Origin of the sequence: Pseudoalteromonas sp. PA2MD11, from assembly GCF_017808125.1 — a bacterium.
Classification (GTDB): Bacteria; Pseudomonadota; Gammaproteobacteria; order Enterobacterales; family Alteromonadaceae; genus Pseudoalteromonas; species Pseudoalteromonas simplex.
This window is the reverse complement of the sequence record NZ_JADKNF010000005.1, coordinates 57,672-265,723: the sequence shown is the minus strand read 5'-3', so window position 1 is coordinate 265,723 and position 208,052 is coordinate 57,672. Positions and strand designations below refer to the sequence as shown.

Genomic DNA, 208,052 nt, shown 5'->3' with positions numbered 1-208,052 from the left:
CTCGACTTGCATGTGTTAGGCCTGCCGCCAGCGTTCAATCTGAGCCATGATCAAACTCTTCAATTAAAAGTTTTTTATTTGAAGTAAACTTCAAACCATGCTCAATGAATTCTGAATTTTGATTACTCTCTATAAATAAAGAGAAATCGAATTGACTATGAAGTCACTCAGTTACATTTGAGACTCTAAATTTGTTTGCGTAACTTAGTAAACTAAGCTTCGCTGTTAGAACTCAACCTGTACGAGTGCCCACACAGATGATTGCTTTATATTGTTAAAGAACGTTGCGACGCTGTCGCTAGGGATGCGTATAATACATCCTTAATTTTTCGAGTCAACACTTAATTTTAAACTTTCTTTTTAGACCGTTTTAAACCGAAGTTTTACTTAACTCTGTGTCACTTTGTTCAGCGCTTTTCATTGCTGCCCGCCGTGTCAGTGGATGCGCATTATAGGGATGCGAAGAATTAACGCAAGCACTTTTTGTAGAAAACTACTAAAAACTTACCTTTCGCGCAAAAAACAAGCTAAAGGCAGTAAAAAACACAGTTCACTGTACAAAATACAGCCAACTTTTCTCGAGAGGATCTTAAGTATTATCGAAATTAGGTAATACGCAAGTTTTTAAATAAAAAAAGCGCCACTATTTTTAATGGCGCTTTTATCAATCAACTCTGAATTAGTACAAGATACTATATAACTTACGACGATACTTAGATGCCAAGGCATCGCCATCAGGTAAAGAAGCGATAATTTCTAGATAGGTTGGTTTTGCATCTGCGTAGTTAAGATCTTTTTTAAGTACATTAAATAACATCTCTAGTGCTTCTTCTTTACGACCCGCGCTATTAAGAGCATTACTTAGTTCTACTTTTATCTCTAAATCATTTGGGTATTTTTCAACTTTATCCTGCAGTGCTTTTATCTCTGGCGAATCAGTGGCAGCTAATGCTTGTTCACATTTTGCTTGAATATTTGTGAAATACGCATCACGTTCGTTTTCTGCAACCGAATCTAATAATGCTTGTGCATCTTCTAATTTATGAATTTGAATACAGATATCAGCTAAAACTAACTTTACACGTGTGTGATTTGGATCAAGTTCATAAGCCTGCTTTGCATAGTTAAAGGCATTATTTAGATCTTGATTAATTAACGCTTGCTTAGCTTGCTCTAATAATAACTCGTGTTGAGCTGGTAAATGTTTAGCTAGCGCATCGCGAATTTGCTGCTCTGTTTGAGCACCCGGTAACATATCGACAGGTGCTGAATCTTTTAACATCACAAGCGTTGGTAATGCTTGTAAACCAATTTGCTGCGCAAGTTGCCCTGCAAGAGCTTGCTCAACATCGCAATCTAATGTCGCTACTAATAAATGCTCACCATACTCATTTGCTATTTTCTCTAAAATTGCAGCTTGCTGATGGCACTCTGGGTTTTGCGCAGAGTAAAAAGTAAGTAGCACTAGCTTTTCAGCTGACGTTTCACCCAATGCTTGCTGCAAATTTTGTGGGGTAAGGTTTATCATATTATTCATTTGATTGATTGCACTATATAAGTATTTAGGTTTTTATATAGTGGCAAACATAACAATTACAAGTCCCACAGGTCGAGGTCATTATGAAATTATCTGCTATTTCTGCAGCTTTATTACTTCTTAGTCCATTCGCACAAGCAACAACGCTCGATTTAAATCTCAAAAAAACTATGCCTAAGATTGAAAAGCTTTATTTAGATTTACATCAATCTCCTGAGTTGTCATACCACGAAAAAGAAACGGGCCAAAAGCTTGCAAAGCAATTAAAACAACTGGGCTTTACTGTTACAGATAATGTAGGTGGTTATGGCGTTGTTGGTATTTATGAAAACGGTGATGGCCCTACAGTAATGATCCGCACTGATACTGATGGACTACCAATTGTTGAGCAAACAGGAAAACCTTACGCCTCTAAAGTGACTGTAACAAATGATGCTGGTGCAACAGTTGGCGTAATGCATGGTTGTGGTCATGATATTCACATGAGTTCATTTATTGGCACAGCACAACAGTTAATGACACATAAAGATCAGTGGCAAGGTACGTTAATGATGGTCGCACAACCTGCAGAGGAAGTTGGCGGTGGTGCAAAAGCAATGCTTAAAGAAGGGCTTTTCACTAAGTACCCTACTCCAGATCATGTTATTGGTTTGCATGTAAGTGCAAGTGTTCCTGCTGGTAAAGTTAGCATGAAAACTGAATATACAATGGCAAGTGTTGACTCTGTTGATATTACAGTAAAGGGCAAAGGCGGTCACGGTGCCTACCCACACACAACAATAGACCCAGTTGTGATTGCTTCACGTATTGTATTAGCACTGCAAACTATTACTAGTCGCGAATTGTCACCACTCGAGCCGTCAGTGATCACCGTTGGCTCAATTCATGGAGGCTCTAAACACAATGTCATTTCAGATGAAGTAAAACTACAACTTACATTACGTAGCTATAACCCTGAAGTTCGTTTACAACAAATCGCGGCAATTAAACGAATTACTAAAGGCATCGCATTAAGTGCTGGGCTTGACGAAAGCTTAGCACCAGAAGTCTATGTGCATGAAGATGAGTCAATTCCTTCAACTTATAACAATCCTGCACAAACCAATGTAGTGCGTTCAGCAATTGCTAACGCTATTGGTGAAGACAATGTACTTGAAACTGAAGCAGTCATGGCCGGTGAAGACTTTGGCCTTTATGGCCGTACAGAACAAAATGTGCCGATTACTTTGTTTTGGTTAGGCGGTGTTGAACCGAGTCAATATGACTCAGCAATGCAATCTGGCGCAACATTACCTTCTTTACACTCAAGTAAGTTTGCACCTGATTACAAAAAAGCACTTCCTACTGGAATTACAGCAATGAGTAACGCCGCGGTTGCCCTATTCAACAAAAAGTAGTTTAGGCTGAGTTAGCTCTGGGCTTAGCCTTCCTTTTAAAACGTCGCTTTTGCGGCGTTTTTGGTAACTGGGCAAAGACTTGGCTATCGCATTGCTTGGCTTGCTCAACTAAAGCATGTAACTCTTCCAACAATGGTGTTAAAAATTGCTGATAACTCATATGCTGTTCAGCGATATTACCTAACGATGCTTCCCACTTAGCTGTTAAGTCAGGGCTAGCAAGCTGTTCTGGTAATGTACTTATGAGTGCTTTACCTGTTGCGGTAGCCAGAATGTTTTTACCCTGACGTTCTAAAAAACGGCGTTTAAATAAAAGCTCAAGAATACCGGCTCGCGTAGCTTCAGTACCAAGACCATCTGTTTCCTTAAGGATCTTTTTAATTTCTGGGTCTTTCACATACCGACTGATGCCTGTCATGGCACTTAATAAGGTCGCATCAGTAAAATGCGCTGGCGGTGTCGTCATTTTGTCTACTACTTCACCTTGATTGCAATGCAGCTGTTGACCTTTTTCAAGTGGTGGTAAGGTTTGCTCATCTTTTAACTCTGTTTTGCCCATTAATATTTTAAAGCCTAAGCTAACATCTTGCTTAGCTGCTGCTTTAAAAAGCCCACCCGCAATTTCAACCGTTATTTTGGTTTCGTTAAATAGATAGTCTGGATAAAATTGGATTAAATAATGACGACAGATCAAGCGATAGATTTTTTGTTCATCACTATTTAAGGACGCTGAGCGAAGTTGTTTTTCGGTAGGAACAATAGCGTGGTGAGCTGCCACTTTGCTGTCATTAAAACATTTACTCCGCTTACTGGTATCAGCTTGCTTACAAGCTTCAATTGCTTGACCTTCATTATTAGCGATGGCGGCAATAATACTCGCGGCATCTTTATGATGATCTTTTGGTAAATAGCGATTATCTGAACGAGGGTACGTAATTAACTTATGACGCTCATACAAGTTTTGGCAGGTATCTAGCACTTTTTGTGCAGGCATTGAAAACGCCTTTGCCGCATCAATCTGTAAAGCGGATAAATTATAAGGTAGCGGTGCCTGTTGTTTTTTTTGCTTTTGCTCAAGCTCAACCACTTTAGCTGGTTGATTAGTTATACGTGACACAACATTTTCAGCAAGCCCCCTATGCAATACTCGCCCTTCTTCATCTTGATAAGGTTCACATGCTTTACTGGGTTGCCACTTTGCAACAAATGTTTGCTGCTGCTGAGTTTCAAGGTGCGCTAAAACTTCGTAAAAAGGTTTTGCTACAAAATTAGCGATTTCATTATCACGATTAACGACTAAACCTAAAATAGGCGTTTGAACACGCCCAACAGATAGCACATTGCCAAATCCAGCTTTTTGCCCAGCAAGCGTATAGGCTCGAGTTAAATTCATGCCAAATAACCAATCGGCACGTGATCGAGCTAAGGCAGACACGCTCAAAGGAATAAAATCGCGGTTCGATTTCAAATTATTTAGTGCTTTTTTAACTGCACTTAAGTTTAAGTCGCTGATCAAGAGTCGTTGAATTTGCTGTTTTTTGGCTTGGCTAAGTTTAACCTGTTCGATCACTTCATCAACCAATAACTGACCTTCACGATCAGGGTCGCCGGCATGAATTATTGTACTTGCCTGCTTAATGAGCTTTTTTAGTACAGTAAGTTGTTTGCGTGTTTTTGCTTTAGGTATTAATTGCCATTGTTCTGGCACGATAGGTAAATGCTCAAATCGCCATTTTTTAAAACTTGCATCGTAATCATCGGGCTCTGCTTGCTCAAGTAAATGACCAATACACCAAGAGACACAATCTCCATTACCAAGCTCTATATAACCATCATGTTTTTTTTGTGGTTTTGGTAGAGCATCTGCAATGGCTCGTGCCAAGGATGGTTTTTCGGCAATGTAAAGTTTCATAACGCAACACTAAATACTGTTTTTATAAACAGTAGTCTAGCACAGGATTTTTAACGAAGAAACGCCTTAAGCTTGCTGGCTTCGTCGAGTAAAAAGATAGATAAGTGGTAGGTAACATACGACCACAGTACCAATATTGATTAGCGGTAGCAGGGTCTTATACATGTAAGTGCTGTAAGACAAATCCCAAAGGTGGCGGTCAACTAAACGGAACAGTTGCAAAATAGGCGCCATTATCACAACCAACTGCCCTAAAACACTTTGCCATAAGTAGACTTTATCTTTAATACCTAAGTAAGCAATGATTGCCATCCAAGCAATATCATTAAAAGCCCAAACGACATAGCGCCAAATATAAATGTCATCAAATTCACGTAAGCCGCTATGAATTAAGGTACCGTATAAAAAGAAACATGCTGTTATTACGGTAAAGTGGAATGCCTGCCAATCTTTGCGGAGGTAGAAAACGAAAATAGCAGGGCTCAGAATGAACACCCAGCTATTATTCAAAATTGAGATGGCATATACAAACCAATCAGGCAAAATTAACTAACCTTAATCTGTTTTACCATCATCGTCGCCACTACCATTACCAGGCATGTAGCTATATTTATCAACTTTTTTCATTTTTATTCTCTATTACATTTGTTAATGAGGCTTAACTTTAATTGATTTACTGCCTTACATCAATAGGTTCAGATTCGTGTGCTTTACCTTGCATAATAGAGATTTCAACACGGCGATTTCGCTTACGATCTTCATCGGTTACATTTGGTACTAGAGGCCTGGTTTCTGCGTGGCCGACTACCATCATACGGGACTTATCAAACCCTGGCGCTTTTTCCATTTCACTGGCAACTGCCACCGCACGTTTTGATGATAAATCCCAATTATTAGTATAAAGCTCATTCGATACTTGGAAGTCATCAGTGTGACCTGACACGGTTATTTCACCCGGCACATCTTTTAACAGCGTAGCAATATCACGAATAATAGGTTTAAACTTTGGCTGTAAAAAAGCACTACCTGATGGGAATGAACCATTCTCACGAATGCGAATAATAATTTGCTGACCTAATGACTCAAGCTCAATTGCCCCATCCATAATTTGCTGTTCTAGTTGCTGGGCAATTTTCTTCACAAGTTCATTGGTTTGTTCTTGATCAGCTGCAGAAATTGACTGTTCTAAAGCTTGTTGCTGAGCCGTACTTTGCGATTCACCACCACGTTTATTACCGCGCTGTTCTTGACGCCCCCCGGCAGAGCTTTCGTCGCCAGCCTGAAACTCAAGCATTTGTTGCGTCATTTCTACGGTTTGTTGTTGAATCGTTTCAATAGGAGTAGGTTCAGGTTTACCCGGAGTGAACTCCATGGCAATGACCGAGGTTCCCTTTGGAATATCTTTTACTTCAATTTTATTTTGTACACCAAAAGCAAACTTCATGGAGCCGGCAATTTGCTTAAACTTCAGTACGTCCATTTCTGAGAAAGCAAGCAAGAGTACAAAGAAGCACATTAATAATGACATTAAATCTGCGAAGGTTCCCATCCAGGCGGGTAAACCCGGTGGTGGACATTTGCACTCTTCATCTGACATGCTCTACTCCTCGGTATCAACTTTACGTTTTGATTCGGCTAAGTAGTTTTTCAAAATACCTTCAATTACTTTCGGGTTCTGACCGTCTTGAATACCTAGCACCGCGTCAAGAATTAAGCGTTGATTAAGGGCTTCTTCGTCTTTACGCAGTTCTAGTTTTACCTGAATTGGAATAGCAACAACGTTTGCTAAGAAAGCACCATAGAGAGTTGTTAAAAGGGCAACTGCCATTGCTGGGCCGATTGCCTTTGGGTCATCCATGTTTGATAACATAGCAACCAGACCGATTAGCGTACCGATCATACCCATTGCAGGAGCAATATCGGCAAGTGATTTGAATAAACCAGCACCGAGTTCATGACGGTTAGCAGTAAGAGAAATATCTTTTTGCAGCGTGGCGCGAACGACATCAGCATCATGACCATCCACTAACATATCGACCCCTTTACGCATAAAACCGTTGGGGATTTCAGCTTCTTCTAATGCTAAGAAGCCACCTTTACGTGCTGAATCAGCTAATTCTACTGCTTTTTCAATTAATTCTTCCGGAGATTCGATTTTGAACATAAAAGCTTTTGCTGCCACTTTACCTATGCCCAAAAATTGCCCCATGGTGAAATTTGATAATACAATAAAAATCGAACCACCAAATACAATGACCACCGAAGGCGTGTTGTAAAACATTGCAACTTGGCCATCACTACTTAACACCATCGACATAGCAATTAAGCCTATGGCACCAAGAATACCTATTATGGTTGCTAAATCCACATACCCCTCCAGAGGAACAATTACACGATACACTCAAGTATCAAATTTTTATTATTAACTGCTTATCGGCAAGCAGTTGAAATACTTAAATCATTAAATGAATTAATTTTATTTTAATGTAAGATTTTTAAGCTACAAGTTTAAGCTGTATTTAAAATCGTAAAAATAGCATACTAAAAATGAATTATGCGTAAAAAAACACATCATTCTTTGACCTAGTTTAGCATTCCCCCTAAAATTGGCCTCACTTTCTAACAGCTATCGAGGCCACAATGGCAACAAAGAAACCAGAAAACTTAAGCTTTGAAGAAGCACTGGATGAATTATCTCAAATTGTTGCACAAATGGAGCAAGGTGAATTGTCACTGGAACAATCACTAAAACAATTTGAACGCGGCATTGCGCTAGCAAACGCTTCGTCTGGTAAGTTACAACAAGCCGAACAAAAAGTTGCCATTTTAATGGGTAACGATAGCCAAGCGCCTCTTAGCAATTTTGATTCAAACTTGGACTAATTAAGTGCAATTAAAAGAACAATTACAACGCGCTCGTGAAGACGTTGAAGCACATTTAAATCGCTATTTTGAACAGCCACTTAAAACCGAAAAAAACATCAAAGAAGCCACCCACTACGGTGTTCTAAATGGTGGTAAACGCTTACGTCCTTACCTTGTATATGCAACGGGCCGGATGATGGGCGCGGACAAGGCCGATCTTGATATTCTTGCCGCCGCTATTGAGTGTATTCATAGCTATTCTTTAGTTCATGATGACTTACCAGCAATGGATGATGATGACTTAAGACGTGGCCGCCCTACCTGTCATATTGTCTATGGCGAAGCACAAGCCATACTCGCAGGTGATGCCTTACAAACACTGGCATTTGATTTAATTGCCAATCATCAATTTGCTGTTTCTGCGAGCCAGCAAGTAAAAATGATTGCCTCATTAAGCAAAGCCTCAGGTATTGAAGGTATGGTAGGTGGGCAAGCACTGGATATTGAAGCGACCGATAAAGAAATTACAGTTGCTCAGCTAGAGCGCATTCATCAGCTAAAAACGGGTGCCTTGCTTAATTGTGCAATTACACTCGGTGCATTGAGTGCAAAAAGCTGTGATGAACATACACTCGCGCAATTAAACCTATTCGGTCAAGCAATTGGGCTGGCCTTTCAGGTACAAGACGATATCCTTGATGTAGAAGCTGATACTGAAACATTAGGTAAGCCACAGGGTTCCGATGTTGCTGCAAACAAAGCAACCTACCCTGCTTTATTAGGGATGGCAGGCGCAAAGCAAAAAGCACAAGATTTGCTGGCTCAAGCCCATCAAGCTCTTGAGGCTATTGATTACGACACCAGCGAATTGGCGAGTCTTGCAAGCTATATTGTTGAACGCAATTATTAATACCTAAAAAGAAAGACAAAATAACTAAAAAATCGGAGCGGCAATGGGCTATAATGCACTCTGGTTAGCGAAGGATGTATAAAAAATCATGACACTTGATAGTAGCAAGTATCCATTATTAAGTTTGGTTGACGAACCAGCACAACTGCGTGATTTAGCGCAAGACAAGTTACCTGCGTTTAGTAAAGAGTTACGCGAATACCTACTTAACTCAGTTTCGCAAAGTAGTGGTCATCTAGCATCAGGTTTAGGCACTGTTGAGTTAACAGTTGCACTGCATTATGTTTATAACACTCCTGAAGATCGTTTAGTTTGGGATGTGGGTCATCAAGCATACCCGCATAAAATCTTAACGGGTCGTCGTGACCAAATGCATACTATTCGTCAAAAAGACGGTTTGCACCCATTCCCATTCCGTGAAGAAAGCCCATACGATACTTTCAGTGTTGGTCATTCGAGCACCTCAATTTCAGCAGCCTTAGGTATGGCCATTGCTGCAGAAAAAGAAGGTAAAGATCGTAAAACCGTTGCCGTTATTGGCGATGGTGCGATCACTGCTGGTATGGCATTTGAAGCAATGAACCACATGGGTGATGTTAACCCTAACGTGTTAATTATCTTAAACGACAATGAAATGTCGATTTCAGAAAACGTGGGGGCACTCAATAACCACTTTGCCCGAATTTTATCTGGTAGCTTCTACACCAATATTCGTGAAGGCAGTAAAAAGCTCCTTTCTGGTTTACCGCCTGTGAAAGAACTTGCTAGCCGCATGGAAGAGCACCTAAAAGGAATGGTCATTCCGGGTACGTTCTTTGAAGAGTTAGGCCTAAATTACATCGGCCCAATTGATGGTCATGATGTAAATATGTTGGTTGATACCTTACGTAATATGCGTAACCTTAAAGGCCCACAGTTACTACATATTAAAACGCAAAAAGGTAAAGGTTATAAGCCTGCTGAAGCGGATCCAATTGGCTACCACGGTGTACCAAAATTTGATCCGAGCATGTCGAAATTACCAAAATCAAAACCGGGTGCTGCCACATTCTCAAATGTGTTTGGTGACTGGTTATGCGATATGGCAGCCCAAGACGACAAGCTAATGGCAATTACCCCTGCGATGCGTGAAGGTTCAGGCATGGTGCGTTTTTCAAAAGAGTATCCTGCGCAATACTTTGATGTGGCGATTGCTGAACAACATGCTGTAACGCTTGCAGCAGGCCTCGCTTGTGAAGGGTTGAAGCCTGTTGTTGCTATTTATTCAAGCTTTTTACAACGCGCTTACGATCAACTTATCCACGATGTAGCATTACAAAACTTACCTGTTTTATTCGCTATTGACCGTGCAGGTATTGTTGGTGCTGATGGTGAAACTCACCAAGGCGCCTATGACTTAAGTTTTATGCGCTGTATTCCTAATATGATTATTATGGCGCCAAGCGACACTAAAGAGTGCCGCCAAATGCTTTACACTGGCTACCAATGCAATCAACCTGTTGCTGTTCGTTACCCACGTGGTAGTGCCGGCAATTGTGATGTTGAATCAACAATGAGTGCGATTGAAATCGGTAAAGCGCGTAGTATCAAACAAGGTAGTAAAGTGGCCATCTTGTCGTTCGGTACGCTGTTAGAGAGCGCCAAAGTAGCCGCAGATGAGCTAAATGCAACAGTGATTGATATGCGCTTTATCAAACCTCTTGATACTGAAACTATTAATGAGTTACTTAGCAGCCATGATGTCATTGTTACTTTAGAAGACAATGCCATTGCAGGCGGTGCTGGTTCTGCTGTGAATGAATATTTGGCTGCAATCAAAGCCGATGTGACTATCTTAAATTTAGGTATTCCAGATGAGTTCATTAAGCATGGCACACAAGATGAAATGCACGCTGAGATGGGCCTAGATGCCAATGGGATCTTAACTCGCATTAAAGAGTTCATGGCTTAAAAACTATACGCAATTCATTAAAAAGGAGCCTCATGGCTCCTTTTTTATTATTTAAAACCATACACATAAAAAATAACTTACCTATTTTCTATTTTCTTGCATCCAATATCTTTAGCTAGCCGTTTATTCATTGAGGTTAACTCGTGAGCACGTATTTTGTCGTTAAACAATACAGTTTGTTTGTTCACATTTGATGGAATATTTAAAAGGTATAGACAAATGAATACGATTAAAAGTAAAGCTATTAAAGATCAACAACTCGCTAATTCAAAACTATCTAAGGTCATGTTTTCTGCCATTGCTCTTGCTGTGATGCTGGGTATTACAGGGTGTGATGGAGATGATGGTAAAGATGGTGCTATGGGAGCTCAAGGTGCAGCAGGGCAAGACGGTACTAATGGTGTCGATGGCCAAAATGGCGCTGACGGTCAAAATGGCGCTGATGGTATGAATGGCAACGATGGCGCTCCTGGCTTTGCATCAGCAACATTTATATTAGCGAACAATGGCTCTGATAATGCGGGCACTATCAACCTCATTGATCAAAATGCCGCTAAACTCACAACATTTAATACTGGTGCTAATGAAGGTGTTGTTTTCGATAGCTTAGGTAATTTAGTGCAAGCTGCTGATTCTGGAAATGGAGCACTGAGTACCGTATGCCAAGTGTTAAACCGTGCAGATGGCATGTACACCAATAATATTGATCGTACATTAACTGGCACAAACACCACACTTGTAAATCCGAAGGGCATACATATCTCTAATAAATATGGTCTTGTTTTTATTGCTGATTTCAATGCTATGCAAGTAACTGTATTTGGTAAAGAAGCTGCAGGCGATGTAGCACCATTAGCAACAACGGTAACTGATGCAACACCATGGGATCTTACGTACGATGAAAATAATGATCGTCTTTACGTCGCACTAACTAATGGTGATGTTGCTGTTTACGACAGTTATGTAATGGGTGGTTTTGCTGCAACACCAACTCGAACCATTACACCAAGTGATGAAACTGGTACAAAAATCTCAGTCAATATTCATGGTATTGCTTTAGATATGACTAGTAACAAGCTTGTGCTGTCTGATGTAGGTAGTGCATCTGATGCAACAGATGGTGCACTCTTTGTAATTTCAAATGCTGCTCAAGCAGATGGTATGGTAGCGGTTGACCGTCATATAGCAGGCCCAATGTCTATGCTCGGTAACCCTGTGGATATAAGTCTTACTGGCAGCGACTTGCGTGTGGCTGAAAAATCAAATGATGCAGTTTTAGTATTTAGTAATATATTTGCAGGCGAAAGTGGTGATGTATCACCAGATCTCATCACGCCAACAACAAAACCTGAATCAATAACAGAAACCGTTATGCATAATAATATGCAAGATAGCTCTGATAGTATTATGGTTAACATGCCCCTGCTCGGTGTAGCTGTTAGTAGTAACCCAGGAACAGTAGGTCCGACAACAGGTCAAATTAGTCGTTTAAACGCACCTTTAACAGCCGAACTGGCAACGTATAATGCAAATCAAACAATTGAAAGTGTGGCTTTTGATAAGTCTGGCACTAGCTACGCAACATTTGATGATGCAGTTACATCGATGGGTGGTATCGTTATTTCAAACAAGGTTGCAACACAGCGTAACGGCGAAAGTTACGCAACCAACCAAGACAGAACAATCATGGGAGCAAGTACTGGTATTATCTCACCAAAAGGTATTGATATAGCTTCAGATATAGGCATGATTTTTGTTGCTGAATTTAATGCAACAACGCCTGGTGTTCTCATTTTCTCTAGCTGCGCAACAGGTGATGTAAGCCCATTAATGACCCTAACACCCAGTGCTAGTGCACGCCCTTGGGATGTAGACTATGATCCATCAACTGACAGAGCATTTGTTGCACTTACCAATGGCACTATTGCTGTTTTTGATGAAGTGAAAAGCAAGTGGATGTCAGGTATGACAACCATTACAGGTGAAGATCGTTTAATTACCCCTGCATCGGGCGGCACTGCATTTGCTGCACCAACCAATATTCATGGTATTGATTACGACCCATTAAGTGACTCACTAATAGTTTCTGATGTTGGTTCTGCAGCCGATGCCACCGACGGGAAAATTTATGTGATTAATAGTGCCGCTATGGCCAGTGGTTTAACCAATGTAAGTGTAAATATCGCAGGTCCTGCAAGCCAATTAGGTAACCCTGTCGATATTATGTATACGGGTAATGATTTATATGTTGCCGAAAAATCTAATGGCCTAGTTATGCGCTTTGATAATATTTTAAATAGCCCTAGCGGTGACATTGCAGCAACGGTGAGCTACTCCTTTACCGCCCCAGAGTCTGTGGCTATTTTACCAGCTTGGCTTAATCACTAACCATCAAAAGGTGTTTAGGTAACGAACGCCTCTGTTGGCCTCCAATGCCTTATCTAGCTCTAGATAAGGCATTTTTATATCTGCTCACTTGGTTTAGAGAGTATTAACGCATCCAAATTTTAATATCGGCTAAACCATTGGCTTGCAGTGCGCTGAGCTGCTGATCAACATTGTTGCTTTGCTCGAACTCAAAGGCATCTAATTGCTCATCAAAGGTAATGTTTGCTACACCATCGCCACCGCGCTTTTTAACTTGATGCAGTGCGATATCGGCAAGGTTAACTGAGGTTTCCCAACCAATAACTTGGCCACCCAGTAAAGGTAACGGATAAAAAGACCAACCAATCGACGCAGTGATAGTGGTCGACTGCCCATTCGGTAATCTAAATGGGTTTGCTGCAATTGCTTCACATAAATCGGCCACATAATTGTCTATTGCTGTGCGTTTGAAATCACGTAGTAAGAGTAAAAACTCGTCACCACTCCAACGCGCAACATAGTCAGAACCTTGAGTACGGCTATTCAACAAAGTCGCCATTTGCTGTAAACAGCTATCGCCTGCAAGTGGGCCATACGCATCATTAATGCGGCTGAAGTTATCAAAGTTTATTATTAATAGCACTAGCGACTTACCCTGCGCTTGCAATGACTGTGAGTTACGCTGGAAGTGTTCGATATCTTTAGGGAGCTGATCAAACAAGAAGCGACGGCTACGTAAGCCTGTAAGCTCATCTGAGTGACTAACTAGCTTAAGCTGTGAGTTCACTTGGTTAAGCTTATCGTTAGCTTCTCGAAGCTCTACGGTACGTTCTGTTACTAAGCTTTCAAGGGCTAATTGCTTACGTTTCTCTTGCGCTCTAAATACCCAAAACACGAGGTAGAACAGTAAAATAAAGCTGCTGGTGATCAAGAGTCTAAAATAAATAGTCTCATCAAAACGACGCGGCACTACAAAGCTGTACTCGGTACGACGTGCTTTTTGCCAATCTTCACCACGACGCTTTGCTTCAAGTTGGAACAAAAACGACCCCGGCGGTAAGTTGGTATAGATTGCCTCACGACGAGTATTGGCATAACGCCAGTCACTGTCTAAGCCACTTAAACGGTAACGGAACTCGATACTTGAAGGGGCATAATAATCAATCGCGGTATATTTTAACGTTACATCGCGTTCATCAATTTGTAGCTCAGGCTTATTACCTAAAGTTGCGGTACTTAAATGACGAAGCGGCGTGATCAAGCTTTCAATGCGAGGCTTAAGTGCTTGTACACCAAACAGCTCAACGCTCTTTGGTATTTCTACCACACCTTGCAGACTTGGGTACCAAATAGAGTTGCCTGTGTCTGCTACAGCATCATGGCCAAGGCCAGCACAACATTGACTGGCTTTACCATCAAGTTGACGGTCAAACGATGAGATCACTTGTTCTACTTTTAAACTTTCGATATCAGTACCAAACTGCTCTACAGGCATACGGTATACGCCTTTCATAGTACTGACCCAAATACGTTTTAATTGCTTGTCGTAAACTAGACTGAAAATAGAGCCATACGGTAGACCATCGGTGGCATCTAACTGACGCCACTGGCCTTTGGTACTGCGATAAAATAAGCCATCGTTAAGTGAACCAATTAATATTCCCACTCCTTCGATATTCAAAATACTGGTGACGTAAGCACTTTCTAAACTAGTTTGGTCGCCAATTTTTTCAATCCCGCGGTCGGTAAAGTAATAAGCTCCTTTACTGGTACCTATTAAGCCAAAATTCTGCTCATCATGAACATAAGTAATAAATTTGCTGCTTAAGAAGGCATTGTATGCAAAAGGTGTTAAACCACCATAACTTAAGCGGTACATACCGCGGCCAGTACCGAGCCAAAATCCACCTTTGCTAGAACGGCTTATTGCAAATACTGGGTTATCGCGCAGCGCTCGCCCAGGCACCGTATACAGGTTTTGGTTTTCGTAATAAAACACACCGCGGCCTGTTGCGATGTACAAACGATCACCATCAAATTGTAAGTCGTGCACTGCTGCTCGACCAAACTGATTACTCGGAATTTGATTTACAAAATTCTTGTTGTAGTCGAAGTAGCCAACACCGCTACGGTTAGCCACCCATAATTTGCCATCAGGTGCCTGGCTAATCGCCATCACCGCTTCGGTCATATTTGAGATAGCTGAGTGACGTTCAATACGCCCTTCGTGAGCAAGCCATAAGCCTTCACTGAAGCTTGCCAGCCAAATGTTATTTTGATTGTCACGGAAAATATCGGCAAACCAAATGCTTTGATCGAGCTGGCTAGGTTCAACCCATTGCCAATCTCCTGAATTATTACGGAATAATAAGCGTCCATAAGTAGAGATCCATAGCGCGCCATCGGAGTCGCTCATAAACTTATAAACGGCAGAGTTACTGGCATTTGGCAATGGGAATGGACGCAGCTCGTCATCTAAATCAAGAAAGTAGGCACCAAGCTCTGAGGCAAGATACAAGTTACCTTCAAGCCACGCCATGTCATGAATAATGGTTTGCGCTAATCGTTCAGGTAGTGAAACCTTGGCAGTCAGCTCTAATCGTAATTTCGCAAAATCAGAAGAGGTATTAGTTAAACGCAATAAGTGACGCTCATTAACCAGCCAAATGCCTTCTGGCGACAATGCCATTTGACTCACCGAACCCACAATTTGCGTAATAGCAGTGGCATTCGAGACCGGTACAATTAACGCGGAGTTTTGATTGAGTGTGACTTGATTTCGAGCAACATAATAAAGGCCATTCGCTGCAATCCAGATACTGCCTTTGGAATCTTCGAGAATATCGCGCACCGGACCTTTAACGTTAAAGGTTTGCGACATCATGGTTTTAGGATCAAGTGTTACTAAACCATTCTTGGTACCAACCCAAAGTAACCCTGTGCTATCGACTAGTAATTTATTGATACCATTACTTGGCAGGAAGTCGCTGTTTTGCGTATTGAAGTTAGTGAACGTATTACCATCAAAGCGGCTTAAGCCAAACTGAGTACCCAGCCACATATAGCCTTGCTCATCTTGAGCAATACTTTTTAATGATTGCGATGGCAAGCCATTTTGGATGTTCCACTGTTTGACGACATAGTCAGTAATAGATGCAAACGCAGGCATGCTGCAAAGCATCAACAAACAGACAACTAGAAATCGCATCATATACTTGCCACCAAGTAACACTTAACTCATCGTTTAAAAAGGCAAATAGCCTGCTTTAAACAAGGCTTGAACACAAATTAATGAAAAAATACCTGCTAAAATATCATCAGCCATGATGCCCAAGCCCCCATGTAAACGTCTATCTAAAATTCTGATAGGACCTGGTTTAGCGATATCAAAAAAGCGGAACAATAAAAAACCAACCAACAGTGACTGCCAACTCAGTGCAGCACCAATCATGGTGATATAATAACCAGCAACTTCATCCCAAACAATGGCTGGATGATCATGCACACCTAAGTCATCTGCTGTTTTACCACATGCCCAAATACCAAACACGCTGATCACGACAGCAAATACAATTTGTAACCAAAGCGGAAAATACATTGTGGTGAAAATAAATGGCAAGGCAGCAAAGGTACCAAAGGTGCCTGGCGCTTTAGGGGCAAGGCCTAAGCCAAAACCCAGACCAAAAAATTGGTGTGGGCGTTTTAAATTGAATAAACGGTTACTGCTCAAACCGGCTCCTTTGTAAAGTGCTGAAAGCCTTTTCCTTGGTAGTTAAACTTTTCGCCGTCAAGCAATAGCTCAATCTCACCTTCGCCACTTTTAATTTGACCTACACAGCTTGCTTCTACACCATATTGGCGCAGTTTCATATCAACCATGCTTTTATTGCTTTCTGGCACAGTAAACAGCAACTCATAGTCGTCACCGTAATTTAAGATATAGTCAAATTGCTCAGCACGTGGAATCGACGAATTTAATGCATCAGAAACAGGCACTTTATCAACATTGATCACCGCACTAACTTGCGATAGCGCTAAAATATGGCCTAAATCAGCTAATAAGCCATCGGAGATATCAATTGCTGAAGAGGCTGCGCCTCGCAAAACTTGCCCCGCTGCTACACGTGGCGTCGGATAATCAAAACGATTATTTAAATAGCTTAAGTGTTCAGGGGCGATATCGAGGCCTTGTTTACGGGCTTCAATGGCTACACCAGCATCACCTAATGGACCTGTTACATAAATCCAATCGCCAACTTTAGCACCGCTACGGCGCAGTGCTTTGCCTTCAGGCACGATGCCTTTAGCACAAATCGTAATAGTTAAAGGGCCTTGAGTGGTATCACCACCAATGATTTGCACATTGAAGTACTCTGCAATTTCATGCATGCCTTCAGTGAACTCTTCAAGCCACTCTATATTTGCTTCAGGCAAAGTTAGGCCTACCGAAATCCACGTAGGTTCAGCGCCCATTGCCGCAAGATCACTTAAGTTAACAGCTAAAGCTCGATGCCCAAGAGCACGCGCAGAGATGTCATCAAAAAAGTGTACGCCCGCAACTAAAGTATCTGTTGTTACCGCCAATTGACAGTTTTCAGGCACAGTTACTAAGGCACAATCGTCACCAATACCTAGGTTCACATCACGGCGAATAATGCCACGGCCCTTAAAGTAACGATTGATTAATTCAAATTCCTTCATACACAAAAAAGCCGGCCCAAGCCGGCTCTCCTTTACGGGGTTACTTACTTACGCAGTTCTTTCACTGCTTTATCAAGTACACCGTTGACAAATTTATGGCTGTCTTCAGCACCAAACATCTTAGCCAACTCAATGCCTTCATTGATTGCCACTTTGTAAGGTACGTCTTCACGGAATTTCAGCTCATAGCCAGACAGACGTAAAATTGCTTTTTCGACCATGTCTAACTCATCAGCTGGGCGTGCTAAATGTGGTGCAACGATTTCATCTAATTGCTTACAGTTAACAACAACACCGCGTGCTAGGTCTTTGAAATATTCGACGTCGATCTTAGTCACATCATTTTCAATTAACATTTGCTGTTCAATATCAGCAATTGGGTTACCGCTTAACTGCCAAGAGTATACGGCTTGAAGTGCTAAGATACGTGCTTTACGTCTTGCTGCTGGTTTCACAGAGATTCCTTAAACTTAAATTTTGTCTAACACATTAACCATTTCAAGCGCACCTAAAGCAGCTTCGCCGCCTTTATTACCCATTTTGGTACCTGCGCGCTCAATTGCTTGCTCAATGCTTTCAGTGGTTAATACGCCAAATGCAACCGGGATATCGTACTCAAGAGATACTTGCGCAAGACCTTTGTTTGATTCGCCAGCGACTAAATCAAAGTGTGGCGTACCACCTCTGATCACGACACCTAGAGCGATGATTGCATCGTGTTCTTTCTTTGCTGCAACGCGTTTCGCTGCTAAAGGTAATTCAACGGCACCTGGTACGTAAACAACAGTAATGTCGTCTTCAGAAACACCACCTGTGCGCTTAAGCTCATCAACAGCACCTGCTAATAGGCTGCTACCAATAAAGTCATTAAAGCGAGAAATGACAATGGCAAATTTTTTGCCCGGTGCGTATTTGTTACCTTCAATAATTTTCATTTAATAACCCTAAAAAATAAGTTTAAGCGGTTGCGATTGCGCAAAAATTACGGCGCATAATACCACAAAAATATAAAAGTAGCCTAGTAAATCTATTTTCCCAAATTAAGAGCGAGGCTCAACATAGTCAACCACTTCTAAGTGGAAACCAGATAGCGCGTGGTACTTCTTAGGACGGCTCATTAAGCGCATCTTTTCAATACCTAAATCAGCTAAAATCTGCGAGCCCACACCCACAGTACGCGATGTACCTTGGAATTTACGATGACTGACATTTTCGCCCGCATCTTCAGCAGCAAACGCTTTAACAGTGGCTTCTAAGTCTTCAGTTGATTCTTGTTTACCTAAAATAACCAGCACGCCGTTGTGCTCAGCGATATAAGCCATTGCATCTGATAAGCCCCAGCTACGATCAGCACTTCTATCTGATAATAGAATGTCGTTAAAAGTGCTTTGTAAGTGAACACGTACTAGCGTAGGTTCATCTTTCGATACTTCACCTTTTTGTAAAACATAGTGAAGCTGACCATCAATGGTGTCTTTGTAGGTCACTAAATCAAACTCACCGTGTTCTGTTGGCAGTTTACATTTTGCAACACGCTCAATGGTGGTTTCGTTTAGGTTTCGGTATTCGATTAAATCAGCAATAGTGCCAATCTTTAAGTCATGCTCTTTAGCAAATACTTCAAGATCTGGGCGACGGGCCATAGTGCCATCTGCATTTAGAATTTCAACAATCACAGATGAAGGTTCAAGACCTGCTAAACGTGCTAAATCACAACCCGCTTCAGTATGACCAGCACGTGTTAACACGCCACCAGGCTGCGCCATAATTGGGAAAATATGCCCTGGCTGTACGATATCGCTCGGTACGGCACCTTTAGCGATTGCGGCTTGTACGGTACGTGCGCGGTCGGCTGCTGAAATACCTGTAGTTACGCCTTTCGCCGCTTCAATCGACATAGTGAAGTTAGTTGAAAAAGCTGCACCGTTATTTTTAACCATCAGTGGTAATTCTAACTGCTGACAACGCTCTTGTGTCATTGTTAAACAAATTAAACCACGGCCGTGTGTTGCCATAAAGTTGATGGCATCAGCACTGATATGTTCTGCCGCGATAATTAAATCGCCTTCATTTTCTCGGTCTTCATCGTCCATTAAAATAACCATTTTACCGGCTTTAATGTCATCGATAATTTCTTGCGCGCTGTGTAAATTCATAATGTGCCCATGAGAGTATGATTAATAGTGACGTATCTTTGCTTACTTAATAAAGCCAGCTTGTGCGAGCAAGCTCATTGATATGTCTGAACGGGAAGGTTGTTCAGCCCCTGTAATTAGGCGCTCTAAATAGCGAGCAATCTGGTCAACTTCTAAGTTCACCTGAGTACCCACCTGAAATTCTGCAATCGTTGTTTGCTCAGCAGTATGTGGAACAATCGTCAGCTTAAAGCGATTTTGCTCAACCTCGTTGACGGTTAGGCTAATGCCATCAATACACACCGAGCCTTTGTACGGAATGTACTTCATTAAATCATTGTCAGTACTTAACCAATACTCAGTTGCACGAGCATTAGGACTAATACTTTCGACAGTCGCAATACCATCAACATGGCCTGACACTAAGTGCCCACCTAGGCGAGAAACCGGTTGCATAGCTTTTTCGAGGTTAACTGTTTGCCCTTTTTTATAATGTGCAAACCCAGTTAAGCTAATTGTTTCGTTTGATAAGTCAGCACTAAAACCATCGCTATGTTTAGCGACAACCGTTAAACACACACCATTGGTGGCAATACTGTCACCGAGCTTGACGTCTTCCATATCCAAATTAGCGCTTTGAATACGAATAGCTAGATCACCTTGTTTTTGTGATAGTTCAACGATTTTACCTGTTGCTTCAATAATTCCAGTAAACATAGTGCTACTCTTTATTTTCAATTTTTGTGGCTTGCTTTGCTTTTGTCGCTGTTAAGCGAATATCGTCGCCAATCATCACTGTATCAGTAAAGGTCAGTTCAGTGATATCACTCATCATGGTGACTTCTGCAAAGTTTAGTAAGCTTTTGCCCATATCACCTATTAACTTAGGGGCAATATAAACAATGTATTCGTCAATTAAATCTTGCTCGGCAAACACCCCTGCAAGGGTTGCTCCCGCTTCGAGCCAAATATGATTAAATTGCAGTTCAGCAAGACGCTTTAAAACCGCCGATAAATCAACTTTATTGTTAACTGCTGGCACCACTTCGTGTTTAACAAAGTGAGGCCACTTGGTGTGATTATCAAGCGAAGTGGTAAAAATTATTACCGGGCTCTCGATGCTGAATAACGAAAGCTCAGGCGTTAACCTGTTTTGTGAGTCAATAATGATTCGGGTTGGTTGGCGCAAAGGCAACGAGGTTGGCATGGTAAATGGCAACTCATCAATACGGACATTAAGTTTTGCATTATCAGTAATAACGGTGTCTGCACCGGTTAAGATAGCGCAGCTTTGCGCACGAAATGCTTGCACATCTTGGCGCGCTTGAGGGCCTGTTATCCATTTACTTTGGCCATTATTGAGTGCGGTTTTACCATCTAAACTGCACGCCATTTTACAGGTTACATATGGCAACCCTGTTTCCATACGCTTTAAAAAGCCTTTGTTTAAATCGCGCGCTTGTTGCTCAAGTAAGCCAGATGCCACACTAATACCAGCGTCAGCTAATATCTGCAGGCCTCGACCACTTACCGCAGGGTTTGGGTCAACCATAGCAGCAATCACCTTGCTTACACCCGCAGCTTTTAAACCTTCGGCACAAGGCGGAGTGCGTCCATAATGACTACAAGGCTCTAAAGTGACATAGGCAGTGGCGCCCTTTGCTTTATCGCCAGCTACAGCCAAGGCATTCACTTCAGCATGGCCCTGCCCTGCGATTTGATGAAACCCTTCACCGACTATTTCGTCATCTTTAACCAGTACACAGCCAACATTCGGGTTTGGCGTGGTAGTAAAACGGCCGTGTTTAGCAAGCTCAATGGCACGCGCCATGTAAACAGTATCAAGTTCTGTAAACGACATGATTAATCACCTAAACGAGCGATTTCTTCTCCAAACTCGCGAATGTCTTCAAATGAACGATAAACCGATGCAAAGCGCACATAGGCTACTTTGTCGAGTTTTTTCAGCGACTCCATGATGCATTCGCCAATTAAATGGCTAGAGATTTCACGCTCACCGGTAGCACGAAGTTGAGATTTAATGATGTTAACGACTTCGTCGACCTGCTCAGTGCTCACTGGGCGTTTCTCTAAAGCGCGATGCAAGCCATTCAGTAACTTGTCTTCGTTAAATGGTTCGCGGCTACCGTCTTGCTTGATGACTCTTGGCATCACAAGTTCAGCGCCTTCAAAGGTGGTAAAGCGCTCATGGCATTCGTTACATTCACGTCGACGTCTCACTTGGTGACCACCGCCAACAAGTCGAGAATCAATTACTTTAGTATCTTTTGCGGTGCAAAAAGGGCAATGCATAGGGTTCTAGTTCCGTTTATAAAAAACAAAAAGGCCGCTTAGTAAGCGGCCTTTATGATAGCAAAAAACAACGCTATTGTTATCTTAATTACGGTTTAACCAGTAATTAAGCGTAAACTGGTAATTTTTTACAGATAGCTTTAACTTTCTCTTTTACTTCTGCTTGAACAGACTCATCGTTGATGTTGTCTAGTACGTCACAGATCCAGCCAGCAAGCTCTTTTGACTCAGCTTCTTTGAAACCACGGCGCGTAATAGCCGGAGAACCAATACGAAGACCTGACGTTACAAACGGTGAACGTGGGTCGTTTGGTACTGAGTTTTTGTTAACAGTGATGTTTGCGTTACCTAGTGCCGCGTCAGCATCTTTACCTGTGATATCTTTGTCGATTAGGTCAAGAAGGAATAAGTGGTTGTCTGTTTTACCAGAAACAACTTTGTAGCCACGCTCTTGCAGTACTTCAACCATAGCTTGAGCGTTCTTAACAACTTGTGCTTGGTACGCTTTGAATTCTGGTTGTAATGCTTCTTTGAAAGCAACCGCTTTAGCAGCGATGATGTGGCATAAAGGACCACCTTGACCGCCAGGGAATACAGCGCTGTTTAGCTTTTTGTAGATCTCTTCATCACCACATGCAGAAACGATTAGACCGCCACGAGGACCCGCTAATGTTTTGTGAGTTGTTGTTGTAACAACGTGTGCGTGAGGAATTGGGCTTGGGTATACACCCGCTGCGATAAGACCAGCAACGTGAGCCATATCTACAAATAAGTATGCGCCTACTTTATCAGCGATTTCACGGAATTTAGCCCAGTCAACAACGCCTGAGTATGCAGAGAAACCAGCGATGATCATTTTTGGCTTGTGCTCTAATGCAAGCGCTTCAACTTGAGCATAATCAATTTCGCCTGTTTCGTCGTTTAGGCCGTATTGAATTGCATTGTACGTTTTACCAGAAAAGTTAACGTGTGAACCGTGAGTTAAGTGACCACCATGAGCTAAGCTCATACCTAGTACTGTATCGTGCGGCTGAAGAAGTGCTTGGAAAACAGCTGCGTTTGCTTGTGAGCCCGCATGCGGTTGAACGTTAGCGTAATCTGTGCCGAATAATTCGTTTGCACGGTCAATTGCTAATTGCTCAACAACATCAACATGCTCACAACCGCCATAGTAACGTTTGCCTGGGTAACCTTCAGCGTATTTGTTGGTAAGCTGAGAACCCTGCGCTTCAAGTACGCGTGGGCTACAATAGTTTTCAGACGCGATCAGTTCGATATGCTCTTCTTGACGAGCCGTCTCTTTAGTGATGGCTGCAAATAACTCTGGATCGAAATCCGAAATATTCATGCTACGTTCTAACATGGGGTCTCCTAAGGCAACGTGTATGGTGTTTTTTAAAGGCTGTATTGTACGCTTAAAACGCACTTTTGCCTATCTTGTAAAGATGAACATATTTAAACAGGGATTGAATTTATTTCACAGTGTTTTAATAATGATATTTTTTTATTGATACATAATAAAAATTTATAGATTTAAAATATTTCATAGATATTTAAAATGTTATTTCAACGAAAAACCGCCCGATTAAATTGCGTTTTTATAGGGACAAACTAAGCTTATAGGACTAGTCAATATCAAGGATGGTATAAGTACATGTTAGCTAAACCAATATACGAATTAGTCCCCTACGGATATTTTTTTCTTGGCATAAGCTGTATCGCATTGGCAAATAATTATGTGCCAACTCTCATCGGTGTAATCTTATTTTTATTAGGTGCTAATATTTGGCGGATGCGTTCAGAAGCCAGAAGAACCGATCATTCAAGCCAACGTGTTAAACAAAAAAAACGTCGCTATTACTATGAATTTAAACCTTTTATCATTTTTATTTCGGCTTTCACCTTAATGCAATGGACGCAAAATGAGCTCGTCTCGGTGATCAGCATTTTGCTATGTATCGCGGCCGGGGTCATCCTAAGCATGAGGATTTTAAACCGACATAGTCATTCGTTACTTCATTAGAGACTTCATTAGAGACTTCATTAAAAGGCTGTATTAAAAAGAGCGGCTTAGCCGCTCTTTATACCTTTATAAAGCACTAAGCTAATTTATTTAACAGCTCAGTTCGAAGCAATTGATAATCAAATTTAATATCTTCGGCCAAACATTGCTTCGCTAATGCATCTGCTAGTGGTTTCGGCATAGGCAATTCGATGTCTAAAATTTGCTCTACGCTGTCTTTGAATTTAGCTGGGTGTGCAGTCGCTAAAAAGATACCTGCACTGCCATCAGCTAGATTTTCTTTCAAGCCCTGATAAGCAATTGCAGTATGAGGCTCTGCGATGTAACCTGTTTGATGAATTTTTTTCATCACTTCTTTTGTTTCTTCTTCACCAACACAGCTCGAATAAAAGTCATCATAGCTAAACCATTCGTTATCTAGCATGAATTGCACACGTGGCCAGTTATTCGGTTTACTCACATCCATAGCGTTCGATAGTGACTCAAGCGTATCATTCGGTGCCCACTCTTTATTTTGTAAGAAACGTGGCACCGTGTCGTTTTGGTTAGTTGTAGCGCTTAATTTCGCTACTGGCATACCAAGCACAGCACCGATCATCGCGGCACACACATTACCAAAGTTACCACTTGGGACTGAGATATGCGCTTTACTACGCTGCTCTTTTGGTAATTGAGCAATCGCTTCAAAGTAATAGCAAACCTGTGCAACTAAACGACTGATGTTGATTGAGTTAGCAGAGTTTAGACCTAGCTTTTGTTTAACTTCGTCGTCTAAAAAGGCTTGCTTTACCATACTTTGGCAATCATCAAAGCTACCATCAACCGCATAGCAGTGAATGTTATTGCCTAACGTTGTGAATAGCTTTTGCTGCGCTAATGAAATTTTACCTTTCGGGTATAAGATCACGACATCGATATTTGGCTTATTATAAAATGCATGGGCAACTGCAGCCCCTGTATCGCCTGATGTAGCCGTTAAAATCGTGACTTTTTCACCCTGATTAAATTGCGCAAGACACTCAGCCATAAAACGGCCACCAAAGTCTTTAAACGCAAGCGTTGGGCCATGAAATAATTCAAGGCAATAAATATCTTTTTCTACTTCAACTAATTTCACATCAAAGTTAAACGCATTTTGCACCATCTGTGCAACGGTATCGGCAGGAAGCTCGTCACCAATCAGGTGCGATAAAATCTTACTGCTACGGCTCACAAAGTCTAAATCAAGTAACTTATCAATGTCTTGAATTGGTGTAAGGCTATTAGGGAAGAATACACCTTGATTACGCCCTAAACCCGTTTTTACCGCTTCAACAAACGACACCTGTTGTGTTTCATCTTTTAAATTATGTAATTGCATGTTTATTCCTTAAATTCTTTAAAGCTGTCGTGTGCCAAGCTGATCAAGTTGGCAGATGTGGCAGAAGCCCTGCTCATTGATGTAATTATCATTCAGCCAAGCTGCACACTGCTTAGCAGCTTCCAGGCTCTTACACACGGTAAATAATGTTGGGCCCGCACCAGAAATGCTGACAATCTCTGCACCAAGCTCTGGCAAGGCACTCTTTGCTTCGGCAAAGCCTTGAATGAGCGGTGCGCGATGTGGCTCAGCGATTTCATCACTCATAATGGAAAGCGCTGCGTCAAAGCGACCTGTAAGCAATAAGCTGCTAAATGCAGAAAGTCGTTGTGCGAACTCAACACTGTCGTGCATTGATAATTGCGTTGGCAAGACCGAACGCGCTTTTGCGGTATTCAGTGAAAATCCCGGAAAAGCCGCTACGTAATACCATTGATTATCAACAGGTAACGAAATTGACTTGTTCGGAATGAGTTCACCAGTTAATTGCAAGCCACCTAAATAACATGGTGTGATGTTATCGTAATGACGACCGCCACTAACAATGGCTTCAAAATCAGCCATCAACTCGATAAGTTGCTCTTGAGATAAGTTGGTTTCAGCGAACTTATCAAGGGCTGCAAACGCAGCCACCACAGAACAGGCACTCGAACCTAAACCTGAACCAATTGGTAGGTTCTTTTTAAGCTCAAGTTTTACCGCTGGCATAGTCGGTGCAACGTGTTCTTTAAAATGAATTAAACATTGATAAGCCAAGTTTTCTTCAGCATTAGCAGGCAGTTTGTGGGCATAGTCGCCAGAGCAGACAAAAGTATCTTGCTCAGCGGCACTCACCTCTACAACATCGCCTAATAAGGTGCCATCGATTGGTGCTAGCGCAGCACCTAACGCATCAAAGCCGACAGCAAAATTCCCGATTGAAGCGGGTGCATATACACGGATCATGACCAGCTCCTAACGTGTTAACGTTTTTAAAATGTCGGCAAATACGCCTGCAGCCGTTACTTCAGCACCTGCGCCATAACCACGAATAACAAACGGACGAGGTTGATAATATTGACTTAAGATGGCCAGTGCATTTTCACCGTCACGGATATCATAAAGAGCATGGCTACTATCTACGGCTTCAATGCCTACTTTACATTGACCGTTTTCAATAGTACCCACATAACGAAGTACTTTACCTTCGCTTGCAGCACTTTGTATACGGTCGTTAAACTGTGCATCAAGTGATGGTAGTTTTGCCATGAAATCTGCTACAGAATCACCTTCTGCAAACCCTTTTGGTAAAACAGATTCAACTTCGATATCGCTTAGTTCTAACTCAAGACCCGATTCACGGGCAATGATCAGTAGTTTTCGAGCAACATCAGTGCCTGATAAATCATCACGCGGATCTGGTTCTGTAAAACCACTTTCTTTTGCTTTTAACGTGGCTTCGCTAAGTGATAAACCATCTTGTAGCGCACCAAACATATACGATAATGAACCCGACAAGATACCGCTGAACTTAATAAGTTCATCACCGGCACCAAAGAGTGATTTCAGGTTATCAAGTACTGGTAAGCCTGCACCTACATTTGTTTCGTATAAAAACTTACGATTATTCTTCTGTGTCGCTGCAACTAAATCTTGGTAGTAAGCATACGAGCTAGTATTGGCCTTTTTGTTTGCCGCAACAACGTGGAAACCGGCATTCAAGAAATCAACATATTGCCCAGCAAGCTTATCGGCTGAGCTACAATCTACGATCACAGGGTTAATTAAATGGTTTTGTTTAACAAATTGCTCGACCAAATTTAAATCAAATGCCTGCTCTGACACGGCTAATTTGTCTTGCCAGCCATCAAAAGCAATGCCTTCGCTATCTAGATAAAGCTGCCTTGAATTAGCAACACCGTACAAGTTCAGTTTAATATTACGTTTTTCAAGCCATGCTTGTTGACGCTTTAACTGCTGGATAAGTTCTTGACCTACTAAGCCACAGCCGAGTAAAAACACATCGATTGAAGGAATGTGAGTAAAGAAGTTCTCATGGCACACTTTCACTGCGTCGTTGCATAGTTCACCATCGATAACCGCTGAAATAGCACTCTCAGTCGAGTCTTGTGCAATAGCAACAATGTTAACCTGCGCTTGAGCTAATGAAGCAAAGAACTTAGCTGCTAAGCCTTTGTGCGCACGCATGTTATCACCAACTAGGGTTACAATCGCAAGGTTACGCTGTACTTGAACTGGTTCGATTAAACCGGCTTGTGATTCTAATTCGAAAGCAGTTTGTAATGCTTCTAGAGCAAGTGATAGGTCGCTCTCATGCACACAGAAACTGATACTAAATTCACACGAAGATTGTGTGATTAGTACAATTGACACATTGTCATGCGCCAATGCATTAAATACTTTTGATGCCATACCCACTTTGCCTTTCATACCTGGGCCAGACACCGTTAACATAGCGAGGTTTTGTAAACTTGATAGCGCTTTAACAGGCTCGTTCGACACACTGTCGTTACTGATCACTGAACCTTCAGCGCGTGGGTTATGAGTATTTTTGATCTCGCACGGCACACCAGCTTTAGCACAAGGTAAAATCGTTTTCGGGTGTAATACTTTCGCACCAAAGTAAGACAGCTCCATTGCTTCTTTATAAGATAACGAATCAACCTTAGATGCTTTTTTGATATAACGCGGGTCAGCATTGTAAACACCGTCAACATCAGTCCAGATCTGGCATACATCAGCTTCTAAACATGCCGCAGCTATTGCTGCTGAGTAATCTGAACCATTGCGACCAAGTGTTGTTAGTTCCCCCTGCTCATTGGCAGCAGTGAAACCCGGCATAATATAAATAGTGCTCGGTGCTGCTTTTAATGCAGCTTGAAAACGTAACTTACTTGCAGTCAAGTCAGCTTCAGCATCAATGTAGCCACCTACAGATGCAATACAGTCTGTTGCTTCTAAATAACGAGCATTACTTTCGTTAAGCATACACTCCATTAAGGCAACACTAACGCGCTCACCAAAACTAATTGCATAAGCACGTACTTGGTCTGGGCAACACTTCAAAAGTGCAACACCATCCAGTTTATTCTTAAGTTCGTTTAAATCAGGCCAATTCACTACCTGACCAAAGTCAGCTTCAACAGCAGCTTTTAATTGTTCACAGCGCGCAACCAATGCTTGCCATAACTCACTAAAATCTTGCCCCTGCTCTGCAGCGCTTGCTAATGCAACTAATGAATCTGTCATGCCACCTGGTGCTGACAGCACTAACAGCATTTCATCGCGTAGTTCTTCTTTGACTAACTGAGCTACCTGTTGCAAACATGCGTAGTCGGCCAAGGACGACCCACCAAATTTTAATACTCGCATTATTTATGTTTCCTCATTCCATAAACGAAAAAGGCCTGTGTTCTAGTGAACACAGGCCTATAAATTTGTTGCACCGACCTATGCCACTATCCCGTAAGGATGATGGTTGTAATAATAATGGTCGTTGCGTGATTAAATGTTTTCATAGCCTTTAGACTGCCTTAAATGTAGCCAAGCTGTCAACCCTTAAAGAAAAGATAAATTATGCACTTTTGTTATACAAAAGATTAATGAATACCAAATTTATGCAAAGTTGCTTTCAGTCGAACAATATCTATCGGCTTATCGATGAAATCAATGGCTCCCAAACTAGCTACTTTTTGCTTCATTTGCGCTTGAATATCAGCTGAAATAACTATAACAAAGCACTCTATTTTCTCTGCTTTGATCGTTTCAAGTACAGCAACACCATCTAGCTCTGGCATAGTTAAATCCAAACACAATAGATCAAAGTTTTGCTCGCGTAGTAAAGCAAGTGCTTCTCGACCATTGGTTGCTTGTTGAATATCAGCACTTAAACAGTTACCTAAGCACCGAACTACTTGTTTGCGAGCTATACTTGAATCATCACAAACCAGTATTGAAAAATTAGGGTTATTCATGAATATAAAATCTTCGCTGTAGCAAATACAACATCTAAAAAGGCTAAAGTAAAAGACGAGCGAAATTTATAACACACTTTTATTGGTGCAGTAAGGTTAAGTTTTTTTAAAAAATAGTAACAATTTATAAATACTCCAGTAAAAAAGGATTTATTTATTTATTTTTAACCGTTTATTAGCTAACTTTAGAACTAATTGAATGTATTACAAATGTAACCAAGGAGCTATGGGTATTCTATGTTACAGAAAAGCCTATCAAAAGAATTGTTAACAAATGTGCTCTCGGTCTACTTCTTACTCACTTTTGTAGTGACCTGTGGGCAGGTTATTGCTGAATATGTAAACACTAAAGATTACATTCGTGACGAATTAACCACTTTACAAAAAACATTTAGCCGTAGTTTAACCCGTGCAATTTGGGAACTTAACGATAAACAAACCATCACAACAGCTGAAGGCTTACTCGCAATCCCTATGATCGAAGGCATTATTGTGCGCGATGATAGTGGCGAGGTACTCTCACAATTAGGTCGCTCATTAGATATTCACGAGCTATATAGCCAGCAGTTAGTGCAAGAAGAAGCGATAATCGAAGATACACCATCCGGTTTATTCGGCTATACATTTCCGCTTATTTTTGAGTTTTCGGGTAAAACAACTCAAGTAGGCGATGTAACCTTATTCTCAAGCCGAGAAGTGGTATTTAGCCGCATCATGATCTCTATTTATTTTCTAATCGGTAACGCAATGATCAAAACCACCTTTTTGATCATACTTTTCTTACTAGCATTTAGAAAACGCTTAACTGAACCACTTGCGCAATTTACAGAACAAATTGAAGATCTTGAACTAAACGATTTAGAAGGCCGCCATATCGAGATCCACACAACTGAACACAACGAATTAAAAGTAATGGAAGAATCTTTTAACCGTTTAATAGATAAAGTTGTTCTCTACCGAGAAGAGCTGGAACATACTCAGAAAGAGCTTGTACTTAGTAATGAAAAACTCGACCAACATAATTTACAGTTAGAGCAAGAAGTCGCGCGCAAAACATCTAACCTTAGCCAAGCGATGATGGATTTGCAGCAACAGAAATATGAATTAGAAAAACAAAAGCTAACACTGACTGAAGAGATAGACCTTCGTAAACAAACTGAACAAGAACTCATAACCAAGCAAACTGAGTTACAGCGCTATGTTGATGAGTTGAACTTAGCACAGGAGCGCCTAGTCGGCTCCGAGAAAATGGCTGCTTTAGGTGGTTTAGTTGCAGGTATTACCCATGATGTAAACACACCAATCGGGATTGGTGTGACTGCGACTTCATTTTTACAAGAACGTTTAGATCAGATTGAAGCGGCATACAAAGAAAAAACCCTATCACCAAAAGCGCTTGAAGAGTTTATTAATGACGCCAAGCAAAGCACTAGCTTACTTACTAGTAATTTAGACCGTGCATCAGAGTTGGTTGCAAGCTTCAAGCAAATTGCAGTCGATCAAGCCAGTGAAGCGGTACGTACTATTAATTTCAAAGAGTATTTAGGTGAAGTGATCCGCTCTTTACATCCAAAACTAAAGAAAACATCTCATCATATCAATTTAGATTGCCCTGAAGATTTAACACTCAACCTGCCTGCAGGCGCTATTAGCCAAATTTTTACAAACTTGATCATGAACGCGCTTATTCATGGCTTTGAAGGCATTGAAAGTGGCATCATAGATATCATAATTAAAGACGAAGAAGATGAAGTCGTTATCGACTTTAAAGATAATGGTAATGGTGTATCCGAACATCAGCTAGAAAAACTGTTTGACCCGTTCTTCACAACCAAGCGTGATCAGGGTGGCAGTGGGTTAGGTACTCATATCACTTTAAACTTAGTGAAGCAAACCCTTGGCGGTGATATAGAAGTAACAAGCGAAGTTGGAAAAGGCTTGCATTACCATATTAGTTTCCCAAAAAACATGCCTAAACCGCTCTCAATGTTTAACTCATAAGCAATTCGTACTGATGGCGAAATGATTCATTTCGGCATCAGTTTTTTATTGTTATGATTGGGCAAATTTATTGAAAGGATTAGCCTAATTATGTGGTTTAGTAACCTTATCTGCTACCGTTTTAAACAAGACGTTTCATACTCTCAAGAAGACTTCGACAAAGCCCTAGAACAAGATCTGTTCCGCTCATGTACAGGCCAAGAGCTTTCAACATTTGGTTGGACAAAAGCCTTTGGTAAGCATGGTCAAACTCTATCTCACTTCTCTCAAGACAGCATTCTAGTATGCGCTAAGCGTGAAGAAAAAGTACTGCCTGCGGCCGTTATCAACGAATTGGTTGCAGAGAAAGTTGAGCAAATCGAAGCGGAAGAAAACCGTCCGGTAAAGAAAAAAGAAAAAGACGAACTAAAAGAAAATATTCTGCACACTTTACTGCCTCAAGCATTTAAAAAGTCGAGCCTACAGTTTGCGTTTATTGACCAAAAGAATGGCTGGGTTGTGGTTAACAGCGCAAGCTTTAATAAAGCAGAAGAGCTTTTAGCTCTACTTCGTAAATCACTTGGCACGCTACCTGTCGTACCTGCATTTGCTAATTATGATTTAGATGTATTTTTAACCGATTGGTTAACTAATTTCAGCACTCCTGAAGGCTTCTCTATCGGTAACGATGCAGAGCTTGAAGAAGCCGATGACAGTGGTGCTCAGGTTAAATTGAAAGGCCATGACTTATCATGTGACGAAGTAAAGTCACACCTAGAAAATGGTAAGCGCGTAACTAAACTGGCTCTTGATTGGCAAGAGCGCGTTAAGTTCATGCTACAAAACGATGGCTCGATTAAGCGTCTAAGCTATTCAGAAACATTAAAAGAAGAAAACGCCGACATTCCAAAAGAAGATATGGCGGTAAAACTTGATGCTGACTTCATCTTAGCGTCAGAAGAAATTAAACAGTTGCTAGAAGAGCTGACCCAAGGCTTAGGCGACGCTGAAGATTTATAAAATTAACCTAAATGTTAATTAACACAAAGCGCGACTTGGTCGCGCTTTGTGTTTTTAGCTATTCAGTAAAAATGGCTTTGACCTCATCAAGCATATCGTGATATTCGTCTTCATTAAATAACTCAAGCGATTCTATTACGCCTTTATCTACATATGTTTGCAATGCTGCCGATTTGTCAGAAACCTGCAAGATGCCTTCTAAAATCGCGCCAATACGAATAAAGTCAACATAGCATATATGCTCTGGACGATAGTTTGGATTTGCCCAGCTTTCAGCAACTTCGACGAACTCATCAGTAAAGCCCCAAGCACGCATAATTGCGCCACCTACTTTGCCTCCTAATTTTTGGATAGCGTGTGCCAAAAAACTTGGATTTGCAAAAACTTCAGGGTGCTTTTCAGCCTCAGTCAAAATTGGCAACACGCCTATGTTATAGACTAATGAAGCTAGCGTAATGGTATCTCGGTTCAGTGATGTTTGCTTATTTCGACGTAAGAAAAAGTCCATTAGAGTAATTGAGTGACATGCAACTTTAAGGGTTTTTTGCCATGCTTTATCCATATACCCTTTTATCAGCTCATTATGCGATACAAACAATTGTTCCATCGCCATTGCGGTGGCAATATTTTTGATTTGACGTAGACCAATTCGTGTGACGGCTTGATGAAGATTGGTGACTTTAACTGAGCGCCCCATAAATGCACTGTTGGCCACTTTAATCATTCGTGCCGATAACGCTGGATCATGGGAGATAACATCTGCCATATCCATCAAGTTTACTTCTGGATTATCTGCTGCTTGCCTCACTTTTACTGCAACTTCAGGTAATGTCGGTAACACTAAAGTGTCATTATTTATTCTGTCGACCAATATGGTCAGTAATGCATTCTCTGTTGACATATGCGTGCCATCCTCTTGGGTTAGTTTGCCAAAATAAAGACAAACTAATGACTGACATTATTAGATTAGTTCTTGTTTTAGTATTGTCTAACTTAACGCTAAAGTTAAGAAAATCACAGAAATTATCTCTTTTTATGCTTTTTAATCATGTAACTGATAAATAAATATCGCTTCTAGCGCTGTATACTTGCCATGTATATGACAGGTTTGCTTTAATGCATACACTTTTTGTTTTAATAACAATGACTCTCACTAAAATCGGGAACGGGCAAAATGACATTAAATAAAATTAGCCAAGCACTTATCTTATCTGGTGCTGTTTTTCTTGGTGCATGTTCTGATCAGCAAGCAACCACTTCTCAAACTCAGCCTGCTGCAGAGCAAACAAAGCAAAGTATTGAACAGAACAACCCACAACTTATCAATGCAGATGAAAACCGTTTAGACATTTACACAGACTTCACACTTACTTCTGATCTTAGCCACCTGAGTGATAACCAAAAGCAAATGGTTGGTAAGTTGATCGATGCCTCAAAAATTATGGATGAGCTATTCTGGCGCCAAGCATTTGGTGAGAACAAAGACGCTTTCTTAGCAAAAATCAATGATGAAAAAGTTCAGAAGTTTGCAGATATCAACTACGGCCCTTGGGATCGCTTAAACGGCGACCAAGTTTTCTTATCAGGTTATGAAGAAAAGCCTCTAGGCGCTGAATTTTACCCAAGCGATATCACTAAAGAAGAATTAAACAACGCAATCGTTGATGACAAAACAGGTCTTTACTCAGTGATCAAACGTGACGAGAAAGGCCTTCTTTACAGTGTGGCTTACTCTGTTGAGTACGCACAAGAGCTAGAAAAAGCAGCCAACTTGTTACGTGAAGCAAGCAAGCTAGCTGATGATAAAGAATTCGCTAACTACTTAAGCATGCGTGCAGATGCACTAGTAAATGATGACTTTCAACCATCTGATTTTGCATGGATGGATATGAAAAATAACCCTATTGATGTGGTTATTGGTCCTATTGAAACCTATGAAGATCAACTATTTGGTTACCGTGCGGCGTATGAATCTTATGTACTAATCAAAGACTTGGCATGGAGCGAGCGTTTAGCTAAATTCGCTGCTTTCTTACCAGAGCTACAAAAAGGTTTACCTGTAGACGAAAAATATAAGCAAGAAGTCCCAGGTTCAGACGCTGACTTAAATGCTTATGATGTCGTTTATTACGCAGGCCACTCAAATGCGGGTAGTAAAACAATTGCTATCAACTTGCCAAATGATGAGCAAGTACAGCTAGAAAAAGGCACACGTCGTTTACAGCTTAAAAACGCAATGCGTGCTAAGTTCGATAAAATCTTAGTGCCTATTTCAGAGCAGCTAATTGTTCCTGAGCAACGTAAACACATTACCTTTGACGCTTTCTTCGCAAACACGATGTTCCACGAAGTAGCGCACGGTTTAGGCATTAAAAACACCATTACGGGTAAGGGTACTGTTCGCCAATCATTGCAAGAGCATGCAAGTGCCCTTGAAGAAGGTAAAGCGGATATCTTAGGTCTTTACATGGTTGAGCAATTACTTAAGAAAGGCGAGATCACTGACGGTACATTAGAAGATTACTACATCACCTTTATGGCTGGTATCTTCCGTTCAGTGCGTTTTGGTGCTTCAAGCGCACATGGTAAAGCGAATATGATCCGCTTTAACTTCTTCGCTGAAGAAGGCGCATTTTCTAAAAATGCTGACGGCTTATACAGCGTTAACATGGAGAAAATGAGCCAAGCAATGGAAAAACTATCGCGCTTAATCTTAACGATTCAAGGTGACGGTGATTACCAAAAAGTTGATCAGCTAATCGCAACTCATGGTGAGATCAAAGCTGAGCTAGCGAAAGATTTAGAAAAATTAAGCCAAGCTAATATCCCAGTTGATGTTACTTTCAAACAAGGCAAAGAAGTATTAGGCCTTTAATACCAGCCTTGTCTGATATAAAAAACGCTGCAATTGCAGCGTTTTTTATTATTCTCGTGCGACAAAACTTAATCCATATTTGCTATTCAGCTGGACTATATCACCACTAATCAACATCTTATTAAACTCTGAATTAAAGTCATCTATAAACTCATTAAGCTCCCGTTGCTTAGTGAAACCATAATAGCCTTGATTCACCGTAATGATTGGCGACAGCATGACAACCTTACTAGAAATTGATAAATCATCAATAATCGGAAGAGCGGCTCGCGGGTGAGTCATCACTAGATCAACTCGATTGTGCATTAACTGTAAAAAACTAGCTTTAACACTCGCCACTTCTGACAAAGTTAAACTTGATTTATTGCGTTTAAATTCTGAACCATAATTCCAACCCCGAGTAATACCAATCACGTCTTTACGTAAGCTTGCGAAATTACCAGCCCAAGTTACATCGCTATTTTTTTTGGTAAAAAAGACAATAGGATCTTCATAAAATGGCAAGGCACTAAATTGCATATATTGTTGACGTTGAAGAGACTTATAAGGACCGATAATGGCATCTGCATGGCCTTGCTCAACCATTTTTAAAGCACGCTTTAGTGGCATGATATCGATGACGAGTTCATGCCCAAGGCGTCGACAAATTTCATGAGCAATATCAGCACCTAAACCAATCACTGTACCTTGTTGATCTTGTTCTAAGATTGCGGGGAAATGGCTCCCAACAAAGTAATAACTTTTTGCTGTTACGGAAAATGAACATAGAAAAGCCAATACGGCTATTACTGTGCTTTTCACTTTTATTAGTCTCTTATTTTTCGCATCTACTTAGCTTAGCGCAATTTAATATGATTGATTAAAAATGTGCTCTTAGTTGCTCTATTTGTTCATCAGTATAAGGCACTGCAGGTAATTTACCCCAAATTGGTGTCGGCCAAGCTGCATCAGTTGTGAAACGCGCAATATGATGAACATGTAATTGCGGCACCATATTACCCAATGCTGCTATATTGAGTTTGTCTGGGCTGAATACCTGTTGTAACAACTTACTCAGTTTGCCCGACTCTTGTAATAAGGTAATTTGTAGCTCTTCAGACAGATCGATAATCTCTTTAACGTCTGCAACTCTTGGCACTAAGATAAACCAAGGGTATTGGCTATCATTCATCAGCAATACTTTACACAGTGGCCAATCCGCAAGTTCAATGCAGTCGCGTTGTAGTTCTGGGGCCAGAGAAAACGACGTATCAGTATTTTTCATCAATAAATCCTTTGATATTGGGTAATCAAATCCTACTTTATAGCATTTTGTTGCAGTTGCCTAAGCTTACCATTAACATCATGGCAGTTTTTATTCGAGCGAAGGTACTCCTGTGCTAAAAAAAATTAAATCTCTCTCACTTGCTCTGCCAGTGGTGGCCACTGCATTTAGTGTGACTGCTGAACCACTCACACTTGAGCGTATTTTTGACGATCCAAGCTTAGCAGGCAAAGCGCCTGTACAACTTAAATTCTCTCCAGACGGCAGTCGTGTCACTTACCTGCAAGGTAAAACCGATGATTACAACCGCTACGATCTATGGGAATACAACTTAAAAGATAACAAAAACCGCTTATTAGTTGACTCTGCTGCGCTATTTTCTGGTCCAGAAAACTTATCTGATGAAGAAAAAGCACGCCGTGAGCGCCAACGTATTTTTGGTAAAGGGATCTTAGAATATAAATGGTCTAAAGATGGTAAAGCGCTTTTATTCCCACTTAATGGCGACCTTTACTATTACGAGCTTGCCTCAGCTAAAAGCCGCAAATTAACCGACACAGACGCATTTGAAACCGATGCACGCTTCTCACCTAAAGGGCACTTCGTATCGTTTATTCGTGAGCAGAACCTATACGCACTTAACTTAAAAACGGGTCAAGAAATCCAATTAAGTAAAGATGGTGGCGGTGTTATTAAAAACGGTATGGCCGAGTTTGTTGCGCAAGAAGAAATGGGCCGTATGACTGGCTACTGGTGGTCTGGTGATGAGTCTAAAATCGCTTATACCCGTGTTGATGAAAGCCCAGTAAAAGAAGCGATCCGTAATGAAATTTACGCCGATGAAGTAAAGCTTTTTAACCAACGCTACCCGTTTACAGGTACCGACAACGTTAAAATTCAGTTAGGTGTTGTAAGCATCAACAATCAAAAAACTGACTGGGTTGATTTAGGCGACGATCAAGATATTTATATCGCTCGCGCAAAATGGTTAAAAGATAACAAAACGCTTTCTTATCAGTGGCAAGACCGCTCGCAACATAACTTAGAGTTACGTTTTTATAATAGCGAAACGAAAAAGCAAACGGTTGCCCTAACAGAAACCAGTGATACTTGGATTAACCTACACTTTGATTTGCAATTCTTAAACGATAAAAAGCATTTCGTTTGGGCATCTGAGCGCGACGGTTTTAAACACCTTTATTTATACCGCACAAACGGTGAAATGATCCGTCAAATCACCCAAGGTGAATGGGTTGTTGATAGCTTAAAAGGTATCGACGAGAAAAAAGGCATCGTGTATTTTGCAGGTCGTAAAGACACAGCACTTGAGAGCCACCTTTACAGCGTACCGCTATTCAAAAAAGGCGAAATTAAGCGCGTAACTGAGCTAGGTGCTTACCATAATGTGGTAATTGCTAAAGATAACAAAACCTTTATCGATAACAGCTCATCAGTGAATAAGCCTGGCTCTGCGGCATTACGTAAAATTAATGGCGAATTTATCACTTGGCTTGAAGAAAACAAGTTAGATAAGTCACACCCATTAACGCCTTACCTAGCTGATTTGATCACCCCAGAATACGGCACACTAACGGCTGAAGACGGGCAAATCATGCATTACCGTTTATTCAAGCCAACTAATTACCAAGACGGTAAAAAGCACCCAGTTATTGTTAACGTGTATGGCGGCCCTCATGCTCAGCGTGTAACGAACAGCTGGCGTAGTAAAAACTTATACTTCCAGTACATGGCACAACAAGGCTATGTTATTTTCCAACTTGATAACCGTGGTTCATACAATCGTGGTAAAAAGTTTGAAGACGTAATTTATAAGCACTTAGGTGTGGCTGAAGTGGCAGATCAAATCAAAGGTGTCGAGTTCTTACGCACCCTTGATTACGTTGATCCTGAGCGTATTGGTATTTATGGCCACAGCTACGGTGGTTACATGGCGCTTATGACCATGTTTAAAGCGGGCGACTACTTCAAAGCCGGTGTTTCTGGTGCGCCAGTCACTGATTGGGCACTTTACGACACTCACTACACTGAGCGTTATGTAGGCCACCCTGCAACTAACGCGAAAGGTTACGAAGCAAGTGCTGTCTTCCCGTATGCTGAAGGGTTAAAAGGCCCGCTGATGATTTATCACGGTATGGCTGATGATAACGTGTTATTCACTCACGCCACTAAGTTATTCAAACAACTGCAAGATCAAGAAAAACAGTTCGAAATGATGACTTATCCGGGCTCAAAACACAGTTTACGTGGCAAGAGCGTACAAACGCACTTACACCAAACCATCACAAGTTTCTTCAACCGACACTTTAACGTTGAGTAATCACGTTTAATTTCGGTAACTTAGACTAAAGGCTGATTGTTAAATCAGCCTTTTTTTTGTCTCAATGTATTCTACTATTTAACTAGATTTTCGACCTATTTTGGCTACGCTTAATACATTGCTCTTATGAGCATGACGAAGGAACACACATGAATTACTTACGCCGTTTTACAATTTTTCAGCGCCTCGCCATGTTAGTGAGTGTGGTCGTGATAGGGCTGATATTTTTGAGCGTCTCGAGTTTAACGCAGCAATACAGCTCGCTAAAGCAAGAGCAATACATAAAAACCCAAAACCTTGTTGAGTCAGCCTACTCTATTATTGAGCATAACTATGCGTTGTTTGAGCAAGGTAAGCTGAGTGAGCAACAAGCCAAGCAAGCAGCCCTCGAAACAATTTCTGCACTACGTTATGACAATAACAATTACTTTTGGATCAACGATTATGAACCCGTTATGGTCATGCACCCGTTTAAGCCAGAATTAAATGGTAAATCGCTAGCGGGCAGTAAAGATCCAGATGGTGTGTTGTTATTTGTCGATATGGTTAATATCGTCAAAAAACAAGGAGAGGGTTTTATTCCCTATAAGTGGCCAAAGCCAGGTAAAGATCAGCCCGTTGATAAAATTGCCTACGTAAAAGGGTTTGCAAAGTGGCAATGGATTGTTGGCTCTGGTGTCTACATTGATACCATTGAAGAGGCGTTCTCGTCACTTCGTACCCATGTCATTATCACCGCGGTAGTGATTATTGCCCTACTGGTTGCGCTTAGCTACCTAATTGCCAATAGTATTCTTCGTCCGACACAACTTGCCGCAAATATGATGAAAGATATCTCACAAGGTGAAGGTGATTTAACTCAAAAGCTTGATGAAAACGGCAATGATGAAGTGTCTCGTTTGTCGCGCTACTTTAATTTGTACACGGCCAAAATGCGTGAGTCACTAAAACATGTTGCCGATAACGCAGAGCAAGTGAATCAGTTTGCCCACAGCGTTGATGATGCCAGCAAAACCAATCATTCATTTATAGAACTGCAAAACGACAGCTCAACTCAAGTGGCTACTGCGATGGAACAAATGACCCATCAAATTCATGATGTCAGTCAGAATGCTGAACAAGCTGAGCATGCCGCTAACGAAGCTGCACAAAATGCCGAAGCAGGCAAGCAGGTTCTTAACAAGACCATCACCGCCATTGAAACCTTGTCGCGTAACATTGAACAAGTGAGTAAGGTTACTGCCGACCTTGCTGCAGAGAGTAACAACATAGGCTCAGTGCTTGATGTTATCCGCAGCATTGCAGAGCAAACCAACTTACTGGCACTCAATGCAGCCATTGAAGCAGCACGTGCTGGTGAGCAAGGCCGAGGCTTTGCCGTTGTAGCTGACGAAGTACGTACATTAGCAAGTCGCACAGGTAAAAGTACTGACGAAATTCAAGCCATGATCAGTAAACTACAAACCGGTGCACAAGCTGCTGTTGATGCTGTATCAGCAAGTCAGCAGTTATCAAGTGAAACGGTTTCACAGGCAGGTGAAGCAAATAGCTCCCTTAGTGAAATTGAACGACTAGTCACCATTATCAAAGATATGAACAGCCAAATTGCCCGCGCTACCGAGCAACAAACCAGCGCCGCAGATGAAGTTAACTTGCGGATTAATGAGCTTTCACAATCAACCGAGCAATCACTGTCGAATACCCAAGGACTTTCCAACGCCAGTGATAATTTAAAGCATAGCTCACAAGCATTGAGCGATGTAGTTAACCGTTTCAAACTCGATTGATCACAGCACTTCAAAAGCCCTGCAATGGTTTGCGGGGTTTTTCTATAACCTTTCTTTTTTATCCCCTAGTAATTTTTGAAGCCACTAAAAATTCAACCCACTGATTTAATTAGATCTTTATTAAATAGATAAAAAAAAGATGATAAATAGATATTAACGAGATTTACATAAATAAATTAAAAAGGAACTAATGGGGTGTGCTGAATTAAATTGCCATTGGCATTTAATCACTATTACAAAAATAATAAGGAGCGATACCAAAGTGCCTTCAAGAAACATACACCCCAAAAAGAACACACACTTAAAGCGTACTATGTTAGCTGCAATTTGCACTTACTCGCTACTCGGAGTAACTAATCAAGCGCTGGCAGATACAACTCAAACAAAACAAATTCCATTACACTTTATTGTTGCAGCAACCGATAAAGATGGCGCTAATGCCAAAGTTGACCAAGCCACTATTGAGCAATCAATTGAAAACTTAAATTCACATTATCAAGGTACAGGTTACTCATATCACTATAAATCTATTGACTTCGTAACCAACGAAGAGATGCCTGGTTTTTATGACGACGATTACTCACCAGACAATAGAGTGTTATTTATTGAGCCTTATTTTGATAAATCAGCTTTAAATGTCATGGTCGCAGACTTTGATGGCGTCAATGGTAATGCGTTTTTTCCTTACTTTGGCGTAGATGGTGTGTTAATTGATACAGAAGACCTTGTTACAACGACACTCGCACATGAAATCGGCCATAACCTCAGTTTATTGCATACCTTTGCCGATGGTGATGATGAACCTATTTCAGTGCAAATCGGTGAACGTGGCTACTTGTACGGTGACCAGATAATCGACACCCCTCCTTCTTTTGATGACTTAGATGATGATATTGAAAATTGCGAATACACAGGCTCTGCCGAAGATGAAGAAGGTACTCCCTACGCCCCTGATGCCAAAAACATAATGAGCCAAGGAAAAAATACCTGCCGTACGCACTTTTCTGCACAACAAATAGACCGTATGCAGTATGTTTTGCAAAGAGATAAATACCATCTTTTTAATCAATTTGGTGAAGGTAGAACCGTACCAAACTGCGAAAACTCAATTATAGTTACTCAATTCCCACATATAGATGGCTTTAATTTTAATCAAGAAATAGCGCAGCCATGGGTTCAAGATGTAGCTAATAACGGCTTCTTTTTTAGAACCTCACCTGATTCAAATTCAAGCAGAACAGGTGCTGATGAACCCTTTGAGGGGCACAGCTATTTACAAATTGATAGTAGCAAACGGGATGACACTGATTTTGATGACATTGTATATGCCAAAAAAGGTGACAAATTAAACTACTTAAGCCCTTGCTATGACTTGAGCTTCATCGAAAAACCGACATTGGAGTTTTACTTCAATATGCACGGCAAAGATATGGGAACTAGTATTATCGAGGTATCCGCCGATAATGCGCAAACGTGGGCTGAGTTATGGCGAAAAGAAGGCCAACAACACTCCGACGGCGACATTTGGGAAAAAGTGACGGTTGATCTATCTAACTACAGAACAACTCCCGCACAGCTGAGACTAAGTCATATCATAGAAGGTGAAAAAGGTGATGCGTCATTTGATCTTTTCACTGTTTCGGGCACTCAACCTCAGCAAGATTATGAATTTAATAGTAATACTCTCAATATAGCCGAAGACGAAAATGAAGTAACATTCAAGGTCATTAAAAACTCAGGCTTAGATAGTAGTTCGAAAATACGAATTTACACCGAAGACGTGGATGCTATTGCTGGAGAAGATTATACAGCACTTGATGAGACCCTTACTTTTTCGAGCCAAGAAACTGAAAAAGAACTAGCTATAAATATATTTGATAATAATGAAGTTGATGGTTCTCGCTCTTTTAATATCAAACTAGCATCTGATGAAAGTGACATAATCTTCAATGAATCAATTGTAACGATTGAAGACAACGATGTTGATTTCAGCTATGAATTAGACATTTCAGACACACAAATATCAGAAAATAGCGGCCAACTATTAGTTGGTATAATCAAATCCGATCCAACCGATTTTGAAACAAAAGTTCGTATAAAAACGACGGATGATAGCGCGGTCGGCGGCACTGATTTTACAGCTCTTGATGAAGTACTTACCTTTGCTCAAGGCGAAACACAAAAAGACATTACGATCGACATTATTGATAATTCAGAGGTAGATGGCTCAAGACGCTTCACTCTCCTATTAGAGTCTGAATCATTCAATGAAAAATACGCTGATGAAGTAATCACAATCACCAATGAAGATGGTATTCCAGAGCATGCAACCCCAGATGATAAAGCAAGCGGCAGTGTATCAGGTTACTTTACACTAATGCTCGGCGCACTGTGCTTTATTCGTAGAAACCGAAAGAAGAACATAAAAGACTAAACCTGACCAAGCATAGGCTTTAGAGCACAGGGTTGTGTCTAAAGCTTATGCTTTTTAAACTTACAACTTACAAACAATAACGAGCGAATAAGCTGCTTACTGTTGCGGCGGTAGGCTTGCCATGTTGCCAATCACCACCTTCTACACCACTGCCTGCGATATCCATATGAACATACGGTAATGGCTGCGCTGATTCAGTACCATGCTTATCTAAACCACCAACAATCGCTAAGAATGCCATTGGGAACTGATGACCACGAGCTGTCACTGCAGAAGCTGCATTGTTACTTGATAATACATCGTCAGCTAACGTGCGAGGACGAATGAAGTCATAATCTTCACGGCGGCTACGAGATACTTCGGCGCCATCTGCCCATAAATCGCCTAAGTCAGCAATTTGGCGTGAAATTTTCGCTGCGCGAGCTGGACCATTTTCAACATACGCACTGTAAGGACCCATAGCACGTGCTGCGTGGCCTGTTAGTGTTGCAACAGTGAATAGCTCTGGATTTACTTCGTTTAAAGCACGATCTTTCATTTCGCTTAATAGGTCACCCATTGCTAAACGGCCTTCAGCATCTGTGTTACCGATACGAACACGCACACCTTCACGGCTGGTAATGATTTCATCAGGAACAAAACAATCAGAACCAATTGAGTTACGAACTACGGCTAAATAGGCAATTACTTTTACGCCTTTTGGTGCAAAGTCAGCCACTGATTTCATAAAGCCAGCAACCGAAGCTGCACCGCCTTTATCGCGGCTCATACCTGCCATAAAGCCACCCACTTTAAGGTCTGCACCACCGGTATCGTAAACTAAACCTTTACCAACAAACATTAAGGTACGCTCAACGTCGCCTTCAGGCACGTATTCTAGTTTCACAACACGTGGGTGATGACGCTCAACAGCGTAAGATGCGCGCGCTACGGTGCTCATCATTGGGTAATCTTTATCGATAGTGTTGATATCTGAAATCACTTCAACAGACACCTTGCTACCCGCAAATAACTCAACGCAGTAATCAGCAAAACGTGGTGGTGCCATACGTTCAGGTTCTGTACCACATAAATCACGTGCAGCGTATTGACCGGCAGCAATAGCATTAAGCGCTTTGCTCATTGCCTCATCTGCGCCCACTAGGCTAATTTGGCTAATTGGTTCAATCGCTTGACCGTGGAACTCACGAGCCTCAAGTGGTTGCCATAGCGCTTGGCAAGCACCTAAATAAGCCACTTCAAGGGCATGCTTGTAACGGCTGTCTTGATTTACATTAGCAAGTAAAATTGCAGGCTGAATGCTACCCGATGCTTTCGCTTCTAGTACACCTTGCTTTGCTGCATCAAAGTAACGACGTACATCATCATAATCTCGGTTTAGAGGGCCTGTAGGCGCTAAAATAACGCGTTTAGAGTCAATTACAAGTAATGTAACTTGTTTGCCAATACGTGCGTCTACAGCTTGTTGAGCGCTAATAGCTTGACTTAAGCTTGCGTCTGCTAAAGAAGAAAAATCATCACCGATAATAATCAATGCATCGTGATTTGCATCCGCTAGTTGAGGGGCTGCAACTGCATGAGGGTATGCCATAAAAAAGGTCCTGCTGTTAAAACATAGGACCTTATTATCATTGATTTAGGGCGCTATTGCCAGCCAAGTAAGACAGCTTACTATAAGGCTGGCAAGCTAAGTTTACTACTCTGTAATGTGTGCTGAGTCTTTACGATGCTTAACAATCACAGACCAAGCTTCAAGCATAACCAGTACGCTCACGACCAGTACTAACAAATCAAGTGTCACCAGTAACCAGTTACCTTGTTGATAGTACTCGCCCAGTTTAATAACCCCAGCAAAGAACGCCATAACTAGTACGAAACTCATTGGTATAAGCGTGTATTTAGCCGGGCGATTCGCTTTAATTAGCATTACCGAGATAACCAGTAGGGTTAAGCTTGCTAAGATTTGGTTAGTCGAACCGAATAATGGCCAAATGATCATACCGCCGCTACCGTCAGCGCCACCAGCACCAAAGGCAAGCAGTAAACAGCTAAGTACTGCAATAAGTGTAGCTACAATACCATTACGAATGATGCTGATATTATAAATATCACCCCACTCTTGAATGATATAACGCTGCAAGCGCACGCCAGAGTCCATGGTAGTCCCCGCAAACAAGACCACCATCACGGCAAGTAAGGTTGATGCCACCTCTTGCGAGATACCCCAACCACTTTCAATTAAGTTAGCGCCACCATTAATAAAGGCGCTGACACTACCTGCACCTAAGTGACTATAAATTTCATGCCATTCTTCAGGTGATACAGCAAGTGCAACACCACTAACTGCAACGAGTGTTATAAGTGCAAGCATACCTTCGCCTACCGCACCTAAGTAACCCACAAAGCGGCCATCAGTTTCCTTGTTCAGCTGCTTAGAACTGGTACCTGAAGACACAATACCGTGGAAACCCGATACCGCACCACAAGCTATGGTCACAAATAGCAATGGAATAATACTTGGTGTATCAACCGCCGTTTGAGTATTAAACGCAGGCGCTGTGATATCTGGCATTGACACAAACACCGCACCGTAAAGAAGCACTAAGCCAACTAATAACTGCATACCGTTGATAAAGTCACGAGGCTGTAACAGCATCCATACTGGCAATAACGAAGCAATGGCTGCATAGATAAATAAGATAATGATCCAGTTAGCATTCGCACTTAGACCAAACATTTCATCAGGTAATGAAATTGGCATACCACTACCAAGGTAAATGGTGTAATACAGAATTCCCACACCAACTAAACAAAGCGGAATTAACGACACTTTACGGCGTAGCAACTGACCAATAACTAAGGCCACGACAATCGCTGACCAAGCAGGAAATACCGCATTAGGTTGCGATACAAATGATTTAGCAATCACCACACCAAATACCGCATTCACCATCAGTAGCACTAAGAACACCACAATCATAAATAATGCACGGGTGCGTTTACCAATTACGCTTTCAGATAAAGCGCCCATTGATTTACCTTTGTTACGCGCACTGGCCCAAAGAGCTCCCATGTCGTGAACACCAGCAAAAAAGATAGTACCAAATACCACCCAAAGTACCGCAGGCACCCAGCCCCAATAAACGGCAATCGCAGGGCCAACAATTGGCGCGGCACCTGCAACAGAGGTGAAATGGTGACCCCATAACACAACTTTGTTAGTTGGCACATAATCCACACCATCCTCAAGTTCATGAGCAGGTGTGACAAAATTATCATCCATTTTAAATATTTTTTCGGCGATGAATTTCGAATAAAAGAACCATCCGAACAACATACCGACTATTCCGAGCAGCACGATTACGACCGATTGCATAGTCATCTCTCTTATTAAGTTATAATGTTGTCTAAGGTGTTGAACTAGGCAGGCCTAGCACCCCAACTAGACACTAACAAACTTTCAAGCACCAAGGTGTTAACCTTTAGTCTAATATACTCAGCTGAAAATGCTCGTGAGCCTGACTCTTTATTCCGACACCTATCCCTAACAGGCGTACTGGCTGGTTATTACCTCGCTCATAGGCTTTACTCATTAACTCAGCAAAAATGCGTTCGTCTAATTGATGGTGGCTTTGATCGGCACTGGTCACGACAAAATTGGCAAATTTTACTTTTACCGATAATTTATTGATGCGGTTGTTTAACTGTTGTTTATCAAGACGGCGGGTTAATTCATCCATCAAGCGGGGTAACTGGCTTAAACACTCGTCTAAATTATTTTTGTTGTATTCATAGGTGTGCTCAACACTGAGTGACTTTCGTACTCGCTCAGTTGACACTTTGCCAACGTACTCGCCTGCACACTTTTGATATAAAGAGACGCCAAAATTACCAATGTGCTGCTGCATCCAATTAACCCCTTTCGCACGCACATCAGCCCCTGTGTAAAGCCCTTTAAGTTGCAGCTTTTCTAAGGTCACCTTGCCAACGCCGGGAATTTTGCCAAGCGGTAAACTTGCCAAAAAGTCATCAACTTGATCGGGTAATACCACAAACTGACCATTAGGCTTATTTTCATCGCTGGCTATTTTGGCAATAAACTTTATTGGCGCAACGCCCGCTGAGGCTGTCAGCCCAGTGGTGTCATAGATTTCTTGGCGGATTTGCTGTGCCATGAGTGTTGCACTGCCTTTGCATGCGGTACTGTCGGTTACATCAAGGTAGGCTTCATCTAACGATAACGGCTCAATAAGGTCTGTGTACTTTGCAAAAATGGCGCGAATTTGCGTGGAGATTTCTTTATAAACCTGCATTCGTCCGGGCACGATAACCAGATCGGGGCACAGTTGTTTGGCATGATAGTTCGACATCGCCGAGCGCACACCATATTTACGGGCAATATAATTAGCTGTTGATAGCACCCCGCGACGACTATTACCACCTATAGCCAGTGGCACATTCGCAAGCGCGGGGTTATCACGCATCTCAACGGCTGCATAAAAGCAGTCCATATCGATGTGAATGAATTTTTTCATCAGGAATACAACAACTGTTTATATATACAGTTATTATATTTAAACTTCCTGAGAGTGCAAGCTAAGAGGTTTGGCTTGTTTGTTGGTTTGGTTTTTTGCGACTGATTAGCCGTGCGCCAAATAACCAAAACGCGGCTTCGAATAACAAGCCCACGACAATTAAAGCGATAAATCCTGACATTGTGCCCATGCTATAACAGAGCAAAGCTAGAGCGAGTAAGATGAAAAGTGCAATCCACTTTATCACCCTCAAGGTTAGTTGCTGCATAATTAAGGTCCTTTAATGTGTGTTCATTTTGCTCACACTTTACGTAAGCGTGAACTTATAAATCTAGCACAATCTACTGAGTTTTCTAATTTCCTTGAGCTAAAAGCAGCATATTGCTAACCTAAGTTTTCTCACAATCAACGAAGATTTACTATGCAATCGTTTATAGAACAACACCCTATCAGAACAAAAATTAATGTTGCATGGGGTGAAATGGATGCCCTGCAGCACGTCAATAATGTGGTGTATTTTCGCTACTTTGAAACAGCCCGTATCGATTTTTTTACTCAACTAGGTTTTCTTAAAGATTTACAAGTAACAGGTGTGGGTCCGGTGATCAGCGAAAACAATGCTCGCTATAAACGCCCGGTGACATTTCCTGATACGGTGCATGTTGGTGTAAAGATTAGTGACATTGAACACGATCGTTTTATGATGCATTACACTGTATTTAGTGAAAGCCAAGACGCAGTAACAACCATTGGCTCATCACAGGTGGTTATGTTTAATTTTAAAACGGGTAAAAAAGCGCAGTTAAATGATGAGTTATTAACTGCACTAAAAGCCCATTCTAGCGATTAACAAGGATCTATTATGCTTTATAGCCCACTTGGTCGAAGTGGTATTGATGTATCTCGTGTCTGCTTAGGTAGCATGACATGGGGTATGCAAAATAACCAAGCCGATGCCGATGAACAAATCGCCTATGCATTAGATAAAGGCGTTAACTTTATTGATACCGCAGAAATGTATGCCGTTCCACCTTCTCCAGACACTTACGGCAAGACAGAAGAGATCATCGGTAATTGGTTAGCGCGTAATAAAGACAAACGCGATGATCTTGTCATTGCTACTAAAATTGCGGGTAACGGCTTACCTTGGGTACGCGATGCAGGCGATATTACTCGCCAAGCAGTGGTTGAAGCCGTTGATGCATCTCTTAAACGCTTGCAAACTGAGGTTATCGATTTATACCAATTACATTGGCCTAACCGTACATCACCGCACTTTGGTAAACAGTGGCCAGGTAAAGTGTGCTTCTCAGAGGCTGACACCGAGCAAAATATCGCGGGTATGTTAGATATTCTTGAAGGGCTGAATGACTGTATCAAGGCTGGTAAAATTAAGCACTGTGGTTTATCAGACGATACACCTTGGGGCATCAGCCAGTACTTACGCTTAAGTGAGCAGCATAACCTTCCGCGCATGGTATCAATTCAAAACGAATTTAGTTTATTGCACGCTAAAGATTGGCCGTATTTGATTGAACAATGTATTCATGAAGATATTGCTTACCTACCTTGGTCACCACTAGGTGGCGGCATGCTAAGTGGTAAGTACTTAAATGGTGCTCGCCCTGAAGGTAGTCGTTGGACGCTAGTGCAACGTAATGGCCTATTTAGAGACACAGCACAATCACGCGCTGCGATTGCTGAATATGTTGAAATTGCTAACGCCTTTAATTTAACACCTTCACAACTTGCATTGGCTTGGTGTGATCAAGTGGATGGCGTAAGCTCAACGATTATAGGTGCAACATCAATGGCGCAGTTAAAAGAAAATATCGATGCTTTCTCGGTGCAATTAAGCGATGAAGCTAACGATAAAATCGCTGATGTATTTACCCGCTATCCTATGCCTTTCTAAGCAATTATGTGCATTATTATAAGCCTGTGATCTGACAGGCTTATTAATACTTATTCATCATTTTTATACTCAACCTACAATTTTACCCATACTTTAGTGTATAGTTATTCATAGCATTTCACTATGTAGGTTGTTAATGAGTAAATACATAAAACAAGTAGTATGCGTAGTTGCAGGGATTTTACTTGCTCCCATTACTCATGCCTCTGAGCAGCTCTCAATTACCTGGCTTGAAAATGATGGTAAGCCCTTCTTTATCGAGAAAAGTAACGCTTATCCCCATGGTGGGCTATGCAATGAAATTACCGATATGTTGATTGAAGCCTTACCCAACATTAACCACAACAAAGTGATGTTACCGCAAAAACGTGGCAGTAAATATCTCGATGACGGACAAATGGCGTGCTATGCCTGCATGATCCATCGTGATAAAAAAACCAACCGCGCTACTTACTCAATCCCAACCACAGTGTACCCACCCTTTAGCGTATTAAGTACCGAAGAGAAAGCACTGAAAATTAAGCAAAAACACGGTAACCCAGTATCACTTATCTCTTTGTTTACTGATGCTAATTTTATTTATGGTCAAAACGCTGCACGTAAATTTGGCAGTCAATTAGATAAGATTGCGAAAAATACCAAGCTTTACGAAAGTGCAGCATTAAGTGGTAATGGCAGTAGTCCAAATTTTGCTTTACTCTCGCAGTTAGAGCATGGCTACATTGATTACACCATTGATTACCCCTACGTTGCTGATTATTACAATCAACAAAACCAACAGAATATTCAAAAGCTCACCATTGTTAATCCGGCTCAGAATGTGGTTTTTGGCGCCATTGGTTGCTCAACGAACGCGCCTAATAATTATGCCGAAAAAGTGCTTGCAGAAATTAATGAGGCGCTGAAAAACAAGGTACTGCCAAGTGAGAGATACCAGCAAAGCCAACGAACTTGGCTCGAACAAAGCTTTCCTGAGTTTTCAACTTATTACCAGCGCTACATTTTAGACCCGCTTAAAGAGCCTGCCACTGATGAGATAGCAACGCCTGTTGATCATCCATAAGGGTTACAACAAAGCTTGAATTAGCGACAACCTTCCCTACCCCTTCAGGCGTGCCAGTCATAATGATATCGCCATCTTCTAGGTCCATAAATTCACTGATTTCAGCTAAGATTTGCTCAGCGTTATGCAGCATTAACTTTGTATCGCCGAATTGGGTCTCTTTACCATCAATCTTCAGACTAAATTGATAATGGTAACTGTCATTCACCGCAACAAATTCAGTAAAAAGCGCTGAACCATTAAATGCTTTTGCGCGCTCCCAAGGCAGGCCTTTTTCTTTAAGTGTGCTTTGTAAGCCTCGTTTGGTTAAATCAAGCCCAAGCGCAACCGCTGCCAGCTGTTTATCTTTAACTAAAAAGCAAAGCTCAGTTTCGTAATGTAGAGCCTCACCTAAGTGTTCGCTATTAAGAGAATCAGTGATGGCGCTATTTGGTTTTGCAAACAGCACCATATTTGTTGGTGTTTCATTGTTAAGCTCTGCAATATGCGCAGCATAATTACGACCTACGCAAATAATTTTGCTTGGGGTGAATACTTCTTTATTCCATTTCACTGATTGCACGCAAATACCTCTCGTTTTAACAAATGTAAAAGACTCAGTTTTTTATTTTTAGCATTAACACGCCAATTTCGTACCTAAAATAAATAAATCCATTGATAGAATAATTCTCATAATAACATAAACATAGATATTACCTTTCACTATAAGCGTTATTTATGTTGACGATTGTTTTACTTTCTAATAACTTAATGTAAGCGGTTACATTTCAAAAATCGGGTTCGGCGATTTTTTTTGGAAAGAAATGTAAGCGCTTACAAAAATAGACAACAACATAAAATAAAACCAAATCTGGAGATTTGCATGAACCACACACTTTTCAAGAAAAAGCAGCTTGCTATTAGCCTGTCTATGGCAATGGGTTTAAGCGCGCTAGTTCCTCACTCAGCTGTCGCCGAAGAACAGCCCGACAAAGCAAGTGATATTGAAGTAATACAAGTATCAGGTATTCGCGGAAGCCTAGTAAAATCAATGGATATCAAACGTCAATCTGCAGGTGTTGTTGATGCAATTACCTCTGAAGACATTGGTAAATTCCCTGATACCAACCTAGCAGAATCTTTACAACGTATTACCGGTGTGTCTATTGACCGTAGTAATAGTGAAGGTAGCAAAATTACGGTTCGTGGTTTTGGCCCTGAATTTAACTTAGTAACCCTTAACAATCGCCAAATGCCAACAACTGGCGGTCGTTCATTTGATTTTGGTGACATCGCAACAGAAAGTGTGAGCGGTGTTGAAGTATATAAAACAGCGCGTTCTGATATCCCTAGCGGTGGTATTGGTGCAACAGTTAATATCACTACAGCTAAACCTCTTTCTAATCCTGGTTTGCACGCTTCGATTGGCGCAAAAGCAGTTCACGACACATCAAACGAAACAGGTGATGATGTAACGCCTGAGCTTTCAGGTATCTACAGCAACACATTCAACGATGACAAATTCGGGATTTTAATTTCAGGCTCAGTTCAAGAACGTGATAACCGCGAACAATCAATGGCGGTTGATAACTGGATCCCAAATGTTGATATTTCATCGTCTCCTGATTTAGCACTGACAGATAACAACCAGCGCGCAGATGGCGCAACCTGGTATCCGCAAAATGCAGGTTACGCGTTTTCAGACAATTCACGCAAACGTACCAATGGTCAACTTGTGCTGCAATACGCACCGAATGACCGCATTACTGCAACCGTTGATTACACTTACTCAAAACTCGAGTTTGAAAAAGATGGCCGTAGCTTTGGTGTGTGGTTCAACAATGGCGGTAATGTTAGCGCAGCAACTATCAATGAAAACGGTACTTACACGCAAGTAACTGAAATTGGTGGTGACTACTCAACAAACTTAAACCGCGGTGCAACTACTAACGAAAATAAATCACTTGGTTTAAACATTGATTGGCAAGTAACAGACAATTTAAACATCGAGTTTGATGCGCACAACTCGTCAGCTGAAAGTGCCGGTGTGGGTATCGGCCATGATGCGTTTATGATTATTGGTAACACGTCATGTTCATGGTGTGAAAACCCAACAGTGAATATCGACGAAAAAATGGCTGACTTCAGCAAAGGCGAAATTCCGCTTATCGATATGACATTAACCAATGGCCAAGCAGAAATTTTACCGAGCGACATGGGGACCCTTTTCGCCGGTGTAAACAAAGACACTAACACCAACGACCTTGACCAATACCAGTTGAAAGGTACGTGGTATAACGAAAACAGCGGTGCCCTATCGAGCATTAACTTTGGTGTATCACACACTAAAATTGATTTCCGTACGACTACAGCCTACTCAGGTCAGCTTGCTGCTGGTTGGTGGTTAATGTCAGCTGATTGGTACGATGACAGCATGTTCACTCGTGTCGACAGCTCAGGTTTACTTGATGGCTTCTCTGGTGGTGGTAGCGATAAGCTATTAAATTACTACTACGATGCTGATTTCGATGACATTGTCGCGATTGCCGAAAGCATTGACTGTGATCACCCTGATGGCGGCGTTGGCGCATGTAGCTGGCCTGCTGATGTAAACGGCATGGTACAAGCGGGTCCAATCGATGACGATCATCGTGTAAGCGAAGAAACAACTGCGGTATACGCACAAGCTAACTTCGAAACAGAATTTAACGGTATGCCAGTGAACATCACTGCGGGTTTACGTTACGAATCAACAGATGTTACAGCAAACAGCTTAGAGCGCCCTGCTGTTGCAATGGAATGGGTTAACGGTAACGAGTGGTCATACATTTACGCTGATGAACGTTCATTCTCAAACGGTGAAGGTAGTAGCAAAGAGTTTTTACCTAGCATCGATATGAACATCGAAGTAGTTGAAGACGTTATTGCACGTTTCTCTTACAGCCGTAGCCTTGCTCGTCCTCCTGTTGGCGCGCTTCGCTCAACAACGTCATTCTTAGGTAACCCGAAAGTGGGTCAACGTAAAGTGGCTGTGGGTAACCCGAACTTAAAACCTTATACTTCAGATAATATCGACCTGTCACTTGAATACTACTACGGTGAAGGCAGCTATGTGTCTGCGGGTTACTATCGTAAGCAAGTTGATAACTTCCTTGTAAATATCACAACCGAAGAAACGATTGATGGTATTACAGACCCATTCATTGGTGATCGTGCAGAGCAAGCGCGTGACGATTTAGCAGCAGCAGGTGAGCAACCATCTGACCAAGCAATCCACGATAAGATCAACGAAAACCAAGGCACTGAAGAAGGCACACCTATCGTTGGTAACGATACAGATCCACTGGCAAGCTTCTTCGTATCGCGTGATAACAACGTTGAAACAGCAAACCTATGGGGCTGGGAACTAGCAGCGCAACATATGTTTGGTGATTCTGGCTTTGGTATTGCCGCTAACGCGACTTTCGTATTTGGTGATGTTGAAGCAGACCGAGATGCTATTGGCTATCAATTTGCCCTACCGGGTTTAAGTGATTCAGCTAACTTCTCTGCGATTTATGATTTAAACGGTTTATCGGCTCGTATTTCTTATAACTGGCGTGATGAGTTCTTAACCGGCTTTGACCAACATGCTTCACCAATCTTTACTGAGTCTTATGGCCAGTGGGATATTAACGTGAACTATTCAGTTAACGAGAACCTAACTGTGTTTGTTGAAGGCCTTAACCTGACAGATGAAACGCAACGTACTTACGTTCGTTACTCTGAGCAGCTGTTACGTGCAAACCAATACGGTGCGCGCTACAACATCGGCTTCCGCTACTCGTTCTAGCATTTTGTTGTCAAAAAAGCCGCTCAACAGCGGCTTTTTTTTTCGTATTTATGCTAGTTTGTCTACATAGCATTTGAGATGGCCTTAAACATGCAAAAGAATGAAGTAAAAAAAGTCGTCATTTTAGGTGGTGGTACAGCAGGTTGGTTATCTGCAGGTTTAATTGCTGCCCAGCCTCATTTAACCCAGAACGCACAAATTACCCTGATTGAGTCGCCCGATATTGCCACCATTGGTGTCGGTGAAGGTACTTGGCCGACCATGCGACAAACCTTAAAAACCATCGGCATCAGCGAAAGTGAATTTATTCAACGTTGTGATGCGTCTTTTAAACAAGGCTCACGTTTTGATGGCTGGTGCGACGATGAAGGCGATGCTCATTATTATCACCCATTCAGCTTACCTGTAGCGTATCAGCAATTAAATATTGCACCTTACTGGTTTGCCAACAAAGATGCCGTGAGTTTCAGCCACGCGGTGGCAAGCCAAACCTACTTATGCGATCACCATAAAGCACCGAAAAACCACTTACATAGTGCCTATCAAGGTGAAGCAAACTATGGCTATCATTTAGATGCTGGTAAGTTTGCCATGCTGCTACAAAAACACTGCACGACCAAGCTAAACGTTGAGCATATCGTCAGTCATGTTGAAAGCATCAATAGTGATGAAGATGGCTATATTAGTTCATTGCAAACCCGCGATCATGGCACTATTGCGGGTGATTTATTTATTGATTGCTCTGGCACCCACGCAAAGCTGTTACATCAACATTACGGGATAGAGCTAATTGAGCAACACGATGTGTTGTTTAACGATCGAGCCGTTGCCGTACAGGTGCCCTATTTAAACCCGCAGCAAGAGATTCTGTCTTATACCAAAGCCACGGCGCAAGATGCTGGTTGGATTTGGGATATCGGCTTACAAAGCCGCCGTGGTCTAGGTATGGTGTACTCAAGTCGTTTTGCCAATAGCGAAGATGCGAAACAAGCGCTTAGCCAGTACATTGCAAAAACCCAGCCTGGCACAGCACAAAATGAACTGATATTTCGTGAAATTAGTTTTACGCCCGGCTATAGACGCCGTTTTTGGTATAAAAACTGTTTAGCTATTGGTATGTCTGCAGGCTTTATTGAACCACTTGAAGCCTCAGCGTTAGTCATGGTGGAGCTTGGCCTGAATAACTTACTTGCTAATTTCCCAACACATCGTGCTGCAATGCCGACACTGGCAAAACGGTTTGATGAGCAGTGCCATTATCGCTGGCAACGTATCATTGAGTTTTTAAAGCTGCATTATGTGTTGTCAAAGCGCACAAGCCCTTATTGGCAAGCTCATAAAGAGGCAAACTCAATTCCTCTGCAACTTCAAGAAAACTTAGCACTTTGGCAATATCAAAGTCCGTGGTTAAACGACTTTGACCGTGCTCAAGAGGTCTTCTCTGCAGCCAGTTACCAGTATGTGCTTTATGGCATGAAGCAATTGCCACAGTTTCCTGTACTTGCAATGCCTGCGGCAATTATTGAGCATTTTAGTGCTAACCAACAACAAGCTAAACGCGGATTACAACAACTACCAACTAACCGCGAGCTGTTAAATCATATTCAGCAATTTGGTATACAACCTATTTAATCTCAGTATTAGGAGGCCCAATGGCCAATCATGTCTTACTTGATAACATCAGCCATAAAGACCTAAAAGTGATCACCACACGCGGTGCTAACTGGGGCGACAATATTAGCTGCACTACCGTGTTTCCTAGTGAGTTTGCTAAAGTTCAAGCAAATCAACCTATTGTATTTCGTAAGCACCCGCAAACAGGTCAGTTCGAAGCCCTCGCTTTATTTGGTTTTGAAAATGGTGAGAACTTGCTGCTAAACGAGCAAGGCGAATTACAACTGAGTTACTTACCACTAAGTATGCAGCGCCAGCCATTTTTAATTGGTCAACAAACTCAGTATAACAATGGTATTCCTGAGCAATCTCTGGTGGTACATATTGATTTAGACAGCCCACGCATAAGCACACATGATGGCGAAGCAATTTTCCTTGAACATGGTGGAAATAGCGAATACTTAAATCATATTGCTCAAGTACTTAACGCGTTACATCAAGAACACCAAACAATTAATCTGTTTTTTGAGCGTTTGCTTAGCGTTAATTTACTCGAAGCTTTCAGTATTGAATATGCAGATAAAAATGGCGAAAAAGTCACAGTAAGCGGCTTTTATACTATTAACCAACAGGTGCTAAACGGCTTAACCGCTGAACAGCTTAAGCAGTTACAACAGCAAGGTGACCTACAGGCTATTTATATGGTGCTGGCATCAATGGAGCACATTCCTCATTTGCTTAATAAAAAATGGGCTCAGTAGTAATGTTTACGGCTGCGCCAATAAAAGAATGCCAGGCTGCAAGCATTGCTGATCTAAAAGTGTTTTTAGCTGAGCTAACTGAGCCACTGGTCATAAGAGATCTCTGCGTTGATTGGCCCCAAGTCATTGCCGCTAAACAAGGTTCTAAAAACGCCTTAGACTACCTTTTAGGGCTTGCCAATAACGCCCCAGTACGCAGTTTTAGCAGCCAAGCGATTCATCAGGGACGCTATTTTTATAACGCTGATTTCTCAGGGCTTAATTTCTCACAGCACGCCGATAACTTAGTTTCTGTACTGCAAAAATTAGCACATTTACTCACACAAACCGACAGTGATTCACTGTATATGGGCTCTACTGCTGTGGAGTATTGCGCTCCGGGCTTTAGTGTTGAAAACCCATTAACAGTGACCGATTATAACTGCCTAACCAGCCTCTGGGTGGGAAATCATAGTCAGATTGCGGCTCACTATGACAATGCCGATAACCTAGCTTGTGTTGCTGCGGGTGAGCGTACGTTTACTCTATTGCCAACTGATCAGGTCAATAACCTTTACGTTGGTCCACTCGAATTTACACCCGCTGGGCAAGCGATTAGCTTGGTTGATTTTAATAACCCCGATTTCAGCCGCTTTCCACGTTTTAAAGAGGCTGTAGCAAAGGCGCAATCGGCAACTCTTGGCCCTGGCGATGCTATTTATATTCCAGCGCTTTGGTGGCATCAGGTTAACGCAACCAGTCCGTTTAATGTGTTGGTGAACTATTGGTGGCGACAAGCCCCAGAGTATTTAGCAAACCCATTTGATGCCATGCTGCACAGTATGCTGGCAATTAAAGACTTGCCAAACGAGCATAAACAAAAATGGCAGCAACTCTTTAATCATTATGTGTTTGCTAATGATGTGGATTTAGCAAGCCACGTTGCTGAGCCTGCGCAAGGGATATTAGCGGATATCGACGAACTAACGGCCAGAAAAATAAGACAACTATTACTACAAAAACTCAACCGATAGAATGAACCAAAAGCCAGCGGATGCAACGAGTTCGGCGAAGCATCTGCAGGCTCTTGGTTCATAATTCACTGACACCAATCCGCTTAAATAAGTACTATTGCGGATTGTTCTTACCCTTTATTAGTGCTGCTGATGGCTGTGTTGTTGCACAGCCGATACCTGTTTCACTATTTTTACTACATTGAAAAACACGTACGTAGTCCACCAGCATTTGCTTAGGATAACCCGTAAAATCAACACTTTGTCATCTTTCCAAACTAACTGCCAGCCTTCTCCTAGGCTGACTTTGAAGGCGCTGGGCTTTGCTGACAGGCACTAAGCGCACCTGTTAGCAAGATAACAGCATACGATTTTACTGACATGAGATTGTTGCGTCCTCGGTGTGCGCGCTCGTTACTGATAGTTTAGCAATTGATACTTGCCATGCACCTTCAGTGGCTAATTGCCAAGGCGAGAATACTTGCCCAAGCTGCACACCTTGCTCTGCAAAGCAGCTCAAATCTACGGTTAGCGTTTGCCAATCATTTGCTGCTCTAACCTGTTTGCTAATATCAAATTGGCCGTCACAGTTTTCACCACATTGCATACCCAGCATTAGCGGCGCATCAGCAGCTTGGTCTACCTTAATCTGCATTTGCAGTTGACCCGCTTTTTCAACGTATGAACGTAAATCCGATGGGAACGCAGCCATTAAACGAACCGCAGCCGCTTCTTTACCATTAAAGCTGATTGCGCGCGCATCTTCTTGTACGTCTTTATCAAAGGTTTTTACGCTAACAGCGTTAAGGGCTGCACGGCTACTGGTCATGGCTTGTTGCTCAGAACCACTTTGTAGTTGCAGTGACCACGGTGCTTTTACGGCACGTTCAAATAGTACTAAGTCTTCTAATTTAGCGGCAACTTGTGATTTTTCGCTAAGGTCATCTGCTAATGTATTTTTATCTTGGTAAGTTAAACCAAAACCATAAGGCAGCAGTGGCGAGTAGTCTTTATCACCACGGTTTTGGTTACCTACCGGGTTGTTTGGCCATGAGAAAGACAACTTACCTTTAAAGTCATGATTGATAGAGCCATCTTGCTTTTTAAAGATAACATCGCTGATTGCATCACCTTCACTCCCTGGTAACCATGTTGCGACAAACGCATCACTGGCATTCAGCTCTGCATTCACCCACATTGGGCGGCCACTAATAAATAGCGACACCACAGGAATATCGGCATCTTTTAGCTTTTTAAGCAGGGCTAAATCAGTTTTATTACCACGTTGGTATTCAAGGTTATCTAAATCACCATTACCTTCTGCATACGGCTGTTCACCAAACACCACAATCGCGACATCTGGCTTAGATTCAAATTCGCCATTCACATTGTATTGAACCTGACCTCCTGCTTGCTCAACTGTATTTTTGATGCCATCAAAAATTGAAGAACCACCCGGGAAGTCACTATTTTCGTTACCTGTACCCTGCCATGTGATTGTCCAACCACCTGACTGCATACCAATGTTATCTGCGCCCTGGCCGGCAACTAATACATTTGCATTTGCTGATAGCGGTAACAACTGTTGTTTATTTTTCAGTAGTACCAGTGATTCACGGACTGCTTGTTTTGCAACTGCGCGATGTTCTGCACTACCAATGATCTCTGTTTTACCTGAAAGCGGACGCTTAGCAGGGCTTGGCTTATCAAACAAACCAGCGCGCATTTTTACACGTAAGATACGTGTTACTGCATCATCGATGCGGCTTTGTGCTATTTCGCCACTTTTAACTTGCTTAATAAGGTTTTCGTAAAGTGGTTTCCATGCATCTGTTGGTACCATGTACACATCAAGACCCGCATTTGCAGCCTGCGCGCAGTTGCCATTAGTACAACCCGGAATTTGACCGTGGCCGTTCCAGTCACCAACAACAAAACCATCAAAACCCATTTTATCTTTTAGCACGTCGGTAAGTAGGTATTTACTGCCATGAATTTTTTCACCATTCCAGCTGTTGAATGACGCCATTACGGTTTGCGCCCCCGCACCTAAGCCGCCTACATAACCTTGCGCATGAATATCAAATAACTCTTGCTCAGATGCCGTGTTATTACCTTGGTCATCACCGCCTTCTGTGCCGCCATCACCTAAAAAGTGTTTAACCGTACTGATCACACGTTTATCAGATAAAAAGTCGTCATCAACCGCACCTTGCAACCCCTTAACAATGGCTGCTGAATACGCTTTTACAATTTCAGGGTCTTCAGAATAGCCTTCATAAGTTCGGCCCCAACGGTCGTCACGAACAACAGCCACAGTTGGTGCAAATACCCAGTCGATACCAGTTACCATCACTTCTTGCGCGGTAGCGGCGGCAATTTTTTCAATTAACTCAGGGTTGTTTGTTGCACCTAAACCAATGTTATGTGGAAATAATGTCGCACCAATTACGTTATTGTGACCATGCACGGCATCGGTACCCCACATAGTCGGAATTGAGCTGCCATCGAGCGAATCATCAATTGAGGCTTGATACATTTTTTCAGCAAGATCAATCCAATCTGCAGCGCTGGCATGTTTATCATTATTAGGGAATGCGCCACCGCCATTAAGGTAAGAACCAAAGCCGTATTTACGCATATCTTCAACGGTTATATCGCGAATTTCTGGCTGGATCATTTGCGCAATTTTTTGCTCAAGGGTCATATTTGCCAACATTTTCGCAATTTGTGCTTCCATTTCTGGATTTGCTGCAATGCCCGTTTCGATATTTGGCCAAATTTCTTGCTCAGTGCTCACGTTGGTCACCTTATCTTGTCCAGTACAACCTAGCATGCTGACGCTTGCCATCATTAACGAACAGAGAGTGAATGTTTTTTTCAATTTCATTTTTTGCACCTATGAAGTCTGAGTTGATACTTTTGAGCCAACCAGCGCAAAGTAAGTAATATATAAATAACAGGCGATTGGTAAGAATAACGCCATTTGCACGCCAATAGAATCTGCTAATACGCCTTGTAGTAATGGAATAATCGCTCCCCCTACAATCGCTAAACATAAAATGCCTGAGCCTTTTGAGGTGTATTTGCCAAGGCCGTGTAAAGCAAGGCTAAAAATGGTTGGGAACATAATCGAGTTACATAATCCCACAAGCAAAATTGCCCACATAGCAAGGCTGCCCTCACCCGTCATAGCAATCAATACTAACAATACCGCCAACAAGCCATGGCATGCCAACACCTTGCCTGCATTAAATTTCTGCATTACAACTGCACCAATAAAACGGCCAACCATGGCTCCTGCAAAGTAGTAGCTAATATAATGCGCAGCTTCATTTTCTGGTAAACCAGCAATGTTATCTAGGGTCAAAAAGCCCACCAAAAAGCTACCAATCGCCACCTCTGCGCCTACATACACAAAAATACCTACAGCACCTAAAATGAGGTGGCGGTAACGCCAAACACTGCCTAAATCAACAAAATCTTCTAAATCTTGATGTGCCGCTTCGCTATCACTTTCTTTACCTAGTTTTGGCAGTTTTAAAAATGCAAAGATAACCGCAAGTACCAACAAGCTTAACGACAACATTAAATAAGGGAGTTTCACTTCTTCTGCGGTGGCTTGACTAACCTCAGATAGAATTAACCAACCACCAAAAATTGGCGCAACCGTGGTTCCTAACGAGTTAAATGCTTGTGTCATAGTCAAACGCGAAGACGCCGTTTTTTGCGGACCAAGTACACTTACATAAGGATTGGCAGATACTTGCAAAATCGTGATACCCGAGGCAAGTACAAACAAAGCCAATAAAAATAACTCATACACATGGGCAACCGCAGCGGGGTAAAACAGTGCACACCCCACGGCTGCGACCACTAAGCCAACCACGATACCAAACTGGTAGCCAATACGACTGACCAACTTTCCAGCAGGGATCGACATCACAAAATACGCACCAAAGAAGCAAAATTGAATGAGCATAGCCTGCGTATAGTTAAGTGAAAACATACCTTTTAAATAAGGGATTAAAATGTCATTCAGACAGGTTATGAATCCCCACATAAAAAATAATGTGGTCAATGATGCCAGCGCAAAGTGCTGCTTAGGCATATCTGCTTGGCTTACAGCAGCCGACACAGGGGTTGAAACATGAGCCATAATTTTCTTCTCTAGTTAATTATATTTATCAGTTTGTTACAGCAAGATTTAATACTTAATCACTAACAGCAAATAGCGAAATATGTTGCAACATTAAATGTAAGCGCTTACATTTATAACATATAAATCATATTTAGCAATTTATTTGCAGAAAAATTGTAAGCGCTTACAACTGAGTCTAAGCTCTAATTTACCAAGCCTTACACTTAACCCGAAGGACGAGTATCTACTGTGTATAAATCAATTTCACTGTTACCAGATTCATCTTTACTCAAGCCCGAGTTCACGTTTGGTGTGGCAACAGCTTCATTCCAGATTGAAGGGGCACGCGATAAGCGCCTTGATTGTATCTGGGATACATTTTGCGAAAAGCCTGGCGCTATTGCTGACCAAAGCCATGGCGATGTAGCTTGTGACCATGTTGCACGTTGGCAGCAAGATGTCGAGATGATTGCAGATTTGGCTGTCGATGCTTACCGCTTATCTATTTCGTGGCCAAGGGTCATGCAGCAAGATGGCTCGGTTAACGAGCAAGGTATGGCGTTTTATGTTCAGTTATTAACGGCTTTAAAAGCGCGTAACATTAAAACCTATGTCACCTTATATCACTGGGATTTACCTCAATACCTTGAAGATAATGGCGGCTGGTTAAATCGCGAAACAGCCTATAAATTTAAAGACTATGCCGAACTTGTTACTCAACATTTAGGGCATTTGGTTGATTCATTCGCCACCTTGAACGAACCATTTTGTAGCGCTTATTTAGGCTATGAAGTGGGTGTACATGCACCTGGCATAAAATCACAACAAGCTGGCCGACAAGCAGCGCACCACTTACTACTCGCCCACGGCCTTGCTATGCAAGTATTACGTAAAAACTGCCCAAGCACAGAAGCAGGTATCGTATTAAACTTCAGCCCAACGTATCCTTTAACCGAAGATGATAAAAAAGCCGCAGAGCTTGCTGATCAATACCACAATCAATGGTATATCAAAGCGGTTTTAGAAGGTGCTTACCCCTCTTTAATGGATGATTTAGCAGATGAAGTTAAACCAATTATTATTGCTGGCGATATGGCAATTATTCGTCAAGCCGTCGACTTTATTGGCGTTAACTATTATACCCGCATACACTACAAAAATACCGCTGATGGCTGGTTTGAAGAAGCAAACCTTGCGGATGTTCGTGTTACCGATATGGGCTGGGAAGTTTATCCTCAAGGCTTAACTGAGCTTTTAGTATCATTGCATCAGCAATATGATTTACCAAAAATGTACATTACCGAAAATGGCGCAGCCATGGCCGATACATTAGAAAATGGTGAAGTGAACGACATAGAACGCGTAGATTATTATCACACTCATTTAAATGCAGTGTGTGATGCAATTCGCCAAGGCGTCGATATTCAAGGCTACTTTGCGTGGAGCTTAATGGACAACTTTGAGTGGGCCTATGGCTACGAAAAGCGCTTTGGGTTAGTTTATATTGACTACCAAAGCCAACAACGCATTTTAAAAGAAAGCGCAAAACAATATCGCGCGCTACTCAAACAGCGATAAAAATAACAACAATCGAGAACACACATGCTGACAAAAAGAGAAAAAATAGCCTACGGATTAGGCGACACAGCAAGTAATATCATCTTTCAAACGGTGATGTTATTTTTAACTTTTTTCTATACTGATATCTTTGGTATTTCACCCGCGATTGTTGGCACCTTGTTTTTGGTGGTGAGAGTCGTTGATGCCATCACCGACCCATTAATGGGAGCCTTAACCGATTCAACTCGCACTAGGTGGGGAAGCTATCGCCCCTACTTACTCTGGCTCGCTTTACCATTTGGGGTGATCAGCATGATCACCTTCACCACACCAGATCTACCTGAGTCAGGCAAAGTCATTTACGCCTTTGTCACTTACACTTTGCTGATGCTGGTGTACACCGCGATTAACATTCCTTACTCAGCGTTAGGAGGGGTATTAAGTGGCGACCCTAAAGAGCGAGTATCCATTCAATCTTATCGCTTTGTGTTTGGTATGCTGGGCGGCTTAATTGTCAGTGCCTGTACTTTGCCTTTGGTAAACTGGCTTGGCAAAGGTGATAACGCTACAGGCTACCAACTCACTATGGCCCTGATGAGCGGCTTAGGTGTGATCTTATTCTTAATTTGTTTTCGCTTTACCAAAGAGCGCGTAGCGGCGCATAACAGCTCATCGTTGAGCTGGAAAACTCGCATGAACACGCTATGGCAAAATGGCCCATTTAAAGTATTGTGCTTTGCTGCATTTATGTTGTTAACCAGTATGGTACTGCGCACCACCCTTGCCATTTACTATGTAAAATATGTACTTGGTGAAGCCGAGTTGGTCACCTACTTTGTTACCATCGGCATGATAGGTAATATTCTGGGCTGTGCCTGTGCAAACCCACTCAGTAAACGCGTTGATAAGAAAACCGCCTATATTCGTTTGCAATACATCTCTGCGGCAATTAGTTGCGTGGCATTTTGGTTGCCGGGCGAACAACTTGCACTTGCCTTTGCGGTGTACTTTTTGTGGTGTTTTTTCACGCAAATGGCAACTCCGTTACTGTGGGCAAAAATGGCCGACACCATAGATTATGGGCAATGGAAAACCGGTGAAAGGCTAACAGGCCTAGTCTATGCAAGCGTGGTCTTTTTTATTAAGCTTGGCCTTGCTCTTGGCGGTGCCATTGCAGGTTGGTTATTGGCATTTTATGGCTATGAAGCCAATACCGAACTCAGTGAACACACGCTCTCGGGTATCTTAATTTCATTTACCCTTTACCCAGCAATAGGTAGTATGCTTGTCGCATTTATCATGAAAAGGTATATTCTTGATAATCAAACGGTTGAGCGGATCAGTGCCGATTTATCGTTAAAAAAGCATCCATAACTTTGTTTAAAAAGGAATAACATGGCCACCATTTACGAGGTGTCGAAACTTGCAGGCGTTTCTCTTGCAACCGTTTCGCGAGTAATGAACAACAATGCAAATGTCAGTGATGCAACACGTAAAAAGGTCACTGCCGCAATGGATGAGCTTGGCTATAGACCTAACTCAATTGCTCAGTCACTGGCATCAAATTGCTCGAACAGTGTTGGTCTACTGGTCTCTGAATTACAGGGTCCGTTTTACGGGCCTATGATGAGCGGCATTGAAAATACCTTTCGTAACCAAGGCAAACATCTGATTATTGCTGCGGGTCACAGTGAAGAAGAACGCGAAAAACAAGGGATTGAATTTTTAATTAGCCGTAACTGCGATGCGCTTATTTTGCATGTTGAAGCTGTCAGCGACGACTACCTAATTAAACTTAGCAAAGGCCGTACTCCGTTTGTACTAATCAACCGCTATATCAGCGAACTCAGTGACCGCTGCATTTTGCTTAATAATATTAAAGGCGGCTATTTAGCGGCGAAGCATGTGTTAGAGCAAGGTCATAAAGACATTGCCTACATCAGTGGACCAGCTTGGAAGCAAGATGCCAAAGACCGCCTAGAAGGCCACAAACAAGCGCTGGCTGAGTTTAACCTTGAGTTTGATGAAAACCTATTATTTCAAGGTGATTTCATGGAAGCGAGCGGTTATGAGGGGTTAAAAGCGCTTCATCAACAAACGCATCCATTCACGGCGCTTATCTGTGCTAATGATGAAATGGCAGTAGGCGCCATGGCAAGCGCACGCGATTTAGGGCTAACGTTACCTAAGCAATTGTCGATTATGGGCTACGATAACGTGTTTTTCACCCGTCACGTTTACCCACAATTAACCACCATTAATTACCCCATAAATGAAATGGGTCGCATGGCTGCTGACTGGGTATTAAACCAAGTTTATCAAAAACAAACACCGCCGTTACAAACGCTATTTGAACCTGAACTTGTAGTCAGGCATTCAATTAGTCAGCAATAAGTTCGGATAACAAGCCAAGGTTAATCGGTTTTAACAGCACTTGTTCTATATCAAGTTGTTTAATTCTTTCTGGCTCTGGTTCGGCGCCACTTACAATGACTAATTTTAAGTCGGGATGGCGCTGTTTAATTTCTTTTGCTAAATCTAGCCCTCCACCATCAGGCAAATGCATATCGAGTAATACTTTAGCAAAATTTTGGTCGTCACTAAGTGTCTCAAGACAAGCGGCACAACTTGGCGCTATGACAGTTTCAACACCTAAGCTTTCAAGCAATAATTGGGTAATCTGTGCCGCATCACTGTCGTCTTCAACCAATAAATAACGCGTGCTTTGGTTGGTCATTTCAGGGCTGTCGTCTTGCTCAACCACAGGTGCAGTATTGCCTTCGCAAATATAATGATTAAGCACTTGGTAAAGCAACCCAGAATCAACCGGCTTGGCAATCATATCGTTAAAACCAAGTGCACTTAACTCTGTTTTCACCCCTTTCATAGTGGCTGCAGTAAGCGCGATAATTGGCCCTTGATAACCCATTTTACGAAGTTCAATAGTGGCTTCTTTACCGCCCATAACCGGCATATGCAAGTCAATAAATACAATATCAAAAGGCTTACCCGCTTGTTCTGCACTAGCGACTTTCTCAATGGCCTGTTTACCGTGCTCTGCGTATTCCACTTCAGCACCGGTCATGGTGATCATATGACCAACGAGATTGCGTAAATCTTTTAAATCGTCAACAACTAATACCCGACCACTGGTTTCTAGGGTGGCTAATTTTTGTTGGCAATCTGGGTTTGAATCAAAACGCAGTACTTGGCGCTCAACATCTCGAATGTTGCCCGGGTAAATCGAAAGGGTAAATTCAGAGCCTACGCCTTGCGTTGATTCAAGCTCAATAGAGCCTTGCATGCGGCTAAGTAGCTCAGAACAAATGGCGAGGCCAAGCCCTGCTCCACCCACATCACGGGATTCTACATCGGCAATTTGTTCAAATGGCTTAAAGATCAGTGCTTGTTTTTCAGGGGCAATACCCAGGCCTGTGTCTTTAATGCTAAAAAACAGCATTTCCCGCTCATTAACCCAAGCAGTCCAAGCACGCACTGTGATCTCGCCTTGGTTAGTAAACTTAATTGCATTGTTGATAATGTTAATTAGGATTTGGCGTAACCGCGTCGCATCTGTGTTGACAACTAAAGGTAAGGCTTGCTGAGATTCAAATTTAAGTGTTAAGCCTTTATCAACCGCTGAGACGCGCATTAAGGTATATACGTCCGCCATTAGGCTATCTAAATTGACATCACTGCAATTGAGCTCAAGTTTATCAGCAGCAATTTTTGATAGGTCGAGCACGTCATTAAGTAAGCTCAGTAGATGCTTACCATTTCGGTAAATCACACCCAGCTCGTTTTGAGCATGCTGGTTCTTACCGCTTTGCATTAGCAACTCGGTATAACCCAAGATGGATGACAGGGGCGTACGTAACTCATGGCTTAAATGCGCCAAAAAACGGTCTTTAGAACGGTTTTCTGCTTCAGCTTTTAAGCGTTCAACACGCTCATCTTCAACATCTCGTCGTGCTAACGCATAACGAATAGCGCGGGCAAAGCGGCTAGAGTTCATCTCGCTTTTAACAAGGTAATCAACCGCACCGGCATCAAGCGCTGCAGAATCGAGTGCTTCATCTGATTGCCCGGTAAGCATGATAATCGGACCGCGAAAACCATTATCAACGGCCCGTTTTAGCACTTCTAAACCATCAGAGGCACCTAAACGATAATCTAACAAACAAATATCATGCTTGTTTTCGCTCAGCACACTGATGGCCTGTTCAGGGCAACTTAACCACTCAACATCGAATGTATGGGAACCTAATTGCTCTAGGTAGTCGCAAGTAAGAATATAATCGTCTTCGTCGTCTTCTACTAAGAGTAATCGGGTTACCTTATCTAACATTCTTATTCCTTATAGCAATTTGCTTAATAAAATATTATCGCAAATTGGAATTAATCGTTCTGTGGTGTTGGCAGCTCTACAAACTCTACCCAGTATTTCCCTAATGTTTGCATTAACTCGACTAAACCTTCAAAAGTAACTGGCTTAGTAATGTATGATGCAGCCCCTAAGTCGTAGCCTTTAACCATATCTTCTTCTTGTTTTGATGTAGTTAAAATCACCACCGGAATACCCTTCAAGTTAGGGTTAGCTTTGATTGCTTGTAAAGCTTCACGACCGTCCATACGCGGCATATTCAAATCGAGTAAAATCAAGCCCGGGCGCGGTGAGCTTTCTTTTTCACTAAATTTGCCTTTACGCTCAAGGTATTCAAGCAGTTCTACACCGTCTTCAACAAAAAACAGCTCGTTTAATACACGGCTTTCGGCCAATGCATCTTGGGTTAATAAACGATCATCTTCGTCGTCATCAGCCATTAAAATGGTTATTGGTTTAACTTTATTAAGTGGCATTACGCCTCTCCTTTTAGTGTGAAAAGCGATGTTTCCACGGGTAATTTAAGAGTGAAGCTTGCACCCTCACCAACGCGACTACTTGCCGTTATTTCTCCACCATGACGCTCCACAATACGGCGACAAACCGATAGTCCTATGCCTGTGCCTTTGTATTGCGAACGACCATGTAACCGCTGGAACGGAACAAATATTTTTTCTAGATATTCTTCTGAAAAGCCGATTCCGTTATCTGAAATTGTAATAACTTCCCACTCTACATCAGTGTGATGAACTTCGCTAAACTCTGAAATTCGCTGATATGCAATATCAATCACAGGCGCAACATTCTCACGTCTAAACTTTACTGCATTCGACAGAATGTTTAAGAACAACTGTAGCATTTGACTCGGGTCTGCTTGAATATGCGGTAAGGTATCGAGGTTAACCGTGGTCTCAGATTCTTTTATTGCGATTTCAAGATCATCAAGTACCTCTGCAACGACTTCATTCAAATCTGTATCAACAAAGTCCTTACCACGAGTGGTTACCCGTGAGAACTCAAGCAGGTCATTGATTAAATTAGACATACGCTGCGCCGCATTTTTCATCCGGCTTATATAGTCGATACCTTTTTCACCTAGCTCATCTTTAAACATCTTTTCAAGGCGGTCACTGAAGGCTTGAATTTTACGTAGTGGCTCCTGTAAGTCATGGCTTGCTACGAAGGCAAAATCTTCCAGCTCTCTATTAGAGCGACTTAACTCATCCGAATAAATGGTAAGTTCTTGGGTTCGCTCTGCTACTTTTGCCGCCAGGCTTTCATTTTGCTTTTCAAGCTCATCTCGATACTCCGCTTGGTTTCGTAAATTAATACGAGTTAACACAAACATACCAATAAGCAGTAAAGCACTTGTCACTGCAGTAATCGCAAATGTTAACTTCGCTTCGTTTTTAATTTGTGAGAGCTTTGCAAACTGCTCTATTTTGAAGTTGAGCTCTCGCATTTGAATTTCATCAACCGCGGAACGAATCTCTTTATATAGTTCTCGACCTTGGTCTGTTAATAATAAACGTCGAGCCTTAACATCTTTATTTGCAAGGGCCAGATCAGTTGTTTTAGTCATTACCGCCACTTTGTCGTTTACCAAATGTATTAAACGAGCAATGCGGTCTGCTTGACCTTCAATTTCTGAGTGCAAACTTTTCACAAGCATGATCTGCGCCTGCATTGAAGCGATTGCATCATTATAAGGCAGTAAATAATCTTCTCGGTCACTAAGAAGATAACCTCGCTGACCTGACTCAGCCTGTACTACAGATAAATGCAGCCGCTCTATTGCAGTATTAAGTGAGTTAGTATTATCAAGACTACTTTGTGTTTCTGTTAGAGAGCGAATGCTATTGAGGGCTAAAAAAGCATTCGCCACCACGATACACAGCACCACGGCAATAAAGCCAGCCCAACTGACCGCTATTTTTCCTTTTTGTTTTTGCATTTGCTTCCCAATCAATGAGTGCTCAATCTGCTGCGTGAGTGTCACTTATTTCTTGTAAGTGTTCACTGCACTGCTGACAGTTTGTAATTATTTTATCTAATGCCTCGAGCGCTTTTTGCTTAGGCATATCATTTTCTAATACGAGCTTAACTAACTCTGCATTCATTGAAATACGGTTAAGTGGCGCACGAGCATCGTGCACCATTTTTCGTAAAGACTCGTTGTTACTCATAGCTATCCTTAGTTATTTGTATTCGCCAATGCCCCCATAAGCATTTAAACGGTTATAAAGTGTTTTCGTACTGATCCCCAGCATTTGCGCAGCAATAGTCTTATTACCTTGTACTTTATCTAAAGTCGCGTGGATCAATTCTTTTTCAACTTCTTCAATGGTTTGCCCTGCAACAACTTGGTTTGCTTGACTCTCTTTATTCACTTTAGAAAACGGTGATTCTAACGAATCAGGTAAAGTAATAACGGAGCCTTTAGGGTCACTCATGATAAAGGCACGGTGTATAGCATGGCGAAGTTCACGCACGTTACCAGGCCAATCATGTGCCTCAAGTTCTTTGATTTGCGCTGCTTGCCATTTAAAGTCGGTGCCGTTTTCATCATTAAGCTGCTCTAAAAAGGCATTGGCAAGCAATGGAATATCTTCTTTGCGCTCACGAAGCGGTGGAATATCAATAGGGAATACCGCTAAACGAAAGTAAATGTCTTCACGAATAACATTATTTTGCGCAAGGTCGGTCAAGGTGCGGTTGGTTGCAGAAATAACGCGGCAATTTACCGCTTGCTCTTTGGTTCCACCCACTCGAGTTACTTTTTTACTTTCGAGTACACGTAGTAAGTTTGGCTGCATATCAATGGGCATTTCTGTCACTTCATCTAAAAACAAAGTACCACCAGCAGCTTGCTCAAACACCCCCTCTTTACGTGCAATAGCGCCTGTAAATGCGCCCTTTTCATGGCCGAAAAGTTCGCTACCAATCAGCTCTTTAGAAAATGCACCACAGTTAGTTGCTACTAAAGGACCATCACACTCAGTGGCGTTGTGAATTGCCTGAGCAACCACTTCTTTACCAGCACCACTTTCACCCATCAACATTACATTGGCAGAAGTTGCTGCAACACGCTCAATCATAGTGTAAAGCTTTTGCATCACCTCAGATTCACCAATTAAGGTGCCAAAGTGGCGCTTTATAGCTGGCGTTGCTTTTTTCTTAGGGCTTGCTTTTTTCGGGTTGAGTACCCGTTCTATATCTTCTCGTTGTAGTGGTTTGACTAGGTGACCAACATTAGGCTCACACATTTCAGCCAACTTACCCTTTACTGAAGGGTGCCCTGAAATTAACGTAACACGAGGCGATTGACCGATTGCTTTTAAGTGCTCAAGCAAATGTAGACCGCTGCCATCTGGCAACATAAAATCTAAAAAAACATGGTCAAACGTGTTGTTTTCAAACCATTGCTCAGCTTCAGCAAGGTTCGCTGCGGTATTTATATTGTGCCCGAGGAACTCAACAATGTGACAAACTACATCACTAAACTCACTGTCATCATCAACTAAAAGTACGTTTAACATATTTATTCCATAAGCTTTTTTAATCATTCTACGCTTAGTTCCAATAAAAATAAAATAAAGCGCGTTAGATATTAATTGAATTCAAATTACGACCATATTACTGCATTTAGTTCCACTTTAGGGTAAAAAGTGAGAAAAATACTAGAAACGGGTTATTATTGCCTACTCAATATTAAGCTGAGCTGTACTTATATTAAGTTGTAATCATATGAAGTTATTAAGAAAAGTTATCCACCCAAGTTTAGGAAGCGACTACGGCACTGTATTTATTCGTAACACTGCTCGCGCCGTCGTATTAAAAGGCGAGCAAGTACTGCTTTTGTATACCGCTCGTTATGATGACTACAGTTTACCGGGTGGCGGGGTTGATAAAGGCGAAAGTATTGAGCAAGGGCTCCTGCGAGAACTTCATGAAGAAACAGGTGCACAACAAATTCAAATAAAGCAGTCACTAGGCTTATACGAAGAAATCAGACCTTGGTACAAAGACGACTTTGACTGTGTTCATATCAAATCTTATTGCTACTTTTGTGAAATAAGCGATGAATTTGCTGACCCAAAAATGGAGCACTACGAAGTGCAAAATGGCATGCAACCTAAGTGGGTGAATATATTTGATGCCATCGCACACAACGAAACCACAATGGCAATGAGTGAAAAGCAGGGCTTATCGATTCAGCGCGAGACCTTTTTATTAAAGCTGATTGCTGACACTCTTTAAGTTTTTTACATTACTTTACGCAACCCTCAGCCATTGGGGCAGTCTATACTTATAATTAAAGCCAATTATGAGAGTCAACCAAGAGTAAAGTGGCTGCCCTTTCTAAGCCAACCATCCTTTTACATTGGATCGTTGCCATTTTGTTTATCGGCGTATTTGCGATGGGCATTTATGTTGCTGATTTTGCCGAGCCACCCGCTAAATTTACTTATATGGGATGGCATAAATCAATGGGCTTAGTAGTATTAGTTTTTGCCATCGCAAGGCTTGTTTGGCGCATAAAAGAAGGCGCATTACCTGCAACATCTGACATGCCTAAATGGCAAACCGTAATTGCTCACCTCATTCATGGCTTATTATTACTTGCGACCCTAGTTATGCCGTTATCTGGATTTATCATGAGCTATGCGGGCGGTCGTGCAATTAGCTTCTTTAAGTTTGAGCTATTGAGCGCACCAGAAAAAACACCTTGGCTTGCAGATGCAGGCAGCTTTGTGCACCACAGTTCAGTGCTCATTATCGTGGTGATTTTAGCCTTACACGTTGCTGCTGCACTTAAACACCAGTTTGTTGACAAAGATGGCATGCTGAGCCGCATGCTAGGTAAGTCTTAAATAAAATTTAAGCGGGCTTAGGGTTAGCATAAAAGCGCCATAAGCCCACTAAATTACTTATTAAAAACACTGTTTCCATTACCACTGCTAATGGTGAAAACGCTAATAAATTGTGAACTATCCAGCACACAGTGCCGACAATCATCAACAGGCGTAAGGTAAAATCTTTGCCTTGGAATGAAGCATAGGTTTGCATTAACGTTGCTGCCAGTGCGATAAAGCTAACCCAGCTATGCAACGTTAATAGTACTGCGCTAATACTCAAAAGCATAAACGCTATCATCACCCAAGTTTTGCGCGCAAAAATACAATAGCCATAACGTAGGGCGGCAATCAGCATTAAGCTTGCAGCACTGAAATTATCAAGCAGCATAAAATGCACTGATGTCAGTAATACTGAGCTAAACAAACAAGCTAAAATAGCTTGTCTTTGTTTAAACTGAAAAGAAGCCAAATCGAGTAATGTGGCAATGGCAACTAAGCACTGAGATAAAATAAACATAACGACTCCTGAAAAATCAGCAGTGTAATGTTCACTGTTTTGCTGCGCCTTAACTTAAGTTAAGACGCCGTCTAATTCGCGATAAAGAAATCGCTGAAATCCCTAAATACATAGCAACATCGTTTAAGCTTAATTGCTCAAGCCAGTGCGGTTTTTGATCTAATAAATATTGATAACGTTGCTCTGGCGTATTGAGTAATAAAAACGCTTCTTTTGCTTCTTTAAACAATAATTGCTGACTAATTAATTGATATTTAATTGCTTGCCAGTCAGTACTATCAAATAAAACCAAAGGCACCTTAATAAGCTCAGCATCACGTATTACTTTGAGTTGATAGAGCGCAGGGGTTTTAGTTAACCAGTTACCATAAAGCAGTGCAAACTCATCTTGAAAGTAAAACTCTTTACACTTTTGTGTGCCTTGCGATGATGCATGTAATGCACCAAGCACCCCTGATATAATTAAGTAACCCGCATCTTGCTCATCGCCTTGCTGTAATAAAATATCACCTTTAGCGTACCGCTTTATAGCGCATTGCTCTGCAAGTTTGTTACGAAATTCACAGGCTAGCTGATGGTAACTATCACCGAGCGGGAGTAACTGGGTATCTGTCAAGATTGCCAACCTTGCATTAGTAGCTCAGTAATTTGCTGAGCGTTTATACCTTCTCTAACAATAAAGCGCTCACCACACCAAAGTGGTGAAAAACCACTATCGCCTTTGGCTTCAGCTTTTGCACGTAATGCGGTCATCGCAATAGACGCATACGGAAAAGGCGGCGCTTGCTCTGGCATCACGCCTAACTCTTGCATCACTCTGTTGCGTATTCCTCGTGCCGGGCGACCAGAGAATAAGGTCGTCAATTCGGTTGAGTTTAGTGCAGCTGTTTTTAATACTTCACGATGTAAAGCACTTGTTGTCGCTTCTTCACAAAGTAAGTAAGCGCTCCCTACCTGCACTGCTGCGACACCTAATGCTTGATAGTGCGCTACATCTTCTGCTGTGCAAATTCCACCTGCTGCAATAACGGGTATATCAAGCTCTACACATTCGCGCACTAATTGCGCAGTGATTGGTTGCAGCGATAAATCCATCGATAAAAAATGACCTCGGTGACCGCCTGCTTCAATCCCTTGTGCAATAACCGCATCAGCACCATTTGCTTGTAACCAGCGCGCTTCATCTAACGTTGTGGCTGATGAAAGAACAGCCCCGCCCCACGCTTTAATCTGAGAAACAATCTCTTTACTGGGCAGACCAAAATGAAAGCTTACAACGGCAGGCGTGTAAGGTGCGATAATATCTATTATTTGTTGATTAATTGGCTGGCGCGAAGCATTACGGGTAAATTGTGAGACATCGACAGCAAACTCATCAAAATAAGGTGTAAGCAGATTATGCCAAGCCGTTTGCTGAGCCAGGGTATAGTCAGGGGTTTGATGACAAAAGAAATTAAGGTTGTACGGCTTGTCCGTATGCTGACTAATGTAATCAAGCTCTGAGACTAGTTGCTCAGCCGAAAGCATAGCGCAAGGTAAAGAACCAAGCCCTCCAGCTTCACACACAGCGACTGCCAGTTTGGCATTTTGCACACCCGCCATCGGCGCTTGAATAATCGCAAGTTCAGTTTTTAACACAGAATTTGTCATTACATATTCCTTGTAAGTTTTTCAACCTAATGCAGTTTTTACAAAGTTTAAGCTTCTCAAAGGCTAACTGAAAAATAAAAGTCTTCCAAAACAATAAGCTATAAAACTCAAAAAATAGGTATTAGCTTTGCAGACTAGCTCCTACAACTTTGTAAGGAGATAATGATGACTGATACTATTACTACAATCAATCCAACTAATGAACAAACGCTCAAGACTTATAACTTATTGTCACTGCAACAAGCACAGAGTGAAGTTGACCAATGTCATCAAGCATTTTTAAAATGGCGCACTACATCCCATGAGCACCGCGCAAAATTACTTAATAAACTTGCACAAGTAATTGATTCTAATCAACAAGAATTAGCCCAACTAATGACCGATGAAATGGGTAAGATTTACCAACAGGGCCTTCAGGAGGTTGAGCTTTGTGCAGCAATTTGTCGTTATACCGCTGAGCAGGGACCAAAAGTGCTTGGCGATGAAAAGCGAGATATGCAAGACGGACATGCAATTATTAGTTACCAACCAATTGGTGTAATACTTGGTATTCAACCATGGAACTTCCCGCTATATCAAGTCATTCGCTATGCTTGCGCGAATGTTATGGCAGGTAACACCACAGTGCTAAAACATGCTGGTAATGTATTTGGCATGGCCGAAAAGATTGAACAGTTATTTAAACTGGCTGGTTTTGACGATTATTGCTTTAAGAACTTACTTATTGACGGTAAAACCGCAAGCGAACTAATAGATCACTCAGCGATTCGTGGTGTAACCTTTACTGGCAGCGATGGCACAGGCAAAAAAGTCGCAGAGCGAGCAGCTAAACAGGTTAAGAAAACCGTGCTCGAATTAGGCAGTAACGATGCATACATCGTACTTGATGACGCTGATTTAAATACGGCGATTACCGCATGTACGCAAGGTCGTTTGATAAACAACGGACAAACCTGTGTTGCGGCAAAACGCTTTATTGTGGTTGATGCTTTATATGATGATTTTAAAGCTCTAATCAAAGAGCAATTTGAGCAAGTTGTTCTTGGCGATCCGAACGATGAAAAAACCACGCTTGGCCCAATGGCCCGTAAAGATCTACGAGATAAGCTTCATCAGCAAGTGACTGAATCAGTAAATGCAGGTGCGAGCATTATTACCGGCGGTAAAGTTGCTGAACACACCGGCTTTTATTACACCCCGACCTTGCTTGAAAATATCAAACCGGGCATGCCCGCTTATGACGATGAATTATTTGGCCCTGTGGCATCACTTATTCGAGCCAAAGATAACGCTGAAGCAATGCAAATTGCTAATGATTCACGCTATGGTCTTGGCGGCGGTATTTTCTCAAAAGATGAACAAGCAGCCATTGAGCTTGCAAAGCTTCACTTTGACACCGGTATGGTAAATATCAATGGTTATGGTCTTGCGCAACCGAACTTACCATTTGGTGGTGTAAAAGACAGTGGCTATGGCCGTGAACATGGCGGTTTTGGACTACGAGAATTTGTTAATATCAAAACCATTATGGTCAACGACTAATCACTATTAAGGGCTCATTAGAGCCCTTTTTCATATCTGATTTTGCCGTCCTTAATAAGGTTATCGTTTTTCAAACATTGGCACTTGCTGCTTAGACGCTGCTGGCATTTTTAACTCATCCACTGCTTTTTCTTTATCTATCTGCTCTTGTTGTTTTTGGTTGTCAGAATCGGGGTTATAAACAAGCTCTGTAAGAAGTGCAAAATGGTCTGAACCATACTTTGCCAAACGCTCAATACGCTTAACACTAAACTCATTACTATGAAAAAGGTGATCAAGTGGCCAGCGCATTAAGAAATAACTGGCATGAAAGGTATTAAAAAAGCCGCGGCCTTTACGTGGATCTAACAAGCCACTAATACGCATAAACAAACGGGTACTACGCGACCAAGCAACATCATTTAGATCTCCTGCAACAATACAAGGTCGCAGTCTGTTTTTAAGTGCTTTTGCTAAGATAATTAGCTCAGTATCACGCGGCCGTGAGCTGTCTTCTTCCGTGGGGCTCGGAGGTGCAGGATGGATAAAATGCCCTTGAACTTCTACGCCATCTGCATCTTCAAACAAAATATGGATTGAGGGGATATCGCTTTCTATAAGCTCACAAACTTGCTGTTGTTTAATTTTAAACTTGCTGTACAAGTGCATACCATAACGATTATCTTTTGGGCAGTACACTCGATACGGGTATTCTTGCTCTAAACTGCTCAGTTCGTTCTGCCAAGTTTGATCAGACTCTAACGTAATGAGTAAGTCTGGTTGGTGCGTGTTAACTAAAGCAATGAGTTTGTCATATTCGCTGTTCGACATCAGTACATTTGCCGACATAATGCGAATACTGTGCTTATCGGTTTTATTGCTTGAGGCAACTTCTTTATTAGCGAGCCTTGTGTAAGGGTAAATCCAGCCAACTTGTAAAAGCAACACGACGATACTCGCCAGAGCACAACCAATATAAGGCGCGGAGCCCGTGCGACTGATTAAATAGCTTGCAGCAATTAAACTCGCACAAGCAAGGTAAACCACTTGCAAGCGTACAAAGTCACAACTGCGAATTAAATAATGTTGGGAATATGAAAATGGCAAGATTGAGGCCACTAGCAGCATGGCCAATAGTGAACCCAATCCATAAGTCATGATCGATTCAAGCAAAACTAGCGGCTCAGAATAGAAATAATTTCTCGAGTGTCTTCCACTAAACGCACGACAGTATCGTCAACTTGAATTGAGATTAGACCATCTCTATCTCGAGATTTAATCACTTTACCGCGGCGGTAAATATCACGGTCAAGAATATCGCCTTTACGTAATTTCTTCTGCCAACCGGGTGGTAAATCACCACCATTATCAAGTTTCTTTTCAAGGCCAGGTGGTAGACTTTTATCTTTGCCCTTATCCTTATCTTTATCTTTTGCAAGTGCGCCAGCCGTCACTAGGCTAAAACCTATCACTGCAACTGTTAACAATGCTTTCATGCGAGTGCTCCTTCTATGAGTCCCAATTAAGCGTAGCAAGTTTTTCTGAACTGGGTATGAAACCAGCTAAAAAAAGCCGCTAAGCGGCTTTTGACAGGATTAACGATGGCGAGTAACGATTGATAAAATCTCTCGCGTATCGTGTACTAGATGAATAAGGCGGTCATCGATTTCGATGGCAATAATGCCATTTCGGTCGCGACGTTTAATCACTCGCCCATGACGATATATATCACGGTCCAGAATATCACCATGGTGATAACGCTTATACCAACCAGGTGGTAAGCCACCACCATACCCTACTTTTTTGTATAAACCGGGTGGTAAGTCACGGTAGCTGTAATGGTCGTATCTATCGTAACGATCATGTCTGTCATGATGATGGTGATGTTTGTGGTGTTTTTTATGTTTTTTATGCTTTTTACGTTCGTGCTTATGTTCGTATCTATCGTGGTCACGATCATGTTTCGCGTTTGCTTCCATAGGTATCAAACTCAAACCTAAAACAGCAACTGAGATAGTAATTAATTTATTCATAAAAGAGACCCTCAACGTTTGCTCTTGATAAAAAGCTTAACGTTTTAGCCTGAATCATAGATGAAGGGTTACAATTTAAAAACGTAATTGTTTACATATCAAAATATTAGAAAGCCAACCTTTACATTTCTTTAAACTACTTTGGCACTATTTACGAAAAATCGAGTCTGAGTTACAGTTTCGTTTGAGGCGTTTGTCGTTATATTTGCAACATAAACAAAGGCTTCCTCACAACATAATAAGGATAATTTAATGAATGTTCTAAAATGGTGTTTGGTCATTAGTATTACTGCACTAACGGGCTGTAGTGCCATGATGAGCCAATATGGCAATCAAAAAACGCAATCAAGTTCATTGGTTGAGTACCTTTACCCAGACCAACAAGATAGAGCTGCACACCAAGCAACGATTCCAACTTTGAACTTACCAGCCACGGTAGGGATTGCCTTTATTCCTAACAAGTACAATGATGGCTTGCATCATGGTGATGAAGTCGCACTGCTAAATAAAGTTAAAAAGCAGTTTATGCAATATGACTACATAGACCGTATTGAAGTGATCCCAAGTACTTATTTAAAAGGCAGCGAAGGATTTACCGCATTAGAACAAGTATCACGATTATATGATGTGGATATTATGGCGCTTGTTTCATACGACCAAGTGTCGCAAAGCTTAGAAAATAACGCTGCATTTTTATATCTAACGATTGTTGGTTTATATGTGATCCCGGGCAATGAGAACTCAGTACAAACCTTTGTAGATACTGCCGTATTTGACGTGAAAAGCCGAAAAATGCTGTTTCGCGCTCCAGGTATTCATAAAGCAGAGCAACGCAGTACAGCAATTGGCATCGATGAAGTTGCGAAAGAGCAATCGCTGGCAAGCTTTAATGGCGCTGTTGATGACATGATCACGAATCTCGATGCTGAATTAGCGCAGTTTAAAACCCGCGTAAAAGAAGAAAAAGTAGCCAATGTCACACACAGAAATGGCAGTGGCGGCAGTAGCTTATTCTGGTTAGTGGCAGTACTGGCAGGTTTTGCCGTACATCGCCGTAGTGCATAACAGACAAAGTTATTAATCGAGAAAGCTTTTACCCATCCTAAAAAGCAGTTACCCTTTGGTTTTTGTTGTACCTAACCAAAGGGTTTTCATGAAGTTGTCGATACTTTCAGTGCTTGTGGGCACCTCATTATTTAACCAACATGCCATTGCAAATAATGAACTAGAACATATTACAACGACCGCATCACGCAGCGAAGTATTGGCAGATCCATTGCCTGTTGTGGTCAGCAGTATTTCACAGAAGCAACTAGCGCTTATCGCCCCAACTCACATTGAACAAGCCCTTAAACAGGTTGCTGGTGCTAATCTTCAACACGGTAACGGCCAAGAGTATTTACCCGCTTTACGTTCGCCTGTACTTTCTGGCGCAGGTGCCTGCGGTGGCTTACTTACCGCCGAAGATGGTATTCCACTTCGCGCAGCTGGTTTTTGCAACATCAATGAATTATTCGAAGCCCACACTGAAATGGCTGAACGCATCGAAGTACTGAAAGGTCCGGGCTCTGCACTTTATGGTTCAAACGCTGTACATGGTGTAGTCAACGTGATCACTCCAGATACAACCTATAACCACAACCAACTTGGTTTTGATTACGGCTCGTTTGGCTACACCCGCTACAAACTAGGTACGGGTCGTGATTTTGGCCAACAAGGTTTAGGTATTAATGCCACTATTACTCGAGATACGGGTTATCGTGATGACGAAAGTGTTGATCAAGAAAAGCTATCACTACGTCACCGTTTTGATGGCGAAAAACTAAGTGTAAGTACAGGCCTGACTTACACCCATTTAGATCAACAAACAGCTGGCTACATAGAGGGCTTTGAAAGCTACAAGGATAAGCAAATAGCTCAGTCTAATTTTGATCCTGATGCATTTCGTAAAGCCCGCTCTTTGCGTGTTTGGTCAAAGCTAAATTGGACACAAGATGAGGCTAACAGCTTTACCCTAACGCCTTATATCCGCGACCAAGACATGACCTTCTTTAAGCATTTTTTACCGGGTACTCCCCTTGAAGAAAATACTCAAAAAGGTGTTGGCCTGCAATCAAGCTGGCAGCACAAGTTAACCGGCTCTAGCCTGTTAACTGTTGGTTTTGATAGTGAGCTTACGGATGCTGACTTTTTACAATATCAAGACAGTCCCACTCAAGGCTCAGCGTTTTTAGTCGCCACCGTGCCACAAGGCAAACATTATGACTATCAAGTAACAAGCACCCTATTAGCACCGTTTGTGAACCTTGATTGGCAACTTGATGAGTTACTTATCAGCTTGGGTGGTCGATACGAGCGTATGCGTTATGACTACGACAATCATATGTTGACTGGCCGCACAAAAGAAGATGGCACAGCATGCGCCATGGGCGGATGTCGCTATTCTCGACCAGAAAGCGGCGAAAATCGCTTTACTAACTTCTCGCCAAAGCTTGGTTTAAGCTATCAATATGCTGAAAACCAGTTTATCTATGCCAATGCTTCAGAAGGTTATCGAGCACCGCAAGCGGCAGAGCTTTATCAGTTACAGCGCGAACAAAATGTCGCAGATCTGAAATCTGAAACAGCTAAAAATCTAGAGCTTGGTTTAAAAGGTCAACAAGCACAGCTGCATTATGTAGTTAGCTTTTATGCAATGAATAAAAAGAACGTAATTTTCCGCGACACTGATTTTTATTACGTCAATGATGGCCAAACCCAGCATCGTGGTATTGAGCTTGAGTTAGCTTATGCCATTACGCCAAGTCTATCTATGCAGTTAGCCGCGAGCCACGCCAAGCATACATACAGTTATGACCAAGTACTCAGCACAGTTAATATCAATGGTAATCTCATTGATACTGCACCACGTAACATCGCTAACTTACAGCTACTATGGCAAGCAAACGACATAACGCGTGTTGGCCTTGAGCTACATACCACCAGCAGCTACTTTACTGATCCTGAAAACCAGCATAGTTACGAAGGCCATTCATTAGTAAATTTAAGAGCGGCGTGGCAGCTAACAGACAACCTAACGGTGACTGCGCGAATAAACAATTTAACCGACGAGCGTTATGCAGAGCGCGCTGACTACACTACATTTAGTGGCGACCGCTACTTTCCGGGTAGACCGCGCAATGCCATGTTATCAGCAAGTTATCAGTTTTAAATAACCGCATTTTTTGGTGAGCTATCTCATAGTTCACCCACGCTGTTTCGTGTTTTGGTATGATAAATGTACCTCTTGCTATTACTCCTAAACAGCGTGACATCTTCTCAAAATCTAATTCGTAACCTTCTTTTAGTGCTGGGCATTTTTCTTATTGCAGCCAGCTTACGAGCCCCGATCACTGGCATTGCACCGGTACTTGAACAGATCATTGAACAGTTTCAGTTAAATGCATCGCAAGCCGGCATGTTGACGACTTTACCTTTAATCGCGTTTGCCATTGCCTCACCTATGGCGGCAAGTCTTGCTAAAAAGTGTGGCCTTGAAATATCACTGTTTATTGCCCTGGTACTCATAGGTATAGGGGTTGTCTCTCGGGTTATTGATTCTGCCACCGTGCTTTTTATTGGTACCGCAGTAATTGGTGTCGGTATCGCGATTGGTAATGTGTTATTACCAAGCCTAATAAAGCGTGACTTTCCACACAAAGTGGCAGTAATGACGTCGAGTTATGTTTTGGCGATGGGCATATTTGGTGGCAGCTATTCAGCACTCATCATTCCGCTCGCTGAATACAAAGAAATTGGCTGGCAATTGGCGCTTGCCAGTTATGCTTTACTGGTTGTGCTGGCTATTATGGTGTGGTTACCACAACTTAAGCAACATACCATGCCAAAACAGGCATATGTGTCAAACAATACACAAAACAAAATTTGGCACTCTGCACTTGCTTGGCAAATCACCTTATTGCTCGGCTTTAACTCCTTTTTCACTTATATCATGCTTGGTTGGCTACCCAGTATTTTAATAGAAGGTGGCCATAGTGCGCAGCACGCGGGCGCTTTGCAAGGCGCCTTTCAAGTAGCCTCTGCGCTACCAGGTATTGTGCTTATTCCTCTGCTTGCCAAATTAAAAGATCAACGCATCTTAACGCTAAGCTTGGCATTACTTGGCGCGCTTTGTTCTGTTGGATTATTAGTTGCGCCTAGTTTTGCGATGCTTTGGTCAGTCACCTTAGGTTTTTGCTCAGGTGCCTGTTTTATCTTAGGCTTATCATTTGTAAGCCTACGTACTCATGACTCAATGCAAGCCGCTGCGTTATCGGGTATGGCGCAATGTATCGGGTATTTATTGGCTGCCACAGGCCCTATTATTGCGGGCGCCTTACATAGTTATTTCAACAACTGGGCGGGAGCACTTTGGCTGTGTATGGCATCAAGCCTATTGTGTGCTTTATTTGGTTACTTAAGTGGCCGAAATATCACCATCGGCCAGCAATAAATATGAAACCACAGCTATTTAGGGGCGGTTTCAAAGGCACTCATATTAAACTCCTTGTTGAGATGACTGCTCTTTTACAGGGTAATGATTAGCGTGTTTCAAGCTTTGTAAATCATTAAACCGTACCCCATGCTGGGCCATAATAGGACGTATTTTTTTGCTGATCAATTGTCTGATATAAAAGGGTTGATTCGGCACAAAATGATGGATTGTGTGGGTGCGGCCAAAATCAAAACAGAATAGCTGAAACGGTAAAAACCAACGGCTGGTGATCACATGCGTTTGCTCAAGTAAATTATTTACACCGCCATAATAATGCATTGACGATGTCACTAAGTTAAGAGACGTTGAGCGAATAATATTAGGCACAATAAGTACCACCATTAAAAACTCTGCCATCGCCAATAACTCAGCTCCCCACGGCGGCAATGTAAACGGCTGCACAAACTGCACCACGTAATAAACAATTACCACATAAAGAATCGCAAAATACGCAGTAGCAACCGGAAAGCCCGCATTAAACACGCGTAAAAACTTAAAACCGCTAATTTCTTTACTAAATCGCTTGGTGTTAACTAGCAAACCTAGCAGACCATCAGTAATGACCAAGGCTCTTAAAAATGGCGATTTAATGCCATTGCCCACTAATCGCTCTTCTAAATCTTGTGAGGTGCCGGATACTTTATGGTGATTTAGGTGAATCTTTCTGCGATACCAAGGGTTCACCGTATTCGGCCGCATAAGCCACACGGTTAACATCATAAAGTTATGTATAAAAGGACGATTACTAAAATACTGCTTATGGATAAGGTCATGTTCAAGCTCATGCGATATTGAGGTAATAAAGGCAGCCAGAATGATGCAAAGCCACGAGGGAATAACCGCTAAGTAATAAAGTGTCGCAACACCGAATAGTGAACACAACGACACCAGCAGAATTACCATCGCAATTTTATTTTGTTGGTTAAGTATAGGGTAACGCGCTCTTAACGACTGCTCTTCGGCCTTAATGGCTGTAGCAATCGCCTTGATGTTTTGCTTTGCGGTTAATTTTGACATAGTAAGCTTTTGCTAACTGCTTGATACCAAAATCATACCGTAATTATCTACTGCTCTCGAGAAAATTGCGTTAAAAATGGTATTACATCATTTGCTGGTAATGGCTTAGAAAAGTAATAGCCTTGGATATAATCGCAGCCTGCTTCGGTAAGCACCGCCAATTGCTCGCGCTCTTCAACCCCTTCAGCAACGACCTTAATACCCAATACTCGACTCATTTGGATAATCGATTTAACCAGTGCTTCGTCACCTAAATCAACATGAACTTCATCTATGAAAGACTTATCAAGCTTGAGTACATCAACAGGGAAACGGCGTAAATAGCTAAGAGATGAATAACCGGTACCAAAATCATCCAATGAAATTAAGCAACCCGCCTCTTTTAATTGAGTAAGCACATCGAGATGGTTAGTATTTTCAGGAGCTAAAACACTTTCAGTTAATTCAAAAGAGATTTGTGACGGCTTAACCCCTTGGTTGTTAATAATTTCAAGCCATGCATTACGCTCAGGATTAAACTCAGTAAACTCAAATAAAGACCGATTTACGTTAAAAACAACATCGTTATAACCTTGCAGCTCTAATGCTTTTATTTGCTGACAAGTTTTAACCAACACCAGCTCTCCAAGTGGAATAATCACTCGAGACTCCTCAGCTAACGGAATAAACTCCGCAGGTGATACCCATTGCCCTTGATTATTCCAACGAACTAAACTTTCGAATTTAGCAACCGTGTTATTTTCTATATCGATAATAGGTTGAAAATAAACTTCAATTTCGTCGTTTTTCACTGCCAAAGTTAGCTGATCTATAAGCAAGTTTTGTGTTTTTATTTTGTTATCCATTTCAGTGCAGAAAAATAAATACTCCGTACCAGCTTGCTTTGCATTGAGAGTTGCAAGCTCAGCTTGTCTTATCAAGCGGCGTGCTATTTTTTCGATTTTATGTTCAGAGGATGAAATATAACGTTGCTCAAAACAGCTGATCCCAAGAGTTACATATACTTGCTGGCTAATACCACCAATTGAAAATGGCTCAACCAACAATGCTGTAATTTGCTTACAAACATGTTCTAGCTCACTAATATGCTGATAGGTTTGTAAAATAGCAAAGCTATCACCATCTATTCGTGAAAAGGCTGATTCTTTAAAACAGCTTTCAAGTCGCTCAGCTAGTTTACATAAAACTTTGTCACCAAATGTTAGGCCATATACCGTATTAATATTCTGAAATTTATCAACATCAAAATAAATTACTGCCAAGTTTGTATCTACTTCATCTTGATATGCAAGAGACGAAATTAAAGTACACAAGTACTCTTTAAAGTAAAAACGATTAGTTAACCCTGTAAGTTGGTCGTGGTTAGCGTGAAAATAAATTTTTCGCTCAGCTTCTTTTTTCTCGGTAATATCTAAAATAAACGCCACATAGCAATCCTCAGCATTATTTTGCATTTTGGTTATTGATAAAAATTGCGTATATAACTTACCTTGCTTAGTTTTATTGGTAATTTCACCAGACCATTTGCCTTCAGTATTAATCTGGTGCCACATAGCTTTATAAAAATGTGGATCATACTGGTTTGAACTTAAAATTTTAGGGTTTTCCCCTAAGACTTCGTCCAGCGAATAGCCCGTCATTTTAGTGAAGGCAGTATTTGCATAGGTAATTTCTACATTGTGGTCGCAGATAAAAATAGCTTCGTGGCTTTGTTCTATTAACTGATTAGAAAAATCTAGCTTAGCAATGAAACGGTCTTTTTCAATTTCACGCTGGATTAAACCTGTAAATAACGAAAAGAAAGATTCGATTGATAACGCATCACTTATTTCATGCTGAAAAAGCGCTACCAGAATGGTATTTGTCTTGCCAGAAATGCTTTGTAATGGCACACCCACATAAGCTTCAATATCCATATCAACAAGCAATTGATCATTAGGGAATAGCTGCTGAACACCTGAGTTGTAACTTGAAACACTGCCACAGCTGACATCATTACACGGTGTACAGCGAATATCGTAGCTGATGTTTTCAACTATTTCGTCATGCGCAACTAAAGCAATGGTTGTCGCATATAAAGTTGACTCATCGACTTGAGCCAAAAAAACATGCGAAGCACCCAGCACTTCTGATAAAGATAGGCATATTGCATTATAAAAGTTCTCACTTTTAAGATTTGAAATACTTTCAACAATACGCTTTAAATCGTATGTACCCATGTTATGCCACCCAACCGTTTTTTCCGCTAAGAGTCTGACTTAACCTGAACTAAAGACGGTAAATTCTATTATATTAAGCACTTAAACACCATGGTACTCTAGTCGAAAGCGGTTAACTTTCAAACAAATAAGCATACATTTTTCATGGTTATTTCAAAAGTAAGCATAGTTTGAAGTTTACAGGTTATAAATAGAACAAAAGTTATTTTAATCGAGGGTGAATTAGTACTTAGATTTGAGTTATAGGTGTTAGGCTCTGGGTGCTAGGCAAAATACCCCCTTGGGGCTGAGGGTGGTTTCAAAACCCAACAACCGCACCGCTCGGCTAAAAACTGACAGCTGACAGCTGTTAGCTTTTTCAGACATAAAAAAACCCTAACCATTTGGCTAGGGTTCAAAAGTGGTACCAGTAGACGGACTTTTACTTGCTTCAGTGCCACGCCCCGCGTGGCGCTCAAGTCCGCTAACTACTTTTTTCAGGCATAAAAAACCCTAACCATTTGGCTAGGGTTCAAAAGTGGTACCAGTAGGCGGACTTTTACTTGCTTCAGTGCCACGCCCCGCGTGGCGCTCAAGTCCGCTAACCACTTTTTTCAGGCATAAAAAAACCCTAACCAATTGGCTAGGGTTCAAAAGTGGTACCAGTAGGCGGACTTTTACTTGCTTCAGTGCCATGCCTCGCGTGGCGCTCAAGTCCGATGACTACTTTTTCAGGCATAAAAAAACCCTAACCAATTGGCTAGGGTTCAAAAGTGGTACCAGTAGGCGGACTTGAACCGCCACGCCCGAAGGCAACGGATTTTGAATCCGTCATGTCTACCAATTCCATCATACTGGCTTCATTTTTCTTTAACCTTCTAAACACGAGAAGATAAAGAAAAACCACTTTAGAGCGAAAGCTTTTTTTACTGCTTTTGTCTCTATGCCAAGCATTATACAAAGAATGGGTAAGGCAGCAAGCGTTTTGTGCGGCGTCACTGATCAACCGCACAATAATTAAACAAGTTATTAACTTTAGAGTTTGTCAGTGCCCACTACCCTACTAGTCTTATAGGTATTGAAATTTTTAAAGCTTGGATGATTAAAGGTATGGTGGGTTTCGCTTTAATAAATAGTGATGTTTGCATACTCATTTTGATTATGTAATTAAGGTTAGCAAAGCCAGTTCAGTTCCCAGCATACTAAACAGCCGTTAAGTATTTCTTGTTTGCGAAGGACTTTGCTAAACTACTGCGCAATTTAATTGGATGAGATTGTTTATGTCAGCTGAGTTTCCACGTGCCGGTTTCTGGCGCCGCTTTGCCTCTTTAATTTACGATACCTTGGTTATCATTGCCTTTGCGATGCTGACAACCGTACTCTATTTATTAGCTATTCAAGGGCTTATTTCTTTAGAGTTACTTAGCATTGGTGACGCCGAAGATGTCTCTGCTTTCATTCAAAATTCACCCTTACTATACGGTATCCGTAGCGCATTATTAGTAATAGTGAGTATCAGTTTCTTTAGTTACTTTTGGACTAAAAGCGGCCAAACAATTGGTATGCGCGCGTGGCGTTTGAAGGTGCAAACCCTCGATGGCCATTTAATTAGCTGGCATCAAGGTGCAATCAGAGCAATTACTGCACTATTAGGTTTAGGTAACTTAGTGGTGTTGGTCGATTTTAAAAATAAGCGTGCCTTACAAGATTACATCGCAAAAACTGAAGTGATCACTTTAACTAAAGAAGAAAACAAACGTATTTATCGCTCACTTGATTAAAGGCAAATCAAGCATAAAAAAAGCGTGGTTCAAACCACGCTTTTTTATGATTTAAAACTAATTTTACACCCGTTTATTCAACAGGTATGTTGCAAACCCAATAAACAACAGACTTGGTAACACAGCACCAACCACTGCAGGAATTTGGTAAACCATTACCACAGGACCAAATATCTCATTGGTTAAGTGGAAAGTAATACCAGTTATAACACCCATGATGATACGTGCGCCCATGGTTACTGTGCGAAGTGGTCCGAATATAAACGACAGAGCAACTAACAGCATAACGGCGATAGATACTGGCTGCATGATTTTGCGCCATAGCGCCAACTCATAGGTGCTAGTATCTTGTTCATTTTGCTGTAAATAACCTAAATAAGACCAAAGTCCAGTGAACGACAACGATTCGGGCTTAACTGATACAACGCCTAATTTTTCAGCAGTTAGCTGCGAGTCGTAGAACTCTTCCTTGTACTGCTCAGTCGTGATCTGCTCTGGCGTGATCATGACTTTATTTACATCACGAAGTAACCAGCCATCTTTACGATTTAATGCTTCTTCTGCCTTGGTAATTTGCGTAAGTTGCAACGATTTATCAAAGTGATACATATGCACGCCACGTAAAGTACCTTGCTGATCGACATCTTCAATATTAATAAAGTTACTACCATCTTTCGCCCACACACCTTGCTTAGCATTAAATACATCACCACCATAAATCGCTTGGTTACGTATTTCTTTTGCTTTGAGCTGTGCTTCTGGGGCGCCCCATTCACCTAGCGCCATCATACAAATAGCCATAAACATCGCGGTTTTCATGACTGATACAATAATTTGCAAACGTGACATACCCGCCGCTTGCATAACAACCAACTCACTATTTGATGCCAATGCGCCTAGACCTGTTAAGCCACCAATCAATGCTGCCATTGGGAAGAAGATAACTAAATCACCTGGCATGCTATACAGGGTGTAAATCAACGCTGTTGCAATATCGTAGCTACCACGGCCAACTGATTTTAACTGCTCAATAAACTTAATGAGGGTACTGATACCTACCAGCACCATTAAAGCAAAACCGGTTGTTTGAATTATGCTGCGACCTAAATACCAGTCGAGTGTTTTCATCATGCGCTTAACTCCCGCTTAGTCACAACTGCCTTTAACCATGCGCCGAGCGGACGACCTTTAATAATCAAGAAACCACCAATAAACAAGGCTGATAAATGGATCCACCATAAGCCAATTGAAGGCGGTATTTTTCCATCTTCAACAGCAAACTTAGCGGCATTCAACAAAATGAAATACCCTAAATACAAGCTAATTGCGGGCACTAATTTAGCAAATTTACCTTGGCGCGGATTCACCACACTCAAAGGCACCGCGAGTAAAGTTAATAATGGAATTGAAAGTGGAATAGCTAAACGCCACTGCCACTGTGCAATGGCTTCAGAGGTTTTCATTTTCAATAAATCAAGGGTTGGAATTGCTTCTAACTTACGGCGCTGGTGCTCTATTTCTTGATCTTGAATTTGTACACTGTAACCATCGAACTCAGTTAAGTTCAAAGCAGCAGACTCGCCGTCTGTTTCGTAACGCTTACCATCATTAAGAACAAGTTGCTGCTCACCGTTATCTTGCTCAATCACCACACCCCGCTCAGCATATACTAAGCGGGCTAAGTCACCTTTTTCACGATCAGGTAACTGCGCAACAAATACCTTGTGTAGCTCCTTACCACTGTTTTCAATGTTGTGAATAAAAACGACCGCTTTTTCGTTACCCGTTTGCTGAAAACGCCCAGCACGTAATGCCGATAAGCCGGCATCTGCTTTGGCTTGCTCTTTTAATTGATATTCTTGCTCGCTGGCCCATGGCGCGATATAAAGTGTCAGTGCCCCAGCTAAAACGGCCATGGCAGTACTTGAAATAAGGGTTACCCGAACCACATACCATTCACTGACACCGCAAGCTCTGAATACGGTCATTTCGCTGTCGGCATAAATGCGACTGTACGCCAAAATAATACCCAAGAAGATACTCAAAGGCAGGATAAGTGAAGCAAGTTGAGGAAGTTTTAGCGCAATCATCGAAAGCACAAGTTTAGCTGGAAGCCCCCCGTCAGAGGCGTCTCCTAAAATAACAACAAACTTTTGCGACACAAAAATAGTCATCAAAGTTAAAAATACGGCGACCTGCGACTTGAAGACTTCAGTGGTCAAATAACGAAAAATTAGCAATGCTCGCCCCTGTTAAACATCGAGTTTCACTGGAATAGTAAGGATTTTTGAGTAAACTAGTTATTTTACTCACTTTATTATATGTCATCAGTGTCAAATATCATACCTAGCAAGCGCATATTATCTTGCATTAATGGTACAGATGACATCTATTATGTGATATTGATATTCACATTAAGATAAAGTTCAAAAACACATAAATAGAGTCATGGTTTATGTACTAAGATTAGTGCTACTAAACTAAAAAATGTAAGAAAAGACTCGAAAAAGAAATTCTTACCCTTATAAATTAAGGTTATACGACTCAATATCAGGAGCAACAATGGAATTTAGCGTAAAAAGTGGTAGTCCAGAAAAGCAACGTAGCGCATGTATTGTAGTAGGCGTTTATGAGCCACGTCGTTTATCCCCCATTGGTGAACAATTAGATAAAATCAGTGACGGTTATATCTCAAACTTATTGCGCCGCGGCGATCTTGAAGGTAAGCCTGGCCAAGTATTACTATTGCATCATGTACCTAATGTACTAAGCGAACGAGTATTGTTGGTAGGTTGCGGCAAAGAGCGCGAGCTTGATGACAAACAATACAAACAAATTATTTCAAAAACGATAAACACACTTAACGAAACAGGTTCAATGGAAGCGGTATGCTTTTTAACTGAGCAACATGTTAAGAGTCGTGACACTTATTGGAAAGTACGCCAAGCAGTTGAAACAACTCAGGACTGCTTATACACCTTCAATCAACTGAAGAGCAAAAAAAGCGACCCACGTCGTCCTTTACGTAAAATTGTTTTCAACGTACCAACGCGTCGTGAGTTAACCATTGGCGAAAGTGCAATTGAGCATGGCTTAGCTATTGCTGCAGGTAGCAAGTTATGTAAAGACGTTGCCAATATGCCGCCAAATATCTGTAACCCAGCTTATTTAGGTAAGCAAGCACAAGAAATCGCTGATAACTTCGATAATGTGACTGTTGATATTATTGGTGAAGAAAAAATGGCAGAGCTGGGCATGAATTCATACCTAGCGGTTGGCCGTGGTAGTGCTAATGAATCGGTTATGTCAGTGATCAACTATCAAGGTGGCGACAAAGACCAAGCGCCAATCGTGTTAGTCGGTAAAGGCTTAACTTTCGACTCTGGCGGTATTTCAATCAAGCCAGGCGAAGCCATGGATGAAATGAAATACGACATGGGTGGTGCAGCGGGTGTTATTGGTACTATGCGCGCACTTGTGCAAATGCAATTACCAATTAACGTTGTCGGTGTTTTAGCGGGTTGTGAAAACATGCCTGGCTCAAACGCTTATCGCCCAGGTGATATCTTAACAACCATGTCGGGGCAAACAGTTGAAGTGTTAAACACCGATGCTGAAGGCCGTTTAGTACTGTGTGATGCACTAACCTATGTTGAGCGCTTTGAACCAGATACCGTTGTTGATGTAGCAACACTAACAGGTGCGTGTATTATCGCGCTGGGTTCGCATGCCACAGGTTTACTATCAAACCACAACCCTCTTGCTCATGACCTACTAAAAGCATCTGAGCAAAGTGGCGACCGTGCATGGCAGTTACCGCTGTGGGATGACTATCAAGAGCAACTTGAAAGCCCATTCGCTGATTTCACCAACTTAGGTGGTCGTGCAGCAGGTACGATTACAGCGGCATGCTTCTTATCTAAATTCACCAAAAAATATAACTGGGCGCATTTAGATATTGCAGGTACAGCATGGCGCAGCGGCGGTAAAAACAAAGGCGCAACCGGTCGTCCGGTGCCTATGTTGACTCAGTATTTGCTAAACCGCGCAGGCGTGAGCGAAGCAAGTCACGATTAAGCCTTACCGCAAGCTTAAAACTAACCCTAAATAAGGCGCCAAATGGCGCCTTATTAATTGAAGCAATTCGCGTTCTATGTCAAAATCCCTGCTTTGATCTGTGTATCTGTGGGGACGAAAGTCACTATGAATATGAACGCACAATTTTACGTTCTAAAACAAGATGATAGTGCCCACCAAACGGCTGGCGCTGTTTTCGATCTGGCAGCTAAAATTGCTGCGGATCAGTATCGTCTAGGTCATCGCGTATTTATTTACGCTGATAACACCGACACGGCCCACACAATCGACGACATCATTTGGTCATTTGAACCAGATAGTTTTGTACCTCACAACTTACAAGGTGAAGGCCCTAAAGGTGGCGCACCGGTTGAAATTGGTATGACTCCGCCTGTCGGCAACAGAAAAATATTAATCAACTTAGCTGAACAACTTCCGGATTTTATCCGCCGTTTTCAGCAGGTTTATGATTTCGTACCCGTTGAGCCAAATGCTAAGCAAGCCGCCCGTGAGCGGTTTAAAAAGCTTCGCCAACTGGGCGCCCATATTGCAACGCAAGAAATTGACATTTAAGCATTTATTTAAGGTTCTGTGTAATGGATAAAACCTATAATCCGCAAGATATTGAACAGTCTTTATACCAAGGCTGGGAAGAAAATGGCTACTTTAAACCGTCTGGCCAAGGTGACGCATACTCAATTATGATCCCGCCACCAAACGTCACGGGTAGCTTACACATGGGCCACGCGTTCCAAGATACCATCATGGATACGCTAACGCGTTTAAAGCGTATGCAAGGCAACAACACATTATGGCAAGTAGGTACTGACCACGCGGGTATCGCAACACAAATGCTTGTTGAGCGTAAGCTTGCTGCTGAAGAAGGTAAAACACGTCACGACCTAGGCCGTGAAGCATTTATCGATAAAATCTGGGAGTGGAAAAACCACTCTGGCGGCACGATCACTAAACAATTACGTCGTTTAGGCGCGTCTGTAGATTGGGACCGTGAGCGTTTCACTATGGACGAAGGCCTTTCTGAAGCGGTTAAAGAAGTATTTGTACGTCTTCACAAAGAAGATTTAATCTACCGTGGTAAGCGCCTAGTTAACTGGGATCCAAAACTACACACGGCTATTTCTGATCTTGAAGTTGAAAACAAAGACAAACAAGGTCACATGTGGAACCTACGTTACCCTCTTGCTGATGGCGTAAAAACCAAAGATGGTAAGGACTACATCATTGTTGCGACAACACGTCCTGAAACAATGCTAGGTGATTCAGGTGTTGCTGTTAACCCTGATGATGAGCGCTACCAAGATCTGATCGGTAAAGACATTTTACTGCCTATCGTAAACCGCCGTATTCCAATTGTTGCCGATGAACATGCAGACATGGAAAAAGGCACAGGTTGTGTGAAAATCACGCCTGCCCACGACTTTAACGATAACGAAGTAGGTAAACGTCACCAACTACCAATGATCAACATCTTCAATAAAGATGCAGCGGTATTAAGCGAAGGCGAAAGCTACACATTCGACGGTAAAGAGCTTGAATTAGATGCGCCAATTCCTGAGCGCCTACATGGCCTTGACCGCTTTGATGCACGTAAAGCGATTGTGAGCGAATTTGAAGAACTTGGCCTACTAGAAAAAATCGAAGATCACAGCTTAACTGTACCTTACGGTGACCGTTCTGGCGTAGTGATTGAGCCTCTTCTTACTGATCAGTGGTACGTGCGCGTAGCACCTCTAGCAGAGCCTGCAAAAGAAGCAGTTAAAAATGGCGATATTAAGTTCGTACCTCAACAATACGAGAACATGTACTTCTCGTGGATGAACGACGTACAAGATTGGTGTATTTCACGTCAGCTTTGGTGGGGTCACCGCATCCCTGCTTGGTACGACAACGAAGGCAACGTATACGTTGGTCGTGACGAAGCTGAAGTACGCCGCGACAACAACCTTGCTGATGATGTTGCACTTAAGCAAGACGAAGACGTTTTAGATACCTGGTTCTCATCTGCGCTTTGGACTTTCTCAACGCAAGGCTGGCCTGCAAACACTGATGATTTAAAAACGTTCCACCCGTCTGACGTATTGGTAACAGGTTTCGACATCATCTTCTTCTGGGTTGCGCGTATGATCATGATGACCATGCACTTCATCAAAGATGAAGACGGCAAGCCACAAGTACCATTTAAAACCGTTTACGTAACAGGCCTTATCCGTGATGAAAACGGCGATAAGATGTCTAAGTCGAAAGGTAACGTACTTGATCCTATCGACATGATTGACGGTATCGACCTTGAAAGCCTAGTTGAAAAGCGCACTGGTAACATGATGCAGCCACAACTAGCGAAGAAGATTGAGAAAAACACTCGTAAAACATTCGAAAACGGTATCGAAGCACACGGTACAGACGCACTGCGTTTCACCCTTGCGGCAATGGCTTCAACGGGCCGTGACATCAACTGGGATATGAACCGCCTTGAAGGTTACCGTAACTTCTGTAACAAACTATGGAATGCGAGCCGTTACGTATTAATGAACACTGAAGAGCAAGACTGTGGTTTCGCTACAGATGCTGAGAAACAGTACTCACTTGCTGATCGTTGGATTTTAGGTCAATTTGAAGCAACGGTTAAAACCTATACTGAGCATCTAGAAAACTATCGTTTTGACCTAGCAGCAAACACCATTTATGAGTTCACTTGGAACCAATTCTGTGACTGGTACCTAGAACTGACTAAACCAGTATTGTTTAAAGGTAACGAAGCACAGCAACGTGGTACTCGTCATACCCTAATCACGGTATTAGAAAGCCTACTTCGCTTAATGCACCCGTTAATGCCATACATCACAGAAACGATTTGGCAACGTGTTGCACCACTTGCAGGTATCGAAACTGCGGGCACTAGCATCATGGTTCAAGGGTTCCCTGTATACAATGAAGCAAATGTTGATAGCCAAGCGATGGACGACCTAGAGTGGGTTAAACAATTCATTCTTGCTATTCGTAACATCCGTGGTGAAATGGATATCAGCCCAAGCAAACCATTATCGGTATTGCTTGCGAATGCGTCTGACGAAGACAAGCGCCGCTTAACGGATAACGAAGCATTCTTAGCGTCGCTTGCTAAGCTTGAAGAGTTCACGCTTCTTGATAACAAAGACGATGCTCCAGCGTGTGCAACATCGTATGTTGGTAACCTTGAGATCATGATCCCAATGGCTGGCCTAATCGATGTTGAAGCTGAATTAGCTCGTATTGCGAAGCAGCTTGAAAAAGCAGAAAAAGGCTTAGCACAGGTTCAAAACAAGTTAGCTAACGAGAAGTTCGTAAATAATGCGCCAGAGGCTGTACTTGCTAAAGAGCATGCTAAGCTGGCTGAGTTTACCGATGCGAAAGACAAACTATTAGCGCAAAAAGCGAAAATCGAAAGTCTATAACAGCATATATCAAGCGCGATTTATTCGCGCTTACAAAAAAGCCGCGCTATAACAATGTTATAGCGCGGCTTTTTAATGCTCTGTAGCAGCGACTTTACGTCGCGTTACAATTAAAATTTGTAGTTGTACTGAGCACCTACTAGAACTGCGTGACCTTTTGATTCATAGTCCCATGAAACATCTTGGCCAACTGATGCAGCTAGGCTGTCTTTTTCAGAGAAGTTTTGTGTTTTACCACGAAGAATACTTACACCTAGGTCAATATTTGAGTTTTCGCTGAATGCGTAGTTACCACCAAATGAGAACCAGAAACGATCTGTATCAGGGATAGAGATTGAAAGGTGAGATTGGTCTGCTGGCGACTCATCGTATGCAATACCTGCACGAAGTAAAAGAGCGTCGCTGTACTGGTAGTCAGTACCGATAGAGTAACGCATTGAATCAGAGAAGTTCTCTTCTTTAGAGAATACAGGTGCTTCTTGACTAGGCGTATAAGCTTCTAATTTTTGGAAGCTATCCCAGCCAGTCCATAAAATGCTGTAGTGCACGCCAAGCTTCTTATCGATTTGGTGTGAACCAGAGAACTCAGCAATGGCTGGTAAGGTTAATTTTAACTCACCCGGAACTTTAGTACCCGCTAAACCGCCAACAGCAGCTGGTAGTTGGTTTGAGTACTCACCTTCAAAATCAATATCAGTTTCACTACGGTAGTTAAAACCAAAACGGTTGTTTTCGTCTAACTGATACATAGCACCAATGTTCCAACCAAAGCCGTAGTCGTCACCTTCAAGGTGAGCGATTTGCGTGCTCGCTGGTAAACCTAATGGGTTTGCACCTGCATTACGCACCACTTTCGCATCAGCATAAACATAGTTTAAACCAAGGCCTAGGCTGAACTGTTCGTTGATTTTGTATGAAGCACTTGCATTCATGTTAACAGTCACGATTTCAGTTTCGCCTGCGATAGAGCCTGCTGCGTAATCGTCTTTAAATTCAGTTGAAAGACCAAAGTTTGAAAAAGCACCAAAGCCTAAAGATACTTTGTCGTTTAATGGCATAGTGAAGTAACCTGCAGGGATAAATGCAGATGGTGCGATGCTATCGTCATCGATAGAGCTTTCATCTAAGCCGTATGCAGCACTTTCGCCTTTTAAGCTTACATCTGGAATGACAGCAATACCTGCTACTGAGATTTGCTTGTCTTTGAATAAAGACATAAGTGCAGGGTTACGAGCAACAACTGAGGCATCGTCAGCAACGGCTGCTTCACCAGCGTATGCACGGCCTAAACCTGAAACGTTTTGCTCTGCTAATTGGAAAGCTGCAGCAAAGCTGTCAGCAGAAACAACAGCAAGTGATGCTGCAATTAGTGTTTTTGTGAACTTCATAAATCTGTGTCCTCTTGCAAACTTGTGCGAAAACTAATCCAACAATGAGGGCAACCTATTAGTTAAGCATAAAAGATTAGCGCTGTATGTTGGCATTAGATGTTTTATTCTAATGATTATAAACTTTCGAACATTACCTTAATTAAGATCAAAAAACTGTAATTTTTCGTTAGAAATAGGTAAAAAACCCGCATTTTAACAACAAGATAACAACTTATTAAAACTCATCAGATCTCTGATTACAAACCAAACAAACGATATTAATTATCATTTGCATTGACTTATCGCCTTTGTAGCTTTAGACTAAAAATAAAAGTTTCTCAGTTGAGTTTGAGTATGGAAATCGCCTTTATTATTGTGGCACTAATGTTATGCGGTGTGAGCGTTCATTATTTTTGTAAAGCAAATTATTGTGCATGTACTAAAGCAGGTGATTGCGACAACCCAGTCAATCACTATTGGTTAGGCGCTATGTTTAGCTCAGTTCTGTCTCTTTTATTGTGTTGCGTAGCCTTACATGTCGAAAAAGGCACCTTGCTGTGGTTAGTTTTAATGATAAGTTGTTTTAGTGGGGCATTTATTTCAGCTAAACGCAGCGCCAAAAAACGCTGTGTTAAGTCTAAACAAGCAGATGCTCTTTTAACAAACGAGCCAAATTAAGCTGATAATCTAAGGGTTTAATACTGGCAATAATTTTTAGTTCTTTTTCCACGTTCAAATCGACATCTTTCGCCGTCACGTGGTGCTTATGTTTAGCATTATAAAATACTTTCACTTTTGGTTTGATTGGATTCTCGTGATTCCCTTCCATTACTAACGCTAAACGATCATTATTTAACTTAACAATAGTACCGACAGGGTGTACACCTAGACATTTAATAAAGCGCTGCACTAATTCAGAATCAAACATTTGTTTGTTCGCAAGTAAATAACGCAAAGCCGAAATAGGTTCTTCTCCCATTTGATGAGGCCTATCTGCCGTCATAGCATCATAAACATCAGCAATTGCCATCATTCTTGCAGGGCGGCTAAGCTTTTCAGCAGTAATACCGCGTGGATAACCTGTACCATCTAAACGTTCATGATGATTTACTATCATATCAAGCATTAGTGGAGTAATGCCCTTCTCGCCTTTCACTAAACCTAAACTCTGCGCCACATGTTTTTTAACGACTTGCATTTCGTTATCATTCAATGCGCTTGGCTTAGATAAAACACCTTGCGGCATTTTAGCTTGGCCAATATCATGCAGCAAAGCTCCCATCGCCAGTTCTTTGATCGTCTTTTCTTTATAGCCTAAATACTTAGCAAACACACTCACCAAAATCGCAGTGTTGATCATGTGACGCCAGTTATAAATATGTTTATCTTTGAGACGAGTTAAAATAGTTAATGCATTGTGATTTCGAAAAACGGAGCCGACTATATCAACAGCAATGTCGTCAAGCACTGCCATATTCATTTTTAGTCCAGCTGTAATATCGGAATATAAACTTTGTAGCTTACGACTATGCTGCTCATAGTGAACACTAGCTTTTAGAAACTCTTGTTGAACCGTGATCCCTTGCGGCTCTTCATTAGCAGCAGGTTTTTGTTCAACCTTCGGTTTAGCCGGTTCAGGCTTTGGTTGGTATTTTTTAGGGAGTGCAACATCGCTTTGTGTAAAGTCGATGAGTAGCTCTTCAACCCCCTCAGAGATCAGGCGCTGAATAATTGTTTTATCACGCACTAAACCACGTGTTTTGATCTTAATACTATTTACATGCTCTTGTTGCTTACTGACACTGTCAACAAACATCCCTGGAACAAGTTCGGCAATGGGTAAGGTAATAAGCATAGGTAAGCTTAGCGCATATAAACATCGAGTTTTTTATTATCGCTAATTGATTACAAATGTCTATAGATTGAATAACGAATACGAAATAGGTATTAGTCAGAAGGGTAAACTAACGAGTCAAGCAACTCGCTAGATTGTGGTAGTTCAGTCTAAGAGCTGACGGCAGATAGCTGACAGCTCTCTAGCTGTTTATTCCTGAAAGTAAGTGCCCCAGCCGTCGTATTCAACGTCTGTTTGCTGAGCAAGCGCTTCTAACTTGTCTACGTCTTCCATAATGGCTTCTACATCAAGTTCACACTCAACAACCACGTCAAAGCTCCATACTTTCTCGCCGTCTTCTAGCTCAAGTTCAGCTGGTTCTTCAACATCGTAACCTAGTTTAAAAGCGGCTAGAGCTGCTTGCTCTAATTTTTCAAAATTTTCGCTAACAAAGTGGTGTTCCACTTCATAAAGTACTTCAGGATCTGAGCCATCTTCAAGCAATGAAGTAACGATGTCTTCAGTAATTTCGCGCCAATTTTCCATTATTTGTTTCTCACTTGAGCATCTAATTCAGTTATTTTAGCGGCCATAATCTGATGAACATGTGAAGCATGGTCACGAGCAGATACGTCTTTATCAAGATAAATCGGCGCTAACATTTCGAGGTAAATTGTACCATTATCCCAGCGATTTAGCTTAATAGTTTTGTGCGTTGTACTCATACAAACTGGTACAACTGGCACATCAGCACTCATTGCTGTGTGAAATGCCCCGGTTTTAAAGGGTAATAAACCACGACCATAGCTTCGCGTGCCCTCAGGAAACATCCACACCGACAAGCCTTTTTGTTTTATTTTCTCAGCTGATTTAGAAATTGTGCCCGCCGCTTTTGAGCGGTTAGCACGGTCAATTAAGATATTGCCCGATAACCAATATAGCTGACCAAAAAACGGGATCCATTTGAGGCTTTTTTTACCAAGGCTTACACAGTTCTCTGGCACCATGGCAGGTAAAGTGAATAGGTCATAGTTATTTTGATGATTTGCTACATAGACAGCAGGGCCAATATTTTTTGGAGTCTCGTGATATTTAAGCTCTAGCTTGACACCTAAAATTTTAGCTACCTTGCAAAACCAACCCGAAATAATATGCACGTTATTGGTATGAAATGGCTTCACAATGCATAAAAGCAGCCCAAAAACACAGCTTAAAACAATGAATAACGCCATGAAAATTATGCGAAAAATAGCTAACAAACGAATTCTCCTCGTACTAATCAGCGCGCATTATAACGTGAAAAATAGCATTTCCATAGCTTTAAGCGCACATGTGTACGCTTAAAATTTCATAACGTTTAAACAATAAAAAGGCCTGCAATTGCAGGCCTCTCGTTTACTCAGTTACTTCGCTTGGCGACTCATCACTATCATCAGTCTGAATCACTTCAACAACAGCTTCATCAACTCGCTGCAGACCACGTGGTAACTTATTACCTCGTCTACCGCGTTCACCATGATAATGCTCAAGATCAGCCGGTTTCAGTGTCAGTTTTCGTTTCCCTGCATGCAGAGTTACGCTACTGCCCGCAGGCACCACAGCCAGCACTTTTACAAACTCTTCACGGGCTTGCACTTTCGCACTTGGGATAGAAATAATCTTATTTCCTTTACCTTTACTAAGCTTAGGTAAATCGCGCAGTGGGAATAACAACATGCGGCCTTCGTTAGAAATTGCCATACAGTAATCTGTTGCTACGTCAGTTACTCTAATTGGCGCGAGTAATTCACCGCCTTTAGGAACACTGACCAGCGCTTTACCGTTTTTGTTCTTACTCACCAGATCTTTAAAGTCACTTATAAAGCCATAGCCTGCATCTGAAGCCATTAACAACACTTGGTTGTCTTCTGCCATCACCACATGCTCAAAGTTGGCGCCAGAGCTTAAGTTAAAGCGCCCTGTCATTGGTTCGCCTTGGCTTCGAGCTGAAGGTAAACTATGTGCATCAGTAGCAAAAGCACGACCACTTGAGTCTAAGAACACTGCAGGCTGGTTACTCTTACCTCGCGCTGAGGCTTTATAGCTGTCGCCTGACTTATAACTCAGCCCTTCAACATCTAAATCATGGCCTTTACCAACACGTGCCCAACCTTTTTCGGATAACACAACGGTCACTGATTCTGAAGGGATAAGGTCTTTTTCACTTAGCGCTTTTGCTTCTAAACGTTCAACAACTGGTGAGCGACGATCATCACCATACATTTCAGCCGCTTCTTGGATTTCTTTTTTCATCAACGTCGACATACGACGCTCTGAACCAAGCGTTTGCTCTAACTTGTCACGCTCAAGGGCAAGCTCATCTTGCTCACCTTTAATCTTGAACTCTTCAAGTTTTGCTAAATGACGTAGTTTTAACTCTAAAATCGCTTCTGCTTGAATATCTGTTAAACCAAAACGCTCCATTAAAACAGGCTTTGGTTTATCTTCAGTACGGATAATTTCGATGACTTCATCAATATTTAAAAAGGCCGTTAATAAACCTTCTAAAATATGTAAGCGTGCTAATACCTTGTCTAAACGGTGCTGTAAGCGACGGCGAACGGTTTCACGGCGAAACGTTAACCACTCAGTTAAGATACTACGTAAATCTTTCACTTGCGGACGACCATCAAGGCCAAGCATGTTTAAGTTTACGCGGTAGTTCTTTTCTAAATCTGTGGTTGCAAATAGGTGCGCCATTAATGGCTCAGCCTTGATGCGGTTAGAACGCGGCACAATCACGATGCGGGTTGGGTTTTCGTGATCAGATTCGTCACGTAAATCAGCAACCATCGGCAACTTTTTAGCATTCATCTGCGCAGCAATTTGCTCAAGCACTTTAGCACCTGAACACTGATGAGGCAGCGCGGTGATCACTATGTCACCTTGCTCTTCAGTGTAAATTGCACGCATCTTGATAGAGCCACGTCCAGTTTGATAAATCTTACGAATATCGTCTTTCGGTGTGATAATCTCAGCTTCTGTTGGGTAGTCAGGCGCATGCACTAACTCAAGCAACTCTTCGATTTCAGTTTTTGGCTTATCAAGTAATAAACAACAGGCACTGGCAACTTCACGCACATTGTGTGGTGGAATATCGGTTGCCATACCTACAGCAATACCGGTTACACCATTAAGTAAGATGTGTGGTAAGCGCGCAGGTAACACCATTGGCTCATCAAGTGTGCCGTCAAAGTTTGCGGTCCAATCGACAGTGCCTTGACCCAGCTCTTTTAGCAGAACTTCTGAGAACTTAGATAAACGCGCTTCGGTGTAACGCATTGCAGCAAATGACTTAGGATCATCGGCAGCACCCCAGTTACCTTGACCGTCCACCAGCGGGTAGCGGTAAGAAAACGGCTGCGCCATTAACACCATGGCTTCGTAACAAGCACTATCACCATGAGGGTGATATTTACCCAGTACATCACCCACGGTACGGGCTGATTTTTTATATTTTGCTTGCGCCGATAACCCCAGTTCGCTCATTGCATAGATGATACGACGCTGTACAGGCTTTAGACCGTCACCTACATGAGGTAAGGCACGGTCCATAATGACGTACATTGAGTAGTTTAAGTAGGCGTCTTCAGTAAAGCGCCCCATTGTTTGTTGTTCTATGCCTTGCATCAGCAAGGTATCTGTATCACTCATTAACGCTTACCTATTTTTTCTTAGCACTAACGCGATAGATCACATTAGCAAAGTCGTCTGAGATTAATAAGCTGCCATCTGCAAGCTCTGCAAATGCAACTGGGCGACCAAATGTTTCTTCGTTTTGCATAAAGCCAGTAATGAACGGGGTGTACTTAGTAATACGACCTTGTTCAACATTCGCTAGCATCACTTTGTAGCCTGACTTTTTACTGCGGTTCCATGAACCATGCTCAGCAACAAAAAGCTGCTCTTTGAATTTAGCAGGAAACTGCTTACCGTTATAAAAATGAATACCTAAAGGAGCAACATGAGCACCAAGTGCAAGGGCTGGCGATTTGTAGTCAGCAATACTTTTACCTTTACCAAACTCAGGATCTAAAATCGCCCCAGCGTGAACATAAGGGAAACCATAATGCGCACCCTCTTCACCTTCACCAACACGGTTAATTTCACAAGGTGGCATGTCATCGCCCATCATGTCACGGCCGTTATCACTAAACCAAAATGCATTCGTTGTAGGGTGAAAATCAAAACCAACTGAATTACGAACGCCTTTGGCAATTGTTTTAATTTCTTTTGTGTCAACATCTAACGAGAAGATACGACCATATTTTTCGTCTTCAGCACAAATGTTACATGGTACACCCACTGGCACAATTAACTCACCAGTTGGCGCAAAACTAATGAATTTCCAGCCATGGTGACGATCAGTTGGAAACTTATCGTATACCACGTCAAATTTAGGGTCTTTTAGATTTTTATCAACGTCTTTAAAACGGATGATACGTGACACTTCAGCCACATATAGATCACCATCTTTAATCGCTAAACCTGATGGCATTTCAAGACCTGTGGCAATAACCATTTTTCTGTCAGCCACACCATCACTGTTATGGTCAATCAACGCATAAACATTGCCTGCTTTACGTGAGCCTGCGTAAACAATACCTCTTTTTGATACCGCAATTTGACGTGCATTTTCTACATCATCAGCAAACAGGCTAATAGAATACCCATCAGCAACTGTTAACTTATCAAGAATATCTTTTGCCATTACAGGCGCTGATAACAAGCTCAGCGACAATAATGAGGTCAGTAGTTTTCTCATTTTTTCTTGCCCTTTAATTCTTTACTAGCAACTAGGTTGCTACACCTTTAACTAAACTTCTGCGCGGTTACCGTGATCTTCTAACCACTGACGACGGTCTGACGAACGTTTCTTTGCAAGAAGCATATCCATCATTTCCATGGTTTGCTCTTCTTCGTCTAAGGTTAATTGCACTAAACGACGCGTATTAGGATCCATCGTGGTTTCGCGTAATTGTAATGGGTTCATTTCACCTAACCCTTTAAAGCGTTGAACATTGACTTTACCGCGTTTTTTCTCAGCTTCAATGCGCGCTAAAATACCGTTCTTTTCGTCTTCATCAAGGGCGTAGTAAACCTCTTTACCAATGTCGATACGAAATAGCGGCGGCATAGCTACATACACATGGCCTTGTTTGATAAGCGATGGAAAATGACGAACAAACAGCGCACAAAGCAAGGTCGCTATGTGTAATCCATCCGAGTCAGCATCGGCCAAGATACAAATTTTGTTATAACGCAGGCCTGATAAATCACTTGAATCAGGATCAATACCCAGAGCGACAGAAATATCATGCACCTCTTGCGATGCTAAAATCTGCCCAGATTCAACTTCCCAGGTATTTAAAATCTTACCGCGAAGCGGCATGATTGCTTGGAATTCACGGTCGCGCGCTTGTTTTGCTGAACCACCCGCTGAGTCACCCTCTACTAAAAACAGTTCAGTACGGTCATTATCTTGGGCACTGCAATCCGTTAATTTACCCGGTAATGCAGGGCCTGAGGTAACACGCTTACGCACGACTTTTTTAGCGGCACGTAAACGGCGCTGCGCATTTGAGATACATAACTCAGCTAATAATTCTGCAGTTTCTGTATGCTCGTTTAACCATAAACTAAATGAGTCTTTTACCACACCTGATACAAACGCAGCGCATGAGCGAGAAGACAGCTTTTCTTTTGTTTGGCCAGCAAACTGTGGGTCTTGCATTTTAACCGACAATACGTAGCTACAACGCTCCCAAATATCATCTGGTGTTAGCTTTACACCACGTGGTAATAGGTTTCTAAATTCACAAAATTCACGCATTGCTTCAAGCAAGCCTTGGCGTAAACCATTAACGTGTGTACCGCCTTGTGCAGTAGGAATTAAGTTTACATAACTTTCAGCGATTGATTCACCGCCTTCAGGTAGCCAAACAACCGCCCAGTCAGCGCCTTCGGTTGAACTTGAAAAGTCACCAATAAACGGCTCTTTTGGTAATACTTCAAAACCTTTAACTGCTTCAACTAGGTAATCTTTTAAGCCTGTTTCGTAATACCACTCTTGGCTTTCTTTGGTTTGCTTGTTAGTAAACTTAATGCGCAAGCCTGGGCACAATACCGCTTTGGCTTTTAATAAGTGATTAAGCTTAGTAATTGAAAAGTTAGCTGAGTCAAAATAGCTCGCATCTGGCCAAAAACGTACAGTTGTCCCTGTGTTACGTTTACCCACAGTACCAATGACGTTTAGATCTTCAACCTTGTCACCGTTTTCAAAAGCCATACGAAATTGCTGCGCATCACGGCGCACAGTCACTTCAACACGAGTCGATAGCGCATTTACAACCGAAATACCTACCCCGTGTAAACCACCTGAGAACTGATAGTTTTTATTAGAGAACTTACCACCGGCGTGCAGCTTGGTAAAAATAAGTTCCACACCCGGGATACCTTCTTCAGGGTGAATATCAATCGGCATACCACGGCCATCATCGATAACCTCAAGGGAGTTATCTTCATGAAGGATGACATCTATTTTAGTGGCATGGCCTGCCATTGCTTCATCGACACTGTTATCGATAACTTCTTGACCTAAATGATTAGGTCGAACCGTGTCGGTATACATACCTGGGCGGCGTTTTACGGGCTCTAATCCGTTTAAGACTTCAATTGCTTCGGCGTTATAATTTTGCTGACTCATAGTTTTTATATCTTTTATGCGCTTAGCTATGTTTTACGTGATTTTAAGAAAATCTACAATACTTGCAAAGGTTTGTTCGAAGCCGATAAAACTATGATCGCCTCCAAATTCAACGTGTTGCTTACACTGAGAATAATATTTAACCGCCTGCTGAAACGGCAGTACTTCATCGCCCGTTTGCTGTAGCAAATAAATCAATGAAGGGGTGTCTAATTGCGGCAAATATAAACTGCGCAATGCATCCATGTGACGAGTACCAAGTTCATAATGACTATCTTGATACGGGTTATAATTTTCCCCTAAATAGTTACCGAGTAACTCAAATGGGCGAACCGCAGGGTTAATAACTACCGCGGGTATTGAATAACGCTGCGACAAATAGGTCGCATAAAAACCACCTAATGAACTACCTAATAATACAGTATCATCATTTAGCAGTTGTTCTAATTGTAAAATTGCATGTAATGGCTCATGAGTTAATCGCGGCACCTGATAATCGACATCAAATTGCGCCATGTGCTCACCAAAACGAACAGCTTTGTAAGATTGCTCAGAGCTATTAAAGCCATGAATATAAATTACTCGTTTAGCCATACTACATCCGTGGTTAGCAGTAAGCTTTGTTGCTCATCAATTATTAAGTCGATGAGTCGAAATGCGGGGCCCAAATCTTCTTGCTGCCACGCCATCGTGTGTTTGCTAAACTGTATTGAACTGGCAGGTGTCGCATACACACTTAGATTACGGTAGGTTTGCGTGTACTCATGATGCACATGACCATGGAACACGCCCACACACTGCTCAGTATTAACGCAGGTATTTAAAAACTGCGGGCCATTTTCTAGCATATGTTTATCTAGGTAGGCTTGAATAGGCAACGGGTTATGATGACAAAACACCACACTTTGAACCTGCCCTACCACTTGGCTCAACTCATCTAAATGCGTTTGTGTTACCCAGCCGGCCGGCGTAGGGCCTTTTGAGTTAGCTAACAGCAACTGCCCACCTAAAAAGGTAATGCGTTTATTGTTTAAAATTTGCGGGCTTATAAGCTTTTCATATTCAGCAAGTTCATCATGATTACCCGGCAGCCAAAACACCGGACAACTCAGCGCTGAGTCTGCTATTAATTTAGCAAAAAGCTGATAAGAATCGTTGCTGTGATCTTGTGTTAAATCTCCACCAAATACCACACAATCCACATCTAATTCAGCAATCGCTTCTAAACAGCGCGAAAAATACGCTGCCGTATTCACGCTAAAGTATTCACCAAGGATGTCTTTTGATAAGTGGCAATCAGTGATGTGGGCAACTTTCAGTGCTGTTTTATCAAAATGGAAGGCGTCACTAAACCAAGCCATTATTTACATCCCAATTTAAAACTGCTCGGCCGTTTTCAACACAAGCCACCAGCCAGTCATACAAAAAGGCGTTAAGCTGATATTTTTCATCTTTTTGGTGCATATTCGGATTAGGGTAAGCATAGGAAGGCTTGATGCGCTGATGAAAATCATGATGCACGATTTCGGCTACTTTCGCATCATGATACATGCGCACAGTTAAATACAAAGGTTTAACCGAAAGCAAATGACCGGCTTCTTGTCTGATAGAAATATCTGTGGTGTATTTTGCTGTATCGTCAACTTTAACCGCAAAAGTGCTGTGCCCTAATTGCACTTTACGCTCCTGACCTACACGTCGCTCATTAGGTAATAGTTTCAGCGCACGTACGTAATTATGCTCACACAAAGTTAAGTACTTAGGTAAGCTTTGAATATAACGTTGCTGGGCACTGACGTACGACAAAATAATCCCCTATGAGTTTTTCCAATCAGACAGTATACGTTGCTTATTCAGTGCTAACCACTGTAATGAGATAACTGTCGCTGCATTATCTATTTCACCCTGCTCTAGGCGCAACATAGCTTCATCGTATGACATTACATGGGTTTTGATATCTTCATCTTCATTATCAAGGCCAAAAATACCGCCTTGATACCCTGCTAAGTCAGTGCGTGCTAAATATAGATACAAACGCTCCGTGGTACCACCTGGGCTTGAAAGGTACGACATCATAAATTCCAGCTCATCGAGTTCAATTCCCGCTTCTTCGAAAGCTTCGCGCTTCGCTACATCTTCGTAATCAGTACTGCCATCGGCCATGCCTGCAATACACTCAAGTAACCAAGGTGACTGCTTTGATGCGAGTGCCCCGATTCTAATTTGTTCAATTAATAAAACTTGATCAGTCGCTGGATCATAAGGAAGTACAGCAACAGCATGGCCGCGCTCTAAAATTTCACGTTTAACTTCTACTGATTTACCACCCGCAAACAAGGCATGATGAAAGCGATAGATATTAATTTTAAAGAAACCATTATAAACACGCTCAATTGGCTTTAACTCTATGTCATCATGGTTAAATTGTGAGACTGCTGATATTTTCATCCTTTATTTCCTTTACACTGCAAGCAAAAATTACGACCAATTATATTCTGTTACACTTGGACATGCAGATTTACGTAATTTTTTTTTGGTTATTCATTAAAAAAGAGTACCATGGTGATAGTACAAAATTGTCTAAGGACTGAACGAACAATGAAAAAAACTCTACTCGCTGCGCTGATCGGGTTTTCAAGCGCACTGACTGCAACAGCTAGTTATGCTGAAGACTTACTACAAGTTTACGAGATTGCTACAGCAAACGATCCTACCGTACTTAAAGCAAAAGCCCAAGCAGATGCGCAAGCTTATGAAAGTGATCGCGCGTTAAGTGCACTATTACCACAAATTGGCTTAAGCCTTGATTATGAAACAACCAAGTCTGATCTTTATGAGGGTAATGATACTACAGGTTATGCTGGTTATGATTACGATCCTGATGTTTTCAGCCGTGGTATTAGCCTAAACCAAACACTATTTGATTTAGGCGCTTGGAACTCGCTAGGTATTGCTGATAAACAAGCATTACAAGCAGACGCTCAGTATGATTTTGCACGCCAAGATCTAATCGTTCGTGTAGCTGAGGGTTACTTCAACGTACTAAGTGCAATCGATAACCTTGAGTTTGTTCAAGCAGAAAAGCGTGCCATCGAGCGCCAATTGCAACAAACTAAAGAGCGTTATGCGGTAGGTTTAACAGCAATCACTGACGTACACGAAGCACAAGCTCAATATGATAACTCTGTTGCACAAGAAATTGTTGCTAAGAACAGTGTTGAAACAGCGCGTGAGCAACTTCGCGAAATTACTGGTAAATACCACGCAAAACTAGACATGTTGAATACAGATACATTTTCAACTGTTGCGCCAAATAAACAATCGTCTGAGTACATCAAAATTGCTGAAGACAACAACTTAAATCTGCAAGTTTCTAAAGTAACGGTTGATATTGCAAAAGATCAAATTGATTTAGCAAAAGCGGGTCACTATCCGAAGCTAACATTAAGTGCTTCTTACGGTGACAGCCTAACCGATCTAAATAGCAACTCACATCAACCTCGTGAAGATAGCGCTAAAATTGGCGTTAACTTTAGCCTACCGATTTACTCAGGTGGTGCTACAACTGCAGCAACAGATCAAGCTCGCGCTTTTTATGTTGCCGCAAGTGAAGATTTAGAAGCAAGTTTACGTGCAGTAACTCGCTCGGTTATTACATCATATAACCAAGTAGTGTCTGACATTGCCACGTATAAAGCCTTACAACAAGCTGTTGTTTCTGCAGAAAGTGCACTTAAAGCAACTGAAGCAGGCTTTGAAGTTGGTACACGTACTATCGTTGACGTATTGATCAGCACGCAAAACTTATATAACGCAAAAAGTAACTTAGCAAATGTTCGTTACCGCTATGTTGTTTCAACACTTCGCTTGAAACAAGCTGCTGGTACACTAACTAGTGAAGACCTTATTGCTATTAACCAAGGTTTAAAAGAAATCTAAATATTTCTTCGAAACTTATACCAACAAAGCCAGCCTAGCGCTGGCTTTTTGTATTTTTAAACACTTACAGTTAAACTAGCTTTTTTATTTTTAGAGATTTTTTTGTGGTTAGTTCATCACCGTTTAAAGCGTCTTTTTTGGGCCCTCGCTACTGGTTAACTTGGGTTGGCATTTTCTTTTTATATCTTATCTCTTGGTTGCCACATAAATTGCAACTAGCGCTTGGAAAACTGCTCGGCCGCCTAGTACATCGTTTTATGAAACGTCGCCGCCATATTGCTGAGGTGAATATTCGTTTGTGCTTTCCTGAAATGCCAGAGCATGAACAACGCGAACTAGTTCGTAAAAATATGGAAAATACCGGTATTGCGATGATAGAAACCGGCATGGCTTGGTGGTGGCCCGAGTGGCGAGTTAAAAAAGTGTATGGCTCGATAAAAGGGTTAGAATATTTTCAGCAAATTCAGCAATCAGGCAAAGGCGTTTTACTTCTTGTTCCACACATTTTACATCTTGAAATGGCAAGTCGGGTAATGGGCTTAAAGCACCAAGGTATTGGTTTTTATCGCCCACATAATAATCCTCTAATGGAGTATTTTACTACCAATGGTCGCTTACGCTCTAATGAATATTTAATCGGTAAAAAAGATGTTAAAGGCTTACTGCAAGCCCTCAAAAACAAGAAGGTTTGTTACTATCTGCCAGATCAAGACTATGGCCGTAATCGTTGCGAGTTTGCACCGTTTTATGCGGTAAAAGATACAGCAACAACTACAGGTGCACTGCTGTTTGCCAATAGTAAGAACTGCGAAACCGTAAGTTTAACGAGTCGTCGTGATGAGAATGGATGCTATCATCTAGAAGTGCTTCCTATTTTAGAAAATTTCCCTAGTGGCGATAACCTTGCTGATGTAACACGCGTTAACCAGCGTATGGAACAAGCAATAAACGTTGCTCCTGAGCAGTACATGTGGCTACATCGCCGCTTTAAAACTCGTCCAGATAAGAATGCACCTTCTTATTACAAGTAGAGTGACATTTTGCTGTATGTATGGTTTTATTAAGCTAATTAACAACAAGAGTATTAGAAATGTGGTTTTGGGTTAAGCATTTATCATTAGCTGTCATTTTGATTGCTGCTGCTATTTATTTTTTATTTGGCAGCGGTCCCGTATTAGATATCAAAAATACCCAAAATGCAGCAGCCCAAGGTCTATCACGCTTTTATTCCGCCCTTCGAAATCAGGTCAATTACAAAGATAACGAGCGAGATAAATATGTTCTTAAATTACCGACACCTGAAACTAGTCTAGATGTCGCACTATTTGAGCGTGAAAAAGTCGTTGAGCCTTCATCGCCAAACTGGACCGGAGATATACAACCTCGTCGCTTTGAAAATGGCACGACTTTAAAAGATGTATTATCTGATTATGCTAAAAATGAAGATATTGTGTTGTACTGGTATCTTAGTAAAGACTACGTAGTAAAAGATCACTTTCGAGTTGATAGCAACTTCGTTTCTGCATTGTATCAAGTAGGTCGAGCAATCAACGATGATTTCGAAAATGAGGTTTACACTTATTTTTGTTTTAAGCAAAGAGCGGCTGTGATCACTGAGCTGCCCTCTGCTTATGTACGTGAAAATTGCCGCCGTTTAAAAAGCTAAAACACCTGCAGCCACGCCTGACTAACTAAGTCGATATGCTGAGTTAACTCAGCACGTGGCGCACAACGCCCCTGCTGATTCAAACTCATTACATGATAACGTGAACGATAGGCTATATACGCAGCCACTAACTCTTGCTGCATTTGCTCACTAATACAGCCTAAACGCGCCGCATCGGCTAGTATACGCACATTATCAGACCAGCTCGTTAGCTCTGGATGTTGCTTAGCATTATTTAGCACCAGATACTGAGTAATAAATTCAATATCTGTAATACCGCCCCTATCTTGCTTCAAATCAAACAGCTCATCGTTACCCTTAGCAAGGTGAGCGCGCATTTTTTCACGCATCTCAACAACATCCGTTTTTAATTTTTCGTTATCACGGGTTTGGCATAACACATCTATACGAATTCGCGCGAAACGATCTTTTAATGATGCTTGACCGTAAATCATGCGTGAGCGAACGAGAGCTTGATGTTCCCAAGTCCATGCTTGAGTTTGCTGATAGTGGTAGTAACTTTCTAAATTAATAGCCAGTAAGCCTGACGCCCCTTCAGGACGTAAACGAGTATCAAGCTCGTACAAAATACCAGACGCCGTGCGAGTATTGAATAAATGCATTAAGCGCTGTGCAAGTTTTAAATAAAACTGACGCGAATCAATCGACTTATCACCATCGGTATAACTGCTGCCATCGTGGTTATGCACAAACACAAGGTCTAAGTCAGAATCGTAGCCAACTTCAAAGCCACCCGTTTTACCGTAGGCGATAACCGCAAAGCCTTTTTCTTGCTCTGACGTATTAACGGGCTGACCAAAGCGTTCAACACACGCATACCATGCAATATTGACCGCTTGCTCTACAATTGCTTCAGCAAGCGCTGTAAGGTGGTCGCTTACCTTCATCACGCTGAGTACACCTGTTGCATCAGCCGCTGCAATGCGTAGCTGATGCGTTTGCTTAAACTGACGAAGAGCTTCCATTTGCAGCTCTAGATCACCATGCTCAATGCGCAAGAAGTATTGTCTAATTTCATCTTTGTAAGCAGATAAAGGTGTCGGTTTATAAAGCACCTGAGGATCGATCAGCTCATCAAGTAAAATTGGGTAACGAGAGATATGTTCGCCAATCCATTTACTATGACAACATAGTGCAACCAGTTGATTTAAGGCTCCAGGGTTTTCATACAACAGCTCTAGATAAGCGGTTCGTGAAATGATCTTATTCAATACTTGGCAGATCATCATAAAGGCGTCACTGCTCGCTTTTGCTATCGTTAATTGTTTAAGTAAAAGCGGCATTAATTTATCTAAAATGTCGCGACCTCGACTACCAACCTTCGCCTTAGTTAAACGCGCCTTAAAATCTTCCAATGCTGCTTGCCAATCAAGGTTCGGCTCACACATCAGGCTAACATCCGTCATTTCCCATGCGCTGATGTACTCATTTTCACACGGGTCGCTGGTTTCATTTTCAAAACCAATCACCTGTTCGAATTCACCATGGACTTGAGACATGATCTGCTCGATACTAGACAAACACTGATTAAAATCGTCTTTATTGAGTAAGTAACATAAACGTTGTTGGTTTAATTCGTCATCAGGTAGGGTTTGCGTTTGCTTATCAGCAAATATCTGTAAGTACTGCTCAATTTGACGTAAGTCTAAATAGTTTTGTGTAAGTAAATCAGCCTCTTTGTTGGACATAACCTGATTGTTAACCAGTTCTTTTAAAGCAACTAATAATGACTGAGTTTGCAGGTTAGCTTCGCGACCACCTCGCACCATTTGCAGCGCTTGTACCACAAATTCCACTTCTCGAATGCCCCCTGCGCCTAATTTAATATTGTTTGTAAGGCGTTTTCGGCGTACTTCTTGAGCTATCATTTGCTTCATTTTACGCAGCGATTCAATCACCGAGAAATCAATATAGCGGCGATAAACAAATGGCCGTAGCAATTCATAAAACTCATTCCAATAACGGCTTTCTGTGCCGATTAATCGCCCTTTTAGCATGGCGTAGCGTTCCCATTCACGTCCTTGCTCTTGATAATAATCTTCCATAGCATGAAAGCTCATCACCAAAGGCCCACTTTCACCAAATGGGCGCAGGCGCATATCAACCCGAAAGACTTGGCCATTTACCGTAGTTTGATTAAGCGCCATAATCAGCTTTTGCGCCACTTTGGTATAAAACACCTGCGCTTCAATAGAGCGACGCCCACCTTGCGTTGCAACATCACGAGGGTAAGAAAAAATTAAATCAATGTCAGAGGAGTAATTAAGCTCTCCTCCGCCTAGTTTACCCATGCCTAAAACTAACATGTGCATTGCATTACCGTCATCATCAAGCGGCATACCACTAACTTTAGCTACCTGCGCAAACGCCCACTGATTGGCACTATCGATAAGCTGATTTGCAAGCGCAGAGATATAAGCGATGCTATCAGCGATTGGGTTTGCACAGCACAAGTCAAGAAAAGCCACTTTCAACCAGTACTTTTCTCGATACAAACGCAGTTTTGCCATTGCAGCATTGTCGTCAAGCTCATTGATTTCTGTACTACTTAACGGAGCTTCAACTGCACGATTAGCAAGCTCCTTATCATCAAGTAACCAGTCTTTTAAGTTTGGCTGAGATTGTAAACAGTTCCACGCAAAGTCGCTTAAAGACAACAAGTTAATAATTTTCTGTTGTTCAGTTTGCCCCTCATACAAGCTCGCGAAGCGGGTTTGGCCTAACTGATGAAGTGACTCTGGAAGCGCGTGTAAATTACTCATTAAATACTCTCTTTTAACTTGCCAATAACCGTACTAGAATGATAATCAAAGAATTATTTAGCAGGGACCTGCATGTCATATTTATCACTATCTAACACTAGTTTAGTCGCGATTGCTATTAGTTTCGCTGTAATCTGCGCCACTATAGTACTGCTACGTATTCTAACGCAAATCAAAGCAAAACAAGCGCTTAAAGAAGAGCTTGCGCAACATGATAACTTTGCCATGGGAATAAGCTTTGCCAGCGAAATCATGGTCGTTATAGCAACTATCGCTTATATATTTGATGAGATTAGCTTAAGTGCAGCCCAATCTAATCCGCTAAAAGTACTTTTACTCATTGTGCTGTTGTTTGCTTTTATAAAAATAGGCCATTTAATTCATCGTAAATGGATTTTGCATCGCTTTAATGAAGAAGCCGCTATTCTAAAGCAAAATGTCTGCGCCGCCTTGGTCGATTCAGGCATGCTAATCGCAAACTGTATTATTGCTCTTGGTCTTTATAACTGGTGCCATACCCAAGGCTATAGCAGCTTATTGATCGCCACAGTGAGCTTTTTTGTGCTGCAAGGTATGTTTGCCCTTGATAGTAAAATCCGTGAGTATCGTTTTGCAAAAGCTAACCAAGGTGCGTCGCTACAAAGTAATTTTAATCTAGAAAATACTTCCATCGGTATTCGCTACGCGGGTAAGTCTATTGGCCTTGCTCTTGCCGGTTATGCTGGTCTTGCCAGTGCATCATTTATTAGTGGTAAAATGGTAGAAAACTTATTCACTTTGGTATCTCATTGCGGTGCTATGTGGGTGTTACTTTATATTTTGAGCTACATTATTAAGTATATTTCTTTACCGAATATAGATACTTCTCTTGAAGTTGATCATCAAGATAATATTGGTATTGCGTGTATTGAGTTTGCCGTTTTTGGCGCAATAGGCTATTTACTTATTAGTATGTTTTCAATTTGATACGGAAGTTTTAGTACCGTGAGACTCTATGCCCTTTAAAGTTAATGATTATTTACTAGTTGATATAGACAATGAGTTTAGCCGAGCCTTTACTGAGCATTATTTTGCGAGCGTTGAAGGCTCAACGCTTGTTGTGGCAGGCGCAAATAGCCGCCACATGGTCAAACTTATGTTTGATGAATTAATAAAAGATTACTGTTATTGCGACTTCAGTAATGAAATAAGTGTCTCTGAACTGGCCAGCTACCTGCATGAACACCACAACATTAAAGGTGTTTTAATTAATTTAACCGATTACCAATTAGCTGATGATGCACAAAAATTTATATACAATTCCCTACATAAAATACGTTATTTAGTAAAACAAGAAGAACAAGGTTTTAGCTTTGCGCCTTGCCCCGACAGCGCCCATATTAATCACCTTTCCTGTCAAACAACTATCGCTGAAACGACGACAGATCTTTTACCATTAGCTGAAGAGTTAAATAGAAAATAAATAATTGCACCTAAGCCGCTGTATACTTACCATATTGCTAAATTTATTGATAAGTGACAGCCATGCGAGTTCCACATATTTACCAACCTTCAGCGATTTCTTTAAACACCCCAGTAGCACTAGATGATGATGCCGCAGGTCATGTTGGCCGCGTATTGCGCATGCAAGTCGGTGATAAGGTCTCGATTTTTAATGGTGAAGGAGGTGAATACCTCAGTGAAATAATAGAAGTGAGCAAAAAAAACGTGGTCGTTAAGCCACTGGAATTTGTTGATCATGATGTTGAGTCGCCTTTAAAGATTCACTTAGGCCAAGGTATTTCTCGTGGTGATAAAATGGATTTCACTATTCAAAAATCAGTCGAGCTTGGTATTACAGAAATCACCCCTATTTTTAGTCAACGTTGTGGCGTAAAACTAAGTGGCGATCGCCTTGCAAAAAAACATCAACAATGGCAAAAAATTGCAATTGCCGCGGCTGAACAATCTGGCCGCAACGTTGTGCCTGTTGTACACCCGCCTATCGATATAAAAGAGTGGCTAGAACAAGCAAGTGATGCGATTAAACTTACTTTGCACCCGCGTGCTGAGCACAGTATTAAAACGATTCAAATCCCCAGTGAAGGGGTACGCTTTTTAGTCGGTCCTGAAGGTGGATTTACCGATGAAGAAATTAACATTACTAAACAGCAAGACTTTGTTGATATCCGCTTAGGGCCACGTGTTCTGCGAACAGAAACAGCCGCTCTGACGGTATTGAGCGCATTACAATTGCAGTTTGGCGATTTAGCGAATTGAAAACAGTAAAAATACCCATATATCAAAGTAACAAAACACAGTATGGCATACGATTCTAAGGCAAAAATATGGCAATTAAGCTAGGCATAATCTCTGATCCAATTAGTGGCTTTAATATTAAAAAAGACACTGGCTTTGCAATGATGATGGAAGCACAAAAGCGCGGTTACGAAATTTACTACATGGAAATGGATGACCTTTCTCTACGTCAAGGTCAAGGCTATGCAACAGCTGCCAAAGCCCGTGTATTTGATGATGTTAATCACTGGTATGAATTAGAAGAAAAAGCCACCATTGCTTTAGCTGATTTAGACGTTATTTTAATGCGTAAAGATCCGCCTTTTGATACTGAGTACATCTACGCTACCTATATTTTAGAGCGTGCTGAGCAAGCTGGTACGCTGGTTATCAATAAGCCGCAAAGCTTACGCGATGCCAATGAAAAGCTATTCACGGCTTGGTTTAGCGAACATACGCCAGATACTTTAGTAACACGTAGCCAAGCAGACATTCGTGCATTTTTAGCTGAGCATAAAGATATTATTTTAAAACCCCTTGATGGTATGGGTGGTGCTTCTATCTTTAGAGTTAAAGAAGATGATGCCAATATTGGTGTGATCTGCGAAACATTAACCGAGCATGGTAGTCGTTTTGCAATGGCACAAAATTATATCCCTGAAATCAAGCAAGGCGATAAACGCGTTCTTGTGGTTGATGGTGAAGTAATGCCGTACTGCCTAGCGCGTATCCCGCAAAATGGCGAAACGCGCGGTAACTTGGCAGCAGGTGGTAGAGGTGAAGCACGTCCAATTAACGATTCAGACCGTAAAATTGCAGAGGCTGTTGCACCTACACTGAAAGAAAAAGGCCTTATTTTTGTTGGTCTAGATATCATTGGCGATCGTTTAACTGAAATCAATGTCACTGCGCCAACGTGTGTAAAAGAGATTGAAGCTGCTTATGATATTTCAATCACTGGTCACTTATTTGATGCCATTGAAAGAAAACTGAGCCATACTTAATTTAAACAACAAAAGGGGCGACCTATGCAGTCATTAGAGAACCATTTCTTAATCGCAATGCCAAGCATGCAAGACCCTTTTTTTAAGCGTGCTGTTACGTATATTTGTGAGCACAACCAAGATGGTGCGATGGGCTTAGTAATTAACCAGCCTATCAATATCACCGTGGGCGAGCTTCTCGATAAAATCGAAATTGATAACGATAAAAGTAAGCAAGCAGCAGGCTTAGCTGTATATGCTGGCGGGCCTGTAAAAACCGATCGCGGTTTTGTTTTGCATTCACCAAAGCCTGGTTATGCAGCGAGTCAAAAGCTCAGCAGTGATATTATGATCACCACTTCAAAGGATGTGTTAGCAAGCCTAACAACGAGTGAAGCACCAGAACAATTTATTATCACATTGGGTTATGCTGGTTGGGATCAAGGACAGTTAGAACAAGAACTGCTGGAGAATTCATGGTTAATTATCAAAGCAGACCCTGAGATCATCTTTAATACACCCGTTGAAAAACGTTGGGAAAAAGCGGTTTCGATGCTGGGTTTTGATGTCGGTCAATTAAGCTCTGAAGCAGGCCATGCTTAGCATTTATAATTTTTAAGACTATGACAAAACGAACGTTTAAGGCACTCGGTGAACGCACCGTAATGGGTTTTGACTTTGGCACCAAAAGTATTGGTATTGCCATTGGTCAAGAACTCACAGGAACAGCATCAAGTTTACAAGCTGTAAAAGCGAAAGATGGTATTCCAGACTGGCAACTAATTAAAAAACAAGTGGACGAGTGGCAACCAGATTTAATGGTGGTTGGTTTACCGCTTAATATGGATGGCACCAATCAAGAAGTTACCTTTAAAGCTAAGAAGTTCGCTAACCGCTTACACAACCACTTTGCTATACCGGTTGAAACGCAAGACGAACGGCTAACCACCGCAGACGCAAAAGCGCGTTTATTCGAACAAGGTGGCTACCGAAACCTCGGCAAAGGTAATGTTGATAACATGTCTGCTGTGATTATTTTAGAAAGCTTTTTTGAGCAATTTTATGGTGAGTAGGCACCTTCAACGCATTTAAAGAGTGCCAGCACAGACAGTGCTGGCATGTAATTCCCTTTTGTTTTAACTAAGATTTACCTTTTTCGTCAAGGCCATCAATAGTCACACCCTGTAAGAAACCAGCCCCTTTTTGTTCATTGTTTTGTAGCTTAATCATTAAACGCAAGTCATTTGGCGAGTCAGCATGGTGCAGCGCATCAGCATAGTTAATGCGGCGCTGTTTATAAAGCTCAAATAATGCTTGGTCAAAGGTCTGCATGCCCATTTCTTTCGATTTAGCCATAGTCTCTTTAATAGAACCGATATCGCCTTTTTTAATAAGCTCTGCCACCATAGGTGAGTTAAGCAAAATTTCGATAGCAGCGACACGCCCTTCCCCATCGGCAGTTGGCACCAACTGCTGAGCAACAATGGCGCGAAGGTTTAGTGCAAGGTCGTACTTTAACTTATCGTGCTTTTCTTTAGGCACCAAATGCATGATACGGTCAATGGCTTGGTTGGCATTGTTCGCATGCAGTGTTGCGACACATAAGTGACCAGTTTCGGCAAAGCTGAGTGCATATTCCATAGTTTCTTGTGAGCGGATCTCACCAATTAAGATCACATCGGGTGCTTGACGTAACGAGCTTTTCAACGCTGATTCAAAGCTTTCTGTATCAAGACCAACTTCACGTTGAGTGATAATGCTTTTACGGTGCTCATGCACAAATTCGATAGGATCTTCAATAGTAAGAATATGACCACGTTGATTGCGGTTACGATAACCTAGAAGCGCAGCAAGCGAGGTTGACTTACCCGTACCAGTACCACCTACAAATAGCACTAATCCACGTTTTGCCATAATCACGTCGGTTAACGTTGATGGCAAACCAAGTTCATTCACATCAGGAATTTGTGTCACGATACGGCGAATAACCATTCCAGCCCTGTCTCGTTGCCAAAAAGCAGAAACACGGAAACGACCTTCATCAGTAGCAATCGCAAAGTTACACTCTTTGCTGTCATGGAACTCTTTGCGCTGTTTGTCGTTCATTGATGACTCGACCAAAGCGAGTGAATCCTCATCAGAAAGTTTTTCATCGCTTAAAGGTATTAATTCACCGTTTACTTTTGCACTGACTGGCAGTTGGCTAGAAACAAACAAGTCAGAGCCTTTTTTGTCGATCATGACTTGCAAAAAATGATTTAAAGGTAAAGACATTTTATATAGCTCCGTTAGCCACCAAACTGGGTTTTATCTTGCGCTTTAGCTCGCGCATCAACATTAGTAATAATGCCGTAGTTAACCAAATTACCTAAACATTGGTCCATGGTCTGCATGCCATGCGATGCACCAGTTTGAATTGATGAGTACATTTGCGCAATTTTATCTTCACGGATCAGATTTCGTATTGCAGGAATACCGATCATGATTTCATGGGCTGCTACTCGGCCGCCGCCTACCTTTTTAAGTAAAGTTTGCGAGATTACGGCACGCAATGATTCTGACAACATTGAACGCACCATGTCTTTTTCTTCACCTGGGAACACGTCAATAATACGGTCTATGGTTTTTGGTGCAGAGGTAGTATGCAAGGTTCCAAACACTAAGTGCCCCGTTTCTGCCGCAGTCATTGCTAAGCGGATTGTTTCAAGGTCACGAAGCTCACCCACTAAGATTACATCCGGATCTTCACGTAGTGCACTTCTAAGTGCATTAGAGAAGCTATGCGTATCACGGTGAACTTCACGTTGGTTAATAAGGCTTAGCTTATTTTCATGTACGAATTCGATAGGATCTTCGATAGTTAAAATATGATGATGTTTTGTTTGGTTAATGTAATCGACCATCGCCGCCAAAGTCGTTGATTTACCCGAACCAGTAGGGCCGGTGACTAGCACCAAACCACGAGGGTTATCGGCAATGGTTTTAAAAATATCTGGGGCACCTAAATCATCCAGCGTTAAAACATCACTTGGGATAGTACGAAACACCGCCGCAGGACCACGGTTTGAATTAAATGCGTTAACACGAAAACGCGCAAGGTTTGGCACTTCGAAAGAAAAATCCACTTCGAGATTTTGTTCATAGTCCTTACGCTGATTATCGTTCATAATATCGTATACCAGACTATTTACATCTTTTTGTTCTAATGCTGGAATATTAATACGACGCACATCACCATCAACACGTATCATAGGTGATACGCCTGATGACAAGTGTAAATCCGAGGCTTTGTGTTGCACACTAAAGGCCAATAATTCGGTAATATCCATTTATGACTCCACAACCAACTGATAATTATATGGTTACAATAGCAGAACGACTTACATCCGCCTACGCAAGAATTGCTCAAGCTGCAAAAAATAATCACCGCGATGAGCAATCAATCAACCTATTGGCTGTTTCAAAAACAAAACCTGCCGACGATATTATTGCTGCCTATAAGCATGGTCAACGCCAGTTTGGCGAATCATACGTTCAAGAAGCGGTAACAAAAGTCACAGCATTGGCTGATTATAAAGACATTATTTGGCACTTTATCGGCCCTATTCAATCAAATAAAAGTGCCCAAGTAGCCACGCATTTTGATTGGGTACAAAGTGTTGACCGCACTAAAATTGCAAAACGTCTTAATGAGCAACGACCAGCCAACAAAGCCCCACTCAATGTATTAATTCAAGTTAATATTAGTTTAGAAGAGGCTAAGTCAGGCTGCCACCCAGACGAGCTAATGGCATTGGCCGAATTTATCAGTCAATGCCCTAATTTATGCCTGCGCGGTGTGATGGCGATTCCTGCCAAAACCGACGATGCCCAGCTACAATTACAATATTTTGAGCAATTAAGCGCTTGCTTTGATAAACTAAAGGCCCAATATCCCCAAGTAGACACCTTGTCGATGGGTATGAGTAACGATGTTGAAGCGGCGATTGCAGCGGGTTCAACCATGGTACGCATTGGCACGTATATATTTGGCCAACGAAATTAAAAGGTGATAACAGACATATGTCAGACAAAAAAATCGCATTTATAGGCACGGGTAACATGAGCTACGCCATCATTGGCGGCATGGTAAAGAACGGTTTTGCAGCAAAAAACATCATTGCAACCAATCGCAACCAAGAAAAATTAGCTAAGGTTGCTGCTGATTTCGGGGTGCAAACTACCGCGGATAACAACGCGGCACTTCGCGATGCTGATGTGATTGTCTTATCTGTTAAACCACAAATGATGGGCGATCTTTGCCAATCATTCCAAGATTCAGGCGTTGATTTTAGCGACAAGCTATTTATTTCAGTAGCAGCAGGTCTTACCGTAAACCGTTTACGTGAAATGCTAGGTCAAGATGTGAAAATGGTGCGTTGTATGCCAAATACACCATCATTACTAGGCCGTGGTGTTTCTGGCCTTTATGGCGCGGATGAAACCGCTGAAGAGCACGAGTTTGTACAACAAGTTTTTGAGTGTACAGGCATTGTTGTGTGGGTTGAGCAAGAGTCACAAATCAACGACATCATTGCTGTTACAGGCTCATCACCTGCTTACTTCTTCTTATTTATGGAAGCTATCGAAGAAAAAGCGAAAGCACTTGGCTTTAGTGATGAAGATGCGCGCCGTTTAGTACAACAAACCGCACTAGGTGCAGCCGAAATGGCACTGTCACAACCAGACATCAGTATTTCTCAGCTACGTGCGAACGTGACCTCTAAAGGGGGTACGACTCACGAAGCTGTTGAGCATCTTAAATCACAAGGTTTAGTCGGTACTGTTGCAGATGCAATGGATGCCTGTATCGCTCGCGCTGAAGCGATGGAAAAAGAACTTTAAGCTTACTTTTTGAAGGTAAAACTATGCAAGCCATGCACTTTTTAGTTGGGATTATTTTTGATCTCTTTTTAATGGTGGTCCTTTTACGCTTTTGGTTACAAGCGGCAAAAGCTGACTTTTACAATCCTATGAGCCAGTTTGTGGTGAAAGCCACTTCGTTCGCAGTGAACCCACTTCGTAAAATCATCCCAGGAGTGGGTGGCTTTGATATTGCCTCGTTAGTGCTTGCTTATTTAGTTGCTGTAGCCAAACTCAGTGTTATTTTTCTGATGTTTTATAACGCTTGGGCGCCAGGTCCGGTATTTATTCAAGCGTTAATTACAGTAATTAAAGAAGGTTTAAACTTACTATTTTGGGTATTAATTATTCGTGCTTTACTGAGCTGGGTAAGCCAAGGCTACAACCCAATTGAGGCTGTATTCCACCAGCTAACTGAGCCAATGTTGCGCCCTATTCGTAAGATTATCCCACCACTAGGTGGTCTAGACCTATCAATCTTAGTGTTGATTATTGGTCTACAGTTTTTACAGTTTTTAGTAATGGATTTAATTGGCTAAGCGTTTAACGTGAAGCAGTAAGGGGCCGAAAGGCCTCTTTTGTTAAGTGAGATATACCATGAAGCAATTTATTTATTTTTCTTTGATTGTATTGAGTTTATTTACAACCTTTGCCAAAGCTGATGAACAAGCAGGCGCCCAGTACAAGGTTCTTGGCCCTTGGGAAGTTCATTACATTGCATTTCCATCGACTTTTATTCAGCCAAACATTGCTAAAAACTATGATTTAGAGCGTAGCCCTAGCAAAGGGATTATTAATATTTCGGTATTAAAAAACAGCGATAAAACAGCGCAGACTGCAACTTTAACTGGCACTGCACGTAACCTACTTGGTAATAAAAAACAGCTTACATTTAAAGAAGTTGTTGAAGGCGATGCGATTTATTACCTCGCGCAAATCGATTACAGCAACGAAGAAATTTACCGTTTTGATATCGAAATTAATCAAAACGGCAAACTACAAACGCTGAAATTTCAGCAAAAATTTTACGTAGATTAATAGACCTATGAACAACACCTTGGTTTTAGCCACGGGTAACCCTGGCAAAGTAAAAGAGCTGGCAAGCATGCTCAGCCCACTTAATATTAACGTGGTTCCACAAAGCGATTTTCAAGTGCCAGACGTGCCAGAAACAGGCACCACATTTGTTGAAAACGCCATTATTAAAGCGCGTCATGCAGCAAAGATCACGGGCATGCCTGCGATTGCCGATGACTCTGGCCTTGAAGTAGACGGCCTAAATGGTGCGCCGGGAGTCTACTCTGCACGCTTTGCCGGAGCGGATGCTGGCGATCAAGATAATATCGATAAGTTATTAAAAGAGCTTGCTGATAACCCTGTTCGCAGTGCACGTTTTTGGTGTGTGTTAGTACTAATGCGCCACGCCGACGACCCAACACCGCTAATTTGTAGTGCCAGTTGGGAAGGCGAAATCACCCATAGCCAAGATGGTCAGGGTGGTTTTGGTTATGATCCGGTGTTTTATGTGCCGTCTGAGCAATGTACTAGCGCTCAGTTAACTAAAGAGCAAAAAAATGCCCTTAGCCATCGCGGCCAAGCTTTAAAACAACTACTTGCGCAATTGCAGCAAAAAGGCGGCCTGTGAGTCTACCGCCTTTAAGTTTATATGTGCACGTGCCTTGGTGCGTGCAAAAGTGCCCATACTGTGACTTTAATAGCCATGGCCAAAAAGGCACGATCCCCGAAAAAGAATACGTTCAGCATCTTATTGATGATCTCAAGGCCGATTTACACTTAGTACAAGGGCGTAAAATCCACAGCATCTTTATTGGCGGCGGCACCCCAAGCTTATTAACCGGGGACGCTTATACTCGCCTACTTGGCGAAGTCGACAGATTAATTGGCTTAAGCGATGACTGTGAAATTACCCTAGAGGCAAACCCAGGCACCGTCGAAACCGGTCGCTTTAAAGAATATGTTGCCGCTGGCATTAATCGTATTTCGATTGGTGTGCAAAGCATGCAAAACGACAAGCTAAAAGCCCTTGGCCGCATTCATGGTGCTGATGAAGCAAGCTACGCTGCTAAGCAAGCACACCAAGCGGGGCTAAACAGCTTTAATCTTGATTTAATGCATGGCTTGCCAGGGCAATCTGTTGCAGACGCCTTGAGCGACCTTGAAAAAATCATTGCCCTTAATCCTCCCCATATCTCTTGGTATCAGCTAACCATTGAGCCAAATACGCAGTTTGCTTCTAAGCCACCGACCTTACCTCATGACGACACCCTTTGGGATATTCAAGAACAAGGTCAAGCGTTACTCGCAGCAGCAGGTTATGAGCAATACGAGATCTCAGGCTACGCGAAGCCCGGTTACCAATGCCGTCATAACTTGAATTATTGGCGATTTGGCGATTATCTCGGTATCGGCTGCGGTGCCCATGCTAAAATTACTGATGAGAATAAAGTCATCACCCGTACGGTGAAAGTAAAACACCCTCGAGGTTATATGGATCTTGCCAAACCGTATTTATACGAACAATGGCAAGTAGCAGAAGACGACTTAGCTTTTGAATTCTTTATGAATCGTTTTCGTTTAGTCGAACCCTGCCCCAAAGCTGATTTACCTTTGCTTACAAGTTTGTCACTGCAAAGTCAGGAACAAGCCTTGACTGAGGCAATTGCAAAAGGCTTACTAATTGATGATAAAGATAACTGGCAGGTAAGCCAAAAAGGCCATCGCTTTTTAAATGACCTGCTAGAATTATTCGTTTAAGAATTATAATTAAATTTCTAACAACTACAAAGGAACGATAATGCGTAAACTGACCTTCATCGCTGCGGCGGTAAGTGTTGCATTGCTTGGCGGCTGCCAACAAATGCAAGAGCAACCGAAGCCTGCACCAAGTGTACAAAGCCAACCTGTACAAAGTGAAATCGATAAAGCTAACGCCTTCTTCGAAGATACTTTTAACCGTGATGTAATGAAAAGCCCTATTTATCAAACATACATGGGCATCAAAAAAGATTACGATAAATGGGATGATGGCAGCGAAGAGCGCGTTTTAGAAGACTTTGAACAAACTAAAGCTGACCTAGTTGCGCTTAACGCAATTAACCGCGACCTATTAGATGACGCAACAAAAGTAAGCTATGACCTTAAAAAGCAAGATTTAGAAAACGAAATTGCTGATTTCAAATGGCGCCATTACAACTACCCTGTGAACCAAATGTTTGGTGTTCACTCGATGATCCCTGCGTTTTTAATCAACCAACATCAAATTGCCGATGTATCTGATGCTAAAGCGTATATCTCACGTTTAAATGGTGTTACAACGGTTATTGATCAACTAATCAAAGACCTTGAAGTACGTGCAGATAAAGGCATTATCGCGCCTAAGTTTGTTTTCCCTCACGTGATTGATTCAAGCAATAATATCTTACGCGGCGCACCATTCCATGATGGTGAAGACTCAACGTTACTTGCTGACTTTAAACGTAAAGTTAACGCATTAGAGATTGCCGAAAGCGAAAAATCTGCACTTATCAGCGACGCTGAAAAAGCCCTAAAAGCAGCAGTAAAACCTTCTTACACTAAGCTAATTAACTTCTTAGCTCAGTTAGAAAAGCGCGCTGATGACCGTGATGGTGCTTGGAAATTCCCTGACGGCGAAGCGTTCTACAACAACGCTTTAGCACGTACCACAACAACTGATTTAACAGCGAAAGAAATCCACACTATCGGTTTAGCTGAAGTTGCGCGTATTCACGACGAAATGCGTGCAATCAAAGATAAAGTAGGCTTTAAAGGTGACCTTAAAGCGTTCATGCAATTCATGAAAACTGATAAGCAGTTCTACTACCCGAATACTGCTGAAGGTAAACAACGCTACCTTGATGAAGCAACAGCGCTTATCGATAACATGAAATCTCGTCTAGACGAGCTATTCATTGTTAAGCCAAAAGCTGACCTTAAAGTTAAAGCTGTTGAAGCATTCCGTGAAAAAGCAGCAGGTAAAGCGTTCTACCAACAACCTGCGCCAGATGGCTCACGCCCAGGTATTTATTACGCAAACCTTTACGACATGGAAGCAATGCCAACATACCAAATGGAAGCACTTGCATACCACGAAGGTATTCCAGGTCACCACATGCAAATTGCTATCGCGCAAGAACTTGAAGGTGTACCTAAGTTCCGTAAGTTTGGCGGCTACACAGCGTATGTTGAAGGTTGGGGTTTATACTCTGAGCTAGTACCAAAAGAAATGGGCTTATACGAAGACCCTTATTCAGACTTTGGTCGTCTTGCGATGGAATTATGGCGCGCATGTCGCCTAGTAGTAGATACAGGTATCCACGCAATGAAGTGGACACGTCAAGAAGGTATCGACTACTACGTAAATAACACACCTAACGCAACCTCTGATGGCGTTAAAATGGTTGAGCGTCACATTGTAATGCCTTCACAAGCAACGGCATACAAAGTGGGCATGCTGAAAATTTTAGAGCTTCGTGAAGCGGCTAAAGAAAAACTAGGCGATAAATTCGATATTCGTGAATTCCACGATGTAGTACTTAAAAATGGTGCAGTACCGTTAAATGTACTAGAGAAGTTTGTTGACCAATGGGTTGCTAAGAAACAAGCAGCTTAACCAATAAAGACTTGAAAAAGGCCGCTCAGCGGCCTTTTTTATTTATTTAAACAACTAGTTGAGCTATAAATGTATAAATAATAAAAAACGAGTATCTCCATGCAAAGCGCGATTGAGCAATTGAACAGCCGGCTTCAACATCATCAGTTAAAAGAACTCATTGCCGATTACCAAAGTTTATCGGGAGTTTTGCAAGCGGCACAATTACAGCATATCTATCAATTAGCGTGCAGTAGTGAAGTTAAATACTTGTTTTTACAAAATGTGGCAGCGCATTTACTCGAAGCAAGCCCGCTGCCAAGTGAAGCTGTCGCCTTAATTGATGATATCGATAAGCTGAGCTTTTTCACGCCTGGTCTTAAGTTTCAAAATGCTTTTTGTATTACCGACAACCAAGGTAACACCCTATTACATCATTTATTTACACAGTGTCAGGCTGATAACCTACCCTTTAATTACTTGCGTTCGTTAATGTTATTTGAAAGCAACGAAAGCTTGGGTGTTGCGTTAAAAACATTAAATAAGCAGCAGCTTACTCCTATAGGTTGCTTTATAGCGCAAAACAGCACGACTCAGATGCTAGCCAAACATGAATTCTCTGCATTATTAGCCATGATGGAAGTCGACCAAAATCACAGCCCGAGCGCAGTCAGCGCCTTGGTAAATACCCTTAAGCAATTTTATGGTGCCAATCAAGCAACGAGTAGCGACAGTAAAGTGCTGCTTTGCGCGGCCTATTTGCAAGTGCCAACGGCACAGTTATTAAACGCGCTCAATCAATAACTCCATGAATAAAGATGTTGTTAAAGCGTTTTTATCGCTCAGTAGTTTTACCGCCCTTAACCATGGTAGCCGTATTGTGCTTACCTTGTGCCTTGCAAGGTTATTAAGTACTGATGAGTTTGGTACTTTCGCGGCGTTACTCGCACTGTGTGAAATTTTGTTATTACCTGCGAGTATGGGCTTTGCATCATCTTTAATGCGTATTAGCTACCCGCTCTACAAAGCTCAGCAACATGACTTACTACGCGGCTTAAAACATGTTTATTTAGCGGCATCGTGTTTATTCGGGGTGATTTTTGTCGCTGCTGTGGTGATTAGCTTCCAAGCTATTTCACCGCACCAAAGCGCTCAAGAGCATGTGGTCTATTTACTATTACTGGTGCCGATTGGCGCCATTATGCAAAGCCAATCGGCTTTTTTAGTGGCTTTGAATAAACCAAAAATTGGCCTGATAACGCAGCAGTGTATTTTTGAATTGCTAACAGCTGGGTTTTGTTTTTTCGTGTACTTGATACGTGGCGACTTATCGTTAGTCGAGATTTGTATCTTGTTGTTTTGTAGCATCTTATGCGTAGTCATTTATCAATATTGGTTAATCAAAAAAATGATCGTCGCAAGTACTGCCCGCTACCAAACCAAGCAATGGTGTAAAGACTCCTTGATCATGCTCGCCAGTGGCGCTGGCACCGTATTAGTAGCAAAACTCGATGTCTTACTGGTGCATCACTGGTTTGGTGCACAAGGCGTGAGTATCTTCTTTCCTGCGGTAGTCATTGCTGGCTTACTGACTATTTTAGGCAATGCCGCCAACCAATATTTAAAACCCATTTTAATGGCAGATGAAACGACCGAGCAGCAACTTAGCGAATTAATGAAAGTGGTATGGCGTTTTAACTTTGCCGCTATTTTGCTACTTGCCCTGCTCGCAAAGCCACTACTCACTCTCTATGGCGAAAGCCAATTGCAGAAAGGGTTTTGGATTTTAATGCTGCTGTTACTCGGGCAGCTGTTATTACCAGCAAGAATCTTAGCCAGTAGCATGATCAAGTTAAAAGGGAACCCGCTTATTAACTTGTACGTATTACTTGGCGCAACCAGTGTCACTGTTTTAATGGCAGTACTGTTAAAAGATCAGTTTGGCTTATTGGGGGTGGCTGTGGCATTTAGTGGTGGCTTTATGCTCGGTGCGATTTGCCGCATGGTGATTGTGTGCACACGCATGCGGCTACCTTTATCTGTGGTACTGGGTTTAGTCAGATAGATAATATTCAACACTGGTAACAACACGCACTTTTTTCAGCTGAGGTGTGTTTGAATCTCTATCAGAAATTGAAAACTGCCCCTGACGCGCTGTTTTAATTTTACCTAATTTAGACTGTGAATCTTTGGCAAATTTCATTGCTACTTCGCGGGCTTTTTCGGTTGCTTCTTGAATCATATTTGGCTTAATTTCATTTAAGCCATTAATTAAATATTGAATCCGCGTTTCGTAATTATCTTGTACTATCGCAATGCCTTGCTTGGCTAATTGGCTTACTGCACCTAAGGCATTTTGCACTTTTTCAATATCATTTGAATAAACAATGACATTATTACGAGCAATATAACGAAACTGCTGATTCTCGCCGCCATATTCGCGAGCTTGTTTATCAATAATCGATTGGCTACCAAGGCTGATTTCTTCATCACTAAAACCATGTAGTTTTAAAAAAGCCACAACCGCATCACTTTTCTCTTCAACTCGACCCACTAGTTTTTCAAGGTTGTTATCGGCATCAGAAAACTGTAACGGCCAGATAACGGTGTCGGCCGGCACTTCCATTTCTGCTAGCCCTTTAACATGAACTGTGCGCTCCATGCCCTTTACATCAAGGGCTGCACTTTTCAAAATAAAACCTAATCCGAGCAAACCGACCGCCAATGCACACGCTGCAATAACGATATTAAATGGTTGCGCTTTATTCATGCTTTTCTCCTTGATGTAGGTCACTGTTTTTGACTCGAAAAGTAGTTATAAACAGGTTATCTTATGAGTATAACTTTTAATACTTTAGAAGCGTGTCGGTTCTAGTTTGAGTGTATTAAACTTAACAGACCCTGAAGTTTTAACAAACATCGCAAGCGAAGGAAACAGCATGAGCGTTAAACGTATTAGCCAATTTTTTAATCCTAAATCGGTCGCGGTGATTGGCGCCTCAAATTCCCCTAACCGAGCGGGCTTTGTGGTAATGCGTAATTTACTACAGGGGGGCTTTAAAGGCCCAATCATGCCTGTTAGTTTAAATCACAGCGCTGTACACGGGGTATTAGCCTACCCAAGCATTGCTGCACTACCTAAAGTGCCCGACCTTGCGGTTATTTGTACTAATAAAAATACCTTAATTAACATCATTAATGAGCTTGGAGAGCTTGGTTGTAAGCACGCGGTGGTAATTGCTGCGGGTTTAAACGTCGACCAAAAGCACGCATTAAAAGAAGCAGCTGCTGAGGCAAATGTCTCTTTACTTGGGCCTAATTGTTTGGGCTTACTTATTCCTCATATTGGTTTAAATGCCAGCTTTTCACATACGGTTGCAAGCCCAGGAAAGCTTGCTTTTGTATCGCAATCTGCGGCTGTTTGCTCAACCATTCTAGATTGGGCGAAAAACAAAGAAATTGGCTTTTCATATTTTGTATCTGTGGGTGATTGCCTAGATATCGACTTTGATGAGTTACTCGACTTTTTAGGCCGAGATGCAAAAACTAAAGCTATTTTGTTATATATCGATAATATTGAAGATATTCGCAGCTTTATTTCCGCAGCGCGAGCCGCTGCGTTTAGCAAACCCGTAATCGCCATTAAAACCGGTAAAACCAGTGCTGGTGCCCTCGCTGCAGAAATACACACTGGTGGCAAACAAAGCTCAGATGCAGTCTATGATGCGCTATTTCAGCGAGCAGGTATGCTTAGGGTAAACGACTTACGAGAGCTTTTCGCTGCGACACAAACGCTGGCAATGCACCCAAAACTTCTTAAAGTCGAGCAGCTAACCATTTTAACCAATGGCGGCGGCCCAGGTGTCATGGCTGTGGATACGCTCTTGCAAAGCTCAGGAAAGCTGGCTGAGCTTAGCGATGAGACTAGAGCTGCGCTTAATAAAGTCATCCCGCAATCAGAAATGACCTCAAATCCGGTGGACATTTTTGGTGACTCAGCGCCAAGACGCTATCAACAAGCCTTAGAAATCTTACTACAAGCTAAAGAAGTTAAAAACTTGCTGATCATTCATACGCCTTCAGCACTTGCACCGAGTGAAGACTATGCAGAGATCATTGTTGAAACCTTGGAAAAAATCCCAAAAATGGCTCGCCCTTATGTTATGACTAACTTTATGGGTGAAGATGCCGCCTATGCTGCACGTAAAGTCTGTACCAATAACGCTATTCCAACCTACCGTACACCTGAAGGTGCGGTGGGTGCCTTTATGCACTTAGTCAGTTATCGTCGTAACCAAAAGCATTTAACACAAACACCAGAATCAAACACCGATGATGCAAAAATAAATAAAGACGCTGCACGCTCTGTGGTGAGCGAGTTTTTAGCCGAAGAGCAAAGCTATTTATCAACCCATGAAGCTAGTCAAATTCTCACTCATTATGGTATTGATTGTATTCAAACTGAGGTTGCTTACACGCCAACAGAAGCCAAAGAACAAGCTATTGAGCTGGGTTTTCCGGTAGCATTAAAACTAATTAGCCCAAGTATTCCTTCTAAATCAGAAGTCGGTGGTGTTGTCCTTAATTTAAATGATGCGCAAGAAGTTGAGCAAACAGCCTTTGCCATGCTGCTACGAATCAAAAACACCTACCCTGATGCCCATATTGAAGGTTTTTCACTGCAACAAATGGCGCCGCGAGCGGGTGCTAATGAGCTACGTATCGCCATCAAAACAGAGCCTAACTTTGGTCCGGTGATTTTACTAGGTGAAGCTGGCACCGGACTTGAGTTCGCACAAGCAGCAGTGGCATTACCGCCACTTAATATGAACTTGGCAAAATACCTAATTGCTGCGGCGCATGATAAAGGCGTACTTAAAGACCGCGTGCTACCAGAAAAAGTCGATAAATACCGTTTATGCGCCCTACTCACCCGTATTTCGCAGCTGGTTATCGATCAACCTGATATCACCAGTGTTGAACTAAATCCAATTTTAGCCAGTAACGGGCAGTTTTTGGTCCTTGATGCGACTATCGGCCTTAGCCGTTATAAAGCAAAAGCGAACCGTAAACGCTTGTGTATTCGTCCCTACCCAATTGAATTAGTTAAAGAAGTAACCCTTAAAAATAATACCCAAGCACAGTTAAGACCTATCAAACCGGAAGATGAGCAAGCACACTTAGAGTTTGATCAATCATTGAGCAAAGAAGACAGATATAAGCGCTTCTTCGGTGAATTACCGCAATTTAATCATGATCAGCTCGCGAAAATGACGCAAATTGATTATGACCGAGAAATGGCGTTTATTGTCAGCCAAGAGCAAAATGGTTCAGCCTGTACATTAGGGGTATCTCGAGTGTTGATGGATCCAGACAAGCTCGATGCTGAGTTTGCAATTGTGGTGCGCTCTGATTGCCAAGGTTTAGGGCTTGGTACAATATTAATGAATGCGGCGATTGAGCATTGTAAAAACCAAGGCGTTAAACAAATTTCAGGGATCACTTTACCTGAAAATACTGGCATGATTGAGCTGGCACGAAAACTCGGGTTTAAGATCACCCGCGACTTTGAAGAAGGCAGCATTAATATGGTGCTAAAACTTAACTAAAACTGGATCATTATTTTGCATCGTTTAAGAAATTACACTGCACGAGTTTTTGAAGGTAATGGTAAATATCGACGTGTAGGACGCGCACTTGACGTGTTTTTGATGTCGCTGATCATGATCAATGTAGTGGCAATTGTTTTGGAGTCGGTTGGCCCTTTAGCAAAGCAGTATCATTATGAATTTTTAATGATTGAGCTGATTTCTGTTGCTATTTTCAGCCTAGAATATGTGCTCAGGCTTTGGTCATGTGTAGATAAAAGCGTGCACAAAGAAAGCACGCTTACAAACTCAAAGATTCGTATTAGGTATTTCTTCTCGCCCATGGCGCTGATTGATCTCATTGCGATTTTACCCACCATTCTAATGATGTTTGTGAGTGTTGATTTACGTTTCTTACGAGTACTTAGGTTAATGCGTATTTTTAAGCTCACTCGTTATTCAAGAGCGATGCAGCTATTACTAAACTCGTTCAAAGAAGAAAGCAGTTCACTGCTTGCTGCATTTTTTATAATGGCCGTGGTCTTGATCATCGCCTCATGCGGTATTTATTTAATTGAACATGATGTGCAGCCCGATAAATTTGGCTCTATACCTGCTGCAATGTGGTGGGCCATGGTGACACTTACAACCGTTGGTTATGGCGATGTGGTGCCTGTGACTCCTCTAGGCCGCTTATTTGGTGGTGCTATCACACTAGTGAGTATGGGCATGGTGGCAATTCCAACTGGTTTGCTAGCTTCAAGCTTTTCTGAACAGTTACGTAAACGCAGACAAGTGTTTACCGATGCAGTACATGAAGCCATTGAAGACGGCCACTTATCGCCAGTTGAAGAAGAACATTTAGAGAACTTACGCTATAAACTAGGCTTAAGTCAGCAAGAGGCGAACAAAGCGATTCATAACGAACTTAAAAACCGCAATCGTAATTTATATTGCCGCCACTGCGGTAAACGCCAAGATTAACTAAAGGGTAAAGCTTTGGCTTTACCCTAAAAACTCATCATCCCACAGGGTGTCTAAAAGCGCTTTTACTTCATCACCTGCTACAGGTTTACTAAATAGATAACCTTGAAAGTACTCACAGCCTAAAGAGCGTAAGAACTGCAATTGAGTGCGGTTTTCAACGCCTTCGGCAACACATTCTTTACCCAAGCTTTTTGCCAGCGTAAGCGTTGAGTTGATAATCGCTTCATCACCTTTATCAATACCAATATCATTAACAAAACTTTTATCAATTTTTAGCACATCAACCGGAAAGCGTTTTAAGTAGGTCAGTGACGCATAGCCAGTTCCAAAGTCATCCATATAAATCCGACAACCAAGGGCCTTGAGTTTATCCATGCTCTGCTGTGCTTTATCTGAATCATGCATCATGACTGATTCAGTAATTTCAAAAACCACCGCACTGGCAGGCACTTTACTAGCTTCAAGCGCCTTATGAATATTTTCAACTAAGTTTACACTTTCAAAATCAAGAGCAGATAAATTAATCGAAATATATAAATCAGGATGCGTCGTGCGCCATTGACGAAGCTCAATCAAAGCTCGTGATAAAGTCTGCAGCATTATTTTGGTAATTAACCCTGAGCTTTCTGCTGCGTTCGCAAAATCTTCAGGCTTATATTCATCTTTATTTGGCCAACGTAAAAGTACTTCTAGCCCCGCGACTTGGCGTGACTCAGCACTTACTATTGGCTGATAAAAGTTACAAAACTCATGTTCTTGGTAAGCTTTACTTAACTGCGATTCTAAATGCAAAGTACGTTGCACTTGTAAGTTCATTTCTTGCTTATAAAACTGATAACCACCTTCGACCAGTTGTTTGGCGTGATACAGAGCCACATTAGATGCTTTTAATAATGCTTTGGTGGTTTGCGCATCATCAGGATAAACAGCAACTCCCACACTGAAGTTTACTTTTACTGCTTGTTGGCTGAGCTCGATATGCGTTTCAACACTATCCATCACTCGTCCACACAATGATAAAAGCTCATCTACTTGTTTAAAGTCTTCAGCTAAAATAACAAACTCATCACCATCAAAACGTGCAAGACTATCTTGCGGTCTGAGAACTTGCTTTAGACGTTTAGCAACACGTTTCAGTAACTCGTCTGACTCTTCCCGACCGAGTGAATCATTAAAATATTTAAAGCGTTTAATATTAATATTTAGCAAAGCGACTTTATTTTGATGATAAGCAGCTTGCTCAATTGCGTGATTAACTCGGTCATTAAATAAGGTTTTATTTGGCAAACCTGTTAAGGCGTCATAGTTAGCCAATAAGTGTAATTCACTCTCCGCCAATTTTTGCGCGCTAATATCAGTCACGATTATGACGTAACTATCTAGCTGACGATTACTTCCTGCAACAGCACTAATTTTAATTAATACTTGGCGCTTTTCACCAGTTGCTACCTCTACAACGTCTTCAGCTGAGAAATGCTCGCCAGACTGCAGCTTTTGCATCACTCTTAAATAATGTATGCGGGCAGCAATAGACAAACCGAGTGTTAGCGAGCGACTAGAACGAGGTTCAGCCGGAAAACCAAATGCATCTTGAAATGATTTGTTAGTAGCTCGAATTCGCAGATTTTTATCTAAGATAAACACCCAATCGCGAGTTTGCTCAAACGCTGCACCAAACAAGCGCGCGTTTTCTTCAAATACGAGCTCTCGTGTCATATTGGTATAGGTACCGGCTACTTTTTCTGGCGCATTATCTTGCCACTCAACTACTTTGCCAAAATCTTTATACCAGCGCCAATTGCCATCAGCATGGCGTAATCGGTAGGTGCAATTAAAATAACCTTTTTGTGTTGATAAAAACTCTAACCACTCTAAGCGGAAAGTTTGCTTATCGTGAGGGTGAATTCTTGCTAAGTAATCATCTAAATTAACACTGTCTGTTTCATAGCCTAGCTCATTCTTAAGGCGCGGTTGATATATAATTGGACTTTGTGAAGACCAATCCCACACACCTGAATGACTCCCTTCAAGCGCTAACTTTAAGCGTGCTTCACTTTCTTTACTTTCTTTATGGGCGGCAAGCAAAATTTGTTGCATACGATTTCGTCTAAAAACCCAAGCAGCGACAAAAAGTGCAACTAATAAAACATACAAAACAATGAATTGCGGAGCACGCCAAAGTGGGTACTTTACTTCAATATTTAATATAGCGGGTGGCGTTAACTCCCCTGTTAATGGATCTTTTGCCCATACTTTGAGTTGATACTTACCCGCACTAAGTTTTGGGAATAACACCCGGTTGTTATTACGGGTATAGGTTTTTTGACCATCACCGAGTTGATACTCATAAATGATACGTTCTTGATAATTAAATGCCATTGCCGAAAAGGCAACTTCTAGACCTATGTCATCATGCTCAAGAACGACACTATCAATAGGCTGCTTTAGCTCGGCAGGTAGATCACGAGACATTAAATCAAGATTAGTAATATTAACGTGATCAATTAAAGCTTGCTGGTAGTGGTTATCCATAGGAGAAAAGTAAGTAAACCCTTTGAGCGTACCATAGACAATTTGCCCTGACTCAAGCTTTGTGAAAGCACCACTATTAAACTCTGTAGAGAATAGCCCCTCTGAGCCTGTAAATTGTTGAAAGTGAAGATTATTAGGATTAAGCCGCCAAAGTCCTTTATGGCTGCTCATCCAAATCATACCCGCTTCATCAAGTACCATGTCGTATAACAAGGTTCCTAATTTATTTTTTTCAAGGTCAATGGTATAGATATGCTCATAGGTGCTAGCATCTAGGCCGATTAAGCCAAAGTTAGAAAGCGATAACCACAGTACATTGTTATTATCTATGATGTATGACATCACATTAACGGCTACATTTTCGTGTTGCTCGGGAACAGTATAAATCGTTGTCAACTCGAAAGACTGCGGATCAACCTGATATAAAATACCTGCATTATAAAATAAAGGCGCATCGGGCTTAGAAGATAAGGCGGGTAAGAACCCATAAGCTAAAAATGGCTCAAATTCATCAAATTTCCCACCAAGTCGGGTCACTTTTTGGCTATCAATATTGTATACAAACATGCCGTAATCAGGGTGGACATAGTAAAGATCACCCGAGGGCATTAATAATATGCCATGCACCCAGTCGTTTATTAAAACCTGATTTTCAGGATTTGCAGCCTTAACAGGTGACGCTTGTTTTGTGTCTGGATCAAAACTCAAAATTCCCCTGTTAGTGTGTAACCACAACTTATCTTTATAGGGCATTATTTGGTAAACGCTGAACTCTGTCGTTATTAAGTCAACTTGGTAGTCTTTTAAGAACACTTCACTTTCGTTAGTCTGTAAGTCAACCGCTGTTAAACCGTTGTGTGTGGCCAGCCAAAGCCTATTTTTAAACTCCGCAATACTCCAAATCGAGTGATGTGATAAACCATCACCTTTCAGTGAGTTAGCAGTCACATTAATAAAGTTGTAATTATCATAAGATAAATAGAAGGCCCCATCATTTTTTGTCGCCAGCCACATGCCACCCGATTTATCTTTTACAACATCAATAATACTGTTATCAGCTAACGTATAGCCGCCTTCCCGTAAACGCTTATTTTTATTAAGCTCTGCTGTTACTAGGTCATATTCAAACAACCCTTTATCCGTACCTAAAGTAATCGCATCTTTTTCTTGAATGATGGTCCAAATATTCAAATCTTTTATTAAGGTTTTATTAGAGAAAGGCTTATTAGGAGTCTCAAACATCGCTTCTAAATTACTGATATCAACTTGATACAAACCTCTGACAGCACCGACTAGTAGCGTTGTTTGATCGATTACTGCAAATGATTTCACATAATTTTGATAAATATGACTTGGTTTTTGCTGTAAGTGCTCAAGCTTACGAACCTCACCGCTAGCAATTTGATATACATAAGCGCCATTACTTGTGCCCATAAAAATGAATCCGTTATAAGCATACAGCTCTCTTATAACACTGCTTTTTACACGCTCAGGGATTTCAAAAATTGAAGTGACTTGTTTTGTTTCTAAATCCAACTTGGCAAAGTCCCAACCCCGACCTAGCCATAGTGTTTTGTCATCAACAGCCACCATACTAAACACCGACTCAATAAAAATTTGCTCTTCTGTGGTGGGTTTAGCAATAAACTGCTGATAAGTATCGGAAGTGGGATCATAACGGAATAAACCCGCTTGTAGCGAAGCTATCCAAATATAGCCTTGAGGATCTTGGTAAATACGGTCAATGATGGCATCTTCAAGCTCACCATTAGGTCCTTTGATATGAACAACCTGATAGCCGTCGTAGCGATTAAGCCCCCCCTCAGTCGATAGCCAAAGATAGCCACTGTTATCAATGAGCATGGTGTTTACATAACTTTGCGATAAGCCTTCGCTGGTTGATAACCGTTTAACCTGTGAATAAGCGCAGTGGCTAAACAAGACAAAGCTCAAAAATAAAAAAATGGTTATACTGGAAAAGAGCTTAGTCATTGACGTTCCAAATTGCTAACTTGGCACTGTGTCACGCGTAAAGTGCATCGCAACAATTTTTCGGTGTGCATAAAGTTCAAATAGTGATTGCAAGGAGTTAGGTAATGTTAATATATAGTTAAACCCATTTTGTAGATAAAAATCAATCAGATTTTGGTACACGAAGGTAAAAACAACCTTCTTTTGCCGAGCAGTTACGGCCGCAAGTAGCTGCGAAGCAACCCTTTGACCACGCCATAATTCATCTACATAAAGAGTAGACAAAAATAATAGCCCTGATTGGTCTTGTACTCTACACGCCGCGATTATCTCAGAATCTTTATAGGCAACCCATACTTGGTCTGCCTTGGTTGCTCGGCCACGTGCATTGTGTTTATCATAAAATTTATTTACTAACGGCGTTTTAATTGGCTCAAGTAAACAATATCTAAACGCTGCCATGACTAGCTCATTAACGAAAGGTAATGCTCAAATTGTTGCTTAAGAAAAGCCTGCTCAGACATAGGACGATTATTTATTGCAGTATAAACACCTTCACGCGTATTTTTACCGCGCTTTATTTGATAAGCCCAAAATGATGCTTCGTAGTCCAATTGAATTTGATATTTTTGCTCTCTTGGCAATTTACATAAATTGAAACTCATACTTTCTCAGCTTTAATAATTTGATTTATCTAGTATAACAAAATTCAAATCGTTTAATCCGATAAATTAGCCCAAAAAAGCCTCTGACGAAACTTGATTTTAGCAACACTTGCCAGTAAATTAACGAGCAATTTATGTACGCAAGGAACGCATGTTGTCAAAATATCTGAGCCACAGATTCGCCTTTTTATTATTATTCTTTTGCTTTTCAAGTTTAGCCAATACCCACACTCTCTTTTTTAATCGCCCTGCTGATACTCCACAAGCTCGCTTTGTTATTGATTTACTTAAAATGGCCTATAAAGAAATTGGCTACGAAATGAGTATCATTGATTTTAGCCATCAAAATGCGCTGGAGGCCGCAAATCAAGGTGTATTAGATGGTCAGCTTGGTCGCATTGCTGATGTCAAAGAAGGCTATCCAAACTTAATAAAAGTGAACTACCCTTTATTTGATTTTAATTTAATCCTGCTAAAAAACTGCAAAACATGCTATTACCCAAAACTAAAATCGCTCGCAATCCAATCAAGTTACCCTGCAGCACAGAGTTACATTGAACGACACCCTTTTAAAGGTGATGTAATAAAAGTTAGAAATGTCACGGCTCAATTGAATCTACTTACGCAAAATCGTGTTGAAGGCGCAATTTTACTCGATTTTATGTTATCAACTAAACACCCTGACTTTGATCAAGATGCATTTCACAAACAAGTGCTGATGCCAATGCAAAGCTATCACTTTGTTCATAAACGTCATGAGAAACTAATACCCAAACTAACTAGAGTACTAGAGAAATTTGATGAAAATGGCACTGTGCAATTTTTAAAATCAAAGTACAATCTCACCGAATTTTAGAAATCAAACCCTCCTTGCTCAGGCGTTGATTGTTGATTTTCAGCTTGTTGCTTTTTCTGAAGGTAACGTTTGTAACGCTGTTGGCATAGACTGATCACTTTACGTTTTTCTGCATTGGTAAACTTATTCCAATAAAATCGCTCATCACGACTACGATAGCAGCCTTTACAATAACCCCGGTTATTAACTTGGCATATCCCTTTGCAAGGGCTTGGAATTTCAAATATTTCAATCTGTTGCATCACAAATGCCGGTTAATAAGTAATAGTAAAAGTATAGCCTGAAAATTAACCATAAAAAAAGCCACTTTAAAAAGTGGCTTCTTAAACTATTTGTTTCGCTTACTTAGACTCGCTTGTTGCAAGTTCTGCTTTACGATGAAAAGGCTTAGCGTACATAGCTAATACCAAAGGCTTTAACTCCTCTGGCACTTTTGCGATACGCTCATTAAATGCAGCGGCATCTTTTTCATCAATCACAGCTTGCGTACAACCACCTGCAATATAATTGCCTGGGTGTAAGAAAAACGAATCAACAATTTGCTGATCAATAGTTTTTGCCAGCTCTTCAGGCGATTCACAGCCCGACTCAATTGGCTCGCCAAACGCTAAATGTACATGCCCTTTGGCGGTACTAAAACCTTCAACAATACTAGCAATGTCTTCACCCTGCTGTTTCACATACTGACCATGTTGCTGTTTATGGTAAAGCTCTTTCGCTTTAGCAATCGCGCATGGCTCGTATTGATAAGAGATAGACACAGGTACAATTTTTAATTCGCGTACGTATTCAGCAAACTCTTTCTTCTGCTTGCGGCCTTGTAATTGCAACATTTTAAGCAGGGCAGGATCTGTTTGGTCAAAACCGTCTTTTGCTCGGCCTTCTTTTTGCGCTATCCAAATTGAGTGACCTTCAGCAAGTGAGTCATAAATATAAGCAGACAGCTGCGACAGCGCTTTTAGCATCTCTTTCGGTGCTTTCGCTGAGCGCTTCACAATAAAGCTCTTGTTTAAACGCATTAACTCAGTGATATAAGGAATTTGCAGTAAGTTATCACCAATGGCGATACGAACTGTCGGCATGTTGTGCTTAAACAAGCCCCAATTAACGAGCGCAGGATCAAGCACTATATCGCGGTGATTAGAGATAAATAAGTAAGCTTGTTTTGGGTCTAGTTTATCAATGCCCGAAAACGTTACCTCTGAAGTAGTGCGGGTGATTAGTTTGTTCAAATAATCAGCCACTTCGTGCTGAACTTGCTCAACCGATGAGGTGTTACCCCACTTTTTACGCAGCTGGCTGCGCACTAATGGGCGAGTAATAAATGGGAAGTTCGATAAAAAGCGCGGTAAGTTATACTTAGCGATTACATCTACAAAGGCATTATCAGCAATCAAACGCGCTACTGAGTCAGCTACTTCATCATCATTGTAAGGTCTTATGTCGGCGTATTTATCCACACTTTCACTCATTAAAAACTACTTAAGTTAAAAAACGGCACGCAAAGCGTACCGTTAAAAATAATTGGCGGATTATAACTCAGGCAATTTTAAATGCGAACCAAGACGCGATAGTTAACCAAATTAAATGCCAATCAATGTATAAAATATTTATCTATAACAAATAATTAAGCAATGCTCTTACCAGTTTGCGAGGATTTTTTTAATACCATTTTTAACAGCAATCTGAGTATTAAAATTGCCAACACAATACCTGCAGCAAGGCTTAACCAATGAGGTAGAACCTCGTGCTCTTCACCCATCATCGGCGCTACCACAAAACCATATTGCGCCACTAAATAATCGGTTAAAAAGCCAAAAGCCAGTGCCGTGCCAATCACACCTATTAGGTAGGCAAATACCGCTCGCTTGCCAAGCTCTTTACCAACGACACCAAGCGTTGCGATATTGGTTGCCGGCCCAGCTAACATAAACACAAGCACCGCCCCCGGAGATACACCACTGAGTAATAAACCTGCCGCTATAGGTGTCGATGCAGTTGCACAAATATACATAGGAATACTGATTAAAATAACCACCAGCATAGCAAGGATGCCATTCCCCCACTGGCTTAAAAAAGATTCTGGTACATAAGTTTGTACAAGCGCTGCAAAGAATAAACCGATCATTAGCCAAATCATGGTGTCTTCAAGCAGCTTATTGCAACTAAAGCTCACCGCGCGTTTCAGTTTGCTAAAACGACTTTCAACGGCTTTGGTTGGCTGCTCACTGCTACAACAGCTTTTCTGTATAGGCGCTGCTTTTTCTGTTGAGCAACTTTGTTGCTGCTCCTGTATTGGTTGCGATTCCTTGCTACTACAACAACTTTGTGCGGGCTTTGCTGGCGCCTCTTTACTGCAACAGCTCGTTGTGGTCACAGGCTTTGGCTGTTTACTACTACAACAAGAGTCTGCTTTAGTACTTTCTTTATCTGATTCTGTACTTTGTACTTGTTGGAGTTCACTGTCTTTCCCCACTAAGACGCCGGCCACAATGGCGCTGCACACGGCGGCAGTAGGACGTATTATCGCCATAAATGGGCCTAGCAACACATAAGATACCGAAACCGAATCGACCCCAGTTTCAGGGGTTGAAACTAAAAATGCGGTGGTGGCACTTTTCGATGCCCCCGCTCTTCTTAAACCAATGGCTGCTGGGATCACACCACATGAGCACAAGGGCATTGGAGCACCTATAAAGGCTGCTTTAACTGTGGTCCACAACCCTTCTTTGCCTAAATGCCGATTAAGAAAGTTAGCAGGCAAATATACATTGAGAAGACCTGCTATGAATAAGCCCAGCATTAACCAAGGTGCTGAGAGTAAAAACAGATGCCAAAAATTATTGAGTAAGTCCATCGATATCCTCCAGCGTCGTTAGTATTGAGCAGTTTTCAGCAGGCTCTTCACCGCCACAACATTTATCTGCCAACAATGAAAGTGAGTCATAAAAGCGAGTAAGCTCTGCAATTCTTTGTGCAACGAGGTCACGTTTTTGTAACGTCATTTCTTTAACTTCATGACAAGAATGCTGATCTTTATGAAACTTAATTTGCAGCAACTCTTTGATCTCAGCCAAACTAAAGCCAACATTCTTTGCTCTGAGAATAAACGTCATTTGTTTATGGTCATTCTCAGAATAAAAACGATATCCCACATTTGAACGCGAACTTGGCGTTAACAAACCATGCTTTTCGTAGTACCGTAGCGTATCTGTTGAGACACCCAACTGACGGGCAAACTCACCTATTTTCATCACCGTCTCCATTGTGAAGCGTTTATTTATTATGCTCACTATAAACCTTGGAGTACACCCCAAGGTCAAGCAATAAATTAAAAAAGGAAAGCACATGAATATTACTGTCCTTGATGCAGCAACATTAGCCAACACGTCGTTAGATGCCTTAGCGCAATTAGGTAAATTAACTTGTTACGATTTAACTGCTCAAGAACAGGTTGTTGAGCGCTGCCAAGATGCCGATATCGTTATCAGTAATAAAGTGGTGATTGATCAGCACGCCTTGAGCAAATTACCTAATTTAAAATTAATATGTGTTGCAGCGACAGGGACTAACAACATTGATTTAATAGCAGCCAAAGAGCATAACATTGCGGTAACCAATGTCGCGGGCTATTCAACACCGAGTGTGGTGCAGCACACCTTTACTCTTATCACTAATTTACTGGGTAATACTCACAGATACATTAATGATTGCCAGCAAGGCTTATGGCAGCAAAGCCCTATGTTTTGCCGTTTAGATTACAGCTTTAATGAAATTGCAGGCAAAACATTGGCAATTATTGGTTACGGTTCACTAGGTAAAGCCGTTGCCGATGTAGCGCGTGCTTTCGGTGCTAATGTCATCATCAGTGAACGAAAAGGCCATGCACCTCGTGAAGGTCGTGTTAGTTTTAATGATGCCCTAACCACAGCAGATATTATTAGTGTTCACTGCCCACTTACTGATGAAACACGCAACCAAATCGCCGCGACAGAATTAAGCATGATGAAACCGTCAGCTATCATTATTAATACTGCTCGTGGTGGGATTATCAATGAAGCCGATTTAGCTGACGCATTAGCTAATAATGTTATTGCCGGAGCCGGTGTTGATGTACTCAGTAAAGAACCTGCAGAGCAATCAAATCCGCTGGCACAGTATAAAGGCGCAAACTTATTACTTACTCCGCATATTGCTTGGGCCAGCCAAGAATCTATAGTGCGTTTAGTTAACGAAATTGCTTTGAATATCCAAGCATTTAATCAAGGCGAGATGCGTAACAGGTTGGTCTAAATCGCAATTTATTAGTCAATAGAGCTAAGTAGTTAGTAATTTATTACTTGGCTCTTTACCTAAAAACAACCTAAGAAACTGATTTAATTTACTTTTATAAGCTTGGCAAGTAGTTTGCAATTAAGTGAACAACTATAAAACAATTTCTACGGGATAAAAGAACATGAAAAAAGCACTTCTAATTGCCGCGCTAACTGCACCATTTTTAACTGGTTGTGTCATTGCTGTTTCTGACGGTGAAGCAGACACACATTGGGCTGGTAGCTCATCTAGCTGGCAAAAGCAGCATAAAAATAACCGTGAAGTGATCTCTAATCTTGCATTAGATACCAGCTATCAAACTGTATTAAACAAACTAAATACTCCTAACTTTACCGAGTTATTAAAGCAGGGTGATGATGTGTACCAAGTATTATTCTATGCAACCCATAGTATTCATTCTGATGGCAAGATGACTAAAGACGAATGTACACCACTGGTTTTTAAAAATGATAAGTTAATCGGTGTGGGTGATACGATTTATAAATCACTTAGCAATAGCTAGCTTGCATATTTAAATTCTGTAAGTAGGCAGCTATTGCCTACTTATGTTCACTCATAGCTATCATTCTCGATACTATCTGATCACGCCCAGCATCTTTTGCCTGATAAAGACCTAAATCAGCTTCTTCAAGTAATGTTTGCTCTGCATACACCTGGCCATTTTCAGTGGTCGCAATACCAATACTAATTGTGACATGGTCGGCATTTAGTGACGCTTTATGCGGAATGTTTAACTCATTAACGGCATTACGTAATTTGTTTGCAAACGACATAGCTTCTTTTGCAGAGGTATTTGGAAGTACTGCTGCAAACTCTTCACCGCCATAACGAGCAACAAAGTCACTACCTCGCTCACATGCTCCAACTAAGGCATGAGCAATTTGTTTTAAACAATCATCGCCTGCTCGGTGACCATAACAATCGTTGTAACGTTTAAAGTGATCAACATCCATTAATAATACTGATAATGGTGTTTGATCACGACGACAACGACGCCACTCTCGCGCTAAGTTTTCATCTAAATAACGTCGGTTTGGGATCTCTGTTAGGCCATCAATTGAGGCGAGCATTTCAAGCAAGTCATTTTTTTGTTTGATCATTAATTGATTGCGCACACGTGCACGAACGATCGCTGCACTAAAAGGTTTGGTGATGTAATCCATCGCCCCTAATTCTAACCCTTTAGCTTCATCATCATGGCTAGTATTTGCCGAGATAAAGATTACCGGTAGCATGCTTGTCGTTGCGTTTTCTTTTAATTTGTTGAGTACTTCATAGCCGTCGATTCCTGGCATTACAATATCCAAGATCAACAGATCCACACTTTGTGTTTTTAGAAACGTCAGTGCTTTTTCGCCACTCTCAACACAAAAAACATCATAGTCTTGCTGTAATGTTTTTTCTAATACCAAGCGGTTTAACGGATCGTCATCAACAATCAGTACCTTGGCTCTTTTCAACATCAGTAGATCCTTGTTCGATGATAAAGGCAATAACCTGTTTTATTTGGCATTGCAACTCATCAATTAATTGTTCGGAAAGTTCACCTTTAGCTTTTAGTGTAGCCTCGCAATGCTGAGCGCACGCTGACAATCGTTTAAATCCAAGGTTACCAGCCGATCCTTTCACATTATGCACCACGCGGATCAACTCGTCAGTAGTCTTTAATGTAGAAATTTGTATTAACTGCTCTGCTGCCATAGTCGCAAACTTCGACAACATAGTTAATACTAACTTATTATCATTTCCAAATTGAGATAAGATAAAAGCCTTATCAAAAAAAGCTTCTTTTGAGTTTTTAAGCTCACTCATTGCTAAAAACAATTTACTCGCAACAATAGGTTTAGTTAGGTGTTTATTCATTCCTGCCGCAATTGAATGCTCAATATCTGCAGCCTCACTATGAGCGGTAAGCGCGTATATCGGCATTTGCTCTTTGGTGTATAATTGACGAATAATTCGCGTCGCTTGGCAACCATCCATCACAGGCATTTGAATATCCATAAAAATTACGTCAGGCTTGATCTCTTTAGCAATTTCTATACCTTTTTTACCATTTAGAGCACAAATGACAGTAATATCTATTTGCTCCAAAATACTCTTAATGATGCTCAAATTAAGCGGATTATCATCAACTGCAAGTACTAAAAGTCCAGATAAGTCAGTACTCGAAGGCAAACAAACTAATTCTCTTTTTGTAGATCCTGATGCTTTATCTAGCTGTAAGCAAAAACTAAATTTGCTGCCTTTGCCTTTTTCACTATCAAGTTTTATCTCTCCGCCCATTAAAGCGACTTCATATTTAACAATCGCTAAACCTAAACCGACCCCCTGATGAGAGCGTGTTAAAGACTCATCTCCTTGCGTAAAAGCATCAAATAACCGCCCTTGATCAGCCTTATTTATACCTATACCTGTATCTTTAACTGTAAAACAAATTAGTTGCTGCTCTAAAGACTCTTCAATCAGCTCTAAACACAGAGTTATTGTGCCTTGTTCAGTAAACTTGGCTGCATTTGTCAATAAATTGGCTAATACTTGCTGCAAACAAATTTGGTCGCCAATTAAGAATTCGTTGATGTTCTCATCACGGTCAATGATAAAATCAATGCGTTTATTTGTGCATAAGGGAGTGATCACGCCTCGACTAAAATCAATTAGATCAGATAAACTCATAGGCGCTTTATTCATTTCCAGTTGAGCACTTTCGGCACGTGCAAAATCAAGCATTCGATTTAAAAGCGTCAGTAAACTATTAGCTGCTGTTTTTGCCTGCTCTGCATGAGTGCGCTGATGCTCAGTTAGCCCTTGCAATGCAATAACATCAATTAAGCCTAGTACTGCATTGAGTGGTGTGCGTATTTCATGACTGAGATTAGCAATAAAGCGGCTTTTAGCGAGCGTTGCCCGCTCAGCATCATCTTTTGCTTGCACTAAATCCGTCACATCCTGTACATGAACAACATAATAATCTGGTGTTTGCTCGGCATTCCAAACTAGGGATACACTAATTTGCAGCCAGCGCTGCTGTTCTTGCTGCTCAAGACTAAAGTGATAAACTTTTTTCTTCTCATGCAGCAGCTCTGTCAGAGTATTTTTCAACGTCTGATAAGACTGCTCAGCAAATAAGTTTGTTAACTCGAGGCCATTAACGTTTTCAATTGCAAAGATTTTTCGTGCCGCTTTATTTGCTTGCAGCACTTGATCTTCAAGTGATACCAGAAGCACCCCATTCGCTGCGTACTCCATAGCACTGCGTAATTTCGCTTCGGAGCTTTGTAGTGCATTCAGTGCATTATACTGCTCGGTAATATCACGACCAATCGCCATGGTACCAAGAAATTGCTGGTGCTCGTTGTAAAATGGCACAATGCTAAAAAGGTAAGTTTTCTCATAATTTGAAAGACGAGTTTGATACGTTTTTTTGTCTTTTAAAACCTGCTTCTCAAGTTCATTTAACTCGCCGTTATCATCACTAATATCACATAATTGCTGGCCTACTAACTTCTCTTGTGGCAAACCAATATAGCCTTCATACGCTTTATTACAGCCTAAAAACGAGCCATCAATATTCTTAAAATAAATAAGATCCGGCACGTTATTGAGCATGGTATTTAATAACGCTAAGTGACGTTCTTTCGCATCAATACTACGACGCAATTGTTTTGACTTTACCTGTACCTGAGAATCAAGCGCTTTATTCGCCTCTTGTAATGATTGGACGAGCTCTTCATTGCGGCTAAACACTCGTTTTACACGGCTGAACCAAGGCTGCCAATCGACAGGAATACGATAATGAACTAACGCTTGTTTACCTTCATCATGCTGCTCAAGGTAATTCATTAAGTGCGTCATTGGTTTTACAAAAATACGTTGACTCAGCCAAAAAACAGCGCTGAACATCATCACTAAAAACACACTCAAAAACGCGAATTCTAAAAAGATGTCGTAGCCAACAGGTTCACTCAGGGCCTGCTTTGATTCATAGAAACGAGTGTAAATAGGTAAATTTGTTGCTTCTTGCACTAAATGGCTGTGGTTATTCTTGCGCATATCGACAGCAACATTCGGCCAATGTTCACTGGCACTGATGGCAGTGTTAAGCGCTGTTTTTGAGCTGGCAATAACTTGGTTATCTTGGTTGATAAAAATATACTCACCATAGTTAGGCGCTATTTTCTTTAACCAGCTAGAAATTGCTTTAAGATCATAAATCAGCACGATGTAATCACGACTATTGGCTGCTCGTTGCTTACCAATTGCAAAATAAGCATGGCCATTAATTGTCAACACAGAGCTTGAGGAAAGCTTATTACTATTAACTAATTGAGGCCTAAATTTGTTATCTAACACACTGGTCAAGAATTCACTTTTTGACGTACTTCGGCGCTTAATATAAACAAAACCTTGCTCATTAACATAAGCCACGGCTTCTAAAGATTGAACAAGTGACAGGGTAGTATTAAAAGAGGGACCAAGGGCGATAACTCGCCGCCATTGATTAATTGCATAAGCGGTTGAGGCAAACTTTCCTTGCCCGACTATCTCCCCCACTCCATCGCCAACACTTTGGTAGTAATAGTGATCATATTGATTCACATTGCGTGCCCAACTTGGATCAAAATCATAAGAAAGTGGCTGCTCGTAAAGCTTGAACATGGTGTCTATAAGGCCATCTGCGGCACTCATCGCATGGCTAAGCTGAGCGGATATATTATTAAACCCGCTTTGCCTGCTTTCTATCGCCCGCTCAAGTTTTAAATTATATAGGTGTAAACACAAAAAAAACGCCACTAACAGCGGCACAATAAGTGCCACTGCTAAAGAGCGATAGTAATGCTTTAACGGTAAAAAATTCACTGGCTTATAAGTACCTTACCTCGATAAAGCTAGGTTAACGAGGCATAGGAATACTGGCAAGTTATAAATTTTCTTCAGCAAAGCTGGCTAAGCGACTACGTACCACACCGTTTAAGTTAACGGTGGCACTGCCCTGAAAATCTTTAAAACGTTCAACAATATAGGTTAAGCCTGAGGTGACAGGCGTGAGGTAGTTACTATCAATTTGCGCTAGGTTACCTGAGCAAATGAGTTTAGTGCCTTCGCCGCAGCGAGTGATAATGGTTTTCAGTTGTGAAGCAGTTAAGTTTTGACTTTCATCCAAAATGACAACCGCGTTTTGAATACTACGGCCACGCATAAAGTTTACTGATTTAAACTGTACGTTGGCTTTTTCCATAATGTAATTACGGCTCGAAATCGGATTCTCATCTCCTTTATGCAGCACTTCTAACGTATCGGTAATGGCAGCTAACCACGGCGCCATTTTCTCTTCTTCAGTGCCAGGTAAAAAGCCAATTGATTCAGCAATCTCTGGGGTATTACGCGTAACAATCACTTTATCGTAAATGCCTTTTTCAATAATCATTTCGAGGGCACTAGCAAGAGCAAGTAAGGTTTTACCACAGCCAGCGGGACCAGTTAAAATCACCAATTCAATACTTGGGTCAAGTAGCGCATCAAGTGCCATACCTTGATAGACATTTTTTGGCTTAACGCCCCACGCGGTATGACTCATCAAGCGCTCAACACTAATATCCTTTAAAGTAATTTGTTTATCATCGTAGCTTGTTACTCGAGCCGCAAAGTGGTCGCTTTCATCTAAAATATACTCATTGCAGAACACATCGCTAATCGTGCTTTTTGCAACATGATGATAGGTATCTCGGCCTTGCTGCTCTGTTTCGCACTCTCCAACCTGTTGCCAAAAATCACCTTCAATTTTTTTATAGCCGCTTGTAAGCAACGCTATGTCGTCAATTAATTGGTCTGTTCTGTAGTCTTCAACAAATTTAAGCCCTGCCCCTTTCGCTTTAAGGCGCATATTGATGTCTTTAGTGACAAGCACCACCTTGCTGTCACTGTGCTGTTTTTGCAGATGTACAGCGCAATTGATAATACGATGGTCGTTTTCGTTGCCCGGTAAACCCGAAATACTGTCTGCAAATAAATGGTCATTAACGATAATTAAGCGGCCACGAGATTCTGTTTTAGCCTTTTTGTTACTAGGGAGCGCGACACCCTGCAACATTTGCTCTGGCGAAGCGTCCTTTAGCACTTCATCTAAACCACGAATAGCAACACGGGCATCACGGCTAACGTCATGTTTCCTATCTTTAATGTGGTCGAGCTCTTCTAATACTGTCATGGGGATAACAACATCATGTTCTTGGAAAGATAAATAAGCGAGGGGTTCGTGGAGTAATACATTGGTATCGAGCACATACATTTTACTATCAAGGTTCGAAGCTTTTTCCATAGCACTTTCCTTACGTTTTATGATTTTTATGCTATACCCAATAAACTAAACAAGCGGCGGATGAAGCTATGGTTTATTCGTCAGGTATATACTCAGTTTAGTCTATTTACGACAAAAGTCCTTTTTATGACAAACAAATATACAATTATTTAACTGGTTAAAATACATACAATTTTTACCATTAATAATGGCTTAAAAAGGTTGACTAAATTTAATTGTGTGCGGCGAGTTTACTGCCTTGAAGTAGCATGGCGTTACAGGTAACATAGCCGCCTTTTTTCTTCATAGACGAGACATACATGAATTTTTCCTTAGGTCAGCGTTGGATCAGTGATACTGAGTCAGATTTAGGATTAGGCACCGTTGTTGCCCTTGAAGGCCGTCAGGTCAGCATTTTATTTCCAGCCAGTGGAGAAAACAGAGTTTATTCTTTAACAGAAGCGCCTGTTACTCGTGTCGCATTTAATCCAGGTGATATTATTCGCAGCGTTGAAGAGTGGGAATTAGAAGTTGAGTCTGTTGAAGAGCAAGGCGAGTTACTATGCTATCACGGCATTCGCGTTGATAATGGTGAAAAAGCGCAGTTAAAAGAAACCTTTTTAGATCACTTTATCAAATTCAATAAACCACAAGACCGTTTATTTGCAGGCCAAGTGGACCGTTTTGACCGCTATACGCTGCGCTACCAAACTTGGCAGCACCAGTTTGAGCGCCAACAATCTCCTTTAAAAGGTTTAATTGGTCAGCGTGCAAACCTTATTCCGCATCAGCTTTATATTGCACAAGAAGTGGGTAAACGTTTTGCACCACGCGTATTACTTTCTGATGAAGTAGGTTTAGGTAAAACCATTGAAGCAGGTATGATTTTACATCAACAGATCATCAGTGGCCGAGCTAGCCGTGTATTGATTGTTGTGCCTGAAAACTTACAGCATCAGTGGTTAGTCGAAATGCTACGCCGCTTTAACTTACGTTTTTCAATCTTTGATGAAGAGCGTTGTGATGAAGCATTTGCAGACTCACCAAACGTATTCGAAACAGAACAGTTAGTACTTACTAGCCTTGAGTTCTTAAGCAAGAAAAAACGCTGGTTTGAGCAAGCAACCCTGGCTGATTGGGATTTATTGGTTGTTGATGAAGCGCACCATTTAAGTATCAATAATGGTAAGCCAAGCACTGAATACCAACGTATGGCAGAGTTAAGCCAAGACATTCCGGGCCTTATCTTATTAACTGCAACGCCAGATCAACTTGGTCACCGCAGTCACTTTGCCCGCTTGCAATTACTCGACCCAGATCGTTTCTACGACTACGATGCGTTTGTTGAAGAAGAAAGCAATTACAAAGAGGTTGCTGAAGCTGCTAATCAATTACTTGGTGAAAAAGGCCTTGATGATGCATCTCGTGCAACATTAAAAGAGTTATTAAAAGAAACCGACATCACTGACATTTTAGCGAAAGCGGAGCAAGGTGATGAAACGGCGCGCAACGAAATTTTATCAATGCTGCTGGACCGCCATGGTACGGGTCGTATTTTATTTAGAAATAGCCGCAGCGGTATTGATGGTTACCCAAGCCGTAAGCTTCATGCATACCCTATGGCAATGCCAAAACAATATAAAACGGCGATGTCGGTACTCGGTAATATGGGCGGCATTCAAAATGCTGAATTAACGGCACTTCGCGCTCTATTCCCTGAAAAGATCTTCCAAGAGTTTGAAGGTGAAAATGCTAGCTGGGGCGCATTTGACCCACGTGTTGATTGGTTAATCGAAACCTTAAAAACCCTTAAACACGAAAAAGTACTGCTAATCTGTGCTAAAGCCGAAACCGCACTTAGCCTAGAGCAGATTCTACGTGAGCGTGAAGCAATTAAAGCCTCTGTTTTCCACGAAGGCATGTCGATTGTTGAACGTGACCGTGCAGCGGCTTATTTTGCCGATGAATACGACAGCGCCCAAATTCTACTTTGTTCTGAAATTGGTTCTGAAGGTCGTAACTTCCAATTCTCGCATCACTTAGTATTGTTTGATTTACCACTAAACCCAGACTTACTTGAGCAACGTATTGGTCGTCTTGACCGTATTGGTCAAACTCAAGATGTAAATATTCACGTGCCGTATTTTGAAAACACCGCACAAGAAGTGTTACTTCGTTGGTACAACGAAGGCTTAGATGCGTTTGAAACAACCTCGACAACAGGGCAAATGCTGTATAAAGAGTATGGCGAAGAACTACTTGAGTTTATTGGTGCACACAATTGCGACGAAGAAGAGCTAGACCCACTACTAGAACAAGTGGCAGGTCAAAATGCCAAGCTTCGTAAGCAAATGGAAAGTGGTCGTGACCGCTTACTAGAGCTGCATTCAAGTGGCCAAGGCCGAGCAGAAAGCCTTGTAGCTGATATCGAAGAGTTAGACGATCAATTCACGCTGCCAAGCTATATGATCAATGTGTTCGACACCTTTGGTGTAAGCCAAGAAGATAAAGGTGAAAATACCATTATCTTAAAACCAACTGAGCACATGCTAAATCCATCTTTCCCATGTTTGAAAGATGATGGCATCACAGTAACGTTTGATCGCAGCACCTCGCTTTCGCAAGAAGACGCCCATTTCATCAGCTGGGACCACCCTATGGTGCAAGGCAGCTTAGACATGATTTGTGATGATGACTTTGGTACTGCCTCTGTGGCGTTACTGAAAAACAAAAAGCTACCTGCTGGTACCTTCTTTGTTGAGCTCATTTTCATTGCGGAGGCGATGGCGCCTAAAGCACTTCAAGTTGGCCGCTTCTTGCCACCAACGCCTATTCGTATCTTATTAGATAAGGGCAGTAACAATCTGGCTGATAATGTTGCTTTTGATGCTTTCAATCAGCAGTTGTCTGCGGTTGGTCGCCAAACTGCAAGTAAATTAGCCAGCGCGCTACAAAGTGCCATTCACCCAATGATCACCAGCGCACAAGGCATGGCACAAACCAAGCTAGAAGCACTGCGTGCTGAATCACTAGAGAAAATGCAAACTGCCCTTGGTGAAGAGCAAGCTCGTTTAACGGCACTTAAGCAGATCAACCCGAATATTCGTGATGAAGAGCTTAGCTTTTTTGATAAGCAACGTAGTGAACTCACGACTTACATCGAAAAAGCCCAAGTTAAACTGGATGCAATTCGTTTAATTGTCGTTTCTCACTAACCCATTGGCTAATGAGCGAAAGCTTTAAGGTTTGCTTAAAGCTTTCGACTCTCAATCTCGTTCATGCTAGTGAATTATTCTTAACAACTTCTCTAGCGTACTTTTATTTAACTCACCCATTTGCTCGTTATTACTTAGTGCATAAATAGCCCCTTCAACGGCGCTTTCGTCGATGTCTTGCCGAGACTCTAATACGTTTGCCCAAAGTTCTAATTCATCGATATCGATTTCGCCGTCGATAACACGCTGTAAAACCTGACAGAAAACGTCTTGCGTTAGAATATACACATCACCTTGCGTGTCTGGAGTACTGGTAATTACTGAAATTGCCTCAAATCGGTTATCACCAAAACGAGCAAACTCATCTAATGCGTCTAATTTATCCATTTGCTATGCTTACCTTTTCAATTTCAAAGCATCTTTTTACTTAATGACAACCCTTACTTGCTCACAATGCAAAGCAACCCTTCACTGCCAAGCCGACAATATTAATGCCTGTTGGTGTAGTGAGCTGCCCAATATTTTACCACTCGATGAGGCAGCAACAGAATGTTTATGCCGAGACTGTACTATAAAAAAGATCAATTCATTTTTATCTAAACTTTACCAACAGCCTCTTGAACAGCAGCTTGCCTTTGCTAAGCCTTATTTTACTCAAGGTAACTTAATAGAAAATCTCGATTACACCATGCAAAACAACTACATGGTATTTAGCCGCTGGTTCTTTTTAAAACGTGGCCACTGCTGTAGTAATGGCTGTACTCATTGCCCTTATTCCGACAGCTAACCTCTTAAAGAGTATTTATTCAATTATTTTGCATTTAATTGCAAATAACACATGGACGACAAGAATAAAAATACATTATAATTGGATATAAATTCACTAAATCATCAATTTTTAAGCTTAAATCACTAGTAAAGTCTATTTTTTAAGCATAAATATACTGTAACTAAGTCGGAATCAATCATGAACACCTTTAAGCCTGCTCTACTTGCAAGTGCAATTTCTGCAGTTTTAATCAATAACAATATGGCGTTTGCTGCAGAAGATGCTATCGAAGTTGATAAATCAATTGAAACTATTCAAATTACTGCAACACGACGTGCAGGCTCTGTGCAAGATGCACCGCTTAATATCACAGCCCTCAATGGCGATGTAATTAGCGACCAAAACATTGGCGATCTAGAAGATGTCGCACGCTGGGTACCTGGCTTAACAATTTCTGATCAAGGTGGCCGTGAAGGTTCTCCGATTATCGTTCGTGGTTTGAATACAAATACCTCTGACCGTATTTCTGATAGCGGCACAGTGGCAACCTATGTTGGTGAAATTCCACTGAGCATCGACTTACGTTTAACTGATGTTGACCGTGTTGAAGTGTTAATTGGCCCACAAGGTACACTGTATGGTGCAGGTACTTTAGGTGGTGCAATTCGTTACTTACTAAAGCAACCTGAGCTTGATATCACCGAAGGTAAGGTTACAGGCGATATATTTAGCATTAACGAAAGTGACGGCACAGGTGGTGAGTTTGGTGTGGTATTCAACACCCCGCTAATTGAAGAAAAATTAGCGCTTCGTGCTAGCTTAAATTATTACGATAATCCTGGTTACATTGACTACACGCACGTGGTTCAAGAACCGGGTGTATCAAACCCAAATCCTGACTTTTCAGACAGCAGCGATGTAAATGCCAACTTAAAAAGCGTAAGCGATGTTAACGATGAGCAAATCACCACTGCACGTTTATCACTTCGTTGGCTTGCAACCGAAGATGTTGATGCAACGCTAAACTACTTCTATCAAAAGCAAGAAAATGGCGGTAACTCGACATCGCAATACGACTCTCTTGCTGATAGTAGTGCGCTACAAGGGATTCCTGGAAAATACGAAAACGTAGCTCGTGTTCTTGAGCCTGGTGAAGAAGAAAACGATCTATTAAGTTTAGAAGTGAAAGCAGATCTTGGTTTTGCTGAGCTGGTATCTGCATCTGGTTGGTCTAGCTATGAGCAGTCTGGTCAACGCGATCAAACCGATCTACTTTACGATATTTGGTCAGGTTATGCCGACTTCCCTGCATTTGTTGGCTACACGCACGACACCTCAGATCGCGATACCTTCACGCAAGAACTTCGTTTAGTGTCAAATAGCAATAGCGCTTTTAACTGGATTATAGGAGGCTTCTACAACAAAGTAGAAAGTCACTCAGATGACCGTGAGTACACGCCGGGTCTGACTGAGTACTGGGGTGGTGGTATTCCTAATGTTGAACAAGATCTTGAGTACATTCTAATTTCAGATAGTGAAACCACTGAAAAAGCACTTTTTGGTGAAATCGGCTACAGCATTACAGATCAGTTTGATGTAACTTTAGGTGCTCGTTTTTACGAATACGATGTATCAACAACGTCAGGCTCTGCAACACCGCTTTATTCTGGTGATTTTGATTCACTAGATAACCTTGTTATGGAAAATGTGAGCGCTAGTGATAACGGTAACTTATTTAAGTTTAATGCTAACTATACATTCGATAATGGTGTACTTGCTTACTTTACCGTGAGTGAAGGTTTCCGTATTGGTGGTGGTAACGGTATTGCTCCTTGCCCTGATGTATTACCTGAGCAACAAATTGTTTGTGCCCTGCCAAACGAAGAAGATTACAAACCAGATACAACAGTCAACTACGAGCTAGGCTTTAAGTCATCATGGTTACGTAACCGCCTACATTTCAATGCGGCTCTATTTAATGTTGATTGGAAAGATGCGCAAGTGGGTAGTAGCACTGTAAATGGTCAAGAATTAATTACCTCGAACGCGGGCACTGCAAATTCAAAAGGTGTTGAGCTTTCTACTCGCGCTATGATTGGTGATAACTGGGCTGCATATGCGACATACGCGTATGCAAAGGCTGAATTGACAGAAGATGCACCTGAGTTATTAGGGATTCTAGTTGATGAAGAGGTAATAGAGTACCAAAGCTACTATGATGGCGCTAAGGGCGACCGTTTACCGGGCGCTCCTGAGCATCAATTCTCGTTTGGTCTTCGTTACGAGCAAGATATCCTAGGCGATAAGTTATTAAGCGTAAACTACGGTATCACAGCGCAAAGCGATGTGATCACCAAAGTAGGTTTAAAAGCAGACGGCGAAGTATTACCTGGTTATGCACTAAGTAACTTATCTGCAAAAATTACCGGTGATATGTGGTCTGCAACGCTTTACGTAGACAACTTATTCGATAAGTACGCATTCACTTCTGTACGTCGTGATAAGTCTTGGGCAGGTATGTCACAATATGCTGAGCTTAACAAAGAGCTACCTGAGCTACAGCGTGTTTATGGTCACTACACCACCGCGCCTCGTACTATCGGTATGAAGTTTAGCTACAACTTTGAGCTGTAATTAAACATCACCATAAAAGCCTTGCCGCCTTTAGGCAGGGCTTTTTAATACCTGAAAATAATTAATTGATATACTATGCGCTTATGCTAAATGATACCCAACAAGCGCTTCGCGCTCATATCCAACAGTTGTTAAACAACAAGCAACTAAACGATGCACATCACCTACTTGTGCAGAGGCTAAAACAAAATCCTGAAGACCACGTTTGTTACTTTTTACTCAGCGAAGTCAACACCGCAGCTGGCGATATCAACAAAGCGATTAAGCTGCTTGAAAAAGCGCTAAGCCTAGCCCCTTTTGCGATTTATCATTTAGCACTTGCCAAGTTATATGTACTGTTAGGCAAAGTAAGTAATGCAGCTGTGCACTATCAAAGTGCTAAACAAGCAGCTGACTTTAGTGCCACTGACTTTGATACATTAGCCAATATCGCGACCCGTTTAGGGTATTATAACGACGCCCTTAGCTTTCAAAAAGCAGCCTACCAACGCAACAAAGATAACCCACAAATTAGCTATAATTTGGCAGTGTGTTATAAAATTCACGGACTGTTCGATGAGGCTAAAAGCTTGCTGCTGCAACTAACCAAAAAGCAACCTCGCTTTTATCAAGCCCACTATTCACAGGCTGAACTCAATACTGTTATAGATGCAGAGCAACATATCCAAAAACTACAAGCCTTGGCGGATAAAGAAAAAAGCATTGTTGAACAACAAGTGTATTTTCATAGTCTTGCTCTTAATTATGAGCACCTTAATGACTACAAAAATGCATTTAAATACTTTGCACTAAGTAAGCAAGCCATAGCCGGTAAACTTAATTATCAAGCCACACAGCATCGCCACTTTTGTCAAAAACTTATTACTCAGAGCAAACAGCAAGCAATTAAAAGTAGTGACTCTGAGTTCTCACCCGTTTTTGTCGTTGGCATGCCCCGCTCTGGCACAACCTTGGTTGAGAAAATCCTTAATCAAAGTTCACAGCTACGAGGCATTGGAGAATTAAACGATATTGCGCAATTGATACAACACGCCACGCAATCAGCGCGTATGATTGATAGCGAAATGCTCGATAAGGCATTTGAATCTGAGACGATAAAGACAGCACTGGCTAGCTATCAACAAAGAGCCCAGCTGCTAAGTAATGACCAAAGAAGTTGTGATAAACAGCCATTTAACTTTTACTATATTGATTTTATTTTAGCGGCTTTTCCTAATGCTAAAATCGTTTGTATGCAGCGGGGCTGGCAAGATTGCAGCATTGCCAATTTTAGGCAGATGTATAACCCGCAAAGTGTGTTTCATCACTACAGCTTTACACTTGAAGATATTGCCTCGTTCCATCAAGATTACTCGGCATTAGTCAGTCATTTTGCTAACAAGTATCCTGAAAACGTTTTTTTACAAAGCTATGAGCAATTAGTAGCAGAGCCTACCGAACAAACTCAGAAGCTCTATGCGTTTTGTGATTTAAGCTGGCAGGAAAACTGCCTGACTTTTTATAAAAACAATGCAGCATCAGCCACGGCGAGTAAAAAGCAAATTCGCCAGCCACTGAATAAAAACAGTATCGACAGCTGGCAAAATTACGCTGAGTTTATTGGTGCGGACCTGTTTCAATAGGTAGGTCGTGACGAGCGCCCCACTCACTCCATGAGCCATCGTAAACACGTAAGTTAGCGTAACCGCATTCATCGGCACACAATGCAATTGCACAAGCGGTTACACCTGAACCACAGCTAAACTGCAACTGGGTGTGATGCGGCGCTATGTGTTGTTCAAATAATGCCTGCAATTCGCTAAGCGGTTTAAGCTCACCGTTATTTAGCACTGTTGCTAGAGATAAACTGCGACTATTTGGAATATGACCACTGCGCATACCTTCGCGCGGCTCAGCGTGTTCACCGGTAAAGCGCTCATAAGGACGAGCATCGAGTGTTAGTGTGCTTTGTTCGTTAAGTGAGTTAAGTACTTGCTCAGCACTAATAAAGTAATCAGCACGCGGGCTGGCAACAAAGTTGCCTTGACCAGAAGCAGCTGAATAGCTTGCTTGTGTAGCAAAGCCTAGTGCCTGCCACTTAGCTAAACCGCCACTTAAAACTTTTACGTTATCAAAGCCCATGGCTTTAAACATCCACCACGCACGGGCAGAACTGAACAAGCCTTGGTCTTCATAAATCACAACTAGAGAGTCTTGGTTAACACCAGCAAGCTGCATATGCTCTTCAAACTGCTCGTTATTGCACATCATGCTTGGTACAGGATTACTGTTATCTGCTAGCGCCTTCTTGAAATCAAAACGCTGTGCATTAGGAAGCATCGCCTTAGGCGCATACTCACCCGGTAAACCAGGACGTACCATTCCTGCATCAAAAATAACCAAATTATCGTGACTTAAGTGCTCGTTAAGCCATTCTGGCGAGACGATGTTCTTCATTAGCTTTCCTTTTGCGATAGCTGTGCAAATGTATCTTGCTGAATTAAACGCTTTTCGACCGCTTCAACATGCTCCGTTGTACATTCTTTCCAAACACCGGGCAAGCAATACACATGCTTTAAGTAGGTAAAAAACTTATCTCTCAGAATACTATTAGGCTGCCAGCCATTCTGCAGTTTTTCTAAGCACTTAACCAAAGTAGCTTGTTCACTTGCGTGTAGTACAAGCTCATCAATGTTGTAACAAGCAAGCCCTAAGGTAATTACTTTTTTATCAAGTAATAAAGATTCTAAGCCAACGGTCGAGTTAATGGTGATCACAGCCTCAGCATTATCAATAAGTTCTCGAGTACAATTTCCGTTGGCAAAAACGGCAACATCATCTTTGTCGTACAAATGTTCATAGTGCTTATGCCATGAAGGGTGCTCTTTAAAAACAACTTTAAGTTCTGGATCATTTAACTTTTTTACGGCTGAAACAACAGCATCGTAATATTCTTCCATGGACTTAAGCCAAGGAGAATAACAAGCTATTTGGGTGTCATGTGGAACTTGAAATGGCACAAATAAGTATTTTTTGGGTAACTCAATTGCGTCAAACTTACAGCGCTTCTTATGAGCCGCTCTTGGAATTAAATCAGGTGCAGAAAATGGCAACTTCCTTTGCGGATCAAAGTTTAAATAGAATTGACTATCTCGCGGTACAGAAGCCGCAAAATTAATACCTTTAGGATCTAAGCTTGTTGTTCCGGGCAGTAACCCATTTTCATAGTAATAGGTGGTCACTCCTAATGCCTTAGCAGCCATACAAACAGTAACATTCGGTAATTTATTACCATTCCAAATGACTAAAGCTTGTGGGGATTCTGACTGCAATAAATCATAATACTTGGCAAACCGGCATCTCTCTACTAAATACATCAAAGCAGAGTAACTTTTGATTATCAGTGGGTTCTTCCATAGCTTGTTTCGAGCTTGTTTACGTAAGAGTTGTTCCGCAATTATTTTATTAAAATCAACTTTTTTCGCCTTACTAAAGTATTTTAAAGCAGTAAATCTAGGCAAGCCCATGCAATACACTTTACTCTTTAAAGGCAGCTTCCTAGTGAGTTTTTTGTAATAGCGGGCGTGCACATTATTGCGAGAGATAAATAAAAAAGCCATTTACACATCTTATTTTTGATTGAACGTTAGCGCATACAGCAATTTTATTAATTATAAATGACAGTTGGAAGGTTGCCTTACAACTTCTATTATTTCTGTTGTAGAGATAGAGGGAGTACGCTCTAGATAAGTTACATCACAAAGTTGGTTAAATTGATCAAATTGACCAGCCCAATCATCCCCCATAACTAGCAAGTGAGCTTGATGATCTTTGATATACTCACCTTTTAATTCTAGAGAATGCTCTACAAATACCTCATCGACACACTTCAATGAACTAATAATTTTCAGCCTATCAGCTTCACTATATACGGGCTTTCGACCTTTCTTAGAGAAGTTTAGTTCATCAGAAGATACACCAACAATCAAATAATCTCCTAACGCTTTAGCTCGTTCTAATATATTGATGTGTCCCACATGAAAAATATCGAACGTGCCAAATGTAATTACCCGCTTCATTGATGCTCCTCTAAATAAGATACAATTCTCTTAGCAGAGTGACCATCGGTAATACCTGCCAGCTTATAAACAATTTCTTTTCTTTTTTCTTTAAATTCAGCTGATTCATTAAAACTTGAACTTAATAAATACTTTAAATCTTTATAACTTCCTGCACGAGCACATAACTCATTAAAGTACTTGATATCTTCATCAAGCCGAGCTTTTAGCCTATAAGATAAAATACCTCTGTAAGACCAGCGCAGCTTATAGAAATCACACCATATTACAGGCTTTTCTAATGCTGCAAACTCAAATATGGCTGACGATGCATCAGAAATCATTATATCAGCAAGTTCTAAAAAAGGAGTAAGGTCAAAATCGTACTCATTCGCAAGGTAAACATTCTTAGCGTTAGCCCACTTATCGAGTTTTAGACGTTGTTTTTTATATTTTTTCTTAAACAAACTAAAGAAATGAGGCTTAACGATAATATTAAATTCATCAAAATGCTCAGGGAAATCATCGCTAAAACATTCTAAAGAACTTGGATAAAAAGTAGGCGCATACAGCAAGGTTTTCTTTGTTGGATCTAGGCCTAGGTTTTTGAGGTTAATAGTACCAAGAGTCTGATTAATAATAGGGTCTAATTTTGCGTAGCCACTATCAATAAAGTTACCTTCGGGATAGAGCATTTTTAAACGTTGTAGTCGGTGTTCACCTTCAACAAACCGCACTGTCATCTTGTTGTTTGATACGTCGTAATAGCATTGCTTTGGGCCGATTCCATGCTGCATCAGTACAGTCTTTTTATTTAAATTCTCAGCACCTACGAACGTATTTCCAAATACAACCCAATCTGCATCTGAGTTCTGATAAAAGTCAAAGGTTTCACTCGCACTCGTTAACCATTTTGCAACTATTGCGTTTTTATCTATAAAGTTACAACATACAGCACGACTACACTCATCTTGTTCTTTATAGAAAACCATCGAAACTTTGTGGCCTTTTTCTTCTAACTCCTTTAAAACAGGCAGGTATTGTGGAATATAATATAGATGTTGAACATCAAAATATAACTGCATCATTTACAACTTAATAACTTAAATCAATAGCCATTGTACATAAATTACATTTTTGTTTCAGCCCACAATTGAAGTTTGTACAAGCTAAATATCAATTATCTCAGGGCGAAGGGGTGCTAAGCGACTAAGAATTTTATTTTGTACTGTTTGTGGAATCTGTTGTTCATCCATAGCGTTAATCAAAAGCTCTACAACACGGTTAAAGTCTTTTTTGGAGATATTCATTCCAGTGTGTATATCAACCATGTTATCGCCTTTGTATTCACAAGGACCGTCGGTGACACTACACAAATGAGTGATAAAGCCTTGGCGAAAATGCGCAACATTACTTTGTTTAAAATAAGCTAAAATCTGTTCGTCATGGCCTATTTGATTGATAAAACTTTCAACCAGTTTTTCAACTCCTTGTTCGCCATTAATTTGCTGATACAAGGTGCTATTGTTGCTACTTACACAACCCACAAGCATAACGGTAAATACAAATGTAAAAAGTGTTTTTATCATCACCAATACCCTGTTACTGATAAGTACCAACCAGTTTGGTCTTCAGCACCAGCAATACTTCCTAAGTCTAACCAAGCAGCAGTCACGCTAACATACTTATTAGGAAACCAAGCCACAAATACATCCTGCCAATCTTGCTCTCCTAAACCAAGGTTATTGGACTTTACCCGATACTCAACACCCAAAGCTATTTCATGGGTTAAAAACACCGCTGTAGATGCTTCAAACAACAATTTTTTATCACTATCAGGACCGCCAAAACCTAACAAACCTAGCTGATTAGCATCGCTATAACGAAAGGTGGTGTTCCAAAACCAATTATACCCAGCAAGCGCCCCTAAATGTAATTTACTAGCAGCAAGGTAAATATCGGTACCGCTGGTATCTTTTGCACCTAATAAATTAGCAATACTGCCATCATCTAAAGACTTATGCTGCACACCTAAACTTAATTGCGGCCATTTACTATAAACAATGTCACCATATAAGCGTACTTTTGCCCCGGTAATTGATTGCTCAATATCGGTATTTAATGCGGGAACTTCGAAACGTTGCTCCGCATAACTAAATTCAACGCGATCATAAACATTTAGCTGCGCACCACAAACATCTAAGCGGTAATCACTCACATTTGCACGACTGCAAAAGCCATTCAAAGCGATTTCATCATCACTTGCATAGCCTGCGAGCTGAGCCCATGGAACAATCCCACCACCCGCACTGCCTTCAACCTGAGAGACTCCGGGCGTTGCTAATAATTTACCTGAAGCTGCAAACCCTGAACTTGTAAAAACAATGGAAGTTAGTCCAAATAGCCAATTAAGATGCTTCATTATAGACCTCTAGCCATTGCAAAAACTGCTCTGATTTTAGTGGCCTACTCAAGTAATACCCTTGCGCATAATCGCACTTCATTAGTTTCAAAAAGTCTAAAGAAGCTTTATTTTCAACACCTTCCGCAACGACAGAGAAACCTAGCTGATGACCTAAGTTTACTGTTGACTCAACAATATACTGATCTTGTTTAGATTGCTCCAATTGAAGAATAAAGCATTTATCTAACTTAAGTTCATCGATAGGTAGTGATTTCAAGCGACCCAATGAAGTTTGCCCAACACCATAATCATCTAGCGATATTTTTACCCCAAGTGATTTTAGGTTTTCTAATGCTTTAATACCTTGTTCTTCATTTTCTATCATGTCGCGTTCTGTCAGCTCTATTGTAATAAGCTGTCCATTAACATCATTCTCTTTTAATTGTTTTGCCAAATGAGAGAAAAAGCTTGGGAAGGCAATATCTTGGGCCGAAACATTGATAGCGGCTTGCATAATAATGCCTTGTTCTTGCCACCTTGCGACTTGAGTGACAACTGTTTTAACTACCCAAGCAGTCAAATCAACAATAACACCTGACTGCTCAGCTAAATCAATAAATAGCTCCGGTGATACCCACTGCCCATCCTTTATTTGCCAACGGATCAGCGCTTCCACTTTATCGATCTTAGAGGTGTTTAAATTTAGCTTTGGTTGATAAGTCATAAACAATTGGCCATCGTCTGCTTGTAATGCATGTTTTAATTCATCAATAATTGCCAAACGTTCCAGATACTCTTCATCTTCGCCGTTTTGATAATAATGAACATTCTTCTTTTTTGACGAAGCTGTATCAATTGCGATTAAAACTCGGCGCATTAGATCATCGGGCTTAACTCCCTCAAAGGTACAATGAACTACACCAGCGCTAAATCGCAAGGTAATATTCAAGCCTTGAATAGTGTAACCGACTTGTAGCTGAGCCATTAAATCCATGACTCCACTTTTTAATTGCTCTGCTTTTCCACTTGGAAATAAGGTTAAAAACTCATCTCCACCTATGCGTGCATTAACTCCACCAAGCGGCTCAGAATACTCACTAATACGTTCAGCAACTTCTCTTAAACAATCATCTCCAATACGAGGGCCAAGTTTGTCATTGATATGCCGCAAACCTCTTATATCAATAGCAACTAAAGTGTATTCAGTGCCTTGCCCTAATAGCGATTCCATAATTTCCAACATGGCACTGCGTGTTAAAAACCCTGTTAACGTATCATGACTTGCTTGAAAGTTGATTTGTCGTTCACGTTCTTTAATGTCATTACCCATATTATTGAATGCATCAACTAACGTCGTAATTTCAGTACTTTGTTTTTTTCCTATAAATTCAGCTTTGTAGTTACCCCGCGCGAATTGCTGAGCAAGTAAAGTAAGTTTAGAAAGCGGTGTGGTAAGGTTTTTAGCCAAAATCCCACTAGCTAAAACGCCAATCACAACTGTGATAGCTGCTAATGAAATAATAGTAAAAAAGAGCTGCTCAAATTCAAGATAACTTCGAGTTAAATCGGCACTTAGTAGCACTGATACTTTATGCCCAGAAACCGAAGGTAGCTCAACAAGGCGATTACGATAAACTGGCTTTTCCCCAAAAATTCGCTGTGTAGATTTATTTTCAAAATGCCTAAGTACTGCATTATCTTCTGGCTTATCAACAAGAGAGGTTTCAACGACATCATCATCCTCACCGATAAAACTTACATCCATAGTTGTAAGTTTTTTTAACTCTTCGGCAACTAGATCTGTGATTTCAAAACCAACCAAACTATATGCAACTGTTCTCGGTGCGCGAACTGGCAATATAATAACTTGATAAAGAGTCTGCTCGATAACAATGAAATTTGACTGCTCAGGGTTATCTAATAACTGCTTCATTAATGCCGTAAACTCATTTGGCATGTGAGCGAAATCCGTATTAGCAGAAACGAGCTCCCCAGATAAGTTTATGAGCATCATTAAATCAGCATTAATCCGCCTACTATGATTATTTAAGACACTGCTGATAGTATCGGCGTCTTGAGTTGCGACAGCTTGTTTAAAACCGAAATCTGCTGTTAACACTTTTGCAGCAGTTAGAAGAAGGCTCTCTTTCGCACTTAAATACTGGTTAAAAACATTCTCAGCAACATTAATATCTTCTAGAAGCTTTTGGTCATTAAAACGATTCGCAGACCACCAAGAACTAACTAGGCTGACTAAGCTTGTTAACAGAACAAGACCAACACATAAGGCAATGACTCGCCCTCTTAAACTATTAATCATTAGTACCCTTAAACATTTCTCCAAATGTATTTCGTGGTTTCGGCTCTATTGTAGTAATGACAATATCTGCAACCTGCGAAGAATCAGCAAATATAATTGTTTTTTTCTGATCGATATCACTCTGTTGGTTTGGTTGCCATACCGTAAAGCTAACAGGAAATGTACTCACATTTAATTGAACCTTCCCATCTATGCTCGTTTTTAGCACTTCTGAACTATCTGCAACATAAATGTATCCGACCATTGAATCATGGATATTACAACCTAGAACAACAATCCCGGGTGATTCAAATTTTTCGGGTTTTTCAGGCCGACCAGAGTAAAGTTTGATGTCAAATTGCTTAACAGTCGAGAATGAGTACACATGATGGCGAATATTATCACTATTTGGGAAGTCAACTAATTGCCCGTTTTGAATAACAAGTACTTTAGGGGTAAAGTGCTTATCAACCTGGTCCATGACGGCAACTGATAAGTTATCTTGGTGATTTAACTGCTGATCCTTAAACTCAATAACAGCATCTTTTAATGGCTTTCCAAATTGATCGCGTACAACAAAGGAAAAGTCCGCTGAAAGTACATTCGTTGAGCTTAATAACAAAGCAACGTAACATACCCGGCTAAAAAAATTCGCAAACATCAACATAATTAATTAGTTCCGCTCTTAGTTCACAATTCAGTATAGATTAATCTATTGTTAAGTTATACCTAATCATTTCATTGATAGAGACCGGTTTTAGGCAAGAAAGTATTGACGAAAAACTTAAAACTTAGTGGATTAGTTAAAGTAATAACTTTGCTTAGTATTACTTTCGTTATCAATTAATCTGTAATGTCAGAAAGGTGGAGACTATTGGGGTCATGTTTATCCCATTTAATTACCTTATACATCATTCAGAAATGAGTACAGAAGGTAATAAAAAGCCAAGCAATGTTATTTGTGACAGCTTGGCTTTAAAAATAGCATTTTAGCTATGAATAAAATTAGTAAATGCCTATTAATCGTGCTTAATTAAGCCGTAATCACTATCTAAAATAGCGATTACTTCACTTCGTGGGTCGCTAGGAATGGTGATTTCTTGACCAATAATTTTACTCGCAATGCCAACGTAGGTATCAGACACTTCAAGCATCACAGATTCTGGTAAGGTATAGTTTTTAGCAAGCTGCTCACGCTCGTCCATACGGTCTTTATTTAATAACACGTCGCTGTCTGGCACGTTATTAATTAATAACTGGCGGAAACCCTCTTTTGAGTTTTCAATGATTTTACCGTCACGGTAAGCTGGGCCATCCCAAATACGCGATGAATCAGGCGTGCCTACTTCATCAATGTAGATAAGCTTATCTGAACCATCAACGTCTTCAACATAACCAAATTCAAATTTAGTATCGACAAAAATTTGGTCAAGCTGTGCAAGTTCATCACTGATCAGCTTAAAGCCTTCAACAAGTAATTGCTCATATTTAGCGACATCATCTTCAGATTTGAAGTTAAAAACAGCTAAGTTATTCGTAATATTTTCACGGGTAATATTTACATCATCTACTTCAGGGATCTCAGCAACACCGGTAATAATGCCTTTCGTTGATGGCGTAATTAACACTTCATCTAGCTTTTGGTTCGCAGCTAAGCCTTCTGGTAAATCGATACCACAGAAACTACGTGTACCTTTCGCGTAGTCACGCCACATACTGCCAGTAATATATTGGCGCGCAATGGCTTCAACTTTTACTGTACTTGCTTTACGCACAATCCATACATATGGATGTGGAATATCAACAATATGGTTACCAGCAAGACCTGCTTTATCAAATAACTTAAACCAATGAGATGCCACAGAGTTTAGCGCGATGCCTTTACCAGGCACCCCATTTAAACCGTTTTCACCTTGCCAAATACAATCAAACGCAGAAATACGGTCAGAAATAACCATAATAGCTAGCTCAGTTCCTTTTGGAACTTGATAACCTTTTTCATTAATTAAACGAGCGCTGTCTTCATCAGTTAACCAATAAACTGAACGCACTTTACCACTGTGTACCGCACCTTTGGTACGGATCGGTAAATCATCGTTTACGTCTAAAACTTTATAGCTAGTCATGCTATCTCCGATAGTATTTGGCATGCTCATGTGAGCACATGTATGGGATTGGGGTTATGGCCGCCTATAATAATCTAGACGCCTTGAAAGCTCAATCATTGCACTATCATCAGCAGCCTGCGGACGTGATAAAAAACATAAAAATTTAAACTTCCAGTAATTTTGCTGTCATAAACATTATTTCGCTATAATAGCGACCTCGCAATAGGAGGTTTTCTTGGATTACTTAGCAGCTACCGCAAACAAAAAATACTTAATGTTTATTTCGCAGAACTATTCGTACGCGATCTTACGCCCATTACAACGGGAGATTTTAGCCCGAGGTGGCGAAGTTCGCTGGTTTTTGTACGGCGATGAAGTAAATCCAAACTTCCTTCACCAAGATGAGATTCGATTATTATCAGTAGATGAGCTCAAAGACTGGCGTCCAGATATCGTGTATGTACCAGGGAATGTGGTGCCGGATTTCATCCCTGGTAAAAAAGTGGCTGTTTTCCATGGTTTCAATTCAGGAAAGCGCATGAACAAAGGTGTTGATAATCACTTTAATATTCGAGGGTGCTTCGACTTATATTGCACTCAAGGTCCAACAACCACGACTACTTTTTTAGAGCTTGCCCAGCAACATGGATTCTTTAAAGTAAAAGAAACGGGCTGGCCGACGCTCGATCCTTACTTTAGTGAGATTGAAAACAATCCATACAAAAATCATGATGACAACAGAAAAACCTTATTGATTTGCTCGACTTTCTCAAAGCGCCTTTCTCTTGCACCTAAATTATACGAACAAATAAAAGCATACAGTGAACAAGGCAAGTGGCGAATTTTGGTGCAATTTCACCCAAAAATGCCAAGCGAGATTGTTGAACAATACAAGGCTCTACAAAACGACAATCTAACCTTTGTCGAGACTGATAACGTATTACCACTATTACAAGCAGCAGATGTTATGCTGTGTGATACCTCGTCTATTTTGCTTATGTTTATCTTACAAAGAAAACCTGTGGTGACTTTTTGTAATCATGGTGCTGGTCAGCATTTAGTTGATATTACAGATGCAGATAAAGTTGCCGAGGCAATTGACTATGCATTGAGTAAGCCTGCGGAATTAATGGCAAAAATCGAAAACTTCTGCCAGCAACTGCATCCTTACCAAGACGGTTTATCGAGTCAACGTGTACTTGCTGCTAGCAATGAATTACTATTTAGCAATCCTGCTCTTAAGCCAAAACCACGTAATTTTATTCGTAATTTTAAAATGCGCAAAGAGTTAAATTACTGGCGATGGTAACAATTCATAGGTCGTTATGATCACGCTTGAAAATGTGCTTTTTAAATGGCACGCAAAACAACCTGAGCCGACGATCAATATTACTAAGCTAGATATTGATCAAGGCGAACATGTTTTTCTTCACGGTCCGAGTGGTTGTGGTAAATCAACGTTATTATCCCTGCTTGCTGGCGTCACAGTGCCAACACAGGGCAATATCCAGCTTCTTGGTAAAGCGATAAACCAACTGAGTAATAGTAAACGTGACCGTTTTCGTGCCGACCATATTGGCTATATTTTTCAAAACTTTAATTTACTGCCCTATTTATCGCCCATTGAAAACGTGACTTTGGGTTGTCAATTTTCAAAGCAAAGGCAAAAAAACGCATTAAAAAATTGTGCAACAATAGCCGCTGAGGCAAGCCGCCTACTCACTGCTTTAGGGTTAAACGACGCCTTGCAACATCAAGCCGTTGCACAGCTGAGTATAGGTCAGCAACAAAGAGTTGCCGCAGCGCGAGCTTTTATCGGCAGCCCTGAAATTATCATTGCAGATGAACCTACCTCAGCACTCGACACGCAAAATCGCCAAGCCTTCGTAAAATTATTATTTGAACAGGCAAACGCAGCAAATAGCACGCTAATTTTTGTTAGCCATGATGAAACATTACAAACGCTATTTACCCGCAGTATCAGCCTTGTTGAGTTACAAGGAGGCACAGATGCTACTCATTAAACTCGCCACAAAAAGTTTATTAAACCGAAAGGCCAGCGCCCTACTCACCCTGTTTACCATTGCTATCAGCGTAATGCTACTCATGTCGATTGAGCGGGTTCGTGTCGATGCTAAAAGTAGCTTTAGCAATACAATTTCTGGTACTGATTTAATTGTCGGTGCGCGTACCGGTGATATCCAACTACTGCTGTCTTCGGTATTTCGGATTGGCCATGCTAATAATGGTGTGAGTTGGAAAAGCTACCAGTACATCTCTGAGCAGCGCGGTGTAAAATGGGCTATCCCTATGTCGCTTGGCGACAGCCATAAAGGTTTAGCTGTACTTGGTACAAATAAAGACTATTTTGAGCACTATCGCTTTGCTAAAAGGCAGTCATTGAGCTTTTCACAAGGTCATGAGTTTAATCATTTATTTGAGGTTATACTAGGGGCTGAGGTTGCCAATACCCTTGGCTATCAACTTGGTGATGAAGTGGTGATTGCACACGGCATGGGCAATACCAGCTTTCATAATCATGACGATAACCCATTTAAAGTGGTCGGTATTTTAAATCCAACGGGCACACCTGTTGATAAAACCCTGCATATTCCACTTGCAGCAATTGAAGCGATTCATGGTGGTCATGCTCATCAGCATGAAGCCGCTCAGGCTGATGCAAATGACCATGACCAGCATGATGATGTTGATTTAGTTGGCACACCAAAGCAAATAACCGCTTTTTTACTTGGTTTTGATTCACCACTTTATACCTTACAAGTGCGTCGTAATATCAACCAATACAAAGATGAGGCACTGCTTGCCATCATGCCGGGGGTTACTTTGCGTGAACTCTGGGAAATGCTCTCTATCGTTGAAAAAATCTTGCTGTTATTTTCTATCGTCGTGGTGCTGATCAGTTTACTTGGCATGTTAACGAGCCTGCTTTCAAGCTTAAATCAACGCCGCAGAGAACTTGCTATTTTGCGCTCTGTTGGCGCAAGACCTTGGCATATTTTCACCTTGATCAGTGTCGAATCATTACTCATTACAGGGCTTGGCTGCATTGTTGGTATCGCATTATTCTATGCTTTAATGCTACTCGGCGCAGATTACTTGCAAAGCCATGCCGGAATAAGCCTAAATATAGCCTTATTGTCATCCTATGAACTCATGCTTTTAGCTGCGATAATGGTTGCAGGCTTTATTGTAGGGTTAATTCCCGCAACTCGCGCGTATTTCTACTCTCTTGCTGATGGTATGAGTATTAAAATTTAAGGAATGTTATGCCGTTTTTTCGAAAATTCGTCGCTTTAGTCGCATTAGTTGTGTGTGCTGGAGCTAATGCTGGCGCACCTAAAGAAATCTTCTGGGAAGATTTAATTCCAAAAGGTCATGTGCAAATCGATACCCAAGCGCAAGCAAACCATGAAGGCTCAGAACAAAACTGGGTGCAACCAGACCTTGATGCTCCCGTGGTAAAAGAACTTAATGGTCAATCAATAAGTTTGCCTGGTTTTGTTGTTCCCCTTGAAGGCGACAGCGAAGTGATCACCGAGTTTTTATTGGTACCTTACTTTGGTGCTTGTATTCACGTACCACCACCGCCGCCAAACCAAATTGTGCATGTCACGATTAAAGACGGCGTACCAATCGAAAGCCTCTACGATGCGATTGTCGTGACTGGTGTTATCAGCACCGAAACCTGGTCTGGTGAAATTGCTCAAGTCGGCTACAAGATGAAAGCCGTTGGTGTAGCACCATTTGAGTTATAAGTTTTTAAAAGAGCATGCTTTTGCATGCTCTTAAAATTAATCCTCCACTTTTTCTTTTTCCAGTTCCTGTTCGCTCAATTCATACCAATTTGCTTAATTAAGTGATCTATTTTGAGGCAATAAAACCTCGTTGATAGCAAGGCAAAAATTTCGTTATTTAGTTGTTCTAAATCAGAAATTTTTAACGCAGATAGCGACAGGTTTAATCCCTCAAAATGATTAAGTATTATTGCGGATTGGTATCATACCATCCGCCACCAAGGGCTTTATAAAGCGTTGCTAGGCTTTGCAGACGATCATTTTTTGCCTGCGATAACGCAATTTCTGCCGAAAATAACTGTCGCTGTGCATCCATTAAATCAAGGGAGCTGGCAACACCATTGCTATACCTAAGGCGTGCTAAGCGGTAGTAATCTTGACTACTGAGCACCAAACTTCTTTGCGCATCATAACTTTGCTCTGCCGACTGATAATTCGAAAGCTGATTGCTCACTTCTTGCAGTGCCACCAGCACTGTTTTTTGGTATTGAATACTTGCCTGATAAGCCCGCTGTTCCGCCACCGTTAAATTTGCCTGATTGCGCCCCATATTAAATAAGGGCATTAACAACTCTGAGCCCAGCAACCAAACCTGCGAATTACTGGCAAGCAAATCACTAAAATCAGTACTTTCACTGCCATATTCGGCATACAACTTAAGTTTTGGGAATAACGCCGCTTTTGCGACCCCAATCTCAGCCATGGCCGCTTGCCATTGATACATTGCTTGCTGCACATCTGGTCTACGCTTTAACAGTTCACTAGGTAGTCCTGTGGGTAATTGCTTAGGAAGGGTTTGCACTGATAACTCATTCCCCCCTTGCACATCAACATTGGCATCACCAATCAAAAACTTTAACTGATTAATAATCCGCCTTTCACTGTGCTGTAAAGGCGGTATCTTCACTTTGGCAGATTCTAATTCAACCTCAGCTTGGCGCTGCTCTAGCCCTGAAATAATTCCGCCTTTTTTGCGAATACGCGCAATTTCAAGCTCCTTCTCGCGAAGCTTAATCGTACTCAGGCTAATTTTTAATTGCTCTTCAACTTCTTTGAGGGCAAAAAACTGCTGCGCAACATCAGCAATCAAGGCGAGCTGCAACGCGTTTCTTGCTTGCTCTTGGCTATAATAATTTGCCAGTGCGGCTTCACTTGCACGTCGGTTACTACCAAATAAATCTAGCTCCCAACTTAAGTAACCTTTTAAATCAAACGAATTTTCAGGGCTGCTATTAAGCTCTTCTTCTCGCTCCGAGGTAAGGCCTATGCTTACATCAGGCCATAAATCGGCATCGGTAATACGATACTGAGCTCGCGCTTCAATAATTTTCGATTGCGCAATTAACATATCTTGATTATTGACCAGCGCTTGGCTAATCAGTTTTTGCAAATGTGGGTCGCTATATATTTGCTTCCAGCCAGCTAAAGCTTCAGACTGTGGCGTTGCTGCTGCACCCATAAAATTAGCAACTTCACTATGTTCAGGTGCTTCAAAATCAGGGCCAACAGCACAGCCTTGTAAGCAAGCAAAACAAAACAATGGCAACAATTTATGCATCAACTTGCTCCTTTGCTAACACTTTAGAGGCGGGTGCTTGCTGTTTTTTCACAAAGCGTGCCGCGGTAATAAAAAACAGTGGCACTAATATAATCCCGATAGAGCTTGCCAGTAACATCCCCCCTAAAATAGGCATAGATACCGACTGCCGACCAACGGCGCCGGGGCCAGAAGCAAGTACTAACGGCAATACACCAAGCACAAAAGAGGCTGCGGTCATCAAAATAGGCCGAAACCGAGAACGGGCGGCTTCTATTGCTGCATCAACGGCATTCATACCTTCTTGATAAAGCTGATTTGCCACCTCAACAATCAAAATTGAGTTCTTCGCAGCAAGGCCTATCAAGGCAATAAACGCGACTTGAAAAAATAAGTTGTTTTCATGCCCCGTCACCAAGGTCAATATAGAGGCCCCTAACATGGCAATCGGGCTTATAAGCAATACTGCAAATGGTAATGCCCAACTTTCATAAAGCGCTGCTAAAAACAAAAAAACAAACACAATCGCCAAACTCACCGCAATACCTAGTTGACCGGATGAGCGAATTTCTTGATAAGTTAAGCCAGTCCATTCATAACCAATATTTGTTGGTAATTTAGCCACTTCCTCTTTAATTACTTTAATCACGTCACCCGATGCATAGCCAGTAGCTGGTGACACATTCACCATCGCACTGGTAAACATATTAAAGCGATTTATCGCAGACGGACCGGTTGTTAGATTAAGCTTAGCAAGCACATTTGATGGCACCATAGCGCCATTTTTTGAACGCACATAAAATTCGTTGAGGTTTTCAGGACGCGCCCTAAATTGATCTTCAGCCTGAACTTTAACCCGGTAAACGCGACCAAATAAATTAAAGTCATTAATTGTTGATGAACCAGTAAGAACTTTCATTGTGCTGTAAACATCGGCAATCGGCACCTCTAAGGCCATGGCTTTTTCTCTATCTAACTCTAAAAACAACTGAGGTACTGAGCCACGCAGTGAACTACTTGCTTTAGCAACTTCAGGGCGGTTATTTAAATTTGCCAGTAGTACCTCAAGCGATTCAACTAGGCTTGTTAAGTTACCTCCTGTTTTTTCTTGCAGCGCAAACTCAACGCCAGAGCCCGAACCAAGCCCTGCCACAGCTGATGGTTGAAACACATTAAACTCAGCATCGGGAATGGCATACAGCTGCTTACGTATATCATTCATCACACTTGTGACCGTAAATCCTTGCTCCGCACGCACTTGCCAAGGCTTTAAAATCACCTCCATTTGACCATGCGATTGCGCACTACCAGCACGGCGATTTTCACCCGCTAGCGTGAATGAATAAGCCACCCCCGCATGGCTCATAACAAATTGGTTTGCTTTGCTTATTACTTCATTGGTACGTGAAACCGTTGCCGCATCTGGCAAGGTAATATCAACAAAAAAGCGTCCTTGATCTTCTTGCGGCATAAAGCTGCTTGGTAATTGGCTAAACACAAAGTAACAGCCACCTATCATTATAAAAAAGGCAATGTAGCTGCGTTTTGCTTTTTCGGAGCATGCCTTTACAAGCCAAGTGTATTTTTCGCCAACACCTTCAAGCCAGTTATTAAATTTAACAAAAATCTTATTGTTTGATGGGGGTCTAGGTTTTAAGAAAATCGCACATAAAGCAGGGCTCAAGGTTAACGCAACTAGGGTCGAAATGAGTACCGCAACGGTAATTGAAATCGCAAACTCTCGGTACATAATGCCCGTAATACCGGCTAAAAATGACACCGGCACAAACACCGCAGCAAGTACTAAAGAGGTTGCTACTATGGCACCTGAAAGCTCTGTCATGGCTTGCTTAGTAGCAGCAACTACCTCCATATTTTGCTCATTGATCAGTCGCTCAACACTTTCGACTACCACAATCGCATCATCGACGACGATGCCGATTGCCAATACCATAGCCAATAAACTGACATTGTTAATGGTAAAACCAAATGCAGCCAAGGCGATAAAAGTACCAATTATCGACACCGGCACAGCTAAAGCGGGTATTAAAGTTGTTCGCCAGTTTTGCAAAAATAAATACACCACTAAAATCACTAAGATAAGCGCTTGAATAAGGGTATTGATCACCTCATTAATCGACAGCTTGATAAACTCAGAGGCATCATAAAATAACTGCCACTTCACTCCCTTTGGAAAAGCCGCGCTCAAGCGCTCCATCTCTGCCTTAACACGCTCAGTAACCGCTAATGCATTAGAGCCTGGTAACATATAAACCTGCAAAATAGTGGCGGGCTGTTCATTTAGTTTTGAATTTAAAGTGTACGCTGACGACGCCAACTCAACCCTTGCAACATCTCGCAAACGGATCATCGAGCCATCACTATTAACTCGCAGCATAATATTATTAAACTCATCAACCTTATTAAGCCTTCCTTGCGCTCGTACCGGAAAGTTAAGTTTAATGGCATCTTTCATAGGTTGTGCACCTATCTCACCGGCAGCGGCCTCTTTATTTTGTGCTTTGATTGCTGCGGTCACATCATTCACGGTTAATTCATAGCCCGCTAAAATGTCAGGTTTTAACCAGACCCGCATAGCATAAGAGCGTGAGCCGGTATTACGAACTCGCCCAACCCCTGGTACGCGCTTTAAAGCCGCCTCAACATTAATGCTGGCATAGTTACTCAAGTAGATTTCGTCATAGCGAGGGTCATCAGAGGTCAGTGCCAGTTTCAAAAGCTCAACGGAACTTTCATTAGAGACATTCACCCCTTCAGTTTGCACATCAACAGGTAAATTACTGCCTGCTTGGCTTGCGGTGTTCTGTACATCGACAAGGGCGAGATCTGGGTCGGTGCCAACATCAAAGGTGAGTGTGATCCCAACACTGCCAGAGTTAGTTGCCTTTGACTCCATATACAACATATTCGGCGTTCCATTTAATTCTTGTTCAAGAGGAATGGCTACCGACTCAGATGCGGTTTCTGCCGTTGCGCCAGGGAATGAAGCAGACACTTTAACCGACGGCGGAGCAATATCTGGGTATTGATCAATCGGTAGAGTAAAGAGCGAGACCAAGCCTGTGAGTAAAATAACTAACGAAATAACGATAGCAAACACTGGACGCTTGATAAAAAAATGCGAAAACATAGTTAAGCTCCCTGCTTATTTTTTTCATCATCTTGTTTGCTTGGTTTATCTGGCGCCAGTGGAATAGTGCCCGTGTTTGGCGTTAATCGGCGTTTTTCAAACTCGGCTAACGAAATCGCTTTTACTTGCTGACCATGACGAATGCGATGCAAACCTTTCACCACCACTTGCTCACCTGCACTCAAGCCACCGCTGGCAACAATTCCTTGTTCACCGTAATGCTCAACAACAATAAAGCGTCGCTCTATCTCACCTGAATCAAGGACCACCATCACATAAATACCGCCTTGCTCAACTTGGGTAGCTTCCTCAGGGACGACAATGGCATCTTTCAATTCAGATAATTTAATCCGTGCTTTTGTATATTGCCCAGGTAATAGCTCACTATTAGGGTTAGGCAGCTTTGCTCTTACTTTAAAGGTGCCCGTTTTCGGGCTAATTTTAGGGTCGGTAAAACTCACATCACCCCAATATCGATACTCGCTGCCATCAGGCAAAGAAATACGTACAAAGCCTTCTAGCGCCTTGCCCTTTTGCTCAGCTTGTAGCTGCTCCATCATACTGGTCATACGCCGCTTAGCATTCAAATAATCAAGTGCCGACATATTAAAGTTAACAAAAATAGGGTCTATTTGCTGAATGGTGGTAAGGAGCGAAATACCATTACTGCCAACCAAAGCACCAAGATCGGCTTCAGAGCTACCCACCATGCCACTGATTGGCGCTGTCACGCGGGTATATTCTAAATCAAGCTTGGTTTCTTCAAGTTCTGCTTGGGTTGCTGATAGTGATGCTTGCGCTTGCTCTTGAATCGAAATTGCATTGTCGTAGTCGAGCTGACTTGCTGCGTCTTGCTCATAGAGGGGTTTTAAACGGGTTACATCGCGCTTTGCTTTAGCCAGCGCCGCTTGGTCTTTTTGCAGCGCCGCTTTAACGCGATTAAGCTTAGCTCGGTAAGGTCTATCATCAATGGTGTAGAGTAAATCTCCCTCATTTACCCAGCTACCTTCAACAAATTCTACGCTTTGTACAAAGCCGGTGATCCTTGCGCGTACTTCAACATCCAGCGACGCATCTGTACGCGCCACGTAATTCCCATACAGCGGCACATCAAGCTGCTTAACCTCAGCGGTAACCACTTCTTCAACGATAACTTGAGGTTGCTCTTTAGAACAACCCAGCAGTGCCGCTAAGCACACGCACCCTATGACGTATTTGTTTAATAGCATACAACCTTCTCATTCCTTAAGCCTGTCTCTATCTTGCTATCTGTTGCAATACTACATAGATGAAGGATTCATTGTTATTTTTGACAATTAGAGCAGTACACAGTGCTTCTTTGCCCTAATCTAATTTCTTTTAATGGCTCTTTACACGTTACACATGGCTCACCTTTGCGACCATAAACTAGTAATTGTTGGGCAAAATAACCGGGCTTACCATCACTTTGAGCAAAATCTTTTAATGTTGTGCCGCCTTGCGTGATAGCCGCAGCAAGTGTTTCTTTAATAATAGGCACTAATTGCTGATAACGCTTTAAAGACACCTTGCCGGCTTCTCGTTTCGGGTGAATTCCGGCCTTAAATAACGATTCATTAGCGTAGATATTACCCACACCAACTACCACCGCGTTATCCATAATAAACTGTTTTATCGGTACTTTTTTATTTCTAGACTGTTCGTAAACACGCTTTGCAGCGAACTCATCGGTAAGTGGCTCCGGCCCGAGCTTGGTTAGCAAGGTATGACATTCGCCTGGTGCTTGCCATAAGCAGGCACCAAAGCGACGCGCGTCGTTGAGTCTTAGCGCTTTACCTGAGGCTAAAATAAATTCGATATGGTCGTGCTTTTTTAATGGCTCATCAGCACTCACAACTCGTAAGTTGCCCGACATTCCTAAGTGCAGAATAACACTACCCAGCTCACAACCGAGTAATAAATATTTTGCTCTACGCTCCACTGAAGTAACTTTAAGTCCTTGTAATTGATATACATCATCAGGCACAGGCCAACGCATACTGGCGTTATGAATATTTACTTTGGTCACTGTTTGGTTAAGCACATGCGGCGTTATTCCCAAACGGCTAACTTCAACTTCTGGTAATTCAGGCATCTGTGACTCTCTTAAAACGGGTATAACGGAAACAACTTAGCAGCATCAGCTTGTTCAAGCTCAAATACTCGTTGTAGCCGCTTATCTAATAAATAGTATTGCTGATCTATGTTGTACAACTGATACACCGCTGGCAACTGCTCACCGGCTAACCATACTGAAGCAACATAATCAGCCGATGTCTGTGAAATTTTACTAACAGGGAGACTGGCAATAGTCAGTTTTTGATGTTGCCAAAGTTCAACAAGTTGTTCGAGCTGCTGCTCATCGCCTTGCCATGTAGTTTCTTGCAGTGATTGGCTACGCCAAGAGGTGCCGATACGCTCGATTTTTAATTCTGGAAATGCCATTGCTAAAATGAAGCTTTGCTCTGGGAGTAATGCTTGTACTCCTTCTTCAACGGGCTGTGTATTGAGCTTTTTATGTAGGCCATTGAAGAAAAAAATCATCAATAGCATCGAAATAATCACCACATTATTCCATGCTTTTCGGCTCAAGCGCATCAGTATCTTCCTCAGTTTTCAATATCTTAAAGTGTAACCAAAAAGGACATTAATTGGCAGTTGTAATTGATCAACAAAATTTCATGTCTGTTATGTATCAATCTGTCGATACTTTGCTAAAATATCCGCCAAATTTAAAGGAGTTCCGTCAATGTCAATGTATGTAGTGGGTCATAAGATCCCTGATTCAGATTCAATTTGCGGTGCAATTGCGCTTGCTTACTTAAAAAACCAGATCAATGAACCTGCGATCCCGACGCGTTTAGGTGAAGTATCACCTGAAACACAATTTATCCTAGATAAATTCGGTTTCGAAGCACCTGAGCTAAAACTTAGCTACGCAGGCGAAGACGTTTATATCGTTGACCACACAGAAAAAACACAAGCACCTGATGACATCGATGAAGCGCGTGTTGTAGGTGTTGTTGATCACCACAAACTAGGCGACTTAACATCATCAACACCACTTGAGTGTTGGATCCGCCCAGTGGGTTGTTCAAACACTATCATCAAAATGATGTATGACTTCTACAACGTAGAGATTCCAAAAGATATCGCAGGCATCATGTTATGCGCTATCTTAAGCGACACTGTAATCTTTAAATCACCAACGTGTACAACAGCTGACATCAAGTGTGTTGAAGCACTTGCTGAAATCGCTGGCATCGAAGATTTCAAAGAGCTTGGCATGGAAATGTTCAAGGTTAAATCAGCAGTTGAAGGCACGCCTGCACGCGATTTAGTAATGCGTGATTTCAAAGACTTCAACATGAACGGTAAGCTAGTAGGTATTGGCCAGCTAGAAGTTATCGACCTTGCAGTATTTGATGAAATCAAAGCAGATCTTGAAGCTGATATCGCTAAGCTTAAAGAAGAAGGCGATCGCCACTCAGTATTACTCCTGTTAACTGATATCATGAAAGAAGGCTCAGAAATGCTAATTACGTCTGATGACGTATCTGTAATCGAAGCTGCTTATGATGTTAAATCAGAAGACGGTCGCGTTTGGTTAGATGGCGTATTAAGCCGTAAGAAGCAAGTAGTACCACCACTACAAGACGCTTTCGCAAAGATCTAATCTTACGAAATAGATACAAAAAAGCCGATGTTACATCGGCTTTTTTTGTGTCTAAAATTTTCGCGGTAGTTAGATTTGCGTTGCATTACGCTGACGTAACACTTCAAATAAACAAATACCGGTCGCAACTGACACATTTAAACTAGATACCGAACCAGCCATTGGGATTTTAACTAATAAATCACAATGCTCACGAGTTAAGCGGCGCATACCATCCCCTTCTGCACCCATAACAATCGCCATTGGCCCTGTTAGATTTGCATCGAATAACTCAGTATCTGTTTCACCTGCAGTGCCGACAACCCAAACACCTGCGTCTTTAATTTCGCGTAATGTGCGTGCCAGATTAGTGACTTGTACCAGTGGTACTGTTTCTGCCGCACCACATGCTACTTTACGCGCTGTGCCATTGAGTTTTGCTGATTTATCTTTAGGAACGATAATCGCGTGCACGCCTGCAGCATCAGCACTACGTAAACACGCCCCTAAGTTATGCGGATCAGTTATGCCATCAAGTACCAGTAAGAAAGGCGTTTCTTCACGGGCTATGATCTCATCAAGATCTTTTTCGTTATACATACGGGCTGCTTTTACATTGGCAATAATGCCTTGGTGCTGCTCACCGTCGGCTTTATTATCAAGCGCTTTACGCTGCATAAATTGTACAGAAATACCGAATTTACGTGCTTGGTCAATAACCGGGTTTAAACGTTTATCTTCACGTCCTTTTAAAGCATAAATTTCTAAAAAGCGCTCTGGCTCTTTTGCTAAAATTGCTTCAACTGAGTGAAAACCAAAAATTAATTCATTACTCACGTATTATTTGCTCCTCGGCCATTACGTTTACGGGCATTCTTACCCGGTCTTTTTGCCTTTTTGGTGGCTTTCTTCTTGCTCTTCTTGTTGCCGGCTTTTAAAGCATCGGCTTGTTTACCATTAGGTTTTTTACGCCCTTTAGAATGAGAAGACTTGCCACGTTTTTCGTTGTCTTTATCGCCTGACTTAGCCTCAAAACTGCCTGACTGCGGTTTTTTGCCAGGGATTTTACCGGCCTTAAGCTGGGCACGAACACTTGGTTTTGCAGGGGCACTACGACCACGACGACGCGCATAACGGTCTTGTTGCGCTTCACCTGCTAACACTAGGTTTATGCGTCGCTCATCAAGACTTACAGATGAAACCTGAACCGTGACTTTATCGCCTAAACGATAAACGGTATGTGTTTGTTCGCCAATCAAGCAATGCTTAGCTCCATCATAATGGAAATATTCATTACCTAAATTAGTTACATGGATCATACCGTCGATTTGTAAATCGTCTAAGCGTACAAATAAGCCAAAGTTAGTTACCGATGAGATCACCCCACCAAATTCGTCACCAACATGGTCTTGCATAAATTCACATTTAAGCCAATCTGCTACTTCGCGAGTCGCATCATCAGCACGGCGTTCAGTGGTTGAACATTGCTCACCTAAAATATCAACTTCGTCATCAGTGTAGGCATACTCACCCGATGTTTGCTGACCTTGTGCTTTAAGCACGGCTTTAATTGCACGGTGCACCACTAAATCAGGGTAACGACGAATTGGCGATGTAAAGTGGGCATAGGCTGGTAAAGCTAAACCAAAGTGGCCAATGTTATCTGGCTGATAAACCGCTTGCTTCATTGAACGGAGCAGCATGGTTTGAATAAGCTCAGCTTCTGGACGGTCGCCTAATTTAGCTAACACTTGGGTTATTTCTTTTGGTGTTGGCTCATCAGAAATCGCAGTTTCGATACCCAGCTCTGATAAAAAGTTTCTGAAGAAACCAAGCTTTTCAGCATCCGGCTCATCATGCACACGATAAAGCGCACTCGCCTCGTGCTTTTCTAATAATCGGGCTGCCGATACATTCGCTAAAATCATGCACTCTTCTATAAGTTTGTGTGCATCATTGCGAACCACTGGCACGATTGATTCAATCTTACGATGTGCGTTAAACACAAAGCGCGTTTCTAAGGTTTCAAACTCAATCGCACCACGTTCTTGGCGTGCTGCTTTTAGTGCCATATACATTTGCTGTAAGTCAGTTAAATGCGGCACCATCTCGGCATATTCTTCACGCAGCTTTTCATCGCCTTGTAAAATCGCATTCACTTTCGTGTAGGTAAAACGAGCGTGTGAATTCATCACCGCTTCGTAAAATTTATACCCAGACAACTTACCTGCTTCTGATACTGTCATCTCAGCAACCATACACAAGCGGTCAACTTTCGGGTTTAATGAGCATAGGCCATTCGATAACACTTTTGGCAGCATCGGAATAACTTGCTCAGGGAAGTACACTGAGTTACCACGCTCGATCGCTTCTTTATTCAGAGGCGTGTTCATTCCTACATAGTGCGACACATCGGCAATGGCCACCCATAAACGCCAACCACCTGAAGGCTTGCGCTCACAATAAACGGCATCATCAAAGTCACGGGCATCTTCACCGTCAATGGTCACCAGCGGTAAGTCACGTAAATCAACACGACCTTGCTTTGCTTGCTCATCAACAAACTCACCTAAATGAGCAACTTGCTTTTCAACCGCTTCTGGCCACACATGAGGAATATCGTGATTGCGTAGTGCAACTTCAATTTCCATACCCGGTGCTAAGTGCTCACCTAGTACCTCAGTGACTTTACCTACCGCATTCATATGTCGGCTAGGGTTTTGGGTAATTTGCACCTGCACCATTTGGTTGTGGCGCGCGCCATTTTCACTACCCGGTAGTACCATAATGTCTTGCGTTATGCGAGGGTCTTCAGCCACAACAACTGCAATACCATGCTCAACAAAATAGCGGCCAACTATCGGTGCACGTTCATTGGTTAAGACCTTAATGATACGTGCTTCGCATTTGCCGCTAGATCCTTTGCGATTGCCTTTAGCAAGCACAATGTCACCGTGCAACACCATATTCATTTGGTGCTTGGCGATAAACCAATCTTTACTCTCACCTTCAACTTCTAAAAAGCCGAATCCGTCACGATGACCAATGACCTTACCTTTAACCAAGCCAGATTCATCAATCAATGCGTAGCATTTAAACTTATTGAAATACAGTTGACCATCGCGCTCCATAGCACGTAAACGACGTTTGAACGCAATTTGACGCTCTGTATCATTAACATGTAATTCGTCACAAAGTTGTGTGAAGTTTGCTGGTTTGGCACGAGATTCTAAGTGAGTAAGTATAAACTCACGGCTAGGGACGGGGTTTTCGTACTTTTCTTGTTCTCGACTGAGATTTGGATCCTGTTTTGACATTCACTATCTTGTTAGTTGGTTATGTTGTTATTTTAACCCATAACCTAACAATGAGACAGGCAAAAGCTATGAAACTTTTAAGAAATTGATTAAACCTGTTTTCGCACTCAAATTGCTCAATAATTTAATAGCAAAATTAAGGACCTTATAACCACCCTTTTTGTCTTGCTATGCGAGCAGCATCTACTCGGTTTACCGCATTTAGTTTACTCATTGCTTCTGAAAGATAATTTCTAACCGTCCCTTCTGATAAAAACAATGTTTTTGCAATATCTTGAGTTTTTAAGCCATCAGCGGCTAATTTTAATGCTTTGCGTTCTTTATTAGTCAATGGATCAGTGTCAGATAATGCAAGTAAAGCAAGTTCGGGATCAATGACTCTTCGGCCTTGATTGACTGATTTTATTGCATTAATTAAATGCTCTGATGGCGCTTCCTTTAAAATAAAGGCGCGAACATCTGCTTTCATAGCACGTTTTATGTAACCTGCTTTTGAAAATGTAGTTATTATCATGGTTTTAATATCAGAATGACGCTTACTCAGTATTTCTACCAATTCGATGCCTGACATATTGGGCATTTCAATATCTGATAACACCATATCAATCTTATTTTGTTCAATAAATTTAAGTGCAGCTTTGCCATCCTCTGCTTGCCCAACGACATTAATAAATGGATCAAGTCCAACAAGCGCACTAATTGCTTCCCTAACCATTTGCTGATCTTCAACAATGAGTAAATTAATCATGATAAATTCGCTCGAAAATTCATAGTCAGGTTAAACCCTTTTTTATTTTCCACAATAAGCTCTCCGCCAAGTGCTTCAGTACGCTGCTTAATGCCATTAATGCCATTGCCACTTTTAAATGTGGTTACTATACCGTTATCCTTAATTGATATTAGTTCCTTACTAATATCAATTAAAACTTCATTCCCTTTACTATGCCTTAAAATATTAGTGCAAGCCTCAGTAACAATAAGCGATACGGTTTTTTGTGTTGCTGTCGATAAGTTTGTTAATTCATTGTTTACTATTACATTAAAGCCATTTTGTGTTAGCTCTTCTTGCAAAAACTCTAACTGTTTAGTGAGGTTAAACTGTTTCATATTTGTTACTGCTTTACGAATATCACTGAGTAAATCTCGGCTAATGGCCGCCACTTGCTTTATTTCACTCTGTGCTTGCTCAACGTTATCATTAACAATTAACTTTTCGGCTAGCTCTGCTTTTAGAGCAATCGACGATAGACTGTGGCCAGCTAAATCATGAAGGTCTCGTGCAATGCGCTCACGTTCAGCAATCATTGCCAACTGTTCTATTTGATATTGACTTTTTTGTTCACTTAACTGATGTATTCGTTCACGCCTCTCAGCACGTCCCATAAAATAAAGTGCAATGCTGATGATGAGTGCTGGCGCAATAAAATATGGATTATTCAAATCAAATAAATACACCGCGAGAAAAATACTCAAAGCAACAGCAACTAGCCCTAAAACGCCTTTTTTTTGTCTAAAGTTGAACCCAAAAAAATAGCAAGCAAAGCCAAATAAAGTTTGTGTTCCAAGAGTTAAATATGTACCAAAAGTTGCAATAATAACAATTATAGACACAGGAATGAGCGCGTCTTCACCTTTTGCATTAGCAGCTTTAACATAGTAAAAAATAAAAGTTATATATATCATAACTATAATAAAAATATCTAAAGCTGCGAATTGCTCAAAACTTAGAATCAACGGTAAAAAATAAAAACTTGAAAAAACAAGTGGCCCCCAGACCCAGTAAGGCTTTTTTTCAATTGCTAAGCTTTGTCTAAAACTGTCACTTTTCATTTATGCTCAATCCCATTTTTTGGCTTTTTTTAATTTTATCTAAACTTGGGCAGCATATGGCTGCCCACGATTAGTTACTGCTTATTGTTATTTATCAAAATCTTAGGCCATGTATAGTTTGGTGCAAGGTCAAGCGATGTTTGCCAATCTTGCACTGCTTTTTGCACATCATTTAGTGCTAGATATGTTAACCCACGCCAGACATATGCTTCCGCCTGCCCCCATTTATAACCATCATTATTATCATTTTGATAGTGAATAAGAGACGCATTCAATGAGCTTAGCGCTTGCTGTTTACTGCCACCAAACATGCTAGGTGTGTTTAAAGCAATTATACCTTTAACTAGATGAGCACGAGGATTACTTTTGTCAATTTGCACCGCATTATTTAACGCATTGTTCGATTTAATGCCGTAGTAAAAACCTGTAATAGGTTTAATAGAAATACGATAACCATACACTTGAGCAAGCAATGCGTTTGCCTCACTTTTATCTGCGTCAAGTTTATCGTCTAAAAGCGCTGCTTGTGCAATATCAAGTAAGGCAAGCGCTTTTTCAGTTTCACCCATGATATTATGTGCAATAGCAAGGCGATAATTCACAAGCGCTGCATCATACCCTGCTGCATTTTTTGCTATTTCGGTAAGTTCTGACAAGTTATGCTGTTGAGATGCAAGTTCAATACTATCTATAGTACTTTGTTCAGCAAATACGTAATTTGTGTTAAATATAATTGCCGCAGCGAATAACGCGTAAATATTTTTAGTAATTAGATTCATAGCTATACCCTTTATATTAATGAATGACAAACCGACATGTATCGGTACAGGTATAGTGTTACTTAGAAAAGAATGAGTTTTTAACGACATTTGTAAGCAATACATCATGACAATTGTCATAAAAAAGCGATGAAACTTTTAAGAAATTAATTAATTCTGCCAAAAATGAAGCGTTGATATTCTTTGCAACAAACACTCTGTGTTAATATTTTCGGAAAATAACAACAAGCTAACATAATTATATGGATATTAACTTAACCCATTACCTCGCAACGATGGCCTATAACAGCGCCTATATTGGTCTATTCATTGCGATCATAGCCGTTGCAAAACTGTCGTATAACTTAGCAACCCCTTATAACACCACCAGCCAGTTAACCGATAATGCCAACAGTGCCTTAGGTTTATCTATTGGTGGCTATTTAGGGGCAATTACCATTATTTATGGCTTTGTTTTAGCTGGGCCTAGTCAAGGTTTGCTAAGCGATTTGATGAATGTATCTCTGTACAGTGTATTAGGTATGGTACTGCTAACCTGCTCACGTATTTTGAATGACAAGTTACTGCTGCGTTTGTTCTGTAACCAAGAGCAATTAATTAACCAACAAAACGAGGCCGTAGGCTTAGTACAAGCGGCAAACTATATGGCTGCTGCGCTGATCATTGGTGGTGCATTAACCGGCGAAGGCAGCTGGTTATCGGCCATAGTGTTTTATTTTTTAGGGCAACTAATGCTGATCATTTTTGCCAAAGGCTATGATCACCTCACTGCTTTTAATCTTCACGAACAGCTCGAAAAAGGTAACAAAGCCGTAGCGCTTAGCTTTTCTGGCACCATGTTGGCGCTAGCTATTATCTTGTGTCATGCGCTCATTGGTGGCTTTCATAGCTGGCAACAAAGCTTAAGCTTATTCTTTATTGACGCATTATTTGGCTTTTTAATTTTACCAATTGTACGTTACCTCGTTGATAAAATTATCTTTAGTAAAATTTCACTCGACCAAGCAATGCACGACAAAAACACCGCCGTTGCGGTTATTGAAAGCAGCATTGCAATCTGTGTTGCTGTTATCATCACTATCGCTATTTAAGCTTATTTATGGAGTAATGGATGAACATCTATAAGCTTTTTATTATTGCCGCTATCACATTTGTTGTTTGCTTAGTGATACGTGTAGATCTACAAGCGCCACTTATTAGTGGCCAATATGGCAACTTTAAAGACTACGACGGACAAGACAAACCTTACCTATTTACAGTGCCAGAAGATGGCCAAATGATGCGCTTGGAAATTAAAGGCAGACTGCCTTTAAACTCATGGAAAGCCATTGATATCGAAATTTTTGACCCTGATGGTAACTACTTATTTAGTTACTCTGATGAACTTTGGGCAGAAACCGGACACGATTCAGATGGTAAATGGACTGAGTACCGTGATTATACTCATCACGATGTCCACTTCCCTAAGAAGGGGCAATATAGCGCCTACGTCAGTAGTACGTTTGGCCCAAATAAGCGTGCCGAACATTTTAGTTATACGTTTCGTATTATTCCAATCAAAGGTAACAGTAATTTCATGCTACCGCTGTTATGGATTTCTGGTTTCATCGGCGGTGTAGCGCTATTTGTAATGCTGCATCGTTTAGAAGCTGAGCGTGAAGGCTCTGATATTACTTATAAACCAATTAATAAGTTAAACCCAGAAGCTATAAAAGCAATGGAATCGCGCATCTCAGTTTGGCCTATTGTGTTACTGTTTTTAGCACCCGTGCTCTTCTTTTCCTTCTTGGCATATAGCAAAGGTGACAAAGAGCAAGATTGGCAAGTTTACTCCTATCACCACCTCACGATAAGCGTTGATAAACAATTGCGTGAGCAAAGTATTGGTAGTGCAGGTTTCCGTTCACGAGGCGGCCCAGGTGGTAAATAAATCAATTCGCGAAAGCCACATTTTACTGTTTAGCATTTTTGTTGCAGGCCTTTGCTCTATTATTTATGAGCTGCTGATCGCAACTACCGGTGCCTACTTTTTGGGTGATAGCATCACCCAATTTTCCCTGACGATTGGCGTCTATATGGCGGCAATGGGGGTTGGCTCTTATTTTTCGCGTTTTGTGCCTGATAAGCCATTGCTGGTGTATTTTATTGGCTTTGAGTTAGCGCTTGCGCTACTTGGTGGTTTGAGTGTGCCCTTGCTGTATTTCTGTTATGCGTTTGGTTTACCGCTGCAAGCAATTAGTATTTTACTCACCACGCTAATAGGGATTTTGATTGGTTTAGAAATTCCGCTGTTAAGTCGCCTAATGGAAAAACATTATGCGCTAAAAGCAAACCTCGCCAATGTGTTATCTATTGACTACTTTGGCGCCCTGCTTGCGACTTTACTGTTTCCTTTTCTATTTTTACCTTGGCTTGGGGTTTTTAAAACAGCCTTAAGCTTTGGCTTAATGAATCTAAGTATTGCGCTGTTATTGCTGTGGTACTTTATCGACCATATCAGCGCAAATCGTCGAAAAGTGCTTAGGCTCACTTTAGTTTTAGTCTGCTCAGTATTAGTGCTTTGCTTATTTGCGAGTAAACAGCTTACCCATCTTTGGCAAAGCCAAATCTACGATGACCGTGTTGTACACTCAGAGCAAACGCCCTATCAGCAAATTGTACTCACTCGCCATAAAGATGATATTAGACTTTATTTAAACGGTGGCTTACAGTTTTCATCGATTGATGAGTATCGCTATCACGAAGCGCTTATTCATCCCGCTATGGTGCGCCATGGCAATGCAAAACGTATTTTAATTTTAGGTGGTGGCGATGGCTTAGCAGCCAGAGAGCTTTTGAAGTACCCGCAAATAGAGTCTATTACCCTAGTTGATTTAGACCCAGCAGTAGCTAGGCTTGCGCAAACTAATCACAACCTGACAACTCTTAACAAGCACTCACTCAGTGACCCTAAAGTGACGGTTATTCATCAAGATGCTTATGTGTTTATTGAGCAAAGCGAACAGCTGTTCGATATTATTTTTATTGATTTACCTGATCCAAAAGCAATCAATTTAGCACGGCTTTACAGTCAGCAGTTTTATCAACTAGTAAAAACACGATTACCAAATAACGGTATTGTAGTGACCCAGGCCACCAGCCCATTTTTTGCGAAACACGCATTTTGGTCTATCAATAATACGCTCAGTGCAGCAGGCTTTGCGCACACCTTGCCTTACCATTTGAATGTGCCCTCTTTTGGCGAATGGGGATTTGTTATGGCTTGCAACTTGATGTGTAGTAACCAACAAGTATTACCGGTTAAAACCCGCTTTTACCGCCCAGAAAATGACGCACAATTGTTCATTTTTACCCCGGATATTAGCGCTAACAATGAAAAAGTATCGACGCTTGATGAGCCTAATGTGCTGCACTATTACTTGCAGGGATGGAAATATTGGAACTAAACGAATGGATTAGCCCATTTGGGGAGTTTACAAAGTAAAGGATTACCGTTACAAAGAGAGTTAATAACAACAATAACAAGGTTTGTAATGCAGGCGCACAAACAGAGCCTAATATACTTACATATTGCAGTACTCCTATTTGGGGGGACTGCATTATTCGCTAAACTAGTCAGCCTAAGTGCATTAGATATTACCGTTTACCGAACAGCAATTGCTGGCTGTGCCTTACTGATCTTACTTACAATTCAACACAAAGCGATTAAGCTTCACTCGCGTCGCGACTACCTTATAGCCTTGTTACTTGGCGTCACTGTTGGAATACATTGGCTCACCTATTTCGCAGGTATGCAGTTAGCAGGTATTGCTGTCGGTATGATTGCCTTTTTTACTTACCCTGTTATCACGGTGTTTTTAGAGCCTTTTTTTCATGGCAGCAAACCACAGCTCAAAGATATTTTTAGCGCCTTGGTGGTGATGCTTGGTATTTATTTACTTATTCCTGATGCCAGCTTAGGCAATGATGTCACCCTCGGTATTGCTATTGGTATTTTGTCTGCGTTCTTTTTTGCGTTTCGAAATATCGTTCATAAGCGTTACTTTAGCCAATATAGCGGCCCACAAACCATGCTTTACCAAACTTGGATCGCCTGCATTATGCTGTGTGCCTTTGTCGAGGTACCGCCATTACAAGTTGATACAATAAATTGGCTGCTATTAATTACTGTAGGGGTTATTTTTACAGCAGCACCGCATTCACTGTTTGCAGCAAGCCTAAAAAACTTATCAGCTTCAACCGCTGGTTTAATATCGTGTTTGCAGCCTTTATACGGTACGTTTTTCGCTTTTTTAATTTTGCATGAGCAACCTTCAATTAGCACTCTTATTGGTGGCGCACTAGTTATTAGCGCCGCTTTTTATGAAACATGGTCAGTGACTCGTAGGTATAAGCAATGATGAAAGTATTCGCTCACAGAGGTGCCAGTGGTACCTACCCAGAAAATACTCAAAGCGCCATTATCGCCGCTGTTGATTTAGCAGTAGATGGCATCGAAATTGATGTGCAAAGCTGCCTTGATGATTACATGATTATTCACGACACTTGGCTTGATCGTACAACTTCAGGTCGCGGTAAAGTAAACGCCTGCTCAAAAGAGCAAATTCAACAATACGATGCAGGCAATGGCGAATGCGTGCCCACTTTACAACAGGCAATCGATTGGGTTGGTAATAAAACTTTACTTAATTTAGAGCTTAAACATACTTTTTCGTTAGACAAGTTTGTAGAGCTTATTGAGTCAAATGTCAGTGCAGGGAAAATATCTCGGGATAACCTGTTAGTCTCTTCATTTGATCACCACCAACTGATGTGGCTAAAGCAAAAACTGCCGTGGGTAAAGATTGGTGCACTCACCGCTTCTATCCCAATTAATTACAGCGAGTTTGCGCAAAAACTGCATGCCTATAGCATTCATGTAGATAAAAACTTTATAAACCATGAGTTTGTTGCTGACGCAAAACAACGCGGCCTTCAAGTTTATGCTTACACGGTCGATAAAGTGGAAGATATCGAATTAATGCTAGAGTATGGCGTAGATGGTATTTTTACTAATTTTCCGTGTCATACACAAATGACACTGCAGTCACTGTAACTCAACAAAACTAAGCTATACTGTTGAATTATGTGACATTGAATAATAAAAAATTACGCCAAAATGAATCAACACAACACCTTAATGAGTAGCTATATGCGCATTTATAATTTTATCGAACAAACTTTCTTTTACACTCTTACACGTAAGATTGTCGGTAATTTAGGTTTTGTGTTTGCGTTTCAGGCCATTACTTTGATCTGGCTTTATAGCAGCCTGTCAGAGCAACAAGCTGGCATGGGACTATTTTGGTTAATGACCTTTGTTATCATCGCGAGCTTTATTTTTACTATTTTCTACATGCGCTTTTTAATTGTGCGCCCAGTGCAAGCAATGCGCGATACACTTGAGCAAATCAACCGTCATGATGCAGATTTATCTGCCAAGTTACCGCATTTTACCTACGATGAATTTCGTGATTTAAGTGAGCAGTACAATACCTTTACAGTTCATTTAGCAAATCTATTAGCCACCACATACCAAAGTGCACAAGCCAGTGCAGATAGTAGTTCAAAGATGACTCATTCAATGCAGCAAACCGCAGAAATGAGCCACCAGCAAATCAAGTTTAGCCAAACCATTACTGATTCGAGTAACCAAATAACTTCAAGCCTTGAGAATATCTCAGCGAACACTGATAGCGTGCACCATGTTAACAGTGAGCACTTAAACTTTGTAAAACACTCAGCCACTGAGTTATCAGCATTAGTTAAAAAGGTTGCGATGATCAGCCAAATTTTAGGTAACTTTTCTGCAACTGTGTCTGGCCTAAAAGAAAACAGCGAGAATATTCGCGCCATTTTAAAAATGGTTGAAGAGTTTTCTGACCAAACCAATTTACTTGCACTGAATGCTGCAATTGAAGCGGCACGTGCCGGTGAAGCTGGCCGAGGCTTTGCTGTGGTTGCCGATGAAGTTAGATCACTATCGGTTAAAGTAAACGACGCAACCCGCCAAATAACTGATTTTATTAATCAAATGAATAGTCTTGTTAGCGAAACCAATAAAGAATCTGAGCAACTAATTAGCCACTCGAGTGAAGCTGAAACAGCGATTAGCAATACCTCTACAGGCTTTAGTAATATGCTTAGCGAATTTGAGCAAAACCAACAACAACTACAGCAGATTGTTAGTGCGGTGCATTTACTTGAGCAAACCCAAACCCACACTCATCAAACTGTTGAGCAAATAGTTGCTCTGGGTGAGCAAGCAAAACAGCAGATTGATGAATCACTCGCTGACTGCCAACAATCACACAAACTGAGCCAACAAACCCAAGAGCAGTTAAAACGTTTTGTGTAATCGGCTTTTAACTGCTGCTCTGAGTCAAACTATGTTAAAGTAGCCGCTTCTTGGCTACTTTTTTATTGACCGTGACAACACCCGCTATTGATTATGAACAACTCGCACTGCAAATAAAGCAATGGGGTAAAGACCTTGGCTTTGCAGAAGTCGGGATCACTGATATTGACCTAACGAAACATGAAGCGCAGCTACAGCGCTGGTTAGATTTAGGCTATCACGGTGAGATGGAATACATGGCAGCCCATGGAATGAAGCGAGCGCGCCCCGCAGAGCTGGTACCTGGCACGCAGCGAGTCATATCAGTAAAAATGAACTACCTACCGCCTGATGCAAGCTTTGCTAAGAACCTCAAGCAAACTGATAAAGCGTACATCAGTCGCTATGCATTAGGTCGTGACTATCATAAATTAATTCGCAACCGCCTAAAAAAATTAGGCCAACAAATAGAGCAGCATATAGGCCAGCTAGGTTTTCGTCCTTTTGTTGATTCAGCCCCCGTGCTTGAAAGACAATTAGCCGAAAAAGCAGGCTTGGGTTGGCGTGGAAAACATAGTTTATTAATCAATAAAGAAGCGGGCTCTTGGTTTTTCTTAGGTGAACTGTTTGTTGATATCCCCCTGCCTATTGATGAAGAAAATAGCTTTGAAGGCTGTGGTAAATGCGTTGCCTGTATGACGCTGTGCCCAACCGGTGCGATTGTCGAGCCTTATGTAGTTGATGCCCGTAAATGTATCTCTTACCTTACGATTGAACTGCAAGGCGCGATTCCAGAAGAGTATCGCCCACTGTTAGGTAATCGCGTTTATGGCTGTGATGACTGCCAATTAGTTTGCCCATGGAATCGTTATGGTCAGTTAACCGATGAAGCTGACTTTCATCCAAGAAAACAACTTAAAGATCAAGACTTACTGACCTTATTTGCTTGGGATGAGGCAACCTTTCTAAAAAATACTGAAGGCAGCCCTATACGCCGTATTGGTCACGAGCGCTGGTTAAGGAACCTCGCTGTCGGATTAGGTAACGCTGATTACAACGAGCAAATAATTGAGGCTTTAGAGCAAAGGTTAACAACCGCTAGCGCTTTGGTCGCTGAGCATATTGAATGGGCGCTTGATCAGCAAAAAAATAAGCGCCAGTTAAAGCTTCGTAAAACTGCGCGCTTAATTCGCATTGTTGAAAAAGGGCTGCCCAGAGATGCTTGATAGCTTAAATCAAGACAATTTGAGCCAGCGCCACTATTTGGTGGCACTGACACAGATTGCACGGCCTGCTGCTAGCAAGTGCGCAGTTCTACTGGGGTTAGCTGCGCACTAAAAGCTTTTTTGTTCAGCAATAAACAGGAAAAAGGCAAGACGCGACCCCACAACGGACTAACACAGATTCGAATTGCAGAATCTGCTAGTACCAAGAGTCCTGTGCTATAGGGGGGTACGCACTATAAAACAATTTTTATATTTGTTCTTTCCAATCACGATTAGAGTCAAGAATTTTAACATTCCCCTCACTTGAAACAAATATTGGCCCATTTCCTACTAAACAATCCAATGGATCTCCTGTGTGCATAAACTCTGCTGAGTTATAGAAAAAGAGCCACCCATCCTCAAGTTGAATTGTGTCGTCCGTAATAACCACTAAATGACATTCTGCTTTCTCTGAAAGCTTTTGAAGTTCACAGTTCAATATTTTATATGCTGATTCTAAATTCATTTATTAGTTAGTCCTTAATAACCTAAAACTATCGTATCCTGCTAAATCCGCAGCTTTTCCTGATTGTCCGTCAAGATACCTTATATTTCCTTTTTGATTTACAACATTAAAAACATGACCAACTCTATTCCCACGAGATCCAAAAACTATACCTCTTGAACCATGCCCCGCGTTACCCATTATAGTTGAAATTTGACTTACACTAATTGGTGAGGAAAAAGATCTACCATAATGTCTCTGGAGCACTTTAATTGAGAATGGCCCACCTCCAAGAGCTGACGCAGGATTTCCTGATAAAGTAGCATCAGTGGCAACAACACAGTTTGCACAATTCTGATTTCCTTTTAGAGGGTTTACATTTTTAATACTTCCCGCATTCGCATTTACACGCATTACAGGTATCATTGCTGTACCTACAGCAGTAATTTTTCTAAAGTCATTAGCAACACCTTGGGCAATATCATTATCTACATCTACCCATTGGTCCATCCTGCCTAGCGAGCCTGAATCTTGATGAAGAAAACGCTCAGTCCAGTCAGCAATGCCATTGACCATATCTGGAATCAAATTACCGACCGCTGCTGTGGCTCCATTACCAATAGTTGAGGCTGTATCAGAGTAAATTTGACTAAGTTGGTCGCTACTCAATCCTCCACTGGTACTATTATTACCTTTTGCAGTTGTCGATGGTGAACCAATATCTGCGGTTTCTACTGATGACGATTGACTTGAACTTTGCTGCTGCGCTCCATTACTTGAGTTAGAAGAATTATATGTATTTCCACTTCGCTTATTTTGTTTTCTGAATAGATCTTCAATTGGCTTATCCCAACAGCTAAGTGGACCACCACAATCAGGACGAATGCCTGACACGTCAATGGACTCATACCCTGTCGGGTCAGTACCACTGAGCGGATTATTCATTATGTACGAATAAGGGTTAATACTCTGACTATTCGTTGGGCTTTGAATAACGGGGTCTACAGACATAAAACGCCCAAGGTTATAATCGTACACCCGACCGTTCATATGGATTAACTCTACATCATCCAAGTGCTCATGGTCGGTAAAGCCGCGTCGCGTTTTAGCTTTATCTAAGTCATTTAGTTTTGAATTACCGTATGGCATTAAACTACCGCTTGCCAAACGAGGTTTACCGAATGGGTCAAAATTACGCTGGGCCGTTACATAACCATTTTTATCTGTAAATATACGGGCACTACCCAAGCGGTCTTTATGTGTATAACGGATTGTGGCGCTTTCATTAGTTGTTTGGCTTATAACTGCAATGTCGTCGACATAAGCACGCCATGTAGTTTTACTGCCGTTGACTTCTTCTTCATACAATTTGTCACTGTAGAAGGTGGTTACGCTGCCATTCACTTGCTTAAAACGCATATGTTGCGGGCCATAAGTGAAATCAAGCGTTTTACCCGCTTTTTTGATTTGCGTAGGCTTGTCCATTGCATTATAAATTGCACTGGTTAAACCATCACCGCTCGTCATGTTACCACGAGCATCATAACCAATTGATTTCCAGCCATTACGATAAACACGTTTAACTGCATTTGGTCCACCTGTTGAGCCATTAATGTAGTCATATTGCGTAGCGTAATCTGATTTTGATAATAAGTTACCTATCGCATCATAACTGTAACTAGTAACTTCATAGCCATCCACCAAATTGCGCTCTAGGCGATGCAAGTTATCGTACTCATAGGTTTCGATAAATTGATGTTGGTCAATCCCTACATTTCCTGTGGTGACATCCACTTGGGTTAAGTTACCAAAGCCATCGTAACCTTGATAATTGATATTCATCAGGCTATTACTGCCTTTAGCAACCGCTTTCAACAACATTTGCCCATTTCGGCTACTGAATGTAGACGTTTCTGACGTACCATTACCTAAATCAGCCGCCGTGATGTTGCCAAACACATCTTGGTCAGTCACTGTTTTGTAGATATACCCACTTGCCGTATTTTTAACACTTTGCAGGTAGCCACTGTTTGTATAGTCGTAGCTTAGCGTTAAATTATTTGGATAGCGTAACCCTTTAACTCGCCCGTAGTTGGCATCATAAAACGTGGTTGTTTTATACGTTTTACCACTGCCGGTAAGGGTTTGTGTTGCTGGTCTACCAAGGCTGTCAAAGCTGAATGATTTTGTAACGCCATTACCTGTCGCTTGGTTTAACTGCCCAAGGCCATAGCTTGCACCGTCGTAGGTATAATTTAAGGTATTTTCACCGGTTGCTGTTCGACGTGTTACACGACCAAGTACATCTGTTATAAAGGTAAGTGTTTTGCTGTCAACCCGCGCCTCTTTTTGCAGCTCACCAAAGCCATTGTAGTCAAAATTGGTCACACCTTGGTTAGGATCATTAACGTGGGTTTTACGCCCTAGCGCATTGTACTTAGCAATGATTTTATTGCTATTTGCATCTTGAATAACAACAGGAAGGCCCTGTGCATTATAGCTGTAACGTGTAACGCCATTATTCGCGTCTACCGTTTCCATTAACTGCTTAAGGCTATTGTAAGTACGTGACATATCAATCGTCTTACCTTCACAATCTTCAGATGCGGTTATATCCGTTTTCAATCCAGCATATGCATAAGTCGTGGTCATATCACCACATTGTTGATTCGTCACTTTTTCAGTTAAACGACCAAGAATATCGTAACCTGTATAGCTTACGCCATATGCAGTATTACCTTCTTTGTAAGGTATTGATTCGAACGTTTTATAACCTAAAGTATTGTACGTTACATCGGTAAACACCCAGTCACCATTAAAGTCCTCCACTGCGGTGCGCAATACACGGCCTAACTTATCTTGATAGACTTTTTGTGTTGGCATACCCGCACTGACTTTAACCATTTGCATAACCGCATGATTAGGGGCGTGCTCATCGGGTAATTGCACCGCAGTGTACACTCTGGGGTGACCATCGGTTTTGCTGCTGTAAGGCCTGTTGTAATCGTCATAGGTATAATCAGTCGTTAAATACGATGAGCCACTTAGTTGTTGGCGCGTTTTTGTCACTTGACCTGTTGCTGGATTAACATGGGTGTAAGATAAATGGTTTTTGGCATTTTTTAGCTCATACGGGAAATAACCATCAACTGCAATTGTATTGCCGTTTTTTGAATAAGCCGTTTTAGTTGTTCTAGTTTGATTTACCCACGAACCACTACTATTGCGCACTTTTGCTGTCACGCTAACCTGTGTTGGCAACCCATAGTTATTGTAAGTTATTGCCGTTGAACTGCCCTTTCCAGACGTTGAAGAACCATGCAAACCACTAACCGTTATATTTCTCGGCTTTCTGTTTGCATGATAATTTGTAAGGTCAGTAACTACTTTTGTGGTTGGATCTAACTCTGTTGTTGTCGTAATTGGGTCTTGCGAATTACGGTTCGTCAGCGCATGTTTAGTCACCGTTTTTGCAGTTAGCTTATCAATGAACCATGTACTCTCATCGTAATCGTAACTCATCGCTTCAGTTGTTTTGTTAACACCCCAACTGTCTGTAATTTGCGTGACTTTCTCTTTTACATTGCCATATTTATCAACGCTATTAACTGTAACAGTTTGAGTAGACACGTTCGTTTTAGAATAAGAGTTACTACTATTCTCGCTTGTAGAAGGAAGTCTAGTTACTATTTTTGTTGTTTTAGGGTACACGCTATAGACCCCAGCAACTGAATGGTGAGGATTATCTTGCCATTCAATTTCTTTAAAGCTAAGTGCATCCACTTCAGTTGCTGCTGAACCTAATAAATCATAAGCACCAAAGTCGTCACTCGCAAAAGTGGCTTGGCGTGTTAATTTGCCCTGATAAGGAAAAACCTGTTCAAAATCCGATTGCGTGACAATACCTTTGGTGACATCTTCTTCAATAATGGACTTAAAGCCCATAAAGCCACGGCCTTGAGTTTGATAAACTCCATCAATGTAATGGTAATTAAAGAGTTTTTCACTACCAATCCCATCTTGACAGAGAGCCTGACTAACCACGAGTTGAGAAGATCCTAATTTTCGCATTGTTTTATCTGATAGCGGCGAATTATTTACTGTATAAATACCATCAAAAGTATTAGCGTCAAGCCCTAATTGCTGATACTTAAACTCTACTTTTTTATCAAAAATATCAGAAACTTTTTTAATTACACGGTTATTACCTTCTTTAGAAATATAAGCGTAAATTCCAACTTTAGGGGCATTGTCTGGGTAACAATAAATTTGCCCTGAACTTCTAGGTCTAGAGCTAGGTCTACATTGCAACTGGCCTACATACTCTTTAAAACCAAATGTAGTTACTACGTCTTGCCTACCATCACTATTTAGGTCTACTAGATTTGTAGTTGCTAACCCTCCCAACACTGTTTCAGGTAGACCAACATCATCAAATTCATTTGTATTAGGGTTAAACCTAAGCACTTTCCAAGACCAGATATTATATGGATAAAATACTTCATTAAAATCGAACCCTGCATCTTCATCTGCAATGATGCAGTCCATATTTTTCTGTAAGTCCCAACAGTCATAACGATATTTGAGGTTATTAGGCACTAAAAGGTCAAAACGACCATCTTGATCATAATCAAATACATTAATAAAACCATTTAAAAAACCAGGATCTACTGCTGAAAGAGTTCGTTCAATTAATTTGGTATCAATCTCGCTCCCAAAGTTGCCGGCGCCATGGTTGATATGGAGATACCATTTCAATTGCCCGCTATTTGACTCCTTCAAAGTCATGATATCCAGTAATCCATCTGCATTGCTATCTAGCCAAATACTCACTTTTCCAGTTCGAATCGCAGTAACGCTCTCAGGATTGATGTTTAAGTTATGCTGTTTAGTGATTAAACCACTCTCTGTATATTCAAGTTCAATCCACATAGCCAATGCTCGATGATATAAATCTGGAGTTCCATCCCCATTAATATCAGAGATAGCAATCGCTGATTTTAGTGACATATCGAGAGCAGTATCACTAAAGTCAAAATTTGGAAAATTTGCTTTAAGTGTAAACCCTTCATCTGGTAAGCCCTTAGAGTCTGTATTACGCTGATAGAAAGAGTAACTATTGGTCGCTGGTAAATAAATTAATAAATCTGAAAAACCATCATTATTGATATCTTTCGAGAAACTTTGACAAGGTGGAATTCTAGGCGAATAAACAGGTTTATTATCACTCCCCTGCGTAACTAAGCAACTAGCACTAATATCAGTACTTAATAACAAGTTATAACTACCATTTTCAGCATTAAATTCTGCTATTGAAATATTTTTGTCACTATCTAAATATACAAAATCCGATACTCCATTTTGGTTGTAATCAATATAACCTGACACCACATGATCATGAATGTTACGATCATACGGTTTATAGATATTTGGTAAATCAGAGATGTCGAATGTATATGCACTACCTGAAAGTTGTTGGATTTTTTCAAACATCCTAATATCTGATATCCCATCTCCTGTATAATCATAACTAGTATCATAAAATGAATTCGTACTTAACCTTAGATCCGTTTCATCAAAATTTACATGAGCATAGGGATGCTTGCTTGAACTTTCAAAACCCAAATTAACATCATCCCAAGTAAATACAGTTTGGGCTAGCTCTGAATCCATACCACAGTCAAAGGTTTTGCAAAGAGTTATTTTTTTTAATTGGTTATCAATATAATTGTTCTGATAAACTCGATGAAATTCTGGTAAATACAACGAAATAGAACTAAGCCGTTTGGTAATTGTGAACTTACCACCCCATTGATAGCCTGAGTAAGCTTCAGATAAATTATCATAAAGAAAAGATATACGCCTATTACCCCGCGAAGTCATATTTACTCCTGTATAGTAAATATCAGTCAATAACTTCTCACCCACCCCAAACTGCTCATACTCGTAATGAATGTAGTTCTTAGTAGTTGCATCATGTTGATATTGGATTAACCATGAATAAGCCGCTGTTTTTCCACCGTGCACTAACCGTGATTTAGCCTCCTTTCCAAAGTAACCAACGCGGCCATTTTTATACTCCACTTTAAACCATGTTGAACTGCCGTTTAATGAGCCATTTTGTGTCACACGAACAAAGCTATCTATTTCAGTGCGATACTGTGTGCCTGAATTACCATATGAACCCGTCGTTGCTATAAGTTTTTGACCATCAAGGCATAAACGGTCATTGCTATTGTATTGTGGGTTTTGGGTAAAGCCATCTTGTGCAAAAGTGGCAGCACAACGAGTAATGCTTGAACCCGCAGACAATGACCAACCAATACCGGCAATACCATTGCCACTTCTTGAAGAATAATTTAACGATACATTAGGCTGCATATCGGCACGGCCTGGCGGGAGTTCAATTGGAATGTGATACGTCGCTGCTCCACCACTCACTCCTGCTTGCCCTTTAATTGTGCCTATATTATCAACTATTGGTTCACTGGCTTCATTAAACCCAGCTTGATTTGTAGGGGTGCTTGTTGTTACAGAGGCATAGCCTTGCGAGCTACTAGTAACGCTATAATCTTTATAAGCGATATCACTATCCAACCAACCTGATTTAGTCGCTTTAGCACACACACGTTTGCTTGAAGATAAAGTAAACGACCCCGCCAAAGCATTAAAACCAGTTGTACCACACGCACTCCCTTTATTAACCAGCTTATAAATAATCGAAGCCGTTTGCGATGAACTAATACTGATGGGTGTACTCACCGTCACAGCCTGTGAACTCGGTGAAATAGTTGGCTTATTAAGCTTATTTTGTGACGAAATACTTATAAGTGGCCCTGTTAAATACTGACTGCTTTTATACGTATACGGTGTAGTTAAAGTGTACTCGCTCACAGCCTTTATTCGAAAACGATATGTTTGCGCCCCAGTAAATGAAAAATAATACGTTCGGTAAGCACTGCTTAATGAGGTCGTAACGCGACGATACGGGCCACTATTTTCAGATACCTCAATTTCAAAATGAGTCATTCTATCATTATTACAATTCGAACAGGGTAGAGGCTGTGGATAGATGAAGTTATTAGTCTGATTTATTTGGGTTTTAACACTACTGTAATAGGGTAAGGGACCACCGCTATTACTGCCCCAAACCCAAAAAATACTGATCCCTTGATTTTCAATTGAATAACTGAAATTTGAGGGTGTTTGAGGAGCAGGAAATATTTCTACCGACCCACCAACTATCGCCGTTGCAGTCTCATGTATAAAAAAAATAAAGAAAAGAAGTAGATAAGTTAATTTTTTGCAGTAAGCATCCATTCTGTATATTCCATGTTAGTACAAACCCTTGTTTAGTTAAATTAATGTAAACAAGAAAAAATAACAATGGAAATTTAATAAAATTTAATTTGAAAAATAGCAGTAAAATAAAACAAGTACTTCGAGCTCTTAAAGGTAAAAATCAACGTTGTGTTATTGTTTAACTTTCAGAGCCCGTTTTTGAGAAACCACCTGTAGAAATGATCTGTTCAGTGTTTAATCTTTTAACTGAGCAACCTCGAAATAAGTAGTGCTACTGCTTTAATAATTGCGATAAATCATTTTCAATCTCTTTGAATGCCGCTTTTACTCCCTGAACTGACTCTTCACGTGCAACAGAGTTTTGAATGGTTTCGTCGACCTTTTGATAGATAAAAACCTCTTGGTCCTCATCTAAGCCCATGGTTGGTATACGTCGTTCTAAGTCTTCTTGAAGCTGCTTAAATACAGCCTCGTTATTTACACGATTTTCATTTAGAAGTTCGATGAGTCCCGAAAACTTGCTGTGAACTTTACCTACAGCATCATTAAGTTGTTGCTGTTGTCTGAGCAATTCTTTTTTTGTGATGATCGCTTTAAGCTGCTGCTCTGTAACACTGACTAAAAAGCAAATATGATCCCGAATTCGACCATGCTTATCAGGGTCTTGGTCTGGCATATTTAAGATTAGTAAGCTAATCATTTCGTAATTGACTAAAATTCGATTCGAAAATTCATGGAGTCGGCCTTTATTTTTGAGCATTTCAAATAACTCAATAACGATTGGCGAGCACATGCCCGAAATTGAAAAGTGCTCAATGCCAGACTCTAAGCGAAACTCAACATTGCTTTGTAAATCAAATGAGCTTAGACAGATAAGCAGAGCCTTACCCAGCTCTTGCTCATCTTCAATAGCACCTATATGCTCGATATAGTTGACTATTTGCCCCATTTCACTGCTGTTTGCCATGGCATTAAATGCTGTTGAAGTCGCATCTTCAACTTGTTGCTCTAGCGATTCTTTTTCTATCAATACTTGATGTAAGTGCTGCAGTTTAAGCTTTAATTCTTCATGCCCGAATGGTTTAACTATATAGTCCTCAGCTCCGACTGAATAGCCTTCCATACGCTCTTCAACCGTTCCTCTTGCTGAAACAAACATAACGATGATTTTCTCGGTATTTGGATTCTCTTTTAGTTTTCGACAAACATCATAACCACTCATTTGTGGCATACTCACATCAAGCAGAATAACCTGAGGATCAAACTCTTCAACTACTGCCAAACACTCTGGACCGCTACTGACCATTTTCAGTTCAAAGTCGAGTTCTTCAAGAATCTCTTCAATTATTTCTAAGTTAAATGGTTCATCATCGACGGCTAAAATTCTCTTTAAGGCCATGTCTAACACTTCCGTTTTATTAATTTAACTTTACAGATCTATCTTCATTCGCTAAGTGTTGAGGTAGATCTATCCTCAATGGAAGCTTTACTAAAATAGTTGCACCTCCATATTCATTATTTCTTGCCGTAATCGTTCCTTGATGTAAGGCTACAAATTCACGACAAATAGCTAAACCAAGTCCTGTACCTCCAGCACCACTATTGGTTTTACTACTTTGCTCAAACTTCGCAAAAATTTTCTCAAGTTCAGACTCTGGAATTCCTATACCACGATCTATTACTGATATTTCAGCCATTTCATTATTCATAGCTAGCTGAATATCTATCTCACTGGCTGGCTCACTAAATTTAAGTGCATTACCAAGCAAGTTGCGCATTATTTGGTTTATCTGCTCTTCGTCACAATCGAGCAAAATACTTTTCTCAAAGCCAATTAAACGAATAGCAATATTTCTCTCAAGAGCAGTCCCAGAGACATCATCAATACTGGTTTTTATAATACTGCTAAGGTTATGTTTTTGCGGATTAAAGGGAAATTTACCAACATCCAGTTTTGAAAGATCAAGCAAATTATTAAGCAGTGACAATAAGCGCTCACCACTTTGTTCTATACGCGATAAATACTTATTTAACTTGTCTTTACTCAGATCATTGTTGGCAACTTTATCAAGTCCAAAACGAGCAAAACTTAAGATTGAATGCATTGGCGTTCTGAGTTCATGAGACATATTCGCTAAAAATTCAGACTTACTTAAGTTTGCAGCTTCAGCCACATCTTTTGCGTGCTCTAGTTGAGCTGTTCGCGCTTTTACCTCTTCTTCAAGCAAATCTTTTGCTTCAAGTAGCAAATCTTCCTTTTCTTTTAAGTGTGTAACGTTTTTAAAGATCCCCGCTAACGCAATCTCGCCGTGATGATCTATTTCATTAAACGATCCCACTAATGGAATATCATTGCCATCTTTTTTAAGCATTCTTAGATCACAGCTAAATTGGCGGTTTTTACTTAGCGTCGTAATTTTTTCTTTAATACGTGTTATTGAAGGCTCATCAAAAAAATCAAATACCGAACAGCTTTCAAATTCATGGTGCTGTTTATCAAATAATTGTTCACAGGCATCGTTGGTTTCGATTACCTTTCCGCATCGTTCAAATAAAATAATAGCGTCGGGAGTATGCTTAAAAATAACTCTTAATAAACTGTCCTTTTCTATAAGCGCATCAACGGTACTCTGAAGTCTTTCAACAAGTTCTGAATTATGACGTTTGAGAAGCTCTGTTTGCCATAGTTTATGAACTGATTGCAATAAACCATTATCATCAATCGGTTTGATCAAAACATCTTCAACACCCTGACGAATGGCAGCAACCATGGAAACTTGATCAGGCTTTGAGGTATACAATAAACAACGACTTTCAGGCTGTAACGACTTCAGCTTTATAAACAATTCAAGCCCTGTTCCATCTTCAAAAGTAAAATCACTAATCAATAAATCAATTGCATGCTCATGAATTAACTCCATTGCAAAGCTCATGTTATCAGCGGTGATGGTTTTGATATGCGCGCCCTTTAAGTTTTGCGCTATTTTTTGTAACCGGTCGGGACAATGATCAACGAGCAATACAGTAGGAAGTTTGAGAATATTGTCGCTGTCTAATTCTAATATTCCCTCTAGAAGCGTGCTTATCTCTTTATTTGCGAAAAAAGGGTATATAACAACGGCATTAGGTAAGAGACGGTTAATTTCACTAAAATGTTCAAGTAAGTCACTGCGTTGTGCTTTCGGTGCGAGTAATAAGAAATGCTCTTGAGAAAAGTCATTCATTAGTTCTTCAATGATACTTGTTGGCACCCCATGTGAAGCAGCAACGAGATCATATTGCTGTTTTAGAACGGTATCATCTATCATTGAAAAGTGTAATAGCTCAACTTCGCAACCGATAAGCTCGAGTAGAACTTTTACACGCATCGCAAGTACACTATTACTATCAACTATTAATATTTTTCGCACCGTAAATAAGACTCACTATAAAAACTGACCTTTTTAGCGTAGTCTAAAAATCTTTTACCGCACAATTTACACCGTATTTTTTTACTAGTTTTTGAGAAGGTTAAGGCTGCAAGTGCTTACCCAAAATTGTCAAGCCATAAGCTTTATCATCCATAATTGCAATTTCAGGGAGCTCTCCCCAAACCTTGTAGTCAAAGCGATTAAACAGTTTTATACTGGGTAGGTTGTGGCTGAATATAAAAGCTAATAACACCTTGATATCAAGTGTTTTTGCATGCTGTTCTGAAAATATAAGCAGTTGCTTTCCTAGCCCTTGCCCTTGAGCCTGCTGGGTGATGTAAATACTAATCTCAACCGTGCCATCGTAAGCTGGGCGGCCATAAAAAGACTTATAACTTAACCAAGCAATTACTTTACCTTGTTGCTCAAAAACAAAGATAGGTCTTTTTTCTGTATGGCTATCAAACCAAGCTTGTTTGTCTGCCACCGACACCTCTTCGGTATCTGCGGTAACCATACGCCCAGGGATGGTCTCGTTATAAATCGCGACTATATCAGTTAAATCGTTTTGTGTTGCTTTGCGAATCGTCATAAATAGCTGAAATTAAATGATCACTTTGCTGCATATTAGCGTATATTCATCACAAATAACTAGCGGGAAATAACTATGTATAAATATGCTTTGTTACTTGCAGCAGGCCTAATAACAACCAACCTTGCAGCACAAACCACAGAGGCGGTACCAACAGCTAAAGCAAGCAGCCAATGTGATGATTTTACCAATGTCACAATGAGAAAGTTACGCTCAAAAGAGTCAATTAACTTCTGCGAATTCAAAGACAAACCACTGCTCATTGTGAATACCGCTAGTAATTGTGGTTTTACCGGCCAGTTTGAAGGTTTAGAAGCCATTCATAAAGAATATAAAGACCAAGGCTTAGTTGTGCTAGGTTTTCCATCAGATGACTTTTTTCAAGAAGAAGACGATGAAAAAGACACGGCAAAAGTATGTTTCATCAATTATGGCGTAACCTTCAATATGTTGGCTACCAGTGCCGTTCGTGGTAGCGATGCGAACCCAATATTCAAACACCTAAATGAAGCAACCAGCTCACCTAACTGGAACTTTTACAAATATTTAGTGTCTGCAGATCGTAAGACAGTGCAACGCTTTAATAGTAAAACTAAGCCACAATCGCAAACTTTACGCGATGCAATTGAAGCTGAGCTGACTGCAAAATAAATTTAATTTTTCGTTCGGTAAATATTGAACTAAACTAGTGATTTAATACTAAAACACACATTAGGGAGATGTTATGGCAGTAGCCAGTGCAAGACACATTCTCGTAGACAGTGAAGCTCACTGTTTGGATTTAAAGCAGCAAATTGAGCAAGGAGCTGACTTTGCAGAGCTTGCTCGTGCTCATTCTAATTGCCCTTCAGGTCAAGATGGTGGTGCATTAGGTGAGTTTGGCCCTGGCATGATGGTTCCAGAGTTCGACAAAGTCGTTTTCTCTGCACCAATAAACCAAGTACAAGGCCCAGTGCAGACCCAGTTTGGTTATCATCTTCTAGAAGTAACAAGCCGTACTGACTAATTTACAAATCGATTTCAAAAAGCCGCTTCATAGCGGCTTTTTTTTGCGAAGGATCTCAAAATGAAACTTTTAGGCTCGACCACCTCACCTTTTGTGCGCCGTATTCGGATTTGGGCTGCACTTAATAACCTAGCTATTGATTTTATTAATTTGGATATTTTCTCTGAGCAAGACAGACAAACCATGATTGCTCATAACCCTGCCAGAAAAATTCCTGTATTAATCGACCATGATTTTACCTTATGTGATTCCAACTCCATTATTCGCTACCTGCTCGAAAAAGCAGATCAGCCATTACTTAGCTGGCAGCAAGAGAACTACTTAACCATTATTAATGCCTGCAATGATTCACTGGTAGAAATTTTACTTTGTCAGCGCTCAGGGTTTGATACCAGCAGCGATAAACTATTTTTTAATTTACAGAATGAACGAATTGTTGAAACATTAGCCTATTTAAATACTCATTTATCGGAGCCAGTATTTAAAAGCTGTGAATACCTCAACATCAGTTTATACTGCTTGCTAGATTGGATCCGCTTCCGCGAATTAACTGATTTTAGCCAACTAAATAACTTAGTTGATTTTTATCATAAATTCGCCGATAAAGCGGCAGTACAACGAACAGATCCACGAAAATAAAGATAAGGGTTACGCAAATGAGCGATATCGAAATTGAATCAGAATTAGTTAGCTTTGTAGAAAAAGTTCGTTTGAACGAATCTATGTGGGCACTGGGTGCCGAAGATGGTGGTTTTGTTGTCTGTGAATCAAACCAATTTAGCGACACAGATGTGCTATTACTTTGGGGTACTGAAGACGCTGCAAAAGCACAATGTAAAGATGAGTGGCAAGACTATACCCCTGTTGAAATTGGCCTAGACGAATTTCTTGATGAGTGGGTTGAAGACCTAAACGAAGATGATGCGCTTGTTGGTTTAAACTGGAACGATGATCAAGTATGCGTTGAAATCGAACCGGTTGGTTTAGCTAAAGCTCTTTGCGATTAATAGCAATCCTTAAGCTTATAACGACACGGCCGTATTTATGGCAGTGTCGTTAAGCTGGAAACTTGATACTTATCAGGTATACTCTTCGACACATCTTTATTATCAAGGTATTAGGTTGAAGTCCCATCTTGGTCGTAGGCCCTTTTCGGCCATGGAATTACATACCCTGTATAATGGTTACATTTACGGTGATCAGCGTTTAGCACGTGAACAAGCTAAGCATTGGCACTTTTGGCTGCCTTTATTTGCTTATTATACTGGTGCCTACAGCGATGAAATTGGCCATTTAACCCTTGATAATATTGTCACCCTTGATGGCATTCGCTGCTTTGATTTTCATACACATGGCAAGATAAAACCCCGCTATGTGCCTATCCATAATGCATTACTCGATGCTGGGCTTGATCAGTACTTAGACTTTTTAGCAAATCAAAATCAACAACGACTGATGTTTGATTTACCTGCAAAATCAGGCCGTTATAGCGAAAAAGTACGTATTTGGTTTTCGGGTGAAGGTGAACGCGCTGGTTATTTGCAAAAGTGCGCTATTCCTACTGTTGATCAGCAAGGTATGAAAACCGCAATTAGTAGCTTACGGCTTAACTTTGAACAACAAGTGCGAATTCATGCACTGCAAGCCAACTGCAAAGACGCCTTTAACTACTTGCTTGGTTTTAAAGATTTCAACGAACAACGCTTTGCTGATATGCAATTATTAAATACCGTGCTGCAAAACGTCCGACAAATAAACCTGCAACTGCATTGGCAGCGTTTCATTGACCGCCATAATTAACTGACAAACTTTGTTACTAACTATTTATTACTGTTCAAATTAAAACCTGATAGCATGATGATTCGCCCCTCATAGCAGGTGCCTTTCTAACAACAAAAAATCAGGGATACTTATGTTCTTAAAAAGCCTATTAACGGTAAGTGTTGCACTTGCTGTTAGCTCTGCCCATGCCAATGAATATGTTATCGAAAAGCTTGCCAAGCCCAGCTCACAACAAGTAGAACTTACGCTTGATCCTGCCAAAGACAATTTTTCTGGTCATACCGAAATTGCTTTAGAGGTTCTAAAAGCAACCAATTATATCGAATTAAACGGTATTGATTATGCGGTTAGCATGGCGAAAATTTTAGGTGCAGAAAACTGTGACCT

171 protein-coding genes, 1 tRNA gene and 1 rRNA gene (1 of these 173 only partly in view) are annotated in these 208,052 nt (G+C 41.3%); 77 read left to right on the top strand and 96 right to left on the bottom strand.

The genetic code is table 11. The features are described 5' to 3' along the window. Together ISP07_RS08740 and ISP07_RS08735 are read right to left on the bottom strand one after the other, a co-directional pair. Positions 1–66, bottom strand: a 16S ribosomal RNA gene (locus ISP07_RS08740); the annotation flags it as partial. A 613-nt stretch (positions 67–679) separates the two neighbouring features. Next, the gene (locus ISP07_RS08735) at positions 680–1,537 is read right to left on the bottom strand and encodes a tetratricopeptide repeat protein (protein WP_138615828.1); all 858 of its coding nucleotides are present in this window, start codon (positions 1,535–1,537) and stop codon (positions 680–682) included. A gap of 83 nt (positions 1,538–1,620) precedes the next feature. Here ISP07_RS08735 and ISP07_RS08730 point away from each other — a divergent pair, with 83 nt between their 5' ends. Beyond that, the gene (locus tag ISP07_RS08730; RefSeq protein WP_209327388.1) at positions 1,621–2,934 is read left to right on the top strand and encodes a M20 metallopeptidase family protein; all 1,314 of its coding nucleotides are present in this window, start codon (positions 1,621–1,623) and stop codon (positions 2,932–2,934) included. 1 nt (position 2,935) lies between these two features. Here the strand turns inward: ISP07_RS08730 and ISP07_RS08725 are convergent, their stop codons facing one another. The 4 genes from ISP07_RS08725 to pomA all read right to left on the bottom strand — a co-directional run bounded on the left by ISP07_RS08725 (position 2,936) and on the right by pomA (position 7,214). Then, complete coding sequence (locus ISP07_RS08725) at positions 2,936–4,846, bottom strand: DNA topoisomerase III (protein WP_209327387.1); 1,911 nt, start codon at positions 4,844–4,846, stop codon at positions 2,936–2,938. Between the two features lie 66 nt (positions 4,847–4,912). Further along, on the bottom strand, positions 4,913–5,389 hold the full coding sequence (locus tag ISP07_RS08720) for a hypothetical protein (RefSeq protein WP_209327386.1): 477 nt from the start codon (positions 5,387–5,389) through the stop codon (positions 4,913–4,915). A 130-nt stretch (positions 5,390–5,519) separates the two neighbouring features. Next, on the bottom strand, positions 5,520–6,443 hold the full coding sequence (locus ISP07_RS08715; RefSeq protein WP_054552563.1) for a flagellar motor protein MotB: 924 nt from the start codon (positions 6,441–6,443) through the stop codon (positions 5,520–5,522). A gap of 3 nt (positions 6,444–6,446) precedes the next feature. After that, on the bottom strand, positions 6,447–7,214 hold the full coding sequence (gene pomA, locus ISP07_RS08710) for a flagellar motor protein PomA (RefSeq protein WP_054552564.1): 768 nt from the start codon (positions 7,212–7,214) through the stop codon (positions 6,447–6,449). 272 nt (positions 7,215–7,486) lie between these two features. Here pomA and xseB point away from each other — a divergent pair, with 272 nt between their 5' ends. The 4 genes from xseB (at position 7,487) to ISP07_RS08690 (ending at position 12,960) form a co-directional block, all read left to right on the top strand. Next, entirely contained in the window at positions 7,487–7,729 is a 243-nt protein-coding gene (xseB, locus tag ISP07_RS08705) for an exodeoxyribonuclease VII small subunit (RefSeq protein ID WP_054552565.1), read from the top strand. A gap of 4 nt (positions 7,730–7,733) precedes the next feature. Further along, entirely contained in the window at positions 7,734–8,621 is an 888-nt protein-coding gene (ispA, locus tag ISP07_RS08700; protein WP_209327385.1) for a (2E,6E)-farnesyl diphosphate synthase, read from the top strand. 88 nt (positions 8,622–8,709) lie between these two features. Next, a complete protein-coding gene (dxs, locus tag ISP07_RS08695) occupies positions 8,710–10,572 on the top strand; it encodes a 1-deoxy-D-xylulose-5-phosphate synthase (protein ID WP_209327384.1) in 1,863 nt (620 codons plus the stop codon). Between the two features lie 285 nt (positions 10,573–10,857). Continuing rightward, complete coding sequence (locus ISP07_RS08690; protein WP_420706837.1) at positions 10,858–12,960, top strand: hypothetical protein; 2,103 nt, start codon at positions 10,858–10,860, stop codon at positions 12,958–12,960. 103 nt (positions 12,961–13,063) lie between these two features. On the opposite strand, the gene ISP07_RS08685 is transcribed toward ISP07_RS08690, so the two are convergent. The 14 genes from ISP07_RS08685 to ISP07_RS08620 all read right to left on the bottom strand — a co-directional run bounded on the left by ISP07_RS08685 (position 13,064) and on the right by ISP07_RS08620 (position 29,445). Then, positions 13,064–16,150, bottom strand: coding sequence for a ligand-binding sensor domain-containing diguanylate cyclase (locus ISP07_RS08685; RefSeq protein WP_138600412.1), 3,087 nt, complete (start codon positions 16,148–16,150; stop codon positions 13,064–13,066). A gap of 33 nt (positions 16,151–16,183) precedes the next feature. Continuing rightward, complete coding sequence (locus tag ISP07_RS08680; protein WP_062566077.1) at positions 16,184–16,669, bottom strand: phosphatidylglycerophosphatase A; 486 nt, start codon at positions 16,667–16,669, stop codon at positions 16,184–16,186. After that, on the bottom strand, positions 16,666–17,640 hold the full coding sequence (gene thiL / locus ISP07_RS08675; RefSeq protein WP_054552570.1) for a thiamine-phosphate kinase: 975 nt from the start codon (positions 17,638–17,640) through the stop codon (positions 16,666–16,668). The genes ISP07_RS08680 and thiL overlap by 4 nt, the downstream gene beginning before the upstream one ends. 44 nt (positions 17,641–17,684) lie before the next feature. After that, entirely contained in the window at positions 17,685–18,095 is a 411-nt protein-coding gene (gene nusB / locus ISP07_RS08670; RefSeq protein WP_054552571.1) for a transcription antitermination factor NusB, read from the bottom strand. Between the two features lie 15 nt (positions 18,096–18,110). Further along, positions 18,111–18,575 (bottom strand): 6,7-dimethyl-8-ribityllumazine synthase, encoded by a 465-nt coding sequence (gene ribE, locus ISP07_RS08665; RefSeq protein ID WP_054562661.1) that lies wholly within the window; start codon positions 18,573–18,575, stop codon positions 18,111–18,113. 105 nt (positions 18,576–18,680) lie between these two features. Further along, positions 18,681–19,796 carry a bifunctional 3,4-dihydroxy-2-butanone-4-phosphate synthase/GTP cyclohydrolase II gene (gene ribBA, locus ISP07_RS08660; protein ID WP_209327382.1) on the bottom strand — a complete coding sequence of 372 codons (1,116 nt, stop codon included), beginning with the start codon at positions 19,794–19,796 and terminating at the stop codon, positions 18,681–18,683. A gap of 42 nt (positions 19,797–19,838) precedes the next feature. Further along, complete coding sequence (locus ISP07_RS08655) at positions 19,839–20,492, bottom strand: riboflavin synthase (RefSeq protein WP_209327381.1); 654 nt, start codon at positions 20,490–20,492, stop codon at positions 19,839–19,841. Between the two features lie 4 nt (positions 20,493–20,496). After that, complete coding sequence (ribD, locus tag ISP07_RS08650) at positions 20,497–21,636, bottom strand: bifunctional diaminohydroxyphosphoribosylaminopyrimidine deaminase/5-amino-6-(5-phosphoribosylamino)uracil reductase RibD (protein ID WP_209327380.1); 1,140 nt, start codon at positions 21,634–21,636, stop codon at positions 20,497–20,499. Between the two features lie 2 nt (positions 21,637–21,638). Continuing rightward, positions 21,639–22,088 carry a transcriptional regulator NrdR gene (gene nrdR, locus ISP07_RS08645; RefSeq protein ID WP_054552576.1) on the bottom strand — a complete coding sequence of 150 codons (450 nt, stop codon included), beginning with the start codon at positions 22,086–22,088 and terminating at the stop codon, positions 21,639–21,641. A 106-nt stretch (positions 22,089–22,194) separates the two neighbouring features. Beyond that, positions 22,195–23,451 carry a serine hydroxymethyltransferase gene (gene glyA, locus ISP07_RS08640; protein ID WP_054552577.1) on the bottom strand — a complete coding sequence of 419 codons (1,257 nt, stop codon included), beginning with the start codon at positions 23,449–23,451 and terminating at the stop codon, positions 22,195–22,197. 736 nt (positions 23,452–24,187) lie between these two features. Then, entirely contained in the window at positions 24,188–25,471 is a 1,284-nt protein-coding gene (gene thrC / locus ISP07_RS08635) for a threonine synthase (protein WP_054552578.1), read from the bottom strand. A gap of 18 nt (positions 25,472–25,489) precedes the next feature. Beyond that, a complete protein-coding gene (gene thrB / locus ISP07_RS08630) occupies positions 25,490–26,416 on the bottom strand; it encodes a homoserine kinase (RefSeq protein ID WP_138615806.1) in 927 nt (308 codons plus the stop codon). Between the two features lie 9 nt (positions 26,417–26,425). Beyond that, positions 26,426–28,843, bottom strand: a complete 2,418-nt coding sequence (gene thrA / locus ISP07_RS08625) for a bifunctional aspartate kinase/homoserine dehydrogenase I (protein WP_209327379.1) — start codon at positions 28,841–28,843, stop codon at positions 26,426–26,428. Between the two features lie 227 nt (positions 28,844–29,070). Continuing rightward, a complete protein-coding gene (locus ISP07_RS08620; protein WP_054552581.1) occupies positions 29,071–29,445 on the bottom strand; it encodes a response regulator in 375 nt (124 codons plus the stop codon). A gap of 237 nt (positions 29,446–29,682) precedes the next feature. On the opposite strand from ISP07_RS08620, the gene ISP07_RS08615 reads away from it, so the two are divergent. Further along, the gene (locus ISP07_RS08615; RefSeq protein ID WP_054552582.1) at positions 29,683–31,446 is read left to right on the top strand and encodes a sensor histidine kinase; all 1,764 of its coding nucleotides are present in this window, start codon (positions 29,683–29,685) and stop codon (positions 31,444–31,446) included. Positions 31,447–31,536: 90 nt separating this feature from the next. Beyond that, a complete protein-coding gene (gene rdgC, locus ISP07_RS08610; RefSeq protein ID WP_054552583.1) occupies positions 31,537–32,445 on the top strand; it encodes a recombination-associated protein RdgC in 909 nt (302 codons plus the stop codon). Positions 32,446–32,503: 58 nt separating this feature from the next. On the opposite strand, the gene ISP07_RS08605 is transcribed toward rdgC, so the two are convergent. After that, complete coding sequence (locus ISP07_RS08605; RefSeq protein WP_054552584.1) at positions 32,504–33,346, bottom strand: HDOD domain-containing protein; 843 nt, start codon at positions 33,344–33,346, stop codon at positions 32,504–32,506. 273 nt (positions 33,347–33,619) lie between these two features. On the opposite strand from ISP07_RS08605, the gene ISP07_RS08600 reads away from it, so the two are divergent. Next, on the top strand, positions 33,620–35,320 hold the full coding sequence (locus tag ISP07_RS08600) for a dipeptidyl-peptidase 3 family protein (protein WP_138600398.1): 1,701 nt from the start codon (positions 33,620–33,622) through the stop codon (positions 35,318–35,320). Positions 35,321–35,368: 48 nt separating this feature from the next. Here the strand turns inward: ISP07_RS08600 and ISP07_RS08595 are convergent, their stop codons facing one another. Next, positions 35,369–36,121 (bottom strand): substrate-binding periplasmic protein, encoded by a 753-nt coding sequence (locus ISP07_RS08595; protein WP_209327378.1) that lies wholly within the window; start codon positions 36,119–36,121, stop codon positions 35,369–35,371. A gap of 58 nt (positions 36,122–36,179) precedes the next feature. Beyond that, positions 36,180–36,584, bottom strand: coding sequence for an HIT domain-containing protein (locus ISP07_RS08590; RefSeq protein WP_209327377.1), 405 nt, complete (start codon positions 36,582–36,584; stop codon positions 36,180–36,182). 112 nt (positions 36,585–36,696) lie between these two features. Here ISP07_RS08590 and ISP07_RS08585 point away from each other — a divergent pair, with 112 nt between their 5' ends. From ISP07_RS08585 to ISP07_RS08575, 3 genes are all read left to right on the top strand, one after another. Next, a complete protein-coding gene (locus ISP07_RS08585) occupies positions 36,697–38,922 on the top strand; it encodes a S9 family peptidase (protein ID WP_209327376.1) in 2,226 nt (741 codons plus the stop codon). A gap of 149 nt (positions 38,923–39,071) precedes the next feature. After that, entirely contained in the window at positions 39,072–40,709 is a 1,638-nt protein-coding gene (locus ISP07_RS08580) for a methyl-accepting chemotaxis protein (RefSeq protein ID WP_138616072.1), read from the top strand. A gap of 313 nt (positions 40,710–41,022) precedes the next feature. Continuing rightward, positions 41,023–43,143, top strand: a complete 2,121-nt coding sequence (locus ISP07_RS08575; RefSeq protein ID WP_209327375.1) for a Calx-beta domain-containing protein — start codon at positions 41,023–41,025, stop codon at positions 43,141–43,143. A 67-nt stretch (positions 43,144–43,210) separates the two neighbouring features. Here the strand turns inward: ISP07_RS08575 and ISP07_RS08570 are convergent, their stop codons facing one another. From ISP07_RS08570 to ISP07_RS08555, 4 genes are all read right to left on the bottom strand, one after another. Then, a complete protein-coding gene (locus ISP07_RS08570; protein ID WP_209327374.1) occupies positions 43,211–44,734 on the bottom strand; it encodes a M17 family metallopeptidase in 1,524 nt (507 codons plus the stop codon). Between the two features lie 105 nt (positions 44,735–44,839). Beyond that, positions 44,840–46,519 (bottom strand): carbon starvation protein A, encoded by a 1,680-nt coding sequence (locus ISP07_RS08565; protein WP_209327373.1) that lies wholly within the window; start codon positions 46,517–46,519, stop codon positions 44,840–44,842. 106 nt (positions 46,520–46,625) lie between these two features. Further along, entirely contained in the window at positions 46,626–47,678 is a 1,053-nt protein-coding gene (gene dinB, locus ISP07_RS08560; protein ID WP_054552593.1) for a DNA polymerase IV, read from the bottom strand. Between the two features lie 61 nt (positions 47,679–47,739). Then, complete coding sequence (locus ISP07_RS08555) at positions 47,740–47,946, bottom strand: hypothetical protein (RefSeq protein ID WP_054552594.1); 207 nt, start codon at positions 47,944–47,946, stop codon at positions 47,740–47,742. Positions 47,947–48,099: 153 nt separating this feature from the next. Here ISP07_RS08555 and ISP07_RS08550 point away from each other — a divergent pair, with 153 nt between their 5' ends. From ISP07_RS08550 to ISP07_RS08540, 3 genes are all read left to right on the top strand, one after another. Beyond that, a complete protein-coding gene (locus tag ISP07_RS08550; RefSeq protein WP_054552595.1) occupies positions 48,100–48,528 on the top strand; it encodes an acyl-CoA thioesterase in 429 nt (142 codons plus the stop codon). A 12-nt stretch (positions 48,529–48,540) separates the two neighbouring features. Then, a complete protein-coding gene (locus tag ISP07_RS08545; protein ID WP_209327372.1) occupies positions 48,541–49,593 on the top strand; it encodes an aldo/keto reductase in 1,053 nt (350 codons plus the stop codon). Between the two features lie 136 nt (positions 49,594–49,729). After that, complete coding sequence (locus ISP07_RS08540) at positions 49,730–50,656, top strand: ABC transporter substrate-binding protein (RefSeq protein ID WP_209327371.1); 927 nt, start codon at positions 49,730–49,732, stop codon at positions 50,654–50,656. On the opposite strand, the gene ISP07_RS08535 is transcribed toward ISP07_RS08540, so the two are convergent. Next, positions 50,607–51,218, bottom strand: coding sequence for a fumarylacetoacetate hydrolase family protein (locus tag ISP07_RS08535; RefSeq protein WP_209327370.1), 612 nt, complete (start codon positions 51,216–51,218; stop codon positions 50,607–50,609). The genes ISP07_RS08540 and ISP07_RS08535 overlap by 50 nt on opposite strands. 300 nt (positions 51,219–51,518) lie before the next feature. On the opposite strand from ISP07_RS08535, the gene ISP07_RS08530 reads away from it, so the two are divergent. From ISP07_RS08530 to ISP07_RS08515, 4 genes are all read left to right on the top strand, one after another. Next, positions 51,519–54,467, top strand: a complete 2,949-nt coding sequence (locus ISP07_RS08530; protein WP_228290555.1) for a TonB-dependent receptor — start codon at positions 51,519–51,521, stop codon at positions 54,465–54,467. 90 nt (positions 54,468–54,557) lie between these two features. Beyond that, on the top strand, positions 54,558–56,099 hold the full coding sequence (locus ISP07_RS08525; RefSeq protein ID WP_209327369.1) for a tryptophan halogenase family protein: 1,542 nt from the start codon (positions 54,558–54,560) through the stop codon (positions 56,097–56,099). 20 nt (positions 56,100–56,119) lie between these two features. Beyond that, the gene (locus ISP07_RS08520; protein WP_209327368.1) at positions 56,120–56,842 is read left to right on the top strand and encodes a SapC family protein; all 723 of its coding nucleotides are present in this window, start codon (positions 56,120–56,122) and stop codon (positions 56,840–56,842) included. 2 nt (positions 56,843–56,844) lie between these two features. After that, positions 56,845–57,855, top strand: a complete 1,011-nt coding sequence (locus ISP07_RS08515) for a cupin-like domain-containing protein (RefSeq protein ID WP_209327367.1) — start codon at positions 56,845–56,847, stop codon at positions 57,853–57,855. Between the two features lie 352 nt (positions 57,856–58,207). Here ISP07_RS08515 and ISP07_RS08510 read toward each other — a convergent pair whose 3' ends face one another. Both ISP07_RS08510 and ISP07_RS08505 read right to left on the bottom strand, forming a co-directional pair. Then, a complete protein-coding gene (locus ISP07_RS08510; protein WP_420706836.1) occupies positions 58,208–60,670 on the bottom strand; it encodes a glycoside hydrolase family 3 protein in 2,463 nt (820 codons plus the stop codon). A 63-nt stretch (positions 60,671–60,733) separates the two neighbouring features. Next, the gene (locus ISP07_RS08505; protein ID WP_209327365.1) at positions 60,734–61,993 is read right to left on the bottom strand and encodes a sugar MFS transporter; all 1,260 of its coding nucleotides are present in this window, start codon (positions 61,991–61,993) and stop codon (positions 60,734–60,736) included. A 231-nt stretch (positions 61,994–62,224) separates the two neighbouring features. On the opposite strand from ISP07_RS08505, the gene ISP07_RS08500 reads away from it, so the two are divergent. The 3 genes from ISP07_RS08500 to ISP07_RS08490 are packed head-to-tail and all read left to right on the top strand — an operon-like array spanning position 62,225 to position 65,929. Then, positions 62,225–63,553, top strand: coding sequence for a GH1 family beta-glucosidase (locus ISP07_RS08500; protein WP_138616051.1), 1,329 nt, complete (start codon positions 62,225–62,227; stop codon positions 63,551–63,553). Between the two features lie 24 nt (positions 63,554–63,577). After that, complete coding sequence (locus ISP07_RS08495; RefSeq protein ID WP_209327364.1) at positions 63,578–64,909, top strand: glycoside-pentoside-hexuronide (GPH):cation symporter; 1,332 nt, start codon at positions 63,578–63,580, stop codon at positions 64,907–64,909. 21 nt (positions 64,910–64,930) lie between these two features. Further along, positions 64,931–65,929, top strand: coding sequence for a LacI family DNA-binding transcriptional regulator (locus tag ISP07_RS08490; RefSeq protein ID WP_209327363.1), 999 nt, complete (start codon positions 64,931–64,933; stop codon positions 65,927–65,929). On the opposite strand, the gene ISP07_RS08485 is transcribed toward ISP07_RS08490, so the two are convergent. Genes ISP07_RS08485 through ISP07_RS08465 form a run of 5 tightly spaced genes read right to left on the bottom strand, consistent with a single transcriptional unit; the run spans position 65,916 to position 71,458 of the window. Continuing rightward, positions 65,916–67,883: a response regulator gene (locus ISP07_RS08485; RefSeq protein WP_209327362.1), complete on the bottom strand. Its 1,968-nt coding sequence runs from the start codon at positions 67,881–67,883 to the stop codon at positions 65,916–65,918. The genes ISP07_RS08490 and ISP07_RS08485 overlap by 14 nt on opposite strands. Before the next feature lie 50 nt (positions 67,884–67,933). Then, complete coding sequence (locus ISP07_RS08480; protein WP_054552609.1) at positions 67,934–68,395, bottom strand: response regulator; 462 nt, start codon at positions 68,393–68,395, stop codon at positions 67,934–67,936. Continuing rightward, on the bottom strand, positions 68,395–69,873 hold the full coding sequence (locus ISP07_RS08475; RefSeq protein ID WP_209327361.1) for a sensor histidine kinase: 1,479 nt from the start codon (positions 69,871–69,873) through the stop codon (positions 68,395–68,397). The genes ISP07_RS08480 and ISP07_RS08475 overlap by 1 nt, the downstream gene beginning before the upstream one ends. Before the next feature lie 22 nt (positions 69,874–69,895). Continuing rightward, complete coding sequence (locus tag ISP07_RS08470; RefSeq protein ID WP_054552611.1) at positions 69,896–70,105, bottom strand: histidine kinase; 210 nt, start codon at positions 70,103–70,105, stop codon at positions 69,896–69,898. A 12-nt stretch (positions 70,106–70,117) separates the two neighbouring features. Further along, a complete protein-coding gene (locus ISP07_RS08465) occupies positions 70,118–71,458 on the bottom strand; it encodes a sigma-54-dependent transcriptional regulator (RefSeq protein ID WP_054552612.1) in 1,341 nt (446 codons plus the stop codon). A gap of 208 nt (positions 71,459–71,666) precedes the next feature. Between ISP07_RS08465 and ISP07_RS08460 the strand changes: the two genes are divergently transcribed. Continuing rightward, positions 71,667–72,179 carry an NUDIX hydrolase gene (locus tag ISP07_RS08460; RefSeq protein WP_209327360.1) on the top strand — a complete coding sequence of 171 codons (513 nt, stop codon included), beginning with the start codon at positions 71,667–71,669 and terminating at the stop codon, positions 72,177–72,179. A gap of 89 nt (positions 72,180–72,268) precedes the next feature. After that, complete coding sequence (locus ISP07_RS08455; RefSeq protein WP_324616118.1) at positions 72,269–72,793, top strand: cytochrome b; 525 nt, start codon at positions 72,269–72,271, stop codon at positions 72,791–72,793. 7 nt (positions 72,794–72,800) lie between these two features. Here the strand turns inward: ISP07_RS08455 and ISP07_RS08450 are convergent, their stop codons facing one another. The 3 genes from ISP07_RS08450 to ISP07_RS08440 are packed head-to-tail and all read right to left on the bottom strand — an operon-like array spanning position 72,801 to position 74,945. Beyond that, complete coding sequence (locus ISP07_RS08450) at positions 72,801–73,295, bottom strand: YgjV family protein (protein WP_054552615.1); 495 nt, start codon at positions 73,293–73,295, stop codon at positions 72,801–72,803. A gap of 49 nt (positions 73,296–73,344) precedes the next feature. Then, positions 73,345–73,911: a Crp/Fnr family transcriptional regulator gene (locus ISP07_RS08445; RefSeq protein WP_209327359.1), complete on the bottom strand. Its 567-nt coding sequence runs from the start codon at positions 73,909–73,911 to the stop codon at positions 73,345–73,347. Continuing rightward, a complete protein-coding gene (locus tag ISP07_RS08440) occupies positions 73,908–74,945 on the bottom strand; it encodes an NAD(P)H-dependent flavin oxidoreductase (RefSeq protein WP_209327358.1) in 1,038 nt (345 codons plus the stop codon). The genes ISP07_RS08445 and ISP07_RS08440 overlap by 4 nt, the downstream gene beginning before the upstream one ends. 165 nt (positions 74,946–75,110) lie before the next feature. Here ISP07_RS08440 and ISP07_RS08435 point away from each other — a divergent pair, with 165 nt between their 5' ends. After that, entirely contained in the window at positions 75,111–76,487 is a 1,377-nt protein-coding gene (locus ISP07_RS08435) for an NAD-dependent succinate-semialdehyde dehydrogenase (protein WP_209327357.1), read from the top strand. A 60-nt stretch (positions 76,488–76,547) separates the two neighbouring features. Here ISP07_RS08435 and ISP07_RS08430 read toward each other — a convergent pair whose 3' ends face one another. From ISP07_RS08430 to ISP07_RS08420, 3 genes are all read right to left on the bottom strand, one after another. Beyond that, positions 76,548–77,624 (bottom strand): endonuclease/exonuclease/phosphatase family protein, encoded by a 1,077-nt coding sequence (locus ISP07_RS08430; RefSeq protein ID WP_209327356.1) that lies wholly within the window; start codon positions 77,622–77,624, stop codon positions 76,548–76,550. A 17-nt stretch (positions 77,625–77,641) separates the two neighbouring features. Beyond that, positions 77,642–77,962 carry a hypothetical protein gene (locus ISP07_RS08425; protein ID WP_209327355.1) on the bottom strand — a complete coding sequence of 107 codons (321 nt, stop codon included), beginning with the start codon at positions 77,960–77,962 and terminating at the stop codon, positions 77,642–77,644. 99 nt (positions 77,963–78,061) lie between these two features. Then, positions 78,062–78,499, bottom strand: a complete 438-nt coding sequence (locus ISP07_RS08420) for a hypothetical protein (protein WP_054552621.1) — start codon at positions 78,497–78,499, stop codon at positions 78,062–78,064. A 252-nt stretch (positions 78,500–78,751) separates the two neighbouring features. Between ISP07_RS08420 and rhlP the strand changes: the two genes are divergently transcribed. The 3 genes from rhlP to ISP07_RS08405 all read left to right on the top strand — a co-directional run bounded on the left by rhlP (position 78,752) and on the right by ISP07_RS08405 (position 82,991). Next, positions 78,752–79,564 (top strand): rhombotarget lipoprotein, encoded by an 813-nt coding sequence (gene rhlP / locus ISP07_RS08415; protein ID WP_194442906.1) that lies wholly within the window; start codon positions 78,752–78,754, stop codon positions 79,562–79,564. Between the two features lie 88 nt (positions 79,565–79,652). Beyond that, a complete protein-coding gene (locus ISP07_RS08410) occupies positions 79,653–81,710 on the top strand; it encodes a TonB-dependent receptor (protein WP_209327354.1) in 2,058 nt (685 codons plus the stop codon). Between the two features lie 66 nt (positions 81,711–81,776). Further along, positions 81,777–82,991, top strand: coding sequence for an MFS transporter (locus ISP07_RS08405; RefSeq protein ID WP_199530213.1), 1,215 nt, complete (start codon positions 81,777–81,779; stop codon positions 82,989–82,991). A gap of 45 nt (positions 82,992–83,036) precedes the next feature. Here the strand turns inward: ISP07_RS08405 and ISP07_RS08400 are convergent, their stop codons facing one another. The 3 genes from ISP07_RS08400 to ISP07_RS08390 form a co-directional block, all read right to left on the bottom strand. Next, positions 83,037–84,050: a fatty acid desaturase gene (locus tag ISP07_RS08400; RefSeq protein ID WP_209327353.1), complete on the bottom strand. Its 1,014-nt coding sequence runs from the start codon at positions 84,048–84,050 to the stop codon at positions 83,037–83,039. Positions 84,051–84,097: 47 nt separating this feature from the next. Then, positions 84,098–86,269, bottom strand: a complete 2,172-nt coding sequence (locus tag ISP07_RS08395; protein ID WP_054552627.1) for a putative bifunctional diguanylate cyclase/phosphodiesterase — start codon at positions 86,267–86,269, stop codon at positions 84,098–84,100. A gap of 753 nt (positions 86,270–87,022) precedes the next feature. Then, positions 87,023–87,107, bottom strand: a tRNA-Leu gene (locus tag ISP07_RS08390). A gap of 421 nt (positions 87,108–87,528) precedes the next feature. Between ISP07_RS08390 and ISP07_RS08385 the strand changes: the two genes are divergently transcribed. Then, positions 87,529–88,029: an RDD family protein gene (locus ISP07_RS08385; protein WP_138616290.1), complete on the top strand. Its 501-nt coding sequence runs from the start codon at positions 87,529–87,531 to the stop codon at positions 88,027–88,029. A 63-nt stretch (positions 88,030–88,092) separates the two neighbouring features. On the opposite strand, the gene lptG is transcribed toward ISP07_RS08385, so the two are convergent. Both lptG and lptF read right to left on the bottom strand, forming a co-directional pair. After that, a complete protein-coding gene (lptG, locus tag ISP07_RS08380; RefSeq protein WP_054552636.1) occupies positions 88,093–89,160 on the bottom strand; it encodes an LPS export ABC transporter permease LptG in 1,068 nt (355 codons plus the stop codon). After that, positions 89,157–90,269 carry an LPS export ABC transporter permease LptF gene (gene lptF, locus ISP07_RS08375; RefSeq protein ID WP_209327352.1) on the bottom strand — a complete coding sequence of 371 codons (1,113 nt, stop codon included), beginning with the start codon at positions 90,267–90,269 and terminating at the stop codon, positions 89,157–89,159. Before lptF ends, lptG begins: the two co-directional genes overlap by 4 nt. Before the next feature lie 322 nt (positions 90,270–90,591). On the opposite strand from lptF, the gene pepA reads away from it, so the two are divergent. The 3 genes from pepA (at position 90,592) to ISP07_RS08360 (ending at position 95,558) form a co-directional block, all read left to right on the top strand. Next, complete coding sequence (gene pepA / locus ISP07_RS08370; RefSeq protein ID WP_209327351.1) at positions 90,592–92,106, top strand: leucyl aminopeptidase; 1,515 nt, start codon at positions 90,592–90,594, stop codon at positions 92,104–92,106. A gap of 126 nt (positions 92,107–92,232) precedes the next feature. Further along, the gene (locus ISP07_RS08365) at positions 92,233–92,679 is read left to right on the top strand and encodes a DNA polymerase III subunit chi (RefSeq protein WP_209327350.1); all 447 of its coding nucleotides are present in this window, start codon (positions 92,233–92,235) and stop codon (positions 92,677–92,679) included. A 23-nt stretch (positions 92,680–92,702) separates the two neighbouring features. Further along, entirely contained in the window at positions 92,703–95,558 is a 2,856-nt protein-coding gene (locus ISP07_RS08360) for a valine--tRNA ligase (protein ID WP_054552640.1), read from the top strand. A gap of 110 nt (positions 95,559–95,668) precedes the next feature. Here the strand turns inward: ISP07_RS08360 and ISP07_RS08355 are convergent, their stop codons facing one another. After that, on the bottom strand, positions 95,669–96,946 hold the full coding sequence (locus tag ISP07_RS08355) for an outer membrane protein transport protein (RefSeq protein ID WP_209327349.1): 1,278 nt from the start codon (positions 96,944–96,946) through the stop codon (positions 95,669–95,671). Between the two features lie 336 nt (positions 96,947–97,282). On the opposite strand from ISP07_RS08355, the gene ISP07_RS20525 reads away from it, so the two are divergent. Then, complete coding sequence (locus ISP07_RS20525; RefSeq protein WP_054552642.1) at positions 97,283–97,606, top strand: hypothetical protein; 324 nt, start codon at positions 97,283–97,285, stop codon at positions 97,604–97,606. On the opposite strand, the gene ISP07_RS08350 is transcribed toward ISP07_RS20525, so the two are convergent. From ISP07_RS08350 to ISP07_RS08305, 10 genes are all read right to left on the bottom strand, one after another. Next, the gene (locus ISP07_RS08350; protein WP_138598897.1) at positions 97,566–98,783 is read right to left on the bottom strand and encodes an HD-GYP domain-containing protein; all 1,218 of its coding nucleotides are present in this window, start codon (positions 98,781–98,783) and stop codon (positions 97,566–97,568) included. The genes ISP07_RS20525 and ISP07_RS08350 overlap by 41 nt on opposite strands. Positions 98,784–98,972: 189 nt before the next feature. Further along, positions 98,973–99,308 (bottom strand): ribonuclease E inhibitor RraB, encoded by a 336-nt coding sequence (rraB, locus tag ISP07_RS08345; RefSeq protein WP_054552644.1) that lies wholly within the window; start codon positions 99,306–99,308, stop codon positions 98,973–98,975. Then, complete coding sequence (locus tag ISP07_RS08340; protein WP_082422959.1) at positions 99,308–99,994, bottom strand: 1-acylglycerol-3-phosphate O-acyltransferase; 687 nt, start codon at positions 99,992–99,994, stop codon at positions 99,308–99,310. Before ISP07_RS08340 ends, rraB begins: the two co-directional genes overlap by 1 nt. Positions 99,995–100,157: 163 nt before the next feature. Then, positions 100,158–102,455 carry a DNA topoisomerase IV subunit A gene (gene parC / locus ISP07_RS08335; RefSeq protein WP_209327348.1) on the bottom strand — a complete coding sequence of 766 codons (2,298 nt, stop codon included), beginning with the start codon at positions 102,453–102,455 and terminating at the stop codon, positions 100,158–100,160. 10 nt (positions 102,456–102,465) lie between these two features. Next, positions 102,466–103,566 carry a PQQ-dependent sugar dehydrogenase gene (locus tag ISP07_RS08330; protein ID WP_209327347.1) on the bottom strand — a complete coding sequence of 367 codons (1,101 nt, stop codon included), beginning with the start codon at positions 103,564–103,566 and terminating at the stop codon, positions 102,466–102,468. 51 nt (positions 103,567–103,617) lie between these two features. Next, positions 103,618–105,507, bottom strand: a complete 1,890-nt coding sequence (parE, locus tag ISP07_RS08325; protein WP_054552648.1) for a DNA topoisomerase IV subunit B — start codon at positions 105,505–105,507, stop codon at positions 103,618–103,620. A 33-nt stretch (positions 105,508–105,540) separates the two neighbouring features. Then, positions 105,541–106,101 carry a YqiA/YcfP family alpha/beta fold hydrolase gene (locus ISP07_RS08320; protein ID WP_054552649.1) on the bottom strand — a complete coding sequence of 187 codons (561 nt, stop codon included), beginning with the start codon at positions 106,099–106,101 and terminating at the stop codon, positions 105,541–105,543. Further along, on the bottom strand, positions 106,086–106,868 hold the full coding sequence (locus ISP07_RS08315) for a metallophosphoesterase (protein WP_209327346.1): 783 nt from the start codon (positions 106,866–106,868) through the stop codon (positions 106,086–106,088). Before ISP07_RS08315 ends, ISP07_RS08320 begins: the two co-directional genes overlap by 16 nt. After that, entirely contained in the window at positions 106,855–107,313 is a 459-nt protein-coding gene (locus ISP07_RS08310; RefSeq protein ID WP_209327345.1) for a DUF1249 domain-containing protein, read from the bottom strand. Before ISP07_RS08310 ends, ISP07_RS08315 begins: the two co-directional genes overlap by 14 nt. 9 nt (positions 107,314–107,322) lie before the next feature. Continuing rightward, positions 107,323–107,955 carry an NUDIX domain-containing protein gene (locus tag ISP07_RS08305; protein WP_209327344.1) on the bottom strand — a complete coding sequence of 211 codons (633 nt, stop codon included), beginning with the start codon at positions 107,953–107,955 and terminating at the stop codon, positions 107,323–107,325. 150 nt (positions 107,956–108,105) lie between these two features. Here ISP07_RS08305 and tolC point away from each other — a divergent pair, with 150 nt between their 5' ends. The 3 genes from tolC (at position 108,106) to ISP07_RS08290 (ending at position 111,112) form a co-directional block, all read left to right on the top strand. Beyond that, complete coding sequence (gene tolC / locus ISP07_RS08300) at positions 108,106–109,446, top strand: outer membrane channel protein TolC (RefSeq protein WP_209327343.1); 1,341 nt, start codon at positions 108,106–108,108, stop codon at positions 109,444–109,446. A gap of 104 nt (positions 109,447–109,550) precedes the next feature. Next, complete coding sequence (gene lpxL, locus ISP07_RS08295; RefSeq protein WP_209327342.1) at positions 109,551–110,477, top strand: LpxL/LpxP family Kdo(2)-lipid IV(A) lauroyl/palmitoleoyl acyltransferase; 927 nt, start codon at positions 109,551–109,553, stop codon at positions 110,475–110,477. 59 nt (positions 110,478–110,536) lie between these two features. Continuing rightward, positions 110,537–111,112, top strand: a complete 576-nt coding sequence (locus ISP07_RS08290) for a TcpQ domain-containing protein (RefSeq protein ID WP_209327341.1) — start codon at positions 110,537–110,539, stop codon at positions 111,110–111,112. On the opposite strand, the gene glnE is transcribed toward ISP07_RS08290, so the two are convergent. Continuing rightward, entirely contained in the window at positions 111,109–113,895 is a 2,787-nt protein-coding gene (gene glnE, locus ISP07_RS08285) for a bifunctional [glutamate--ammonia ligase]-adenylyl-L-tyrosine phosphorylase/[glutamate--ammonia-ligase] adenylyltransferase (RefSeq protein ID WP_209327340.1), read from the bottom strand. The two genes, ISP07_RS08290 and glnE, sit on opposite strands and share 4 nt — an antisense overlap. Positions 113,896–113,967: 72 nt before the next feature. Between glnE and ISP07_RS08280 the strand changes: the two genes are divergently transcribed. From ISP07_RS08280 to ruvX, 6 genes are all read left to right on the top strand, one after another. Then, positions 113,968–114,861: a hypothetical protein gene (locus ISP07_RS08280; protein WP_054552657.1), complete on the top strand. Its 894-nt coding sequence runs from the start codon at positions 113,968–113,970 to the stop codon at positions 114,859–114,861. A 28-nt stretch (positions 114,862–114,889) separates the two neighbouring features. Then, positions 114,890–115,357, top strand: a complete 468-nt coding sequence (locus tag ISP07_RS08275) for a hypothetical protein (protein WP_054552658.1) — start codon at positions 114,890–114,892, stop codon at positions 115,355–115,357. A gap of 62 nt (positions 115,358–115,419) precedes the next feature. Continuing rightward, a complete protein-coding gene (gene rsmE / locus ISP07_RS08270) occupies positions 115,420–116,154 on the top strand; it encodes a 16S rRNA (uracil(1498)-N(3))-methyltransferase (RefSeq protein ID WP_209327339.1) in 735 nt (244 codons plus the stop codon). Between the two features lie 68 nt (positions 116,155–116,222). Beyond that, the gene (gene gshB / locus ISP07_RS08265; protein WP_209327338.1) at positions 116,223–117,176 is read left to right on the top strand and encodes a glutathione synthase; all 954 of its coding nucleotides are present in this window, start codon (positions 116,223–116,225) and stop codon (positions 117,174–117,176) included. Positions 117,177–117,200: 24 nt separating this feature from the next. Further along, on the top strand, positions 117,201–117,758 hold the full coding sequence (locus tag ISP07_RS08260) for a YqgE/AlgH family protein (protein WP_054552661.1): 558 nt from the start codon (positions 117,201–117,203) through the stop codon (positions 117,756–117,758). Positions 117,759–117,778: 20 nt separating this feature from the next. Beyond that, positions 117,779–118,228 (top strand): Holliday junction resolvase RuvX, encoded by a 450-nt coding sequence (ruvX, locus tag ISP07_RS08255; RefSeq protein ID WP_054552662.1) that lies wholly within the window; start codon positions 117,779–117,781, stop codon positions 118,226–118,228. 67 nt (positions 118,229–118,295) lie between these two features. Here ruvX and ISP07_RS08250 read toward each other — a convergent pair whose 3' ends face one another. Together ISP07_RS08250 and ISP07_RS08245 are read right to left on the bottom strand one after the other, a co-directional pair. Beyond that, positions 118,296–119,429, bottom strand: a complete 1,134-nt coding sequence (locus ISP07_RS08250; RefSeq protein WP_209327337.1) for a PilT/PilU family type 4a pilus ATPase — start codon at positions 119,427–119,429, stop codon at positions 118,296–118,298. Positions 119,430–119,443: 14 nt separating this feature from the next. Continuing rightward, positions 119,444–120,484, bottom strand: coding sequence for a type IV pilus twitching motility protein PilT (locus tag ISP07_RS08245; RefSeq protein ID WP_054552664.1), 1,041 nt, complete (start codon positions 120,482–120,484; stop codon positions 119,444–119,446). A gap of 2 nt (positions 120,485–120,486) precedes the next feature. Between ISP07_RS08245 and ISP07_RS08240 the strand changes: the two genes are divergently transcribed. The 9 genes from ISP07_RS08240 (at position 120,487) to ISP07_RS08200 (ending at position 128,752) form a co-directional block, all read left to right on the top strand. Further along, a complete protein-coding gene (locus ISP07_RS08240; protein WP_209327336.1) occupies positions 120,487–121,200 on the top strand; it encodes a YggS family pyridoxal phosphate-dependent enzyme in 714 nt (237 codons plus the stop codon). A 17-nt stretch (positions 121,201–121,217) separates the two neighbouring features. Further along, positions 121,218–122,039, top strand: a complete 822-nt coding sequence (gene proC / locus ISP07_RS08235; RefSeq protein ID WP_209327335.1) for a pyrroline-5-carboxylate reductase — start codon at positions 121,218–121,220, stop codon at positions 122,037–122,039. 23 nt (positions 122,040–122,062) lie between these two features. Beyond that, positions 122,063–122,596, top strand: coding sequence for a YggT family protein (locus ISP07_RS08230; protein ID WP_054552667.1), 534 nt, complete (start codon positions 122,063–122,065; stop codon positions 122,594–122,596). A 58-nt stretch (positions 122,597–122,654) separates the two neighbouring features. After that, positions 122,655–123,095 carry a DUF4426 domain-containing protein gene (locus tag ISP07_RS08225; RefSeq protein ID WP_054552668.1) on the top strand — a complete coding sequence of 147 codons (441 nt, stop codon included), beginning with the start codon at positions 122,655–122,657 and terminating at the stop codon, positions 123,093–123,095. 7 nt (positions 123,096–123,102) lie between these two features. After that, positions 123,103–123,702 carry an XTP/dITP diphosphatase gene (locus tag ISP07_RS08220; protein WP_209327334.1) on the top strand — a complete coding sequence of 200 codons (600 nt, stop codon included), beginning with the start codon at positions 123,103–123,105 and terminating at the stop codon, positions 123,700–123,702. Then, positions 123,699–124,832: a radical SAM family heme chaperone HemW gene (gene hemW / locus ISP07_RS08215; protein WP_209327333.1), complete on the top strand. Its 1,134-nt coding sequence runs from the start codon at positions 123,699–123,701 to the stop codon at positions 124,830–124,832. The genes ISP07_RS08220 and hemW overlap by 4 nt, the downstream gene beginning before the upstream one ends. A 40-nt stretch (positions 124,833–124,872) precedes the next feature. Continuing rightward, the gene (locus tag ISP07_RS08210; RefSeq protein ID WP_209327332.1) at positions 124,873–126,708 is read left to right on the top strand and encodes a DUF885 domain-containing protein; all 1,836 of its coding nucleotides are present in this window, start codon (positions 124,873–124,875) and stop codon (positions 126,706–126,708) included. 99 nt (positions 126,709–126,807) lie between these two features. Next, entirely contained in the window at positions 126,808–127,491 is a 684-nt protein-coding gene (locus tag ISP07_RS08205) for a hypothetical protein (RefSeq protein WP_209327331.1), read from the top strand. Between the two features lie 4 nt (positions 127,492–127,495). After that, positions 127,496–128,752 carry a lipopolysaccharide biosynthesis protein gene (locus ISP07_RS08200; RefSeq protein ID WP_209327330.1) on the top strand — a complete coding sequence of 419 codons (1,257 nt, stop codon included), beginning with the start codon at positions 127,496–127,498 and terminating at the stop codon, positions 128,750–128,752. Here the strand turns inward: ISP07_RS08200 and ISP07_RS08195 are convergent. Beyond that, positions 128,741–129,457, bottom strand: a complete 717-nt coding sequence (locus tag ISP07_RS08195; RefSeq protein ID WP_209327329.1) for an SIMPL domain-containing protein — start codon at positions 129,455–129,457, stop codon at positions 128,741–128,743. The genes ISP07_RS08200 and ISP07_RS08195 overlap by 12 nt on opposite strands. Before the next feature lie 169 nt (positions 129,458–129,626). Here ISP07_RS08195 and ISP07_RS08190 point away from each other — a divergent pair, with 169 nt between their 5' ends. Both ISP07_RS08190 and ISP07_RS08185 read left to right on the top strand, forming a co-directional pair. Next, positions 129,627–132,296 (top strand): bifunctional acetate--CoA ligase family protein/GNAT family N-acetyltransferase, encoded by a 2,670-nt coding sequence (locus tag ISP07_RS08190; protein WP_209327328.1) that lies wholly within the window; start codon positions 129,627–129,629, stop codon positions 132,294–132,296. 9 nt (positions 132,297–132,305) lie between these two features. Beyond that, positions 132,306–133,259: an ion transporter gene (locus tag ISP07_RS08185; protein ID WP_054552676.1), complete on the top strand. Its 954-nt coding sequence runs from the start codon at positions 132,306–132,308 to the stop codon at positions 133,257–133,259. A 21-nt stretch (positions 133,260–133,280) separates the two neighbouring features. Here the strand turns inward: ISP07_RS08185 and ISP07_RS08180 are convergent, their stop codons facing one another. Genes ISP07_RS08180 through ISP07_RS08170 form a run of 3 tightly spaced genes read right to left on the bottom strand, consistent with a single transcriptional unit; the run spans position 133,281 to position 138,430 of the window. Continuing rightward, positions 133,281–137,786, bottom strand: coding sequence for an EAL domain-containing protein (locus ISP07_RS08180; protein ID WP_209327327.1), 4,506 nt, complete (start codon positions 137,784–137,786; stop codon positions 133,281–133,283). 15 nt (positions 137,787–137,801) lie between these two features. Further along, positions 137,802–138,227: a GNAT family N-acetyltransferase gene (locus ISP07_RS08175; protein WP_209327326.1), complete on the bottom strand. Its 426-nt coding sequence runs from the start codon at positions 138,225–138,227 to the stop codon at positions 137,802–137,804. Between the two features lie 2 nt (positions 138,228–138,229). Further along, entirely contained in the window at positions 138,230–138,430 is a 201-nt protein-coding gene (locus ISP07_RS08170; RefSeq protein WP_036966037.1) for a DUF3283 family protein, read from the bottom strand. A gap of 151 nt (positions 138,431–138,581) precedes the next feature. On the opposite strand from ISP07_RS08170, the gene ISP07_RS08165 reads away from it, so the two are divergent. Then, entirely contained in the window at positions 138,582–139,286 is a 705-nt protein-coding gene (locus ISP07_RS08165; RefSeq protein WP_209327325.1) for a transporter substrate-binding domain-containing protein, read from the top strand. Here ISP07_RS08165 and ISP07_RS08160 read toward each other — a convergent pair. From ISP07_RS08160 to zntR, 4 genes are all read right to left on the bottom strand, one after another. Further along, positions 139,283–139,528, bottom strand: coding sequence for a DUF1289 domain-containing protein (locus ISP07_RS08160; RefSeq protein WP_138616262.1), 246 nt, complete (start codon positions 139,526–139,528; stop codon positions 139,283–139,285). The two genes, ISP07_RS08165 and ISP07_RS08160, sit on opposite strands and share 4 nt — an antisense overlap. A gap of 99 nt (positions 139,529–139,627) precedes the next feature. Further along, positions 139,628–140,758 (bottom strand): 1-acyl-sn-glycerol-3-phosphate acyltransferase, encoded by a 1,131-nt coding sequence (locus ISP07_RS08155; RefSeq protein ID WP_209327324.1) that lies wholly within the window; start codon positions 140,756–140,758, stop codon positions 139,628–139,630. Positions 140,759–140,913: 155 nt separating this feature from the next. Then, positions 140,914–142,143 carry an SO_0444 family Cu/Zn efflux transporter gene (locus ISP07_RS08150; RefSeq protein ID WP_209327323.1) on the bottom strand — a complete coding sequence of 410 codons (1,230 nt, stop codon included), beginning with the start codon at positions 142,141–142,143 and terminating at the stop codon, positions 140,914–140,916. Continuing rightward, positions 142,127–142,540, bottom strand: coding sequence for a Zn(2+)-responsive transcriptional regulator (zntR, locus tag ISP07_RS08145; protein WP_209327392.1), 414 nt, complete (start codon positions 142,538–142,540; stop codon positions 142,127–142,129). The genes ISP07_RS08150 and zntR overlap by 17 nt, the downstream gene beginning before the upstream one ends. Positions 142,541–142,634: 94 nt before the next feature. Between zntR and ISP07_RS08140 the strand changes: the two genes are divergently transcribed. Continuing rightward, positions 142,635–143,579, top strand: coding sequence for a D-2-hydroxyacid dehydrogenase (locus tag ISP07_RS08140; RefSeq protein ID WP_209327322.1), 945 nt, complete (start codon positions 142,635–142,637; stop codon positions 143,577–143,579). Positions 143,580–143,742: 163 nt separating this feature from the next. After that, positions 143,743–144,123 carry a DUF3192 domain-containing protein gene (locus ISP07_RS08135; protein WP_209327321.1) on the top strand — a complete coding sequence of 127 codons (381 nt, stop codon included), beginning with the start codon at positions 143,743–143,745 and terminating at the stop codon, positions 144,121–144,123. A gap of 37 nt (positions 144,124–144,160) precedes the next feature. On the opposite strand, the gene ISP07_RS08130 is transcribed toward ISP07_RS08135, so the two are convergent. The 3 genes from ISP07_RS08130 to ISP07_RS08120 form a co-directional block, all read right to left on the bottom strand. Then, complete coding sequence (locus ISP07_RS08130; RefSeq protein WP_054552684.1) at positions 144,161–145,084, bottom strand: diguanylate cyclase; 924 nt, start codon at positions 145,082–145,084, stop codon at positions 144,161–144,163. Next, entirely contained in the window at positions 145,053–148,481 is a 3,429-nt protein-coding gene (locus ISP07_RS08125) for an ATP-binding protein (RefSeq protein WP_209327320.1), read from the bottom strand. The genes ISP07_RS08130 and ISP07_RS08125 overlap by 32 nt, the downstream gene beginning before the upstream one ends. Before the next feature lie 61 nt (positions 148,482–148,542). Beyond that, complete coding sequence (locus ISP07_RS08120) at positions 148,543–149,940, bottom strand: PhoH family protein (RefSeq protein WP_175078662.1); 1,398 nt, start codon at positions 149,938–149,940, stop codon at positions 148,543–148,545. A 299-nt stretch (positions 149,941–150,239) separates the two neighbouring features. On the opposite strand from ISP07_RS08120, the gene rapA reads away from it, so the two are divergent. Then, positions 150,240–153,134: an RNA polymerase-associated protein RapA gene (gene rapA, locus ISP07_RS08115; RefSeq protein WP_209327319.1), complete on the top strand. Its 2,895-nt coding sequence runs from the start codon at positions 150,240–150,242 to the stop codon at positions 153,132–153,134. A gap of 66 nt (positions 153,135–153,200) precedes the next feature. On the opposite strand, the gene ISP07_RS08110 is transcribed toward rapA, so the two are convergent. Beyond that, positions 153,201–153,521 carry a hypothetical protein gene (locus ISP07_RS08110; RefSeq protein WP_054552688.1) on the bottom strand — a complete coding sequence of 107 codons (321 nt, stop codon included), beginning with the start codon at positions 153,519–153,521 and terminating at the stop codon, positions 153,201–153,203. Between the two features lie 43 nt (positions 153,522–153,564). Between ISP07_RS08110 and ISP07_RS08105 the strand changes: the two genes are divergently transcribed. The 3 genes from ISP07_RS08105 to ISP07_RS08095 all read left to right on the top strand — a co-directional run bounded on the left by ISP07_RS08105 (position 153,565) and on the right by ISP07_RS08095 (position 158,159). Next, on the top strand, positions 153,565–153,921 hold the full coding sequence (locus tag ISP07_RS08105; RefSeq protein ID WP_138598869.1) for a DUF5522 domain-containing protein: 357 nt from the start codon (positions 153,565–153,567) through the stop codon (positions 153,919–153,921). A gap of 180 nt (positions 153,922–154,101) precedes the next feature. Beyond that, complete coding sequence (locus tag ISP07_RS08100; RefSeq protein WP_209327318.1) at positions 154,102–156,537, top strand: TonB-dependent receptor; 2,436 nt, start codon at positions 154,102–154,104, stop codon at positions 156,535–156,537. 83 nt (positions 156,538–156,620) lie between these two features. Then, on the top strand, positions 156,621–158,159 hold the full coding sequence (locus tag ISP07_RS08095; RefSeq protein ID WP_209327317.1) for a tetratricopeptide repeat-containing sulfotransferase family protein: 1,539 nt from the start codon (positions 156,621–156,623) through the stop codon (positions 158,157–158,159). Here ISP07_RS08095 and ISP07_RS08090 read toward each other — a convergent pair. From ISP07_RS08090 to ISP07_RS08050, 9 genes are all read right to left on the bottom strand, one after another. Then, entirely contained in the window at positions 158,134–158,973 is an 840-nt protein-coding gene (locus tag ISP07_RS08090; protein WP_209327316.1) for a sulfurtransferase, read from the bottom strand. The two genes, ISP07_RS08095 and ISP07_RS08090, sit on opposite strands and share 26 nt — an antisense overlap. Next, entirely contained in the window at positions 158,973–160,136 is a 1,164-nt protein-coding gene (locus ISP07_RS08085) for a capsular biosynthesis protein (RefSeq protein WP_209327315.1), read from the bottom strand. The genes ISP07_RS08090 and ISP07_RS08085 overlap by 1 nt, the downstream gene beginning before the upstream one ends. Positions 160,137–160,187: 51 nt before the next feature. Beyond that, positions 160,188–160,595: an adenylyltransferase/cytidyltransferase family protein gene (locus ISP07_RS08080; protein ID WP_209327314.1), complete on the bottom strand. Its 408-nt coding sequence runs from the start codon at positions 160,593–160,595 to the stop codon at positions 160,188–160,190. Next, on the bottom strand, positions 160,592–161,662 hold the full coding sequence (locus ISP07_RS08075; protein ID WP_228290554.1) for a CDP-glycerol glycerophosphotransferase family protein: 1,071 nt from the start codon (positions 161,660–161,662) through the stop codon (positions 160,592–160,594). The genes ISP07_RS08080 and ISP07_RS08075 overlap by 4 nt, the downstream gene beginning before the upstream one ends. A gap of 81 nt (positions 161,663–161,743) precedes the next feature. Continuing rightward, complete coding sequence (locus ISP07_RS08070) at positions 161,744–162,163, bottom strand: group I truncated hemoglobin (protein ID WP_209327313.1); 420 nt, start codon at positions 162,161–162,163, stop codon at positions 161,744–161,746. Continuing rightward, positions 162,163–162,996, bottom strand: a complete 834-nt coding sequence (locus ISP07_RS08065; RefSeq protein ID WP_209327312.1) for a DUF3034 family protein — start codon at positions 162,994–162,996, stop codon at positions 162,163–162,165. Before ISP07_RS08065 ends, ISP07_RS08070 begins: the two co-directional genes overlap by 1 nt. Further along, the gene (locus ISP07_RS08060; protein WP_209327311.1) at positions 162,983–165,298 is read right to left on the bottom strand and encodes an EAL domain-containing protein; all 2,316 of its coding nucleotides are present in this window, start codon (positions 165,296–165,298) and stop codon (positions 162,983–162,985) included. The genes ISP07_RS08065 and ISP07_RS08060 overlap by 14 nt, the downstream gene beginning before the upstream one ends. Next, complete coding sequence (locus tag ISP07_RS08055) at positions 165,291–165,944, bottom strand: methylamine utilization protein (protein ID WP_209327310.1); 654 nt, start codon at positions 165,942–165,944, stop codon at positions 165,291–165,293. Before ISP07_RS08055 ends, ISP07_RS08060 begins: the two co-directional genes overlap by 8 nt. Before the next feature lie 352 nt (positions 165,945–166,296). Beyond that, positions 166,297–167,403: a phosphoribosylaminoimidazolesuccinocarboxamide synthase gene (locus ISP07_RS08050; RefSeq protein ID WP_209327309.1), complete on the bottom strand. Its 1,107-nt coding sequence runs from the start codon at positions 167,401–167,403 to the stop codon at positions 166,297–166,299. A 217-nt stretch (positions 167,404–167,620) separates the two neighbouring features. On the opposite strand from ISP07_RS08050, the gene ISP07_RS08045 reads away from it, so the two are divergent. Genes ISP07_RS08045 through ISP07_RS08030 form a run of 4 tightly spaced genes read left to right on the top strand, consistent with a single transcriptional unit; the run spans position 167,621 to position 171,161 of the window. Continuing rightward, positions 167,621–168,694 carry a CDP-glycerol glycerophosphotransferase family protein gene (locus tag ISP07_RS08045; protein ID WP_228290553.1) on the top strand — a complete coding sequence of 358 codons (1,074 nt, stop codon included), beginning with the start codon at positions 167,621–167,623 and terminating at the stop codon, positions 168,692–168,694. A 16-nt stretch (positions 168,695–168,710) separates the two neighbouring features. Next, positions 168,711–169,409, top strand: coding sequence for an ABC transporter ATP-binding protein (locus ISP07_RS08040; RefSeq protein ID WP_209327308.1), 699 nt, complete (start codon positions 168,711–168,713; stop codon positions 169,407–169,409). Then, positions 169,396–170,664, top strand: coding sequence for an ABC transporter permease (locus tag ISP07_RS08035; protein ID WP_209327307.1), 1,269 nt, complete (start codon positions 169,396–169,398; stop codon positions 170,662–170,664). The genes ISP07_RS08040 and ISP07_RS08035 overlap by 14 nt, the downstream gene beginning before the upstream one ends. A gap of 8 nt (positions 170,665–170,672) precedes the next feature. After that, a complete protein-coding gene (locus ISP07_RS08030) occupies positions 170,673–171,161 on the top strand; it encodes a DUF3299 domain-containing protein (protein ID WP_209327306.1) in 489 nt (162 codons plus the stop codon). Positions 171,162–171,387: 226 nt separating this feature from the next. On the opposite strand, the gene ISP07_RS08025 is transcribed toward ISP07_RS08030, so the two are convergent. The 5 genes from ISP07_RS08025 to ISP07_RS08005 all read right to left on the bottom strand — a co-directional run bounded on the left by ISP07_RS08025 (position 171,388) and on the right by ISP07_RS08005 (position 178,504). Continuing rightward, a complete protein-coding gene (locus ISP07_RS08025) occupies positions 171,388–172,758 on the bottom strand; it encodes an efflux transporter outer membrane subunit (protein WP_209327305.1) in 1,371 nt (456 codons plus the stop codon). Next, positions 172,751–175,888, bottom strand: a complete 3,138-nt coding sequence (locus ISP07_RS08020; protein WP_209327304.1) for an efflux RND transporter permease subunit — start codon at positions 175,886–175,888, stop codon at positions 172,751–172,753. The genes ISP07_RS08025 and ISP07_RS08020 overlap by 8 nt, the downstream gene beginning before the upstream one ends. A 2-nt stretch (positions 175,889–175,890) precedes the next feature. Next, on the bottom strand, positions 175,891–177,117 hold the full coding sequence (locus ISP07_RS08015) for an efflux RND transporter periplasmic adaptor subunit (RefSeq protein ID WP_209327303.1): 1,227 nt from the start codon (positions 177,115–177,117) through the stop codon (positions 175,891–175,893). Between the two features lie 74 nt (positions 177,118–177,191). Then, on the bottom strand, positions 177,192–178,001 hold the full coding sequence (mutM, locus tag ISP07_RS08010; RefSeq protein WP_054552701.1) for a bifunctional DNA-formamidopyrimidine glycosylase/DNA-(apurinic or apyrimidinic site) lyase: 810 nt from the start codon (positions 177,999–178,001) through the stop codon (positions 177,192–177,194). 11 nt (positions 178,002–178,012) lie between these two features. Next, complete coding sequence (locus ISP07_RS08005; RefSeq protein WP_054552702.1) at positions 178,013–178,504, bottom strand: hypothetical protein; 492 nt, start codon at positions 178,502–178,504, stop codon at positions 178,013–178,015. A 151-nt stretch (positions 178,505–178,655) separates the two neighbouring features. Between ISP07_RS08005 and ISP07_RS08000 the strand changes: the two genes are divergently transcribed. Further along, on the top strand, positions 178,656–179,582 hold the full coding sequence (locus ISP07_RS08000; protein WP_209327302.1) for a manganese-dependent inorganic pyrophosphatase: 927 nt from the start codon (positions 178,656–178,658) through the stop codon (positions 179,580–179,582). Between the two features lie 69 nt (positions 179,583–179,651). Here the strand turns inward: ISP07_RS08000 and rlmB are convergent, their stop codons facing one another. The 5 genes from rlmB to ISP07_RS07975 all read right to left on the bottom strand — a co-directional run bounded on the left by rlmB (position 179,652) and on the right by ISP07_RS07975 (position 185,487). Continuing rightward, positions 179,652–180,398, bottom strand: a complete 747-nt coding sequence (gene rlmB, locus ISP07_RS07995) for a 23S rRNA (guanosine(2251)-2'-O)-methyltransferase RlmB (protein WP_209327301.1) — start codon at positions 180,396–180,398, stop codon at positions 179,652–179,654. After that, entirely contained in the window at positions 180,395–182,878 is a 2,484-nt protein-coding gene (gene rnr / locus ISP07_RS07990) for a ribonuclease R (protein WP_209327300.1), read from the bottom strand. Before rnr ends, rlmB begins: the two co-directional genes overlap by 4 nt. Positions 182,879–183,023: 145 nt before the next feature. Further along, positions 183,024–183,626 carry a response regulator transcription factor gene (locus ISP07_RS07985; RefSeq protein WP_194441963.1) on the bottom strand — a complete coding sequence of 201 codons (603 nt, stop codon included), beginning with the start codon at positions 183,624–183,626 and terminating at the stop codon, positions 183,024–183,026. Next, complete coding sequence (locus ISP07_RS07980; protein ID WP_209327299.1) at positions 183,623–184,708, bottom strand: sensor histidine kinase; 1,086 nt, start codon at positions 184,706–184,708, stop codon at positions 183,623–183,625. Before ISP07_RS07980 ends, ISP07_RS07985 begins: the two co-directional genes overlap by 4 nt. 74 nt (positions 184,709–184,782) lie before the next feature. Beyond that, a complete protein-coding gene (locus tag ISP07_RS07975; protein ID WP_194441968.1) occupies positions 184,783–185,487 on the bottom strand; it encodes a tetratricopeptide repeat protein in 705 nt (234 codons plus the stop codon). A gap of 242 nt (positions 185,488–185,729) precedes the next feature. Between ISP07_RS07975 and ISP07_RS07970 the strand changes: the two genes are divergently transcribed. The 7 genes from ISP07_RS07970 (at position 185,730) to queG (ending at position 193,089) form a co-directional block, all read left to right on the top strand. After that, the gene (locus tag ISP07_RS07970) at positions 185,730–186,578 is read left to right on the top strand and encodes a DUF350 domain-containing protein (RefSeq protein ID WP_228290552.1); all 849 of its coding nucleotides are present in this window, start codon (positions 185,730–185,732) and stop codon (positions 186,576–186,578) included. Between the two features lie 20 nt (positions 186,579–186,598). Next, positions 186,599–187,417 (top strand): hypothetical protein, encoded by an 819-nt coding sequence (locus ISP07_RS07965; protein WP_209327298.1) that lies wholly within the window; start codon positions 186,599–186,601, stop codon positions 187,415–187,417. Further along, positions 187,407–188,933 (top strand): polyamine aminopropyltransferase, encoded by a 1,527-nt coding sequence (locus ISP07_RS07960; protein ID WP_171041501.1) that lies wholly within the window; start codon positions 187,407–187,409, stop codon positions 188,931–188,933. The genes ISP07_RS07965 and ISP07_RS07960 overlap by 11 nt, the downstream gene beginning before the upstream one ends. 87 nt (positions 188,934–189,020) lie before the next feature. After that, positions 189,021–189,887: a DMT family transporter gene (locus ISP07_RS07955; protein WP_054552710.1), complete on the top strand. Its 867-nt coding sequence runs from the start codon at positions 189,021–189,023 to the stop codon at positions 189,885–189,887. Next, positions 189,884–190,582, top strand: coding sequence for a glycerophosphodiester phosphodiesterase (locus ISP07_RS07950; RefSeq protein ID WP_054552711.1), 699 nt, complete (start codon positions 189,884–189,886; stop codon positions 190,580–190,582). Before ISP07_RS07955 ends, ISP07_RS07950 begins: the two co-directional genes overlap by 4 nt. A gap of 84 nt (positions 190,583–190,666) precedes the next feature. Beyond that, entirely contained in the window at positions 190,667–191,884 is a 1,218-nt protein-coding gene (locus ISP07_RS07945; RefSeq protein WP_054552885.1) for a methyl-accepting chemotaxis protein, read from the top strand. Between the two features lie 71 nt (positions 191,885–191,955). Then, positions 191,956–193,089, top strand: a complete 1,134-nt coding sequence (gene queG, locus ISP07_RS07940; protein ID WP_209327389.1) for a tRNA epoxyqueuosine(34) reductase QueG — start codon at positions 191,956–191,958, stop codon at positions 193,087–193,089. A 247-nt stretch (positions 193,090–193,336) separates the two neighbouring features. On the opposite strand, the gene ISP07_RS07935 is transcribed toward queG, so the two are convergent. The 5 genes from ISP07_RS07935 to ISP07_RS07915 all read right to left on the bottom strand — a co-directional run bounded on the left by ISP07_RS07935 (position 193,337) and on the right by ISP07_RS07915 (position 204,877). Next, entirely contained in the window at positions 193,337–193,594 is a 258-nt protein-coding gene (locus ISP07_RS07935; protein WP_209327297.1) for a YrhB domain-containing protein, read from the bottom strand. A gap of 3 nt (positions 193,595–193,597) precedes the next feature. Further along, positions 193,598–200,602 carry a toxin glutamine deamidase domain-containing protein gene (locus tag ISP07_RS07930; RefSeq protein ID WP_228290551.1) on the bottom strand — a complete coding sequence of 2,335 codons (7,005 nt, stop codon included), beginning with the start codon at positions 200,600–200,602 and terminating at the stop codon, positions 193,598–193,600. Between the two features lie 544 nt (positions 200,603–201,146). Further along, a complete protein-coding gene (locus ISP07_RS07925; RefSeq protein WP_209327295.1) occupies positions 201,147–202,274 on the bottom strand; it encodes a response regulator in 1,128 nt (375 codons plus the stop codon). A 19-nt stretch (positions 202,275–202,293) separates the two neighbouring features. Further along, complete coding sequence (locus ISP07_RS07920; RefSeq protein WP_166338788.1) at positions 202,294–204,243, bottom strand: sensor histidine kinase; 1,950 nt, start codon at positions 204,241–204,243, stop codon at positions 202,294–202,296. Between the two features lie 142 nt (positions 204,244–204,385). After that, positions 204,386–204,877, bottom strand: coding sequence for a GNAT family N-acetyltransferase (locus tag ISP07_RS07915; protein ID WP_054552714.1), 492 nt, complete (start codon positions 204,875–204,877; stop codon positions 204,386–204,388). Positions 204,878–204,952: 75 nt separating this feature from the next. Here ISP07_RS07915 and ISP07_RS07910 point away from each other — a divergent pair, with 75 nt between their 5' ends. The 6 genes from ISP07_RS07910 to ISP07_RS07885 all read left to right on the top strand — a co-directional run. Beyond that, on the top strand, positions 204,953–205,528 hold the full coding sequence (locus ISP07_RS07910; protein WP_166338784.1) for a glutathione peroxidase: 576 nt from the start codon (positions 204,953–204,955) through the stop codon (positions 205,526–205,528). Positions 205,529–205,601: 73 nt separating this feature from the next. Beyond that, the gene (locus ISP07_RS07905; RefSeq protein ID WP_054552716.1) at positions 205,602–205,883 is read left to right on the top strand and encodes a peptidylprolyl isomerase; all 282 of its coding nucleotides are present in this window, start codon (positions 205,602–205,604) and stop codon (positions 205,881–205,883) included. Positions 205,884–205,943: 60 nt separating this feature from the next. Beyond that, positions 205,944–206,522, top strand: a complete 579-nt coding sequence (locus ISP07_RS07900) for a glutathione S-transferase family protein (RefSeq protein ID WP_209327294.1) — start codon at positions 205,944–205,946, stop codon at positions 206,520–206,522. Positions 206,523–206,539: 17 nt separating this feature from the next. After that, positions 206,540–206,890 (top strand): DUF2750 domain-containing protein, encoded by a 351-nt coding sequence (locus tag ISP07_RS07895; RefSeq protein ID WP_054552718.1) that lies wholly within the window; start codon positions 206,540–206,542, stop codon positions 206,888–206,890. 115 nt (positions 206,891–207,005) lie between these two features. Continuing rightward, positions 207,006–207,683 (top strand): hypothetical protein, encoded by a 678-nt coding sequence (locus ISP07_RS07890; RefSeq protein ID WP_209327293.1) that lies wholly within the window; start codon positions 207,006–207,008, stop codon positions 207,681–207,683. A gap of 112 nt (positions 207,684–207,795) precedes the next feature. Next, on the top strand, positions 207,796–208,052 hold the 5' end (the start) of the coding sequence (locus tag ISP07_RS07885; RefSeq protein WP_209327292.1) for a M1 family metallopeptidase. 2,314 nt of this gene lie beyond the right edge of the window; 257 of the gene's 2,571 nt are visible here — the first part of the coding sequence; its start codon is at positions 207,796–207,798; its stop codon lies beyond the right edge, outside the window.

Bases quoted from the DNA above. Each gene is read 5' to 3' on its own strand.
- ISP07_RS08735 (WP_138615828.1), bottom strand. From the start codon at position 1,537: ATGAATAATATGATAAACCTTACCCCACAAAATTTGCAGCAAGCATTG.
- ISP07_RS08730 (WP_209327388.1), top strand. From the start codon at position 1,621: ATGAAATTATCTGCTATTTCTGCAGCTTTATTACTTCTTAGTCCATTC.
- ISP07_RS08725 (WP_209327387.1), bottom strand. From the start codon at position 4,846: ATGAAACTTTACATTGCCGAAAAACCATCCTTGGCACGAGCCATTGCA.
- ISP07_RS08715 (WP_054552563.1), bottom strand. From the start codon at position 6,443: ATGTCAGATGAAGAGTGCAAATGTCCACCACCGGGTTTACCCGCCTGG.
- xseB (WP_054552565.1), top strand. From the start codon at position 7,487: ATGGCAACAAAGAAACCAGAAAACTTAAGCTTTGAAGAAGCACTGGAT.
- dxs (WP_209327384.1), top strand. From the start codon at position 8,710: ATGACACTTGATAGTAGCAAGTATCCATTATTAAGTTTGGTTGACGAA.
- ISP07_RS08690 (WP_420706837.1), top strand. From the start codon at position 10,858: ATGTTTTCTGCCATTGCTCTTGCTGTGATGCTGGGTATTACAGGGTGT.
- ISP07_RS08685 (WP_138600412.1), bottom strand. From the start codon at position 16,150: ATGATGCGATTTCTAGTTGTCTGTTTGTTGATGCTTTGCAGCATGCCT.
- thiL (WP_054552570.1), bottom strand. From the start codon at position 17,640: ATGAAGGAATTTGAATTAATCAATCGTTACTTTAAGGGCCGTGGCATT.
- ribE (WP_054562661.1), bottom strand. From the start codon at position 18,575: ATGAAAATTATTGAAGGTAACAAATACGCACCGGGCAAAAAATTTGCC.
- ribBA (WP_209327382.1), bottom strand. From the start codon at position 19,796: ATGAATTTACACAGCGCGCAAGAAATTATCGATGACATTAAAGCCGGT.
- ISP07_RS08655 (WP_209327381.1), bottom strand. From the start codon at position 20,492: ATGTTTACTGGAATTATTGAAGCAACAGGTAAAATCGTTGAACTATCA.
- ribD (WP_209327380.1), bottom strand. From the start codon at position 21,636: ATGTCGTTTACAGAACTTGATACTGTTTACATGGCGCGTGCCATTGAG.
- nrdR (WP_054552576.1), bottom strand. From the start codon at position 22,088: ATGCATTGCCCTTTTTGCACCGCAAAAGATACTAAAGTAATTGATTCT.
- glyA (WP_054552577.1), bottom strand. From the start codon at position 23,451: ATGTTAGAACGTAGCATGAATATTTCGGATTTCGATCCAGAGTTATTT.
- thrC (WP_054552578.1), bottom strand. From the start codon at position 25,471: ATGCAATTACATAATTTAAAAGATGAAACACAACAGGTGTCGTTTGTT.
- thrB (WP_138615806.1), bottom strand. From the start codon at position 26,416: ATGATCCGTGTATATGCACCCGCTTCAATCGGGAATTTTGCTGTCGGC.
- thrA (WP_209327379.1), bottom strand. From the start codon at position 28,843: ATGCGAGTATTAAAATTTGGTGGGTCGTCCTTGGCCGACTACGCATGT.
- ISP07_RS08620 (WP_054552581.1), bottom strand. From the start codon at position 29,445: ATGAATAACCCTAATTTTTCAATACTGGTTTGTGATGATTCAAGTATA.
- ISP07_RS08615 (WP_054552582.1), top strand. From the start codon at position 29,683: ATGTTACAGAAAAGCCTATCAAAAGAATTGTTAACAAATGTGCTCTCG.
- rdgC (WP_054552583.1), top strand. From the start codon at position 31,537: ATGTGGTTTAGTAACCTTATCTGCTACCGTTTTAAACAAGACGTTTCA.
- ISP07_RS08605 (WP_054552584.1), bottom strand. From the start codon at position 33,346: ATGTCAACAGAGAATGCATTACTGACCATATTGGTCGACAGAATAAAT.
- ISP07_RS08600 (WP_138600398.1), top strand. From the start codon at position 33,620: ATGACATTAAATAAAATTAGCCAAGCACTTATCTTATCTGGTGCTGTT.
- ISP07_RS08590 (WP_209327377.1), bottom strand. From the start codon at position 36,584: ATGAAAAATACTGATACGTCGTTTTCTCTGGCCCCAGAACTACAACGC.
- ISP07_RS08580 (WP_138616072.1), top strand. From the start codon at position 39,072: ATGAATTACTTACGCCGTTTTACAATTTTTCAGCGCCTCGCCATGTTA.
- ISP07_RS08575 (WP_209327375.1), top strand. From the start codon at position 41,023: ATGTTAGCTGCAATTTGCACTTACTCGCTACTCGGAGTAACTAATCAA.
- ISP07_RS08570 (WP_209327374.1), bottom strand. From the start codon at position 44,734: ATGGCATACCCTCATGCAGTTGCAGCCCCTCAACTAGCGGATGCAAAT.
- ISP07_RS08565 (WP_209327373.1), bottom strand. From the start codon at position 46,519: ATGCAATCGGTCGTAATCGTGCTGCTCGGAATAGTCGGTATGTTGTTC.
- dinB (WP_054552593.1), bottom strand. From the start codon at position 47,678: ATGAAAAAATTCATTCACATCGATATGGACTGCTTTTATGCAGCCGTT.
- ISP07_RS08555 (WP_054552594.1), bottom strand. From the start codon at position 47,946: ATGCAGCAACTAACCTTGAGGGTGATAAAGTGGATTGCACTTTTCATC.
- ISP07_RS08550 (WP_054552595.1), top strand. From the start codon at position 48,100: ATGCAATCGTTTATAGAACAACACCCTATCAGAACAAAAATTAATGTT.
- ISP07_RS08545 (WP_209327372.1), top strand. From the start codon at position 48,541: ATGCTTTATAGCCCACTTGGTCGAAGTGGTATTGATGTATCTCGTGTC.
- ISP07_RS08540 (WP_209327371.1), top strand. From the start codon at position 49,730: ATGAGTAAATACATAAAACAAGTAGTATGCGTAGTTGCAGGGATTTTA.
- ISP07_RS08530 (WP_228290555.1), top strand. From the start codon at position 51,519: ATGAACCACACACTTTTCAAGAAAAAGCAGCTTGCTATTAGCCTGTCT.
- ISP07_RS08525 (WP_209327369.1), top strand. From the start codon at position 54,558: ATGCAAAAGAATGAAGTAAAAAAAGTCGTCATTTTAGGTGGTGGTACA.
- ISP07_RS08520 (WP_209327368.1), top strand. From the start codon at position 56,120: ATGGCCAATCATGTCTTACTTGATAACATCAGCCATAAAGACCTAAAA.
- ISP07_RS08515 (WP_209327367.1), top strand. From the start codon at position 56,845: ATGTTTACGGCTGCGCCAATAAAAGAATGCCAGGCTGCAAGCATTGCT.
- ISP07_RS08510 (WP_420706836.1), bottom strand. From the start codon at position 60,670: ATGCTAGGTTGTACTGGACAAGATAAGGTGACCAACGTGAGCACTGAG.
- ISP07_RS08505 (WP_209327365.1), bottom strand. From the start codon at position 61,993: ATGGCTCATGTTTCAACCCCTGTGTCGGCTGCTGTAAGCCAAGCAGAT.
- ISP07_RS08495 (WP_209327364.1), top strand. From the start codon at position 63,578: ATGCTGACAAAAAGAGAAAAAATAGCCTACGGATTAGGCGACACAGCA.
- ISP07_RS08490 (WP_209327363.1), top strand. From the start codon at position 64,931: ATGGCCACCATTTACGAGGTGTCGAAACTTGCAGGCGTTTCTCTTGCA.
- ISP07_RS08485 (WP_209327362.1), bottom strand. From the start codon at position 67,883: ATGTTAGATAAGGTAACCCGATTACTCTTAGTAGAAGACGACGAAGAC.
- ISP07_RS08480 (WP_054552609.1), bottom strand. From the start codon at position 68,395: ATGCCACTTAATAAAGTTAAACCAATAACCATTTTAATGGCTGATGAC.
- ISP07_RS08475 (WP_209327361.1), bottom strand. From the start codon at position 69,873: ATGCAAAAACAAAAAGGAAAAATAGCGGTCAGTTGGGCTGGCTTTATT.
- ISP07_RS08470 (WP_054552611.1), bottom strand. From the start codon at position 70,105: ATGAGTAACAACGAGTCTTTACGAAAAATGGTGCACGATGCTCGTGCG.
- ISP07_RS08465 (WP_054552612.1), bottom strand. From the start codon at position 71,458: ATGTTAAACGTACTTTTAGTTGATGATGACAGTGAGTTTAGTGATGTA.
- ISP07_RS08460 (WP_209327360.1), top strand. From the start codon at position 71,667: ATGAAGTTATTAAGAAAAGTTATCCACCCAAGTTTAGGAAGCGACTAC.
- ISP07_RS08450 (WP_054552615.1), bottom strand. From the start codon at position 73,295: ATGTTTATTTTATCTCAGTGCTTAGTTGCCATTGCCACATTACTCGAT.
- ISP07_RS08440 (WP_209327358.1), bottom strand. From the start codon at position 74,945: ATGACAAATTCTGTGTTAAAAACTGAACTTGCGATTATTCAAGCGCCG.
- ISP07_RS08435 (WP_209327357.1), top strand. From the start codon at position 75,111: ATGACTGATACTATTACTACAATCAATCCAACTAATGAACAAACGCTC.
- ISP07_RS08430 (WP_209327356.1), bottom strand. From the start codon at position 77,624: ATGACTTATGGATTGGGTTCACTATTGGCCATGCTGCTAGTGGCCTCA.
- ISP07_RS08425 (WP_209327355.1), bottom strand. From the start codon at position 77,962: ATGAAAGCATTGTTAACAGTTGCAGTGATAGGTTTTAGCCTAGTGACG.
- ISP07_RS08420 (WP_054552621.1), bottom strand. From the start codon at position 78,499: ATGAATAAATTAATTACTATCTCAGTTGCTGTTTTAGGTTTGAGTTTG.
- rhlP (WP_194442906.1), top strand. From the start codon at position 78,752: ATGAATGTTCTAAAATGGTGTTTGGTCATTAGTATTACTGCACTAACG.
- ISP07_RS08410 (WP_209327354.1), top strand. From the start codon at position 79,653: ATGAAGTTGTCGATACTTTCAGTGCTTGTGGGCACCTCATTATTTAAC.
- ISP07_RS08405 (WP_199530213.1), top strand. From the start codon at position 81,777: ATGTACCTCTTGCTATTACTCCTAAACAGCGTGACATCTTCTCAAAAT.
- ISP07_RS08400 (WP_209327353.1), bottom strand. From the start codon at position 84,050: ATGTCAAAATTAACCGCAAAGCAAAACATCAAGGCGATTGCTACAGCC.
- ISP07_RS08395 (WP_054552627.1), bottom strand. From the start codon at position 86,269: ATGGGTACATACGATTTAAAGCGTATTGTTGAAAGTATTTCAAATCTT.
- ISP07_RS08385 (WP_138616290.1), top strand. From the start codon at position 87,529: ATGTCAGCTGAGTTTCCACGTGCCGGTTTCTGGCGCCGCTTTGCCTCT.
- lptG (WP_054552636.1), bottom strand. From the start codon at position 89,160: ATGATGAAAACACTCGACTGGTATTTAGGTCGCAGCATAATTCAAACA.
- pepA (WP_209327351.1), top strand. From the start codon at position 90,592: ATGGAATTTAGCGTAAAAAGTGGTAGTCCAGAAAAGCAACGTAGCGCA.
- ISP07_RS08365 (WP_209327350.1), top strand. From the start codon at position 92,233: ATGAATATGAACGCACAATTTTACGTTCTAAAACAAGATGATAGTGCC.
- ISP07_RS08360 (WP_054552640.1), top strand. From the start codon at position 92,703: ATGGATAAAACCTATAATCCGCAAGATATTGAACAGTCTTTATACCAA.
- ISP07_RS08355 (WP_209327349.1), bottom strand. From the start codon at position 96,946: ATGAAGTTCACAAAAACACTAATTGCAGCATCACTTGCTGTTGTTTCT.
- ISP07_RS20525 (WP_054552642.1), top strand. From the start codon at position 97,283: ATGGAAATCGCCTTTATTATTGTGGCACTAATGTTATGCGGTGTGAGC.
- ISP07_RS08350 (WP_138598897.1), bottom strand. From the start codon at position 98,783: ATGCTTATTACCTTACCCATTGCCGAACTTGTTCCAGGGATGTTTGTT.
- rraB (WP_054552644.1), bottom strand. From the start codon at position 99,308: ATGGAAAATTGGCGCGAAATTACTGAAGACATCGTTACTTCATTGCTT.
- ISP07_RS08340 (WP_082422959.1), bottom strand. From the start codon at position 99,994: ATGGCGTTATTCATTGTTTTAAGCTGTGTTTTTGGGCTGCTTTTATGC.
- parC (WP_209327348.1), bottom strand. From the start codon at position 102,455: ATGAGTGATACAGATACCTTGCTGATGCAAGGCATAGAACAACAAACA.
- ISP07_RS08330 (WP_209327347.1), bottom strand. From the start codon at position 103,566: ATGAGAAAACTACTGACCTCATTATTGTCGCTGAGCTTGTTATCAGCG.
- parE (WP_054552648.1), bottom strand. From the start codon at position 105,507: ATGAGTCAGCAAAATTATAACGCCGAAGCAATTGAAGTCTTAAACGGA.
- ISP07_RS08320 (WP_054552649.1), bottom strand. From the start codon at position 106,101: ATGGCTAAACGAGTAATTTATATTCATGGCTTTAATAGCTCTGAGCAA.
- ISP07_RS08315 (WP_209327346.1), bottom strand. From the start codon at position 106,868: ATGGCTTGGTTTAGTGACGCCTTCCATTTTGATAAAACAGCACTGAAA.
- ISP07_RS08305 (WP_209327344.1), bottom strand. From the start codon at position 107,955: ATGAAAATATCAGCAGTCTCACAATTTAACCATGATGACATAGAGTTA.
- tolC (WP_209327343.1), top strand. From the start codon at position 108,106: ATGAAAAAAACTCTACTCGCTGCGCTGATCGGGTTTTCAAGCGCACTG.
- ISP07_RS08290 (WP_209327341.1), top strand. From the start codon at position 110,537: ATGTGGTTTTGGGTTAAGCATTTATCATTAGCTGTCATTTTGATTGCT.
- glnE (WP_209327340.1), bottom strand. From the start codon at position 113,895: ATGAGTAATTTACACGCGCTTCCAGAGTCACTTCATCAGTTAGGCCAA.
- ISP07_RS08280 (WP_054552657.1), top strand. From the start codon at position 113,968: ATGTCATATTTATCACTATCTAACACTAGTTTAGTCGCGATTGCTATT.
- ISP07_RS08275 (WP_054552658.1), top strand. From the start codon at position 114,890: ATGCCCTTTAAAGTTAATGATTATTTACTAGTTGATATAGACAATGAG.
- rsmE (WP_209327339.1), top strand. From the start codon at position 115,420: ATGCGAGTTCCACATATTTACCAACCTTCAGCGATTTCTTTAAACACC.
- gshB (WP_209327338.1), top strand. From the start codon at position 116,223: ATGGCAATTAAGCTAGGCATAATCTCTGATCCAATTAGTGGCTTTAAT.
- ISP07_RS08260 (WP_054552661.1), top strand. From the start codon at position 117,201: ATGCAGTCATTAGAGAACCATTTCTTAATCGCAATGCCAAGCATGCAA.
- ruvX (WP_054552662.1), top strand. From the start codon at position 117,779: ATGACAAAACGAACGTTTAAGGCACTCGGTGAACGCACCGTAATGGGT.
- ISP07_RS08250 (WP_209327337.1), bottom strand. From the start codon at position 119,429: ATGTCTTTACCTTTAAATCATTTTTTGCAAGTCATGATCGACAAAAAA.
- ISP07_RS08245 (WP_054552664.1), bottom strand. From the start codon at position 120,484: ATGGATATTACCGAATTATTGGCCTTTAGTGTGCAACACAAAGCCTCG.
- ISP07_RS08240 (WP_209327336.1), top strand. From the start codon at position 120,487: ATGACTCCACAACCAACTGATAATTATATGGTTACAATAGCAGAACGA.
- proC (WP_209327335.1), top strand. From the start codon at position 121,218: ATGTCAGACAAAAAAATCGCATTTATAGGCACGGGTAACATGAGCTAC.
- ISP07_RS08230 (WP_054552667.1), top strand. From the start codon at position 122,063: ATGCAAGCCATGCACTTTTTAGTTGGGATTATTTTTGATCTCTTTTTA.
- ISP07_RS08225 (WP_054552668.1), top strand. From the start codon at position 122,655: ATGAAGCAATTTATTTATTTTTCTTTGATTGTATTGAGTTTATTTACA.
- ISP07_RS08220 (WP_209327334.1), top strand. From the start codon at position 123,103: ATGAACAACACCTTGGTTTTAGCCACGGGTAACCCTGGCAAAGTAAAA.
- ISP07_RS08210 (WP_209327332.1), top strand. From the start codon at position 124,873: ATGCGTAAACTGACCTTCATCGCTGCGGCGGTAAGTGTTGCATTGCTT.
- ISP07_RS08205 (WP_209327331.1), top strand. From the start codon at position 126,808: ATGCAAAGCGCGATTGAGCAATTGAACAGCCGGCTTCAACATCATCAG.
- ISP07_RS08200 (WP_209327330.1), top strand. From the start codon at position 127,496: ATGAATAAAGATGTTGTTAAAGCGTTTTTATCGCTCAGTAGTTTTACC.
- ISP07_RS08195 (WP_209327329.1), bottom strand. From the start codon at position 129,457: ATGAATAAAGCGCAACCATTTAATATCGTTATTGCAGCGTGTGCATTG.
- ISP07_RS08190 (WP_209327328.1), top strand. From the start codon at position 129,627: ATGAGCGTTAAACGTATTAGCCAATTTTTTAATCCTAAATCGGTCGCG.
- ISP07_RS08180 (WP_209327327.1), bottom strand. From the start codon at position 137,786: ATGACTAAGCTCTTTTCCAGTATAACCATTTTTTTATTTTTGAGCTTT.
- ISP07_RS08175 (WP_209327326.1), bottom strand. From the start codon at position 138,227: ATGGCAGCGTTTAGATATTGTTTACTTGAGCCAATTAAAACGCCGTTA.
- ISP07_RS08170 (WP_036966037.1), bottom strand. From the start codon at position 138,430: ATGAGTTTCAATTTATGTAAATTGCCAAGAGAGCAAAAATATCAAATT.
- ISP07_RS08165 (WP_209327325.1), top strand. From the start codon at position 138,582: ATGTTGTCAAAATATCTGAGCCACAGATTCGCCTTTTTATTATTATTC.
- ISP07_RS08160 (WP_138616262.1), bottom strand. From the start codon at position 139,528: ATGCAACAGATTGAAATATTTGAAATTCCAAGCCCTTGCAAAGGGATA.
- ISP07_RS08155 (WP_209327324.1), bottom strand. From the start codon at position 140,758: ATGAGTGAAAGTGTGGATAAATACGCCGACATAAGACCTTACAATGAT.
- ISP07_RS08150 (WP_209327323.1), bottom strand. From the start codon at position 142,143: ATGGACTTACTCAATAATTTTTGGCATCTGTTTTTACTCTCAGCACCT.
- zntR (WP_209327392.1), bottom strand. From the start codon at position 142,540: ATGAAAATAGGTGAGTTTGCCCGTCAGTTGGGTGTCTCAACAGATACG.
- ISP07_RS08140 (WP_209327322.1), top strand. From the start codon at position 142,635: ATGAATATTACTGTCCTTGATGCAGCAACATTAGCCAACACGTCGTTA.
- ISP07_RS08135 (WP_209327321.1), top strand. From the start codon at position 143,743: ATGAAAAAAGCACTTCTAATTGCCGCGCTAACTGCACCATTTTTAACT.
- ISP07_RS08130 (WP_054552684.1), bottom strand. From the start codon at position 145,084: ATGTTGAAAAGAGCCAAGGTACTGATTGTTGATGACGATCCGTTAAAC.
- ISP07_RS08120 (WP_175078662.1), bottom strand. From the start codon at position 149,940: ATGGAAAAAGCTTCGAACCTTGATAGTAAAATGTATGTGCTCGATACC.
- rapA (WP_209327319.1), top strand. From the start codon at position 150,240: ATGAATTTTTCCTTAGGTCAGCGTTGGATCAGTGATACTGAGTCAGAT.
- ISP07_RS08110 (WP_054552688.1), bottom strand. From the start codon at position 153,521: ATGGATAAATTAGACGCATTAGATGAGTTTGCTCGTTTTGGTGATAAC.
- ISP07_RS08105 (WP_138598869.1), top strand. From the start codon at position 153,565: ATGACAACCCTTACTTGCTCACAATGCAAAGCAACCCTTCACTGCCAA.
- ISP07_RS08100 (WP_209327318.1), top strand. From the start codon at position 154,102: ATGAACACCTTTAAGCCTGCTCTACTTGCAAGTGCAATTTCTGCAGTT.
- ISP07_RS08095 (WP_209327317.1), top strand. From the start codon at position 156,621: ATGCTAAATGATACCCAACAAGCGCTTCGCGCTCATATCCAACAGTTG.
- ISP07_RS08090 (WP_209327316.1), bottom strand. From the start codon at position 158,973: ATGAAGAACATCGTCTCGCCAGAATGGCTTAACGAGCACTTAAGTCAC.
- ISP07_RS08085 (WP_209327315.1), bottom strand. From the start codon at position 160,136: ATGGCTTTTTTATTTATCTCTCGCAATAATGTGCACGCCCGCTATTAC.
- ISP07_RS08080 (WP_209327314.1), bottom strand. From the start codon at position 160,595: ATGAAGCGGGTAATTACATTTGGCACGTTCGATATTTTTCATGTGGGA.
- ISP07_RS08075 (WP_228290554.1), bottom strand. From the start codon at position 161,662: ATGATGCAGTTATATTTTGATGTTCAACATCTATATTATATTCCACAA.
- ISP07_RS08070 (WP_209327313.1), bottom strand. From the start codon at position 162,163: ATGATAAAAACACTTTTTACATTTGTATTTACCGTTATGCTTGTGGGT.
- ISP07_RS08065 (WP_209327312.1), bottom strand. From the start codon at position 162,996: ATGAAGCATCTTAATTGGCTATTTGGACTAACTTCCATTGTTTTTACA.
- ISP07_RS08060 (WP_209327311.1), bottom strand. From the start codon at position 165,298: ATGATTAATAGTTTAAGAGGGCGAGTCATTGCCTTATGTGTTGGTCTT.
- ISP07_RS08055 (WP_209327310.1), bottom strand. From the start codon at position 165,944: ATGTTGATGTTTGCGAATTTTTTTAGCCGGGTATGTTACGTTGCTTTG.
- ISP07_RS08050 (WP_209327309.1), bottom strand. From the start codon at position 167,403: ATGACTAGCTATAAAGTTTTAGACGTAAACGATGATTTACCGATCCGT.
- ISP07_RS08040 (WP_209327308.1), top strand. From the start codon at position 168,711: ATGATCACGCTTGAAAATGTGCTTTTTAAATGGCACGCAAAACAACCT.
- ISP07_RS08035 (WP_209327307.1), top strand. From the start codon at position 169,396: ATGCTACTCATTAAACTCGCCACAAAAAGTTTATTAAACCGAAAGGCC.
- ISP07_RS08030 (WP_209327306.1), top strand. From the start codon at position 170,673: ATGCCGTTTTTTCGAAAATTCGTCGCTTTAGTCGCATTAGTTGTGTGT.
- ISP07_RS08025 (WP_209327305.1), bottom strand. From the start codon at position 172,758: ATGCATAAATTGTTGCCATTGTTTTGTTTTGCTTGCTTACAAGGCTGT.
- ISP07_RS08020 (WP_209327304.1), bottom strand. From the start codon at position 175,888: ATGTTTTCGCATTTTTTTATCAAGCGTCCAGTGTTTGCTATCGTTATT.
- ISP07_RS08015 (WP_209327303.1), bottom strand. From the start codon at position 177,117: ATGCTATTAAACAAATACGTCATAGGGTGCGTGTGCTTAGCGGCACTG.
- mutM (WP_054552701.1), bottom strand. From the start codon at position 178,001: ATGCCTGAATTACCAGAAGTTGAAGTTAGCCGTTTGGGAATAACGCCG.
- ISP07_RS08005 (WP_054552702.1), bottom strand. From the start codon at position 178,504: ATGCGCTTGAGCCGAAAAGCATGGAATAATGTGGTGATTATTTCGATG.
- ISP07_RS08000 (WP_209327302.1), top strand. From the start codon at position 178,656: ATGTCAATGTATGTAGTGGGTCATAAGATCCCTGATTCAGATTCAATT.
- rnr (WP_209327300.1), bottom strand. From the start codon at position 182,878: ATGTCAAAACAGGATCCAAATCTCAGTCGAGAACAAGAAAAGTACGAA.
- ISP07_RS07985 (WP_194441963.1), bottom strand. From the start codon at position 183,626: ATGATTAATTTACTCATTGTTGAAGATCAGCAAATGGTTAGGGAAGCA.
- ISP07_RS07980 (WP_209327299.1), bottom strand. From the start codon at position 184,708: ATGAAAAGTGACAGTTTTAGACAAAGCTTAGCAATTGAAAAAAAGCCT.
- ISP07_RS07975 (WP_194441968.1), bottom strand. From the start codon at position 185,487: ATGAATCTAATTACTAAAAATATTTACGCGTTATTCGCTGCGGCAATT.
- ISP07_RS07970 (WP_228290552.1), top strand. From the start codon at position 185,730: ATGGATATTAACTTAACCCATTACCTCGCAACGATGGCCTATAACAGC.
- ISP07_RS07965 (WP_209327298.1), top strand. From the start codon at position 186,599: ATGAACATCTATAAGCTTTTTATTATTGCCGCTATCACATTTGTTGTT.
- ISP07_RS07955 (WP_054552710.1), top strand. From the start codon at position 189,021: ATGCAGGCGCACAAACAGAGCCTAATATACTTACATATTGCAGTACTC.
- ISP07_RS07950 (WP_054552711.1), top strand. From the start codon at position 189,884: ATGATGAAAGTATTCGCTCACAGAGGTGCCAGTGGTACCTACCCAGAA.
- ISP07_RS07945 (WP_054552885.1), top strand. From the start codon at position 190,667: ATGAGTAGCTATATGCGCATTTATAATTTTATCGAACAAACTTTCTTT.
- ISP07_RS07935 (WP_209327297.1), bottom strand. From the start codon at position 193,594: ATGAATTTAGAATCAGCATATAAAATATTGAACTGTGAACTTCAAAAG.
- ISP07_RS07930 (WP_228290551.1), bottom strand. From the start codon at position 200,602: ATGACTCATTTTGAAATTGAGGTATCTGAAAATAGTGGCCCGTATCGT.
- ISP07_RS07925 (WP_209327295.1), bottom strand. From the start codon at position 202,274: ATGGCCTTAAAGAGAATTTTAGCCGTCGATGATGAACCATTTAACTTA.
- ISP07_RS07920 (WP_166338788.1), bottom strand. From the start codon at position 204,243: ATGCGTGTAAAAGTTCTACTCGAGCTTATCGGTTGCGAAGTTGAGCTA.
- ISP07_RS07915 (WP_054552714.1), bottom strand. From the start codon at position 204,877: ATGACGATTCGCAAAGCAACACAAAACGATTTAACTGATATAGTCGCG.
- ISP07_RS07910 (WP_166338784.1), top strand. From the start codon at position 204,953: ATGTATAAATATGCTTTGTTACTTGCAGCAGGCCTAATAACAACCAAC.
- ISP07_RS07905 (WP_054552716.1), top strand. From the start codon at position 205,602: ATGGCAGTAGCCAGTGCAAGACACATTCTCGTAGACAGTGAAGCTCAC.
- ISP07_RS07900 (WP_209327294.1), top strand. From the start codon at position 205,944: ATGAAACTTTTAGGCTCGACCACCTCACCTTTTGTGCGCCGTATTCGG.
- ISP07_RS07895 (WP_054552718.1), top strand. From the start codon at position 206,540: ATGAGCGATATCGAAATTGAATCAGAATTAGTTAGCTTTGTAGAAAAA.